Here is a 230,686-nt window from a genome sequence, read left to right on the forward strand (position 1 = left end):
CGCACCCTCTGTTGCGGGAACGGGAGCGAGCGGAGGAACTGTTCGAGGCGGACCCAACAGAATCGGGAGCTCGCCCCCTGGCACGGACACGATTCTCACTGGTCTGCAGTCGAAGTCGACAACGCCGAAGCAGTCCACACCACCACCCGCTTCCAGGGCCAAGGGCTGGGTACCGACGTGGAGAGCGACTCCACTTGCTGCTGCGCCCCTCCAGGACACAGTCTGTCCACGGCTCCGACCAGGACCGTGGAAGGTCTACGTCGTCAAGGCCGACGGCGCAAGCTGCACCTGCGGCAGCTGAGCGCGTGCTGCGAGGCGATCGCAGCACGGTGTCAGCCGCGATCGGGGTGGGCGGTGGCGGAGTAGCCGTCGTGCCAGGCGGCTTTGGCCCCGGAGTCGCCGATCCTGTACACCTGCACTCCCGCGCCGACACCGACGACGAGGGAGAGTGCCGCAGCGGCGATGCGCGTCGGCGTGGCCACCGTGCCGCTGGTGGCTCCGGCTGCGTCGGGCGAGCGACGGGCGGCACGGCGGTAGAACCACCACACCGCCGCGGCCGCCAGGAAGAGCGCGATGACCCAGGGAAGCAGTTCGTCGCCGAGCTCGGTGTGCTTGCGGACCAGGGCGTTGCTGTCCACGTGGCGCTCCAGCCACTCGCCTGCGTGTGTGGTCAGGGGCACGCTGATCAGGGCCACCAGCGCGAGAGCCGGGAGGATGAGCCCGAATCGGCTCATGACCGAGGGCCAGATGGCGCAGAGGACGAGCGCCAGTGCGGTCAGCGGCACGAGAACCACGACAACGTGCACGAACAGGACGTGCGCGGGGATGTCGTTGACCAGGACGGGTCCCATGAAAGGCTCCTTCGGGGTATGCGTTGAACGCTTGACGTGGTGTGGGGCAGCCTGGTGAGGCGGCACGTGCGCTGAGGGGCAGTCCGCGTCCTCGCGGGCAGGCGGGGCACGGGTCCGCTTCATGATCAGTACTGGCTGAATCCTGGTGTCCGCCATTCCTCGCCGTCCGGCAGCACGGCGAGGCCTTCGTAGCCGTCCAGGGTCTCCAGCCAGTCGCGGGCGCCGTCGCCTCGGGCGAAGGCGGCGGTGGCGTAGGCGTCGGTCATGGTCAGTCGTGGGCCGATGACGGTGAGGGAGGCGAACGGGGTGACGGGGGTGCCGTGATGCGGGTGGAAGATATGGGTGCCGCGTTCGGCGGTGCCGGAGGTGGCGACGGCCAGGTCGTGATGGGCTGTGACGACGGTGGCGAGCTCACCTGGACGTAGCGGGTGGGCGACGCCGATGCTCCACGGGACGCCGGGGGCCGCCTGGCCGCGGAGTTGCAGGTCGCCGCCGCCGTTGACGCAGGTGTGGTGGGCGCCGGCGTCGTAGAGGAGTTGCGACGCGGCTTCGGTGGCCCAGCCTTTGACGAGGCCCGAGGGGTCGAGGGCGCCCGCCGGAGCGATGCTGAACCAGCCGTCGCTGTCGCGAGTGGCCAGGGCACAGAGGGACAGGACTTCGTGGACCTCGGGTGGGCAGTCGGCCAGACGGATCTCACCCCGGTCGAGTCGGCTGATGTGGCTGTCGGGCCGGTAGGTGGAGAAGGCCGCGTCGACGTGGTGAAGGTGTCCTACTGCCTCGGCAAGGGCGCCGTGGATGGCGGCCGTGGGCTCGTCCCGGATATCGAAGGAGAAGACCGTGCCCATCACGTGCTCGACGTGACGCAGGCCGCGTGCGGCGTCAGGCATGGGCCTGGTCCAGGGCACTCTGCAGGGACTGCGTGTAGCCCTGGCTGGTGTAGCTGGCGCCTGAGACGGAGTCGATGTGCGCGCTCTGCGCGCCGATCGCCTCCTGGGTGAGGCGGGGCAGCGCGTACGCGGCGATCTGCTGATCCCGGCCGTTCTGGTCCGGTGCCCGGAGGACCTTCACCTCGATGATCTTTCCCTTGGTGAGGGTGACGGCGACCTGCACCGTTCCGTACTGGGTGTCGACGGGATTGCCGGTGAATGTGCCCGTCCCTGGGGACGGCCCCGGCGAGCTGCCGGTGGGGGCGTGGGGGGCGGACGAGGCCGCGGGCGGCTGCGGCGCGCTGCCGGCGAGGACGGGGAGCTGGTGCGGTTTGAGAGAGAGCAGCGCGACGACCAGGGTGCTGATCCCGCTGGTGACGAGGACGGCTCGGCGCATGACGGTTCTCCTCAGAACGCGAACGACTCGTGGTGGATACGCCGTGCCGGGACGCCGCCTTCCCGCAGGGCGTCGGTGGCGGCCTGTGTCATGCCGGGTGGGCCGCACAGGTACACGTCGTGCGCGGCCAGGTCGGGGACCAGGGTGCTCAGACCCCGCGCGGTCAGTGGTGAGGTGTAGCCGGCGGGTTCGTCGACGACGTAGTGGACCGTGGCCCGTCGGTGGGCCGCTATCGCGTCGATCTCGGCGCGCAGGGCGAGGTCGTCACTCCGGCGGGCCCGGTAGACGAGCGTCACTTCGCCCGGCAACGTCTCGAAGAGCGTGCGCAGAGGGGTGATGCCGACGCCGCCTGCCAGGAGGAGCACCTTGGGTGCGGTGCGCCGGTTCGCCGTGAAGCCGCCGTAGGGCCCCTCGGCCCACACCCTGGTGCCCGGCGTCAGATGGGCGAGGGCGGCACTGTGGCCTCCGGCGGTCTTCACGGTGATGCGCAGATTGTGTGGGTGCGCCGGGGCGGAGAGGGAGTACGGATTGGCGGTCCACCAGAGCCCCGGGGCCAGGAAGCGCCAACGCAGGAACTGTCCCGGCTCGCCCCCCAGCTCGTCCAGATGTTCGCCGGTGAGGTGGACGGAGACCACGCCTGGAGCCTCGGGACGGACCGCGATGACCCGCATGTGGTGGCGCAGTCCGCGCCGCACGGGAACGGCGAACCGGTACCAGCCCAGCAGGGCGGCAACGCCGAGGAAGAGCGTGTACCAGGCGATCTGGGCCGGGCGGTTGCCGACGAAGTCGGCTCCGTTGGAGAGCTGGTGTCCGAACGTGAGGAAGACGGCCAGATATGTGGCGAAGTGCAGATAGTGCCAGGTCTCGTAACTCATTCTGTGGCGGGCGGCGCGGGCCGAGAGGACTCCGGTGGCCAGGAACAGCAGGAAGCCGATCGTGCCCTTGAGCAGGTCGGGGTAGTGGAGGACGAGGGTGGACGTCTGGCCGACCACGTCCGTATGAGAGGCGAGTGAGTAGCCCCAGATGATGAGCAGGGTGTGGGCGAGGGCGAGCGAGATCATGCAGCGTCCGCCCAGAGCGTGCCGGCGGGCGAGCCGGTCCGTGCCGACCGTGTGGTCCAGGAGCGGGATGCGGGCCATCAGGGCCAGCAGTACCGCGCAGGCGTAGCCGGCCAGCAGTCCGGTGATACGTCCCGCGCCGGTGAGCCAGCCCGCCGGGCCGACCACCGCCGTCGTGTCGCTCCACCACAGGGCCAGCACCCCTGCGGCACCGGCCCAGATCACCAGCGGTAGCAGGAACGGCACGACGCTGCGGCGGGGCCGCCGGTGACGCATTCCGCGGCTCGCACACGCGGTACTGGTGGACTTGGTGATCACGCGGCACCTCCCTGTGGGGATCGCTTCGGGCAACGGGCGGCCAGCCTCACAGTCCAACCTCTGTGAACCCTCTGAAACAGCCCCTCACCGGCCGAGCTCAGAGAAGATTCAGAGGAAACTCAGAGGTGCGGCCCGCCCGCGCGTCGGCCCGCAAGGGGGATGCTGAAGGAACCATGGACGCGCCGCACCCGACATCTCAGCTGCACCGCCCCGACGGCGAACCCGTTCGAGTCCTCGTCGTCGACGACGAACCCGACGTCATCGACGTCCTGGCCGGCGTGATGAGCGGCGAGGGCTGGCTGGTCCGCACCGCCGCGGACGGCGCAAGTGCGCTCGCGACCGCCCGAGATTTCCATCCCGACGCGGTGGTCCTGGACTGGATGCTGCCCGACCTCGACGGCCTGCAGGTCCTGCGCGCCCTCAGACGCGAGGCACCTCGCGTGTGTGTGCTGTTCCTGACCGCCCGCGACGCGGTCGAGGACCGCATCGCCGGCATCACCGCCGGCGGCGACGACTACGTCACCAAGCCGTACAGCCTGGAAGAGGTCCTGGCCCGGTTGCGCGGGCTCCTGCGGCGGGCCGGCATGCCGGCCGAGCCGGGCACGCACTGGCTCAGCGTCGGGGACCTCACCATGGACGAGGAGGCCAGGGAAGTCTGCCGCGCGGGATCCACCGTGGAGCTTTCGCGCACCGAGTTCGAACTTCTGCGGTTCTTGATGCGCAACCCGCGCCGGGTGCTCTCGAAGGACCAGATCCTCGACCGGGTCTGGGCCTACGACTTCGGCGGACGCGCCCACATCGTCGAGCTCTACATCAGCTACCTGCGCAAGAAGATCGACGCCGGGCGCACCCCGATGATCCACACGGTGCGCGGTGTCGGGTACGTCCTCAAGCCGGAGTCCCCGTGAGGCGCATGCCGCCTCGCACCCTGCGTGGCCAGCTCACCGCCGGACTCGTCATCCTGCTCGCCCTCGCCTGCATTGCCGTCGGAGTCACCACCGCCCTCGCTCTGCGGGGATTCCTGTTGGGGCGCCTGGACGAGCAGCTCACCGCATCCGGCGGCCGGTTCTCCGCCAGCCTGGAACACGAAGTCGAACCCGACGCCGACAACCGCCCCGACACCCGAGGACAGGCGGACTCCACCTTCGGAGCCCGCCTCCTGAACGGCACCGTCACCCAGGCCGCCGTCGTCGATGACACGGCCGACCGCTCCCTCCCCCTGACCGCCGACGATCGCCGCTCGCTGGCAGACATCCCTTCCGACGGTCACGGCCGCAGTATCCACCTCTCCGCGCTGGGCGCCTACCGCGTCGTGGCAGTGCGGGGCGATGACCAGGACGTCCTGATCACCGGCCTGCCCCTGCACCCGGTCGAGGCGACCGTCCACCGCCTCGAAGCAGTCGAAGCCGCACTGTTCGGTGCCGCTCTCGTCATCACCGGTATTGCAGGAGCCCTGTGGGTACGGATCTCCCTGCGCCCGCTCCGACGGGTCACCGCCCGCGCGGCGGAAGTAGCCGGACTGCCGCTCGCCAGTGGCGAGATCGCCATGCCAGGACCGCTTGCCGACACCGACGCGCGCACCGAGGTCGGCCAGGTCGGCGACGCCCTCAACCACATGCTCGGCCACGTCGAGGACGCCCTCACCCGGCGTCAGGCCAGCGAGGAGCGACTCCGCCACTTCGCCGCCGACGCCAGCCACGAACTGCGCACCCCCGTCGCCAACATCCGCGGCCACGCCGAACTCGCCCTACGCCACCACGGCCCCGTTCCTGGAGAAGTACGTCATGCTCTGGTGCGCATCGACGGCGAATCGCAGCGCATGACACGCCTCGTCGACGACCTGCTCCTCCTCGCCCGCCTGGACGCCGGCCGGCCGCTCGAACACCAGCCGGTCGATCTGACCCTGCTGATCCTCAACGCGACGGACGGCGCACGCGCTGCCGGCCCGGCCCACCGCTGGCTCCTCGACCTGCCCGAGGAACCCGTCACCGTCACCGGCGACGCCCACCGGCTGCAGCAGGCCATCGGCAACCTCCTCGCCAACGCCCGCACCCACACTCCGCCGGGCAGTGAAGTCACCATCAGGCTCACATCCGACGAGACCCATGTGTCCCTCAGCGTGAGCGACAACGGGCCAGGCATCCCCGAAGACCTTCAGCAAGAGGTCTTCGGCCGCTTCGTCCGCGCCGATCACGCCCGCTCCCGCAGCACCGGGAGCACCGGACTCGGCCTCGCCATCGTCCACGCCGTCATCACCGCCCACGGCGGAACCATCACGGTCACCAGCAGCCCCGGACACACCACCTTCCACCTGGAACTCCCCCACTGACGGCGCTTGGCCGGCCGCAGCTCCCCGGGCACCAGTCGTGGATGCACGGCTCAAGCCGTAGCCTGATCCGCCGAGCGTGGACCACTCACCACAGGGAGGGCCGCCCCGCCGCCGCCCGTAACGGACCGGCAGGCGCCCACGCCTACCCGGTGGGTCGCGTCCTTGCCGCCGCAGCGCGGGTGCCCCGCGAAATTCTCGTCACTGCCGCAACTCGTTCCTCTATGGCTGCTCCAGCGATCTGAGCAAGCCCCGAACCCCTTCATCTCGTCGGCCAGGCGTACAGCCACTCCGTTCGCGACAAACCCCGGGACATCACAGAGCGTGACAACTACATGATCGCCCAGGACTCTTCGCACGCGCCGACAGCTGACAGCTGACAGCCAGACACAAGGTGCTGAGCTGGTCCGCGCTACGCCGTCGAGGCTGATGCTTCTGCGCTGGGCATGTCCCGCAGCCCCAGGCGGAGGTGCTCGACGTGGAAGAGGGCCTGGTCGAGGAGTTCCGCGACGTGGTGGTCGTACAGGGCATAGACGATCGAGCGGCCGTTGCGTTCGCCGGTGACCAGGCCGAGGTTGCGCAGTAGGCGTAGCTGGTGGGAGCAGGCGGAGGCTTCCATGCCGACGGCTTCGGCGAGGTCGCCGACCGCGCAGGGGCCTTCCTGGAGACGGGCGAGGATCCGCAAGCGGGAGGGGGTGGCCAGGGCCTGGAGGGTCGCCGCGACGTCGGTGGCACCCACGACGTCCAGGCGCTCGCGGGTGGTGGCGGTGTTCTTGGCATCGGCTCCGTGACCCATGATCCCATCATACTGGCGACACCTGAAGACCTGTTCAGATGATCCTGTACGGTGAATGTGTCGCCACCCTCTGCCCGCGAAGGGTTGTTTTGTCATGCCTTCTGTCCTGCTCCAGCATCCCCAAGCGGCCACTCCGACCGCATCGGGTGCGGCGCCGCGACGCCGCACCCGAGTGTTCGCGCTGGCCGAGGCCCGATGGGCCGCGGCCTCGCTGGTGCTGTTCCTGATCGCGCTGCCGCTGCAACTGAGCGGCGCCCCGGCCTGGGCGTGGGGCCCGCTGTACGCGGCGGCCTACGTCACCGGCGGCTGGGAGCCGGCCTGGGCCGGCCTTACGGCGCTGCGGGAGAAGACCCTGGATGTGGACCTGTTGATGATCGTGGCCGCGATCGGCGCGGCGTCGATCGGGCAGGTGATGGACGGCGCGCTGCTGATCGTCATCTTCGCCACCTCCGGCGCCCTGGAGGCGCTGGCCACCGCCCGCACCCAGGACGCGGTCCGCGGTCTGCTCGACCTCGCCCCCTCTACGGCGACCCGCCTGGCTGACGACGGGAGCGAGGAGACGGTCGTCACCGAGGACCTCGCCGTCGGCGACACCATTCTCATCCGCCCCGGCGAGCGGGTCGGCGCCGACGGCCGAGTGCTGGAGGGGTCCAGCGAGGTCGACCAGGCCACCATCACCGGCGAGCCGCTGCCGGTGGCGAAGGAAGCCGGCGATGAAGTATTCGCCGGAACCCTGAACGGCACCGGGGCCATGCGAGTGAAGGTCGAGCGGGACGCCTCCGACTCGGTGATCGCCCGGATCGTCGCCATGGTCGAGGAAGCCTCCGGGACCAAGGCGCCGACCCAGCTGTTCATCGAGAAGGTCGAGCAGCGGTACAGCCTCGGCATGGTCTTCGCGACCCTCACGGTCTTCCTGGTGCCGCTGGGCTTCGGCGCGGACCTCACCGGATCGCTGCTGCGGGCCATGACCTTCATGATCGTCGCCTCGCCGTGCGCCGTGGTGCTGGCGACCATGCCGCCGCTGCTCTCCGCCATCGCGAACGCCGGACGCCACGGCGTCCTCGTCAAGTCCGCCGTCGTCATGGAACGCCTCGGCCAGATCGACGCGGTCGCCCTGGACAAGACAGGCACCCTGACCGAAGGCACCCCCCAGATCACCGACATCCGCCCGCTGGCCGGCTCCGGCCTGCACGAGAACGCCCTCCTGGCGCTTGCCGCCGGCGCGGAGCACCCCAGCGAGCACCCGCTGGCCCGCGCAGTCGTCGACGCCGCCCGCGCCCGCGGCCTGGCCATCCCGGACATGGAGGACTTCACGTCCGCCCCCGGGACCGGAGTCACCGCCACCGTCGACGGCCACACCATCGCGGTCGGCGCCCCCGCCCGCCTCCTCAGTGACACGGACGCGGCTTCCGCCGAGGCCGCGGCTGTCGCCGAGAACCTGGAACATGAGGGCCGCACGGCCGTCCTCGTCCAGCGTGCCGGCGCGCCCGTGGGTGTCCTGGGCGTCGCCGACCGGCTGCGGCCCGACGCCACCGCTACCGTCGCCGCCTTGACCACGCTGACCGGCAGCGCCCCGATGCTGCTGACCGGTGACAACCCGCGCGCCGCCGCCCTGCTGGCCGATGAGGTAGGCATCAGCGACGTCCGCGCAGGGCTGCTTCCCCAGGACAAGGTCACCGCGGTCCAGGAACTGGAGAAGGCCGGCGCCAAGGTGCTGGTCATCGGTGACGGTGTCAACGACGCCCCCGCGCTGGCCGCCGCCCACACCGGCATCGCCATGGGGCGGGCCGGATCAGACCTCGCCCTGGAGACATCCGACGCGGTCATCGTCCGCGACGAACTCGCCACCGTTCCCACCGTCGTGAGCCTGTCCCGCGCCGCCCGGCGCCTGGTGGTGCAGAACCTGGTGATCGCCGCAGTATTCATCTCCGGTCTGGTCATCTGGGATCTTGCCGGGCACCTGCCGCTCCCACTCGGGGTCCTGGGGCACGAGGGATCGACCGTGATCGTCGGCCTCAACGGACTGCGGCTCCTGCGCGACGCCGCCTGGCTCCGGGCCGCCGCACCCGCCCGGAGCCGGCGTTGAGCCGCCGCAGCAAGAAGGAGGCCCCGCCCCGGGGGCGGTGCGTCGCCATGGGTGATGCCGGCGCCGCAGTGGGCGTCGGCGGTCTGCCGGACGGTGCAGACGGACTGGAGTGCTCCTCGCCATACATGCCGGAATGAACGACGTAGGTGTGCCGCCAGTGCCGCCGCTGCTCGTCCGCCAGCTCCTGGTCGCCGTCCGTCATCGTCCGCCCAGCCCCACTTGCCCACCCGGCTGTGCCGGGTACCGGCCCAGCCCAGACGCGGTGGCCGGCGAGAGGACGGTCGGCTCACACCGGTCACCGGCAGCTGCCACTGAGGTGCGGGCAAGGGGCCTCGGCGATGGCCTGGGAGACGGCTCGACGCGGCGGCGAGGATTCTTCGGCCGGACCTTCGGCGGGTCGAACTCGACCGATTGTGACTTTGAGTGCTCGACAGGATACATTGCGTGCATGATCGGTGCGATGGCGCCCTCCTCGGCGCATCACCGCGCGTGGGACAGCGGCGTGCTCGTCGTCCTGATCTGGGTGGCATTCCACCTCCTTGGCTGCGTGCACAGCCATGGCCCGGGGTTCGAGAGCCAGCACTATCCGCTGAACGCGCTACCCGTGGCTGCCGCTCCCGTCGCCGCATCCGGCGCGGCCACTGCTTCCCTTCCCCAGCGCGCACCGTGCTGCCCCGAGACGGGCGATCACGTGGTGGACCGGATCCGCGGCGACGTCCCCACCCCGCCGGCGCTCGGCGGGGCACTGCCGGTCGATGCCCGGCCGGATGCGCCCGCCGCGCTGACCGGTGCCGGAGCCGCGAGGGCCCCCAACCACAGTGCCGTTGGCGGGCGCTGCATTCTCACGGCCCTGTGCGTGGCGCGGACCTGACCGCTCCCGCACAGCCGCCTTCCACCTCACCCTGTCCGGCACAGCCGGGCGGAGCCTTGACGGCTGTGTGTCCGCGCCCTGATCCGCCGATGCCCCGAGCCGGCCGATGTCCGGCCGGGGCCGAGGAGCCGTGACACCGTGATGGACAGCCACACTCACACCTACGCCCCTGCCCCCGCCTCCGCCCGCCGACCGTCCGATCTGGTCGGCCACACCCCGGTCCTGTGGATCGGTGCACCCCTCGCCGGTGCCGGCCGCGGTTTCTGGGCGAAGCTCGAAGGCCACAACCCGGGTGGCATCAAGGACCGACCCGCCCTGCACATGGTCGCTCGCGCCCGTACCCGCGGGGAGCTGGCCGATGGCGCGCCGATCATCGAATCCTCCAGCGGCACCCTCGGGCTGGGCCTGGCCCTGGCCGGCATCACCTTCGGACACCCGGTGACCGTAGTCACCGACCCCGGCCTTGAGCCCGCGATCGGCCGGGCCCTGGCCGCCTACGGTGCCGACGTCGAGACCGTTACCGTCGCCCACCCGACCGGTGGCTGGCAGCAAGCACGGCGAGAGAAGGTGGACGAGCTACTGGCCGCACAGCCGGGCGCGTGGTGCCCGGACCAGTACAACAACCCCGACAACGCCGCCGCCTACACACCGCTGGCCGCCGAGCTCATCGCCCAACTGGGACGCATCGACGTCCTGGTCGCCTCCGTCGGCACCGGCGGCCACTCGGCGGGCATCTCCACCGCGCTGCGCCGGACATTCCCGGACCTAGCGCTGATCGGGGTGGACGCGACCGGATCGACGATCTTCGGGCAGCCCGCCGGACAGCGGCTGATGCGCGGCCTGGGCTCCAGCATCCACCCCGGCAACGTCGCCTACGAGGCCTTCACCGAAGTCCACTGGGTCGCCCCCGCCGAAGCGGTGCACTCCTGCCGCGCACTGGCCCGCCACCACTACGCCTCGGGCGGCTGGAGCGTGGGGGCGGTCGCCCTGGTCGCGGGATGGGCCGCGCGCACCTACCCCGCCGGAACGAGGATCGCCGCGATCTTCCCCGACGGTCCCCACCGCTACCTCGACACGATCTACAACGACGGCTGGTGCCACGACCACCACCTGCTCAACACCCCGGCAGGGCTGCCGGAGGAGCCCGACGAGATCACCGGCCCGGGCGAGCGGACGGTGACGTCCTGGACGCGCTGCACCTCGGTCGCCGACCCGGCGCCGGCCGCCGTCCGCGCCGTGCTGGCCGGTGCCCGGTGAGGCGGCTGCGCGCCCAGCTGCGCTCCTTCGACTCCAGTCTGCAACTGCTGATGGTCAACCAGTTCGGCATCAACCTCGGCTTCTACATGCTCATGCCCTACCTGGCCGACCACCTCGCCCACGGCCTCGGCTTGGCAGCCTGGGCGGTCGGCCTGGTGCTGGGCGTACGCAACCTGTCCCAGCAGGGCATGTTCTGGCTCGGCGGCACCCTGGCCGACCGGGTCGGCTACAAGCCGATGATCCTGGCCGGCTGCGGCCTCAGGACGGCTGCGTTCGTGCTGCTGGCCGTCGCCGACACGCTGCCCGCGCTCATCATCGCCTCGGCTGTCACCGGGTTCGCCGGAGCGCTGTTCAACCCGGCGGTCCGCGCCTACATCGCGGACGGCGCCGGGGAGCGCCGGGTGGAGGCGTTCTCCTGTTTCAACATCTTCTACCAGGCAGGCATCCTGCTCGGCCCCCTCGCCGGACTCGCCCTGCTCGCCTTCGACTTCCGCCTCGTCTGCGCGGTCTCGGCGACCGTGTTCGGGGCGCTGGCCATCGTCCAGGCCCGCGCCCTGCCTGCCCGGCATCCGGCACCGGACCCGCAGCGCACGAACGGCTGGCGGGGAATCGCCGCGGACTGGCGAGCGATTGCCCGCAACCGGCCCTTCGTGCTGTTCTCCGCCGCGATGGCCGGCTCCTACCTGCTGGCCTTCCAGACCTACCTCGCCCTGCCCCTCCGGGCCCGCGCCCTGGTGGGCGATTCCAGCGGCACCGCGATGGGCGTCGTCTTCGCCGTCTCCGCCCTGGTGGCCGTCGCCGGACAGCTCCGGCTCACCGACTGGGCCAGGAAACGCCTGGACGCGCCGAAGGCCATCGCGATCGGCCTGGCGGTGATGGGAGCGGCGTTCCTGGTCATGCTGCCCGGCCCCCACCACACCGCCCACGGCTTGGGCGCGGTCCTTGGCCTCGCCGGCCTAGTGGCCTGCGCGGCACTGCTGGCCGCCGGCTCCGCGCTGCTGTACCCGTTCGAGATGGACACCCTGGTCCGCCTCTCGGGCGAACGTCTGGTGGCCACCTACTACGGCGCCTACAGCACGGTGGCCGGCATCGCCGTCGCCGGAGGGAATCTCGCGGTGGGCGCTGTGTTCGACCTCGCCGCCCGCACCCACACTCCGTGGCTTCCCTGGGCGGCACTGACCGCCCTCGGGCTCGGCTGCGCCACCGCCCTGACCAGCCTGCGCCGCACCGGACACCTCCACCCCGCTCCGGCCGCAGCACCGGCCCCAGCCTGAGAACAAGTGGCCGGGCACGTCCTTCACGCGTGGGGTGCGCGCCCGGTCAGCCGGTGGTCGGCCACATCGAGCGCTTCCGGGACGAGGCGCCGCAGGTGTCCGTCGGTCAGCGCGTAGATCACCGGGCGGCCTTCCTTACGAGTGGTCACCAGACCCGGCATTCTCAGCCGGGCCAGATGCCGGCTCACCGCCGGTCGTGCCGCGTCCACGCTCTCGGCCAGTGATGCGACGTCCGCCATGTGGTGCCCCGCGCCCAGCCCGCCGCGCCGTACCGCGTAGGTGCGACGTGTCGGTGGGGCCCGTGCCGTGCTCTTCTCGTAAGGCTTCCGGGATGATCCACGCCGTACTGCACGCACTGTCGATCGCCGGTTCCATGACCTGGGAGATCACCTGGGCCCTGATCCTGGGCTTCGCCCTGTCCGCCGTCGTGCAGGCCGTCGTCCGTAAGTCCACCGTCGTCTCCCTGCTCGGCGACGACCTCCCCCGCACCCTGGCCATTGCCGCCGGTCTCGGCGCCGCCTCGTCCTCGTGCTCCTACGCGGCTGTGGCCCTGGCCCGCTCGCTGTTCCGCAAGGGCGCGAACTTCACCGCCGCGATGGCCTTCGAGATCGCCTCCACCAACCTCGTCGTCGAACTCGGTGTCATCCTGGCTCTGCTGATGGGCTGGCAGTTCACCGCGGCGGAGTTCGTCGGCGGCCCCATCATGATCGTCGTGCTGGCAGTGCTGTTCCGGCTCTTCCTGCGCGACAAGCTCCTGCGCCAGGCCCGCGAACAGGCAGCACGCGGGCTCGCCGGCTCGATGGAGGGTCACGCGGCGATGGACATGTCCGTCCAGCGGGAGGGCTCCTTCGCCCGCCGGCTGTTCTCTCGCGAGGGCTTCACCTCCACGAGCCAAGTCTTCGTCATGGAGTGGGCGGCGATCCTGCGCGACCTGGTGATCGGCCTGCTCATCGCCGGCGCCATCGCCGCGTGGGTGCCGGACTCCTTCTGGCGCACGTTCTTCTTCGACGGCCACCCGCTGGCATCCAAGCTGTGGGGCCCGCTGATCGGCCCGCTGGTCGCGATCGCCTCGTTCGTCTGCTCGATCGGCAACGTGCCGCTCGCGGTCGTCCTGTGGAAGGGCGGCATCAGCTTCGGCGGAGTCGTCGCGTTCGTCTTCGCCGACCTGCTGATCCTGCCGATCCTCAACATCTACCGGAAGTACTACGGCACAAAGATGACGCTCTTCCTCCTCGGCACGTTCTACCTCTCCATGGTCGTCGCCGGCTACATCGTGGAGTTCACCTTCGGCGGCCTGGGCCTCATCCCCGACCGGGCCGACGCCGTGATCCCCATGGAGGGCGTCACCTGGAACTACACGACCTGGCTCAACATCGCCTTTCTCATCCTGGCTGCCGCCCTCCTCACCCGGTTCTTCCGCAGCGGCGGCATCTCGATGCTCCGCATGATGGGAGGCTCCCCCACCACAGAACACGACCACTCAGCCCACCAGCACACCGGCCCGCGCCAGGGCCCCGGAGGACCGCACGGGGGCCACCGCCGCTGACCACCACCCGCACTCTCCACCCGGGGGTGGATCCGGTGCTCCGTCCCCGGGCCGATCCGCCCGCGCCCCCACCATGCTCAACTGATCCCCGTGACTGCCACATTGCCCCGGATCCTGCCCAGCCCGGACGGCAAGCCGCTCCCACCCGAGGGAACGGCGACCGCCTTCCGCGCCTTCACGCCCGAACTGGCCGCCGGCCGACGCGCCTGGACGGCCGCCGGAGCTGCCTTCCTTGCCGGACTGTTCGACCAGCTCGCCCCCGATCGGGACACCACCCAGGCAACCGGCCGCGACGACCCGGTACGCGACGCCCTCACCTGCGGCGGCCCCCTGCACCACAGCACCTGCCTGGAACTGGGCTCCGGTGCCGGCACCGGCACCGGCGCCGGCCAGTTCACCCGCCTTCTCGCGTCCGTCTTCCCGACCGTGATCAGCCTCGACCTCTCCGAGCAGATGCTCCGCCAGGCCGCCGGCCGCTCCGCGGCAGGCGTCCGCGCGGACGCCGGCGCCCTGGCCGTCGCCGATGCCTCCATCCCTACCGTCGCCGCCATCGACGTGCTCCTGTTCCCCACCGAAACAGCCCGGGTCCAGGCCCCGGACGACGTACTGCTGTGGATCAACCAACTCGCCGTCGAGACGATCCGCCCGGTCCGGGAGGAGATCGAACGGCGCATCCGCGGACTGCTCGCCGAACTCGGCATCGAGACGGCATGACCAGCGCCGCGCCGGCGACAGGCGGGCGCATCACGGCGATGCGGCCCGAGCATGCCGAACAGGTCTTGGCGATCTATCAGCTCGGCATCGACGAGTGCAACGCCACCTTCGAGACCACCGCCCCGGACTGGAAGGAGTTCGACGCGGCCAAGCTGCCCGAGCACCGCCTGGTCGCCCTCAACGAGCAGGCACGCGTCCTGGGCTGGGCCGCCGTGGTCCCGGTCTCCGACCGCTGCGCGTACGCCGGAGTGGTCGAGCACTCCGTCTACACCAGCCCCGAAGCCCGCGGACGCGGCGTGGGATTCGCATTGCTGACCGCCCTGCTGGCTTCAACCGATGCGAGCGGGATCTGGACGGTGCAGTCCGGGATCTTCCCCGAGAACACAGCCAGCCTCGCACTGCACGCAAAGGCCGGGTTCCGCGTCATCGGCACCCGCGAACGCATCGGCCTCCACCAAGGCCAGTGGCGCGATGTCGTTCTCGTCGAACGCCGCAGTCCGGCGATCAGCTGAGCGCCCGGCCGCGATCACGAGGTTTCGGCCGACAGGACCTCGTCCCCGCCCGGTGCCGGCCGACGACCGCTCCGGCAACGTTCCTGTCGCCCCCTGACGGCCGCCCGCCCGCCCCGTGCGCAACGGGACGACCCGCTGGTGAGCCTGTCACGCGCCCCGGCGGACCCGGCCATCGTCGGCGTGCAGGACAGAGTTGGCCCCTCAGGTGGTTGCTCGCAGGCTTGTTCGCCGGACTCCCGCAGCAAGGTCGGCATGAAGGAACCCTTCGAGGCCGGCCCTCTGCCGGTACCCCGCGCGGCGGGGCCTTGCGGGTGGCGGCGAGCCCCTCTTCGCCGTCACCGACCTGTGCGGGCTCCACGACGGCACCGTCATCGCCGGCCGCGTACGGCGACATCCCTCCCCGAGGCCGCTGCAGGACCGGTAGCCGGATGCGCCGGCGCCGAACGGAGTTCAAGACAAGAGGAGTTGGGGGACTGGTAGGAAAGTTTACTGTTCGCTAGCATTCCGGGCGGCGGCTTGGCGCGATGCCTGACTCCCGTGGGCATGACGCGCTCAGTGAGAGCTCTGGCCCGGCCGCCGTGACGCCGCCCCTGCCCGCACGCGGGTGGGGACACGACGTCACGCACCGATGCCCAGCTCTCGCCACCCCCAAGGCCAGGAGTCCAGGGATGCACCCGAATGGCTCAGCTTTGCTCCTCACGCCCACGCGGCGCCGCACGGTGGGCGTGGTCATCGCCGCCGTACTCCTGCTCGTCGGCAGCTTGTTGCTCGCCTACCCCGACCGGGCCGGTGCCGCCGCCGACCCTCTCATTTCGCGTGGCAAGCCCGCCACCGCGTCTTCCAGCGAAGAATCCGGCTTCGGCCCGCAGAACGCCTTCGACGGCGACCCGGCCACCCGCTGGGCGAGCGCCGAGGGCAAGGACCCGCAGTGGATTGGCGTCGACCTCGGTGCCACCGCCGACGTCACGCGGGTGAAGCTGAGTTGGGAGGCCGCGTACGCCAAGGCGTACCGGATCGAGATCTCCTCAGACGGCACCACCTGGTCGCGGCTCGCCGACGAGACGGCCGGCAACGGCGGCTCCGACGACTGGTCCGCCCTCTCGGGCAAGGGTCGCTATCTGCGCGTGTACGGCACCGCGCGCGGCACCTCCTACGGTTACTCGCTGTACGAGGCCGAGGTGTACGGCACCCTCGACGGCGGACCCCCGTCCACCGGCGCCTTCACCGTGGTCGCGGCAGGTGACATCGCCGCCCAGTGCACCGCGTCCGACAGCAACTGCGCCCACCCCAAGACCGCCGCACTGGCCCAGAAGCTCAACCCGAAGTTCTATCTGACGATGGGCGACAACCAGTACGACGACGCCCGGATCGCCGACTTCCGCGCCTACTACGACAAGACCTGGGGCGCCTTCAAGGACAAGACGCACCCGGTGCCGGGCAACCACGAGACATACGACCCGGCCGGATCGCTGGTCGGCTACAAGACGTACTTCGGGGCGATCGCCTACCCGCAGGGGAAGAGCTACTACAGCTTCGACGAGGGCAATTGGCACTTCATCGCCCTCGACTCCAACTCCTTGGACCAGAGCGCCCAGACCGACTGGCTGAAGGCCGACCTCGCCAAGAACAGCAAGGCGTGCATCGCCGCCTACTGGCACCACCCGCTGTACTCCTCTGGCGGTCACGGCAACGACCCGGTCAGCAGGCCGGTCTGGAAGATCCTGTACGGGGCCAAGGCCGACCTCGTGCTCAACGGGCACGACCACCACTACGAGCGGTTCGCCCCGCAGAACCCCGACGGGAAGGCCACCGCCGACGGAATCACCGAGATAGTCGGCGGCATGGGCGGCGCCGAGCCGTACCCCATCGAGAACGTCCAGCCCAACAGTCAGAAGCGGATCAGCGGTGAATACGGCGTTCTGAAACTGGACTTCACCGACTCCGGCTACAGCTGGAGCTACGTCGGCACCGACGGCAAGGCCAAGGACACCAGCCCGAAGTACGCCTGCCACTGATGTATCTGGCGACCACAGGCCGCCGGGACGCGTCGGCCCCGCCCCGCACCGGCGGGGCGGTCCGACGCGTCCCCGGCACCGTCCTGGCACTCGGCACGGTCAGCCTCGTCACCGACATCTCCTCCGAGATGGTCACCGCGGTGCTGCCGCTCTACCTCGTCCTCGGACTCGGTCTCTCACCTCTCCAATTCGGCTTCCTGGACGGCATGTTCAACGGCGCCGCCTCCGTCGTGCGGCTGCTCGGCGGACAGGCCGCCGACCGTGGCCACCGGCACAAACGGGTCGCCGGGATCGGCTACGCCCTCTCCGCCTGTTCCCGGCTCGGCCTGCTGCTCGCGGGCGGCGCCACCGCCGGGATCGCGGCTGCCCTCGCCACCGACCGGGTCGGCAAAGGTATCCGTACGGCGCCCCGTGACGCGCTGATCACCCTGAGCAGCCGGCCCGAGGCGCTCGGCCGGTCCTTCGGCGTGCACCGGGCGATGGACACCACCGGCGCCCTGCTCGGCCCGCTCGCCGCGTTCGCGCTGCTCTGGGCGACCGCCGACGCCTACGACGCCGTGTTCGTCGCCAGTTTCTGCGTCGGCCTGCTCGGGGTACTGCTCCTCGTCCTGTACGTTCCCGGGCACCACCCGGCACCACCCACGAAATCAATTCAGCCCAAACGCAACGTATTTGGCGCACTCCGTGATCGCGACTTCCGGCGGATCCTCGGAGCCGCCACCCTGCTCGGTGCCGCCACCGTCGGTGACGCCTTCGTCTACCTGCTGCTCCAACGCTGCCTCGGTCTCCCTGTCGGCTGGTTCCCGCTGCTGCCGCTCGGCGCGGCGGCGTGCTATCTGCTGCTCGCGGTCCCGGCGGGCCGGATCGCGGACCGGGTCGGCCGACGGCTGCCGTTCCTGTACGGCCACGTCGCGCTGCTCGGCGTGTACGCCACGCTCCTCGCCCCGACCGGCGGCCCGGCCCCGCTCCTGCTTGCTCTCGTCCTCGCGCTGCTCGGCGTCTTCTACGCAACCACCGACGGGGTACTGATGGCCCTCGCCGGACCGGTGCTGCCCGCCTACGGCAGGGCGGGCGGACTCGCCCTGCTCCAGACCGGCCAGGCGCTGGCTCGGATGCTCGCCGCGGCGGGCTTCGGCGCCGCGTGGACTGTGTGGGGGCCGCGCGCCGCGCTGTGGGCCGCGATATCGGCCCTGCTCGCCGCGCTCGCGGGCGGCTGGGCGCTGCTGCCGCGCAACCCGTCCGGCACCCCGGCCCACGAGGGGCCGGGAGCCCCGATCCCCGAGAGGCGGACCGCATGAGTGTCAGGTTCCCGAGACCCGCGACCCCGATGGGCCCCCGGGCCCGTATCGCCGTCGTGGTGGCCGCGGTGCTGCTCCTCACGGGCGGCTCCGTCGGGTACGCCCTGCATGCGAGCCACCGATCGGCGCGGCAACAAGCGGACGCCGACGCCTCGTTCACTCTCCACGGGCCCGCGCTGTACTTCCGGGACACGGCCACAGGACGCGTCGCGCACAAGCCGCTCGCCGGAACCCCCGGCGCCCGCACCCCCGGCGGCCCCGCCTGCGACCGGTTCTACGCCTCAGGTGATACCGCGCTCTGCCTGCGCGCCAAGCCGGGGGTGCTGCCGAAGACATACGCAATCGTTCTCGACCGGCGACTGCGCGAGATGCGCCGGATCACCGTGCCGGGCGTTCCCACCCGCGCCCGCGTCTCCGCCTCCGGACAGATACTGTCCTGGACGGTGTTCGCCACCGGCGACTCGTACGCCACCACCGCCTTCTCCACGCGGACCGCCGTCCTCGACCTGCGCACCGGCTACCTCATCAAGTCCATGGAGGAGATCCCTCTCACCATCGACGGTGTCCGCTACCACGCCCCCGATGTCAACTACTGGGGGGTGACCTTCGCCCGCGACGACAAGCGCTTCTACGCGACCGTCTCCACCAAGGGCCGTACCTACCTCGTCGAGGGGAACATGGAGGACTGGTCGGCGAAGGCGCTGCGGCAGAACGCCGAGTGTCCCTCACTGTCTCCGGACAACACCCGGATCGCCTTCAAGAAGAAAGTTTCCGACGACCCGGCCGCGCCCTGGCGGCTGTACGTCCTCGATCTGCGGACCATGCGCGAGACGCCGCTCGCCGAGACACGCAGCGTCGATGATCAGGCGGCCTGGCTGGACGACGGCACGGTCGCCTACGCGTTGCCGGGCGCGGCCGGCCGGGCGAGCGACATCTGGACCGTCCCCGCAGACGGTACCGGGGCACCCCATGTGGCCGTGACGGGCGGGTCGTCACCGGTGGTGGTGGGCTGAGCGAGGTGGCCCGGGGCGGGAGCGGCCCACCCGGCAGGCGGCCATCGTCCCTGCCGAGCGGTGGGCCGGAGGCGTGGTACGAGGGGCCGGCAGGCGCCGGCCCCTCACCTCACCTCACCTCACCTCACCTGGAAGAGTCCCGCTTTCGGCTCAGGCGCTGTGCCGTGTGTGGGTGAGGAGGGCAGCGCGTGCCGCAGGACCGACACCGTCGGCGATCAGATTGTCGAGGGTGAGCAGGAGCTGCTGCGGGATCGGGCTGGGTTGCGGGTAGGCGGCGTGGATCTGCAGGCCGGCCGACAGGCCCTGGTCGGTCTCCGACATCTTCCCGAAGACCGAGCATCGTACGCTCTTTGTGTCCTTCTCCACGACAGTGCGGTTGCCTATCAGGGTCCGCGTGTTGGCGATGCACATGCGGCCGCATCGTGCAACGGAGAGCCCGCAGCCCTCCGCCGGGCGAAGGCCCATCAGGGAAAGCAGCAGGTGCGCGTACAGGGCGGTGACCGGACATTGACCTGGACGCGGCGACGCTCAGCTCCGATACCCGAGCGGACGGGCCGATGCGACAGCTGTGGCGAGCCGGTCGAGGAGGGGCGTCGCGCAGGGATGGGGATCGCGGAGCGGTCCGATCGCGTAGATACCCCGGGTCGGGGGATCGACGAGGCCCACGGTGGTGACGTCGCTGCGCAGTGCGCACGTCAGCACCCCGGGGATCAGTGCGATGGCGTGACCGGTTGCGACCAGGGCCAGCTTGCCGGGCAGATCGGCCGCGGCGAGGTCGATGCGGGCGCCGACCCCGGCGCGGGCGGCGTGCCGGCGCAGAAGCGCCGCCGAGCCGTCGTTGTCCTCGACCCAGGTCTGGTCGGCCAGCGTCTGGATGTGCACGGGACCGCGCCCGGCGTGCGGATGGTCGACTGGTAGTGCGACGACCATGTCATCCAGCCCGAGGAACCGCCGGTCGATCCGCGGGTCATGGGGAACCCCGGGTGGTGCGTCGGTGACGACAGCGATGTCGAGATCGCCCGTGATCACGCGCTGGTGCAGCTGCTCGCTCAGGCCGGGCAGCAGGCTCCACCGGATGGATCCGGTGTGCTTCAACAGGTCCCTGATCGCCTCGGGGACGATCCCTGCGGCCAGTGAAGGTGTCGCACCGACGGCCAGTGGTCGGCCGAACGCCCCGTCGCGAACGTCCCGTACGGCGCGAACGGCGCGGTCGGCCTCGTTGAGCGTGACCAGGGCGTGGCGCCGGAACACCTCACCGGCCGGTGTCGGGCGCACACCGCGTGCATGGCGCTCCAGCAGGGGCACGCCGAGTTGCCGCTCCAGGCCGGCGATCTGCCGGGAGACGGCCGACTGCGTGTGGTTCAGCTCGGCAGCCGCCGCCGACAGAGACCCGAGACGGCACACCGTCACGAAACTTCGCCACACCGTCAGATCCATGGCGCCAGTATGACCTGGTGGTATGCGTATGCCGCAGGGGTGCCCTGCGGCATCTGCGCTTGTCGCAGGTGTCGCGGCCTACCACTGTGGCGTGCATGACCACATCACACACGATCGCCGTCCTCGGCCTGGGGCGCATGGGCGGTGCGATCGCGGCACGACTTGCCGCCCAGGGCCGGGATGTTGTGGGCTGGACCCGTTCAGGGCGCACGCCGGGAGCCGTCAGGACGACCAGCGACCCGAACGACGCTGTGGCGAAGGCCGGCCTGGTGCTCCTGGCACTGTTCGACGGCCCGGCCTGCCGGCAGGTCCTCGACGACGTCCGCGACTCGCTGCAGGCCGGCACCCTCGTGCTGAACACCAGCACCATCGCCCCCGCCGAAGCGGCGGAGCTGGCCCGGCAACTCGGCCCGTCCTACGTCCACGCGCCCGTCCTCGGCTCCGTTCCGGCTGTCGCCGCCGGTGCCCTGCAGATTCTTGCTGCCGCCGACCAGGACACGCTCGACCGAGTCCGGCCGGTCCTGGAATCGCTGGGCACCGTGCGGCACGTCGATGACGCCTGCACCGCCGCCGCCCTCAAGCTGATCGCCAACAGCAGCCTCACCGGCGCCGTCCTCGCACTGCGTGACTCACTGCGGCAGGCCGACGCCCTCGGCCTGTCCCGTGCCCAGGTGCTGGACGTCCTCGAATTCGGCCAGCTCGGCGGCCTCGTGACCCGCAAACGCCCCTTCCTCGCTGACCAGCCGGGTACTGCCACGGCCGAATTCACCATCGGTGCGCTGGCCAAGGACATGGCTCTGCTGGCCGCCGCGTCCCACACCCCCCTGCGCAGCGCAGTCGGCCTGACCGACACCCCAGCCGCCCAGGAGGCAGACATCGCGGTTGCCGCCACGGTCCCCGCCGTGGAGGACGCCGTGCTCGAACCGCTTCGCGCCTACATCCGCGGACATGCCACCGGCGACCCCTCCCACTTCCGTGACGCGTTCCTGCCCACCGCCCACATCGAGGGAGTCCGGGACGGCGCTCTCGTCTCCTGGCCCGTTGACGAATACTGCACCCTCTTCCAAGGCCGGCCGGCCCCGGACGAACCGACCCGCTCCCGCCGCATCGATGCCATCGACGTCCACGGCACCGTGGCGACCGCAACCCTGACGCTCTCGCACGGCGCGGACACCTTCACCGACATCTTCCTGCTGGTTCGCGTCCACGACAGCTGGCGCATTGCCAACAAGGCTTATCACCGGCACTCCTGAGCGGGCCGGAAGCAGCCTTCGAAGGGAGTTCCCGCTTGATTCTGTCGGGGATCTTGTAGTAATCGAGGTCAGTCGCTGGCGTTCCGCCAGGGCTTCGGCCGGGGGATGCTGTGTTGGCCCAGGAAGTGGCGGAGGAGAACCGGCGTTCTGGATCGGTGGCAGTCGCTGTCCTGATGACCTCCAGTTACTGAGGTGTCCCGCGCCACTCCTTCTCCTCGTCGCCGGCGTCCAAGAGGAGACGGAGCGCCCGGCCCAAGGCGAACACGGTTGTCCGGATGTCGATCAGCGATCCGCGCACGAACTCCTCTGGTGCCATGCAGCGCGTCGACCCGGGCAGCCGGTCCGCCTCCCGAGCGAAGGGCCCCACCCGGTATTCGTCCAAGTCGCACAGCACCATGCGGTGCTCGTTGAGGTCGTACAACATGCATCTGTCATAGAAGCCGACTGCGACAAATCCGGCTTCCTCCACGGCCGGATGGGCAGAGAGGACGGATTCCAGCGCGGCATGATTCGGGGAAGGGGCTGGGCCCTGAACCGTGCCATCGGGCTGTCAGGAGCTGCCCGACCTCCATGGTGTGAGCGAGTCGGGTGGTAGAGAACCTCGCCGCTCATCCATGGGTAGACCAGTACGAGGCCGTCGTCTGTGGTGAAGGAGTGCCGCATCCGAGCGGCTCGGGGATGAGCGGTGGAGTCGGCTCCTGGCTTTCTCCAGTGGTGGGCAGGGCACCGTGGTGAAGCAGACCGCCATCCGCGACGGCAGCGTGCTGCTGGCCGTCTCCGGCTCCCCGGCCCTCGTCGACCGGCACCTCGACAAGGCCCTCGCTAAAGTGACAACGGCCGGCTGACCGGCTCCGGAAACACTTCTGCCCCCGACTGCTGTGGTCGAGGGCAGAAGCACTGCGTGACGCGCGCCGCCACACAGTCCGGCAGATGCCTGATGACGCGGGTGGTCGGCCGAGAGCTGAGCGTGACCGGCCGCGCCCGGTGCGGCAGCAGGGCCCCGGTACGGGGGCAGGGCCCTGCCCCCGTGAGGTGCCGCCCTGCGGCGGCGGTGCGTCAGCTCTGGGCGGTGTCGTCGCCCGTCTGCCCGGCGTCCTCGGCTGCGCCTGTCTTCTCGCGCATCTTGCGCACCAGCTCCGCCTTCTGGTCGGCGGCGCCCTGGCGGTCGAGATTGCGGTGCGGACCGTTGTTCTGCCGCTCGGCGCGGGACAGCCTCTTGCGCTGGCCGCCGCCCATGCCCACGGGGTTGTTGATGTTCTTGCTCACGGTCACGGGTTCTCCCGGAATGAAGTGGAGTGATCTACGGATTCATCGGTGAGGGACGGGCGGCGACGTCGAAGGACGTCAGCAGGGGCCCATCACGCGCTCACTCGTAAATCGGGGTCTGGAAGAACATGCCCAAGACGTTACCCGGTTCCGTCGGCCCCGCGCACCAAGCTCCTCGCCACCCCGGCGTCGGCCGAGCCATCGGCGAGCACCCGGGGTCGGCCGTTTCCCTCCAGGAATCCCAGCACCGGCAGCATCCCGGATCCTCCTCAGACCTTCACGGCCCATACGTCCCCTGCTGAGCCCGTCGCCGTCGATGTCGTCGGCACCGACGAGCTGGTTGTGGATGCCGAAGCCGTGGCCGACCTTCACGTGCGGCTTGAACAGCTTCGCGGTGTCGCCTGTGCCGGCGTAGAAGTACAGGTCACCGGCCGGGGTACGGGCGAAGACGTCACCGATTCCGTCGCCGTTGACATCGTTGGCACCGACGATCTGGTCGTACCGGTGCCAGTTCCTGTCAGGAGCTTCGGCATACTTCTTGAAGGGCGTGGAGCCGACGTTGCCGGTCCCCTTGTACGTGGAGAGGCCGCCCCAGGTCGTGCGCGCCAGCAGGTCGCCGATGCCGTCGCCGTCCAGGTCGCCGGGCGAGAAGACCTTGCTGTAGACCTGCCAGCCGTTACCGGACCAGGAGACGTGGCCGGTACCCTCCGGGCCCTGGCTCTGGTGAAGAGAGAGCTTGCCCGACGCCGACAGCGTGAGGACCTCGGGCTTCCCGCTGCCGTCGAGGTCGCCCGGCGTGATGATGTCCTTGAACATCTCGTTCCGGTCGCTGCTGTTGATCGTGTACGGGTGAGCGCCGGACGAGTCCGCGTTGACGTACAGGACGCCGTCCAGGCCCCGGTACATGAGGTCGCTGTAGCCGTCGCCGTTCACATCGAGGCGCGGCTTGGCGGGAATGACCGCCGCCTTCGCACCTTCGACACCCTTGGCGCCCGACTTCTTCGCGGGGCGCTCGGGGAGTGTGAGGGTCGGCTGGGCGCCGGCCTCGGGTGCGGTGCCGACCGGCGCGGGCGACTGGCCGTCGGCCGAGGCCCGGGGCGGCCAGCACCATGCCGGCGGAGAGAACGAGTGCGGTGCAGGCCGCGAGCCGGCGTGCGCGTTTGGCGCGTGCGGGCATTGCGCGGCCGGGTTCCACAGAAGACAACGCCCCCAGGGGTACGTGGTGGAACCGGGAGAAACGCCTTCTCGGGTGCGCTACATGCGCGGTGAGGCATTCCCGGGATGTTCACAGACTCTACAACGCGGCTCCCCACCACCGGAGTTCCGGGGACGGGGCGCCGCGGGACCGGCGGGACTCTCAGCACGTGTTGTTGTAGATGTCCCAGCCGTAGCCGACCTCCACGCCCTTGTCGACCTTGCTCAACGCGTTCCTGGACACGCACCGCACCTGGCAGAAGTGGCGAACCCGGTCCGACGAGACCACCCACACAATTCACGAAGACCAGACCCTGCGCATCGAGCCCGTCCACGAGGCCCCCGCCCGCGAAACCGCCTGGCCCGTGGCCGCCTACGAGATCCCCGTCTCCGACCGCGCACGGGTCCTCACCGCGACCGGCGCCACACCGGCCCCCGTGCTGCAGGAACTCCTGGATCACCTCACCTGCGGAGACGGGTGGGATCCGACCGACGTCACCACGGTGGACGAGAAGGCCGAGCGCAGAGCCTCCCAGACGACCTCGTAGAGGCCGAGCGCGAGTGGCGCGCTGCCTACCGAGCGTTCGCGCGATTCAGAACGCCTTTGAGCCATGCGCGGCTCATATCAGACCCGACGCCCCTCCTCGGAGACACGAGCTACGACTCCAACCCCTGCTCCACCACGTCAGACGCCCCGCAGTCCGCCGGCACCGCCGCACCGAACTCCACGACGCCTTCATCTCCCTCGCCTGCAGCCTCATCTGCTGGCGACGCCTCAAGAAAACCCGTCCGTGATCGTGGTGCGAGCTCCATGGGAGTAGGCGGATGCAAAGCAAGTGCCCCGCACCAGATGTTCGGGTGCGGGGCACGAGATGAGTAGCCGTGAGGCAGAGCTCCCTGACCGTCAGGGTTCCTGCTGGCCGTCAGAGTTGCTTCAGGCTGTCCGTTCCGTCCTGGCCATAGGACTTCTTGTGCGGAGGCTTCTTGTGCGGGGGCTTGTGGTGCGGGGGCTTGTGGTGCGGGGGCCGCGCGTTGCTGAGGGTGATGGTGACCGTTGCCGGCTCGCTGGCGATCTGGTTGCCCTGCGGGTCGGTTCCCGCCGCGACCGCGACGTTGGTGACGGCGCAGCCCTTGCCGCTGCCGCCTGCCCTGGTCTTCTTGCACGCGTTGGCGTCAGCCTGGCTGATCGTGTACGTACCGTGGCAGGTCGTACTGGCACCGGGTGCCAGCGTGGTCGCGTCACAGGTGACGTTGGCGACCCGGTCGTCGCTGACCAGCACGTCGTGCAGGGCGGTGCTGCCGGTGTTGGTGACGGTGTAGGAGTACTGCACCTTCGTCCCGACCTTGTACGGGCCGGGCGTGATGACCCGCTTCTTCAGCTTGATGTGCGGCGCGCCGACCGGGAGCGTCAGCTGCGTCTGGGGAGAGGTGATCGTCTGCCCGTCCGCGGTACCGGCCGCCGTGGCGGTGTTGGTGACGGAGCCGGCCGTACCGTCGGCAGCGGTGATCGTGTACGTGCCGCTGCACGTGGTGCTGTCGCCCGGGCTCTCTGCCGGAGCCAGGGTGGTCGAGTCACAGGTGATGCCGTCGACGTGATCGTCGATCACGTGGACGTCGGTCAGCTCCGCGCCACCGGTGTTACTGACGTCGTAGGTGAAGGTGACTGTCTGGCCGACCGAGTAGGGGCCCGGTGTCTGCGCCTTCTTCTCCACGGTGATGCCGGCCGGCCGTTCGATCGGCACGCTCTGGGAGGACGGTGGTGAGGTGACGGTCTGGCCGTTCGAGGTGCCCGTCGCGGTGGCCGTGTTGTCGATGGAACCGTGGGTCACGTCGGCGGCCGTCACGGTGTAGGTGGCGGTGCAGGTGACCGTGTGACCGCTCGCGAGCGTGGTCGTGGGGCACGAGACCGGGCCGACCTTGGGGTCGGTGACGGCGAGACCGGTGATGTTGGTCGTCCCGGAGTTGGTGACCACGAAGTCGTAGGGCACCTGTGATCCGGCCACCAGATCACCGGGCAACGGCTGCCTGACCTGCTTGACGAGGTTCAGCTGCGGAAGGGGCTGGTTGCTGGAGACGACCACGTTGCGAATGAGGTGGACGTCGGTGAACCCGCCCGTGGAGCCGGCGAATCCGAACTTGTAGGTGGGGGGCACGGGCTGCGGAGCGGGCGTGCTGAGCACCTCGTGTGAGCCGGTGCCGTCGTTGAAGTCGACCGACACGGTGAGCACCGGGCTCGGTGACGGAGTGAGCTCCACATGGACCCGCCGACGCGAGGGTTCGAGGGCGGCCTCGGCCTGGGCCGGGGTGGCCCCGGGGGGCAGCGCGGTCAGCGGCCCCTGCAACTGTCCGGGAAGCGTGGACGGCCACGGCCCGGTAGTGGTGAAGTTGCTGGTGGTCGCGGTCAGGAAGCAGTAGCCCTCGGTCCCGTCGCCGGGGCCGCGCACCGTGACCATGTTGGCGCCGGGACCGGGGACGCGGAACCCTGTCCCTGCCGGCGAGCGGGTGGCGCAGCCGTTGCCACGGTGCTCCCAGTCGCCGAAGTAGTTCCCGAGGACATCGAGGCCCACGCCCAGGTAGCCACGGTCCACGCCGGGCAGAAACGTGGCGGTGGGGTCGTCGTCGGGAAGCTTCTGCGCATAGCCGAGGCTCCCGCCGAAGGCGCCCGGGTGGGTCAGCGCACCGTCGCCGTTCACGAGGAAGAACGAGATGCCGTCGGCGGGGTGGGCCGGGGTCGTACTGCCGTACTGCCACTGGTCGAACGTCACGTCGATGCCCTGGTTGGCGGGCAGCGCGTTGTTGTAGAGGACGGCCCCGGACTGGTCGTTGGACGCGTCCGTCAGCCGGAGGTATCCGTGCGGTGCACCGTTGGGAGGCGGCACCGGGCCCACGCCTTCGGGGCAGCCACCCAGCGGGTGATCCCCCGGGCCGGGCAGGGCAGCGGCCGGCGCGCCGGTGAGGCAGGCCGACCCCACACCCGTGAAGTCCGGAGCCGTGGCCTGCGTGAACGTCTCATTGACCAGCGGCGAGCCCGCGGCACGGGGCTGAGCCTGCGCGCCGACGTCCAGCGCCAGGAAAGCCCCCGTGCTGACGACAAGGGCCATGGCCCCTGCTGCCAGTCGGGCAGTGCGTGCACGCGGCGCGCGCTGTCTGGGCGAGGCGGGATGCGATCTGGGGTACATGCCCACATACGTAGCAGTCACGCCCAGTAGTCCGCCGTCGGCATAACGTGACGCGCTTCCAATGGTCGTGGCCGCTTACCTGACCGGCGTAGTCGTCAGACGAACTTACCGAAACGTCCTGGTTGACCGCGTCGGGTGCGAGAAGTCGGCCGCCGGGGCGGTGGCACAACCGGCCGTGATCGTGGACGACGACTTGCGGGCGCCGATCGGACCACAGCCGGCCCGGCGGCCGGAGAGGACGCCGGTCCGGGCCACGACGACCACGTGCAGCCACCCGTCGGCCGCGGCATGCCCGTCAGCCACCCGCTCCACGCCCCCGCTCCGCCATACCGAGAAGAGCCAGGTCACCCCGTACGACCTGATCCGTCACACCAGCCCCAGCGAGGTGACGCCGCGTCAAAGCGGCGAGGGCCCACGCGAAACGTTAGCGAAACGTTAGGAGGACGTAAGCGTCAGCTGAAATGGTGCTGATCCCCCGGTGGGGGAAGACAGCCTCTTTCGATTATGGCACGGGCGCGATTCCGGTCTCGCCCGTAATCCAGGAAATGGAGTAGTCATGAAGAAGATCAAGGCACTTGTGAGGAAGTTCAAGAAGGACGAGGACCTCGCCAACCACGCGTGGGTTCTGCACGTCATCTAATTCACCTTTCGTTGGCGGGGGGAAGCGACCATGTCGTTTCCCCCCGCCAACGCTTGGGTGTATCTCCGGTTTTCGCGGTCCGTGGCGGCCGAGACCGTATCAGGTCCTGCCGCAGGCCGGGCCGCGGCACAACGCACGGTCCCGCCCGCTCAATGTCTGGAATTCTCCGCCCGCCGCGGGGAACCCATTTAATTGCCATTTTCAATGGAGGCGCGATTCTCGTGGAAGAAGCGGCACCGGCGGAAGTTCGCGGCCATTCCATCGTGTACGCCCCGCGGATTCAGGACCTGCTGGCCAGGGAAGAGAAAGTGTTCCGGATCGACGCGACCACGGTCGGCGTCTCCGACTGCGACCTGATGGCCGAAGTCGTCGCGGCGCGCCCTGTCCTGTCAACGGAGCGCTCGGTCTACAAGCCCGCGGCGGGAGTCGAGATTCCCCATGACAGCGCGACACGGACGATCCGTGCTCTGGGGCAGGACGTCATGGAGGGCATCCGCACTCCGCCGCCCCCGGCGCGAGGGCTGAACGGCGCCTGGCCCTACGCGGCCACCTCCTACCTGCGCCAGTGGCTCTTCGCGTCCGACCCCCTGCCGGTCTCCCTGTTGTCGAAACGTCGCGTCACGCGCTCCCACACGCTCTCTCGGATCGTCGACCGTGCCATCACCGTCTGGCCGGAGCACGGAGGCGGGCACGAGCGCACCGCGCTGGCCGAGCAGATCCGCAGCGCTTCCGACACCCAAGAGCGCAGGCAGGCCATCGCCATGTACCGGCGAGCGACAGCCACCCTCTGCGACGGCGTGGCCGCACTGGCCGGCAACGCACTGTGGCTCCTGGGGCCGGCGCGGGAACAAGAGGAAGCCCGCGGCGACCTCACTGCCGTTCTGTGGGAGACGCTGCGGCTGCTCCCGCCCGCGTGGATGCTGTACCGGACGGGCGGGGAGGCGTACACCGGACTGCACCCCGAGATCCGCCCCGAGGACAACGTCGCGCTCTTCCCCCTCTTGATGCATCGTCACCCGGGTTACTGGTCCGATCCGATGGAGTTCCGGCCCGAGCGGTGGGCCGGGGTGGCGGATCCCGAGAAGACGCCCGCGTTCATGCCGTTCGGGTTCGACGGTGCCCGCTGCTGGGCCAAGCACCTGGTTGTACCCCTGGCCGAACGCCTGCTGACCGTCGCTTTCGACAACCGGCTCGTCATTCGCGGCCTGCAGCAGGAGACCCACGTCCCCCTGCGCTCCCTGCTCTCCGTGCGGTTCGACGCGGAAACCGGGGCATGACCCGGCGCGACGTCCTGGCGCCGCCCACAGATGCCGGCAAGGGCAACGCGGCCACCGCGCAGGACCGCTCCCGCCGGGGAGCCCGCACCCGCCCTCGTTCCGGACGGACGCCGCCGGCCCGCGAGTACCGAACACCCTGACACCACGGGAAACGCCATGGAATCGCCCACGCTGGCCGACTGGGTCGGCGACGTCAAGAGTTTCACCAGCCACCAGTGGCAGCGCGAGCCCGCGGTCTTCACGCCGCAGACACTCGCCTCGCCGTTCGACCTCGACGAGTTGGACGCCGCCTTCGACTCAGGGCTGCTGCGCACGCCCTACCTGGAGATGGTCCGCTCCAACAAGGTCACCGTCCCGGCCGATGCGTACACCACGTCCCGCGTGGTGAACGGCACAACGCACCACGGCTTCGCCGACCGCGCGAAGGTCGTCGCACTCCTGCGCGCCGGGGCGACGCTGCTGCTGCGACATGTCGACCAGTGGCACCGCCCCACGGGCGACCTGGTGACGCGGCTGTCCGGGGAACTCGACCGGCGCGTGGAGGCGTTCTTCTTCGTCACACCCGCTGACGGTCAGGGCCTCGCAATACACCGTGACGACGCCGACGTGTTCGCCCTCCAAGTGGCCGGACGCAAGACCTGGTACGTCCACGGCGCGCCGACGACGGCGGACTGGTCGTTGGGCGAGCTGCCGGACGACGAGCACTCGCCCCAACTCCTGCACAGCGTCCTCGAGCCCGGCAACGTGCTCTATATCCCGCGGGGCTTCGCCCACCGCGCGGTGGGCGAAGCCGGACTCTCCGCCCACCTGTCGCTGACGATCCGCGACCTCTCCCTGCAGGACCTGCGGACAGCCCTGGAACGGTGCTTGACCGATGGGCTGGACGTCCCTGCGCGCCCGCTGGGGGAAGCCGCGATCGCAGACGCCTGCGCCACACTGCTCAGCCATGTCCGGGCGAAGCTCGCCACGGTCGAACCAGGGGACCTGCGACTCGCCGCGCGGGCAGCACAGGCACGGCAACAGGTCCAGGCGACACGGGCGGAGACATTCGCCGGGACGGCCCGGGACTGGGAGGCCGGCGCACTCGGCGCCAAGCGCGCCGGACTGGCGTCCGTCGTACGCACATGGCGCAGACTGCGCGACGCGGCACGCACCGCGGACTGACGCGAAGCCACGACGTTCGGGCCGTTGTCGGCTCGTCCGTTGTCCTTCACGTGCAGCCACCCGCCGCGCGCCTACCTGCGACGCCACGGAATTCGCTGCACCATCCCGGACTAAGGGCGTGCCGGTAAACAACTTGCTGTCGAACACCCTGCTTGAGCAGCGGTGTCAAGGGCTACAACACGCAAGTTAATGCTCTGCACGCCCTTAGATGATCGATTCCAAGGGGTCAGTGGCTGCAGGCACTGAGTGAGCGAAGATCGGGTTGTCGGTCTGGTCGTTACGCCACATGACGGCCCGCAGCGCGAGAATTCGCTGCCGGACGCGGGCGATAGCGCCGCCGGGTGCACGTCCTCAGCCGATGCCCCCGCCGAATCGCGCCGCCGGCACCTTGGACCGATCACCTTTTGACCTCAACCGCGCTTGAGCCAGCACCGTGGTTCACATGAACACGGAATCCACGGCGCACGCCGCAGACGTCGAAGCCATCGGACAGGTCGTAGCCACCGTCGAGCACTCACAGCAGCACAAGAACCCCGATGAGTTCCTTGCCCTCTTCCACCCCGACGCGGTCTGGACGACGGGCGGCGGCAAGGTTCTCATAGGGCTCGGCGCGATCTCGGAGTTCACCCGCAAGGTCCTCCCGGCGACGAACTGGGACGGCAAGGTCACCTACGAGGTGGTCCACGTGTTCTTCATTCGCCCGGACGTCGCGGCGGTCAAGGTTCGGCAGCTCTACCTGGCCCCGGGCGACGAGAGAGGGGGCTCCGCTGTACGTGATGTCCAAGCATGATGACGGCCGCTGGTTGCTGACCGCCTGCCAGAACACGGAGGTCGCCGCCGACTGATCGATTTCAGGGACCGGCTGCACGCATGGGGCGAGGGCGTCCAACGTCAGTGTGTGAAGACAGAGCTGGACACCCTCGCCACCGCACTGTACGTGGAGACCTTTCCTCCTGCCCCCCCCTGAGCTGCGCAAACGATCGGTTCGTATGGTCGCCGAGGTCCGTGGTGACTATCCGAACGAGTCGGCCGCGCTGAGGGCGGTCGCCCAGAAGCTGGGCATCGGCTCGGCCGAGACGTTGCGGAACTGGGTCAAGCGCGAGGAGATCGACTCCGGGCAGCGGCCGGGGACGACCACGGAGGAGTTCGCGCAGATCAAGGCGATGAAGAAGGAGATCGCCGAGCTGAAGCGGGCCGACGAAATCCTGGAGGCGGCGGCGTCTTTCTTCGCGGCCGAGCTCGACCGGCCACGTACACGCTCGTAGAGTTCATCGACGAGCACCGGGCCCGCTTCGGCGGTGTCGAGCCGATCTGCAGTCGTGCTCACCGGGCACGACTGCAAGATCGCCCCCTCCACCTACTACGCGGCGAAGAAACGCGCGACCGCCCCCTCAGCCCGGCAGGTGCGCGATGCCGCCCTCAAGGACCTGATCACCGAGGTCCACGAGGCCAATTCTCGTGTCTACGGCGCCAGGAAGGTCTGGCGTGAGCTGCACCGGCAGGGCCACACGGTGGCGCGGTGCACCGTCGAGCGCCTCATGCGCGAACTCGGCGTCGCCGGCGCCGTCCGCGGGAAGAAGGTCATCACCACGATCGCGGACAGCTCCGCCGAGCGGGCCCCGGACCTGCTGGACCGCAAGTTCGTCGCGCCGGCGCCCAATCGGCGCTGGGTCGCGGACTTCACCTACGTCAATACCTGGTCGGGAGTGGTCTACGTCGCCTTCGTCGTCGACACGTTCTCCCGCCGGATCGTCGGCTGGTCCGCCGCCACATCGAAGGAGACCAAGCTCGTCCTGGACGCCCTGGACATGGCCCTGTGGCAGCGCGACCGCGACGAACACCTTTACCAGCAGGGCGAGTTGATACATCATTCCGATGCCGCGTCGCAGGGCGGATTCAACCGGTCGTCGCAACATCTCGATCCCGGAGGTGTTGCGACAACCGGTTGAATCCGCCCTCGCTGCCGCGATCCGTATGCATGATGCAACCGTGCTCCAGGCCGCCACGGCCGGCCGCCATCCACAGGGCATCGACCGGCAGCTCGGCGCGGTGATGATCGGCCATCGCCCATCCGACCACCTCCCGCGTCGCGAGATCGATACAGGTCGCCAGATACAACTCCCCCTCCCGCGTCACGAGTTCGGTGATGTCACCGACGAGCCGCATTCCAGGCCGGGGCGCGGTGAAGTCCCGGTCGATCAGGTCGAGGCGAACACCGCCCGCTTTGCCTGCCGGGTCAGGCCCCGACGCCGACGGCGGGTGATCCCGGCGATCCGGTGCTTGCGCATCAGCCGCTCGACCTTCTTGGAGTTCACCGCCCGCCCGGCCCGCCGCAGGACGGCGTGGATCCGCGGGGCCCCGTAGGCACCACGAGATCCGGCGTGGAGCACCCGGATCTCGCCCACCAGCACCTCCTCGGCCCGCTCCCGCACCGTCCGGGCCGGCCGTGACATCCTGTGCGCGTAGTAGGCGGAACGGGGCACTCCCAGCACACGGCACAGAAACGCAACGCTGTGACCTGCAGGATTACCCTCCGATGCCTTCTCCGCATCGATGAAACGACACCGTGCCGCGGTGTCTACCTCATCTTGTCCTGAGCGAAGAAGGCGGTCGCTTTTCCCAGCACCTCGATCGTGGCCTCCTGCTCGCGGACCTTCCGCCGCAGCCGGACCAGCTCCTCACGCTCCGCACTGGTCAAAGCCCCCGCGGGCCCCTCACCTCGGTCGACCTTCGCCTGCTTGACCCACCCGCGCAGCCCTTCCGGACTCACGCCCAGATCCCTCGCAACCTCGGTGACCGTCTTCTCCGAGGACAACGCCAAGGCGACCGCGTCCCGCTTGAACTCGGACGTGTACCGCTTACTCATGTTGCTCTTCTTGCTCACTACCTGTGACTGCTTCCTCCGGGACCATCCGTCCCAGTATCAAGCTGTCCAGCCAGCAGGGGGAACCTCAGTACGCGTTGGCGTAGGAGGCCGTGGTCGGCTCGTCCGCAGGCCATGCGTCCCGGCGAACCTGTGCAGTCAAAGCGCCTAGTGCTGTGACCGGGATGGTTCACCGTGGTCGGGAGACGGCTCACGGGACGAGCGCGGTCCGCGAGGCGAGTGGTATTACTGGTGCATGCAGGAAGAGACCGCGCGATCCGCGATCGACACGTTCATCTCCGCGTTCAACGCCTCGGACGACAGCTATGTGACTGCGCTGCTCTCCCAGGCCCTAACCTCGGACGTGGTCTTCTGGGGACCGTTGGGCCGCAGTGAGGGGATCGAGGCGGTCGAGCGGTTCGTGCTGGACATCCGGCGCCACCCTGCGGGGACCGGCACGATGGTGCGCTGTTCGGCGGTGGACATGCCGGACGAGTGGGCCCGGTACCAGTGGGTCTTCACGACGCCGGATGGAGGCCCCCGCCTGGCGGGAACGGACGTCGTCCATCTGCGGCGGAGCCTCATCGACCAGGTCATCGTCTTCGCGGGGGAGATCGAGCCGTCCGCCTCCTGAGTCATTCTCCTCTGGCGCCGCCCTTCTCCTGAACCGGCCCCGTTCGGGGCTCCGGGTCTGCCCACCCGAGATCATCTTCACAACGCTTCGGTCGTCCGCGCTTGGCCACGAGCGAACCGATGATGCGCTGTGGCTGCGTAAGTTCGTGGTTGGTCAGGCTGCGGTGTTGAGGGGGCGTCCGCCCCAACGGATGCCCTCCTCGCTTCGTATGCGGGCGCGTTCCTTGCGTTCGGCGGCCAGGACGTCGCGGTGGCGGGCGTTGGCGTTGCGCCAGCGTAGATAGGCGTGCAGGGCTCGTGTCTGCACGGTGTGGTTGGGGTGGTTGGAGTTGGCGATGGTGAACTGCCTCAGCGGTCCGAAGTGGGCCTCGATGGGGTTGGCCCAAGAGGCGTAGGTCGGGGTGAAGCACAGCTCGACCTTGTGCTTTGTAGCCCAGCGGCGGATGTCGGTGCCTTTGTGGGCGGACAGGTTGTCCAGGATCACGTAGATGGGGGCGCCGTCGGGCCGGGCGGCGCGGATCGACTTGAGTGCGGCCAGCGTGTTCGCGGCACCTTTCTTGCGGCGGTTGACGCCCCACAACATGTCGTCGCCGACCGAGTGGGCCGAACTCGTCGAACGCGAAGACCCGGTCGGGGAAACGGCCCAGGACGTGCTCGATCCGGTCCAGCTTCGCCTCGCGGTCGGGGTCGGTGGATTCCTTCCAGGTCTTGGTGCGCTGGAAGGTGACTCCACGGCGGGCGAGCAGGCCGCGTAACGCCTCGCGGCCGATACGGATCACTCGGCCGTGGACTGTGCGCAGGTAGGCGACGAGTTTGCGTAGCGACCAGCGAGTGAAGGGCTGGCCGAGCTTGGTGGGGCGGGTGGTGGCCATCTGGACGACGAAGTCCTCGTCGTCATCGCTGAGCAGGCGGGGACGGCCACCCGCCCACCGAGGGTCCAGGCAGGCCAGGCCGATCTGTCGGGTAGGCCCGACGCATTACTGCGCCGGGCCCCCCTCAGAACCGGACGTGCGCCATTAAGCGCATCCGGCTCAAGCAGACCGCTGTGGGCGGCAGTTGTTTTGATTCTCATGGCTCCCGGCATGGAGCTGCCGATGGCAGCCGGCGTGCAGAAGTTCGAGATTCTTCCAAGCGGAGCCAGCGGCACCTGCGCCCGTCTTCTGGTGGACGCTGAGCGTACGGGAGCCGTATTCGAACCATCTCGCCCATTCTCGGACGTTGTCGGGCTCGTATTCCGCCCCCGCAACCAGATCCAGCCCGCACTGGGTACACAGTCCCCTCTGTCGCGCCGCAAGCCAGACATGAGACTTCTTGTCCGCCTGTGGGAACCCGCGCTTTTGGTTCCGTGCCGCCCAGTATTCGGTCAGCATTGGATCATCTTTGGACGATGTGCCCTTGACGATCACATGCCTGCTGATCCTGGTCCAAGAGAACTTGTGGACATGGAGGCCGCTACGGCGATCCCCGAATACCCACTTGTCCTTGCTGCCACTCTTGAACTGGCCCCAGTAGCGGTGGGCAATCCATCGCCAGCTTTTGTTCCTGTGGCCTGCTATGCCCCACCTCCGCAAGGCGGTAAAGACATAGTCGTCAAGATTATGGAATATCTCACTTGACACAACGGTACGATAGTAGGTCGCCCATCCTTTGATGAAAGGATTGAGCTGCCGGATTAAAGAATCCACCGACTCGCCCCGCCCATCCCGGACGATCTCCTTGATCTTGCGCCGCGCCTTCTCCACGGCACCCCTGCTCGGCTTGATGATCAGCTTTCCCTGATACCTTCGGATATTGAATCCGAGGAAGTCGAATCCGTCATCAACGTGGACCACGCGGGTCTTCTCGTCATTGAAGGCCAACCCCTTCGGCGCCAGCCAAAGGCCCAGTTGTCTCCTGACCTTTCCTGCCTGTTCCTCCGTGGCACAGAACACCGCGAAGTCGTCCGCATATCTCACCAGCGCAGGGGGCGGGTTCCTTACGCCCGCCCGACTTGTCGGGTCGACATCCGCCCCGATAGCCGTCGCCATCCCGTGCAGAGCGATGTTCAGCAGCAACGGGCTGATCACGCCGCCTTGCGGAGTGCCCTCCTCCGTCGGCGCGAACCTCCCCCTGTCCATCACCCCCGCCTTCAGCCAGCGCTCGACTGCCTCCCTCCCGGGAAACGTGCCGACCGCCTCCATCAGGCGCTCATGGTTGATGCGATCGAACGCTGCCGCCAAATCCGCATCCAGCACCCAGAGCCTCCTGGACGCCTTCTTCGAGGCCACATTGAAAATGAACCCGATCGCGTCATGGCAGCCTCGGCCCGGTCTGAACCCATAACTCCTGGCCTCGAACCGTGCCTCCCACTCAGGCTCCAGCGCGTTCTTCACGCGGGCCTGGTGGACTCGATCCCGGATCACCGGAATGCCAAGTGGCCGCACTTTCCCATTGGCCTTAGGGATGTATACACGCTTGACGGGCATGACTTCGAGCCCGGACTCGGCACTTATTTGCCGTACTAGCCTCGCCCGGTCCCTCGGATTCAGGGCACGCTCTCCATCTATCCCCGCCGTAGCCTTGCCGGAGCTTGTCTGCGTCACTCGCTTCACACTGACCAACGTGTTCGCGTGAGATCGCAGCATGAGCTTCTGAAGATTTCGAACCCTCTTCAGATCTCCAGCATTTGCCGCCTTGAAGATTCGCTGCCTGAGCTGCCTTACGCGTAGTTCAGCCCCGGCCCAGTCGATACTGTGCCAGTAGGCTGATAGTTCCGCGTCAATGCCTCCGTTTGCCGGGACGCGCGAGGCGTCACACGTATTTTTTCGGCTCATCCTCCCACCTCCTTTGCATCTAACTTGCAGCACTGTTCGGGTTGCTGTTCAGTTTCACTTCAAAGGTCCACCAGATTCGCGTCTGCACCCTTTCGGGTCCGAGCACGGGGCCCGGTATCCACCGAGTTATAACCGGCGAGGGAAGTCTCGTCTATCCGGTCTTTCCTCTGAGCTTTCGCCCCAGCGGCATTCGCTTCTCGAATCTTCCTGTTCCCGCAGCGGAGTTGGGCCCTCGTTGCCTCGGGCTTACCGGATAACCCTCCGGACCACTACGGGGTTACCGTGTTCCACACATCCAAGTTGCACCCAGCGAGCACGCCCTCTATGACCCGGGACAAGCGGTGATCATCGCCTCGGCGATAACGAACACCGAGGCCGCCTGATGCTTTGCAACATCCAGTCCTTCCGCCGCCGTTTACAGACCACAGACGCGGCGTCCACCTTACGAGCCGTAAATACAAGGGTTCACTCTCGTTCGTCCTGCTGGGCTTCCCCTGCTTGTAAGTCCGCGGTGGCCCCGCAGTCTCCTTGAGCAACTACCCCGGCTCAGCACCACGCCGTTACCAGCGTCGCGCCCGGGGTCGGGGACCGGTCCTTGATCACCGACCGGAAGAGCGGCTCCCTTCCCTTGCCTCTCTCACTTGGAATGTGCGACCTCACGTCGCACCGTTGAACCGGTGGATCGCATCGCGCACGGTGTTCTCGTCGGCCGCCACCAGCTGGGCGATCACCGGCACCCGATTCCCGCCGGCCGAGGCCAGCAGCATCATCGCGCGCCGATAGCGCACCGCGTTGGTGCTGCCCCGGCGCACGATCTGCTGCAGCCGCTGCCCCTCCTGGTCGGTCAGTCTGCGCACACGGACAGGCTCGGCCACCGCGCCTCCAGCGGTCGGATCGGACGTCACCGCACATCCAACCGCCACGACGACCAACCCAGCGAACCTATGCGGTCACAGCACTAGCTAGACAAGATGCGCTGGGTATTCCGCACCACCTCAAGCGCCGTTCGCGCGAAGGTCTGGACGGCGCTGGTGTCGTCCCCGGCCCGCCATACCAAGCCGTATCCGATGGGGTCGGCGTCCTCGAACGGAATGTACGCGACGCCGGGCCGGGTGTAATACGCGGCGGTGTGCGCGGCTGACAGCAAGGCCCCTTTGCCGCCGGCGACGAGCAGGAGTGCCTCTTGCATGTTGGTGACGGCCGGACCGTGGCCGATCGGTCTGCCGCTGGGCGTGCGCGCCGGCACATGGTGCTCCAGCCGGTAGTCCGGGAGTTCACCGTCGATGGTCAGCAGCAGCACATCGGCCAGATCTTCGAGCAACACTTTCTCCCCGGCGGCCAGCGGATGCCTGGACGAGATCGCCAACACACGCTCCTCCGTGAGCAGGGTGGGCCCCTCGCCCAGATCGTCTTCGCGCACGGGGAGCTCCGTGAGCTGCACATCGAACTCGCCGTTGCGCAACTGCCCGAACGGGTCCGAGAACGGCACCTCACAGATCTCCACGCCCAACTCGGGGTGGCTGATACGGAGCGCCTCCGCGGCCCTCATCACGACCTCCCCGGCCGGCGGGCTGGAGAACCCGACGTGCAGCACTCCCTTGATACCGCGTTTGATACCGCGCGCGGCGGCGGTGGCCCGTGCGACGGCGGCCTCGACCGCGCGGTGGTGCGGCTCAAGGTCGTCGCGGAGCTGCCGGCCGAGGGCGGTGAGGGCGACGCGGCGGCTCGTACGGACGAACAGCGGGGCGCCGATGCGGCGTTCCAGGCGTTGGACGAGCTGGCTCACCCGGGCGCGCGACAGCCGCATCCGATCCGCCGTGCGGCCGAAGTGCAGCTCCGCGGCGAGGATGAGAAAGCACTCCAGTTCAACGCGTTCCATGTTCGTCCCCAGATCGCCGGATCGGTAAGCCTGGCTGAACGAACGTTGCGATCTTCGCCGTTGTTCCCCCCTCGCGCCTCATCAATGGTGGTGAGCCAAGAACTTCCCTACACACCATCGAGGAATTCACATGCGTGTGCGTGACTGGGGCGTGCTGTTCGTCCTGTGCGGTGCGATCTTCCTGGAAGGCATTGACGTGGCCATGCTCAATGTGGCCCTTCCCTCCATACGCTCCGACCTTGGCATGTCCACTGGTGAACTGCAGTGGGTGATGAGTGCGTACGTCCTCGGCTACGGCGGCTTCATGCTGCTGGGGGGGCGGGCCGCCGACCTCTTCGGACGCCGCCAGATGTTTGTCTTCTGGCTCACCGTCTTCCTGCTCTTCTCGGGCCTCGGCGGATTCGCCACCGACGGCTGGATGCTGATCGTCGCGCGGTTCGTCAGCGGCGTCGCCGCCGCCTTCATGACCCCGGCCGGCCTGTCGATCATCACCACGAGTTTCGAGGAGGGCCCGCAGCGCGACAAAGCCCTGCTCGTCTACTCCGGCACCGCCGCGGGCGGCTTCTCGATCGGCCTGGTCGTCGGCGGGCTGCTCACCGCGGTCGACTGGCGGTGGGTGTTCTTCGCCCCGGTCGTCCTGTCCGGCATCATCCTGATCACCGCGCTCGCGCTCGTCCCCAAGTCGCCGCGGCCGGATCGGACCGGAGAGAAGGTCGACCTGGCCGGTTCGGTCAGCATCACCTCCGCCATCGTGCTCCTCGTCCTCGGCGTCGAACGTGTCTCTCATGCAGGTATCGGCTGGACTCTCGGGACGCTCGCGGCGGGCCTGGTCCTTCTTGGCGTCTTCATCGCCGTCGAATGGCGCTCGTCCACCCCGCTCGTACGCCTGGGCATCTTCCGCAACGCCTCACTGGTCCGCGCCAACCTCGCGGGGCTGCTGTTCGCGGCCGGCTTCTCCGGCTTCCAGTTCCTCGTGGTGCTGTATCTGCAGGAGCTGCGCGGCTGGTCGACGCTTCAGACGAGCTTCGCGATGATCGTCATCGGCATCGACGCGATCCTCTCGCCCACCCTCACGCCCAAGCTGGTGAGCCGGTTCGGCAACGCCAGGGTGATCTTCGTCGGACTGCTGCTGGCCGCGCTCGCGTACGCCCTGTTCCTGCCGGTCGGCGCCGACTGGACGTATCCGGTGATGTTCCCGAGCCTGCTCATTCTCGGCCTCGCCTTCGCGCTGGCGTACGGCCCCCTCACCATCGCCGCCACGGCCGGTATCGAGGAGGAGGAACAGGGACTGGCCGGCGGCCTGCTCTACACGTCCTTCCAGTTCGGCGCCGCGCTCGGCCTCTCCGCTGCCACCGCCGTAAACGTCGCCGCCACCGATTCGGATGCGCCAGCGGCTCTGCTCGACGGTTACCACGCCGCCCTGGTCGTCCCGCTCGCCGCCGCCCTGCTCGCCGCCCTCGTCGGCGCTTTCGGGCTGCGGTCCCGTGAGGTGGTGTCCGTTTCTCTGTGAGGTGGTGCAGGGTTGCTGATCTTGGGACTTCGGGTGGCTACTGCTTCCTGGCGAAGTTGCCGGTGTCGGCCTCGGTGAGGACGTCGAGTTTGACGAGGCGTTTCAGCTTGGCGCGGGTGCCTTCGATGTTCTTCGGCAGTTGTTCGTGGCCGAGGGCTTCGCAGACTTCACGGGCTCGGAGGGGGCGGGTGGCCTCGTTGAAGACGGTGAGGATGCGGGGGTAGTCCGGGTGCTCGGGGCCGGTCGGCCGTGGAGGTCTGGGCAGGGAGCCGGTCAGCGAGCGCTGTGACGGTCTTCCGGGTGATCGCGAGGGCACGAAGCCCTTGTCCTGCGGGTTGCGTTCGACGATCTCGACATCGATGCCGAGGCCGGTGCAGTGCACGACGACCTGCTTCTTGAAGCCCTGGTCGACCAGGGCCTTCTCGACGGTCTCGCCGGCATGCTCGGCGATCTGGTCCAGCAGGGCGATGCCCACGGCGTTGTCGTGCGTGTTCGCGGCGAGGACGACCACCGCGATGACCAGGCCCAGGACGTCCACGGCCAGTCCGCGCTTGCGGCCGGGCACCCGCTTGGCCGGATCGAGGCCGGTCGTTGCGGCAGGAACCCCGGCGGCCACATGGACACTCCGGGTGTCCAGCACCACCAGGGTCGGGTGCTCTAACCGGCGAGCCCGCTCCCTCACCTGGCAGCGCAACAGTTCGTGGATGACCTGGTCGGTCCCGTCGTCCCGCCAAGCCGCGAAAGTGAACCGTTCCGGGTTCGGTAGAGACTTCAGATGTGGTTGTGACCTGGGGTTTCGTGGTCGTGAGGTAGTAGCTGGTCTCGTATTCGACGGGTGGGATGGGCCCTATTTCACCGTGGAGTCGGCGGTGGCAGTACCAGTCGATCCACTCCGCGGTGGCCAGCTCGACCTGGGAGAGCGTCCTCCAGGGCCGCCCCGATCTGATCAGCTCGGTCTTGAACAGGCCGATCGCGGACTCCATGAGGGCGTTGTCATAGGCGTCGCCGACCGAACCGATTGACGCCGCGATGTCGGCAGTGGCCAGGTGCTCGGCGAGCCGGAAACTCATGTACTGGGCGAGTTCAACCAGTCGTTGCAACAGCCCGGTGTTGCAACGACTGGTTGAACTCGCCGAGTACACGAGTGACGAATTCCGCACCGAGATACGCATGTTGCGCATGAGGCAATCGATGGGGCGCGTCGGCTCTCGTTACGATAATGCCGCCGCGGAAAGCTGGTTCGCCCTGCTCAAAGCGGAGATCGGGACAACCCTCCGGGAGTCCCGCGAGGCTGCCCGGGCCGACGTTTTCCGTTACGTCGAGGTCGAGTACAACCGCAGCCGGCTCCGTCGGCACCCTGACTACGGGTACGTCACCCCAATCGAAACGAGATCCTGCTCAGGCAGAACCTCGCTCCAGCAGCGTAAACACCCGCTGCCCAACTCGCGGGGGGAACTTCATACTCCTCGCCCCATGACCGTGCGATATCGCAAGATCCCCCGACAGAGCCGAATTGCGCGAACGCCCACATCACGTTTCAGATGTGAGACGTGATGCCGGTGACAGGGTCGTGGGAGATCAGCGTCGGCATCCCCGGGTCGTACCGGACGACCTCACCGGTCAGCAGGGACCCTCGTTGGCTGGCCGTCGCGACCTCGACCAGGAACCGCAGCACGGCGGCCACCCCCGCCCCGTCGAGGACGTCCTCGGGCCAGACGGAGAACTCGATCTCCTCCTCGTCGCAGGGCAGGGCGAAGAACCACACAGCGCCGAAGCGGGCCCGGAAGGAGAAACTCGTGCCCTGGCCCTCCGGTTCGTCTGCCCAGACGCTGAAGAGGTCGGCGCAGGCGGGACGCACGGGATCGAGCCGGGGGTAGGGGTGCTCCACCTCGGTCTCGTCGGCTACAGCACGCAGGCGTTCGAGGACCGCGATCCACTCGACGCGGGTCGTATCGAGGACCCGGATGTCCCTCAGGCTGCCGTCGAGACGGAAGACATCGCACATCCACGGCTCGGGCAGGCACCGCGCGCGGGTACCGCGCTCTCCGGCGTGGACGTCCTCGTGTGTCAACTCGACCCGCCCCCTCGCGTTCGTCTCTTCCATGGCACCACCAAGGTAAGAGGTCGCCTCGATAGGGAACGACTGCCCGGCCGGTTCAGGGGTGGGCGATCCCATAATTGCGGGTCCTGCGGCATCACAAGATCCCCGACAGAGTCGAAAAACGTGAACGCTCACAGCTGCGCGCTGTCCGAGGAACGGGCTACGGGATTACGGGTGACGGGTCACCTTCGACGTCCGCGTCTACCGATGTGTGCCGGTCGCCACGCGAAGACGGACCTGGGGTGCCGAAACCATACCCGGGGCGCCGCCTACGGGGCGTGAGACGACCGGCTCGTCCGCGGCGCCGTACGGTGGGTCGCCGGCATCGAAGGTGAACGCGACGCCGGCAGCCCGATCCTCCTCGATGTGCAACTCGGTGCTGCTGCCGGGGTCGCGCGAGACGTGGAGGACCGACGGTGCGACAAGTGTGGGCCCGGAGGGCGGCGCGCAGCCGACGAGGCCCGCCAGCACCGCAGCCAGGAGGAGGGTCAGCCCGACGGCCGTACGGAACAGCGCGATTGGGGCGGCATCTCGCTTACGTCCTGCCCTGGGACGGCACTCGGCTCCCTCGAACGGCTCCACCGGGATCACCCTGCCAGGAGGACATCACGTCCGCGCATCGGTACTGTCACTGGGCTCTGCCGTGCGGAGAAGGGCATGGCCCGATCGGGATACGGCCCCCGGAAGGCCGTCCCTGACCAGCTGTCAGCCGCCTCACTCCAGCCGCCCGGCATCGCCCCCGGCCGGACAGCAGAGAACGACGGCCAACCGGGGTGCTCCGGCGCACCAGCGAGAGCGTGATACTTCGCGCCCGCTCCGGCCCGGTCTTCACCCAGACCTGGATGGACCTGGTCCTGGCCCCGGAGCTGGCCGGGATGGAGCTGTCGCCGGGGACCACTCTCGACGGAGCTATGTGAACTGGCTTTCTGTCCACGTCGGTTGGTGGCTCATTTGATCCGGCCAACCGACCCGGACATACAGAATCGTTGATCAGCTGGACGGCGACAGGAAGCTGCTCGGCGCACCGGGCCTGCGGCTATCCCGGAACGGGGGTCTCGCCGGAGGTGGCAATGCCTGCCCGGCGGAAGTCGTCCAGGGTCGAAGCTGTGGTTTCCGGGGCGACCCCGACCGAGTAGTCGAGACGTACCCGTGCGCGGAACCCGGCCTTCACGGCGTCCAGCGCTGTCGCGCGCACGCAGTGGTCGGTGGCGATGCCCACGACGTCGACGTCTTCCACGCCGCGGGCGCGCAGCCAGTCCGTCAGGGGTGTGCCGTGTTCGTCGGTGCCTTCGAAGCCGCTCTTGGAGGCACTGTGGGCGCCCTTGAAGAAGACGGCATCGACCTTTCCGCTGGTTACTGCGGGCGCGAAGTGGGGGTGGAATTCGCCGCCCTGGTGTCCAACTACGCAGTGGACAGGGAAGCTGTCCTTGTAGTCGGGGTTCTCGGAGAAGTGGCTTCCCGGGTCGATGTGGTGGTCCCGGGTGGCGACGGTGTACTGGTAGTCGTGGCCAGCGGTCTGCTCCACCAGCTCCGCGATCGCGGTGGCGATCTGTGCGCCGCCCGCGACGGGGACGCTGCCTCCTTCACAGAAGTCGTTCTGCACATCCACAATGATCAGGCCTCGGCTCATCACGAACACCTTTCAGCGATATGGAGCGAACCGGAAGAACGCGTGCTCCGGGGCGTTGGAGCCATCGTGATCAGTTCAACGCCCTTCCACGTCGTTGGTCACGGCAGGACGTGATGCCTGGCCTGTCGCGGCCCACGGTTCCCAGGCCACAACCAGGTCCTGGGAAACCGCAGGCCTTTGAAGCGAACGAAGCCAGCCCGCACAAGTTTCTCGCCACCACACCTCAGCAACCACGTGTCGCGACGCTCCCTGGGATGCGCCACATGCCGGCGGGCCGGGAAAGGGGGTACCGGACCGGACCGAGCCTGCCGAACACGCGCTCGGACGTTCCCGCGGCGGTCTGAGCGCAATACCGTCGAGCGGTGCATCGCGCGTCTTGAGCAGCGGCGCAGTCCGGCCATGACCGAAGACATCGAGACCGCGCGCAACGAGCAGGACGCAGAAGCTGAAAGGGAGCATTCCTGGCGCGCCAAGTCCGTCGGTCTCGCTGCAGTCGACATCGACGACGCCGAACTCTTGCACCGTTGGCGATCCGACCCGCCAACAGCCTGTGAAATCGGCATCTGGCCCCGCTCCCTCACCGCGATGCGCGAACGCATCGAGCACGACGATGACGACGATCGCGACGACTTCCTCGCCCTGCTCCCTGACAGCACTCCTATCGGTCACATCGCACTGAGCGGCCAGAACATCGTCAACGGCACAGCCCAGGTCGAGCTGATGCCGGCCCCTCAGCACCGCGGGCACGGCCACGGCACCGACGCCCTCAACGCTCTGGTGGACCTGGATTCGGTGAACTCCCGATGCACCGCCTTACGGCAGAGACCCACACCGATATCGCCCCCGCCCTCGCCGTCCTCGCCAAATCCGGCTTCGTACACGAAGGCATCAGCCGCGCCGCCTGTCTCCATCGCGGCCGCCGCCACGACCGCGCCGTGTTCTCACTGCTCCGCCCCGAATGGGAAGCGCTGAACCGCCCTCGCGCCTGGGATGCCTGACCGGACGACCAGCACGTGCCCAGCGCTTGGACCATTCCGGCGCCACACTCTCAGAGCATCAAGGGGACAGCTCCAGCCGGCGGGGCTCCGTCGTCTCACGTCGCCCTCACCAACCGAGCCAAGTCGCACATCCCCCGCTTTGCCCTCACCCGCCCCTGGTTGCCCTGGGCCCCTCGTCCTCGCCCCGGCTGTCCGCGGCACAGCGCAGGCGATGGCTGTCGCCACCCCAGAGGACCGGTGCACTCCTCGGCCACAGCTGCTTGCCGTAGCGGGCAGAGGGGTGACATCCCGGCGGTGAGCGCCCGACTGTGGCTTCTGGACCATCCCCGTGGGCGCGGCGGCGCGGGAGTCCTGGACGACGAAGGCCAGACCGGCCGCTTGCCGGAAAGCGTTGCCAATCGTGGCTGAATCCCGTCGGGACCAGGGCAAACATCACGCGGCCGCGATCATCGTATCGAGTTAATGTCAGCGGATTCCCTTGGTTCGGACGGCAAAGCGGCCATTAGTGTTCCTCTGGATCTGGACGGATTCCCCTTCGTATCCCCTGTATCCGTCCTGTTGTTCGGTGTGTTCGGATATGCCCGCCACCGCCCTGACCAAGGAGAGCTTGCCCGATGACTGTTGACCCGAGCGCGGAAACACGGTTGGAACTCCCCCGGCAATCCAGCCTGGGGACGGCGGCTGCCCGCAACCTCGCCACCACGACCAAGTCCGCTCCGCAGATGCAGGAGATCACCTCTCGCTGGTTGCTGCGGATGCTCCCCTGGGTGGAGACCAAGGGCGGGGCCTACCGGGTGAACCGTCGCCTGGCCTACACCGTCGGCGACGGGAGGGTGGATTTCATCCAGGACGGCGCCGACGTCCGGGTGATCCCCCAAGAGCTGGGTGAACTGGCCCTTCTGCGTGACTTCGACGATGTTGAGGTACTGACCGCCATCGCCGATCGGTGCGTCCAGCGAGACTTCCGGACCGGCGAGACACTGGTCGAGCGAGGGGCGCCCGCGGATCAGCTCCACCTGATCGCCCACGGCCGCATCGGCCAGACCTCCGTGGGCAATTACGGCGACGAGGTCGCTCTGGACGTACTCGCGGACGGCGACCGGTTCGGAGAGCACGCCCTGCTGGACGGGGACGCCCGGTGGGAGCACACCGCCATCGCCGAGACCTCGGGCACACTGCTCACCCTGTCACGCGCCGACTTCGCAGCCGTGCTCTCCAACGCTCCGAGCCTCCGGGACCACCTCGAAGAGTTCGCCTCACGCGCCCATCAGCGCCAGAACCATCGCGGTGAGGCGGAGATCGCGATGTCGGCCGGCCACGTCGGCGAGCACGCGCTGCCCGGCGCCTTCGCCGACTACGAACTGAAACCGCGCGAGTACGAACTCTCCGTTGCCCAGACCATCCTGCGGATCCACACGAGGGTCGCCGACCTCTACAACGGGCCGATGAACCAGACGGAGGAGCAGCTCAGGCTCACCATCGAGGCGCTGCGCGAGCGCCAGGAGCACGAACTGGTCAACAACCGGGAGTTCGGCCTGCTCCACAACGCCGACTTCAAGCAGCGCATCCAGACGCACTCCGGCCCGCCGACCCCGGACGACCTGGACGAACTGCTCTGTCGCCGCCGGGGTTCCAAGTTCTTCCTCGCGCACCCCCGGACGATCGCGGCGATCGGGCGAGAGTTCAACTCGCGCGGACTCTACCCGGATCACGTAGACCTCGGCGGCCAGCAGGTCCCGGCCTGGCGCGGGGTTCCGATCCTCCCCTGCAACAAGATCCCCGTCACACAGGAGCGGACCAGCTCGATCCTCGTCATGCGTACCGGCGTGGAGAACCAGGGCGTCATCGGTCTGCACCAGACCGGCCTGCCGGACGAGTACGAGCCGGGTCTCTCGGTCCGCTTCATGGGCCTCGACGAGAAGGCGATCACGTCCTACCTCGTCACTACCTACTATTCCGCCGCCATCCTCGTGCCGGACGCGGTCGGCGTGCTGGAGAACGTGCAGATCGCCCGCCGGCCCAAGTAGTTGTCCCGGCCCGTACGGCGTGGTGCGACGCCCCGGACTCAGCGGATCGATCGCGCGGCGCCCGGAGACCTCCGGACAACCGCCCACCCCACCAAGGAGCCATGGATGCCCGCGCCTGAGCTGCCACCTCCGCAGTCGAGCCTGCCGGAGGCCGCTTCCCGCTTCGGGGCTCACGTACTCGCTGAAGCCGCGGCCCGCGCCCGCGACGTCAAAGCCGCTACCAGCAGCCCGCCCTGCGCGCCTTCCCCGCCCACCCCGCCTGCGATTGCCCAAGCGGCACCGCCTGCCCCCGCCGTGCCGTCAGCCGCGATGCCGGCAGCGGGTGCCGACCGGGGACAGATCCTGCGAGGGCCAACCGGCCTGGGCACCACGAGCCTGCGCGTGATCCTGCGGGGCGAGCTCCCGACGCCGTCGGCGGCCGCGGCGCAAGGCAGTGCGGAAGGCGCCTTGGAAGGCAAGGTGATCCCGGGCCTCTACCACCACCCGATCCCCGAGCCCGACCCGGTGCGGGTCGAGGAGGTCAGCCGAAGGATCAAGTCCTGGGCCCTGGACGAGGTCGCCCTGTATCCCGAGGACTGGGAGGAGCAGTTCGACGGCTTCTCCGTGGGCCGCTACATGGTCGGTTGCCATCCGGACGCACCCAGCGTCGACCACCTGATGCTCGCCACACGCCTGATGGTGGCCGAGAACGCGGTGGACGACTGCTACTGCGAGGACCACGGCGGGTCGCCCATCGGCCTCGGCGAACGGCTTCTGCTGGCGCACACCGCGCTCGACGCCCTGCACACCACCGCGGAGTACCAGCCGCAATGGGCGAAGTCCCTCCACGCGGACGCGCCTCGGCGCGCCTACCACTCCGCCATGGCGTACTTCGTCCGAGCCGCCGGCCCCTCCCAGGCGGACCGGCTCCGGCACGACATGGCCCGGCTGCACATGGGTTACCTCGCCGAAGCGGCCTGGGCGCAGATGGACCACGTCCCGGAGGTGTGGGAGTACCTGGCGATGCGCCAGTTCAACAACTTCCGCCCCTGCCCCACCATCACCGACACCGTCGGCGGCTACGAACTTCCGGCGGACCTGCACGCCCGACCGGCCATGCAGAAGGTCATCGCTCTGGCGGGAAACGCGACGACCATCGTGAACGACCTGTACTCGTACACCAAGGAACTGGACGCGCCGGGCCGGCACCTGAACCTGCCCGTCGTGATCTCCGAACGCGAGGGGCTCTCCGACCGCGACGGCTATCTGAAGTCGGTCGAGATCCACAACGAGCTCATGCACGACTTCGAGACCGCGGCCGCGTCCCTGGCCGCCGACCTCCCCGTCCCAGGTGTGCAGCGCTTCCTTGGCGGCGTGGCCGCCTGGGTCGACGGCAATCATCACTGGCACCAGTCGAACACCTATCGCTACAGCCTGCCCGACTTCTGGTAAGAGAATGGACTCATCCGTGACCAACGCCGAACTCACCGCCACCACCCCCGCATCCATCTCCACCTCGCTGCGGATCCCCAGCCCGGCGACGCCCTATCAGGGCGACATCGCCCGCTACTGGGACGGCGAGGCGAGGCCCGTGAACCTGCGTCTCGGCGATGTCGACGGCCTCTACCACCACCACTACGGCATCGGTGAGGTCGACTCCTCCGCACTCGGCGACACCGGGGACGGCGCGAGCGAGAAGAAGCTGATCTCCGAGCTCCACCGACTGGAGTCGGCGCAGGCCGAGTTCCTCCTGAGTCACCTCGGCGACATCAAGCGGGAGGACACCCTGCTGGACGCCGGCTGCGGCCGCGGCGGCTCGATGGTGATGGCGCACCAGCGCTTCGGGTGCAACGTCGAGGGTGTCACGCTGTCGGCCAAACAGGCCGACTTCGCCAACGGCCGGGCCCGTGAGCTCGGTATGCAGGACCATGTCCGGGCGCGCGTCTGCAACATGCTCTCCACACCGTTCGAGACCGGGTCGGCAGCGGCCTCGTGGAACAACGAGTCGAGCATGTACGTCGACCTCCACGACCTGTTCGCGGAACACTCCCGCGTCCTTGAGGTCGGCGGTCGCTACGTGACCATCACCGGCTGCTGGAACCCGCGGTACGGCCAGCCCTCGAAGTGGGTCTCGCAGATCAACGCGCACTTCGAGTGCAACATTCACTCGCGCCGGGAGTACCTCCGCGCCATGGCCGACAACCGCCTCGTGCCGCAGGCCGTCATCGACCTCACCCCCGACACCCTGCCCTACTGGGAGCTGCGGGCCACGTCCTCGCTGGTGACGGGAATCGAGGAGGCGTTCATGAACTCCTACCGGGACGGGTCGTTCCAGTACCTCCTCATCGCAGCCGACCGCGTCTGACCTCCCGCTGACGGGAAGGGCCGCCGACAGTACGGGCCCTTCCCCCCGGCCGTCCGGCGCCGAAGGCAGGGGTGCAACTCCCCCTCGTCGAGCCGGCACGACACCCTGATCCTCTGGTCAGTGACTCGGCGCCGGGACCGCTCGGGACGCGGAGGGCGTCGTCCGGCCGGTGCAGGCAACCGCGAAGCGACGGACGCGGGCGGCGTCTGCGGGCGCCTTGAGGTGACACCCGGCGAGGATGAGGACTGAGGCCAGACCGGGGCGCGCCTGGGCGCGCGTCTGCCCGGCGGCTGCAAACGCATGGTGGAGACGTTCGAGGAACGGGCGAGGGCCCGCCCCTCGCGGGACGGGCCCTGCGTGGTGCAAAAGGATCAGTGACCGCGAAGGTACTCGGCGTAGAAGAAGCCGCGCTCGGCCTTCAGGTGCTCCTTGTTCTCCTTGGCATAGGTGATGCCGTACGGGCCACCGAGGTTGAAGAACTCGGCGTTCGAGCGCGAGGCGTCGATCGACTGGTAGCCCGCGAGGATCTTGCCGGACTCCCCGCCGTCGTCGGCGACGGCCGGGGCGGCGGCCATGAAACCTGCTGCGGCAACCGTGGCCAGGGTGATTGCGATACTGCGAAGCATGTGACTCCCTCTGCGATACGTCACGAATGGTGCGGGCGAAATCACCATGAACCGGACACGGAGCCGACTCAAACAGGCACGTCGGTCCAGGACGAGGAAGGCACCGAACGAGACGCAATTACTCCAATCGCCCCGGGGCGGGGGTCACGGGGTGGCCGCGGACACGACATACACGACAGGTGCCATCGGGTCGGTCATGTCGACGGTGATGTCCTGAGTGGGGCGCGGGTCCTCGTTGGTGTGCGTGGTTCCCGCCCATACGACGCCGTCGCCGAAGTACCAGCCCGCGACCTTCGTGTCGCGGTCGCCGACGGTTACCTTGCCCGCGGTCAGGGCCGCGCGGCCGGTGCCGACCTGGGTCAGGAACCGGTCGAGGCCGTTGGACGTGGTGCGGAACTGCACGTACATCCGGCTGGCCTTCCAGTTGTTGGTCTCGTAGTACTGGACCTCCACCGCATCACCGGGGATCGGGACCTCGAAGATCCGGCGCAGCATCCGGGACGGCCAGCCCTCGCGGAGCCCCTGCGCCGCGGCCTCGGCCGCCTTGTCCTGGCCGGAGCGGCGGCTCTGCCCCGCGGAGATCAGCAGATATCCGGCCGGGATGCCGATGAGCAGCACGATGATGGTCGCCGTGATCAGGCGTCGGCGGATCGTTCTGCGCCGGTCCTGCGGCGGCCTCCCGTCGCCCTGCTCGGGCGGCGGGGACTGACGCGGCACGACGGGGTGCTCGGCTGCGGTCATGGGTCTGGGCGTCCCTAGGAAGTGCGGGTGTTGCGCGTATTACGGATGGTGCTCGCCGCCTGGTCGTAGATCTGTGCGTACCGCTCGTACCGCTCGACGCGGCGGCGGTTGGTACGGCGGAATCTGCGGGCCACCAGCCGGGCGAGGTCGGCGGCGCCGACCATACCCGCCTCGGGGCCGAGCTGCGCCTTCGCGATCCGCGCCTCGGGGCGGTAGCCGCGGCCGGTGAGGTGGCGTTTGAAGGCGTCCCTGGCCGGTCCGATCAGCAGGTCGTCGGCGGCGCTGACACCGCCTCCGATGACGAAGCAGGAGGGGTCGAGCGCGGCGGCCAGATTGGCGATGCCGACGCCGAGCCACTGGCCGATGTCCTGGAGGAGCTCGATGCACATCGCATCGCCCTCGCGGGCCAGTTCGGTGATGAGCGGTCCGGTGATGTCGGGGATGTTGCCCTTGACCCGCTCGATGAGTCCGTGGGCCACCGGGGAGTCCGCCGCGGCCAGCTCCCTGGCCTCCCGGACGAGTGCGTTCCCGGAGCTGTACTGCTCCCAGCAGCCGCGGTTGCCGCAGGGGCAGCGGTGGCCGCCGGGCACCACCTGCATGTGGCCGAACTCACCGGCGACGCCGTACTTGCCGCGCTTGACCTGACCGTCCTCCAGGATGGCCCCGCCGATGCCGGTACCGAGGGTGATCATGACGAGATGGTCCTCGCCGCGTCCCGCGCCGAAGCGCCATTCGGCCCAGGCGGCGGTGTTGGCGTCGTTGTCGACCATGACCGGGACGACGAGCCGGGAGGCGATGGCGTCCCGCAGGGGTTCGTCGCGCCAGGCGAGGTGCGGGGCGAACAGCACCTTGGAGCGGTCCGCGTCGACCCAGCCGGCCGCGCCGATGCCCACCGCGTGCACGTCGTGGCGGTCGGAGAGGTCCAGGACCAGCTCGACGATGGTGTCCTCGACGACCTTGGGGCTCTTGGACTTGTCCGGCGTCTCGGTGCGCAGGGTCTCCAGGATGTTGCCGTCGGCGTCGACGACGCCGGCCATCACCTTCGTCCCCCCGATGTCGATGCCGACGGTGGGGACCCGCGGCGCGGTGAGGTGCGAGCGCCGCTCCCGGGTGCCGACGGTCCGCAGGACGGTGGCGCGGGCGGAGCCGCGGTGTGTGAAGTCGCGGTACGTGCTCATCGTCCCTGGGGGGTCGGGGGTGGCCGGGGTCGAGGTGATCCCGGGCGGCGGGCGGCGCCCGTCGGCCCCGATTCTGCCACTGCCGGGGGGACGGGGCTGCCGGACCCGGTCGACCGGCCAGTCGGACTACGGGGTGTCGTCCTTCGCCGGGGGCCCGCCCCGCAGGTCCGGGCCGGGGGTCCGCTCCAGCTCGTGGCTGAGCTCCTCCAGCTCGCTGCCGCCCGCCATCTGGCGGGTGAGCTCGTCCAGCGTGATGCTGCCCCTGGTGTGGCTGCCGGCCATGGCACCGCGCTTGAGCAGCACGAAGCGGTCACCGACGAGATACGCGTGGTGCGGGTTGTGCGTGATGAGGACCACGCCCAGTCCCGCGTCCCTGGCGGCCGCGACGTACTTGAGGACGACGCCGGACTGCTTGACGCCGAGCGCCGCGGTCGGCTCGTCCAGGACGAGCACCTTGGCGCCGAAGTGGACGGCCCGTGCGATGGCCACGCACTGGCGCTCGCCGCCGGACAGGGTGCCGATGGGCTGGTCGACGTCGCGCAGGTCGATGCCCATCCGGAGCAGCGCGGAGCGGGTGGTCTCGCGCATCAGCCGGACGTCGAGGCGCTTGAAGGGGCCCGCGCCGGTCGTCGGCTCGGAGCCGAGGAAGAAGTTCCGCCAGACCGGCATCAGCGGGACCACGGCGAGGTCCTGGTAGACCGTGGCGATGCCCCGGTCCAGGGCGTCGCGCGGGTTGGCGAGCGTGGTCTCCTCGCCGTCCACGAGGAAGCGTCCGGCGTCGTGCCGGTGCAGACCCGCGATGATCTTGATGAGGGTGGACTTGCCGGCGCCGTTGTCACCGAGGACGCAGGAGATCTCGCCCGCCCGGACCTCCAGCGAGACGTCCTGGAGCGCCTTGATGCTGCCGTAGAACTTACTGACGTGGTCGAGCTCGACCAGCGCCTGCCGGTCGGTCTCCGCCGGCCCGTTCGATGACTGGGGGGCCGTCATTTCGTCGCCTCCGCGCGCTTGCGTACCCATGCGTTGAGCAGGGTGGCCAGGAGCAGCATGGCTCCGAGGAAGAATTTGAACCAGTCCGGGTTCCACTCCGCGTACACGATGCCCTTGCCGGTCATGCCGAAGATGAAGGCACCGACCGCCGAGCCGATCGCGGAGCCGTACCCGCCGGTGATCAGGCAGCCGCCGATGACGGCCGCGATGATGTACGTCAGCTCGTTGCCGACGCCCTCGCCGGACTGCACCACGTCGTAGCTGAACAGCAGGTGCTGACCGGAGACCCAGGCGGCGAAGGCCACCCCGAGGTAGAGCCCGATCTTCGTACGGATCACCGGGACGCCGACCGCGCGGGCCGCGTCGGCCGCGCCGCCGACCGCGTAGATCCAGTTGCCGAAGCGCGTGCGGAGCAGGATCCAGGTGGCGACCGCGACGAGGACGGCCCACCACAGGATGGTCACCTTGAGCTCGACGCCGCCGACGGTCCACTCCGAGGCGAAGATCTTGCGGGCCGAGGCGAAGCCCTCCATGTCCCCGATGGTCTTCGTCGAGACGGTCCTGCTGATCAGCTTGGTGAAGCCGAGGTTGAGGCCCGTCAGCATCAGGAACGTACCGAGCGTGATGATGAAGCTCGGTAGTTTGGTACGGGTCAGCATGAAGCCGTTGAACGCGCCGATGGCCAGGGTGACCAGCAACGACACAAAGACGCCGACCCAGACGTTGGCGGTCATCTGGTAGCTGAACATCGACGAGATCAGCGCCGAGCTGGTGACCATCACACCCGCGGAGAGGTCGAACTCGCCACCGATCATCAGGAGCGCGACCGGCGCCGCCATGATCCCGATGGTGGAGGCCGCGTAGAGCACGGTGCCGAAGCTGGTGGCGCGCAGGAAGCTGTCGGCCACGATCGAGAAGAAGAGGAAGACGGCCACGGCCCCGACGAGCGAACCCAGCTCGGGGCGGCCGAGCAGTTTGCGCAGCGGCGAGGTGCGCAGCAGCCGCTCGTCCGCCCCGGCGGGAGCGGGCTGCCCCGGCGTCGCGGTCATCGCGTTCCCCGCTTGGTGTACTCGGCCAGCTGGGCGGCGTCCTTCGAGGTGATGACCTGGGGGCCGGTGAGGACCGGACGGCCACCGCCGAGCACATTGCGGTTGTATCGGTAGAGCCAGAGCAGGTCGACGGCCTCGTACCCCTGGAGGTAGGGCTGCTGGTCGACGGCGAAGCCGAGGGTCTTGGCCTGGAGCTCGGTGGCGACCTTGGCGTTCAGGTCGAAGGTGTCGATCTCGGCCTTGCTGCCTGCGGTCTGCTTCGCCTTGACGGCCGCGTCCGCGAACGGCGCCCCGAGCGTGACGACCGCGTCGATGTCCTTGTCGGCCTGGAGCTTTGCCTCGATGGAGGCCTGGACGTCCGGCATGTTGGTGCCCTCGACGTACAGGCTCTGCATCTCGCCGTCGAAGGCCTTCTTCGCTCCGGCGCAGCGCTGCTCATGGCCGACGTTGCCCTGCTCGTGAAGGATGCACAGGGCCTTCTTGCGGCCGCGCTTGTTGAGCTCCTCGCCGACGGCCTCGCCCGCGATGGACTCGTCCTGGCCGATGTGGGTGAGCGCGCCGAACCGCTTGGATTCCGCGGAGCCCGAGTTCACCGTGATCACCGGAATGCCGGCCTTGGTGGCCTTGGCGACGACGTCCTTCATCGCGTCGGGCTTGGCGAGCGTGACGATCAGCCCGTCGACCTTCTTGTCGATGGCGGCCTGGATCAGCTGGGCCTGCTGCTGCGCCTCGTCGTTGTGCGAGTACAGGAAGTTGATGTTGTCCTTGCCGGCCGCCATCTTGGCGCCCTTCTGGACGATGTCCCAGAAGGTGTCTCCGTCGCCCGAGTGGGTGACCATGGCGAAGGTCCAGCGGGGCGTGTTCACCGCGGACCGGCCCTCGGCGGCGGCCTGCGCCGCCCGGTCCTCCGCCCGCTTGCCGCCGGTGCTGCTGCATCCCATGAGGGAAGCCCCGAGCACCGCCGCAAGCACGGCACCCATCGCACGTACCCCTGTCCGAACCCTTGCCACGACTCCGTGCCCTTCTCGTGCTGCTCGTTGTGCTGCTGGTGGAGCCGGGGCCCGTACGGTCCCGGTCCGGCTGGGCAAGTATCCCCGAGCCGCCGCCACGGCCGCCCGGCAGGGCGCGGCGCAGGTGTCGGGTCGGGGCGCGTACGGCGCCGGGGGCGGCCGTGTGCTGCCGTCGTCACCGTACGAGAAGCCGGGAAGCCTCCGACACCGTACGGAAGTCGCGGGGCGCTGTCACCGTGCGGGGAGGCGGAAATCGAAGGAGTGGGGCGGGGCCCCGCGGGGTTTTCCCGGCCGTGGCAGCGGGTGGTCGCGACCGCACCCCGACACAGAAGTGGCTTTGTCAGGACATATAGTTGACAGCGCTGCCGGTGACCGGCACGTTGGGTCCATGCGCATCGGACTCATCGGCACCGGCCGGATCGGCTCCTTCCACGCGGGCGTGCTGTCCCGCCACCCCTCGGTGGACGCCCTGGTGGTGACGGACACCGCCCCGGTCCGCGCGGCCGAGGTCGCGCACCGGACCGGGGCGAGCGCTGTCGGCTCCGCCGCGGAGGTGTTCGGCGCGGGCGTGGACGCCGTGGTGATCGCCTCGGCGACCGCCGCGCACGCCGAGCTGATCGGCCGGGCCGCGCGGGCCGGACTGCCCGCGTTCTGCGAGAAGCCCGTCGCCGTCGACCTGGCGGGCACGCTGGACGCGCTGCGCGAGACGCAGGAGGCGGGGAGCGTGCTCCAGCTGGGGTTCATGCGCCGGTTCGACGCGGGGTACACGGCGGCGCGCGCCGCCGTGCGCGGCGGGGTCCTCGGCAGACTGCACACCGTCCGGACGGTGACCTCCGATCCGGCGCCACCGCCCGCGGCCTATCTGCCGCTCTCCGGCGGGCTGTACCGGGACTGCCTGATCCATGACTTCGACATGGTGCGCTGGGTGACGGGCCGCGAGGTGGCGCGGGTGTACGCCACCGGCTCGGACAGCGGGCCGCCGATGTTCCGCGAGGCCGGCGACGTGGACACCGCGGCGGCGCTGCTGACCCTGGACGACGGCACGCTCGTCACGGCGACGGCGACCCGCTGCAACGGCGCCGGGTACGACGTACGGATGGAGCTCGCCGGCGAGCTGGACCAGCTCGCGGTCGGCCTGGACGACCGCACCCCGCTCACCTCCGCCGAGCCGCAGGGCCCCGCCGCCCCGACCAAGCCCTGGCCGGGCTTCCTGGAGCGCTTCGCCCCGGCGTACGAGGCCGAACTGGACGCTTTCGTAAGGCTGGTGCGAGGCGAGGCGGCCAATCCGTGCGACGGCCGGGAGGCCTTGCACGCCCTGCGGATCGCGGAGGCCTGCGAGGTGTCGCGCCGGGAGCGCCGGCCGGTGGAGCTGTCGGAGATCCCCGGGAGCTGAGGGCGGTCGCGCGAAAGGCCCCCTCTGTCTCACCAGCGCACAGGGAGCCGTCGCACCCCGCGGATCAGCATGCCGGGCAGCCAGTCCGGCTCCCCGGCATCCGGATCGAGCACGAGTCCGGGGCACCGCTCCAGCAACGACCGGATCGCGATGCGGCCCTCCATCCGGGCCAGCGGCGCGCCCATGCAGAAGTGGATCCCGTGCCCGAAGGCCAGGTGCCCCTGCGCGTCGCGGCGGATGTCGAACCGGTCCGGATCCGGGTAGCGGCCGGGGTCGCGGTCGCCGCCCGCCAGGGCGACCAGGACCGGATCACCGGCGGCGATGGCGGTGGAGCCGATCATGACGTCCTCCCGGGCGAACCGGAAGGTGGCGGTCTCCACCGGCCCGTCGTAGCGGAGCATCTCCTCGACCGCCCCGTCGATCAGTCCGAAGTCGGCCCGCAGGGCTGCCAGTTGCTCGGGGTGATCGAGCAGGGCCCGCACCCCGTTGGAGATCAGGTTGACCGTCGTCTCATGGCCGGCGACGAGCAGCAGGAAGGCCATGCCGACCAGTTCGTCGGGCGACAGCGCGTCGCCGTCCTCGTACCTGGCGGCGATCAGCGCACTCAGCAGGTCGTCGCCCGGCGAGCAGCGCTTGTCCTCGATCAGCTCGGCGAGATAGCCGCCCATGGCGTGGACCGCGTCGCTCTCCTCCTGCGCACCGGCCGGTGAGACCACGTCGTTCGACAGCCGGCGAAAGGCGTCCCGGTCCAGGTCGGGCACGCCGATGAGTTCGCAGATGACGGTCATGGGCAGCGGGAAGGCGAGTGCGTCGATGAGATCAGCCTGCCCGGCGGGCAGCATCGCGTCGAGCAGTCCGTCGGTGATCTGCTGCACGCGGGGCCGCAGCGCCTCGATCCGGCGGGCGGTGAACTCCCGGGCGACCAGCTTGCGCAGCCGGGTGTGGTCGGGTGCGTCCATCTCCAGCATGTTGGCGTTGATCGGGTTGCCCGCACCCGTCTGGCCGGGCAGCGTCCGCCAGTCCTTGCCGAACCGCTGGTCGGCCAGGACGGCGCGCCCCTCGTCGTACCCGACGACGAGCCACACCCGGTCGAAGTCGTCGGTCCGGACGGTGTGCACCGGACCTTCAGCGCGCATCTTCGCGTAGTACGGATACGGATTCGCGGTGAAGTCCGCGACCCCGCGCAGATCTGCATCGACATCGGACATGGGCCCGCCCTCCCGGTCTGATCGGCCCTGCCGCCAGGACCGGCCGCTTCAGCGTATGCCGCCGGGCCCGGTCCGGACGAAGGGTTCAGGACAGGCCGTGTCCCTCACCTTCGTCCAGCAGGCCCGCGTCATGGACCAGCAGGGCGATCTGGACGCGGTTGTTGAAGTCGAACTTGGCGAGAATCCGCGATACCTGGGTCTTCACCGTGGCCACGCTCAGATAGAGCGCCGCGGCGATCTCGGCGTTGGAACGGCCGTGCCCGACGGCGATGGCCACCTCGCGTTCCCGTTCGGCGAGCAACGTGAGGCGCCGGCGGGCCCGTTGTGCGCGGTCCGCCTTCTCCTCCCGGCCGGGGCCTGCCGCGCGGGCCATGAGCTGCCGGGTGACCGCGGGCGACAGGACCGGGTCACCGGCCGCCACACGACGCACGGAGTCGACGATCTGCCCGGGCGGGGTGTCCTTGAGTACGAAGCCGGCCGCTCCGGCACGGATCGCGCGCAGCACCTGTTCGTCGGCGTGGAACGTGGTCAGGACGATGACCTCGGGTGCGTCCGGGCGGCCGCGCAGCACCTCGGTGGCGGTCAGCCCGTCCATGACCGGCATCCGGATGTCCATCAGGACCACGTCCGGCCGGAGCCGTTCGACGAGTCCGGCTGCCTCGCTGCCGTCGGCCCCCTCGCCCACGATGTCGATGTCGGCGGCGCCGCCGAGCATCAGGGTGAGCCCGGCCCGTACGAGCGGGTCGTCGTCGACGATGAGCAGCCGGACGGGCCGGGCCGCGGGAGGGGTGGGAGTCGGGGTGGTCATGACGGCCACGGTAGCCAGGCCCGGACCCCGAACCCACCGCCCGGTTCCGGTCCGTGGTCCAGGCGGCCCCCGGCGAGGGTGGCCCGTTCGGTCAGGCCGATGAGTCCCTGGCCCGATCCGGGCACCTGCTCAAAGGGTTCGGTGGGGGCCGGGTTGCGCACCGCGACGGTGATGCCCTGCCCCGGGCCGCCGCTGACGGTGACGGTGACCTCGGCGCCCGGTGCGTGCTTACGGGCGTTGGTCAGGCCCTCCTGGGCGATGCGGTAGACGGTGCGGCCGGTGGCGGCGGGCGCCGCGGCCGGGTCGGCGAGGTGGTTGTCGAGGACGACCTCCATCCCGGCCAGGCGGGATTCGGCGATCAGCGCGGCGAGCGTGGCGAGGGTGGGCTGCGGCCGGTCGCCCTCGCTGTCCCGGGGGCTGCGCAGCACCCCGATGATCTCGCGGAGGTCCTGGAGCGCCTCGTGCGCGCTGTCCCGGATGACCCCGGCGGCGCGGGCCACCTCGGCCGGGGGTGCGTCGGGCCGGAACTCCAGGGCCCCGGCATGGACGCTGAGCAGGGTCAGCCGGTGGGCGAGGACGTCGTGCATCTCGCGGGCGATGTCCTCGCGGGCCAGCCGCTGTGCCTGTTCGGCGCGGAGCGCGGCCTCGGTCTCGGCGCGCCGGGCGCGCTCGCGCAGCGTGACGACGAGCTGGCGTCTGGACCGTACGACCATGCCCCAGCTGAGCACCAGCAGGATCAGCAGGACCCCGACGATCGTGGACGCGAGGAACGAGGTGTCCGGGTCGGGGCGCAGGTAGGGCTGGATGGGGGCGACGGCCAGGGCGCCCGCGCCGACGAGGGCGACGGGGCGGAACGGCCGGTGCACGGCCACGCTGAACAGTGCCACCAGCAGCGCTCCGGCCGCGACGGGCTCCACGGTGGACAGCACCGTCATCGCCACCGCGAGGCCGATCGGCCACCGCCGCCGGAACCACAGCGCGCAGCAGGCCACGGCGCCGATCAGCGAGTCGATGAGGACGATGCCCTCGGGTGTGCTGGGGTCCGCCTCGATCGTGGCGACGGTCAGCAGCCCGATGCCCGCCGCGCAGAGGATCGCCGTGATGTCGACGATCCAGTCGCGGACGGTACGGCGGGAACGGGCGCCCCGGTCGCCGGGCAGCTCGGGGTCGGCCATCGCCGAGGGCAGCAGCCAGGGGTACTCCGTGCGGGTCATATCGACAAAACTACGCAGTGGAACCGCGGCTTCCGGCGGTTCGGGGCCGGGAGGCGACCAAAGTCGCGGAAGGGAAGACTTTCGGCCGAGCGGCGCAGACAACCGGCCGACGCGGCGGCGGTGTCCCGGCCGCCAGGCTCGCTCCCATGAAGAAACTCTGCGAGACGGTCGGCTTCCTGGTCTTCGCCCAGGGTGCCGGGGGGCTGCTCCACGAATGGTTCGGCTGGTTCCACTTCTTCGGTCTGGTGCAGCGGCTGCCGTTCATCGGCGGGTACTCGGTGTCTGTCAGCATCGTGCTGGTGGTGACGGGGATCGCCGTCATGATCGCTTCGGACGCGGTCAAGGAGTAGTGACGTCCGCGCCGCGGCGGCCCGGTCAGGGCGCGGCCGTGGCCGCGGCCACGCTGCGACGCCCCCAGGCCGTGCCCGCCAGCACCAGGACCGCGCCCGCCACTCCGAGGACGCCGAGGCGTTCGCCGCCGATCGCGATGCCGACGGCGGCGGCCCACAGGGGTTCCGTACCGAGCAGCAGACTGACCCGGGACGGCGAGGTGCGGCGTACGGACCACATCTGCACGAAGAACGCGAAGAGCGTGCAGAAGACCGACAGGAAGAGCAGCCCGCCCCACTCACGGACGCCGAATCCGGCCGCGACCGACCACGGCGACTCGCCGGTTCCGGGGACGGCGGCCAGCAGCGCGAAGACGGCGACCGCACTGCCGAGCTGGACGGTGGTCAGCGACAGCGAGTCCGCCGACCGGACGGACCTGATGCGCGCCATCAGCAGTACGTGAAGCGTGCGGGCGAGAGCGGCCACGAGCATCAGCAGATCGCCCGCCGACGGGCTGGTGAATCCGCCGCCCTGGGTCAGCAGCACCACGCCGGCCACGGAGAGCGCGGCGGCGGCGAGGAAGGTCCCGGTGGGCCGGACGCGGGTCACCGCGGCCTCGGCGAGCGGGGTGAAGATCATGGTGAGGCTGATGATGAGCCCGGCGTTGGTCGCCGAGGTGTGCACGATGCCGTACGTCTCCACCAGGAAGATCCCGCTGAGCACCAGGCCCAGCAGCCCCGCGCCCCGCCACTGGGCCGCGCTCAGCGCCACCAGCCGACGCCGTCCGGCGATCACCAGGACGGGCAGTACGACGGCGAACCTGAGCACGAGCACGGCGATGACGGTCTGCGCCGTGGTGATGCCCTTGGCGGCCAGATAGCTGGAACCCCAGACCACCGCGACCAGCAGGACGGGCAGATCGGTGAGCCACGCCCGGCGCGGCGGCGCGAGGGCGGGCACGGCGATTGAGGACACCCTGATCTCCTGGTTCTCCACAGGCATGGTGTGGAGACCTCACTGGCTCGCACGCGGAACGATGACGGTACCGGCCGCCCTCCTACAATGGCGAGCCCCGGGACCGGTCCGACAGCAGCCGCCCCGTACCCCACCGAGCACGGAGTCGCCCAGATGGCGGGAGCACGCCAGGACGGAAGGGTCGAACGGGGCAACCGCACCCGGCAGCTGGTTCTCGCGCACGCGGCCGCGGTCGCCTCGGTGGAGGGCCTCGAAGGCCTGTCCCTGGGCCGGCTCGCCACCGAGCTCCGGCTGAGCAAGAGCGGCGTGTTCGCTCTCTTCGGCTCCAAGGAGGAGCTCCAGCTGGCCACCGTGCGCACCGCCGTCGCGGTGTACGACGAGCATGTCGTACAGCCGGTACGGGCCGTTCCGGCCGGGCTGGGGCGGGTCCGGGAGCTGTACGAGCGCTGGATCGCGTACTCGGAGCGGCGGGTGTTCCCGGGGGGCTGCTTCTTCTACGCGGCCATCGCCGAGTTCGACGCGCGCGAGGGCGCGGTGCACGACGCGGTCGTGGCGGCACAGGCCGGCTGGGTCGCCTTCGTGGAGCGCCGGATCGAGGAGGCGCGGGTGCTGGGCGAGATCCGGGAGGACTGCGACGTCCCCCAGCTCGCCTTCGAGATCATCGCGTTCCTGGAACTGGCCAACGGCGACTCGGTGCTCCGTGACAGCTCCGAGGGCTACACGAGGGCGGCGCGCGCGATCCTGGGGCGGCTGCGGGCGGTGGCGACGGACGCGTCGTCGCTGCCCGGCACCGGATAGAACCGCCGCCCCCGAAGCCTTTGCCGACGGCCCTTCCGAAATTAATAGCACGATCGTTCGTTCAATTGTATGGTCACGGGTATCCGCCGCGGAGCACCGCGGCGGCCGGCCGAACCGTGCGGGGAAGGACCGCCCGTGCCGCACATCCTCCGGAGCACGCAGTGGCAGGGCGGCCCCGCTGCCCGGACGGTGGGGCCAGGGGCCGAAGTGGTCGTCGGCGTCACCGAGTTCGTCACGCACCGCCCCTGGAGCACGTTGCCCGTCGGGGCCGCGGGCCTGCGGTTGCGCCGCACCTGGCCGCTGACGCCGGGCGCGGTCGGCATGTGGCTGTGGGTGGACGTGGGCCCCCGGATGAACCGTTCCGGTTCGATCACCGTCTGGACCGCCCACGAACATCTGCTGGGCTTCGTCGCCCGCCCGGACCACCGGCGGATCGTCAGCGACCACCGGGCCCGCGGCACCCTGCGTTCCGCGACCTGGACGGCCCCGTTCACCAGCCCCGCAGCACTGCGTGAGTCCGCCTGGCGGCTCGTCTCCAAAACGGCTCCCTGGCCCGCGTCGTCGGGCTGACTCCCCCGCCGCCCCGCCACCACCATCCGACAGCCTGACGAAGGGAACCCCGACCATGGACATCGTGCAGCTCGACCGGGCCGCAGTGCTGGAATCCGTGCGCATCGTGGAGAGCGCGGGCCCCGCCGACTGGGACCGGCCGACCCCCTGCTCCCGCTGGACGCTGCGCCGCCTCGTGGAGCACATGGGCGCCCAGCATCTCGGGTTCGCCGCCGCCTCGCGGGGAGAGGGGGCCGGTGCGGCCGTCTGGGAGACCCGCCCGGCCGGGGACGATCCGGCCGCCCGGTATCGCGAGGCGGCCGACGCGGTATTGGAGGCGTTCGCCGAACCAGGCGTGCTGGAGCGGCGGTTCGCGCTTCCGGAGATCGACGCCGCCGCGACGTTCGCCGCAGCCACCGCGATCGGGTTCCACTTCATCGACTACGTCGTGCACTCCTGGGATGCGGCGGCCTCCCTCGGGATGCGGACCGCCTTCCCTCCGGATGTCGTCGAGGCCGCGCTGCCGATCGCCCTGCGCGTCCCCGGCGGGGAGCGGCGTGAGCGCCCGGGCGCGGCCTTCCGGCCCGCCCTGCCCTGCGACGAGGGGGCGGGAGGTGACCGCGCGGACACCTTCCGGCTCGTGCTGTCGACGCTCGGCCGTTCGCCGGACTGGAGCCCGCCGCAGGGGAGTTGACCGCGGCGGCCACTCACGTACCGTCCGGGACGGAACCGAACGCGGCCCGCCCGGTGGGCCGGTAGGTGTTGATCGCGATGCCGTTGGGGGTCGTGCGGGAATCGATCACCTCGAAGGCGGTCGGCGGACCGCCGTCCGTGAACAGCCGCCTGCCGCGGCCGAGCACGACCGGGTGGACCAGCAGGTGGTACTCATCGATCAGGCCCTGCGCCATCAGGGACCGGGCGAGCTCGCCACTGCCGTAGATCTGCAGCTCGCCCCCGTGCGTGCGCTCCTTGATCCGGGCGACCTCCGCGGCGACATCGGTGGAGATCACGGTGGTGTGCTCCCATTCGGCCTTCTCCAGCGTGGTCGAGACGACGTACTTGGGATACCGGTTGAGCCGGGAGGCGATGGGGTTACCGGGGTCGGTGACCCCCGGCCAGTACCCCGCGAAGATGTCGTAGGTACGCCTGCCCAGCAGGAAGGCCGCCGAGCGGTCGAACACCTCCGTGACGAACCGCGTCAGGCCCTCGTCCATGACCGGGGCCTGCCAGCCGCCGTACTCGAATCCTCCACTCGGGTCCTCCTCGGGGCCGCCGGGGGCCTGCATGACGCCGTCGAGCGTCAGAAAGGTGATGAGGCTCAGTTTCGCCACGGTCCTGCTCCTTCGAAATGGCCGCGGATTCCGCTTCCATCTGTTCCGACCCCCGCGCGGGCCGCAACTCATCGACCGGCCCCGGCCGCCGTAGCGGAGTGGGCGTCCGTTTACCGCCGGTATCCGGTCCGCCGAAGAACTTTCCTTGTCCTTGTCAGCCAACCGGCCACACCACCGGCAACGGACAGGACCCCCTGATGAACAGCACCAGCAGCGTCAGCTCGAACCGCGTCGCTCTCGTCACCGGCGGCAGCCGCGGCATCGGCGCGGCGACCGCCCTGCGGCTCGCCCAGGACGGCGCCGATGTGGCACTGACCTACGCCCGGGACGAAGCCGCCGCCCAGGAGGTCGTGCGGAAGATCGAGGCGTGCGGCCGCCGCGCGGTCGCACTGCGCGCCGACTCGGCCGACCCAAAGGCCGTCCCGGCGGCGGTGCACCGGACGGCGGAGACCTTCGGCCGGCTCGACATCCTGGTCAACAACGCGGGTATCGGCGTCCTCGGCCCCATCGACACCCTCACCACCGCCGATGTCGACCGGGTGCTCGCCGTCAACGTGCGGGCCGTCTTTTTGGCGTGCCGGGCGGCGGCCGGGGTGATGGAGCGCGGCGGCCGCATCATCTCCCTCGGTACGGCGATGAGCCGGTTCGCGGGCGGACCGGGCGGCACGCTCTACGCGATGAGCAAGTCGGCACTGTCGGGACTCACCAAGCCGCTCGCCCGGGAGCTCGGCGCGCGCGGGATCACCGTCAATCTGGTCCAGCCCGGACCGGTGGACACCGACCTCAACCCGGCCGACGGCCCGTTCGCCGCCGGGCAGCGGGCCGCGACCGCACTGGACCGGTTCGGTACGGCCGGTGAAGTGGCGGCGCTCATCGCCTACTTGGCCGGTGACGAGGCCGCGTACATCACGGGGACGGAGATTCTGGTGGACGGTGGCCACGCCGCCTGAGTTCCGTGGCAGGGTGGGACGGACTGTTTCCGTCCGGGAGGGGCACCCATGTTCGCGTCACGCGGGGAGTACGAACGTCCGCTGCACGAGGAGTTCGGATTCCGCATCGCCCGGCGCGGATATGACCGCGATCAGGTCGACGCCTACATCACCCGGCTCCGCAGCGGCTCCCCGCCGGCCGATGTCGTGGGCTTCGAGCTGGTCCGCCGCGGCTACGAGCAGAGCCGGGTGGACGAGGTCATCGCCCAGTTGCACCGCGAGGCGGGCCGGGGGCGGTGAGCCGGCCCGCCCGGCTCCGCCCCCGCGCCGTCCCTCGCCCCTGACCTGCCGCTCGCCCCTGCCGGGCCTACGCTGGCCGGGCAAGGGAGGCAGCCGTCCGGCGAGAGGGAAGATCATGTCCGAGACCCCGGTGCACACCCTGAACGACGGCCGTACCGTCCCCGCGGTCGGGCTCGGCACCTGGCCGCTGGACGACGACGCGGCGGAGCGGGCCGTCGCCGGGGCTCTGGGGCTCGGCTATCGGCTCGTCGACACCGCGCTCAACTACGGCAACGAGAGCGGCACCGGACGCGGGATCGCCCGCAGCGGCGTGCCCAGACAGGACGTCTTCGTCACCACCAAGGTGCCGGGCCGCCACCAGGGGTACGAGAAGACGCTGGCCTCTTTCGAGGAGTCCCGCCGCAACCTCGGACTCTCCTATGTGGACCTCTATCTCATCCACTGGCCGCTGCCCCGCGTCGATCTGTACGTGGACACCTGGAAGGCGATGATCCGCCTCCGCGAGGAGGGGCTGGTGCGGTCGATCGGGGTCTCCAACTTCACCGCGGGCCACCTCGGCCGGCTGGAGCGCGAGACGGGGGTGCTGCCCGCCGTCAACCAGATCGAGATGCATCCGCGGCTGCCGCAGGAGGAGCTGCGGGCCGTGCACGCCGCCAAGGGCATCGTCACGGAGAGCTGGAGCCCGCTGGGCCGGGGCCGCGATCTGCTCGCCGATCCCGGGCTCGTCGCCATCGCCGGGACGCACGGCGTGACGCCGGGGCAGGCGGTGCTGCGCTGGCACACCCAGCTCGGAGCCGTACCGGTCCCGAAGTCGGCCGACCCGGGACGGCAGCGCGAGAACCTGGACCTCTTCGGCTTCGAGCTGACGGCGCACGAGCTGGCCCGCATCTCGTCGGGGCCGCAGGAGCGGTTCGGCGGGGACCCCGAGACGCACGAGGAGTTCTGAGCGGCGCCGCGGCGGGCGGCGCCGCTCAGCTCGTGCGCGGCTGAAGCTCCGCCATCCGGGACCAGCCCTCGCCCGGCACCTCGACGTTGATGATCTCCGGCGTCTCCGCCACCAGCTCCGCCATCCGGTCCATGGCCGCGGCGAAGTGCTCGGACTTCACGTGGGCCGCGCCCGCCTCGGCGGACGCGAACGCCTCCAGCAGCACGAACTGGTCCGGGTTCTCGACGCTGTACGACCAGTCGAAGAACACGTTGCCCGGCTCCTGCCGGGTGGCGAGGGTGAAGTCCTCGACGGCCGGGAGCCATTTGTCGCGATCGGCGCTGCGGACGGTGAACCTGACGGCGATGAAGATCATGAGGACTCCTGCTCGGGACGTGCGGCAACCCGGGCAGGGTCCCGCATCCCCACCGTATCCCCCGAATACGGACAGCCGCCGGAGGGGGGCCGGGTCAGCCGCCCAGCTCGACATGGCGCGCGGTCAGCCGCCGCGCGCCCTGCTCGGTCAGTGAGCCGTGGAGCCGCAGCCGGGAGATCCCGCCGTCCGGGAAGATGTCGATCCGCACCTGCTCGGCGCGTACGGCTGCCGACAGGACGAAGCGGTGGTCGGTGTCGGGCTGCAGGCGGGTCCTGGGCAGGATCTCGGTCCAGTCGCCGCCCTCTCCGTCACGGGCCGAAAGGCTCGCCCAGCCCGCCGAGTTGCCCTTCAGGTACGCAGTGTCGATCTCGACGGCCCGGATGTCCGCCTGCTCGACGAGGCGGTAGCGGATCCAGTCGTTTCCCTTGTCCCGCCGTCGGCGGGTCTCCCAGCCGTCGTCCATCTTGCGGGACCGGCCGGGCTGGATGGTGTTGGTCGCCGGGGAGTAGAAGCGGTCGGAGGCGTCCTCCACCCGGCCGCCGTTCTCCAGCGCGACGAGGTCGAAGGTGCCGAGCGCCGTCAGCCAGGCGGGATCCGGGGCGACTTCGCCGTACACCCGGAGCCGGGCTATGCCCCCGTCGGGGTGCTGGTTGACCCGCAGATGGGTGAATCGCTGTCCCGCGTCGACGGCGAATCCGTTGGCCGCGTGGCCGCCGATCGCCGTACGGGGTACGAGCGTTGTCCACTTCACGTCGGGCGCGCGCAGGTCCTCGGGCGACGGGGAGCCGGGCAGCGAGACCGCTTCGACCGAGACGGCCTGGGGGTAGTTGCCGCGGAAGTGGGCGGTGTCGACGACGATCCCGTGCACCACACCGGGCGCGCCGAGGCGGACCAGCGCCCAGTCGTGGTCCGCGTCCACCGGGTGGGGCTGCACGGCGCTCACGCCGCGGCGGCGGCGGGTCTCCCAGCCGTCCATGATCTTGCCCTTGTGCCCGAAGCGCTCCGGGTCGAAGTGGGCCGGCTCCGGCTTCAGCAGGTTCTCGCGCTCCGCGAAGAACTCGTCGTTGGCGGCGATCACGCCCGCGCCGAGGCGGCGGTCGGCGAGGTCCACGAGGTGGGTGAACGGGAAGTCTGCGGTGCGGTAGTCGGCGTACGGGTCGCCGCCGCCGTACGGGTTCGCGTCGCCGGTGAAGTGCGCTGTCGCCGTCATGGTCAGCGGTTCCTTTCGAGGAGGCGGCCGGTGGGTCCGGCCAGGATGCCGTCCGACGCGATCCGTACGCCGCGCAGCCAGGTGGACCTGACGACACCGTGCAGGGTCCGGCCGGCGTACGCGGTGACCTGGTTGCGGTGGAACAGCTCGGCCGGGTCGACGGTGAAGGTGGCGTCGGGCGCGAGGACGGCGAAGTCGGCGTCGCGGCCGGCCTCGATCGCACCCTTGTCGCGCAGCCCGGCCAGTTCGGCGGGGGCCGCCGACATCCAGCGGGCGACGTCGTCGAGCGAGTGGCCACGCCTGCGGGCCTCGGTCCAGATGGCGGGCAGTCCGAGCTGGAGGGAGGAGATGCCGCCCCACGCCGAGGCGAAGTCCGGCGTCTTGAGGTCGGTGGTGCAGGGGGAGTGGTCGGAGACGATGCAGTCGATGGTGCCGTCTGCCAGCCCCTCCCACAGCGCGTCCTGGTTGGCCGCCTCACGGATGGGCGGGCAGCACTTGAACTCGGTGGCGCCGTCCGGGACCTCCTCGGCGGTGAGAGTGAGGAAGTGCGGGCAGGACTCGACCGTGACGCGTACGCCCTCGCGCTTGGCGGTGGCGATCAGCGGCAGTGCGTCGCTGGAGGACAGGTGCAGCACATGGACGCGGGCGTTCAGCCGCTTGGCGTGGGCGATCAGCCCCTCGATCGCGGTGTTCTCGGCGTCGCGCGGCCGGGAGGCGAGGAAGTCGGCGTAGGCGGGGCCGCCGCGCTGCGGGGCGGACGCCAGGTGGTGCGGGTCCTCGGCGTGCACGATCAGGAGCCCGCCGAAACCGGCGATCTCCGCCATCGACCGGGCCAGCTGCTCCTGGTCCAGCTCGGGAAACTCCTCCACGCCGGAGGGCGACAGGAAGCACTTGAAGCCGAAGACCCCGGCCTCGTGCAGCGGGCGGAGGTCCTTGACGTTCGACGGGACGGCGCCGCCCCAGAAGCCGGTGTCGATGTGCGCCTTGGGGGTGGCCACCCGCTGCTTGACCCGCAGGTGCTCGACGGTGGTGGTCGGCGGGAGCGAGTTGAGCGGCATGTCGAGCAGGGTGGTGATCCCGCCGGCCGCGGCGGCGCGGGTGGCGGTGTGGAAGCCCTCCCACTCGGTGCGCCCGGGGTCGTTCACATGGACATGGGTGTCCACCAGACCGGGCAGCAGGACATCGTCGCCGAAGTCCTCCAGCCGGGCACCCGCGGGCACCTCCGCGTCGTACGCCAGGACGGCGTCGATCTTCCCGTCGGCGACGGCGACCGCCGCGGGCCGTGTCCCCCCGGGAGTGACGACGCGCGTCGAGCGCAGTACCAGCTTCACGTCCGTACCGGACACCCGTGCTCCCCACTTCAAAAATTCAACGAACTGTTGAAGGAGTCTTCACTCGCGAAAGCGGCCCGTCAAGACCCCGCACTTCGCGTCGGCCACCCAGCGGACCACCCGGGACGTCGACTGGAGATTTCCACAAAGTAAAAGTCTAATTTCGGAGAGTGGAACGTAGAATAGGCCAGGCACGGTGCCGCAGAACCGCCGGTCCGCCTGTGGGCACCCGGACAAACGGGCCCTGACCGGCCAGGACGCCGCCCTGGAACAGTGCGCCGACCGGGAAGCGCCCGGTAGGCTGCTGCCTTGCTCTTCCGCTTCGAAAGGACCGTTGACGTGCCGCCGTCCCACGCCAGCACATCCGACTCCAAGCCCGCCGGACCCAGCGGTGGTGTGCAGTCCCTTGAGCGCGCCTTCGATCTGCTGGAACGGATGGCCGATGCGGGGGGCGAGGTCGGTCTGAGTGAGCTCTCCGCGAGCAGCGGACTCCCGCTGCCCACCATTCACCGGCTGATGCGCACTCTCGTGGTCTGCGGATACGTACGCCAGCAGCCCAACCGGCGTTATGCGCTCGGCCCGCGGCTGATCCGGCTCGGCGAGTCCGCCTCACGGCTGCTCGGCACCTGGGCCCGCCCGTATCTCGCACGGCTGGTCGAGGAGACCGGCGAGACCGCGAACATGGCGCTGCTCGACGGCGACGAGATCGTGTACGTGGCGCAGGTGCCGTCCAAGCATTCGATGCGCATGTTCACCGAGGTGGGCCGGCGGGTGCTGCCGCACTCCACCGGTGTCGGCAAGGCACTGCTCGCGCACACCCCGCCGGACGAGGTACGGGCGCTGCTCGCGCGCACCGGGATGCCGGCCGCCACCGAGAAGACGATCACCACCCCCGACGGCTTCCTGGACGCGCTGGACCAGGTCCGCAGGGCCGGCTACGCGGTGGACGACAACGAGCAGGAGATAGGGGTCCGCTGCCTCGCGGTCTCGGTACCCAACTCACCCACCTCGGCCGCGATCTCGATCTCGGGTCCGGCGGGCCGGGTGACCGAGGCGGCCACCGAGCGGATCGTGCCGATCCTCCAGCAGGCCGCCAAGGAGCTCTCCGAGGCACTGGCCAGCAGCGGGACGTCCGGCTGAGACGTCTTGCACGAACGGTGAGGGGTGACCCGGAGCCTCCCAAGCCCATGGCGCGAGTCCGACTCTCGTCACCCGTTCCATGACGAGGCCCAGGTCAGTCACCTGGGCCTTGTTCGTTGCCCGGACGGCCTTTACTGCGATCCCCCCTCTGCCCGCACAGGACCCGGGAGCGCCGAACGCGACAACCGGCCCCAGCGGCTTGCCCACACCACACGCCCCAGCAAACGACGAGGAGCCCGTCAGCAAGCTGACGGGCTCCCGCGAAGGGCCGAGGCTAACCTGCCATCAGGTCAGATCGTCGGCGTGTCGTCGATGACCTCCTTGTGCGGTTCGACAATGAACCTCCAGCCATCACTGGGCTCCAGGAACCGCACTCGGGTCGGATAGATGTCCAGGGCGCGGCGGTCGCGGTTCTGGCTGTTCGAGTTCTTCCGCCCCCGGGCCGGCTCCTCGTACAGGTCGACCTTGACTTCCGGCACCGCGACGGTTTCCTCGCTCCACCGCTGAACGATCCCCGCACCGAATGCGTCGCGCGCCGCGGAGTAGAGCGATTCCAGGGATTCCTTGCTCCCATTCGGCACGAAGAGAGCAAGGTTCAGGAGGACGCCGGCACTCTGGAGGACCTCGATTTCTTCCCCTGCTTTGTCGGCAACCCAGATTCCGCGCTCTTCGGCATTGTCCGGGAGAACACGAATTTCCTCACCGAAGATCGTCTTCGCAGCGAAGGACTTCCCCTCGAAATTCTCACCCGGCTCCGTAAGAAAAGCCGGGGCGTAGCAGTCGAGAGGAAGGCCATCCATCTCTGCCGAGACGAAGATGCTGTCCTGGAGGCCCAATCCCGAAGCCTCTCCGGCCGTAAGACGTCGAGCCGTAACCTTCTCGGTATTCACGCCATTCCCCTTTTTCTCGTGGCGTCCTGTAAATTCATTAGGACTATACCATGAAATCAAACAGCTAGTCCCATTGCCCAGACCTTCGCGTTCGCGACAATACAGTCAACCCCTCGGAGTGGTTTCTTCCGGCGCCACATCAGACAAATCCTCTCGCATCGTCGGCGAAACGCAGGCACTTTAGGGAAATACGATGAACCCGAAGAGGCGACTCCCCGCTTCGGTCGATTTCGGAACCAATTCAACCGCCAAGTGAAATGTGAACGGCCGTGACCGATCGGCAACCCGGCAAGCCGTTCGAGCGAACCACGACGGCCGCCTCACCGAACGGGCATGAGCGCCGTCCCACGCCGGGAGTGCACCTCCGCGAGCGGGTCCCCCCGGTGCAGCGCGACGCAGACCCGAACTGCCGTGATGTCCGCGGGTGGCGCCAGAGGCCGTGCGGCTGAAGAAGTCGGGCAGCATACGGGCCCTGCGACTGCGGCCCAGAGTCCGGGACGGACCGAGCGTCGCCCGCGCGAGCGCTTGCGGATCCACGGAGACCGCACGGCCGATCGTTCGCCCGGCGACCGGCACCAACTCCGGGGGACCATGCCACCTTGTGGCACGGATGCGCGAAGCAGGGACGCAGGGACGCAGGGACGCAGAGCAGCATCGTCACCATCATCGGCGACACCGCTGGTCCGTACCGGAAGGCTTGAGCGGTTCGCCCGTACCGGGGACTGGCCGGCCTGGCAACGGCCTGTGTGAAGGCGGGCTCCCGTCACCCGTTGCGGCGAACACTCTGAGGCCACAAAGATCGTTTACGGGGCATGAATCGTACGCACCGCGCCGCAGCCGCTCTGCTGCTCGCTCTCGCCGGCTTCGCCTGCCCGGTCCCGGCACAGGCCTCCGCAGCGGCACCTCCCGCCTGCACGGCGGAGGGCTTCTTCCCCAACCCGGACGACCAGTCCATGTTCTACCGCTGCGTGGACTTCGATGGAACCTTCACTCGCTTCGACTTCCAGTGCGGGCCGGGCACGCTGTATCACCCCGAACTGGTGACGTGCGTCCACCCGTGGCAGATGCCCCCGGAGTAGGCGCACTCCGGCCGGCACTCGCACTCCGCTGATCCGGACGGCCTCGGACTCAGTACCTTCCAGGGCGAACCCTCGGACTTCCGGACCCAGCCCACCCCCTCGGGACGGGGCCCCGCCGAGATTCGGTCGGCGGGCCTCGACACATGCCCACCGGCCCTCGCCCTCATCCGGGACTCGAACAGCGACCACGCCAGGCGGCTCCCGGAGTGGCGTGCGAACGCTGTCCGAACTCGGGACCGAAACCCGTCGCACGGGTCGACTTGTTGCCTGGCCGGGAGACATCGAGCCTGGCCGCGTGGCTGTCCCAGCGGCCCGGAATCGAGGCTGTCTGCCGGGACCGGGCCCCCTTCTTCGCCGAGGACCCGGGGCCGTGGTGTCAGAGGGCGATCAGCCCCGCCGGTGTCTCCCGGAAGCCACAGGCATCGAAGTAGAAGGAACGCAGATGCTCCTCGAAGTCGACGTGGAGCCACTCACACTTCGCGGCACGGGCCTCCTCGGCCGCAACTGCGACAAGCGCGGCGCCAACCCCTCTCGACCGAAGATGCCGGGCGACCACCGTATCCAGAATGAAGGCGTGTGATCCGCCGTCCCAGACGACGTTGACGAATCCGGTCAGAGAGCGGTCTTCCCACGCGCAGACCCAGCCGAGGCTGTGGCGCTCAAGTCGTGCTCGCCAGTCGGTCCGAGCGACCGGGGAGCCGAAGCCGTCGGCGTGCAATGCGTCGAGGGATGCGTTATCGAAGTCGCCCCGCCATTCATACGTGATCGCCACGCCCGCATCCTAGGGGCTCTCCGATGGGTCCGCAGGGGGTGTCTCGTCGGGCTTCCAAGCTGGACCGCTATGGAGAACCAGCTCACTCACGAGGCCAGTGCCTTCATCAATTTCGGGGACCACAGGTTCCAGGGTTCGAGGACGCATGGCTTCAGGTGGGTCGACATCAAGCATCTACGGCTCCCCCAAGAGTTCGTCCGCGACAGGGAGTTGCTCGCCGCACTCATCGGGCAGCCGCCATCCGGCCGTCCGGAGATGGCCGGCGGGCAGGGCGTCCTCCCCGCCGGAGTCCGGAACTCCCGGAGCTCGGAACACCCGGGGCCGGCGGGCTCGTCACGCGCCTCGACGCCGCACGAGGAGCGGGCCGTCGCGTTTGGTTCTGCGGCCGGTGAGCGCGGTCTCGACGTGGCGGATTCCCTTCAGTGCTCCCAGACGGGCTGTCAGGTACGTGTGGAGGGCTTCGGCGCTGGTGAGTTCGAGGATGTGGCGAGGACGTTGGTCGGCCCAGTCGTCGTGGCGGCGAAGGCGACTTCGCCGTGGGTCGCAAGCTGCTTCCCTACGTCGGCCAGCCGGGCCGGTTCGACGTCCAGCCAGCAGATCGCCTCGACCGTGCGACCGTAGAGCGGGGGTCGATCTCGACCTCGAACAGCAGCAGGCCGCTCTCGACGAACTCGTTCAGCCGGCGCCGTACCGTGGACTCGGGCGTGGCCGTCAAGTGCGCCAGGGTCGCGATGCTCGTACGGGCGTCCTCGGCGAGCAGACGCAGGAGCCGGCGGTCCTCCGGGGTCGGCGCGAGCGCTCCGTTGAACTCAGAGTCGATCACTTCGAGCGTGGAGCGGATCCGGACGAACCAGTCGAGGTGGCCGAGGCATCGTGCGTCGGAGATGCCGACGACGCGGAGCGCGAGAGTCGAGGGCTCCGTGCCGGCAGCTCCCACGCCCCGGGTACGGCCCAGCGCGGGGCCGTGCATGTCGAGGAAGCCGCGGTCGTCGGCGTACGCGGAGTCCGCCGGGGGAAGCTCCGGGCCACCCGTCCGTCCGACAGCCCTCAGGCCAGTGCCGGGGCGGTCAGCCGTCCGTCCTGCATCGTGACCGTCATGTCCATCCGGTCCAGATGGGTCCGGTCGTGGGTGACCATGACGGTCGCCGTGGACCGCTCCCGGGTCAGCGTGATGAGCAGATCCAGCACGGCCGCACCCCGTTCGTGGTCCAGTGCGCTGGTCGGTTCGTCGACGAGCAGGACCGCCGGGTCGTTCATCAGGGCCCGCGCGATGTTGATCCGCTGGCGCTGGCCGCCGGAGAGCTGGTGCGGCCTGCGGTCGGCCTTGTCGGCGAGACCGACCGCGTCGAGCAGTTCCAGCGCCCTGGTCCGGGCGGTCCGGGCCGCGCCGCCCGACAGGTGCGCCATGACCTGGAGCTGCTCGGCCGCGGTCAGGGACGGCAGCAGGTTGGGCTGCTGGAAGACGATGCCGATCCGCTCGCGGCGCAGCGCCGCCTTGTCCGCGCGGCTGAGTCCCACGGTGTCCGTCCCGGCGACGACGACGGCACCCTCGTCCGGGGTGACCAGCGTGGCGGCCACGGCCAGCAGGCTCGACTTGCCCGAGCCGGAGGGGCCGACGACCGCGGTGAGGGTGCCCCCGGGCACGTCGAGTCCGACCCGGTCCAGGGCGGTGAGCCGCCCGTCGCCGTCGGGGTAGGTGAGCGTGACATCAGTGAGCGTGAGGGTCATCGGGCACTCCCGAGTGCGGTGAGCGGGTCTACGGCGGTGATCCGCCGGATGGACAGGGCCGCCCCGACGGCGCCGAGGGCGATCATGACGGCTGCCGGGACGAGGACGGTCGACGCCTCCAGGACGAAGGGCACGGCCCCGCCGCTGACCAGGGCACCGATACCGGAGGCGAGGGCGGTGCCGATCCCCGTACCGATGGCGAGCATCACCACGGCCTGCCCGAGTGCGTCCCGGAGCAGATAGGGCGTGGAGGCGCCCAGTGCCTTGAGGACGGCGACATCACCGCTGCGCTGGATCGTCCAGACGGTGAAGAAGGCGCCGATGACCAGGGCGGAGATGGCGAAGAGGAAGCCGCGCATCAGCTGGAGCGAACCGTTCTCGGCCTGGTACGAGCCGATGGCGGTGAGGGAGCCGTCCAGGCTGAGCGTGCTGGTGCCGGCCGCGCGGTCGCCCGCCGCCAGATCGGCGCCGTCGGTGGTGGTCAGAGCGATCACGGTGGCGTGAGCCGCGCCGCCCGCGCCGTCGGCCCCGAACCGCTGCCAGTCGGCCAGCGAGGTCCACACGACCGGCGTATGGCTGTACGAGGCGTCGCCGGCGACCGCGGCGACGGTCACCTCGTCGCCGCCGAGCCGCAGCCGGTCACCGGCCCGTGCGGAGAGATCCTCGGCGGCCTGCCCGGAGAGCACGACCTTTCCCGGTCCCACCGGAGTGCCGGAGGGCGCCAGGCCGCCGTCCGGCTCGACGCCGAAGGCCGAGACGGCCGCCGTCCGCTCCCCCGCCACCGCGGCGGCGTTGAGCGTGCGGATGCCGAGCGGCTGCGCCTTCTCGACACCGGGCTGGCGCGCCCAGCTGTTCCAGGCGGTCTCCTTGACGGTGGAATTGGTGAAGGACACCGACTGGCCGTCGGGCGGGGCGGCGAACGCCAGGTGGTCGGCGCTCAGACCCGTGACGGCCGAGGTGTTCTCCCGGGCCAGCCCGGCCGTGAGACCGGACAGCAGACCCACGAGCAGCGTGATCAGCACCACGACCGTGCCCATGAGCGCGAACCGGCCCTTGGCGAACCGAAGATCTCTCCATGCAACGAACATGACTCCAGCGTCGGTCCCGGCGGCCGGAGAAACATCGCCCGCCGGCTGGGCCCGACATCAACCTTTCGATTGACCGACCCCGGGCACCCCGCGCCTACGCTGGACGAATCATGGAAACACGTGTCCACCCCCCGGTCGCCGCCGCGCTGCGGCTGTGTCTGCACGCCCTGCTGCTGGGACTGCTGGCGCTGGCGGCCGTCAAGGCCGTGAGCGACGGGGATGCTCGCTCCGCCGGCGTCGTCGTGGTGTCCTGCGTGCTGGCCGCGGTGTACGCGGCCGGTGCGCTCGCCCCCGTCGTGCAGCCGGGGACCCGGGCCGGGGCGTGCTGGCTCGCCGTGCTGGGGGCGCTCTGGCTGGTGCTGCTGGCCCTCTCGCCGGACGGGCTGTGGGTGGCCTTCCCGCTGTACTTCCTTCAGCTGCACCTGCTGCCGATGCGCTGGGGGCTGCCCGCCGTGGTGGTGACCGCGGCCGCCGCCATCACCAGTTTCCTGGTGCACGGACAGGCGGTCACACCCGGCGCCTTCATCGGCCCGGTGCTCGGCGCGGCGGTGGCCGTCGCCACGGTGTTCGGGTACGACGCACTGTTCCGGGAGAGCGAGCGGCGCCGCGAACTCATCGAGGAGCTCGTCTCGACCCGGGCGGACCTGGCGGCGGCCGAACGCACCGCCGGCACGCTCGCCGAACGCGAACGGCTGGCGCGGGAGATCCACGACACGCTCGCACAGGGTCTTTCCAGCATTCAGCTGCTGCTGCGCGCGGCCGAACGCACCCTGGAGCCGGACGCTCCCGCCGCCTCCCTCGTCCACCAGGCCCGCGAGGCCGCCCAGGACAATCTCGCCGAGGCCCGCCGCTTCGTCCGCGCCCTGACCCCGCCCGACCTGGAGAACGGCTCGCTGGCGGCCGCCCTGGAACGGCTCTCGGCCCGTACGACGGACTCCGCGCTCACGGTGCAGTTCGCCGTCAGCGGCACCCCGGTCGAACTGCCCACCCCGTACGAGGTGGCGCTGCTGCGTACCGCGCAGTCGGCGCTGGCCAACACCGTGCAGCACGCCGGGGCGCGGCGGGCCGAGATCACGCTGAGCTTCATGGACACCTCGGTGTCGCTGGACGTGGTCGACGACGGCCACGGCTTCTCGCCGGGCCTGCGGCCTGCCGCATCGGACAACACATCGCCGGACAGCGCCACCGGGAGCGGTGGCTTCGGGCTGCCCGCCATGCGGTCCCGGGCCCGCTCCCTGGGCGGCACGCTGAGCGTCGAGTCGGCGCCCGGCCAGGGCACGGCCGTCGCTCTCACCCTGCCTCTCCCCGTCGGCCCGAACGGACAGGACTCCGCATGACCACACCGATCAGGCTGCTGCTCGCCGACGACCACCCGGTGGTCCGGGCGGGACTGCGGGCCGTCCTGGACACCGAGCCGGACTTCCATGTCGCCGCGGAGGCCGCCACCGCCGAACAGGCCGTCGCCCTGGCCGCGACCGGTGAGTTCGACGTCGTCCTGATGGACCTGCAGTTCGGGCCGGGTCTGCACGGCTCGGAGGCCACCGCCGCGATCACCGCGGTGCCGGGCGCCCCCCGGGTGCTGATCCTGACCACGTACGACACGGACGCCGACATCCTCGCCGCGGTCGAGGCGGGCGCCGCCGGCTACCTGCTGAAGGACGCCCCGCCCGAGGAGCTGGCCGCAGCGGTCCGTACGGCCGCGGCCGGGCGGTCCGCGCTGGCCCCGGCCGTCGCGCACCGGCTGATGGACCGGATGAGGACCCCCTCGGAGGCGCTCACCAAGCGCGAGCTGGAAGTCCTGCAACTGGTGGGCGAGGGCCTGTCGAACCTGCAGATCAGCAAGAAGCTGTTCCTGAGCCAGGCGACGGTGAAGTCCCACCTGGTGCACATCTACGCCAAGCTGGGCGTCGACTCGCGTACGGCCGCGGTCGCGGCGGCGACGGCCCGCAGGCTCATCCGCCGCTGACCCACCGCCCGCCCCTGGGCGCGCGAGCCGGAAACCACCCGCTCCGGTTCAGCGGCGCGGCGGCTCACCGAAGAGGTCCACGGCGACCCGTACGTCCCTGAGCGCCGACGCCAGGGCGCTGACCGAGCCGATCGCCCCCGCGATCAGCAGCAGCGACCGGCGGAGCCGGGGAATCTCGGGCGCGCCGCTGACCGCCATCGCGTCCAGCGCCGCCAGCTCGTCCTCGGCGATGGCGCGGTCCGGGAACTCCGCGGGATGTCCGGCCAGCTCCCGCCGGAGCCGGGAGACGGCCGTACGCAACTCCGTCACCCTCGGGTCCTCATTGCTGCTGGTCACCCGCGCCTGCCCCACGCTTTTCAACAAAGCACTCCCCCTCGCACGTCTTAGTTCCGGTGTTTCGACCAAGTCCCGAACCATGGTCAAGTGTCCGGGGGTGCGGGCAAGTTAACGCCATGACAGGTGCCCGGCGCCACTCCGCGGACGGAACTCGGTGTGTCCCGGGCGATCACAGGGGGTTGCAGAAACGGTCCGCCTGTGCGGGAACCGCCGGTCTGAGGTATCCAGTCCGCATGACAAGCACTCCGCCTCCCTCTTCTCCGTCCGCCGCCCCGGTCGTCGCCGGACTGCTCCTCGCCGCAGGCGGTGGACGCCGGCTGGGCGGGCGTCCCAAGGCGCTGCTGGAACACCGCGGCCGCCTCCTCGCCGACCATGCGGTACGCACCCTGCGGGAGGGCGGCTGCGGTCCGGTCCATGTGGTGCTCGGCGCGGCGGCCGACGAGGTGCGGGCCAGGGCCGGGCTGTCCGGCTGCACGGTGACCGTCAACCCGGAGTGGACCGAGGGCATGGGCTCCTCGCTGCGGGCCGGCCTCGGCGCCCTCACCGGCACGGAGGCGGACGCGGTTCTGGTCCTGCTGGTCGACCAGCCCGGCATCGGCGCGGAGGCGGTGGCGCGGGTGCGCTCGGCCTGCCGCTCCCGGACGAGCCTCGCGGCGGCCTCGTACGAGGGGGAACGCGGCCATCCGGTGTTGTTCGGGGCCGATCTGTGGGCAGACATCGCGGCGGGAGCGGTGGGCGACCAGGGTGCGCGCGCCTATCTGCGGGCGCACCGCGATGCGATCACGCTCGTCGAGTGTTCCGATGTGGCTCAGGCGTTCGACATCGACACGGCGGAGGACCTGTCCCACCTTGAGTGAACACACTGGCACGCTGCGCCAGCAGGGACCCACTTCTGTCGACCCGGAGAATCTCGATATCAACAAACCATTGAACTTCCACCATGAGGAAACTACTATCCACTGGTCAGAAGCCCTCTGCACCTCAGACGGCGACCACGGCCGTATCCCGGAGCCATGGCACGCCGTGCCGTTTCAGGCGACCCGGCGGCCGTGAGACGCCGCCCGCACCGCCCGCTGAAGGAGTGACCGCTCATGTCCGCACCAGCGCCGTCCTCGCTGGCCATCGTCGATACCGAGCCCCTGCCCCGGCAGGACGAGGTCCTCACACCCGCGGCTCTCGCGTTCGTGGCCGAGCTGCACCGCCGGTTCACCCCGCGCCGTGACGAGCTGCTCGCCCGCCGCGGCGAGCGCCGCGGCGAGATCGCCCGCACCTCCACGCTGGACTTCCTGCCGGAGACCGCGGCGATCCGCGCGGACGACTCCTGGAAGGTCGCACCGGCCCCCGCTGCCCTGAACGACCGCCGGGTGGAGATCACCGGTCCGACCGACCGCAAGATGACCATCAACGCCCTGAACTCGGGCGCCAAGGTCTGGCTCGCCGACTTCGAGGACGCGTCCGCCCCCACGTGGGAGAACGTCGTCCTCGGCCAGCTCAATCTGATCGACGCCTACAACCGCGCGATCGACTTCACGGACCCGAGGTCCGGCAAGTCGTACGCCCTGAAGCCCGCCGACGAGCTGGCGACCGTCGTCACCCGCCCCCGCGGCTGGCACCTGAACGAGCGGCACCTCCAGCTCGACGGCACCGCGGTGCCCGGCGCGCTGGTCGACTTCGGCCTCTACTTCTTCCACAACGCCCAGCGCCTCATCGACCTCGGCAAGGGCCCGTACTTCTACCTGCCGAAGACGGAGTCACACCTGGAGGCCCGCCTCTGGAACGACATCTTCGTCTTCGCCCAGGACTACACCGGCATTCCGCAGGGCACCGTGCGCGCCACGGTCCTGATCGAGACGATCACCGCCGCGTACGAGATGGAGGAGATCCTCTACGAGCTCCGCGACCACGCCTCCGGGCTGAACGCGGGCCGCTGGGACTACCTCTTCTCCATCGTCAAGAACTTCCGTGACGGCGGCGCCAAGTTCGTCCTGCCGGACCGCAACGCGGTGACGATGACCGCCCCGTTCATGCGGGCGTACACCGAACTCCTGGTCCGCACCTGCCACAAGCGCGGCGCCCACGCGATCGGCGGAATGGCGGCCTTCATCCCGTCCCGCCGGGACGCCGAGGTCAACAAGGTCGCGTTCGAGAAGGTCAAGGCCGACAAGGACCGCGAGGCGCACGACGGCTTCGACGGCTCCTGGGTCGCCCACCCCGACCTGGTCCCGATCGCCATGGCCTCCTTCGACGCGGTGCTCGGCGAGAAGCCGAACCAGAAGGAACGCCTGCGCGAGGACGTCTCGGTGGCCGCCGGCGACCTGATCGCCATCGACACCCTGCACGCCAAGCCCACCTACGACGGCCTGCGCAACGCCGTCGCGGTCGGCATCCGCTACATCGAGGCCTGGCTGCGCGGCATGGGCGCGGTCGCCATCTTCAACCTGATGGAGGACGCGGCCACCGCCGAGATCTCGCGCTCGCAGATCTGGCAGTGGATCAACGCGGACGTGGTCTTCGAGAACGGCGAGCACGCCACGGCGGAGCTGGCCCGCAAGGTCGCGGCCGAGGAACTGGCCGCGATCCGCGCCGAGACCGGCGAGGAGGCCTTCGCCGCCGGCCGGTGGCAGCAGGCCCACGACCTGCTGCTCCAGGTCTCCCTGGACCAGGACTACGCGGACTTCCTGACGCTGCCCGCGTACGAGCAGCTGCGCTGACGCGGCACCAACACCTCCGCCCCCGGTGCCGCGCGGCGCCGGGGGCGGAGGCGCACCGGGCGCCGGGGCTGGCCCGGTGTGCGCCCGCGGACGAATCGGTCCCAGTATGTGTCAAACAGGCAGGACCCCGGATCGTCGGCTACCGGCAGGATGATCCGCGAAGCTGCGCCGCACCCTGACCGAAAGCTGGGCCGGACCGGTTTGCTCACACATGTGTGCTGCGGCGCATGGCGCCACAGGACAGGGCGATCGCTAGGGCATCATGCCGAGGCCCCGCATCAAAACAGCCACCCCTGCCGGTCGAGGTAGTCGTAGCCCGCGGCTCCCCGCACGGGACAGCCGCGACACCAAGGCGTCGGCCGGCGTCTCCGTGCCGAACCAGTGCGGGAGACACCTCACCCGTGCGGCGCACCCGTCAGTTGCTGCTGTCACGCCGTTACTCTTCCCCAGGCTGCAACGCGCCGCTCCCCAGTCCCTCCCTGGCGACCTGCGCCATGCGGCGCACTGTTTCTGTGAGGCGCGACGCCTGGGCTTCCACTTCTCCGAGCGCTCGGAACGCCGAGCCGTAGCGGCGCTGGACAACGGGTTCGCGCTGCGGGATGCGAGCGCTCTTGGGGTCGGAACGGTAAGTGCCGCTCTGGGAGGTGGAGCGGCGGATATTCGGCCCGGAATTGAGAAAACCGTCTAGATACGCGGGGTCGATCTGGTCCCCCGTGGCCCGGACAATACCCCCGCCGATGTCCACGAGGCCGGCGCGGGCCAGGTCGGCGATGCTGACGGTGGCACCGTCCCACAAGTCGGCACCGTCGCCTACGCGCAGGTCAGGGAGCAGCGATTCCAGGGCTGTGAGCGCTGCGCTGAGTTCGGCGCGGGCCCTTTCGTACTCGGCGGCCATGTCGCGCCGGACGACGGGCATGTGCGATGCGGGGGTGAGGTCGACATCGTCATCGAGAAGGTCGATGAGTGGGACGTCGGCGGTCTGGCCGTCTGCGGGGACAAGGGTGCCGTCGGGGTCGTTGGAGGTGAGGTCGACCATGGTGACGGTGTCCGGTCTCGTACCCGTGTCTTCGGGGCGGCGCAGGAGCCAGAGGTGTACCGGAAGGGCGTGCGAGGAGGCGACACCTCCGGGCAGGGCGACGACCTTGCGAATGGCTCCGCGTCGGACCAGTTCGGCGCGAATGCGCCTGCCCGCCTTGCGGTAGGCGACGGAAGCCGGCATGACCACAAGCAGGTGGCCGCCGTGAGCAGTGTGCGCGTAAGCGTGCTGCAGCCAGGCAAGTTCGCCTTCTGCGCGGGAAGGGGTGCCGAACTCCCACCGCGGGTCGAGTAGAAGTTCTTCGCGACCCCAGTCGGTGACAGCGGCCGGCGGGTCACAGACCACCAGGTCGGCGGCAAGACCGGGAAAGCGATCAGCACGCAGCGCGTCGCCGTGTGCAATGCGGATGTCTTCGCGGCCGGTCAGAGTAGAGCGCACGCGTGCGATACGGACACAGTCCTCATCGCTGTCCTGGCCGAAGCGGACGAGACCGCGGGCTGGTAGCAGTCCGAACAGAAGCGTCCCGATACCGCTGGCGGGATCGAAGACGGTCTGCCCGCGGCGCAGGTCGGGGGCGAAGTGAGTGACAGCTCGGACGATGCGGGGTGACGTGACGAGGTCGGAGCCGGAACGGCGGGCGGAGTCGGTCATCCTGGCCACCAGGGCTTCGACGGCCCCCGCCGGCCCGGCGTCTGCGGCGAGCCGGTCCAGCAAGCTACGGAGGGGGACACCGGACGGTTCACGCAGCGGGGGGCCGACCGGTCCCGCAGGCGCGTCCGCCGCCGCACGCGCCGCGTCACCGGCAAGGTGCTCCACGGCGGCCGCGACAGCCGCAACTGTGGCGTCACCGTAAGCGGCACGCAGCGCCTGCCAGGTCTGAACTTCGAGGGAGACTTCCTGGCTCTTGTCGCGACCGTCCAGCCACTTCTGAACGGCGTCCCATACAAAGAGAGGACTGGAGGCACTGCCACCGACGGCCGGGGGAAAGTCCTCGTAGCGGCGACGCCAGTTGGAAACAGCTGCCCGGGTCACTCCGGCGAGGCGGGCGATCTCGGCGCCGGTGACGAGCGCCGACGACGCACCCGCGGGTTGGTCCGGGCTGGGCTTGACGGTGTCCGGCATAAGCGCCACCGTACACGGAGACTCCCCCCTACACGGGCCTGCATCGATGCGTTGACACAACTCACACACAACTCGGCACGAAGGACCGCATCCGTCGAGTGAAGCCCACCCGGTCGGCGCAGCGCTGCTACTGCGCGGACTCGGCTCGACCTTTGCTAACGCATCCAGATCGCCGATCCCAAAGCTCGACCAACCCAACCTTCACGTTCGAGCTGAATGCGTTAGCTACGTCAACATGAAATTCTCACTAGTGTGACAATCGATTAGGTGTACTCTTGCTCGCCGGGGCGCTCGCACCATGCGCACCACCCTCCAGCAGTCGGATGACGTAAGGGAGTGCCAGTGGACCTGCAGACGGTGGCCGGGCGGTTCCGGATCACAGGGGCCGTCGGCCGCGGGAACATGGGGCAGGTCCACCGAGCCCTCGATCTGCAAGCGGCGGAGAACGCGGCAGACCGCGACGTCGCCCTGAAGACGATCCTGCGCAGCCGGACGGGTCTGGCAGTCGATACCGCCCAGGACGGACACCTGGTCGAGCGATTCCGCCGCGAGGTGGACATCATGCGCCGCCTCTCTCCGCGCCACCCGAATCTCACCCGCCTCATCGCCGGCGGTGTCGACACCGCCGTCGCGCAGGGCGGCAGCGGCTTGCCCTACCTGGCCATGGAGCTTCTCGACGGCCATCCCCTGACCGAGCTGATCGATGAGGAGCCGCAGCTCCCCGTCTCCTGGGCCGCGGCCCTGGCCGCGCAGATCGCCGGTGGGCTGGCCTCGGCCCACAGCGCGGGCATCGTCCACCGCGACCTCAAGCCCGCGAACCTCATGCTCACCCGCGACGGCACCGTCAAGATCCTCGACTTCGGCATGGGCCGGATGGTCGACGACGCCGACCAGACCCGCCTCACCAGCACCGGCGTCGCCGTGGGAACCGCCCGCTACATGGCCCCCGAACAGTTCCGTGCCGAGCTGGTCACCGCCTCTGCCGACCTGTACGCGCTCGGTTGTGTCCTGTACGAACTGCTCATCGGTAAGCCGCCGTTCAACGCCAAGGTCGCCTTCGACCTCTCCGAGCAACACCAGAACCTGCGGCCCCCCTCCCTCACCGTGGTCCGCCCCGACCTGCCCGACGAACTCGTCCTGCTGGTCAACCGGCTCCTGGAGAAGGACGCGGCGAACCGTCCGTCCAGCGCCACCCAGGTCCGCGAGGTCCTCGTCCCGCTCGCCCTCGCTCCGGACGACAGCGCGGCCTTGCTCGCCCCCGAGTGGACGGCGATGGACCCGGTGTCGAGGCTGCGCATGGAGTTCCCCGCACCATCCGCCCCGGTGCCCGTGCCGGTGCCGCGCCGCGCGCCCCGCGTTCCGGACGCCATGGACGTCTTCGGTATCCACCGTGAACTGATCGACGAGTACGAGCGCTTCACCAAGGGCGCCACCGTCGTGCGCGACGGCCGGATCAGCGGATTCATCGAGGATGATCTGGCGGACAAGTCACAGTGGCCCGACCCCTGGCTGTCCCTCAACCCGTTCTTCGACGACGGCGGCAACGTCCAGGACCTGGTACGCGACGATGTCCTGCACCAGAAGTGCGCCGAGATCTTCCAGGCCGGCAAGAAGGAGGACTCCCGCCGTCCCAGTGGCCGGCCGCTCACCTTCCACCGGCACCAGCGTGAGGCGATCGATGCCGCACAGGCCGGCGACTCGTACGTGCTCACCACCGGCACGGGCTCCGGCAAGTCGCTCGCCTACATCGTCCCGATCGTCAACCAGGTCCTCAAGGAACGGGAGACCGAGGGCCCCGGCGCGCCCGGCCGGGTGCGGGCCATCATCGTCTACCCGATGAACGCGCTGGCCAACTCGCAGCTCAAGGAGTTGCAGAAGTACCTGCGGCACGGCTTCGGCGCCGGCCGCGAGCCCGTCACGTTCGCCCGCTACACGGGCCAGGAGAGCGACGAGCAGCGGCGCGAGCTGCGCAAGAACCCGCCGGACATCCTGCTCACCAACTACGTGATGCTGGAACTCATGCTCACCCGGCCCGACGACCGGGCAAGCCTGATCCGGATGGCCGAGGGTCTGCAGTTCCTGGTCTTCGACGAGCTGCACACCTACCGCGGCCGCCAGGGGGCGGACGTCGCCCTGCTGATCCGCCGGGTCCGCGAGGCGTGCCGCGCGGCGGACACCCTTCAGTGCATCGGTACGTCCGCGACGATGTCGACCGAGGGCACCTGGCCGGACCAGCAGCGCGAGGTCGCGAAGGTCGCAGGCCGGCTCTTCGGCACCACTGTGCTGCCCCGGCGCGTCATCGGCGAGACGCTGGTGCGCGCCACGGATGAGGCCCCGGACCGGGTTCCGGCCGAGCGGCTGCGCGCGGCCGCCGCACCCTTGTCGTATCAGGCACTCACCAAGGACCCGCTGGCGCGGTGGCTTGAGTCGCGGTTCGGCCTGGAGCGCGAGCCCGGGACGGGCCGTCTGCGGCGCTGCCCGCCCGGCACGATCGAGCAGGCGGCGGATGACCTCGCCGCCGAGTCCGGCGTTGCACCGGAAGCCGTCGGCGAGGCGATCCGCGCCACGCTGGAAGCCGGGTCGCAGGCCAAACACCCGGTGACCGAGCGGCCGTTGTTCGCATTCCGGCTGCACCAGTTCCTCTCCAAGGGCGACACGGTCTACACGACGCTCCAGGATCCGCTGACCCGCCCGCTGACCCGCACCTACCAGCTGGAGCAGCCCGACAGCAACGGCAAGCCGCTCTTCCCGCTGGCGTTCTGCCGTGAGTGCGGCCAGGAGTACGTCACCGTGTGGCGCACCGACGAGAACGGGACGTTCCGTTACGAGCCGCGCCGTGACACCTCCGGGTCCGGCGGCCGCGAGGGCGAGGGCTACCTGTACATCGGCACGCCCGGCGAGGACTACGAGTGGCCGGCCGATCCTCAGCAGGCCATCCAGGACCGACGGCTGCCGGAGTCCTGGTTGGAGCCGGACGGCCACGGTGTGAACGCCGTCAAGAAGACCTACCGGCCACGCGTGCCCAAGCGTGTCGTCGTCGACGCGTTCGGGCACGAGTCCGGTGAGGGTCTGGTGGCCGCATTCATCCCGGCTCCGTTCCTGTTCTGCCTGCACTGTCAGATCTCCTACGAGCAGACGCGCGGCCGGGACTTCGCCAAGCTGGCCACACTCGACCAGGAAGGGCGTTCGTCGGCGACGTCCGTCGTGTCGGCGTCGATCGTAAAGTCGCTGCGCTCGGTCCCCGAGGACGTGCTGTCCAAGGAGGCCCGCAAGCTCCTCACGTTCGTGGACAACCGGCAGGACGCCTCCTTGCAGGCCGGGCACTTCAACGACTTCGCCCAGGTGACACAGTTGCGCAGCGCCCTGCACCAGGCTGCGCTGCTGGCCGGTGAGGAAGGGCTGCGCCATGACGACCTCACCCAGGCCGTCACCGAGGTCATGAATCTCAGGCCCCGCGAGTACACCGGCAACGCGAGCATGGCCCCCGGTCTGGAACGTCGCGCCACCAAGGTGTTCCGGGACGTCGTCGGCTACCGCCTCTACCGCGACCTCGAACGCGGCTGGCGCATCACGATGCCGAACCTGGAGCAGTCCGGCCTGCTGCGCATCGACTACGAGGACCTCGACTGGCTGGCGGACCAGCAGGACCGCTGGCAGGCCACACACCTCGCACTGCGCGACGCCGAGCCTGCGCTGCGCTCGGAGGTGGCGCGCGCTCTCCTGGACCACATGCGCCGTGCGCTCGCCATCGATGTGCAGTACTTCCGCGACGACTTCGACGCCCTGCAGCGTGCCAGCGAGGAACGGCTCGTCGATCCCTGGGTGCTTTCCGAGGGCGACAAGCCGCAGGTCGGCACCGCCTATCCCTATGCCTCCAAGCCCGGCATGGAGCGCTCCGCGCTGTTCCTGTCCGCCCGCGGCAAGTACGGCAAGTACCTCAAGCGCACAGCGGCCGCGTTCCGGGACCTGAGCCTGGACGACGTCCAGACGGTCATCGACGATCTGCTGAAGGTCCTGCGGGAGGCTGATCTGGTGCACGAGGTGCAGGCGGGGCCGGAGCAGTCCGGCCCGGTGTACCGCCGCCGTCAGGCGGAGCAGCGCACCGGTTTCCGGGTCTCGGCCGCTTCCCTGATCTGGAAGGCGGGGACGGGCGAGAGCGGAGCGCACGACCCGCTGACCCGGACGTACCACAGCGGTGAGGGCCCGCGCGTGAACCCGTTCTTCCGCCGCCTCTATCAGGACGCCGCCTCGGAGCTGGCCGGTCTGTACGCCCGTGAGCACACCGCACAGGTGTCGCCCGAAGACCGTGAAAAGCGCGAGGAGGAGTTCCGTTCCGCCGAACTGCCCTTGCTGTACTGCTCGCCGACGATGGAACTGGGTGTGGACATCTCCTCGCTCAACGCCGTCATGATGCGCAACGTGCCGCCCACTCCGGCCAATTACGCCCAGCGCTCCGGACGCGCCGGCCGGTCGGGACAGCCCGCTCTCGTCACCACGTACTGCGCCACGGGCAACAGCCACGACCAGTACTACTTCCGCCGTTCCCGGGACATGGTGGCCGGGCAGGTCGCCCCGCCCCGTCTGGACCTCGCCAACGAGGACCTGGTCCGCTCGCATCTGCAGGGCATCTGGCTCGCCGAGACGGGCATGAAGCTGGGCCGTGCCGTCCCCGACGTCGTCGACGTCGCGTACGACCCGGACGGCGAGGAGCGCCCTGACCCGGACATGCCGCTGCCGCTGCTGTCCGACATCCGTGACCGGTCGCTGGACGAGGACGCGCGGCGTCGTGCGGTCGCCGCCGCGCGCACCGCCCTGGGGCCGCTGATCCCGGACTTCGCCGACACCACCTGGTGGTACGACGAGTGGATCGAGGACCAGGTCGCCAAGGCTCCCGAGGCGTTCGACGCGGCGTTCGACCGGTGGCGGCAGTTGTTCCGCGCCGCCGTCCTGGACCAGTACGAGCAGAACCGGCGGGTCGTCGACCACACCCTCAGCCAGGGCGAGCAGGGGCGCGCCCGGTCCCGCAGGCGCGAGGCGGAGACCCAGACCGCGCTGCTACTGAACCGTTCGTCGGACTCCAAGTCGGTGATGAGCGACTTCAACCCGTACCGCTACCTGGCTTCCGAGGGTTTCCTGCCCGGCTACAGCTTCCCGCGTCTGCCGCTGGCCGCGTACATCCCGCGCTCCGGCAACCGACGCAACGCGGACGGCGACTATCTGCAGCGTCCCCGCTTCCTCGCCATCCGCGAGTTCGGCCCCGGCGCGCTGATCTATCACGAGGGCGCCCGCTACCAGGTCACCCGCGTACAGCTGCCCCCGGACGCCTCGGGCGACCTGGCGACGGCCGAGGCCAAGCGCTGCGACCACTGCGGTTACCACTACGAGGGGTCCGCGGGTGCCGACGTCTGCGACATGTGCAAGGAGCCTCTGAGCGGCCGGCGCACCAACCTGCTGCATTTGCACACGGTGTTCACCACACCGCGGGAACGCATCTCCTCGGATGAGGAGGAGCGGCGCAGGGCCGGCTTCCGCCTGGAGACCTCGTACGCCTTCCAGGACCACGGCTTGCGGAAGGGCCGCCTCACCTCGCACGTCACCGATGCGGAGGCCGCACCGGTCCTCAACCTGGACTACGGCGACTCGGCGACCGTCCGCATCACCAACCTGGGCCGGGTCCGCGACAAGCAGGGCGATCCGGACGGCTACTGGCTCGACCTGAGCGACGGCCGCTGGCTCAACGACAAGGCCGCCGCCGAGGCCATCGAGGGCACCGGCATGCCGGTCGTCGACGAGGACGGCAACGAGAAGCGCCGCAAGAAGCGTGTCGTGCCGTACGTGGAGGACCGGCGCAACATCCTCGTGGTCACGCTCGACGAGCCGCAGCCGGAACCGGTCGCCCTGTCGTTCATGTACGCCCTGGAGCGCGGCATCGAGGCCGCCTTCGAGCTGGAGGACGCCGAGCTGACGGCCGAGCTCCTGCCGCCGGACGACGGCCCGCGCCGCCGTGTCCTGTTCACGGAGGCCGCAGAGGGCGGTGCCGGCGTGCTGCGCCGCATCCAGCACGACAAGCGGGCACTCGCCAAGGCCGCCCGCACCGCCCTGGAGATCTGTCACTTCGACCCGGCCGACGGCGCAGGGGGCGCAGACCTCGGAGGCCCGAGCAGCAACGAGAAGTGTGCCCGGGGCTGCTACGAGTGCCTCCTTACCTACGGCAACCAGGGCGTCCACCGGCACCTCAGCCGCCATGCGGCGCGCCCGTTGCTGCTGCGCTTGGCGCGCGCGACGACGATCAAGGAGGACCGGGGCGAGTCGCGCACCGAGCAGTTCCAGCGGCTCGCAGCGGAGACTCCGGGCAAGGTCTCCGCCGTCAGCCCGCTGGAAGCCGACCTGGCCGCGCTCGTCGAGACCGGTGACCTCCTCGGCTGGCTCAAGGCAAAGGGATACCGGCTGCCGGACGAGTCGGGCACGCTCGTCCCGGAGGCCGCCGCCAAGCCGGACTTCGTCTTCCGCCTGGCCGGTGCGAACGTGGCGGTGTTCGTCGACAGCCCTTCCCGCGGCGAGGACCCGTCCCGGGACGGCGACGCCGTAGAACGTCTCGAGGACGCCGGCTGGGAAGTGCTGCACTTCGCTCCCGGGACGGACTGGGACACCATCACGGACGCCAACTCCGGCTACTTCCATACCCGTTGACCTCACCTGCTCCGCACCCTCCGTACGCGTCGAAGGATCCGAGACACTCCATGAGCCTCACGTACTCCGCCGGTTCCCTGGTGGCCGCCCGCGGCCGCGAATGGGTGGTGCTGCCCGAGAGCGCGCCCGACATGCTGGTGCTGCGCCCGCTGGGCGGCAGCGACGACGACATCGCTGCCGTCTTCCCCACCTTGGAGGAGGTGCGCCCGGCAGAGTTCGCCGCCCCGGACGCCGACGACCTCGGCGACCAGCGGGCTGCCGGCCTGCTGCGCACCGCCCTGCGGGTGGGATTCCGTTCGGGCGCAGGCCCCTTCCGTTCGCTGGCCTCGATCGCCGTCGAGCCGCGCGCCTACCAGCTCGTCCCGCTGCTCATGGCGCTGCGTCAGAACACGGTCCGGCTGCTGATCTCGGACGACGTCGGCATCGGCAAGACCGTCGAGGCCGGACTCATCGCGACGGAACTGCTCGCGCAGGGCGAGGCGAGCCGGATGACGGTCCTGTGCGCACCCGCGCTGGCGGAGCAGTGGCAGGGTGAGCTGCGCGAGAAGTTCGGCATCGACGCCGAGCTCGTCCTCGCCTCGACGGTGTCCCGTCTGGAGCGCGGTCTGGAGCTCGGCCAGTCGCTCTTCGACAGGCATCCGTACACGATCATCTCGACGGACTTCATCAAGTCCACCCGCCACCGTGAGGACTTCGTACGCCACTGCCCGGATCTGGTGATCGTCGACGAGGCCCACACATGTGTCTCGGCCGACGACGTCCACGCGGGCGGCAAGTCCGGCACGAACCAGCTCCGTTACGAGCTGCTACAGCGCATCGCCGCCGATCAGGACCGGCATCTGCTGCTGCTGACGGCGACCCCGCACTCAGGCAAGGAGTCCGCGTTCCGCAACCTGGTCGGCCTGGTCCGGCCCGATCTGGCAACCGTCGATCTGGAGAACCCGGCCGGCCGCGCCCGGCTTGCCGAGCACTTCGTCGCCCGTAAGCGCGCCGACGTACGCCAGTACCTCACCAAGGAGGACGGGCTGGCCGACGACTCGCTCGCCGAGCGCACCCCGTTCCCGTCCAGCCGCTGCCCCGAGGACAAGCCGTACAAGCTCACGCCCGAGTACCGCGCCCTGCTCGACGACGCCATCGCCTATGCCGCCGACCGCGTGCAGACGGCAGGCAGCCAGGGCAAGCGTGAGGCGCGGATCGCCTGGTGGTCGGTGATCGCCCTGCTCCGCTCGATGGTGTCCTCGCCGAAGGCGGCTGCCCAGACGCTGAAGACCCGCTCCACGGCGGCCGTCGCGCGCAGCGCGGAGGAGGCCGACATCCTGGGTGCCCCGCTCAACCACGATGCCGCCGACACCGACGCACTGGAGGGCCTGGACGTCGCCCCGGGTGCGAGCGAGAGCGAGAACGCCGGTGCCCGCCTGCTCGATCTGTCCGAGAGGGCCGCCGCCCTGGCCGGCCAGCAGGGCGATGCGAAGCTCAAAGCGCTGATCAAGCACCTGAAGTCGCTGCTCGCCGACGGCTACAACCCCATCGTCTTCTGCCGTTACATCCCGACCGCCGAATACCTCGCCGAGGAGCTGAGCGGCGCGGAGGGCAAGCCGGGCAAGCTCGGCAGGAAGGTGCACGTCGCGGCAGTGACCGGCACCCTCTCACCGCAGCAGCGCTTGGAGCGGATCGAGCAGCTCGGCGCCGAGGGCGCGGACGACCCGGCTACCCGCCGCGTCCTGATCGCCACGGACTGCCTGTCCGAAGGGGTCAACCTCCAGCACCACTTCGATGCCGTCATCCACTACGACCTGGCCTGGAACCCCACCCGGCACGACCAGCGCGAGGGCCGCGTCGACCGTTACGGGCAGAAGCGCGACCAGGTCCGCGTCATCACGATGTTCGGTGAGGACAACGGCATCGACGGCAAGGTCCTCGAAGTCCTGTTCAAGAAGCACCGTCAAATCCAGAAGGACCTCGGCATCTCCGTCTCCGTCCCCGACGAGACCGCGTCCGGCGTCACCGACGCAGTGGTCGAGTGGCTCCTGCTGCACGGACGCCAGGGCAGCCAGGAGGCCCTGTTCGAGGTCTCGGGGGTCCAGCAGACCCTGGACCGCGTCGAGCGCGACTGGAACTCGGCCGCGGAACGCGAGAAGACGTCTCGCTCCAAGTACGCACAGCGCTCCATCCACCCCGAGGACGTCGCCCGCGAGGTGGCGTCGGTACGCGCCGCGCTCGGGGGCGCCGACGAGGTCCGCGACTTCGCCCTCGCCGCCCTGCACAGCCTGAACGGCCTCGTACGGGACCCGCGCGACGGCTCCGGCGACTTCACCGCCCAGGTCGGCGGCACCCCGGCCGGCCTGCGCGACGCGCTGGCTGCCACGCTCGGCAACCGCGTCGTCGAGGAGGACCGCGAGATCCCGTTCCGTACGTCCCCGGCGATCGCCCGCGGCGAAGCGGCCCTGGTGCGCACCGACCCGGCGGTCGGCGCACTCGCCTCGTATGTCCTGAACTCCGCCCTCGACGGCGAGGCCGAGGGGCCCCGCCCGGCCCGCCGCTGCGGAGTCGTCACCACGGACGCGGTCACCGTCCGCACCACGCTCCTCCTGGTCCGCTACCGCTTCCACCTCACCCTTCCGTCCCGTACGGGCGAGAAGCAGCTGGTCGCCGAGGACGCCCGGCTGCTCGCCTTCGAGGGGATGCCGCACCGCGCCCGCTGGCTCGACGACGACACGGCGGCCGAACTCCTCGCGGCCCGCGCCTCGGCCAACACGAACCCGCAGGCGGCCCGCAACCAGATCACCCGCACCCTGGACGGCCTGGGCGAGCTGACCGCGCACCTGGAGGAGTACGGGGAGCACCTGGCCGCCGAACTGGATGCCTCGCACCGCCGGGTCCGCAAGGCGAATCGGTCCAACCAGGAGATCGTCCGCGGCTTGAAGGTCGTCCCGCAGAAGCCCGCCGACATCCTCGGCGCCTATGTCTACCTGCCCGCGAACCCGGCCGCCGCCGGTGTGAACCCCGCTGGAGCTGTCGCCTGATGTCCGCCGCCACCCGCACCGCCCCGGCCTTCACCTCCGTCACCACAGTCGGCGGCCTGCTCCCCTCCGACATGCTGCTGCGCATCGCGGAGGCAGCGAAGCTGCCCGGCACGAAGCCGGCCGACTACCACCTGCCCGCCTCCGTCGCCGTCCGAGACGAGGCCGAGCGCGCCTGGGAGTACCTCAAGCCGCTCTGGCGCGACCTCCGCACAGCCCTCCCCTCGGACCCGACCACGGGCTCCCCGGCGGCTGACCCGACGGGCCGCGCGGGCAACGACTGGCTCGCCCAGCTCTTCCGCAAGCTCGACTTCGGCCGCCTCACGGAAATCGGCCCCTCCGGCATCCCTGCCGACTCCGACCCGGCCAAGCACTTCCCCGTCTCTCACCGCCACGGAGCGGCCCTGGTCCACCAGATCCCCTGGAACCAGGAACTCGACAAGCGCGCGACGGCCGGGCAGATGCCGGCCCAGTCGATGCTCCAGGACTGCCTCAACCGCACTGGGGCCCATCTGTGGGCAATCCTCACCAACGGCCGCCGTGTACGCCTGCTGCGCGACTCGTCGGCGATGGCGACGGCGGCGTACGTCGAGTTCGACCTCGAGTCGATCTTCGACGGCGAACTTTTCAGCGAGTTCGTGCTGCTGTACATGACGCTGCACGCGTCGCGCTTCGAGGTGGCCGAGGGGCAGCCGGCGTCGGGGTGCTGGCTGGAGAAGTGGCGGACGATCGCCATCGAGTCCGGCAGCCGCGCCCTCGACCACTTCCGCGACGGCGTCCAGGCGGCCCTCACCACCCTAGGCACAGGATTCCTGAGCCACCCGCACAACAACGACCTCCGCCAGAACCTGGACGTCCACGCGTTCCAGACGTCGCTGCTGCGGCTCGTCTACCGGATGATCTTCCTCTTCGTCGCTGAGGACCGCGGCGCGCTCCTGGACCCGGCGGCCGACGAGCAGACCCGCGAGCGCTACGCCCGCTACTTCTCAACTGCGCGGCTGCGCCGCCACGCCCTGCGCCGCCTGGGCACCGCACACGACGACCAGTACCGCGCCCTGGCGCTGCTGGTCGACGCCCTCGGTTCCGAGGACGGCCGCCCCGAGCTGGGCTTGATGGGTCTCGGCGGACTGTTCAACGACACCGGAGCGGACGTACCTCTGCGTAACGTCCGCCTGTCCAACCGCCACCTCTTCGAAGCCGTACGACACCTGGCACGGGTCCGCGACGCGGGATCCGCCCGCTGGCGCCCCGTCGACTACCTGCACATGGGCTCCGAGGAACTCGGCTCAGTTTACGAGGCGCTCCTCGAGTTGGTGCCCAAGCACAGCCCCGCCGACCGCACCTTCGAACTGGTCGACCGCATCGGCAACGACCGCAAGAAGACCGGAAGCTACTACACCCCGGCCCCACTCACCGAAACGCTCCTGGACTCCACGCTGAACCCGGTGATCGACGCCGCCACCAAGCGTGGCGAGCGGAATGCCGCCGCCAACGGCCACCCCGACCCCACCGACACGATCGTCGACGAACTGCTGTCGCTGACCGTGTGCGACCCTGCCTGCGGCTCCGGCCACTTCCTGGTGGGCGCCGCCCGCCGCATCGCCAAGCGGGTGGCGGCGGTCCGCGAGCACAACCCCGAGCCAACGGCCGAGGCCGTACGCCACGCCATGCACGAGGTCGTCGCACGTTGCGTCTACGGCGTCGACCTCAACCCGATGGCGGTCGAACTGGCAAAGGTCTCCTTGTGGCTGGAGGCCATGGAACCCGGCCGGCCGCTCGGCTTCCTCGACTCTCACATCAAGTACGGCAACGGGCTGATCGGGACGACTCCGGCCCTGCTGCGGGACGGCATCCCGGACAAGGCGTTCAAGAGCGCCGAGGGCGACGACGACAAGTGGGCCAAGCAGCTCCTGAAGCGCAATACGGAGGAACGCCGGGGACAAGGGGGCCTGTTCGAGGTCGAGACGGAGACAAAGGTCGCCAACTCCTCGTTCGCGCGCGGCCTGCGCCGGATCACCTCCGCCCCGGCCGACAATCTCGCCGATGTACGCCGCAAGGAGACCGCCTACCGCGACTGGTCGACGTCGGCCGAGTACCTGCGCGCTCTGCACCTGGCAGACGCATGGTGCGCGGCATTCGTCTGGGTCAAGAACGAGGACGCGCCCCCGGCCATCACGCACAAGATCTTCCGCAGCCTGGAGAACCCCGAGGGCGACGCGGCCCCGCAATCCACGCATGACGAGATCGTGTGGCTGCGCGACCAATACGCCTTCTTCCACTGGCACCTGGAGTTCCCAGAGGTCTTCCACGTGCCGGAAGACCCGGCCCTGACCGAGGCTGGAAGGGTGTCCGAAGCAATCGCCCCGGGCACGGGTTGGGGCGGCGGGTTCTCGTGCGTGGTGGGCAACCCGCCGTGGGACAAGGTCGACTTCGAGGACAAGAAGTACTTCAGCGTGGTCGCCCCCGAGATCGCGGAGATCGCGGGCACGGCGCGGCGCACGGCCATCACCGAGTGGGAGGCGGAGCACCCAGAGGGCGGGAAGCGATACCGGGAGGCGCGGCGCGCAGTCAAGGGGACGTTCCACTTCGCCGGGGACTCGGGAGGGTTCCCGTTGTGCGCGGAGGGGTTGACGGTCAAGGGCGTCAACTCCCTCCAGACGGACACCTTGTTCGCCGAGCGTATGGCGAACGTCGTCGCGGCCGAAGGCCGCTTCGGCCTGATCCTGCAGACAGCCATCGCGACAGGGGCCGGCTCCCAACATCTCTTCGGGGACTTCACCCGGCGGGGGGCGCTGGCCTCGCTCTACGACTTCGAGAACAGGCGCCCCAAGTCGGCCACGCTCCCCAAGGGCGGCAAGTGGTTCGAGAGCGTGGATTCCCGCATCAAGTTTTGCCTGCTGTCCCTCACCGGGCGCGCCGCGCGTGCGGACGCCAGCCGCGTCGGCTTCTTCCTTTCTGACACCACGGACATCGAGGACCCGAACCGCGTCTTCGCCCTGGACCCGGAGGACTTGGCCCGGATCAACCCCAACACTGGCACGCTCCCAGTGTTCCGCACCCAGCGGGACGCCGACATCACGGCTGCGGTATACCGACGAATTCCGGTGCTGTGGGAGGAAGCGCGGCGGGACGGCAACCCATGGGGCATCGCTTTCAAGCGACTCTTCGACATGACCGACGACTCCGACCTCTTCCGCAGCCGCGAGAGGCTTGAGGCCGAGGGGTGGGAACTGCGCGGGAATGTGTTCGCGCGGGGCGGGGAGCGGATGCTGCCCCTGTACGAAGGCAAGATGGTCAACTTCTTCAATCACCGCGCGGCCGACGTCGTGAAGAGTCTCACCGCCGTCAACCGCCAGAACCAGCCCCGCTACCTTCCCGTCGAGGACCTGCAGGACGCCACGCGCCTGGCCGTCCCGCTGAACTGGATCCAGCGGGACGGTAAGATCCCCACCCGCCGCAACAACAAGGACGTCAAAGTCAAGGGAGTCGAACTTCGCCTCAATGAGGAGCACTGGGACCGTGACTGGCTCTGCGGCTGGTGCGACGTCACCGCATCGACAAACGAGCGCACCGCCATCCCCGCCTTCCTTCCCCGCACCGCCGTAGGGCACAAGTTCCCTCTGATGTTCCCCCGCGTCGCGCCCCCGCTGATGGCCGCCCTGATCGCCGCCCAGTCCTCCCTGATTTTCGACTTCGTCAGCCGCCAGAAGATCGGCGGCGTCAGCATGGGCCTCTTCATCTGGAAGCAACTCCCCGTCCCCACTCCCCCCACTCTCAAGCCCCATCTCCCCTTCCTCCTCCCGCGCGTCCTCGAACTCGTCTACACCGCCTACGACATGACTCCCCTCGCCCGCGATTTGAGCGACGACGGCGAGCCGTTCCGCTGGGACGAGAACCGCCGCGCCCAGCTGCGCGCTGAGCTGGACGCGTACTTCTTCCACCTCTACGGGATCGACCGCGAGGACACCGGCTACATCCTCGAGTCGTTCCAGTCTGAGTCAGGCGGACTGAAGAACAACGAGATCGCCAAGCACGGCGAGTACCGCACCAAGCGCTTGATCCTCGCCGAGTACGACCGCATGACCGCCGCTGGCCTCACCCTCGAAACCCCGCTCGCCGAAGGCGAATCCGGCACCTACCGCTCCACCCTCACCCCACCCCCCGGCCACGGCCCGCGGCACAGCCCCGCGCGAAACGGAGAGACTGGATGAGCACGGACTCGGCGATGCCCGCCGAGGGCATACCCGCAATGAGCGCGTACGACCAGAAGGTCTGGGACGTGCTGAACGAGCACTGGGAGCGCCGCAACAACCCCCGTGGGCTGCCGAACTGGGCGGGCAACGCGCTGAGCCGTTCCGGTGAGGCCGCGGGGAAGGTCGTGAGCCGCACAAGGCAAGCCGTGCCGGAGGCCGTGAAAGCGCCGATCCGCCGCACGGGCGACGCCGTCACCGCCGCGGCCCTGCGCCCGGCCCTTGAGGGCGCGATCGCGCTGCTCGAACTGGCCAACACTGCAGCGCTGGAACTCAACGATCCGAAGAGGGTCGAGGCCCTCGCCCGTAAGCAGGGCGTCGAGCTGGACACGTTCGCCGCGCTGCGGATGGAGGACCTCAAGACCTGCGACCGGCTGCTGACGTCGAACATCCTCAAGTGGCGGACGGTCGGCGCAGCCGAAGGGGGCGCCATGGGTGTCCTGGCCATGGTCCCCGTCGCCGGCACGCTCGCGGCGATCTCCGCGGACATCCTCGTCATCCAGGTACTCAGCACCGCGATCGCCGCGCGCGTCGCGTACTCCTACGGCTACGACGCCAGGGACCCTGACGAGCAGGCGTTCATCGAGCGTCTGGTGCGCCGGTCCTTCATGGCGCAGGCGGCGAAGGCCAAGCCGATGACCGAGGCCGCGCGGGCCGCGAACGCGATCCAGGGGCGCGTCAGGTGGTCGGAGAAGCTCCGTAGCGACCACCGTCTGCTGGCCGCCATCGAGAAGTTGTTGAAGCAGCTCGGTCCGGCCGGCGCCCGGGTTCCGGTCAAGGACGTAGCCAAGTTCGTACCGGTCGTGGGCATCCTCATCGGTGCCGGCGCGAACGCCGCCATCCTCGGTCGCGTCGCCGCGGACGCCCAGCGGTACTGCCAGACCCGGTTCCTGTGCGAGAAGTACGGGATTCCGTTGCCCGCCGCTCTGGCGACCGTCTGGGACGACGAGCCGCATACCGACGCCATGTGAACAGCGTTTCGCCGCCTCGGCATGCACGGTCGCAGGTCTGGGGACTCCTCCTCGAGAGCCCGCCCCTCGGCCCGAGGCCAGTCCCCGACACAGCGGGGAAGAACAGTCCGGTAGGTCTCACACCCTCGGGGGGATGATCGTCATGGAACCGCGCGGCTACCGCATGGTCGTGTCGACTGAGCAGAGCTTCGTCGACACCTGCGCTATCGCGGAACGGCAGTTGTACACATGGCTCGGCGAGAAGCGGTACGACACCTCCGGAATCGACGAGGGTCGGACCGACATCGCCCCGCACGTCTTTCTGGACCGTGACTCCGCCTCAGGACGGAAGGGATCGTACAGCCGGTGGCGTATGCGGGAGACGCCGTCCGCCGACTCGGGTACCTGGCAGTCGACCCTCGTCGTCCGCTCCGGCTCGCGGGAGGACGAGCGCCGCACCTGGGTCCAGGTCGACATCGAGCACCAGCCCGCGCGGGAGGACCAGTTCCCCACCCCCGCCAAGCCCCCGCGGCTCGCACGCCTGCTCCTGGACACCCTGGAGGCCCGAGACGTCCTCGCTGACGTCGCAACCGCTCCGGCCTTCATCGAGGCGGACGACGTCGACGACCTGATCGAGGAGCTCTGCGACGCGGGACGCAGGATGCCCGTCGTCATCGCCTCCGTGCCGTATGGGCAGAACCCGGACACCTGGTCGAAGAACGTCGTGGAGCCCCTCTTCCAACATCTGCACGGGCTGGCCGTGCTGTACGTCCTCACCCCCGGGGCGCAGTCGCTGCTCAACCGGGCGCTGGAGCTCCACCCCGTGTTCGGCGGCGGTGTGCGCACCTACCTGCCGGGCGTCGACCCGGCCTGGCGGCCGGACGCCCAGCGCCACCCCGTGATGTCCCGTCGGACCATTGAGGCCAACCCGCGCAAAGCTGCGGCGGTGCTCGCAGTCCTCCCCCAACGGCTTGCCATGCGCCAGCCGCTGCCAACCGCTCTCCTCAGCGTCCCACGCCTGCGGGCCCGCCCCCGCCCCGCCGTCGACGGTGCCGACCTTGCCGCGCTCCGCTCGGAGAACGTGACCCTCACCGAGATGCTGGGCGAGGCGGAGCGCGCGGAGTCCGTCCGCGTCAGCGAGGTCAACGACCTCTACGCGGAGCTCGCCCGCACCGAGCGCAGCAGTGAAGAACTGCGCGACGAGAACGAGGAGTTGTACGACAAGTTCCAGGAGTTCCAGAACACCGTCCGCTTCCTCCGCGGAAGGCTGGACGCCGCCGGAGACCACTCCGCCCGGCACGCCCAGGTCGACACCCCGGACGTCAGCTACCCGGAGACGTTCGCCGACCTTCTCGACCGGTTGCACGAGTTGCCCCGCATCACCTTCACCGGCGCCGCCAAGACCACGCGCGGCCTGGACAGCCAGTCGGTCGACAACTGGCTGCGGGTCGCCTGGGACGGGCTGCTGGCGCTGAACGAGTTCGCCGAGGCTTCCAGCGGTGCGTCGTTCTCGGGCGACTTCCTCAGCTGGTGCAAGTCGGACGTCAACGGCTCGCTCTCCTTCCCGGCTGCCAAGGTGAAGATGCGCGAGTCGGACTACGTGGCCAACAACGGGAAGTTGCGCACGGAACGCATGCTTCCGGTCCCCGAGGCAGTGGATCCCTCCGGCCAGGCCTTCATGCAGGCCCACTTGAAGATCGGCGGCGGCAACACGATCGCCCCTCGCCTCCACTTCTTCGACGACACACCCCGCAGCGGGCTGCTCTACGTCGGCTACCTCGGCCCCCACCTGCGGAACTCTCTCACCTGAGCCACCCTCGGCCCGCCGCCGGGAGACGCGCGCACGCAACAGCCGCCCGCCCCCGATTCCCCTCGGTGACGGGCGACTCCGGGCCACTCAGCGCGTCGACGCGAAGCCCAGGAACGACGTCCACCCTTCGCGCCCCACCGCGAAGGCGGGCCGCTCAACATCCTTGGAGTCCCGTACGTGGACGGCCTGTTCGGCGAAGGCGACCTCCACGCAGCTGTCGCCCTGACTGCCGCTGTAGCTGGACTTGAACCAGGAAAGTTCCGTCCTACCGCTGTTCATTGCTCTCCTCGTAGTCGCTCCAGCAAGGCCCGGGATTTTTCTGGGCTCAGGGCCTGCGAGCGCAGTGTTTCATAACGGTGACAGACCACACTCACCTCTTTCGGGTCAGAGATCAGCCGCCCGTTCTCCTGACCCTCCGAGTACCCGAACCGACGCCCCTCCCTCGTCTCCAGGACCTGCACCGGCCCGTCCAGACAAGCATGTAACCCGCCCTCCAGCGGCACCACCTGCAGTGTCACGTTGCGCGGCGCACTGCGCTCCAGCACATGGTCGAGCAGTCCGCGCATCGCCTCCGCATCCCCGAACCTTCGCCGGAACACGTGTTCCTCGACGATGAAGCTGAACGGCACGGTCGGCCGCCGACGCATCAGCTCTTGGCGTTCCATCCGGGCACTGAGCTGCACCTCCAGCTCCTCATCCGTCCGCAACGGAATCGTGCCCTCGAACACCGCCCGCGCGTACCCCTCCGACTGCAACAGCCCCGGCACCAGCCGGCACTCGTACGTACACAGGCTCGCCGCCTCCCGCTCCAGCCGGGCCCACCTTCGGAACCACGCCGCGAGACCGGCCTCCCCGCGGCTGAGGTGGCGGGCCGCCTTCCGTATGGCGCCCGTGTTGCCGAGCGCCTCCTCCGCGCGCTCGACAAACGCCTCGTCCGGCATCCGGCGGCCCAGCTCCACCGACTCCACGGTGTGCCTGGAATACCGGACCCGGGCGGCGAGTTCCGCCCGGCTGAGCCCCGCGTGCTCACGCAGCGCCTGGACGACCGCGCCGAACGTGCGCAGGCTGTCCGACGGCTGAGGTTCGCGCTCCCAGTCGCCCTCTGGCGCGGCCCGCGTCCCGACACCCCCGGTTCGCTCCCGGTCCTCGTCGACGTAGTCCATCCGCGGCCCCTCTCCTCGCACCCGTACCCTGCCGCACAGATCGTGCCCACACAGCGTGACGAACACCGCACCGTACTGTCCACCCCATGTGTCCGTACGCTGACTCCGCGTACGTGGTGTCAGCCTCGCCATGGGCACCCAGCACCCACCACTCTGGCGCCATGAACCAAGCGCTCCCCCAACCGGCACAACCAGTACGTACGTTCTCGCAGTTGCTGTCGTCCACACCGCGCGGTGCCCGTCTCGCCCGCCTTCTCACCGTGACCGAGCTGCAGTCCTGGGATGCACCGCCCGACCTCACGGAGCGTGCCGAACTCGTCGTGGCCGAGCTCGCCGCGAACGCCGTCCTTCACGGTCGCGTCCCCGGCCGCGACTTCCGCCTGGCGCTCGCCTACGCTCCGCCCACCGAGCACCTCCGCATCGAGGTCACCGACGCCCGCGGCGACCGGCGACCCGAACTGCCGCCCTACGAGCCCGCATCGCTCGGGGACGGCGGGCGCGGGCTGCTGCTCGTCGACGCGCTCGCCGACCACTGGGACTGCGCGCCCTATCCGCCCTCCGGCAAGACCGTACGCGCCGAGCTCTCGTCAGCGCGGTCGGTCTCAGCGCCACCGCGGCCCACGGAAGCCGTTGAAGCCACGGGGTGCGTAGCAGAGCACATCAGCGGAACTTGGGGCGCACAGACCCTGCCTCTGACTCACCTGTTCAGTCCGGGATCTGCGGGCCCCTCAACAGGGCCGGCCTCACTCCTGCCGCGCACCTTGTAGGTGATGCCTGACTCGGGCGGCTCGGCCTTCGTAGCTCACGTGAACAGTGACCTGAGTGACACATGACACGCCTTGTGCCATCGGAACACGCCTTGTGCCATCAGAATCGGGCCCACATGCTCGCCCTCAGGAGTATTCGCGATTCGGCGGGGGTGCGTGAGGGATGGCGTTCTGGATGGCCGCGGCGTCGGTCTGGGCGGTGCTGCAGCTGTTACTCCTGTCCTGGCCTGCCCGGACGGTGCGCTGGCCCTTGGTGGCGCTGGCCTTCGGCGTCGGAATGTACGGCTGCGGTGTCGCCTCGATGTTCGTCGAGCTGGTAACAGCACGGCAGTTGGCAGCCTCTCGGCACGAGTCGCTGAGCGCGGTCATGGACACGGTGTCCTGGACGACGGCCCCGGCGGCCGAAGAGTTGATCAAGATCCTGCCGCTGCTGATCGCCGGTTGGGCGCTGCGCAGGCGGATGCAGTGGGGGCTGACCGACTTCGTGGTCCTGGGCAGTGCCACGGGGGCGGGCTTCGGCCTGCTGGAGTCACTCTCGATGTACGGCGGCTCCGCGGGCCGGGCCGTCGACCTGCCCGCCGGCGGCTGGCGGATCGTCGAGAGCCTTGGCTCACATCCGTACGTCCCCGACTTCTGGCACATCGTGGGGAGTCTGTTCCCCGCCTCGACCGGCACTGAAGAACTCGAACAGCCGGTCATGCCCTACGACCTACACATCTTCGCCAGCACACTGGGCGGACTCGCGGTCGGCCTGCTGTGGTGCGCACGCCGCCCACTGCTCCGGGCAGCGGGGTTGCTGCCCCTGGCCGCAGCCGTCGCCATCCATGGGGTGAACAACTACGCCGCCGTCTTCTCCAACAGCGACGACGACACCGCGATGTGGTGGCGGGAACAGCTGACCGAGACCTGGGGACTATGGATCGTCCTCGGCACGCTGGCCGCCGCCTGGTTGTGGGACTGGCGGCGCGCCCGCCTCGGCAAGGACCGCGAGCCCGGAGTCCGGCTGACCGCCGAGCGCGAAGGCCGCACCTCCTGGCAAGCCCTCCTCGACTACGCACTGCTGCATGTCCCGGCCACCTGGATCATTGCCTTCGGATATGCCCGCCGGCGCCGAGCCCTGCTGTACGCAGCGGCCCATCCGCGCAGCGACCCCGACCGGCTCGCCGCCCTGCGCGAGGCACTGGCCGAGCAGACCCGGCGCATGGATGCCACCCACAACCGGGAATCGTGGCAGGGCACTTCACTACGTGAGCTGTGGAAGCGGGCCCGTGCACAGCGCCGCCGATGGCCGCTGCAGGAGAAGCTGCTCCTCGTACTCGGTCTGCTCATCGCCATCCCCTCCCTCCTCTATCTGGGCGTGGGCTCCTTCAAGTCCACCCAGGACCTGCAGAAGTACTTCGCCGAGGGCACCGGCCTGCGCCTGCTGATCGGCGTGGCCCTCGCGGGCCTGGCCCTGACCGCGTGGCGCCTGGCGCTGACCTTGCGCGGCTACCGTCCGGCCGCCGCCCAGCCGCAGGCCGAGGCCCTTGCCCTGGTCCAATTCCGCCTTGTCCTGTGCACCGGCTCCCTGGCGATCGGTCTTCTGCTCCTGTACCGCTGGGAGGAGATCGCGGACGACGGGAACCTGTTCAACGCCTACGAAACCTTGGGCACCGGCGGTTTCCTACTGGAGAAGCTCCTCGAGGTCGACCTCCCGCTGCTGTTGAGCATCGCCATGCTGGCGCTGATGTTCACCCCGATGGGTGGCGCGGCCGGACTCCTGATGGGCGGTTCGATGTCCGAGCTGCTCCTTGGCGCACTGGCTCCGCGGCTGGTTGCGCCACTCGCGGCCCGGCTTGGTACCCGGTTGGCGGCCCGGTCGGTGATGGGCTGGGCACGGGGTGCTTTGGGCCGGGGGCGGGGTGCGTTCGCGCGGGGCCGGAACCGGCTCCGGCACGGCCGGACCGACCCGGTGGATCTGGCGACGGGTCGGATGTTCCTGACCCTCACCGACCTGGAGCTGCCCGGGACACTGCCGCTGGTGTTCTCCCGGCGGGTGGACTCGGGCTATCGGGCCGGGGGGTGGTTCGGACCTACCTGGGCCTCCACGGTCGATCAGCGCCTGGAGTTCGACGAGCACGGGGCGGTGTTCTTCACCGCGGACAGCTGGCTCCTTGCCTACCCACATCCGCTCACGGGTGGCGCACCGGTGTGGCCGGCCGAGGGAGACCGGTGGCCGCTGGCCCTGACCGATAGCGGCACGTACACCCTCACCGACCCGGACAGCGGCTGGATACACCGGTTCGCCCCGGCCGGCGAGGGCCTCGCCCTGCTGCGGCAGATCACGGACCGCCACGGTAACCGGATCACCTTCTCCTACGACGCCGAAGGCGCCCCGACCGAGATCACGCACTCCGGCGGTTACCGGCTGCAGCTCACCACCGCCGGTAACCGGGTCACCGCCCTGCACCTGGGCGAGACCCTGGTGCAGAGCTACCGCTACGACCAGGCGGGAAATCTCACCGAGACGGTCAACTCCTCGGGTCTACCACTGGCCTTCGGCTATGACGGCGCGGGCCGGATCACTTCCTGGACCGACACCAACCACCGCTCCTACGCGTACACCTACGACGAGCAGGACCGGGTGATCGCCGAGGGCGGTGAGGGGGGCCACTACACCTGCAGCCTGGAGTACGACGACACCCATCCCGAGCACCCCGGCCTGAAGGTCACCACCCTCACCTCGGCCGACGGGGCCGTCTCCCGCTATCTGATCGACCACCGGCATCTGGTGGTCGGCGAGATCGACCCGGTCGGAACGCTCACCCGCACCACCTACGACGACCACGGCCGCACCCTGGCCGAGACAGATGCCCTGGGCCGCACCACGGGCCTGCGCTACGACGCTTCCGCACAGCCGGCCGCGGTGATTCACCCGGACGGCAGCGAGACCCTCATCTCCTGCGACAGCACAGGAAACCCGGTCCAGATCACCGGCCCCGACGGTGCAGTCTGGCGCCAGACCTTCGACGCGGCGGGCAACCGCACCACCCTGACAGACCCGCTCGGCGCGAGCACCCACTACCTCTACGACCCCCACGGCGGCCTCCTCGCCGTCACCGACCCACTGGGCGCCACCACCCGCGTCCACTGCAACCCGGCCGGCCTGCCGGTGGAGATCACCGACCCGCTCGGTCACACCACCCGCCTGGAGCGGGACGCCTTCGGCCGCGTCAGCTCCGAGACGGACCCCCTCGGCGCGGTTACCTCCTACACCTGGTCGCCGGAAGGGCAGTTACTGAGGTGCACCACCCCCGACGGGGCCACCGAAGCGTGGGCCTATGACGGTGAAGGCAACCGCACCAGCCACACCAACCCGGCAGGCGGGGTGACGTACTACGAGTACACCCATTTCGACCTGCTCACCGCCCGCACCGACCCTGACGGGGCCCGCTACACCTTCGCCCACGACGCCCAGGCCCGCCTCACCCAGGTCACCAACCCCCAGCACCTGACCTGGAGCTACACCTACGATCCGGCCGGACACCTCATATCCGAGACCGACTTCGACGACCGCACCCTCACCTACGACCACGACCCGGCAGGCCAACTCACGGCCTCCACCGACGCCTTGGGTCAGATCACCCGCTACACCTACGACACCCTGGGCCGCCTCGCCGCCAAGGACGCAGCGGGCCGACAGTCAACCTTCGCCTGGACCCCCACCGGCGACCTCGCCCGAGCCACCAACCCGGATGCGCGGCTCTCCCGGGAGTACGACCCGGTGGGCCGGCTGCTCTCGGAGACCGTCAATGGCCACGCCCTGCACCTGTCCTACGACCCGGCCGGACAGCTCACCGGCCGCCGCACCCCCACCGGCGCCGAAAGCAGCCACACCTACGACCTGTCGGGCCGACGCACCACCCTGACCACCGCCGGCCGCGAACTGACCACCGCCTACGACGCGGCGGGACGCCAGACCCGCCGCCGCTGGAGCACCGGCCAGGCGCTCACCCAGAGCTGGGACCCCGCAGGGCGCCTCCTCGCATCGCAGCACACCGCACCCACCGGCCAGACACTCCTCGAGCGGGCCTACACCTGGCGCCAGGACGGCTACCTCACCTCCACCGGCGAGGAGCACTACACCCTCGACCCGGCCGGCCGTATCACCGCCGTTCAGGCCGCTAACTGGAGCGAGGCCTACGCCTACGACCGGGCGGGCAACCAAACCCACGCCGCCTGGCCCGAACGACACCCCGGCTCCGACGCCGCAGGCCCACGCACGTACACCGGCACCCGCATCCACACCGCCGGCACCCTCCGCTACGAACACGACGCCGCCGGCCGCACCACCCTGCGCCAAAAAACCCGCGACTCCCGCAAACCCGACACCTGGCGCTACACCTGGGACACCGAGGACCACCTCACGGCGGTCACCACCCCCGACGGCACCCGCTGGCACTACCTGTATGACCCCCTCGGCCGCCGCATCGCGAAGCAACGCCTCACCGACAACGACACCATCATCGAGGAGACCCGCTTCACCTGGCACGACACCACTCTCATCGAGCAAGTCGCCACCTCCCCCGACTGGCCCGGACACCAAAGCCTGACCTGGGACTACGACGACACCAGCCTCGTTCCCCTGGCCCAGACCACCCGCTACACCCCGGCCGCCGACGCACCCCCATCCGAGATCGACACCCGCTTCCACACGATCATCACGGACCTCATCGGCACCCCCACCCACCTCGTCGACGAAACCGGCACGATCACCTGGCAGACCCGCACCACCCTGTGGGGCACCACCACCTGGAACCAGGGCGCCACCGCCTACACCCCCCTCCGCTTCCCCGGCCAATACCACGACCTCGAAACCGGCCACCACTACAACCTCCACCGCCACTACGACCCCGAAACCGCCCGCTACCTCACCCCCGACCCCCTCGGCCTCGAAGCCGCGGACAACCCTCTGGCATACGTCCACAACCCCCATAATTGGAGCGACCCGCATGGCCTGGCACCCTGCCGACCGCTGATTTGGCAAGTAGAAAATCAGGGTGCCGGGTCAAGGAATATCTGGACAACCGACCTCAGCCATGTGACCGGAAGGACAGCCAGATCCAGGAACCGTGCAATCGATATAATGATCAGGCGCGACTTCCCCAACCTGAGGTTCACGCATCAGCCTAAATACAGCCCATGGGTGAGCACCGGGATCGCGAGGCGTGGAACTGGAACACAGATAGGGAAGAGTCGCTTCGGGAGTTCAAACGATCTGCGTAACACTCTTGTACACGAAGAGCTTCACCATCGATGGTTCTCCAGAAATCTGAGCGGCGCTCACCATCCGAGAAATGGATCGGGGAATAGTGCACGTTTCTACGGGATCGTGGAGCGGTACATGAGAATGAGAGGATGGGAATGATCGAGCAGTCGGTAGAATTTATGCAAGAATGCACAACTTGCAACCATCCCTGCGAGGGGTGGATGACTCAATTCATCAAGCAGCAGAAATTGCACTGGGCCGTCGAATGGTCCTGCAGTGACTGCGGAATTGAAGCGCACGACGAAGAGTCCGGAGTAGCTCCTGACTATATTCGACAAGCCCTCCTTTCTGAACATGGATCAGCTTGCATCGTTTCTAAATCCGTCAACAAAAGAGGCAGATCACTGAAGGTCTTCCGCGATGTATTTGAGCTGCCCATTCAAGGTGCGAAGAATTATTCTGCGCAACTGTCAACAACAGGGTGGCGAGGAACTTACGTAGAAGTTTCCTTGCTCTCCGAACTCCTCGAGTCGGCAGGGATCGAAGTTGAAACATGCGACCGGCCCGACGCAGTTGATCTCTAAGCTGACTTGAGTTGGCTTGCCCGTCGGAATGGCTTGGCTTGCGAACGAGCGCGACCCCTTAGGGCCTGCCGGAAATCAACACGGCGGTTTGATCTGGGGTGTTCACTGATCGGCGGATCCGGTGATCAAGGAAACGCCGGATGAGCGACACCACCATCGGCTCGAAATGCGCGACGTGTGCGCCATGGGCAACGAGGACAAGGGCTTCTCCTGCCTGACGGCAATGGTACAGGCTCCGCGCGCCGCCGCACGGTTCGACGGAATGCGCCCCTCTGGCCACGGCGCGGCCGTATTTCCGCGGCTCGCCGACCTTCATGCCTGCGAGCGCAATGTCGCCCACTCGCTCTCCAGCATCGAGTGCACGACCGAGCCGTGCCACCGCCCTGCCTTCTCAATGTGCTGCCGAATGACGCCCTCCTCGACCATGCCGGCCTTGGTCATGGTTCGGGCCGCGACCTCACCAGGGACGGAATACCTGGTCAGCAGTTTTCGTCGTGCAACCGTTCGCCCAGGTCAGTCGCCCACTCCCCCGCCCACGTCTTGAGCTCGGCGACCTGTCGCAGGGTGAGCCCGTAGGCGGTGTAGTCCTCGTCCTCGTACCAGTCCGCACCCGTCAGCCGGTCGCGAAGGTCCGCGAGACTGAACTCGTCCTGGGCGCGCCGACGACCGAGGGACTCAAGGTCGGCGAGGGAACGGTGGCGAGACGCGGCCTGGACGTCGATGAGGTCACGGACCGTGCCTCGGTCGGCGAGAGCCCGTACCTTGGTGCCGATCACGTCATCCAACGAAAGAACGGGACCGTACGGAGTCTGGGCGGGTGGCGCCCAGAACGCCTCTTTGAGTACGCCGACCTCGCACGCCTCGCCGGTGACTGGGTCCGTGACCAAAAAGCGCCCGCTGAGCGGGTCCGTCTAGACATGGGTGGTCTGCCAGCCACGCTCAGTGAGGCCTGCCGTGAGAGAGGCGACGATCTCGCGCATCGGCGCAGGGTTCTCGGTGGCAACGTCGAGGTCCCGACTGAATCGCTCCACCAGACCGTGCGCCTGCACGGCGTATCCACCGGTAAGCACCAGAGGAACGGAGATCGATGATGTCCGCTAGGAGCCTCTCGTGCAGCGGCGGCAGCTTCACGCAGCGGTCCCCGCCGACGGAGCGGACCGGACCAGCTCCGGAAAGGCGTCTTCCCACGCATCACGCAGATGCGGGCTGATCAGCCTGCGCAGTACGGGCCACTGCTCCAGCAACAGCCTTCGGTTCAGGAAGACGGCCAGATCCTCACGCATCCCCTCCGCGAGGACGGTCCGGTACAGGGTCATGCACGACTTGGGGCGGTCCAGGCTGTAGTTCGTGCGGCCGGACCAGACAATGTGAAGTGGCAGATCGACCGCCCCGTGAACAGGACCGTCGAGCTCCTCCAGGCGATGGGGCAGCCGACGGCGGTACCGGTCACGCAGTGTCTCGGCTCGGGGGGCGGGCGGAACGTTCATGTCCTTATTATCGCTGATGCGCACGGTGACACCGCAAAATTGAGGCATCCTCCCGGCTTCCCCAGGACGTGAAGATCACCTCTACGTGGGCGGGCCTCCGGGCCCGGCGAAATCGCGCCAAGATCGACCCACACCTCAAGAATGCGTTGACATCGCCAACACACCTCCCTACGGTTGCTCTCCTCGCATGGGGGATCGAAGGGACGACAGCACGTGCAGCTGGAAGGCGCCGGAGGACCGGCCCCGGACTTCACAGCGGAATCCCTGCTGAATGCGGCGGAACAGGCCTTTCTGCGAGCCGAGTTCCAGGTCGTTCGACCGCTTCTGCAGCAACTCCAGGGAGAGTTCGGCCTGTCCGGCACCGGTCCCGTCGCCGTGCGCTACGACGCTCTGCTCGGCGCGCTGGCCGCGCGAGCCGGCAACTGGGCCGAGGCGGTGCGGCGGTGCCCCGAGGACCTGGACGAGGTGGCGACCGGCGTCCTCCACTCCCTCGCGCTGAATGCTCTCCGTGAATTGGGTCAGGAAGGCCGCCACACCGACGCCGGGATCGCGTCAGTCGCCATCGTGCTGTGGGCCTATCTCCTGGACGAAGAGGACCCTGGGAACTTCCGCGCGCTGCTCACCGAACGGCGCGGTGCGCCTGTGGCCGATGCCCTCTGGGGCCAGAGCCTCGCCCGGCTGCGCGATCGTATCTCCAGCCTGCTGCACGCCCTGGACGTCCGGGGCGGACGGGACGACCTCGCCGCATGGCACACAGCCTGGCACGTCCAGCTCATGGACCCGACCGTCATCCCTGGCTACCTCCCGACAGACGCTGGACCGCATGCCCTGGTCGACCTCGAGGAAGCCTCCTGGCATCTCATCGACGAAGGCAGAGGCGGCGACCTTCTCACCGCCTTCACCGCCCGCCGCCCCGACCCCGGCACCTGGCCGACCAAGCTGCTCGGCCACCGCACGTGCGCCATCCCGCTGGCCCGGGCCCTCGCCACCCGGGGAATGGACCGGGTACGGGGCGGCAAGTGGAGCGAGGCACTTGCCGACTTCGGTACGGCGGTGCGACTCGGGCACACCCTCCCGGAGGACGAGCGGGCTGCCGTCCGCCGGGCGGGGAACAATGTCGGGCGCAGCCGTACCGGGGGCAACAACTCTCCCCTCGTACGCATCGAAGGACTCGAGCAGGCCCATGCACTCCTGCCCGGGGACACCGCTCTGGCTGCCGAACTGACCGCAGAACTGGTCCGTCAGGGCCAGGAGATCGTCGGCTCCGACCCCACGATGAGCCGGTGTCGCTTCGCCCGAGCCCTGACCCTGGCGCCCGGGCACCCGGACGCCCGCGCAGGTCTCGACGACCACCTGAGGGCGGATCTGCGCCGGGCGCTCAACGGTGCGGACGTGGGGGACGGACTCGCCGCCGAGAAGGTGCGGGACCTGCTCAAGCGGGATCCGGACTGTGCGGCGGCACGGATGTGGCTGGAGGACCACTACGCGACACTGGCCGTCTCCGCCGCGGTCCGGGGACATACGGCCGACGCACAGCATGCAACCCACGCGATGCTCGTCTGCGTCGGCCCAGAAGACTTCCACGACGCGGCAGACGTCGACGAGCAGCTCATCGACCTCCTGGTCACCGCCGCCGATGGCCTCGTCCCGGAAGGAGACCGGGACGCCCTTGAGCACCGGGTCGAACTGCTGCACACGGCCCTGACGCTGTCCGATCCAGCCGGCCGCGACATCCGGAAAGACCTCGACACAGCGCTCCTCGACCTCGCGGAGCATCTGGAGAGCGCAGCGCCGCCTTCCGCCGTCATCGAGCTGTTCCTGCGGGATCTGATGCGGACCGGGACGGAAGGGCGATTCGATCAGGTCGTGAAGGCTGCCTATCTGCACCGCGCCAGGGACCGCGAAGAGGCGGGAGACCTGGGAGGCGCACGGCGCGACCGAGACTGCGCCGAACGGATCGGTGCCGGGATGCCGCCCCAAGTCCCGCTTTTCGGCCCCGCTCTCCGCCCCTCCCGCCGAGCCGACCTCGAACAGGACACCCTCTTTTGACCACCGGCGCTCCCTCCCCTCAAAACCCTGGGACCGAACCGTCCCCTCTCCCCTGGTTCGGCCCCACCCTCCACGAACTCCTCCCGGACGCCCCGCTCGGTACCCGTCCCCTGGGTCTCCGGAGGCTGGCGGCGCCTGAGCTCACTGCCTCCGCGGCTCTTAAGGATTCGGCCAGACACGCGCTCGTTCGCCGGGCCAACCAGAATTCGCACACACCCGTCGACGCCCTCGTCGCCGAGATGCTCACCCCGCCCCTGCCCGGTCACAGCACCGAGGAGCGCCCATGACCGACCCCGGTCCCACCTCCGCTGTCGGCGGCGGCCCGCCGTCCGAGCTCGACAAGATGCGGCACAGGGTCGCCATCCTGTCCGAAAAGCGGAAGACCGCCGAAGGGCAGCTGAGGGGCCTGCTGGGTTCGCTGCTCGCTCTGGACGACGTGCTGGCCGACACGCGTGTCCGCGCCGACGCCCTGCACACGGCTCGGTCTGCCCGCCAGACGGCTTCGGCCGCGCTCGCACTGGGCGAGCAGATTTATGCGGCCCACCTGATGCTGCGTCGGGAACTCGAGCAGCACGACGTCAGGCCGATGGTTGTCGTAGGCAGGGCCGTCGACCCGGCGGAGATGCGCGTCGTGGACACCGAGCCGCACCCGAGCCGTCCGGAAGGCACCGTGCTGCGGGAGAAGGCCACCGGCTTCCGTCAGGGGTCCGCCACGTTGAGGCCCGCTGAGGTTGTCGTCGCAGTGCCTGGGCCCGCGCCCGATCTCGTACAAGAGCCCGACCCCGGGGCCGGACCTGTGCGTGCTCAACCTCGGCGCACCACTCGTTCCCAACGGCAGCTTCTGCGCAAGCCGTCGGTGGTTGCAAAGCGCCGCCGATCCCGCCGCGCCTGACCGCGCGTCCGCTCCTCCGCCATACCAAGACGATCAGGAAGTACGCCTTTCATGCACCGGACTCTCGGTATCGATCTCGGCACCACCAACTCCGTCACGGCCTGGATGCACGACGGCGTCCCCGTCGTCCTGCCCAACCGGGACGGCGGCCGGGCGACCCCCTCGGCCGTCGGGGTCGGCCCCGACGGCGGCCTGCTCGTCGGGCAGGAGGCCCTCAGCTGGCGCGGCGGTGCCCCCCGTTCCGTGATCACGGAGGTCAAGCGCCTCATCGGACGACGCTGGAACGACGGGCTCGTCCAGAAGGCGCTGAAGACCCGGCCCGACGACGCCCCGCCCGTCCGGGAGAGCCCTGATGGTGCCGTGGAGATCCAGGTCGGCTCACACTGGCTCTCCCCCGTGCAGGTGTCCGCCATCCTGCTCCGCCGGCTCAGAAAGGACGCCGAGGACGCAGCGAGGGCCTCGTTCCGACGTGCGGTGATCACCGTGCCCGCGTACTTCGCCGAGCCCCAGTTCGACGCGGTGCGGTCGGCCGGGCGACTGGCCGGTTTCCACGTGGCGCGCATCGTGCAGGAACCGACGGCCGCCGCGCACGCCTTCGGGGTCCGCCCCGGCGAGGACGGGCTCAAGGACTACGCCACTGTGCTCGTCTTCGATCTGGGCGGCGGCACCTTCGACGTGTCGCTCCTGGCGATCGGCCCCGGACACTTCTCCGTAGCCGCGCTGGGCGGGGACAACCTACTCGGCGGCGCCGACTTCGATGCGCTGCTCGACACGCAATTGAGGACACGTCTCGGCGAGCGCGACCACGGCGGGGACGGAGACGCATCCCGCATCCGGGCCGCCGCCGAGCGGGCAAAGATCGAACTGTCCGCACAGGACGCCGCCGAGGTCGTCCTCGCCCCGCTCGGAAAGCAAGGCGGCGCCTGGTCCGGGACCCTGCGGCGTGCCGACTTCGAATCACTCCTCACCGGCCACCTGAGCAGGATGAGGGAGACGGTCGAAACAGTGCTCACCGAGTACAGCGCGACACCCGAGGACGTCCAGCGGGTCCTCCTCGTCGGTGGTTCCACTCTCGTGCCGGCCGTCCGGCGCGGGCTCCAGGACCTCTTCGGTGCCGACACAGTGTCCGACGCGGTGGACCCCATGACAGCCGTCGCTCACGGCGCGGCGGTAGAGGCCGGCCTCCTCCAGACGCTCGACTGCCCGTCCGAGACGTGCACTGTCGAGAAGATTCCCGTCGATTCCGAGGCCTGCCCGGCCTGCGCCGTGCCGCTGCTCGGTACGCCCACAGTCGACTGCCCGGACTGCCACGTCCCGGCCCCCGAACTCACCGCTGCCTGCCCGGTGTGCGCCACGGACCTGTCCGGACTGCGCTCGGCCACCCCGGCCGTCGCTCCCTCCGAATGCCCGGCCTGCGGCCGGGATGACAACCCCGCCGGAGCGACCATCTGCGGTGACTGCGACGCCGCCCTGGACTCCGGCGGCCTGAAGTGCCCCGGCTGCTCCATGGTCAACGCCGCGGGTTTCAGCTCCTGTTCATTCTGCGGCGGCGACTTCGGCACCGCTCTCCCCCAGCAGGTCACGGCCCAGACCATCGGGGTCGAGCTTGCGGACGGCACCGTGGGGGCTCTCTTCCCCGGCGGTACCCCGTACCCGACCGAATGGCATCGGGTGGACGGCCTCGCAGTCCGCAGCAACAACGCCACCTCCGTGGGAATCAATCTCTGGGAAGGGCCGCATCTGCGCTCTGCCCGGCGCAACGAGTTCTGCGGCGGCTTCGTCCATGAGCGCCCCGGTGGCCTCCGGGGCGAAGTACCGCTCACCCTCCAGGTGCGGCTCGACGCCGACCGGACCATCGGGCTGCGGTATCGCATCGGCTCCGACGACTGGTGCGGTGCCAAACTCCGGCGCAACCCGGTGTCCCCCGCCGTCGGGCGGAAGGCGGCCGAACTACAGGCCCGCTACGCCGACTTCCTGGACACCTGGAAGCAGGATCTCACCCACGCGGAGCGCGACGCGCTCACCGAGACCATGCACGACCTTGCGGCGCTCGGCCGCGGGGAGAGCCTGAGCCACTCCCTCGATGGACTGCTTGACTCCGCTCGCGACACCCTTGATCTCTGCACACGCGCCCGAAGCACCCAGGCCGGCGCGAGGATCTTCGCCCAGGGGGGACGCGGACTGCTGCCTGCGGTACTCGTGGAGGACCTGCGGAACGCGGCCGAGGCAGTCCGGGACGCGCGCGAGGCCATGGACACGGCTGCGATGCGGGAGGCCACGGAGCGGGTGGATGACTTGTCGACCGGCATCGACCCGTCCATCCGAAACGCGCTCTACGCCATCCGACTCGCTGAACAGGACGCCTACCCCACGACAATCCGAACTGAGGTCATCGCCGCCCGCGATGCCCTGCGCAGCGCCGTGTCGCGTAACGACAAGAGTGCCCTCGATGCCCAACTCGTCCTCCTCGGACGGCTTGGCAAGCAGGGGCTCGATCAGTTCGCGGAGGGCGCTCCGTCGATCTCGGGGATCGTCCGGCCGTCCCGGCGGTGAGCGGGGGCATCGCTGTGGGGCGAGGTCATGCCGCACGACCCGCGGCTCGTCCCACGCCGCTCAGCGCATCGTGGCCCAGCCGCCCAGCCCCTCCAGATGCCGCGGCAGCCGCGACCCCTGCCAGCCCAGGATCAGGCGCTGGCGGGCTCTGGTGATCATGACGTAGTACGCCATGCGGAGGGACGCTTCGGTCGGGTCGGCGGCGGAGTCGGTCTCGGCGTCGGCGACGACCACCGTGTCGAAGCCGAGACCCTTGGCGCTGGCACGGTGGACGAAGACGACGCCGGGGCGGGTCAGATCGAGGTTGCGGTAGCGGTCGCTCTGAGCCGCCGAGCTGTACAGCTGAGGTTCGGTTGGGAGGTTGGCCCGTTCGAGGCGGCGCATCAGGTCTGCGGCCGTGGGGAGGGAGTTCACGATGACACCGATGCGCTGCTTCGGTGCGCGTAGAGCCAGGCCGGCGATGTCGTCGGCGAGGTCCTTCGGGCCCGAGTAGCGACGGATGGCAGGAAGCGTGCCGCTGCGGACCGGCATATCCGGCTGTGTGCCACCGACTCGGAAGTGTTCGGCGAGGGAGGCGATCTCGCGGGTGTTGCGGTGGTTGCCGCTGATCTCGACGCGGCTCGTCGAGTGGCCGAGCGTGGATGCGATCTCGTTCAGGGTGGAATTCGTCTCCGTGAGGCGCTGGCATTCGTCGGCGAACACCGTGGTCGACACGGCGGACAGGCGGACCATCCGATAGAAGCCGGGAGGCAGGTCCTGGCCCTCGTCCACGACGAGGTGCGGAGTCACCGTCGTCTCGCTCGCGTCGATCGTGGCGGCGGCCAGGCCCGTGAGTTCAGTCCAGTCGAACCAGCCGTCCGCAGTACGCACCGCGCCGCGTCCATACCGGCGCATGATCCAGGCGTGGGCGGTGGATGCCTCGATCGCCGCGCCCGGCACCGTGAGGTCGTCGAGTGTGGCCTGGAGGAGCCGGCAGAGCAGTTTGGAGCGAGTGAGCAGCACGGTGGGGCGGCCGGTGAGGGCGAGGTGTACGGCCCGGTGGGCAGCGAGCAGGCTCTTGCCGCTGCCGGGCGGTCCGCTGACGAGGTGGTTGCCCGTCAGTGGCAGTGCGTCGAGGCAGTCGCGCTGTGCCGGGGTGAGGTCCGGGTGGAGTACGGGACCCGTCGTGGCCGGGTTCGTGGTGGTCATGGGTCATCCCAGGGCGGTTGCGGCCGCCGCTTCGCGGCTGGCGTTGAGGACGTCGGTGAAGTAGCCGGGGACGCCGGCGGAGCCGACGACGAGGGCGCGGTCGAGGAGCGTGTTGCCGGTCTGACAGCTTGTCTCGGGGAGCAGGGTGCAGGCGTGGCAGGCGGCCCGGTTGAGGTTGCCGAAGCCCTGGCCGGTGTGTTCGGCGCAGAGCGGGTCGGCGGAGCACCAGGCGGCCGCCTCGAGCATGCGGATGAGCGTCTCGGTGAACTGCGGGGCTTCGCCCTGGCGGACCAGGCCGCCGAGGGTGCCCTCGGCGTCTCCGGCCGCCGTGTAGATCAGTACGCCTCGCTGGCCGAACTCAGGCCGCCCGTACACGCGTTCACGCAGGCTGGACGTGGTGTAGCCGGAGTCGAAGGACAGCTGGCGGATCAAGAGGTGAGCGAGGGTGTGCAGGAGCGCGAATCGCGGGGAGAGCTCTGCGCCGACGGTTTCGTCCAGTTGCTCCTTGCGGAACGACTCGTCGAGGTCCGTACGGACGCCTGCGACGTGGGCCCGGACTCGCGGATCCGACTCCCAGTCGGTGAGGCGCTTCTCGTCGAGGCTGAGCACGATGCCTTCGCCGTAGACCTCGTTGGCGGGCAACCAGCGCAGCCGGCCACTGGTGTCGGAGGGGACGAGGGTGCCGGTCGGCGTGTGGCGCCGGAAGCCGGTCAGTGCGCGTACCTCGCGCAGGCGGTCGACGAGGACGACTCCGTCGACGAGCGAGGCGAGGGTGACCCAGGGCTCCTCCTTCTCCCCGTCGAGGCCGAGGTCCGTGCGACGTGCCGCAAAGTCTCTCTCAGGTTCGGGGAGTTGGTTGGCGGCGAAAGCGTTCCACTCGTCTCGACTGAGGTCGAGCTTCGCGGTCGCGGGCTTGATCTCCGCCAGGGGTGCGGGCGCGCCCGTGGCCTCCGCGATGAGCCGGTCGATGAGATCGTCCGAGGCTTCGGTGTCCTCTTTGATCATGTCGCGGAAGGTCGCGGCACGGGGCTTGCCGAGTGCGCCGAGCAGGTGATCCCAGTAGACGTGGCCGCGTACCGCTTCAGCCTTGTCCTGGTTGATCTGTGGCTGCTCGTCGGACGTGGGGATGTCCAGCGCCGAGTAGACGGCCGGGTAGTAGACGTTGCCCGCGGTCCGCTGCACGATGTGGACCTGCTGGCCGCAGGTCGCTCGCTCCTTCCAGTGCTGCCACGGGTTGCGGCCGGAGCAGCTGCCGCCCTGCGGCCCGAGGATGTCGAGCAGGTCGCGACGGGCACCACACGTTCCGCCGCCGGGGCGGGTGGCGCCGCAGTGGACGGAGAGGGCTTCAAGGCCGGAGGCGCGGTCTGCGACGAGGAAACTGAGCCGGCGCGCCCTCCAGGTGTTGCTCGCCTCGGAGCAGGCTTCCCGGGCTTCGGGCGAGAGCTTCGAGTGCGTCCAGTACCACCAGTCGACATCGTCGAGATGGCCGTCCGGGCAGATCCGGACGAACCTCATCGGGGTGAGGCGCGGTGCGGCACCGCAGGAGGTGCAGACGGCCGGCTCGCCAGGACGCTCGTCCTCGCGCAGGAAGCGGACCATGGCCCGGCAGGCACCGCAGAACAGCCAGCCGGGGAATCGGACGTAGGGCGCGCCGGGCTGCTCGGCCTTGTCGTAGCGGTCGTTGAGGGTGTGCGGGGCGGCAAAGAAGCCGGTGACGCCGAGGCGGGCGGCGAGGCGGGCGGACTCGACCGGGGTCTTACCCTTGTACGGCCAGGCCTCGATGCCGGCGGCGACGAACGACTCGCCCTGGATGTCGAGGACGGCTCCGACACCGAACGGCAGCACCGTCTGCGCCTGACGGACCCTGAGTTTGCGCGTCACTTTCCTGCTCCCGTCACCGTGATCTGGCATTCGCGGTCCACGCTGCGCATGGAGTTGAGGGTCTCCCACAGTCCGTACCGCTGCTCGAAGCCCTTGAGCAGGTTGTGCTGGCCCTTGCCCTGGCTGCGGTAGTAGAGGTCCTTGCCCTCTGCGGCAGCGCACTCGGCCTGCTTGCACCAGTCGTCCAGGTGGTAGCCGAGCTCGCGGCGCACCTCGGCGCGCACGGCGTCGCCGCGCGCTCCGTCAGTGCCGCCGCACTCGGCTGTCGCCGCGCGGGCAGCCAATGCGTCGGCGATCTTGTCGGCCTCGGCCCGTCGCCCGGTGATCTGTCCCGCCGCGCTCTCGGCGGCCAGGCCGAGGCGGTGGCGAACGAGGATGACAAGCGCGGCATGCAGGGCTCGACGGCGCGCGGGGATCGACCAGGGCGTGATGCTGGCGGGTTCGACGAAGCGGTAGAGGGCGCTGTGGTAGTCGATGAACGTCTCGTAGTGGGAGCGGTCGCGGGGGCGCGTCGCGTTGAAGTACGTGACGACAAGGCCGGGCACCCGGTGGCGGCCCACGCGGCTGGTGGCCTGAATGTACTCGGCGGTGGTCTTGGGCTGGCCCTGCATGAGCATGTAGGCGAGACGCTTCACGTCGACGCCTACGGACAGCATGTTGGTGCAGGGCAGGAAGGAAACCGAGCGTGGGTCCGTCCAGGGCTGTTCGAGGCGGTCGAGGAGAATGGGCTGTTCGGCCCTCGGCAGGTTGCTGGTGAGTTCCTCGACATCACTGTCACCGAGCGTGCGGACACCGGTGCCTTCGTCGAGGCCGCGGATCTGAGCGGGGATGTCATCACCGGCGGCGGTGACGGTACGGCCGAGCTCGCGCAGGCTGTGGTGGTAGGCGACGAGGGTCCAGTAGTCGTCGCGGTGATCCTCGGGGAGCTCGTGGACGCCTTGGAGCATGGCCGCCGTGGTGGCGACGGCTCCGCGGCCCGCGGTATGTCCCTGCGCCATGACGCCGAGATAGAGGCGGCCGGGGCGGCCCTTGTCGGGGATGGCGAAGAAGCTGTCGCGGGCGTCGAGGCCGGACGGTGGGAACAGTTGGACGTCCTGGTTGTGGAGGGCGCGGACCTGTTCCGCAGACCGCCGGATGGTGGCGGTCGCGGCGACGATCTTCGGGGGGCGGCGGTCGGCACCGGTGCACAGTTCGAGGATCGCGGACTCGTACAGGCCGACGGTGGTGCCGAGCGGTCCCGTGAGCAGGTGCAGCTCGTCCTGAATGATCAGCGACGGAGGCGGGTTGTCGGTGCCCGCGCCGAAGAGCCGGCCGGAATCGCGCTCCCAGGCGAGCCGGGCGAACTTGTCGACGGTGCCGAGCACGAATGTGGGCGGGTTCCGGTAGAGGTGCTGGTCGACCACGGCAACGGGCAGGCCGTCGTGGAAGCGGCAGTCGTCGCGGGTACAGAAGAACGAGAACTCGTCCGGCTCCGCACGAATTCCGTAGTCCGCACGCACGCTGGACCTGGCAGCGGGCAGGATGCGCGTGCCGCACCAGGGACAGCGGTCCAGGATGAAGACGTCCTCGGGGCGGGCAGCCACGCGCTGATCGTCGAACGCCTTCTTCGCGGACTCGAAGCTGTTGGGCGTGGTGGTCTCGCCGACCCAGAGGCCGATGGTGATCGGTTCGGCGCCGAGGCCGAGGGCCGGCTCGGTCAGACGGAGGTGCTCCATGGCGCAGATCGTGGTGGCGGCTCGCTGGAACTGCTGTGTGGTGAGCAGGCTGAGCGTGTAGCGGCTGAGGACGGCTGTTCCGTCCCCTTCATTGCGGATGCGGCGCAGGGCGATGGTGAACGCGGCGAGCAGCAGGTACGCCTCGGTCTTGCCACCACCGGTCGGAAACCAGATCAGGTCGGTCGTCTCGCGGTCGGGGTGCTCCGGGTCCGCGACGCCGTCGAGGGCGAGGAGAAAGAACGCGAGCTGGAAGGGGCGCCAGGCCGCCGTGTCGTCGACAGTCGGGTCGGTGACGGCCGCATCAGCGCGCTGCCGTCGCTGCCCTGCGAGGTCGGGTGCGGAGTGCCGCATCTGCAGCTGCATGGTGCGCTGCGCGATGCGGAAGGCGGCGAGGAGCTCGGGACGATTCTGGTCGCAGAGGGTTCGTACGCCCGACTCGATGCGCACGACGGCCCGACCGATGCGGTCGAGGATCCTGTCGGCGGCCTCCTGGCCCCAGGAAGGCACTTCGACGGCACGTTGACCCACGTACCAGGCGTGGTACGTGGATGCGAACTCGGCCAGCTCCTCCCTGAGTTGATCAGCGCCGATGGCAGGATCCGCCAAATGGGAAAGTGCGAGCGCAGGCGAGTCGAGCGGGCCTCCGGCTCGGATGGCCGGGACTTCGGCGCGCGGGAGTGTCTCGCAGGAGAGCTTCTCGATCGATCCGTCCTCGGCCAGGACTTCTCTCACGGCACAGCCGTGGCCGACGGCACGGGTGATGACGTGCTGGTACTGCAGTCGCAGTTCGCGCTCCTCAGGGTCGCGGCTGGCGAGCCGCACACTGGGATACGGGAGGACACTGCCGTCAACGGGCCGGGCAGTCAGTTCGCACTGGAACAGCATGTCGTCCCAGCTCGGCGGCTTACTGTCGGCCGCCTCATGCCGGGCCGCATTGACCAAGGCGACGGTGACGAGTGTGCCCTTGCCGTACGGACGGCGGGTCAGCCGGATCTCGGCTCGCCCTTCGAGGACGGGCACGCAGTCGCGGTCCGGCTCGATCAGGTGCGTCTCGGGCTTGAGCGCGATGCGGCGCCAGCGGCGACCACGCCCGGGCTCGCTCTTCAGCGTCTCGTAACGAGACGCGGTGCAGCCGACCTCGACCGCGGGCGCGTCGGTGTAGAAGCTGAGGCCGAGAGAGGCGGGGAGCCAGCTGTTGCCCTCGGGCAACGGGTCGCCGGCCGGGCTCGCGTCGGGGGCGTCCTGTTCGGCACCCTGGCTCTCCGGATCCTCAGCGGCGTGGGAGAGGCGCCGCTGGAGTTCGGCCTGCTGCGGGTACAGGGTGCCCATCAGGTACTGGCGGTCGGGCGGGGCATCGAGCACCTCGTCGTCTCCGGCAGCCGGGCCTACGAGTTGGCGGGTGAGGTAGTCGACCAGGTCTTGGCGGGGGTCCATAGGTGGATCCTTCGATGTGATGTTCGTGGTGAGAGCCGGTGCCGACAAGCGGGGTGTGCGCGTTCAGCGGAGCGCGCGATGTGACGGCGCCAATCCGAGGCGAATCGCCTGCCCGCGGAACTTCGCCTTCGCCTTCGACTCGACCTGCCGGATACGTTCGCGAGTGACACCGAAGACCACTCCGAGCTCCTCCAACGTGGCCGGCTCGTCACCGTCGAGGCCGGTCCTTCGAATGAGGATGTGCCGCTCCCGCTCGACCAGGCCCTCCAACGCCAGCCGCACGCGCGCCTGAAGCTCCTTGCGGAGCAGCACGACAAGCGGTCCGGGAAGCCGGCTCGGCCCGATGATGAGGTTTCCCAATGCCGTGTCGTCGCCGATGATTCGGTCCAACGAGTCGGTAGGGCGGCTGATCCTGCGTACCTCCTCCACCTGGACGAACGTCAGGCCCGTGGCGTAGGCGACGTTGTCGACGGTCCTGGGGCGGCCTTCGTTCAGGAGATTGCGCTCGGCGTTGGCGACCTTGCTGACACGCTCATGGATGTACACGGGAATCCGGATCGTGGTGCCTTCGTCGGCGATGGCGCGGCTGATGCTCTGCTTGATCCACCACGTCGCGTAGGTGGAGAATTTGAAGCCCTTGGAGCCGTCGAACTTCCGGGCCGCGCGCAGCAGTCCGAACATCCCATGCTGGTCGAGATCATCACCGTCGAGTCCACGCCCCTCGTAATGACGGGCGATCTTCCACGCCAACCGCTGGTTGTGGAGGACCAGGCACTCATATGCGCGCCACCGCTCACCGGTGCGCGAAAGCCCAGCGATCTCCTCTTTTGGAACGTCACGGCCAAGGTCCCCGGTACCTCCGCGCAGGAGGACGGCGAGCCCCACCTCCTCTTCCGCTTTCAGTAGCGTTTTGTAACGATCCCGACACCACCGGTCCTCCTCCAGTGCGGCCCGGGCCGCACGGACGGCACCCTCATGCTGTGCCTCCAGCGCGGAGACAGACACTCTGTCCCGCTTCTTGCCGCTCGACGGCTTGGGGGACGCCGAAGCGACCGGGGACACGGTTCCGGAACGAACCGGGAGCGGTCGCGTCACCGGGAAGTCCGCGGTCAGTCCCTGTGTGTCGGCGGCGCTGAGCCCGTGCAGCCGCGCGACGCCGTCGCGGGCGAGCCTGCTGACCGTGCCGCCGGAGTCGGCGTAGCGCGCCAGCATGCGACGGGCCGACGCCAGGCGCTTGGCCGCCTCGGAAGGCACGAGCGAGGGCAGTACGGGTGCGGCCACCGGCTCGGTCTTGGCCGTCCGGGGCAAAGATGATGGCCTCACCACACCGGAGGGCTTGGAGGCGATCTGAGATTTCGGTTCGAGCGTTCGACGCGGCGACCTCACGCGAATCCCCTCGGCGGCCAGGCCGCTACGGAGACCCCGTCGCTGTTCATCCGACGTGAGCCCGAGGAGGGCCGCCTCCGCGACGAAGACCCGCTGACTCACCACGCCCGCACGGGTCGCACAACTCTTCAGCCGCTCGATGACGGAGGGCAACTCCGCAGCGATGGCCTGCCGTTCCGTGCCCAGGTCCCCACCCATTACGCACCCCTGACATCCAGAGCCTTCCTCACCGCTACGAAGAGAGCGGGTTGGCGTGCCTTACTCTAGAGTCGACCCGTTTACAACGTCAACAGAACCTTCCGGAAAGCTCCCTCCTCCGCACCCAATCTCGAGTGCGATCCCAGCCAGCAATGACCCGCAGGGCGCAGTTGGAGCACGCCTGACGCATAGTCTCGCCCACGTGTGGAAATTGAAGCCGTTAGCACCGTCAACGGATACACTGCTCGCAAGCCCGCCCTCGTCGCACGGAAGGCCGCCCTCCATGCAGCACCCGGACTACCCCGAGTTCCGCCTCAAGCTTCCCGGCGGCGGTCCCACCGCGCACGGATGCCTCCTCACCGAATTCGGGAACAACGGCTCCCTCAGGTTTCTGGTACGCCGGGGGTCACCTGTCAGCGCCCTCGAATGGCCCGGCCTGAGCGACCACACCCGTCGGCAGCGGACCGCACTCCGCGCCGACGGCTCCCTCACCGACGCCCCCGACGACGTGAGCCGGTACTGGCTGGCGACCCGGGACATCGAATGCAACTCCGCCTCCGCCGCCGCCTCACTCGTCATCGGCTACGGCGTGAGCGGCCCGGAGGCGTGGCGGGACGCCTCCGGCCATCCGCTCTCGGACTACCTCACCCCGAGCTGGCGCGCGCCGCGCAAGTCCTGGCTGGTGCGCGGTTCCAACGTGTCCGGCAGGGATCTTGTGCATCGGATGTGGCTGAGCGAAGGGCTTGTCTCCCTGTCCGGCGCCCACCTGCCGCCACTGGATGAGCAGGACCCGACGAAGAGCAGCCTGCGCCGATACGTCGAGGACGGCTACGAAGGCACCGCCTCCTACAGTCAGAAGCGTGGCCTGGTCGACGACCTGCACGCCTTCCTGACGCAGATGCGCGTCGGAGACACCCTCACCACCCTGTCCGAGGGGCAGCTCCATCTCGGGCAGATCACCGGCGAGGCCCAGCAGACCGACTCCCCCGGCGGTCTGACCAACCTGCGGCGCACCGTCTCATGGCAGCCTGAGGGGCATCCGTACGACGAACTGCCGGAAGAACTGCAGCAGAAGCTCTCCGTGCAGCACGACGTCGTAGATCTGACCTCCGTCGCGGATTCACTCGCCACGCTCGGCGCCCCTGCTGCCCCGGTCGCAGACGAGGAAGTACCCCCGGCGCTGGCGAAGGAACTGGCACTGCCCCCGGTCACGGATGCTCTCGCCTCGGAACTCCTGATCCACGACCGGGCCTGGCTCGACGAAGTACGAGACCTTCTCTGGGACGAACGGCAGTTGGTTCTCTACGGGCCGCCTGGAACCGGCAAAACCTACCTGGCGATGAAGCTCGCCGAGCACTTCGGGGGCGGCGCCGAGCAGGTCAAGTTGGTGCAGTTCCACCCGTCGTACGCGTACGAGGACTTCTTCGAGGGGTTTCGTCCCGTCGAGGATCCGGAGACCCGCGAGGTCGCGTTCCGACTGAACGCCGGCCCGCTGCGTGAGCTCGCCGACCTCGCGTCGCGAGACGGAAACAAGCACATCCCGTACTTCCTGATCATCGATGAGATCAACCGCGCCAATCTGGCCAAGGTGTTCGGCGAGCTGTACTTCCTGCTGGAGTACCGCAAGAAGACGGTCCGCCTCACCTATTCCGGGGACGACTTCGCCCTGCCGCCCAACCTGTTCGTGATCGGCACCATGAACACCGCCGACCGCTCCATCGCTCTCGTCGACGCCGCGATGCGCCGCCGGTTCGCCTTCATAGAGCTCTCCCCCCGCACCGAACCGACGCGCGGACTGCTGGCCCGTTGGCTTGAGCGCGAAGGCAAGGACGACGAGCCCGCCCGCCTCCTCGACACCCTCAACAACCGTCTGGCAGACCCCGACTTCGCCATCGGCCCTTCGTACCTGATGAAGCCCGGCGCCTATCGGACCGGGGGTCTCGATCGCACGTGGCGGACGAAGATCCTTCCGTTGCTGAACGAGTACCACTACGGCGAGGGCATCGACGTCGAGGACCGGTACGGGCTCGACGCCCTGCGGAAGGCACAGGGGTGAACACTCTGAGGAGCGCAGGCTGTGCCACTTCAGCGGCATCATCGCGCCGCCCCGCCAGCTCGGGCCTGTTGATCACGCTGCGCGAGCACGCCACGGCCCGCTCCATCCCGCTCGACGCCGTCACCGGTCGCGCACTGGCCGTCTCCGGCGTGCTGAAGAGCGCCACCCCCGATCCCGAACGACCCGGCAACTGGCTCCTGCGGGCAGGCAGCCGCGTCGGGGCCATCCGCCTCCCGGTCGCCGCCCCGCGTGTCCCGACCACCCGGGCGCACGATGCAGTGACGCTGCGCATCGTGCCGAAGACCCCCGTCCGTCGCCTGTTCTTTCTCCTCGGCTTCAGCCTCGACCCCGCACGGGCCTGGCGGCAGGAGCGCGACGGCACCGTCGACATCGGCGCGCACGAGGACGTCGTGCCCGCACTCGCGTACGCCGTGGAGCGGCAGATCGACCGTGCTTTGCGCCAAGGGCTCCTTCAGGGCTACCAGCGGGTGGAGGAGTCGGCGCTGGTCCTACGTGGGCGGGTCCGCGAGGCGGAGCAGATCCGGCGTCACTTCGGCCGGACCCCGCCGGTCGAGATCACGTACGACGCCTACACCGCGGACACCCCGGAGAACCGGATCCTGCGCGCGGCCTGCGAAGCTCTGCTCCGGCTTCCTGACGTCCCCGGCGACGTGCGGCGGCGGCTGGGCCATCAACGGGTGCGGCTCGCCGATGCCGCGCCACTGATCCGAGGCCGGGACCTGCCCGAGTGGACGCCCTCCCGGCTCAACGCCCGCTACCAGCCCGCGCTGCGGCTCTCCGAGGCAGTTCTCCGCGGCACATCGCCCGAGCACCGGGCCGGTGGACTTTCCCTCGATGGGTTCCTCTTCGACATGAACGTCCTCTTCGAGGACTTCGTCACCGGGGCCCTGCGCGAGGCCGTCCGTGAGCACGGGTTCACCGGACGGCTCCAAGACCCGCATCACCTCGACACCGCTTGCAAAGTCCGGATGCGCCCGGACCTGGTCGTCCACCGGCCGGACGGGCGTACCCCGGTCGCGGTCGTCGACGCCAAGTACAAGACGGATAAGACCGGCTCGTACCCGAGCGCGGACCTGTACCAGATGCTTGCCTACTGCACTGTTCTCGGCCTGCGCGAGGGGCACCTGGTGTACGCCGCCGGACAGCACGGAGAGCGGTTCCACGAGGTGCGCGGCAGCGGCCGGCCGGGCGGCTACGGAAGCGTGCGCCTGTACCAGCACGTGCTGGACCTGGACCGTGATCCGGCCGAATTGCTGGACACGTTCAGGGCCTTGGCCGCCCGCCTGGCGGCCGATCACCATCAACAATGATCTACGGGTACACGCTCCACGTGCATGATCCGTGTTCACACACACCGGGGGGAATCTGATGCCACGTCTCGCATTCGCCAATAGCTTCTGGGACGGATACGACAGTCTGGAGAAGCCGATCCGTGCTGGTGTGCGCAAGGCGATGGCCAAGTTCCAGGCCCTGACCGTCGCCGAACTCAACGCCGACAAGGGTCTCCACCTGGAGAGTGTCGAGCGGGCCCGCGACCCGCGGATGCGAACCATCCGGATCAGCGACTTCTGGCGTGGAGTCGTCCTCGCCCCGGACGACGGCAGTGACGTCTTCCTGCTGGTGAACGTTCTTCCGCATGACGACGCGTACAGCTGGGCGGCCAAGCGCCTCTACAGCGCGAACACCGCGACGCGCGCCCTGGAAGTCCGCAACGCGGTCGCGCTCGACCAGCTGACGCCTCTGTACGAGGAGGCCGCGCGTACGGCGCCGGAACTACTCTTCGCGAAGGTGTCGGACGGCGCGCTGCGCGAACTCGGCATCGATCATCAGGTACTGCGCGCGGTCCGTTCGATTGCGGACAAAGCACAGCTGGAGGCGTTCGCCACACTTCTGCCCGAGGACCAGCTGGAAGTGCTGCAGTACCTCGCCGAAGGGTTCGGCCCCGACGAGGTCTACCGGGACGTCGTCGCCGTACGCCGGCCGGTCGACGCGCCCGCGGAGCCGGTCGAGGACCTCGCGACCGTGATCGCGAACACCTCCGCACGCATCCGGCTCGTCACCGGGCCGCAGGAGCTCGCAGAGGTGCTGGACAAGCCGTTCGCCGCGTGGCGCGTCTTCCTCCACCCGTCGCAGCGCCGCGTCGCCTACCGCACTTCCTACGGTGGTCCGGTGCAGGTCACCGGCGGCCCGGGGACAGGCAAGACGGTCGCCGCCCTGCATCGCGTCAAGCACCTGCTCGGGCGTGCCGACGGGAGTCGTGTTCTCCTGACAACATTCACCAACGCTCTGGCCGCCGGCCTGCGCGAGAACCTCGCGCTGCTCCTGGACGACGACCAGGATCTACTGAAGCGCGTCGACATCACCACCGTCGACGCGTTCGCGAGCACGGTCGTCCGAAACCATGACGCGCGGCCCGCACAGCCCGTCGGTGACCGAGTACAGCGGCAGCTGTGGGGCAAGGTCGTCAAGCGTCTCCGGCTGCCGTTCAGCGAGCAGTTCCTGGCGCAGGAGTACCGGCACATCGTCCTCGGGCAGGACGTCCGCGATCTCGCTTCCTACCTCTCGGTCTCGCGCCGCGGTCGCGGCACGGCTCTCGGGGCCGGACGGCGGAATTTGGTGTGGGAAGCTGTCGAACAATTCGAGCGGCTACTGCAGGAGCGGGGGGAGACCACGCACCTGAGCGTGTGCGCCCGCGCTGCCGAACTGCTGAGCGAGCACGGCCCGGCGTACCGGCACATCGTCGTCGACGAGGCGCAGGACCTGCACCCCGCTCAATGGCGGGTGCTGCGTGAAGCCGTCGCGGCCGGACCGGACGATCTCTTCCTCACCGGCGATCCTCATCAGCGGATCTACGATTCCCGCGTCACGCTCGGGTCTCTCGGGGTGCAGACCGCCGGCCGCAGTTTCCGGCTTCGCGTCAACTACCGTTCCACAGAGGAGATTCTCTCCTGGTCGGCACGACTCCTGGCACCGGTGACGGTGGAGGCGATGGACGGCGAGGGCAATGATTCACTCGCCGGCTACCGCTCCTTGCTGCACGGCCGCCGCCCGGAGGCCGTGGGCTGCGCGAGCCAGCAGGATGAGGCATCGGCGCTGGCAGAACGGATTCAGGAGTGGATCGCAGACGGCGTGGCACCGGCCGAGATCGGGGTCAGCGCACGGTTCAACCTGACCCTCGACAAGGCCGCGGACCACCTACGGATGGCCGGGATTCCCGTCACACGGGTCAAGGGGTCGATTCCGCCCGGCTCAGAGGGTGTACGCCTTGCGACGATGCATGCCATGAAGGGGCTGGAGTTCCGTGCGGTCGCCGTGCTCGGCGTCTCGGCGGGTGTGATGCCGTTCGCTCGGGAGATCACACCCGCCGAGGTGGATTGGCTTCAGCACGAGGGCGACATCCTTCGCGAACGCTGCCTACTGTTCGTCGCCTGTACGCGCGCCCGGGAGGTGCTAAGGGTGTCGTGGAGCGGGAAGGCAAGCGAGTTCATCCCGGTGGCTGTAGGCGCTTAGCGGCGCGTTCCGAGTACGCCTCGCGTCCGACGCCGGATACCGGCCCCGCTGGGCGACCCGGAGTCCACCCTGATCCTGACGTTCGGCGAGGCGTATCCCATCGATCCCCCGGATCCCGATGAGTACGGGCACGACTCGCTCGTCGAGCTGATCGGGGACTGGGCCGCGCTGCCGGGCTGGGAGCTGCTCGAGGAGCCCGCCGAGGCGGATTGCGAGGCCGTGCTCGACCGGGCGGCGGAGGCCGTCGCCGCCGAGCTCGGTCCACCCCTGCGCACCCTTCGTGCCAACGACTGGCTCGGTCTTGGGCCTCATCTGCGGTGCCGGATATGGCGCATGGGCGAGCACGGGGTCGTGCTCGCCCCGCGCGAGGACGGCGGGCCCTACGGCTATCTGACCCATCTGACGCTGACCGTGCACCCCTGGCCGGCGGGCGAGGAGCTGCCGGCCGGGGACGAGGACTGTCTGCGACTGGTGCGGGACCGCATCATCCTGTGACGCGGCGGGTGGCCGGTCCGCGGGGTCCGGCGGGACTCAGCGGACCGGCCGTGGGGAACGGCTACTTCTTCAGACCGGTGTCGAGCGCACCCAGCAGGGTCCCCTGCGGGGTGTCCCCCGACATCTCCCAGACCATGACGCCGAGCAGCCCCTTGTCCTTCACATAGGCCGTCTTCTTGCCGATGGACCAGGTGTCGTCGAAGGACCACCACTGGTTCCCGGTGTAGCCGTACGTGGAGACCGACTGCGCGTCGTGATGGACCGTCATCGTCGGGTAGGCGCCGATGAGGTTGGAGTAGCCGCGGGTGCCGGCCTCCTCGGCGAACTGGCCGGGGGCGGCTCCGCCCGCGGACTGCCATTCGCCCGCCGCACCGCCGTCGGCGACGTTCTGCCAGCCGCGGCCGTAGAACGGGATGCCCAGGGTCAGCTTGCGGGGTTCGACGCCCGCGTCCGTGTACGCCTTGATCGCGGTGTCCGCGCTGAAGTGGAAGTTGTACGGGTCCTGGTCGTCGTTGTAGAGGTTGGCCTGGTGGCCGGTGCGGTTCGGTTCCCAGGAGTTGTCACTGCCGGAGCCGTGGAAGTCGTACCCCTGGACGTTGGCCACGTCGAGGGAGTCGAAGACCTTGCTCAGGTCCCAGCCGTCACCGATCTTCTGCGGGTCGGCGGGGGTGAAGGCCGTGAGCAGGCGGTGGCCGCCGCCGAGCGCGTCCATCTGCTTGCGGAACTCGGCGAGCAGCAGGGTGAGGTTGTTCTTGTCGTTCGGCGAGTAGTGGTTGCCGGGGTGCCCGGTGCCGGTGCCCGGCCACTCCCAGTCGATGTCGAAGCCGTCGAAGATGCCGGCCGCGGTGCCGGGGCCCCCCGCGCCGCCGTACTCGGGCAGGTTGCCCTTGATGTACATGTCGATGCAGGAGGAGACGAACTTCTTGCGGGCCGCGTCGGTGGCCGCCACGTCGGAGAAGTACTTCGAGTACGTCCAGCCGCCGAGCGAGACCACGATCTTCAGGTTCGGGTGGAGCTTCTTCAGCTTCTTCAACTGGTTGAAGTTGCCGCGCAGTTTGCCCCAGCCGTCGTCCGCGACGCCGTCCACCGACTGGGCTGCGCTGAAGGGGCGGGTGTAGTCGGCATCGGCGTCACCGGCGCCGGTTCCCTGCTCGGGGTCCTCGGGGTCGGCGGTGGTGCCCTTGGTGACGCCGTTCAGGCAGGTGAGGTTGTTGGGGTCGATGTTGGCGAAGGCGTAGTTGACGATGTCGAGCTTGTCGGCGGCCCCGGAGGTCTGGAGGTTCTTCACGAAGTACTGGCGGCCGTAGATGCCCCACTGGACGAAGTAGCCGACCTTCGCGTAGTTGCCGGCGCCGACGATGTCGGCGGTCTTCGCTGTGAGGGTGTTACTGGCCGGCGAGGCGTTGTCCGCGGGATCGCGTGCCTTGACGGTGAAGGTGTACGAGGTCGAGGGGGACAGCCCGCCGATGGTCGCGGTGGTCGTGGTACCGGAGACCGTGGTGGCCAGGGTGGCGCCCCGGTAGATGTCGTACGCGGCGACCCGCTGGTTGTCCTTGGAGGCGGTCCAGGCCAGGGTGACGGACGAGGAGTCGGCCGCGGTGGAGTGCAGGGCGCCGGGGGCCGTCGGCGGGGAGGTGTCGGTGGCCGGGTCGACGGTGGTGACGGTCAGCGGGGCGCTCTGGGCGGAGGTGTTGCCCCGGGTGTCCTTGGCCCGGACGGTGAAGGAGTAGGCGGTGGCGGGGGTGAGTCCGGTGACCGTGGCGGTCGTGGCCGCGGTGGCCGTGCCGAGCACCTTGCCGCCCGCCAGGATGTCGTACGACGCCACGGGGAAGTCCCCCGCCGTGGCGGCCGTCCAGGACAGCGAGGCGGTACGGGCGGTGACATCGGTCTGCTTCAGCCCGCCGGGTGCGCCCGGCGGGGCGTCCGCGGAGCCGTCGCACTTGTCGCCGTTGATCCGGCAGCCGGTCGGCGCGGTGATCGGCCCGGTGGCGACGAACCAGTAGCTGTACGGCTCGGTGGTGCTGTGCGCGGCGACCGTGCCGTTGTAGTGGGCGTTGACCGCGGTGATGTGGCGGCCCTGCGTGGTGACGGTGCCGTTGTAAGAGCTGTCGATCGTGACCCCGGCCGGCAGATCGAATTCGAGGCTCCAGCCGGTGACGGCGGTGTCGGTGTCGTTGCGCAGGATGTACGTCCCCTTCCACCAGGGGCCGTTGTCGGCCGAGGTGAAAGCGGCCGTCAGCTTGCCCGCCGCGTGCGCGGGGGTGGCCTGGAGGGACAGCAGGGCGAGTAGGAGGGCGAGGGCGGCGACCAGCGCGGTCACCGTTCTCCGTCGGAGAGGCATGTGCTCGAACATGGTTCTCCCTTGTGGCAGGGACCCGTGAGGAGGTCCTGAGGGGGGAGCTGGTGTCCTTCGTTCCATGGAGCACAGGGGAAGCTAATTGGTCTGGACCATCCCGTCAATAGGTACAGACCACTTGCGGTCGGCCGGCCGCCCGCACCCCGGCCGCACCCGCGGCCCCCGCCTCGTTCCGCCTCTCACGTCCCCACCGCCCCCAGCGCGACGAACGCGCAGATCAGCACCGCCAGAACGGCGAGCAGCGGCCAGACGAAGCGCAGGTACCTGTCGTATCCCACCTTGGCCAGCGCCACCCCGCCGATCGTGACCGCCGTCGTGGGCACCCACAGGTTCATCCAGCCGCTGGCCGCCTGCCAGGCCGTGACGACGACCGCGCGCGAGACGCCCGCGAAGTCGGCCAGCGGGGCCAGGATCGGCATGGCCAGGGTCGCGTGGCCGGAGGTGGACGGGATCAGGAACGCCAGCGGGAGGTTGACGACGAACACGGCGATGGCGAACAGCGCGGAGGAGGTGCCGGAGACCAGACCCTCGATGGAGTGCAGGACGGTGTCGGTGATCCGGGAGTTGTTCATGATGACCGTGACCCCGCGGGCCAGCACGATGACCAGTGCGGGCGAGATGAAGTCGGCGGCCCCCTGGACGACCGTCGCGCTGATCTTCTGCTCCCCGAACCGGGCCACGATGCCGACGAGGACGGCCGCGACCAGGAAGAGCGCGGCCAGCTGCGGGAAGGACCAGCCCAGTTCGAAGCCGTACGGGGTGGCGTCCGCCTCCCCCGTCAGGGCGCTGGACCACGGGACCACCGAGAAGATCATGAAGGTGAAGGTCAGGCCGACCAGGACCAGGACCACGCGGTGGAGCGGGGTGAGTTCGGGGGGTTCGCCCGCGTCGGCCGCCGCCTGTTCGCGGTCGCCGGGCAGGAAGCCGGAGAGCGACCGGCCCGGGTCCTCGCGGACGCGCTTGGCGTACCGGATGACGTAGGTGATCGTCACCGCCGTCAGGGCGACCCACATCACCGCCCGCAGCACGATCCCGTCGCCGAGCGAGATGTCGGCGGCCGCGGAGGCGACCCCGGTGGCGAACGGGTTGACCGTGGAGCAGAGCACGCCGACGCCCGCGCCGAGGATGATCGTGCCGGTGGCGACCATGCGGTCGTAGCCGAGGGCCAGCATCAGCGGGACGATCAGCCCGTAGAAGCCGAGGGTCTCCTCGGCGAAGCCCTCGACCGTGCCGAGCAGCGAGAACACGAGCATCACGCCCGCGATGAGCAGTGCGCCGCGGTCGCGCAGCCGGTGGGCGAGGCGGCCGATGCCGAGGTCGAGCGCGCCGGTGGCGAAGACGACGGTGATGAACGCGCCGATCGCGATGACGAAGAGGAACACGCCCGCGCTGCCGTACAGTTCGCCGGCCAGGTCCGGGCCGACCTGGCCGGTCCTGGCGTCCTGCACCCCGTACAGGCCGTTGACGGGCGAGAGGAAGAGGTCGTTCAGCCGGTCGACGACGCTCTGGCCGGAGTCGACGCGGTGGTACGTGCCCTGGATCGGCGCACCGCCCTTGGTGCGGTCGTACGCGCCGGACGGGATCAGGAAGGCCACGGCCCAGACCGCGAGCGTGACGACGACCAGCACGGTCAGGGCACTGGGGAAGACGAACTTCCTTCCGGCCGGCGGCTTCTCCCCCGGCGGGGCCCCGGTGTCCAGCGTGCTCACGTGGTGCTCCCGCCGCGGTGCGCGGCCGCGTACTCCCGCAGGAACGCCGCCTCGGCGATGACGGCCGAGCGGAGTTCCGAGAAGAGGACCCGCTCGTTGGGCGCGTGCAGATTGCACAGGCTGTCCTGTGCGCCGAAGAGCAGGATCTCGGCGCCGGGCACTGCCTTGGCCAGGCCGTTGACGAGCGGGATCGAGCCGCCGCCGGCGACGAACGCGGGTTCTGCGCCCCAGCCCTCGCGCAGGGCCGTCAGCGCGGCCCGGTAGGCGGGGCCACCGGTCGCGGGCTCGAATCCGGGGCCGGTGTCGCCCGGGGTGACGGTGAGCGGGATTCCGAACGGACGCAATGACTCCAGATGGGTGACGAGCAGCCCCTGCGCCTGTCTTGGGTCCTGCTCCGGGTGGAAGCGCAGGTTCAGCTTGGCCCTGGCGTACGGGACGACGGCGGAGGCCGCACGGTCTACGCCCGGGGCGTCGATGCCGACGACGGTGACGGCGGGTCCGCTCCACAGCCGCTCGCCCAGGCTGCCGGAGCCGATGAGCGGCATCCCGTCGCGGACCCCGGCGAGGGTGCGGAATTCCTCCTCGGTGTACGTCGTGCCGCTCCACTCCTCGCGGCGCAGGCCCTCGACGGCGACGTCCCCGTGCACGTCGTGCAGGGTGGCAAGCGCCTTGAGCAGGGCGAGCAGGGCATCGGGGGCCGCGCCGCCGAACTCGCCGCTGTGGCGGGGCTCGTCCAGGGTCCGGACCTCGACCACGATCTCCGAGGCGCCGCGCAGGCCCGTGGTGAGGGTGGGGCTGCCGGGGCGGAGGTTTCCCACGTCGGCGATGACCATCGCATCGCAGGCGAAGCGGGCGGGGTCGGTGGGCGGGTAGTCGTCGAAGGCGCTGCCGTACTCCTCCTGGCCCTCCAGGACGATTCTGAGGCCGGTCGGCGGCCTGCCCCCGTACGCCCTCAGCACGCCGAGGTGCACGATCAGGTTCGACTTGTCGTCGGCGATGCCCCGGGCGCGCAGTCCGCCCTCCACGGGGGTGGGTTCGAAGGGCGGTGAGAGCCACAGGCTCTCGTCCCCGGGGGGCTGCACGTCGTAGTGGCCGTAGAGCAGCACGGTCGGGGCGTCCGGCGTCGGCGGCGGCACCTCGGCGACGATGACCGGTGCGGTGTCCGGCAGGTCGAGCCGCTCGACGCGTTCGACGCCCGCGCCCCGCAGCAGGTCCACGAGGAGGTCGTGGGCCCGCCGCACGGGCTCGTCGGGAAAGCCGGGGAACGCGACGGACGGAATGGCCGTCAGCCGCACCAGGTCCGCGGTGAGCCCGTCCATCAGTGTGTCGACGCGGGAGCCCAGATCCATCGCCCATCCCCTGTTCCTCGTGGAGGCCGTCAATGAGGTTCTGGGATCAAATGGATCATATGGGGCGGCCCCTCGCACGCCTGAGGGCTGGTCAGCCGCCGAGCACCACCGTCCGCGCGGCGGAGAAGTCCCCCCACTTCCCGTCCGGGAGCCTGGCGCGGATCTTCATCGAGTAGCGGGTGCCGCGCGGGTCGCTGACGGTGAGCCGGTAGCTCGCCCGGCCCGTGGGCGGCTTGCCTCCCCAGACGATCGTGGTGGTCAGCCGGCCGTCCAGGTAGAGCTGGTAGGCCGGGATCCCACCGCCGGTCCCCGGCTGCTTCCAGTCCAGGTCGACGGCGTACTCCTTGCCCTGGGCGGTGCTGGTGATCCGCAGGTCGGTGGGGGCGGTGGAGGCGGGCGCGCCGGGGGCGGACGCGGTGGTGAGGTCGAAGGCGTTGCTGTCCTTCGACGAGGTGTCGGCCGCGTCGCGGGCGCGGACGGTGAAGGTGTAGGCCGTGCCGGGCCGCAGCCCGGTCAGACGCGCCGTGGTCTGCGTGCCGGGCACGCTGTGGATGCGCGAGCCCTCCTGGTAGATGTCGTACGAGGTGACGCCGACGTCGTCCGTGGAGCCGCCCCAGGACAGCGTCGCCGCCCGGCTGCCGTCGGCCTTGCCGCGCAGCTTGACCGGCCGGGTCGGGGCCTCGTGGTCCGCCGGGGTCGGGGCGGGCGTGGTGACGGATGCGGCGGCGCTCGGCGCGGAGAGGTTCCCGGCGGCGTCGCGGGCACGGACGGTGAAGGTGTACGCGGTCGAGGCGGTCAGCCCGTCGATGTCGATCATCACCCGGGCCGCCGGGACGGTCTTGACCTTCTCGCCCTTGCGGTAGATCTCGTACGCGGTGACGGCCTTGTCGTCGGTGGCCGCCTCCCACATCACGTGCGCGGAAGTGGCACTGCCGGCCTGCACCGTCACCCCGCGCGGCGTCGTGGGGCTGCGGGTGTCGGCCTCTGCCTCGGAGCCGCAGGCGGTGAGTGTGACGAGGAGCAGGGCGGCTGAGCAGGCCAACGCGGCGGGTGCGTGGGGGCGTTGCACGGTCTTGCCTTCCGTCCGGCAGCAATGGTCCAGACCTGTATCGCACGGCGTGGGGGTCGCCGACAAGAGGACGGAGCGGAACGTTCCGCAATGTGCCGGTGTGCACCGCACCCCGATCGGACTCCGGCCGGGGCGGGGCCGGCTGACGTACGGTCGGGCGATGCTGTGCATACGAGGTGTGGTGCTCCCCGAGCGCGAGGAGCGGGCGTTCTGGATCGACGGAGAGGTGCTGCGGGCGGGGATGCCGCCCGGCGGCTTCGCCGGGCGGCACGCCGAGACCGTCGTCGACGGCGGCTGGCTGCTTCCCGGTCTGGTCGACGTGCATACGCATCCTGGGGCCGAGGGGCTGGACATCCCGTTCGACGAGGAGTTGCTGCGCCGGCATCTGGAACAGCACCGGGACGCCGGGGTGCTCGCGGTGCGCACTCCCGGGACGGCCGCCCGGATGCCCTCCTGGGTGGACAAGGACCCGGAGCTGCCCCGGGTGACGTCGGCGGGGCGGTGGCTCGCCACGCCCGGCCGGTTCTTTCCCGGCTTCGGCCGGGATGTCAGCGAGGAGGACCTCGTCAGGGCCGCGGTGGAGGAGGCGGCCGCGTCCTCCGGGTGGTGCAAGGTCATCGGCGACTGGCGCGCGGACGAGCCCGCTCTGCCGCTCGCGCTGCTGACCCGCGTGGTGAGCGCGGTGCACGCGGTCGGCGGCAAGGTGGCGGTGCACTGCCAGACCGCCGAGGGCAGCCGCAACGCCGTGCTGGCGGGCGCCGACAGCCTGGAGCACGGGATGCATCTGGACCCGGCGCTACTGGATCGGATGGCCGCGCAGGGCACCGCTTTCGTGCCGACGCTGAGTGCCTTCGGCCGGGGCGTGGACGCGATGCGGGCACGGGAGCCGAGCGTGCGGCGCGATCTGTGGCTGGCCGGCTGGGAGACCATGTTCGCCCATGTGCGGGCCGCCGCCGAGTCGGGCGTCACCGTGCTGGCCGGCACCGACTCCTTCCCCTGCGGAACGGTCGCGGGCGAGGCGTCCTGGCTGGCGCGGGCCGGACTGTCCGCCGAGGCGGCGCTGGGTGCGGCGTCCTGGACGGCACGGGCCTGGCTGGGGCTGCCGGGACTCGTGGACGGGGCCCCGGCCGACCTCGTCGCGTACGCCACCGACCCGACCACCGATCCGGCGGTGCTGGATCACCCGAGCCGGATCGTCCTGCGCGGGCGCGTGGTGCGCTGAGCGAGGAGTCCGGGGCACCTGGTGTGTCGCCGGGCGATGAGTTCGGGGCACCGGGGGAGTCTGCACTGCATGGACAACGAGACGACGACCGCTCCCTCGCAGGATCTGGAACCCGCGGCCCGGCGGATCACCGGGCTGCTCGACGCAGTCGATGACACGCGGCTGTCCGCACCGACCCCCTGCCCCGGCGTGACGGTGAGCGCCCTGCTCGCCCACATCGGCGGGCTCGCCGTGGCCTTCCGCGATGCCGCGCGCAAGGAGCTGGGGCCGACGACCGACACGGCGCCCTCGGTGGCGGAGATGGTGCTCGATGACGACTGGCGCAGCACGCTGCCCGAGGCGCTCGACGAGATGGTCATCGCCTGGCGCTCCCCCGACGCCTGGCAGGGCATGAGCCGGGCGGGCAGCGTGGACCTGCCGGGTGAGGTGGCGGGCATGGTCGGGCTGAACGAGCTGGTGCTGCACGGCTGGGACCTGGCCAGGTCGACCGGGCAGCCGTTCGGGGCACAGGAGGCGCATCTGCACTCCACGCTGGCGCTGCTGGCCGCCCTGGGCGACAGCCCTCCGGCCGGCTCGCCGTTCGGCCCGCCGGTCCCGGTGCCGGACGACGCGCCGCTGCTGGACCGGGCGGTCGCCCGGAGCGGCCGGCGCCCCGACTGGCAGCCGGGCGGCTGACACCCGGCCACGGGGCAGCCGGTCAGCCGGTCAGCCGATGAAGCGCTCCGTGAATGGGTGAGGACCGCTCCCCCGGCCTGGCAGGCTGGAGCGGTGAAGCTCAGCACGCGTTCCCTGATCGCATCGGCCGCCGCCCTCGTCATGGCCGCGGCCGTGCTCTCCGGATGCTCGGGGGCCGGACCGGACACCGCGTACGGCAAGGAGGCCGCCGCGACCGGGCTCGACGATCCGGCGAAGAAGGACATCGCCATGCAACTGGTCTCCAGCGCGGAGAACTCCTCGCTGGACTGGAAGTCCCAGTACAAGTACATCGAGGACATCGGCGACGGCCGCGGCTACACCGCGGGCATCATCGGCTTCTGCTCCGGAACCGGCGACATGCGACGCGTCGTCGAGCGGTACGCGAAGGCCCGGCCCGGGAATCCGCTGGAGCGGTTCCGCCCCGCGCTGCGTGCGGTGGAGGGCACCGGCGCGCACACCGGGCTCGGCCGCCCGTTCACCGAGGCATGGGCGGATGCGGCCGGCGACGCGGCCTTCCGGTCGGCGCAGGACGCCGAGCGGGACGCGTCGTACTTCGGCCCCGCGGTCGCACAGGCCAAGGCGGACGGGCTCGGCGCGCTGGGCCAGTTCATCTACTACGACGCCTATGTGATGCACGGGTCCGGCGACGCGGACGGCACGGTCGGCTTCCGTACGATGCGCCGGCACGCGCTCGCAAAGGCCCGCGCCCCCTCGCGGGGCGGCGCCGAGGCGGCCTATCTCGACGCGTTCCTGGACGCCCGGGTCGCGGCGATGCGCAAGGAGCCCTCGCACACCGACACCAGCCGGGTCGAGACGGCTCAGCGGGTGTTCGTGCGCGAGGGCAGACTCGGCCTGGAGGCACCACTGAGGTGGAAGGTGTACGGCGACAGCTACCGGATCGAGAGTACGTAGCCGGCCGGCCGCTCCGTTCCCTGGTCGCGGACCAGGCCCCCGCGTGCCCGGTCCGGGGCGTGCGGGTTTTTCCCGGGCCACTCCCAACTCATATGCGTCGCAGGGGTGTACGACAGTCGTTCGACTCTGATAGGAAAGCTTCCTAACAGAAGGATCGGAACGACGAACTCCCTTGGAGGACTGGTGAACGCTCCCCACAAGCGCACCGCACGTCGCAACACCCGTACCCTGCGCGTCGCGCTCGTCGCACTCGGGCTGACGCTCACGGCTGTTCCCGCCACCGCCTTCGCCGGCACCGCACCCGCGCCGCCGGCCGTCCACCACCAGGAGGCCGCCGCGACCGGGCTCGACGATCCGGCGAAGAAGGACATCGCCATGCAACTGGTCTCCAGCGCGGAGAACTCCTCGCTGGACTGGAAGTCCCAGTACAAGTACATCGAGGACATCGACGACGGCCGCGGCTACACCGCGGGCATCATCGGCTTCTGCTCCGGAACCGGCGACATGCTCGACCTCGTGGAGCTGTACACGAAGCGGGATCCCGGCAACCCGCTCGCGAAGTACCTGCCGGCCCTGCGCAAGGTGGACGGCACCGATTCGCACAAGGGGCTCGACCCGGGCTTCACCAAGGCCTGGGAGACTGCGGCCGGCGATCCTGCGTTCCAGCAGGCGCAGAACGACGAGCGCGACCGGGTGTACTTCGACCCGGCGGTCAGCCGGGGCAAGAGCGACGGACTGGGCACGCTCGGCCAGTTCGCGTACTACGACGCCATCGTCATGCACGGCGACGGCGGCGACAGCACGAGCTTCAGCAGCATCCGCAAGCGGGCCCTGGCGAAGGCGAAGCCGCCGGCCCAGGGCGGCAACGAGGTCACCTACCTCAACGCCTTCCTGGACGCGCGGGTCTGGGCCATGCAGCAGGAGGAGGCCCACTCGGACACCAGCCGCGTGGACACCGCCCAGCGGGTCTTCCTGAAGAAGGGCAATCTGAACCTGAACCCGCCGCTCGACTGGAAGGTGTACGGCGACAGCTTCCACATCGGCTGACGGTCCCGGGCACGGCTGTGGCGCGTACGGCTCCCCCTCGCGGGCGGGTCCGTACGCGCCACGGCGCTGTGACGTTACGTCAGTGCGCGCCCACCGAGGCGGCGCCGACCGTCTCCTCGTGCACCGCCCCGGCATCCTCCTCGGCCTCCGCCTTCCGACCCAGGTGGTTGAAGGCGAGGTTGAGGACGATCGCCACGACGCACCCGGTGGATATCCCGGAATCCAGCACGACGAGCAGGTCCTTCGGGAACGCGTGGTAGAAGTCCGGCGCGGCGATCGGTATCAGGCCTATGCCGACGGCGGCGGCCACGATCAGCGCGTTCTCGCCCTTCTCAAGCGCGGCGGTCGCCAGGGTCTGGATGCCGCTCGCGGCGACCGAGCCGAAGAGCACGATGCCGGCGCCGCCGAGCACCGGCAGCGGTACCAGCGCGATGACGGACGCGGCCACCGGGAACAGGCCGAGCAGGATGAGGATGCCCCCGCCCGCGGCGACGACGAAGCGGCTGCGGACCTTGGTCATCGCGACCAGCCCTATGTTCTGGGCGAAGGCGCTGCACATGAAGCCGTTGAACAGCGGGCTGATGGCGCTGCCCAGGGTGTCGGCGCGCAGACCTCCCTCGATGGTCCGCTCGTCGGCCGGACGGTCGACGATCTTGCCGAGCGCCAGCATGTCCGCGGTCGACTCGGTCATGCAGACCAGCATGACGATGCACATCGAGACGATCGCGGCGATCTCGAACTGCGGCGCCCCGAAGTGGAACGGGGTGGGGAAACCGACCAGGTCGGCGTCCTTGATGGCGCCGAAGTCGGTGATGCCGACCGGGATCGCGATGAGGGTGCCGGCCACGAGTCCGAGCAGGATCGCGATCTGCTGGAGGAAGCCGCGCAGCAGCTTCCTCAGCGCGAGGACGATCACCAGGGTGACCGCCGCCATGATGATGTTGGTGGTGGAACCGTAGTCGTCGGCCATGGCGTTGCCGCCCTGGGACCAGTTGAAGGCGACCGGCAGCAGGGAGACACCGATCAGCGTGATGACGGTGCCGGTGACGACGGGCGGGAAGAATCGGACCAGTTTGCAGAAGTAGGGGGCGAGGACGAAGCCGAGGAGGCTCGCGACGATGATCGCGCCGAAGATGACGGCGATGCCGTCGTGTCCCCGGTCCTTGCCTATCGCCACCATGGGCGTCACCCCGGCGAACGAGACGCCGTTGACGAACGGCAGCCGGGCGCCGATGCGCCAGAAGCCGAGGGTCTGGAGCAGGGTGGCTATGCCCGCGGTGAACAGGCTCGCCCCCATCAGGAAGGCGGTCTCCTTCGGGCTGAGCCCCACGGCGGGGCCCACGATCATGGGCGGGGCCACCACACCCGCGTACATCGCGGCCACGTGCTGGAGGCCGCTGGTGAACATCTTCAGTGGGGGAAGTGTCTCGTCGACCGGATGGCTCCGGCCGGTCCGGCCCGGCTCCGACGTGTCGTCGGGGCCGGGTGCTGCGTCTGCGTCATTGCGAAACCTGGGCGTAGCTGCCACGGCGGTTCCTCCGGTCGGGTACACGTCTGCGGCGACGTGGGTATCAGGGAGGTGGTGCGTTGGTGCAGGTCGTGCAGCTGGTGCGGGCAGCTCGGTTCAGCGGTACGGGGGGCGCGTAGGTCTGAGTACGCGCCCCCCGTACCGGTTGCCGTGGACCCCGCTCGGGTCCACGGCGGCCGGTCGAGGGCCGTCCCCCTCGGCCGGCCGGTTCGGGGGCGCCGGGCTGTCAGGCCCCGGCGGCGATCTGCGCGAGGCGCCGGGCCTCGTCGCGGGTGGCGCGGGCGATGCTGTCCTCGTCCACGGTGATGAGGTGGTTGCCCTCGACGACGGGCTTGCCGTTGACGAGGGAGAGGGTGACGGGGGCCGCGGCGCCGAAGATCAGGGCGGTCACCGGGTCGGCGATGGAGGCGTGGGCGATGGTGTCCAGCTTCCAGAGCACCAGGTCGGCGAGCTTGCCGGGCTCCAGGGAGCCGATCTGGTCGGCGCGGCCGAGGACCTGGGCCCCGCCGTACGTACCCAGGCGCAGGGCCTGACGGGCGTTCAGGGCGCGTTCGCGGTGCGGGCCGAGGCGGTTGATGAGGAGGGCGTTGCGCAGTTCGGTGTGGAGCTCGCCGGACTCGTTGGACGCGGTGCCGTCGACGCCGAGGCCGACCGGGACGCCCGCGGCGAGCATGTCCGGCACCCGGGCGATGCCCGCGGCGAGCCGGGCGTTGGAGGACGGGCAGTGCGCGACGCCGGTGCCCGTGCGGGCGAAGGCGGCGATGTCGGAGTCGTTCATGTGGACGCAGTGCGCCATCCACACGTCGTCGCCGAGCCAGCCGGTCGACTCGAAGTAGTCGGTCGGGCCCATGCCGAACAGTTCGTGGCAGAACTTCTCCTCCTCCACGGTCTCCGAGCCGTGGGTGTGCAGCCGCACTCCGCGGCGGCGGGCCAACTCGGCTCCCTGCCGCATGAGTTCGGTGGATACGGAGAACGGTGAGCAGGGTGCGACGGCGATCTGGGTCATCGCGTCGAAGGAGGCGTCGTGGTGCGCGTCGATCGTCGCCTCGGTGGCGGCGAGCGCACCTTCGAGGGTCTCCACGGCGAAGTCCGGCGGCAGCCCGCCGTCCTTCTCGCTGCGGTCCATGGAGCCGCGCGCGAGGGTGAACCGTACGCCCATCTCGCGGGCGGCGCCGATGATCGCGCCGGACAGGTCGCCGGAGCCCCGCGGGTACACGTAGTGGTGGTCCATCGCGGTGGTGACACCGCCGCGGGCGAGCATGGCGAGCGAGCCCTGCGCGGCGGCGCGGGCCATCGGCTCGTCGATGCGCGCCCAGGTCGGGTACAGCGCGACCAGCCACTCGAAGAGGTTGTGGTCGGTGGCCAGGCCGCGGGTGATCCACTGGTAGAAGTGGTGGTGCGTGTTGATCAGCCCCGGCGTGACGAGATGGCCCGTGCCGTCGATCCGGCGTACGACGTTCTCCAGGCCCTCCGGTGCCCGGCCGGCGCCGACGGACTCGATGCGGTTGCCCGCGACGACGACATGGCCCGAGGCGTACTCGGTGTCGTCGGCGTCGACAGTCGCGATCGAGCAGTTCTCGATGACGATGCGTTCCACGCGCTCGGGCGCTGCCTGTGCTGCCATGGTGCTTCCTTCTCTCATCAACGATGTGGGCACGGCAGGACCCTAGGAGGATTTGAGTGCCACGGCCGTGCGGCTGTGGGTGCCGAGATGGTGGAAGAAGAGATTGAGCAGGACCGCGACGAGCGCTCCGGCGCTGATGCCGGAACCCAGTACGGTCTGTGCCCAGGACGGGAACCCCGCGTAGAAGCCGGGGGCGGCGAGCGGGATGATGCCCGCGCCGAGCGCCACGGCGACCAGGATGATGTTGGAGCTGTCGTCGAGCCCGGCCTCGGAGAGCGTCCGGATGCCGCTCACCGCGATCGAGCCGAACAGGACGATGCCGGCGCCGCCGAGCACGGGCATCGGGACGAGCGAGACGACCGCGCCGAGCACCGGGAAGACGCCGAGGATCAGCAGGGCGCCGCCGGCTGCCGCGACGACGTAGCGGCTCCGTACCTTCGTGAGGGAGACCACGCCGACGTTCTGCGCGAAGGCACTGGTCGGGAAGCCACCGAAGACCGGTCCGATGAGGGTGGCGATGCCGTCGGTGCGCAGTCCGCGGGTGATGGTCCGGCCGTCGGTGCGCCGGTCGCAGATCTCGCCGAGCGCCAGCATTCCGGCGGACGACTCGGTCATCAGGACGAGCATCACGATGCAGAGGGAGAGGATCGCGGCAGGCTGGAACTCCGGTGCGCCGAAGGCGAAGGGGGTGGGCAGTGCGGCGAGCGGCGCGGAGCGCAGGGCGGAGAAGTCGGCGAGGCCGAAGGGGATGGCGGCCAGGGTACCGATCAACAGCCCCATCAACAGGGCGACTTGCTTGAGGAACCCGCGGCCGAACCGCTGGATGACCAGGATGACGGCCAGCGTGAAGGCGGCGAGCGCGAGGTACTTCATCGAGCCGAAGTCGGCCGCGGTCTTGTCGCCGCCCTGCGCCCAGGAGACGGGGACCGGCATCAGGGTGACGCCGATGAGGGTGATGACGACCCCGGTGACGAGGGGCGGGAAGAACCGCAGCAGCCTGCCGAAGAACGGACCGATGAGCAGGCAGAACACGCCTGCGACGAGCACCGCCCCGTAGATCGCGGGGAGTTGGTGGCCCGGCGCGCTGGTCTCGGCGATGGCGAGCATCGGGGCGATCCCGGCGGACGAGGCGGCGTTGACGAACGGCAGCCGGTTGCCGGCGAAGCCCCCGATGCCGAGGGTCTGCAGGAGGGTGGCGCAGCCGGCGATGAGGAGGCTAGCGGCGATCAGCCGGGTCATGCCGGCCGGGTCGAGGCCGACGGCCTGCCCGATGATGAGCGGAGGGGTGACGACGCCCGCGTACATGGCGGCGATGTGCTGGAGCGCGGCGGGCAGGAGCCGCGACGGGGCAAGCTTTTCGTCCACCGGATGGATCGGACCGTCCGGCTGGGTTGGACATGGACCTATCGCTGCCGCAGGCCCAAGTACAGGCTGTGCCATGGGAGTTCCCTCCGGCCCGGCCGGCCCTCGTCCGCTGTGGACGGACGGGGACCGGCGCGGCGCCGCGTCAGAGGTTGGTCATGTCGACCGGGATCTGCGGCTCGATGCCGTCCCGCAGCACGGTGGCCTCGATGAGCCCGTACGGACGGTCGGCCGCGAAGTAGACCTCATTGTCGTTCTTGAGGCCGAACGGCTCCAGGTCCACCAGGAAGTGGTGGTTGTTCGGCAGCGAGAAGCGGATCTCGTCGATCTCGCTGCGGCTGTTGATGATGCGCGAACCCATCTGGTAGAGGGTCTGCTGGAGGGAGAGGGAGTACGTCTCTGCGAAGGCTTCGAGCATGTGCTTGCGCGCCTGCTCGTAGGACTTCTCCCAGTTCGGCATGCGCGCCTCGTCGCTGGTCCAGTTGTACCGCCACCTGGCGGACACGTCGGTGGCCAGGACGCGGTCGTACGCCTCCTTGAGCGTCGTGTACTTGTCCTTGACGTAGCCCCAGAACTCGGAGTTGGTCGAGTTCATCACCGAGAGTTCCTTGAGGCCGGAGATGACCTGCCACTTTTCACCGTCGTAGGTGATCTGGGTGGTGCGGGTCTCCTGGCCCTTGCGCACGAAGGAGTGCTTCACCTCGTCGGCGCCGATGAACCGCGAGTTGCCTCCGGAGGTCGCGATGCGCTCCCAGGAGTACTCCTCGATCCGGATCCGGGCGGTCTGGATCGGCTCCTGCGAGGACACGAAGTGCCGGGCGAGGTGGATGCCGAACTGCTCGGCGGACTCGATGCCGTACTCCTTGGCGAACGCGAACACCGTGTTCTTGGTGGTGTCGGTCGGCAGGACGTTCGCGTTGGAGCCGGAGTAGTGGACGTCGTCCATGTCGCCGGAGAGGGCGACCGAGACGTTCAGGTCCTTGATGTGGTGGGTGTCGCCGTCCCGCGTGATCCTGACGACGCGGTTCTCTGCTTTGCCGTACTGGTTCTGGCCGAGAATCGTGGGCATGTGTCTGCTAGCTCCCTCGGTATACGGAGTAGCCGAACGGGTTGAGCAGCAGCGGTACGTGATAGTGCTCGCCCGGGGTGACGGCGAAAGTGATCGCCACCTCCGGGAAGAACGCACCGCTGTCCCTTACGCGGGGGGCGTCCTGCTGCGCCTCGGCTTGCTTCTTGCTGGCGAAGTACGACTCTGTCTCGAAGTCGAGCCGTACGTGGGTGGTGCCCTCCGGCAGGGCCGGCAGGTCCTTGCAGCGCCCGTCCGCATCGGTCGCCGAGCCGCCGATCGCCACCCACTGCGCGTCACTGCCCGTGCGGGCGGCGAGCGAGACGGCGACGTCCGCGGCGGGGCGGCCGATGCTGGTGTCCAGGATGTGGGTGGACACCGATGCGGCGGCGAAGGTGCTCAAGACCTTCACTCTCCTTCTGTGACGAGACGGGTCAGCCTGATGCGGTTGATCTTGCCCAGTTCGGTGCGCACATGTCCGCGCTCCTGCTCGGGCGAGTTCCCGGACCGGGCCTTCACCGCGTCGCGCATCTGCTCACCGGTGGCCCCGGTGGCGCAGATCAGGAAGACATGTCCGAACCGCTCCTGGTAGGCCAGGTTGAGTTCGAGCATCTCGGCCCTGAGTTCCTCGGTGGCGCCGGCCATCCCCCGCTGTTCGCGGGAGGAGGTCGGGTCCCCGGGCTTCGGGCGGCCGATCGGCGGGTGACCGGCCATGGCCTCGGCCAGGTCCTCCGCGTCGAGGGCCGCCGTGGCGGCGTCGCTCGCGAAGAACAGGGCTTCCGCCGTGTCGTAGGGGCGCCCGGAGAGGATCGCTCTTCCCCAGGCCGCACTGGCACACACCTCGTGCAGTGCGGCGGCCGCCTCACGGTCCGCCAGGGTGTTGAACCGGGCCAGGCCCGGTGTGGAGCTCGAAGTCACGGGAGCCTCCGTGGCTGTTTTTCGCTGTGCGTCGGTCGGGCTGCGGATAGCTAACGCCCTCCACAACACCACGTCAACACTTTGTTGAAATTACGTTCATGTAAAAGGCCGTCGCCCGATGATCCGGACGACGGCCTTCCGTCACGCCGCGCGGACCGCACCCGTCCGCGGGCCCAACTACTCGCCCTTCGGCCCGATATCCCTGTTCAGGTAGTTGTAGACGGTGAACCGGCTGACCCCCAGGGCCCCCGCCACCGTCTCCACGCCGTGGCGTACGGAGAAGGCACCGCGTGCCTCCAGGGTCCGTACGACCGCCTGCTTGGTCCTGCGGTCCAGCTCGGCGAGCGGCATGCCGTGCCGGCGCTCCATGGCGGCCAGGATGTGGTCCAGCGAGTCCGAGAGCTGCGGCAGCCGGACCGCTATGACGTCCAGACCCTCCCAGGCCAGCACGACATCGTCGGGGAGCGCCTGCTCGGGGCCGAGCAGCTCGGCGCCCATGGCGTCCACGAGCGGCTTGACCGCGGCGACGAGGGGGTGGTCCGCGGGCTCGGTCACTTGGAGTCCTCCGCGATCACATTGACCTGGAGGGAGACCCGGGTGGCACCCGATGCCAGGGCCTTGCGCAGGAGGGAGTCCACCGCGGTGAGCACCTCGTCGGCGCCGCCCTCGGCCGTGTTGCCGAAGGGGCCGACGTCCACGGCGTCCAGGTCGGCCGACTGGACGACCTCGCGGGCCACGACCGCGTGGGCGGGTGCCTCGTCGAGATCGAAGGGCTCGGTGGTGAACTCCACTCTCAAGCGCACGGTGCCTCCATGGTGCGTGTCACCGCGGCGGGGAACCCCGCGGCTCGGGGACGACCCTAACGGACGGGCGCCACCTCGCCGGGGCGACCGCTACCGCGGCAGCACGCAGACCGCCGCCGGGGCCGCGAACGGCGTTCCCACGGACTCCAGGGCGCCGCTCTCCCCGTCGACCCGGAACACCGTGACCGTGCCGGACTTCTGGTTGGCGGCCAGCAGCAGCGCCCCGTCCGGGGAGAAGGCGATGTGCCGCGGGAAGTCGCCGCCCACCGGAACGGTGTCCAGCAGCCGCAGCACGGCCCCGCCGTCCTCGACGGCGTACCTGGTGAGGCTGTTGTGGCCGCGGTTGGCCAGATAGGCGAAGCGGCCGTCCCCGGTGACCAGCAGCTGGGCGGGGTAGCTGGTGCCGCTGCCCGTTCCGGTGGACTGCGGGGCGCCCGGGGTCAGCACACCGGTGGCGGGGTCGTAGCCGCAGACCACGACCGTGTTGTCGACCTCGCAGGCCAGGTAGGCGTAGCGGCCGCCGGGGTGGAAGGCGAGGTGGCGCGGTCCGGCGCCGGGGCGCAGCGCGGCGTACGAGAGCTGCTCCAGCGTGCCGCGGTCCTCGTCGAGCCGGTAGGTGTACACGGTGTCGTTGCCCAGGTCGACGGCGAGGATGTGGCCCCCGTCCGGCGCGGTGACGATCTGGTGGGCGTGCGGGCCGTCCTGGCCCGGTCCGGGCGCGGGGGCGGTGTGGGCGACCAGGCCGGTGCGCTCCCCCGGTGAGCCGTCGGCGGCGAGGGGGTGCACGGCGACGCTGCCGGAGGTGTAGTTGGCGCTGAACAGCCACCTTCCGCCGGGATGGACGGAGAGATGGCAGGGGCCCGCGCCACCGGTGGCCCGCGTCCCCAGCACCCGGAAGGTCCCGTCGCCGGCGAGCGCCACCGCGGTGACGCCGCCCTGTTCCTGCTCGTCGACGGCGTAGAGCGTGCCGCCCGAGGGGTGCAGAGCGAGGTACGAGGGGTTCTCGACGCCGGTGACGACGGTGCGGTCGGTGATGGTCCCGGTCGCCGGGTCGTACGAGGCGACGCCGATACCGGTGCCGCCCGGGGTGGTGGAGGTGTAGGTGCCGAGGAAGAGCGTCGCGGTCCTGCGCGCCCTCCCCTCGGCGGTGCGCGGCGTCCGCCCCGGATGTCCGGAGCGGGGAAGCGAGGGGGCGGCGGCGAGGGCGCCGCCCGCCAGGAGTGCTCCGAGGAGGGTGCGGCGGCTTGTGGGGGTGGTCATGCGAGGCACCTCGTGGGGTCGGCTGCGTCGGATGTGTCAGCCACAGTGGCCTTCCCCAACGGGCGGCGCAAGACTCGCATCGGTCATTGCGCAGGGCGCAACGCGGATGCGGGTCGCACGGCGGGCGGTACCGAGTCAGCCGCCGGACTGGATGTCGCCGCGGGTGGACGAGGTGATCGGGTCCCGGTGGGCGAAGTCGCCCGGCGGAATCCCCGGATGGTGTCCGCCCTCGACGGGCCGCACGGCAGCGGCGGGGCCGAGGGCCAGCCGGGAGACGATCCGGTAGCGGTCGCCGCGGTAGAGCGAGTGCACGTACTCCACAGGGCAGCCGGTGGTGTCCGAAGTCAGCCGCTCGAAGAGCAGGGCCGGGGAGAGCTCGGGCACGTCGAGGAGCCGGGCCTCGGCGCGGGTCACCATGGTCGGCTCGATCGCCTGGACCGCTTCGTGGACGTGCACGTCGTGGCGCTCGCGCAGGTGCTCGTACAGATCGCCGTCCTCCAACTCCTGGGCGGACAGGCCCGGCACCAGTTCGGCCCTGATGTGCAGGTGCTCGATCGCCATCGGGGCGCCGTCGACCAGCCTCAGCCGGGCGACGTACACGATGTCGGCGGCCGGTGACATGCGCAGCTTGCGCCCGACCCGGGCGCCGGCCTGGAGGGTGGTGAACTCCAGCAGCCGGCTCGACCAGGCCCCGGCCGCCTGCGGGACGGACAGGGCCAGGTCGGCCGAGATCAGTTCCCGGGTGATCTTCGCAGGCGCGACGAACATCCCTCGGCCGTGCTCGCGCACGAGCAGCCCGGCGGCCACCAGTTCGTGGACCGCGGCACGCAGGGTGGGCCGGGAGACGCCGAGCGTGGCACACAGGGACCGCTCCGAGGGGATGGCGTCACCCCGGCCGGCGCGACTCGATCAGCTCCAGCACGGCGTCGCGGGCCCGTTCCCGTTTGAGCACCGTCCCCGGTGCGTCGGCGTCCATGCGATGCCCCTCCTGACACATCCCTTATTGACCAGTTGAGTCAACGCCACCTACTAGGTCCCGCCTGGAGCAGTCCCGTGCCCCTGAACATCCAAGCCAAACTCCTCAGCGCCCTCGCCGGCGTGGCCGCCCTGGGCGCGACCGCCTTCCTGGTCCCGCTCGCCACCGACAGTCCCGAACGGCCCCATGTGATCATCGCCCAAGGCAAGGACGGCTTACCCAACAGATCGCCCATCGACTGGGTCTCCTACGGGGACCAGGTCGCGGTCGTCAACGTCACCTCGGAGGCCGAGACCCCCGCCAGTGCCGAGGAGATCGCGGCAGGCGAGGGCTACATCAGCAGGCGCGTCGCCCTGGACATCGGCGAGGTGGTCTGGTCGCGCCCCGGCGCCCCCACCCCTCCGGCCACGCTGAGCCTGGTCGTGGACGGCTGGTCCTTCAAGGGCGACACCCGCACCCCGATAGCGCTGGAACAGAGCTCGCGTCTCGAACCGGGCCACGCCTACGTGCTGTCGCTGGCCCGGCTCTCCGACGGAACCTGGTCAGCGATCGGTTCCCAGGCAGCGCTGCCGTACGACAGCGAAACGATCGGCGCGGGTGAGTACCAGGGCCAGACCGTAACCGCAAAGCAGTTCGGCGCGGCCGTGAAGACGGACGACGACAAGCCGAAGGGCGGGGACTTCTCCCCCACCGGCGCCGAGGTGATCATGGAATCAGTCGCCGAGCTCACCGTCGGCAAGCCGGCGGACTACGTCGGAACCCTGCGGGCCACCACCGACCCCGACCCGCTGACTGAGGCCAACTTCGACCTCGACCCGATTGCGCGGTTCGACACCGTCGCCGGTGTCGACGAACCCGCCAAGACCTTCTGCTCGATCGCCACACCTCTCGCCCTCTCCGAAGCGAGTCAGCTCACCTCAACCGAGCTGGGCGGCATCCTGGCCCAGCTCGTCGCCGAGGAGAACGGAGAGGATGCCACGGACCTCGGCGTCCTGGCCGCGTACCACAACGGTGACAGCAGCCTGGCGTCCCAGGCCGACGCCATCCGCCCCGCGGTCATCACGAACATCGAGAGCCAGTGCGGGATCGAGGTGGGCGACCTGGCGCCCAACTCCACGGCGTCGCAGGAGTGACAGCCGTCTGACCCGTGGCACCTGACGCACCGCAATCGCCCCCGTCCCGCCTTCCGGAACGGGGGCGATCAGGCGGGGCGGACAGGGCTCGGGGACAGCACCCAAGCCTCCGCATCGATTCGCCAACAAAGTGTCGGATACCGTCGTCGAACTCCTTGGCGCCACTCAACAACGGACTCAGGAAGCCGCGTCCAGCGGCGCGAGATCCGCACCCTGAACCGCCACCAGCACGGCCTCGGCCGGGGTCTTCCCCGCCGCCACGGCGACGGCCGGCGCGATGCCCTCGACCTCGTAGACGGTCACCTTCTCCGGCGCTTCCGCGCCGTCGGCCCCGCCCGATTCGTCGCACCCGGGCAGCAGGCCGGTACCGAGGCTTTCGCCGACTGTGAACTTCCGGTCGGTCGTGGACCGCCCCCTCACGTCGAGGTAGGACCGCCCTTCGTACTTCACGACGTACGCGCACTTCCCCTCGGACGCGCCGCCCGCCTCAAGACCCCCGTCGCAGCCGGCGGCCATCAGGGCCATGGCCCCGGCCAGAGCCCCTGCCCACCTACGCGTCCGCGGCTTCGCTCGCATCTTCCGCCCTCCTGCCTCTCCGGCACCACCGGAGGCCCCTCGGCCCCTCAGTGACACGACGGAGCAGCCCCCCTTTTCGTTCAGCCCTGCCGTCAGCATGATGGCCCCGCCAGGCAGGCGGGGCGGATCCGTCGGCGGAATTCCGCTGCCTGAGATCAGCCCGCGAGCGCGGTGCCGACCCCCCTGCCGCCCGACCTACCCGGAACAGTCCGGCGCGACGATGCGCGACAGCCGGGGCCAGCACCTGACCGGCCCGAATTCCGGGCACCCCCTTGACAGCCCGCCCACCATCCGGGCAATCTTCCGTTGAGCAGAAACTAACTTCCGCAATACGGAAGGAGCGCCGAAACCCTCATGGGCTACCCGGACCAGCGCTTCGATGTGAACCTTTCGATCCTCTTCACGGAACTCCCGCTCCTGGAGCGCCCCGCGGCAGCATCCGCGGCGGGCTTCACCGCGGTCGAGCTGTGGTGGCCGTGGATCGAGACCCCCACCCCCGAGCAGGCCGAGCTCGACGCCCTCAAGAAGGCGCTCGACGACGCCGGCACTCAACTCGTGGGGCTGAACTTCTACGCCGGACAGCTGCCCGGCCCCGACCGCGGCGCACTCTCCGTGCCCGGCACGGAGTCGGACCGCTTCCGCGCCAACATCGAGGTGGCGGCCGACTTCGCCGCCTCGACCGGCTGCAAGGCGCTCAACGCGCTCTACGGCAACCGGATCGACGGCGTGGACCCCGCCGCGCAGGACGAACTCGCCCTGGAGAACCTGGTCCTCGCCGCCCACGCGGCCGACCGGATCGGGGCGATCCTGCTGATCGAGACCCTGAACGCGCCGGAGTCGCCGCGCTATCCGCTCGTCAGCGCACCGGCCGGGATCGAGGTCGTCGACCGGATCAACGCGGCGACGGGCCTCGGCAACGCGAAGTTCCTGATGGACCTGTACCACCTGTCGATGAACGGCGAGGACCTCAGTCAGGTCATCACCGCGTACGCCGGCAGGACCGGTCACGTCCAGATCGCCGACAACCCGGGGCGCGGCGCGCCCGGCACCGGCTCACTCCCCCTGGAGCAGCTCCTGGACGAGCTGGCGAAGGCCGGTTACGACGGCTGGGTCGGCCTGGAGTACAAGCCCGGCGACCGGCCGAGTGCCGAGTCCGTCGAGTGGCTCCCGGCCACCGCGCGGGCCGCCCGCCGATAGCGGCGGACTCCCCCTCGTACACACGCTTATCGGAAGGCACCCTCATGAGCAACAACCTCCCCAAGGTTGCGTGGATCGGGCTCGGCATCATGGGCTCGCCCATGTCCGAGAACCTGATCAAGGCCGGTTACGACGTCACCGGTTACACCCTGGAGCAGGACAAGGTCGACCGGCTGGCGGCGGCCGGCGGCACCGGCGCGGGCTCGATCGCCGAGGCGGTCAGGGACGCGGACGTGGTCATCACGATGGTGCCCGCCTCCCCGCAGGTCGAGGCGATCGCGTACGGCTCCGACGGCATCCTGGAGAACGCGAAGCGCGGCGCGCTGCTGGTCGACATGTCCTCGATCACCCCGCAGACCTCCGTGGACCTCGCGAAGAACGCCGCCGAGAAGGGCATCCGGGTCCTGGACGCCCCCGTCTCCGGCGGCGAGGCCGGCGCGATCGAGGCCGTGCTGTCCATCATGGTCGGCGGCGAGCAGGCGGACTTCGACGCCGCGCGGCCGCTGCTGGAGGCGCTCGGCAAGACCATCGTGCTCTGCGGCCCGCACGGCTCCGGCCAGACGGTGAAGGCCGCCAACCAGCTGATCGTCGCGGTCAACATCCAGGCCTGCGCCGAGGCCGTCGTCTTCCTGGAGAAGTCCGGGGTCGACCTCGCAGCCGCGCTCGACGTCCTCAACGGCGGACTGGCCGGCTCGACCGTGCTGACCCGCAAGAAGGCCAACTTCCTGAACCGGGACTTCACGCCCGGCTTCCGGATCGACCTGCACCACAAGGACATGGGCATCGTCACGGACGCCGCCCGCAATGTCGGTGCCGCGCTGCCGGTCGGCGGAGTCGTCGCCCAGCTCGTCGCCTCGCTGCGCGCACAGGGTGACGGCGGCCTGGACCACTCGGCGCTGCTCCGCTCGGTCGAGCGCCTCTCCGGTCAGCCCGTCCAGGCCTGACCCACCGCGGCCGGGCCCCCTCGCGGGCCCGGCCGGCACCGCCCCGCCGGGTGATCGCACCCCGGTCCACAGACTTCCGGACGGCGTCGGCGCTGACACCTGTCCTGTCGCGCCCAGGCGTCGGCGCCGTCCGGAACACCTCTCCACCACGAATTTCAACAAACTGTTGACGTCAGGTTCGGGGCGTACTTACGCTCCTGGAGCCCCAGGACGTCGCAGTTCAGCAGCTCCCCGTACGGAAGGTCGCCCCGACACCATGACGCAGCGTGTGCTTACGACCGAGTCAGGCGCCCCGGTCGCCGACAACCAGAACTCCGCCACCGCCGGCGTCGGTGGCCCGATCCTCCTCCAGGACGGTCATCTCCTGGAGAAGCTCGCCCGCTTCAACCGGGAGCGCATCCCGGAGCGCGTGGTGCACGCCCGGGGCTCCGGCGCGTACGGCTACTTCGAGGTGACCGACGACGTCACCGGCTTCACCCGCGCCGACTTCCTCTCCGAGGTGGGCCGCCGCACCGAGACCTTCATCCGGTTCTCGACGGTCGCCGACTCGCTCGGCGGCGCGGACGCGGTACGCGACCCGCGCGGCTTCGCCCTCAAGTTCTATACGGACGAGGGCAATTACGACCTGGTCGGCAACAACACCCCGGTGTTCTTCATCAAGGACCCGATCAAGTTCCCCGACTTCATCCACTCCCAGAAGCGCGACCCGTTCACGGGCCGTCAGGAGGCTGACAACGTCTGGGACTTCTGGGCCCACGCCCCCGAGGCGACGCACCAGGTGACCTGGCTCATGGGCGACCGCGGCATCCCCGCCTCGTACCGCCACATGAACGGCTACGGCTCGCACACCTACCAGTGGACGAACGCCGCGGGCGAGGCCTTCTTCGTCAAGTACCACTTCAAGACCAACCAGGGTGTGCGCTCACTCTCCGCCGACCAGGCGGCTGAACTCGTCGGCAAGGACGCCTCCTCGCACCAGACGGACCTGCTACAGGCGATCGAGCGCGGCATGAACCCGTCCTGGACCTTGCACGTGCAGGTGATGCCGGCCGCCGACGCCGCGGACTACCGGTTCAACCCGTTCGACCTGACCAAGGTGTGGCCGCACAGCGACTACCCGCTCCAGCGGGTGGGCCGGCTGGTGCTGGACCGCAACCCGGACAACGTCTTCGCGGAGGTCGAGCAGGCCGCGTTCTCCCCGAACAACTTCGTGCCCGGCATCGGTCCCTCCCCGGACAAGATGCTCCAGGGCCGTCTGTTCGCGTACGCGGACGCGCACCGCTACCGGCTTGGCGTCAACCACACCCAGCTGCCGGTGAACGCGCCGCGCACGGCCGTCGTCGACAACTACGGCCGCGACGGGCTGCACGCCACCCGCTACGGCGCACGGCACGACAAGAACTACGAGCCCAACTCGTACGCGGGCCCGGCCCAGACGGACTCGGCGCACTCCGCCCCGCTGGCCGTCCAGGGCTGGACCGGCACGCACGAGGCGCCCGCCCACACCAAGGACGACGACTTCTTCCAGGCGGGCGAGCTGTACCGGCTGATGTCGGACGACGAGAAGGGCCGGCTGATCGCCAACATCGCGGGCGGCCTGTCCCAGGTCACCCGGGACGACGTGATCGAGAAGAACCTCGCCCACTTCCACGCCGCGGACGCCGAGTACGGCAAGCGCGTGGAGGAGGCCGTCCGCGCCCTGCGCGAGGACTAGCCTCCCTCAGCCCTGCCCGCACAACGCGCCCGCCCGGATGAGGGGTTGCGCGCGGTGCGGGCAGGACGAGGCCGCGGCGGTTGTGCGACGCCAGTGCGGTGGTGCGGGTGGGGGTCCCGTCTCCTGACCTGAAGGAGCCGGGACCTCCCGCCCCCGTCGCACGCCCGCCGCGGCCCCTGTCACTCCCCGAACCAGGGCGTGGAGTACGGATTACGGTCCCGTACTCCACGCCCTTTGGCATGCGCGCACGGGGCCCGTCAGGTATCAGCCGGCGAAATCAAGCCCGTCCGGCGATTGAGGACATCGTTTCGCCGCACAACGAAGCGGCCCCCGCCCCCCGTTGAAGGGGAGCGGGGGCCGCGGGGGCCGTGCGGGGTCAGGCCGTCGTCAGCGGGCGGATCGCCGTCGGCGCGTGGCCCGGCTCCGACGCGACGTCCTCGAACTCGTTGACCGAGGCGATGTCCGTACCGCTCATCGAGATGTTGGTGATCCGCTCCAGGATCGCCTCGACGACCACCGGCACCCGGAACTCCGCCGCCAGCTTCTTGGCCTCCTCGAAGGCCGGGAGCAACTGGTCCGGCTCGGTGACCCGGATCGCCTTGCAGCCCAGGCCCTCGACGACCTTGACGTGGTCGACGCCATAGGCGCCCAGCTCCGGCGAGTTGATGTTCTCGAACTCCAGGTTGACCTGGAAGTCGATGTCGAAGTTGCGCTGCGCCTGCCGGATCAGCCCCAGGTAGGAGTTGTTCACCAGGACGTGCACGTACGGGATGTTGTGCTGCGCGCCGACCGCGAGCTCCTCCAGCATGAACTGGAAGTCGTAGTCGCCGGAGAGCGCGACGACGGAGGCCTCGGGGTCGGCCGTCGCGACGCCCAGCGCGGCCGGGATGGTCCAGCCGAGCGGGCCCGCCTGGCCGCAGTTGATCCAGTGGCGCGGCCGGTAGACGTGCAGCATCTGCGCGCCCGCGATCTGGGAGAGGCCGATCGTGGTGACGTACCGGGTCTCGGGGCCGAAGGCCCGGTTCATCTCCTCGTACACCCGCTGCGGCTTCAGCGGCACGTTGTCGAAGTGCGTGCGCCGCTGGAGCGTCGCCCTGCGCTCCTGGGTGGACGCGGCCCACCGCGAGCGGTCCTTCAGCTCGCCGGCCGTCTTCAGCTCGCGCGCCACCTCGACGAACAGCTCCAGCGCCGCCTTGGCGTCGGAGGCGATACCGAGGTCGGGGGCGAAGATCTTGCCCAGCTGGGTGGGCTCGATGTCGACGTGGACGAACTTCCGGCCCCGCGTGTAGACGTCCAGCTTGCCGGTGTGGCGGTTGGCCCAGCGGTTGCCGATGCCGAGGACGAAGTCGGACTCCAGGAAGTTCGCGTTGCCGTAGCGGTGCGAGGTCTGGAGGCCGACCATGCCGGCGTTCAGCTCGTGGTCGTCGGCGAGGATGCCCCAGCCCATCAGGGTCGGGACGACCGGGACGCCGGTCAGTTCGGCGAACTCCACCAGGAGTTCGGACGCGTCGGCGTTGATGACGCCGCCGCCCGCGACGAGCAGCGGCCGCTCGGACGCGTTCAGCATCTCCAGCGCGCGCTCGATCTGCTTGCGGCTCGCGGCGGGCTTGTGCACCGGCAGCGGCTCGTACAGATCAGGGTCGAACTCGATCTCGGTCAGCTGCACGTCGATCGGCAGGTCGATGAGGACCGGGCCGGGACGGCCGGTGCGCATCAGGTGGAAGGCCTGCTGGAAGACGCCGGGGACCTGCGCGGCCTCCAGGACGGTGGTGGCCGCCTTGGTGACCGGCTTGGCGATCGACGCGATGTCGACGGCCTGGAAGTCCTCCTTGTGCAGGACGGCGGTCGGGGCCTGGCCGGTGATGCACAGGATCGGGATCGAGTCGGCGATGGCGGAGTAGAGGCCGGTGATCATGTCGGTGCCGGCGGGTCCCGACGTACCGATGCAGACGCCGATGTTCCCCGGGCGGGCCCGGGTGTAGCCCTCTGCCATGTGGGAGGCGCCCTCGACGTGGCGGGCGAGCGTGTGATGAACCCCGCCGGAGGCCTTGAGGGCCGCGTAGAAGGGGTTGATCGCCGCGCCCGGCACACCGAACGCGTTGCTGACGCCTTCGCGCTTGAGGATCTCAACTGCCGCTCGGGCAGCGGTCATTCGAGGCATTGAGTGCTCCTGCTCGGACCTGGGTGGAGTCGGGCTCTGTCGCGCCACCTGAGAGCACCAATTCCGCATTACGGAACATTGATTCTGCTATACGGAAGCAAATCTAAAGTGCGCCCGGACAGTCGTCAAGAGAGGCGGCTCAGTGCGGCCCGAGCGGAAGCGGCCTCGCGAAGTGGCCCAAGTCCCTCCCCGGGACCTCGCTCTTGGTGGAGCATGGGGGTACGGAGCGGAGCCGACCCGGAATCCGGGCCGCCCGCGGTTCCGTGCGGCGGAAGGAGGCCATGGTGGAGTCAGTGCCGGTACGGTGCCCGGCCTGCCGCCGCGACCACATGTACGTCGCACCTGCCTACCCGTGCCCGTGCGGCTCCCCGACCGCCCCGCCGCTGTTGCGCGGCGCCCCCGTCACGACGATCACCCACCGCACCTGGAACGACGACTGGGTGACGGCGCGCTGCCGCGCCTGCGGGCGGCACGACCAGTGGCCGCAGCCCGAACTGTGCTGCCCGTGCGGTGCGGTGCTGCGGATCCCGGTCCGCCCGGTGGCATCTTTCGGCCGTGCGCCGGGGACCGCGTCCCGGCCGGTGCGGCCGTCGCACATCCCGCTGCCGCGTACGGCCGCGGCCCCGAGGCCGGCGTTCCGGCCGCTGACGATCCGTACCGCACGCGACGCGGTCGGCGCCGCCGCGCTGTATCTGAAGTGGCTCGGCTACCGGGATGTCGTCCAGCCCGCCGAACGCCCCTCGTCCCGGATCGACCTGCGGGCGGCGGGGCTGATCGCCCAGGTCGACTCCACCACCAGGGCCACCGCGCTGCGCGATGTCGAATGCCTGTGGCTCAACGCGCTGAGCGCCTCGGTCTCCGCAGTGCTCTTCTCGCTCGCCGGCTACGCACGGGAGGCCCGGGAGCGCGCGGACGGGCTCGGCATCCCGCTCTTCGTCATGGATCTCACCGGGACCCCGCAGCCGGTGAACAGTCCGGCGGACGAACTGGTCAGCACGGGCGCCTGAGGGCCACTCCCGTACCGCTGGTCAGGTACCCACACCCATGCCGAACGCGCGCGGATCGCCGGCCGAGGATCCGCAAGCGCCGGGAAGTGCCGCACCTCACAGAAATCAACCGGCCACAGCGAGTGCTATCGGTCACGTTCGAGCCAGAGGCCACAGATGTTCGGTCGGTTGTCGGTGGCGGGCCTTACAGTGGGGCGCATGGTCTTAACTCCACGGCTTTCTCCACCCACACCCAATGCGCCGGCGCACGCCCCGCAGCCCGCACACCTCGCCCAGCCGACCCACCCCGCCGCCGTCGAGGCGAACGAGGCGATCCGCGCCCTCGTCGACGCCCGCGCCGGGCAGGACTGGTCATCCGTGGAGTCCGCCGCGTACGAGGTGCTCCTGATCGAGTGGGCGGCCGCCACCCGGCACGCCGTCACCGGCGACATCATTGAGGCCGCCTGACGGCGCCCGGTCCCTACCGGCCGTAGTTCTCCCGCAGTTCGATCTTCCGGACCTTCCCGCTGACCGTCATCGGGAAGGTTTCGAGGATCTCCAGCAGGCGCGGCACCTTGTAGTGCGCCAGCTGTCCGCGGCAGAACGCCGCCACCTCCTCCAGGGTCGGCGGGTCCGCCGGGTCCCGGGTAATGACGCAGGCCAGGATCTCCTCGCCGTACCGCTCGTCCGGCACCCCCACCACCTGCACATCCGCGATCTTGGGGTGGCCGTAGAGGAATTCCTCGATCTCGCGCGGATAGACGTTCTCGCCACCGCGGATGATCATGTCCTTGATCCGGCCGACGATCTGTACGTAGCCGTCCTCGCGCATCACCGCGAGGTCCCCGGTGTGCATCCAGCGTCCCGCGTCGATCACTTCGGCGGTCCGCTCGGGCTGCTCCCAGTAGCCGAGCATCACGCTGTAGCCGCGGGTGCAGAGTTCGCCCGAGGCGCCGCGCTCCAGCGTCACGCCCGTCGCCGGGTCGACGACCTTGACCTCGATGTGCGGCAGCACGCGGCCGACGGTGCCGGTGCGGCGCTCCAGGTCGTCGTCGCGGCGGGTCTGGGTGGAGACCGGGGAGGTCTCCGTCATCCCGTAGCAGATGGACACCTCGTCCATGTGCATCTCGGCGACGACCCGCTTCATCACCTCGACCGGGCAGGGTGATCCGGCCATGATGCCGGTCCGCAGCGAGGAGAGGTCGTACGAGGCGAAGCCGGGGAGGTTCAGCTCGGCGATGAACATGGTGGGAACGCCGTACAGCGAGGTGCAGCGCTCCTGCTGGACGGCGGCCAGCACGGCGGCGGGCTCGAAGGCGGGGGCCGGAATCACGATGCAGGCGCCGTGCGAGGTGATGCCGAGGTTGCCCATGACCATGCCGAAGCAGTGGTAGAAGGGGACCGGCAGACAGACCCGGTCCTGCTCCGTGTAGGCGACCAGCTCCCCCACGAAGTAGCCGTTGTTGAGGATGTTGTGGTGGGAGAGGGTGGCGCCCTTGGGGAAGCCGGTGGTGCCCGAGGTGTACTGGATGTTGATCGGGTCGTCGCAGGACAACTGGGCCTCGCGTGCGGCGAGTTGTTCCGGGCTCACCGATCCTGCGGCCGTCCGCAGCTCGTCCCAGCTGGGGTCACCGATGTAGTGGACGGCGCGCAGCGCGGGGCAGTTCGCGCGGATTTCGTCCACCAGGGCCCGGTAGTCGCTGGTGCGGTGCGCGAGCGTGGCGACCAGGATCGAGATCCCGGCCTGCTTCAGCACGTACTCCAGCTCGTGCGCCCGGTACGCGGGGTTGATGTTGACCATGACGGCGCCGATCCGGGCGGTGGCGTACTGGACGAGCACCCACTCGGGGCAGTTGAGCGCCCAGATCCCGACCCGGTCCCCCTTGGCCACCCCGGACGCCATCAGCGCACGGGCCAGCTCATCGACGTCCGCGCCGAGTTCCGCATACGTCCAGCGTCGCCCGGAGGCCACGTCGACCAGCGCCTCGCGCTCACCGAACGCCTCGGTCGCCCGGTCGAGGTTGCGCCCGATGGTGTCGCCGAGCAGGGCGGTGGCACCGGTGCCGTGGGCGTAGGACAGCTCGGTCACGTCAGGTCCCCCTCGGCGTACTCCGTGCCCGTGCCCCGGGCCGTGGCCTCACGCAGCTCGATCCGGCGGATCTTTCCGGAGACGGTCTTGGGCAGCTCGGCGAACTCCAGCCGGCGGATCCGCTTGTACGGGGCGAGGACGGCACGGGAATGCGCGAAGAGCACCTTGGCGGTGTCGGGTCCGGGCTCCCAGCCCTCGGCGAGCACGATGTACGCCTTCGGGACGGCGAGCCGTACCGGGTCGGGGGCCGGCACGACCGCGGCCTCGGCGACGGCCTCGTGCTCCAGCAGGGCGCTCTCCAGCTCGAACGGCGAGATCTTGTAGTCGGAGGCCTTGAACACGTCGTCCGCGCGGCCGATGTAGGTGATGTAGCCGTCCTCGTCGCGGGAGCCGATGTCCCCGGTGCGGTAGTAGCCGCCCGCCATGGCCTCGGCGGTGCGGTCCGGATCGCCGTGGTAGCCGGTCATCAGGCCGACCGGGTGGGCCGACAGATCCAGGGAGATCTCGCCCTCGACGGCGCCGGGCTCCCCGCTGACCGGGTCCAGGAGCACCACCTTGAAGCCGGGGCTCGGGCGCCCCATCGAGCCGGCCTTCAGCGTCTGGCCCGGGGTGTTGGCGACCTGGACGGCCGTCTCCGTCTGCCCGAAGCCGTCCCGGATGGTGACGCCCCACGCGCGCCGGACCGACTCGATGACCTCCGGGTTGAGCGGTTCGCCCGCCGCGACGACCTCGCGCGGCGGGGTCTTCAGCTGGGAGAGGTCGGCCTGGATGAGCATCCGCCAGACGGTGGGCGGCGCGCAGAAGCTGGTGACCGCGGAGCGGTCCATCTCGGCCATCAGCCGGGCCGCGTCGAAACGCGTGTAGTTGAAGATGAAGACGGTCGCCTCGGCGCTCCACGGGGCGAAGAGGTTGGACCAGGCGTGCTTGGCCCAGCCGGGCGAGGAGATGTTGAGGTGGACGTCGCCGGGCTTCAGCCCGATCCAGTACATCGTCGACAAGTGGCCCACGGGATACGAGACATGGGTGTGCTCGACCAGCTTGGGGCTGGCGGTCGTGCCCGAGGTGAAGTAGAGCATCAGCGGTTCGTCCGCGTCGGTCTCCCGGCCCGCCGTGAAGGTCTCCGGCTGCTCGTCGGCCCCGCTGTAGGAGAGCCAGCCCTCGGTGTCCGCACCGACACTGAACCGGGTGTAGCGGCCGGGCACCTCGTCGAACTTGGCGGTGTCGGCGTCCCGGACCAGCACATGGCGGACCCGGCCGCGCTCGACCCGGTCACGCAGGTCGGCCGGGCCCAGCAGCGGGGTCGCGGGGATGACGACGGCGCGCAGCTTCATCGCGGCGAGGGCGGTCTCCCACAGCTCGACCTGGTTGCCGAGCATGACGAGGATGCGGTCGCCCTCCCGCACGCCCTGGGCACGCAGCCAGTTCGCGGCCTGGTTGGAGCGGGCGGACATCCTGGCGAAGGACATCTCGGTGCGCCCGCCGTCCTCCTCCACGATGTGCAGGGCGGTGCGGTCGTTGTTCCGGGCGATGACGTCGAACCAGTCCAGGGCCCAGTTGAAGTGGTCGCTCCGGGGCCAGCGGAAGCCCTCGTAGGCGGCGCTGTAGTCCTCGCGGTGCTCCAGCAGAAAGTCCCGGGCGGCCCGGAACGTCTCCGTCGCACTGGTTGCCGACATGTGCCCTCCTCATTGCGGACCGGACCGGCCTCTGGCGTTCGGTCCTCCATGATGTAAACAGTGACCCAGGTCTCACCACCCCCGAACGGGGGTGCTGCGCAGGCAGCTGAACCCTGGGGCCGAGCAGGGAGGCGTCATCGTGCCGGAATCCGTCGATGCGGTGGAGATGCAGTCCGCGCTGCTGCGGCTGCGCCGGACGAGCGGACTGCCCGTGGCGTTCGGCGGGCTGCTCTCCGACACCCGCCATGCCAGGATCGCCGAGCTGAACGGGGCGCACACCGCGGCGCTGCGCGGGCTGGTGATCTCGGCCGGCAGCGGTCTGGGCGGCAAGGCAATCGCCCTGTCCCGGCCGTGCGCGGTGACCGACTACCACTCCTCGCGCCACATCAGCCACGAGTACGACACGGCCGTGGCCGCGGAGGGCCTGCGCTCGGTGGTCGCGGTACCCGTCGTCGTACGGCGCAAGGTGCGGGGCGTGCTGTACGGGGCGCTGCGCGAACCCCTCACGCTCGGGGACCGCACGTTCGACGCGGCGGTGGCGGCGGCCCGCGATGTGGAGCAGGCGCTGGCCGTCCGGGACGAGGTGCAGCTGCTGCTGGCCGTGACCCGCGAGGAGGTGACCGACCCGCGGGCCGCCCCGGAGGCGTGGGAGGGCGTCAGGGAGGCGCATCGGGAACTGCGCGCCCTGGTGCCGAAGGTCCTCGACCCGGCGCTGCGCGAAGAGCTGCTCGCGGTGTGCGGGCGGCTCGCCTCGGCGGCCGGTGCCCGGGTGCCGAGGTCACGGGAGGTGCAGTTGGCGCCCCGCGAGCTCGATGTCCTCGCCTGTGTCGCGGCGGGCGCGACGAACGCGGTGGCGGCGGACCGGCTCGGGCTGCGCCCGGAGACGGTGAAGGGCTATCTGCGCTCCGCGATGCGGAAGCTCGGTGCGCACACCCGGCTGGAGGCGGTCGTCGCGGCCCGGCGGGCGGGGCTGCTGCCGTAGTCGCGGCGGCTCGGAGGGCGGCGGGGCGCGCGGACCAGGGCCTTCCGTCCCCCGGTGCGCCGTTCACCCGCTCACCCGTCGAAGTCGATGAACGAGGCGAACCTGATGTCGTACCCGCTGCCGTCCGTGGGCGCTCGCGTCATCACGGAGAGCAGGGCGACGGCCTCCTCCGTGACGGCGTCGCGCCCGGCCGGGCCGAGCGGCCGCAGCTCCTGCACGGTGACGGTGGCCGGTGCGCCGTCCCGTGTGGCGTCCAGCCGCCAGAGGGCCGCGAGGAAGCCGTCGGCCAGGACGCTTCCGTAACTCTGGTTTCCCACCCCGTTGCGCCCCTTGAACCGCGGCGGGATGACGCGGGTACGGTCGGCGTGGCCGAGCAGCACATTGTCGAACTCGGGCAGGAATCGCGGCGGGGCGGGGGTGTCCTCGTCGGGGCGCGGGGCGTCGGGCAGGTCGAAGAGCTCGACGCCGTTCTCGTCCCGGAAGGTGATGAGTCGCGGGCGAAGCCGGTCGAAGACCTCCGCCAGCCGGGTCAGGCCGGCCCATGACTGCATGTCCCGCACCGACGCCGGTCCGAAGGCGCCGAGGTAGCGCAGCACGGTGGCGTCGGGCGCGGGCACCGGCTCGGACGGCCTGGCGAGCCAGTGCTCGGCGGTGGTCAGCGCCACCCGGCCGCTCTTCCCCCACACCCCGCGCGGGGTCACCTGGACCAGCGGCAGCAGACAGCGGGCCGCCGTGCTCAGCGCCTGCGGGTCCGCGTCGGGCCACTCGGTGAGCAGCCTCTCGCGGATCTCCTTCGGGGTGCGGGAGGCCTCCTCGACGTACTCCCGGCTGATGTCGCGGAGCCGGCCCAGGTCCACGCCCACGAGCCGCTTCCGGAAGATCCTGAGCTCCCGGTCGCGGGCCTCCTGGACGAGGGGGCGCAGGGTGAGGGCGTCGTCGGCGGTGTGGGTGTGGATGGTGGAGCGCAGGGTGACGATGCGGACGGCCTCGCGCGACTCCATCAGTGCGGCGAGCTCGGCCGGGTCGAAGCCCTCCAGCCTGGCCAGCAGCTGGAAGTACGGCGGCCTGGTGTTCTGCGCCTGGAGGCCGACGAGGTGCCGGATCGCTTCCTCGGCCGGCATCTCGGCGCGGCGGAGCAGCAGTTGGCGCTCCAGGGTCGCGCGCCCCAGTGCCCGCGGCGACAGCACCGCGGGGGCGGGGGCGGAGGTCTTCTTCTTCACGGCCATGGGCGGCACGGTACGCGGCCATCAGGTCGGATTCCGTCCTGATAGCGCGGCCCCCGGGCCACGGCCTCGCAGGCCGCCGTGCCCGCCGGGCGCGGGACCCGGGCCCTGGGGCCGTCCGCCCGCATCATGGACCGGTGATCAGCGTCCTCTTCGCCGTCCTGACCGCGCTCAGCAACGGATCCGCCTCCGTCCTCCAGCGCCGCGCCGCCCTCAACGTCCCTGACCGGGACGCGATGCGGGTGTCACTGATCGGCCATCTGCTGCGCCAGAAGGTGTGGCTCGCGGGGATCGCTCTGGTGATCGTCGCGGCCGTCTGCCAGGCCGTGGCGCTCGCCACCGGGCCGATCGCGGTGGTCCAGCCGATCTTCGTGATCGAGCTGCCGGCGACACTGCTGCTGGCGGGGTTCGTGATGCGGGTGCGGGTGCCCCGGCCCGTCTGGTTCGGGGCGGCCGCCGTGACGGCCGGTCTGGCCCTCGGCATGGCATCGGCCGCTCCGGGCGGCGGGAGCGCCACGGTGCGCGGGGCGGCGTGGGTTCCGGCACTGATCCTGACCGGCCTCTTCGAGGCGGCCCTGATCGCCGGGGCACGGGCCACCCGCGGCAACGCCCGGGCAGCCCTGCTCGGCACGGCCGCCGCCTGCGGGTACGCGCTCACCGCCGCGCTCATGAAGGACGCCATGGCGCGGCTCAGCGACGGCGGCGGGGTGGCGCTCCTGGAGTCCTGGCAGCTCTACGCCACCGCCGTAGCGGGCGTCGGCGCCCTGTTCCTCCTCCAGAACGCCCTCCAGGCAGGCAGCCTGGTCGCGGTCCAGCCGTGCCTGACCCTGGGCGACGCCCTGATCAGCGTCCTGTACGGGGTGACCCTGTTCGGCGAGGAACTGCGCACCGGCTGGTGGCTGCTCCCCGAACTGCTGGCCCTGGGCCTGATCACCGCGGGCTGCGTCGAACTGGCACGGTCACCGCTGGCCGCCGGAAAGGCGGCTTCCCCGTCCCGCACGCGCCGGGTGAAGTGATCACCACCGCGGTTGCGGGACGGGGAAGCCGCGTTCCGGGAACACGCCCCGGCTGTCTGCCGGCTACTTGCTCACGGCGAAACGCATCAGGGCCTGCTCGTCGCCCTGCTTGATCTTCCCGGTCTCGTTGATCACCTCGAGCTTCCAGCTCCCGCCGACGCGGAACGCCTTGGCCACGGCGCAGCCGTTGTCGTTGCTGAGCAGGCTCGGCCAGATGTCGGCGACCTGCTGGGTGGTGCCGCCCGTCGCGTCGTACACCTTGAAGCTGATGTTGCGCGCGTTCTGGAAGGAGCTGTGCTTCTTGTACGCCGCGGCGATGAAGACGATGGACGTGATGTTGGACGGCACCCTGGCGAAGTCGACGGTCACGGTCTCGTCGTCGCCGTCACCACGCCCGGTCTGGTTGTCGCCGCTGTGCGCCAGCGAGCCGTTGCCCAGCGGGTCCAGCGAGTCCAGCCCGGCCAGCCGCACCGGCTCCGCGCCCTGCACCGCGATGGCGATGAGGTCGAGGTCGGTGCCCTTCTTCTGACGCAGCTTCCCCATCAGCCCGCCACTGCTGCCGACAGTGGGATCCCAGGACACCCCGATGGACAGATGGGTCACCCCGTCCAGATCCGCGGGGCCGTCTTCCTTCTTCAACGTGATCATGCGTGATCCTCTTCGTGGCGAGATTCCCTACAGGTCGAGTGTGCCTGGTGTCTTCCGCGCGCAGCCCACCAGGGGCAAAATTTCGACCAAGTGTTTGACGCCACGGGACAGATTGTCCTGCGTCGGCAGGATGTCACCGGACATGGGCACGTGCTAAGGGCGTGCAGAGCATTAACTTGCGTGTTGTAGCCCTTGACGCCGCTGCTCAAGCAGGGTGTTCGACAGCAAGTTGTTTACCGGCACGCCCTAACTTGATCTTTAACCTGTGCGGCGTGGACGTGGAGTCGTTGGCTTCTTCGTCCGTCGCTTTGTGGAGTCTGGTTTGCCGACTGTGTGCACGTCATAGCGTGCGGTGGGTTGGTTGTTTCTGCGGCCGGGTGGCCGTCCTGGGCCGGGCTGAGAGGATTTCGGTGCTCCGGCTGGGCAGGCGGCCTTCGGCCGGAGGTGCCGAAAATCGCGGCGGACTCGTGCAGGGGTAAGCCTGTCCGCGGGACTTGGCTTCTCCCAGGGTCGGCGCAGGTCCGCCGCCAGGGGGCGGGCGAGCCGGAGCTGGGTGAAGACCACGAGGATCAGCCAGGTCCAGCGGTCGGCGGCTTCGGGGCTGCGGATCTTCGGGCAGGTCCAGCCCAGGGTCTGTTTGAACAGCCGGAAGGTGTGCTCGATATCGAAGCGCCGCAGGAATGCCTGCCAGAGCAGATCGACTTCCGCCTCAGTGGCGTCGAGCCCTGACCACCACAGCCAGACCGGCTTCGGTGTTGCCCCGCTGGGCAGGTGCTCGACCTGCAAACGGATCACCGTGCCCTCGATAACCGGCAAAGCACCCAGCTGAGCGGTCCAGGCCGAGCGATGGGTCAGTCTCGGGTGGAGCCGGTCCCAGGCCCGGGCGACGGCGGTGCCATAGAGGCGGGTTGCGGTCACCGTCTGCGCGTCGGGAGTGTTCCAGGTGGACGGGTCACCGAATACGAACTCGCCGCCATGGCGGGGCGGCCGACCCCGGACACCGGGTTCGCGGGGCGGGACCGACCGTCGCAGGACACGGTCCGAACGCATCCGGCCCAGCACCTGCACCGGTAGATCCTTGAGCAGGAAGGCCAGGCGGGGCACGTCGTAGCCGGCGTCCACGACGATCAGGATCTCCGGGTCGCCGTCCTTCCACTGCCCCGCCGCGATCAGCCGCTCGACGAGATCGCGCATCTGCCCGGCAGTGACGGTGGCGGCGTCATCGCCCGGTGCCAGACGCAGTGCGTCCAGCGGTGCGGTCCAGGAACTGCGGCCCGTCTCCAGCGCGCAGATCACCGAGTAGGGCCAGCCGGGCACGGGAATGTGCTGGTCCCTGCCCCGTCCGTAGGTGTGGCACAGAATCCGCTGCGGTGAGGTGTGGGCACTGGGCCGCAGCCAGCAGGTCAGGTCGGCGGCCAGGACCAGCCGGCCGTCCGCCGCCCGTGGCAGCGGCACCGTGGCCAGGCCCCGTCGCAGCCGGGCGACGTCGACCCGGCCCGCGGACAGGGCGTCGTAGAGCCCGCCATGCCCGCGACGGTGTTCACCCACCAGCGACAGTTCCACCAGCGACCGGACCGGACCATCCGCGCACAACACCGCGTCCGCGAGTTCGAACAACGCATCCGCACGCTTGGTCAGACAGGAGTAGAACTCACCCCGGAAGCGTGACAGTTCCGCAAACGGATCCTGCCCGACAGCATGATGCGACAGACTCATCCCCACGGCCTTCGTGCTGAGCGTTGTGTGTTCCTTGGTCGGATCACATGCTCAGCCGAAGGCCGCCCGTGTGTACGGCAGTTACCAATCCGAGTGATCAAGTACGACGCACCGTTCGGACCCCGAGGTTAAAGATCAAGCTAAGGGCTGTCCCGCAATTCCTGGCGGATCAGCGCGCGGCGTCAGATGCGGTGCATCGCAAGGCGGAGGGGCGTCCGCATACTGGATGTATGTGGACGTTCCGACAACGCGGCGAGGTGCCGTAGCTGTCGTCGCGCGCCCGCCGGGGATTGCGGGACGGCCCTTAGGGGTCCCGAGATGTCAAGACTCCCGGAGCGCTCAAGGGCTCGACGCCCGAGCCGCCGCGGCCCGGCCGGAGGAGGATCCGCTCGCTGTGCCGGCCGCCGCAGTGGGGCGGGCCGGCCCCTGCTCATCCGGCCGGTGCCCGCACCACCAGCGGCGTCCCGAGGAGCTGGTGCCCGCCGCTGGCGAGCATGCGTACCTCTCCGCGCTCACTGATCTCCGCCCGGACGATCCCGGTCTCGTCCTCATAGACCGGGTATCCGCCGGCCCCGGCCTGTGCGGTGCGCCGGACGGTCACCGTGTCGTCCTCGACCGCGGACGACTGAAATACCAGTTGGTAGCTCTCCGGGTAATCCATGACGGCCTCTCCGTGGCTGCGTCGGCGGACGGCCTCTCCACGCGGTTTTCCGTGCCGGTCCCGCCCTGGGGGGGCGCTCGGGCCCACACCAACCATCCTCCCTCACTCCGGCCGTCGCCGCCCATCCGCTGCCGCACGGCTGCGGGTCCGCTGCCGGGCCCCCTATCCTGAAGAGGTACGGGAGGTTCGAAGGCAATTGGGCTGCTGTGCCCCCCTTCTCCCGCGTCGTACGTGGGCATGACCGGGATCCCCGACATCGGAAAGGGACTCATCATGAAGGATGCCGACCGGGGCGACGAGGTCTACCAGCCCCAGCAGCCGGAGGCCTCCGACCCCGCAGATCTGCTCGACGCGGAAGACACCCTGGACAACCGCGATGTCGCCGACGTCCTGGACGAGGGGTACTCGCCGCCCGAGCGGCCGTGGGCGGTGGAGGACCGGGGCACCACCGCGTCCGAACAGCACAGCGGCGAGACCCTGGAGGGCCGGCTGGCCCGGGAGCTGCCCGAGATCTCCGGCGAGCCCGGTGACGGCGTGGGCGATGTCCCGGACGGAAACGGCGAGCCCTGGGACGGCGAGGTCGGGACCGTACGTGCCGGGCGCCTCACCAGGGAGCTGGACCGCAACGACCCGGACACCACGGCGGGCGAGGACGTCGGGATCGACGGCGCGGCGGCATCGGCCGAGGAGGCCGCCATGCATGTCGTTCCGGACGGCCAGGTGTAACCGCGGCCGTGGCCCGGGAACCCGCCGCGCTCCCCCGCCACTTCGCCCGTCCGTCGTGGCACCGCCGTACCGAGGGAGAGTCAACATGCCGTACATCACCGTCGGCCGGGAGAACTCCGCCGATATCGAGCTGTACTACGAGGACCACGGCGCGGGCAGGCCGGTCGTCCTGATCCACGGGTTCCCGCTGAGCGGCGCGTCGTGGGAGAAGCAGCTCCCGGTCCTGCTCGGCGCCGGGTACCGGGTCATCACCTACGACCGGCGCGGTTTCGGCCGGTCGAGCAGGCCCGTCACCGGGTACGACTACGACACGTTCACCGAGGACCTGAGCACCGTGATGGAGATGCTCGATCTCCAGGACGCGGTGCTGGCCGGGTTCTCCATGGGTACCGGCGAGGTCACCCGCTACCTCGGCAACCACGGCTCGCGCCGGGTCGGCCTGGCGGTCCTGGTGGCTCCCGTGCCGCCCTACCTGCTGAAGGCGGACGACAACCCCGCCGGCGTCGACCAGAGCGTCTTCGACAGCATCATGCGCGCTGCCTTCGCGGACCGGCCCGCCTATCTGACGGCGTTCCTTGATGACTTCAACAACACCGACAAGCTCGGCGGCACCCGGATCAGCGAACAGGCCCTGCGGATGCAGTGGAACGTGGCGGCGGACGCCTCCGCCCACGCCACGCTGGCCTGTGTACCGACGTGGCTGACTGACTTCCGCGACGACCTGCCGAAGAACGACGTGCCGACGCTGGTCGTGCAGGGCGACGAGGACCGCATCCTGCCCATCGACTCCACCGGGCGGCGGCTGCCGGACCTCATTCCTGACAGCCGCCTCGTGGAGATCCCGGGCGGTCCGCACAACATCGGCTGGACCCACGCCGAGGAGCTCAACACCGCGCTGATGGGCTTCCTGGACGATCACCGGCGCTGACCGGCCCGTTGCCGGAGGCGTCGTTACCCCGGAGGTAATCGACCCGTTCCACGATGTCGGACATCGTGTTCCTCACCAGCACAACGCGCCCGGCCCACCGGCCGGGGCCGATGAGAGGAACCACGATGACCTCGTACGACGACGCCGTCCAGCGCTACTTCGCCGCCTGGAACGCCGCCACCCCCGAGGAGCTGGAGAAGGCTGTCGCCGAGGCCTTCACCGAGGATGCCACCTACATCGACCCGCTGGCCGATGTGCGGGGACACGACGAGCTGGCGGCCGCGATCAGCGGCGCCCAGCAGCAGTTCCCCGGCTTCGCCTTCCGCCCGGCCGGGGCCGTCGACGGGCACCACTCCCTCGTCCGCTTCAGCTGGGAACTGGTCGCCGCGGCGGACGGCTCGGCGCCCGTCGCCGGTTCGGACGTGATCACTCTCGCGGACGACGGGCGGATCAGCTCGGTGAGCGGATTCCTGGACCGGGTACCGGCCGTCTGACTCCCGGCGCTGTCCACGACGGGTGCCGGCCCGTCGTTGGGGCGACACGGCGGGCATCCGGCGGGGGCGTGAACAGCGGCGCCGTGAGCGATGGCGGGGCGTGTCCGGCTCCCGGTCGGCGGCCGGCGCGGGCCGGATGGCGCAGCGATTTCTGGAATTAACCTCTGATGCCTTGTCATCGCCGGTTCTACGCGCATAGCTTGTGCTCCCTCATCACACTCTGAGGGGCAGTATCCGTGCGCATATCCAGACCTCGTTCCGTCCTGCTGGCCGGCGCGGTCGCCGTGACCCTCTCGGCGACCGCGCTGCCCGCCGCCTTCGCGGCCCCGTCCTCGACCGCCGTGATCTCCGAGGTGTACGGGGGCGGCGGGAACTCGGGGGCGACGCTCACCCGCGACTTCGTCGAGCTGGCCAACGCCGGCTCCGCCGCGTACGACCTGTCCGGGTTCAGCGTCCAGTACCTGCCGGGGGCGCCGTCCGCCGGTTCGCAGTGGCAGGTGTCCCCGCTCACCGGCGCCGTCGCGCCCGGCGGCCGCTATCTGGTCGCCCAGGCCGCGGGCACCGGCGGTACCGTCGGCCTGCCCGCCCCGGACGCCACCGGCACCGTCGCGATGGCAGCCGCGAGCGGCACGGTCGCGCTGGTCTCCGGCACCACGGCACTGACCTGCAAGACGGCGGCCGACTGCGCCTCGGACACCCGTGTCGTGGACCTGGTGGGCTACGGCTCCGCGGTCGTCCGCGAAGGCAGTGGACCGGCGACGGGCGCCTCCGCCACCGCCTCCGTGGCGCGTGCGGCCTCGCTCGCGGACACCGACGACAACGCCGCCGACCTGTCGGCGGGCGCCCCGACGCCGGTCAACGCGGCCGGTGAGACGCCCGGCGGCGAGGGCCCCGGCGACCCGGGCAACCCCACCGAGCCCGGCACCGTGCGCGTGCACGACATCCAGGGCACCACCCGGGTCTCCCCGCTGGACGGCCAGGCGGTGACCGGGGTCCCCGGCGTCGTCACGGCGGTCCGCACCACGGGTTCGCGCGGCTTCTGGATCCAGGACCCCTCGCCGGACGCGGACCCCCGTACCTCCGAGGGCGTCCTCGTCTACACCGGCTCCGCCACCCCGACGGTCTCGGTGGGCGACTCGGTCCTGGTCAGCGGCACGGTGGACGAGTACTACCCGTCGGCCACCACGCAGTCCATCACCGAGATCACCGCCCCCAGGACCACGGTCCTCTCCTCGGGCAACGCGCTGCCGGCACCGGTGACGCTCAACGCGGCCTCGGTGCCCGCCGGCTACGTCCCCTCGGCGGGCGGCGGCTCGATCGACGCGCTGCCCCTCGAACCGGCGACGTACGCGCTCGATCTCTACGAGTCCCTGGAGGGCACCCGGGTCGAGACCGCCGACACCCGGGTCACGGGCGCCACGAGCTCCTACGGCGAGGTCTGGGTGACCGTCGAGCCCGAGCAGAACCCGACCCGGCGCGGCGGCACGCTGTACTCCTCGTACACCGACCAGAACACCGGCCGGATCAAGGTGATGTCGCTCGACAGCGCCCGGCGCGTCCCGGTCGCGAACGTGGGAGACGTGCTGGCCGGCACCACCTCCGGTGTGCTGGACTACGACTCCTTCGGCGGCTACAGCCTCCAGGCCACCCAGCTGGGCACGCTCACCGACCGGCACCTGAAGCGTGAGGTCACCAGGAAGCAGAAGCGCGACGAACTCGCCGTCTCCACCTACAACGTGGAGAACCTCGACGCGCTCGACGACCAGGGCAAGTTCGACACCCTGGCCGAGGGCGTCGCGGTCAACCTGGCCTCCCCCGACATCGTGTCGCTGGAGGAGATCCAGGACGACAACGGCGCGGTCAACAACGGCACGGTCGGCTCCGAGGCGACCCTGAAGCGGTTCACGGACGCGATCGTCGCGGCGGGCGGCCCGCGGTACTCCTGGCGCTACGTGGCTCCGCAGGACGGCAAGGACGGCGGCGAGCCCGGCGGCAACATCCGTAACGTCTTCCTCTTCAACCCCGCCCGGGTCTCCTTCGTGGACCGCGCCGGCGGCGACGCGACCACGGCGGTGAAGGCCGTACGGACGAAGAAGGGCGTCACCCTGTCGGCCTCGCCCGCCCGGATCAGCCCGCTGAACGACGCCTGGACCGACAGCCGCAAGCCCCTCGTCGGCGAGTTCACCTTCCGCGGGGAGCCGGTGTTCGTCATCGGCAACCACTTCACCTCCAAGGGCGGCGACCAGCCCCTGCACGGCCGCTACCAGGCACCGACGCGCAGCTCGGAGACCAAGCGGGTGAAGCAGGCGGCGGAGGTCAACACCTTCGTCAAGTCACTTCTGGCGGCGGACAAGTCGGCACGGGTCATCACGCTCGGCGACCTGAACGACTTCGCGTTCTCGCCGACGATGTCCGCGCTGACCGCCGGGAAGGCGCTCAAGCCGCTGATCAACACGCTGCCTGCGAACGAGCGGTACAGCTATGTGTACGAGGGCAACTCGCAGACGCTGGACCACATCCTGACGAGCCCCGGCATCCGGCGCTTCGACTACGACGTGGTGCACATCAACGCGGAGTTCGCGGACCAGGCCAGCGACCACGACCCGCAGATCGTGCGGGTGAGGACCGGCGGTTCCGGCCACGGGCACCACGGGCACCACTGATCCCGCGCGGGCGGGCGGCTCAGCCGCCCGCCCGCGGCAGGGCCGCTCCCGCCGCGCTCGCACGCGGGCGCGGCAGTGCGAGGGCGCCCAGGGCGGGCGCCGTCTCCAGGGGGCGGTCGGTGAAGAAGCGGGCGACCAGGTCCGCCACGTCGTCGGGGCGTTCCAGGACGACCCAGTGGTCGGAGTCACCGATGGTCAGGAACCGGCTGCCCTCGATCGTCGCCGCGAAGGCGCGCTGCCGTTCGGGCGAGGTCACCGTGTCGTGCTCGCCCGCGAAGACGAGCGCGGGCACGCCGCTCAGCCCGCCGGAGAAGTCCGGCCGGTGGCCCAGCGCCCGGCGCAGTGACTGCGCGGCGTGCGGGGAATGGGTCAGCGCGTGCAGGAACGAGCGCCGGACGTAGCGCCGGGCGAGCTCCCTGCGGTGCACGGTGCGGTCCGGGTCCAGGCACATCAGCGCCTCGGCGGTCAGGGTGGCGAGCCCCTCCATGTCACCGGCTCCCAGCCGGTCGACCGCCCGGCCCCACTGGGTCCGCTGGGCGTCGCTGATGTGGGCCGGTACACCGCCGAGCACCAGCCGGGCGATGCGGCCCGGGTTCTGCCGGGCGCAGCCGAACGCGATCGACGTGCCGTAGGAGAAGCCGAAGAGGTTGACCCGGGGTACGGCCAGGTCGTCGATGATGCCGGCGACGGCCGCGTACAGGATGTCGTCGCCGGTGCCGGGCGGCAGCGGATCGGCGCCGCCCATGCCGGGCAGGTCGGCGGTGACGACCTGGGCCTGCGGTCCCAGGTGCTCGTCCATCTGCGGCCAGCCGTACATCCCCTGGAGCGCGCCGCCCAGGACGATGACCGGCTCGGTGCGGGGCGAGGGCTGCGGCAGGGTCCGGTAGCTGTAGCGCAGCCCGTGCACCGACAGGTTCCGGATGATCTCGTCGGGCATGGTGACCGTCCTTAGAGGGTCCGGCAATGGGGGTGGAAGAAGACGCGGGGTGGGTGCGTGCACCTGCAAGGCGCGGGAGGGAGTCAACGCGGACGCGCGTGCCCGGCCCCGCGGCGCCGCCCCCCGATGTGCCGGACCCACTTACGTGTCGCCGCGCGGTCAGGCCCTGGTGAGGACGAGTGCGGCGTTGTGCCCGCCGAAGCCGAGCGAGGTCTTGACGGCCGCGTCGAACGCCGCGGGCCGGGCCTGCTTGCTCACCACTTCGAGCGGGATCTGCGGGTCGGGGGCGTCCAGGTTGACGGTGGGCGGGACGAGTTGGTGCTGGAGGGCCAGCACGGTCAGCGCGGTCTCGATGCCGCCCGCGGCGCCGAGGGTGTGTCCGGTCATGGCCTTCGTGGACGTGACGAGGGGGTGCTCGCCGAGCACCCGGCGCAGCATCGTGGCCTCGATCAGGTCGTTCGACACGGTCGAGGTGCCGTGGGCGTTGACATGACCGATGTCCGCCGCGCCGACTCCGGCGTCCGCGAGGGCGGCGCGCAGGGCCCGTTCGATGCCGAGGCCCTCGGGGTCCGGCGCGACGGCGGAGTACGCGTCGCTGGACGCGCCGTATCCGGCGAGGTGCGCGCGGACGGTGGCGCCGCGGGCGCGGGCGTGTTCCGGGCGTTCCAGTACGAGGAGTCCGGCGCCCTCGCCGACGACGAAGCCGTCGCGGTGGGTGTCGAACGGGCGGCAGGCCGACTCGGGGTCGTCCCGGCGGGTGGAGACGGCCTTCAACTGGCAGGCGCTGGCGATCAGCAGCCGGGAGCAGACCGATTCGGCGCCGCCGGCGACGACGATGTCGCAGGCCCCGGTGCGCAGCATCTGGTGCGCGGTGCCGATGGCCACGGTGCCGGACGAGCAGGCGGTGGAGACGGCCTGGCTGGGGCCGTGCGCGCCGAGGTCGGTCGCGACGCTGCTGGCCGCGCCGTTGACGACCGTGAGCGGGGCGAGTTTGGGCGAGACCCGGCGGGCGCCGCGCTCGGTGAGGGCGGTGTGCTGCGCGTCGTAGAAGGGCAGTCCGCCGTGGGCGGAGCCGATGACGACGGCGACGCGGGCGCTGTCCCAGACCGAGGGGTCGAGCCCGGCGTCCGCGACGGCCTCACGGGCGGCGATGACGGCGAGTTGAGAGAAGCGGTCCATGAGCCGCTGGGTCGCCACCCCGAGGACCGCCCTCGTGTCGAGGCCCGTGATGGTGTACATGAAGTCGCAGGGCAGGTCGTGGAGTTCGGGCCGGTGCGGGACGCAGGGCGCGGTGGCGGCCTCGGACACCCCGCGCCAGGTGGCCGCGGTGCCCACGCCCGCCGCGGTGACGAGGCCGATCCCGGTGACGGCGGCGGCGAACGGTTCGGGGCGGTACCGGGCGGTCATGCCGCGGCCTTGCGGTGCACGGCGTCGACCAGTTGGCCGACGGTGTCGCGCGAGGTCAGCTGGACGTCGTCCAGGTCGACGCCCATCCGGTCCTCGATGAGGAGCCGCAGTTCCTCCAGGGCCAGGGAATCCAGCCTGAGCTGACGGAGCGACGCTTCGGGGCGGATCGTCACGGGATCGGTTCCGAAGTTCGCCACCAGCAAGGTGCTGATCTCGTCTGCCGTGCTCATGGGCACTCCTCCGCTGTCGTACGCGGTGACGCCTTGCCGCGTGAGAGGTCACTGCCATCGGGGGACGCCGGCCGGTCCGGAGGCACCCTTTATACGCCCTGTCGGCAGTGGCTCCGGTCCGCGTTCCCCCGTGCGGTGGGAGGGCTGGGCAGGTGTACGAATCCCCTGGTGTGCGCCCCGGGTCGAATCGACGGGGCGCTACGGTTCCGCCCGCCTTCAGGAGCCGGTCCGCAGGGCTCCTCCCGGAGGGGTTCCGCCCGTAAACTCCGCGATCATGAACACCGAATCCACACAGGCCGCCGAGGTCTCCGCCGACGCCCGCGCCCTGTTCTCCACCATGTCCACGATGCGCGCCATGCGCCGCCTCAGACCGGAACCCGTGCCGGACGAGACGCTGGAGCAGCTCATACAGGCCGCCGTCTGGGGCCCCAGCGGCGGCAACATGCAGTGTTACGAGTACGTCGTGGTGACCGACCGTGAGGTGATGGCGCGTCTGGCGCCGCTGTGGAAGCGGTGCGTGGACGCGTATCTGGCGACGACCGGGAAGTACGCGCCGAAGGGCATGGACGACGCGGCGTACGGCCGGATGGTGGCCGCGATCGAGTACCAGCGCGACCACTTCGCCGATACCCCGGCGCTGGTCGTGCCCTGCTACCGGTTCCCGGAGCCCCGGATCGAGGAGGAGGGCCTGGTCGCGTACGCGCAGGCGCTCGGCCCGGCGGGCGTCGAGCACATGACGAACACCCAGACCAGGTTCCAGACGCTCGCCGAGGGCTCCTGCGTCTATCCCGGGGTGCAGAACCTGCTGCTCGCCGCCCGCGCGCTGGGGCTCGCGGCGAACGTCACCATCTGGCACCTGATGCTGGAGCAGGAGTGGAAGGAGGCCCTCGGCATCCCCGAGGACATGCAGACCTTCGCCGCCGTTCCGATCGGGTGGCCGAAGGGCAACTTCGGTCCGGTCCGGCGCCGCCCGGTGGCGGACGTCATCCACCGCGACCGCTGGTAGGCCGGCCGCCCCGGATCCGGGATCTCCCGGATCCGGGCCGCCGCCTGACAGCGCCCGGCCTGCGCGCCCACATCCGCACCTCAACTCCATTGGAGTGAAAGGGAGTTCGACACGCAGCACGATGATTGTCATGCCCTGGACAGATCGATACCCTGAGCGGGCTTGGCGGCCCCTCGGCCCACCCCACTCGGGCCCGGGGGCCGTTCTTCTTCCCCCACAGAGCAGGAGCAGGTATGCCCAGCCGCCCCGCAGCCCACACCAAGGCCCGCGCATCCGTGCTGGCGGCCCTCACCGCCACCGTCCTGACCGTCACCGGCACCCCGGCCCTCGCCGCCTCGGACCCCGGCCACCCGATGAACCAGGCCTTCGAGCGGGCGGCCGGCCGGTTCGGCGTACCGCGTGACCTGCTCGCCGCCGTCGGATACGGCGAGACCCGCCTCGACGGCCACTCCGGACTCCCCAGCCAGGCGAACGGCTACGGCGTGATGCACCTCGCCAGCAACCCCGGGAACCGGACCCTGGAGCAGGCCGCCGCCCTGACCGGCAAGCCCCTGGCCGACCTCCGCGCCGACACCGGGGCCAACATCCTGGGCGGCGCGGCGGTGCTGCGCGGCTACGCGGACAAGCTGGGCCTGGACGCCCGGGACCGGGCGGACATCGATGCCTGGTACCCGGCCGTCGCCCGGTACAGCGGGACCGAGGGCCCGGCCGCCGCCCTCTACGCCGACACGGTCTACACCTTCCTGGCGGACGGGCTCGACGCCGTCACCCCGGACGGCGAGCGGATCTCGGTGACGGGCCGCCCGGTCTCCCCGCACAAGGGCTCGCTCGCCGCCACGGAGCCGGGTGCCCGCAGCGCCGACTACCCGGCCGCGCTCTGGGTCCCGGCCAACGCGAACAACTTCGCGGCGGGCCGCTCGGCAGCGATCGACAAGGTGATCATCCACGTCACGCAGGGCTCGTACGCGGGCTCGATCAGCTGGTTCCAGAACCCGACGGCCAAGGTGAGCTCGCACTACGTGGTGCGCTCGTCCGACGGCCAGATCACCCAGATGGTGCGAGACAGCGACACCGCGTACCACGCGCGGAGCGCCAACTCCTCGGCGCTCGGTATCGAGCACGAGGGATTCATCGACGACCCCTCCTGGTTCACGGAGCCGATGTACCGGTCGTCGGCGACCCTGACCGCGTACCTGTGCGACCGGTACGGAATCCCGAAGGACCGGGCGCACATCATCGGCCACAGCGAGGCGCCGGGCAACGACCACACCGACCCCGGCCCGAACTGGGACTGGACGCACTACATGCAGCTGGTGGGCGGGGACACCGGGGGCGGCACCACCCCCGACGGGCTGAGCTTCACCGCGTACACCACCCAGCGAATGGGCTCGACGGGTGCCCAGGTCAAGGCCGTCCAGCAGCTGCTGAACGAGCAGGACCAGGCGGCGGGCGCGGCCGACGGCAGCTTCGGCCCGGCCACACAGAGCGCGGTGGCGGCCTACCAGGCGGCGCACGGGCTGGACCAGGACGGCGTCGTGGGAGCCAGGACCTGGACCGCGCTGCTGTCGGCGGGCTCGACCGCGACGCTCCAGGAGGGCGCTTCGGGCGACGGTGTGAAGCGGCTCCAGCGCGCGCTGACCGCGACGCTCGGCTCGGCCGTCGGCATCGACGGGAGCTTCGGCCCGGCGACGACGACGGCGGTGCGCGGCTACCAGACGAGCCGGGGCCTGACGGCCGACGGCATCGTGGGGCCGGACACCTGGGCGGCGCTGCAGGCGGGCCGCTGACGGACATGTCACGGGGCGGGCGCGCCGCGCCCGCCCCGTGACATGCGGGAACACCCGGACGTCACGTTTGGGTAACCCGCCGGAAACCCTTGACGTTTCTCCTGACGTCTTCCTAATCTCCTCGTGTAGTCGTACTTCACGTGCTGCGGCGCTTTCCGCAGTGTTTTGACAGGCACAGACATAGACCACCTGTCGGTGGTTTCGTCATGCCTGTTTTTTTGTGCTCCCCGTGCCGCCGATGGGTCTTCCTCGAAGGCGGATTCATGGCACAACGTCCGAGCGTCAAAGGCGTCGCCGACGTCGTTGCGCTCATCGATGGGCTGGGAAAGATCACCGGCCGGGCGCAAGTCATCTGGTTTCTCGTATTCGGCGGGCTGTTCCTCGACGCCTACTCGAACGCGGCGCTGAGCGCCGGTCTGGGACCGATGACGTCCCAGATGGAGCTGACCAGCACGCAGGTCTCGATCCTCACGGCCACCGCTCCGGCCCTGGCGATCATCTTCAACCCCATCGGCGGCTGGCTCGCCACCCGGATCGGCCGGGTCCCCCCGCTGCTCATCGCCAAGGTCTTCGCGATCGCGGGCGCCCTGCTCGCCGCGTTCGCCGGTGACTTCACCGTCGTCTGGCTGGGCCGGGTCCTGGTGGGCGTCGCGTACGGCATCGACTTCGCCGTCGCCATGGCGCTGCTCGCCGAGTACACCCCCGCCAAGCTCGGCGGCCGGCTGAACCTGTGGCAGGCGGTCTGGTACGTCGCCACCACCAGCAACCTCGCGCTCGCCCTGCTCTTCTTCAACCTGGACGTCGGCGCGGACATCTGGCGCTGGTCGGTGGGGTCGGCCGCAGTCGTGGCCCTGGCGCTGCTGGTGGGCCAGTGGCTGATGCTCAAGGAGAGTCCGACCTGGCTGGCCAGCAAGGGCCGGCTGGACGAGGCCGTCCTCAACCTGGACCGGATCTACCGGATCAAGGCCGTCGCCGGGAAGCCGGACGAGGCGACCCGCGCCGCGGTCGCCGCGCCCGCCATCGGCTTCCGCCAGGCCGGACTGCTCTTCAAGGGCGAGTACCTGCCGCGCACCATCCTCTCCTCGGTGATCTCGCTCGGGCAGTCGATGCAGTACTTCGCGGTCGGCTGGTACCTCCCGCTGATCAGCCTGACGATCTTCGGCGAGAGCTTCGAGAAGGCCACGATCGGCTCGATGGTGTTCAACGCCTTCGGTATCGCGGGCGGGCTGCTGTCCGCGTACTTCGGCCGCCGGCTCGGACTGCGGCTCAGCTCCGCCGCCGGATTCGGCGGGGTCTTCGTCGCCCTGATCGCGATGGGGCTGACCTTCGAGAAGGTCCCGACAGCGGTGGCGTTCCTGCTGCCGGTGCTGTTCATCCTGTGCCACTCCGCGGGCCCCGGCGCCAACGGCAAATCCATCGCCGCGCTCTCGTACAGCAGTGACGTGCGCGCGCTCGGCACCGGTGTCACCGGGATGGTCGGCAGTTTCGGCAGTGTCGCCGGGCTGTACCTCTTCCCGCAGATCAAGGAGTCGCTCGGCCTGGCCGACACCTTCCTGGTCCTCGCCGTCGTGCCGCTGCTCGGCATGATCACCTGCCTGGCCATCAAGTGGGACCCGATGAAGGCCGCATCCCCCGACGAGACGGCGGCGCTCCGCACCGCCGACGCGGACGAGCGGGAATCCGAGGAGTCCGCGGCCGCGCGCTGACCGTCCGCCGCGCCTGCCGCACCACACGATGGTCCCTCTCCCCCTCCGTACAGCTCGCGATGCTCGCAATGAAAGGGCTGCAATGACGCAGACGCTCCCCGGCGCCGCCCCACGGCGCGGTGTGCTGGCCATCGACGAGGGCACCACCGGCACCAGGGCCGGAGTCGTTCTCGACTCCGGTGCCGCGCACGAGGTGTTCTACCGGTCGATCAAGGTCAGCCATCCGGACGACCTCTCGGTCGAGCAGGATCCGATGGAGATCTGGACCGCCACCCTTGAGGTGGCGCGCCGGGCCATCGGCGCCGCACGGGCGGAGGGCATCGCGATCACCGCGGTCGCGCTCTCCACCCAGCGGGCCACCGCGATGCTCTGGGACCGGGTCACCGGGCGGCCGCTGCTGCCCGCCGTGGTGTGGCAGGACCGGCGGTACGCCGCCGAACTCACCGCTCACGAGGCGCGGTGGGACGCCGCCCTCACGGCCCGCCAGGGCCGGCCGGTCGGTGCCCGCGCGCCGTTCCTCTGGGCCGCCCGGCAGATCGCCGCGCACCCGGAGGTGTCCGCCGCCCACCGCGAGGGCCGGCTGCTCTTCGGTACCGTCGACACCTGGCTGATCTGGCGCCTGACCGGGGGCGCCGTGCACGCCACCACCCCGACCAACGCCGCCTCCAGCGGGGGCTACCTGCTGGAGCGGCACGCCTGGGACGAGGAGTGGATCAGCCATCTGGGCTTCCCCCTCGACCTGCTTCCGGAGCTCCGCTCGGACGACGCCGGGTTCGGCACCACCGACCCGGCCGCCCTCGGCATCGCCGTCCCGCTGGCCGCCTCCATGGGCGACCAGCACGCCGCACTGATCGCGCTCGGCGGCCTGGCCGCCGGGCAGGGCATGTGCATGTACGGGACCGGCGCGTTCGTCGACGCGGCGACCGGCACCACGCCCGCCCTGCCCCGGCCCGACATCTCCGGGGTGCTCGCCCAGCCCGGCCGGCGGCAGGGCGACATCAGCCATTACAGCCTGGAGGCCTACACCTCCACGGCGGGTTCGGCGCTGCGCTGGCTCTGTGACGACCTGGGCCTGTTCGCCTCGCCGAAGGAGCTCGGTGAGGAGGCCGGCCGGGTCCCCACCCGGCCGGGCCGCACCCCGCGTTTCGTCCCGGCGCTCGCCGGGGTCCGTACGCCGGTCTGGCATCCGGAGGCCACCGCCGCCCTCACCGGGCTCACCCTCGCCACCACCCGGGCCGATCTGGCCCGCGCCGTCCTGGACGGCATCGCGCACTCGGTGTGCGACCTCATCGACGGGGTCGCCGCCACGATGGACGCCCCGTTCACCCGGCTGCGGGTCGGCGGCGGGGTCGCGGGCAGCGACCCGCTGCTGCGCATCCAGGCCGACCTGACCGGCCTGCCGCTGGAGCGGGTCGCCGACTCGGCCACCGCGAGCCTGCGCGGCACCGCCTATCTGGCCGGTGTCGCCCAGGGCCTGTGGGGCTCGCTCGAAGAGGTCGTCGAGGCGCAGCCGCACGGCCGGATCTTCGAGCCGTCACTCGGCGCGGACGAACGGGCCGCCCAGCGGGCCGCCTGGCGCGACGTGCTGATCGCCCACCTCAAGGACCCCGCACTCACACCCCTCACCCCCCACTGACGGCCCCTCACCCGTCAGCCGGCGGCCGGTACCCGACCACGCGGCCGCCGCACCGAAACACCAGGAGTTGATGTTGTGATCACCATGCCCGCCCGGAAGCCGCGGCGCAGTGCCGCGGCCACCCGCCGGACGCCCCTGCTGCTGGACCGCGCGGCGGCCAAGCGCCGGCTGGCCGACGACACGTACGACGTGCTCGTCATCGGCGGCGGCATCACCGGCGCGTACGCCGTGCTGGACGCGGCCTCGCGCGGTCTGCGCGCGGCGCTGGTCGAGAAGGACGACTTCGCCTCCGGCACGTCGTCGAAGTCCTCGAAGATGGTCCACGGCGGCCTGCGCTACATCGAGCAGGGCAACGTCAACCTCGTACGCCACTCGCTGCTGGAGCGGCACCGCTTCCGCAAGAACGCCCCGCACCTGGTGCACCGGCTGCCGTTCCTCTTCCCGATCCTGGAGAAGGAGGGCATCTTCGACGCCCGCCTCGCCAAGGGCTTCGAGGGCCTGCTGTGGACGTACGACCTGGTCGGCGGCTGGCGGATCGGCAAGCTCCACCAGCGGCTCACCGTGCCTGAGGTCCTCGCGCAGGCGCCGACGCTGCGCGCGGAGAACCTCCAGGGCGGGCTGATGTACTTCGACGCCCGCACGGACGACGCGCGGCTGGTGCTGACCATCGTGCGGACCGCGGCGGCGCTGGGGGCCACGGTCCTCAACGGCGCCAAGGCCGAGGGCCTGCTGATGCAGAGCGGCAAGGTCGCCGGGGCCCGCGTCTCGGTGGACGGCGACAGTGTCGACATCCGGGCGCGGGCCGTCGTCAACGCCACCGGGGTGTGGACCGACGAGCTGGACGCGAAGGCCGTCGACGGCCACAAGCCGCAGGTACGGCCCGCCAAGGGCGTCCACATCGTGGTGCCCTGGGACAAGGTGCGGATCAACTGCACGGTCACCGTGCCGATCCCGGGCCGCGCCCGCCGCGCGACCTGCACCCGCTGGGGCAACAGTGTCGTGCTGGGCACCACGGACGAGGACTACCAGGGCTCCCCCGACGATGTGCACTGCACCCGCCAGGAGATGGACTTCCTGCTGGAGGGCGCCAACACCGCCTTCGAGGGGAAGCTCACCCCGGACGACGTGGTCGGCTCCATCGGCGGGCTGCGCCCGCTGGTCGGCGGCAAGGAGGGCGCGACGCTCGACATGCGCCGCGACCACCACATCAGCATCGGCCGCACCGGCATGGTGACCGTGACCGGCGGCAAGCTCACCACCAGCCGCCACATGGGCGAGCTCGTCATCGACAAGGTGATGACGGTCCTGGGCCGCAAGGGGAAGAGCCGCACCAGCGACCTCCCGCTGCTCGGCGGCTCCGGGTACGACGCCGAGGCCGTGGCCGCCTCCGGTGGTATCGCCGCCCACCTGGGCGAGCGCTTCGGCACCGAGGCCCGCTTCGTGGGCGATCTGATCCAGGAGGACCCGACGCTGTCCGAGCCGATCGTCGCGGGGCTCCCGTACACCAGGGCCGAGGTCGTGTACGCGGCCCGCGCCGAGCTGGCCCGCTCGGTCGACGACGTCCTCTCCCGCCGGATGCGCGCCCGGCTGTTCGCCCGGGACGCCTCCGCCGAGGCGGCGGGCGCGGTCGGCGCGATCCTCGGCCGGGAACTGAACCTCACGGAGGCCGAGGTGGACCGCTCGGTCTCCGAGTACCTCGCAGCCGTCCGTCACGAAAAGTCCGTACTCCTCGAAGGGGCAACAGCATGATCAGCCGTCAGACCATCACCCACCCGTTCAACCGGGGCAACTACACGATCGGTGCCCCCAGCTTCGCCAAGTGGGCGCAGAACACCCCGATCGGGGACGGCGAGGCCGCGCTCCAGGTCAACCCGGTCCAGGTCCCCGAGAGCGTGATCGAGGCGCTGCGCGAGGCCGCGCACGCCGTGCACGTGGAGCGCGACGAGGTCGTCACCCGGACCCGTGACTGGTGGGCCGGTTCGATGATCGGTGAGACCGAGGGCCGTCCCGCGACGCCGGACGCCGTGGTCGTCGAGGCCGCCGACGCGGACCAGATCGCGGCCGTGCTGCGGATCTGCCACGAGGCGGGCATCCCGGTCACCCCGTCCGCGGGCCGCTCGAACGTCACGGGCGCGGCGCTGCCGGTCTTCGGCGGTGTGGTGCTCGACGTGTGCGCGCTGAACCGGATCACCGGCTTCGACGCCGGGTCGAACGTCGTGGACGTCGAGGCCGGCATGTTCGGCGACCTCTTCGAGAAGCAGCTCCAGGAGGAGTACGGCGTCACGACCGGCCACTGGCCCTCCGCCTTCGCCGTCTCCACGGTCGGCGGCTGGATCGCCTGCCGCGGCGCCGGTCAGCTCTCCACGCGCTACGGCAAGATCGAGGACATGGTCGTCGGTGTGGACGTGATCCACGCGGACGGCACCCGCGCCACGTACGGCGACTACGCCCGCGCGGCGGTCGGCCCGGACCTGCGCCAGCTGTTCATCGGCTCCGAGGGCACCCTCGGGGTCATCGTCTCGGCCCGGCTGCGCGTCCATCCACTGCCTACGTTCGCGAACGCCGTCGCGTTCGGCTTCAAGACCTTCGCGGAGGGCCTGGACGCCTGCCGCGAGATCATGCAGCGCGGTGCGACCCCGGCCGTGCTGCGGCTGTACGACACCCTGGAGTCGGGTACGCACTTCGGCCACCCGGAGACCAATCTCCTGCTGATCGCCGACGAGGGCGACCCGACGATCGTGGACGCCTCGATCAAGGTGGCGGCCGAGGTCTGCTCCGCGTACGGACCCGAGCTGGACTCCAAGGCGGTCTTCGCGCGCTGGCTGGACGAGCGGATGCTCGTCGGCAAGTCCGCGGACGGCTTCACGCCGGGTCCGGGCTTCGTCGCCGACACGCTGGAGATGGCCGCGTCCTGGACCGACCTCCCGGTGATCTACGACGAGGTGGTCGCCGCGATCCAGTCGGTGCCCGGCACCCTGGCCGCCTCGGCGCACCAGTCGCACGCCTACACCGACGGCGCCTGCGTCTACTTCTCGCTGCGCGGTGACGTGGCTCCCGAGTCGCGGCGCGACTGGTACCGCTCGGTGTGGGACGCCGCCAACGCCGTCCTCATCCGCCATGCGGCGGCGCTCAGCCACCACCACGGCTGCGGACTGCTGCGCGGCCCCTACCTGGAGGAATCCCTGGGCGCGGGCTTCGCGACGTTCGTCGCGGTGAAGGCCGCCCTGGACCCGGCCGGCATTCTCAACCCTGGCAAACTGGGCCTTCCCAGCCGATTCGGCACACCTCCGCTCAACTGACCCGGTAACCGCGAACCCCTCCCGGGCAGGCCCGGGGTCCTTCGTCTGGATCAGGCCGCAGACGGGCGTGCCAGACCGCGAGCCCGGCATGATCCACACGAGAGGCCCCAGCCATGACCCCCTCCCCGTCCCGGTCCGGCGCACCGCTCGACCCCCGGCTCACCGCGGCGTTCGCCGAGGTGCCGGTCGTCGCGTCGGTCGTCGGCACCCAGCCGCTGCGGCAGTTCCTCACCGCACCGGCCAAGGTGTGCATCCTCGCCTCGTTCGCGGTGGGGCAGCTGCCCCAGGTCGTGCCGGCGCTGGCCCGGGCGGGGAAGACCGTGTTCGTGAACGTCGACAGCAGCCCCGGTCTGGCACAGGACCGGGGCGCGCTGGAGTTCATCAAGAACATGGGCGCGCACGGAGTGGTCAGCACCCGGCTCTCGCTCATAGAGAAGGGCCGGCCCCTCGGCCTGCTGACGATGATGAAGGTGTTCGTCACCGACCGGTCCAATCTGCGCCGCTCCACGGACGCGATCTCGCGCGGGGCGCCGGACCTGGTCGAGATCATGCCCGCCCCGATCGTCGCCCGGATGACCGCGCAGGCCCAGCGCGCGATGTCCCCGTCGGTCGCGGCGGGCTTCGTGGAATCCCCCGCGGACGTGGCGCTCGCACTGGCCCTCGGGTCGGCCGCGGCCGCCACGTCCGACCCCCGCCTCTGGCATCTGCGCCGCGACCAGCTGCCGCCGGTCCCGCCCGCCGCCCTCAAGAGGCCCGCACCACCCCAGGAGTAACCCCGTGACGTATGTAGTAGTGGCCAGGTACCGCACCAGGCCCGGCGAGCAGGACACCGTCCTCCCGCTCCTCGACTCCATGGCCGCCGCCTCCCGCCGGGAGCCCGGCAACCTCGGCTACCGGGTCCACCAGGGCATCGAGGACCCGCGGGCGATCGTGCTCTACGAGGAGTACGCGACCGAGGCCGACTTCACCGCGCACTGCGCGACCCCGCACTTCCAGGAGATCGTGCTCGGCAAGGTCGTCCCGCTGCTGGAGAGCCGCGACGTGCTGCGCTGCGCACCCCGTGACGAGGTGGGCGCGTGAAGACCCGGGCCGTGGTGCTGCGCGGGATATCGACGGCCCGGCCCTACTCGGGGACCAGGCCGGTCGAGGTGGAGGAGCTGAACCTCGAAGCCCCGCGCGAGGGCGAGGTGCTGGTCCGGGTCGCCGCCGCGTCCCTGTGCCACTCGGACCTCTCGGTCGTCAACGGCGACCGGGTCCGGCCCCTCCCGATGGCCCTGGGGCACGAGGCGGTCGGGGTGGTCGAGGAGACCGGCCCCGGCGTCCACCGAATCACCCCCGGCGACCATGTCGCCCTGGTCTTCGTGCCGAGCTGCGGCTTCTGCGCCGACTGCGCGGCGGGGCGCCCTGCCCTGTGCGCGCAGGCCGCCTCGGCGAACGGCTCGGGCGCCCTGCTGCACGGCCCGTCCCTGCTGACGGATGCCTCCGGCGCCACGGTCCACCACCAGCTGGGCGTCTCCGCGTTCTCCTCGTACGCGGTGGTGGCGCAGGAGTCCGTGGTGCCGATTCCCCGGGACATCCCGTTCACCGTGGCCTCGATGTTCGGCTGCGCGGTCCTGACGGGCGCCGGCGCGGTCATCAACACGGCGGCCCTGCGCCCCGGCCAGTCGGCGGTGGTCTACGGGCTGGGCGGGGTGGGCCTGTCCGCGGTGCTGGGTGCGCGGGCGGCCGGCGCGTACCCGATCGTGGCCGTGGACCCGGTGGCGGAGAAGCGCGAACTGGCCCTGCGCCTGGGCGCGACCCACACCTGCGCGCCCGACGAGGCGCTCGCCGTGATCCGCGAACTGACGTCCGGCGGCGCGGAGGTCGCGGTGGAGGCCGTGGGCAGCCCGAAGGTGATGGCCGAGTGCCTTGCCGCCGTGGCCCGCGGCGGCAAGGTCGTCTCGGTGGGCCTGCCCGCCCCCGACCGGGTGCTGGAGGTGCCGGCCCTGGCCTTCGCGGGCGAGGGCAAGTCCCTGCTGGGCTCGTACATGGGTGACGCGGTCCCCCGCCGCGACATCCCGCGTTTCCTGGACCTGTGGCGGGCCGGGCTGATGCCGGTGGAGGAGATGCACACCGGCACCCTCGCGCTGGACGAGGTCAACCACGCGATGGAGGAGCTGGCCTCGGGCCGGGCGATCCGTCAGGTGCTGGACACATCGGGGCTGCTGGGCGTCTGAACCGCGCACCCTCGAGGGAGGTGCCCGCCGCATGGCGGGCGCCCCCGGGGGGTCGAACCGTCAGGCGGCTTCGTGACGTGGTGGCCGACCGGATTGAGTGCGCCCATGGCGAGGACGATGTCGTCGGTGAACAGCTCGTCCAGCCGGTGGAGTTCACCGTCGTCGATCACATGCCCGTGCAGCGCAATCAGTTCCATGACGGCGAGTCGGTCCTCGCTACCCAGTGCCATGTGATTCCTTTCGCCGGTGCCGGAGCGGGCCACGACCGTACCCATCGAACGGTCAGTGCGCCGAGGGCTTTTCCGCCCGCTCGTACCGCAGTTCCACGACTCCGTTGCCGAAGGCCTCGGTGCCGGCGAGCCGCAGGGCGGTCCTGGTGTCCGACAGCGGGAACATGGGCTTTCCCCGACCGATGAGGACCGGGTGGACGTAGACCCAGTACTCGTCGATCAGATCGAGCGCCGCGAAGGACGCGGCCAGCCCGGCGCCGCCGAGCGCCAGGTCGCCGCCGGGCCGCTCCTTCAGCGCCATGACCTCTTCCGCGACGACATCGTGAACGACGGTGGTGTTCCAGTCGGCCCGCTGGAGCGTCCGGGAGTAGACGTACTTCGGCATGTTCCGCCAGATGACGGCGAACTCGGCCGTGGGCCCGGCGCCGGCCGGGTCCTGGTCGGCGGTGGGCCAGAAGTCCGCCATCAGCTCGTGGACGACCCGGCCGTGCAGGAAGCCGCCCATCGCGGCGAGCCGCTCGTTGTAGGCGCGGTGCAGATCGTCGTCCACCTGATGCCAGTCGATGTCCCTGTCCGGTCCCTCGATATAGCCGTCCAGGGACATCGACATGAAATAGATGATCTTGCGCATCGCAAACCTCACCGGGGAATCAGGGACGGGCCGACGGAACGAATCCGACACTACCCGGCAGCGGTCCACGGGGGCGGGAGGAAACAGCGGGCGCTTGACGGGCCACGGGCGCGCCGCGTAGATCTTCGGGGAAGGGGCGGACCACGAAGGGCCGCGCGGTCCGCCCGGCCGGTACCGGCCCTGAGGAGTCCCGTGGTGAGAGTCGGAGCGGCACGCGCCGCCGCGGTCCGCTGGGTGGCCGCACACGCCCGGCGCGCCCCCGGCTACCGCGGGGCCTACTTCAGCGGGTCGACCGTGGGCAAGCCGGACGACGCCGAGCTGCCGCCCTCGTCCGACGTCGACGTCATGGTCGTCACGGCGCAGGACGAACCGCCCGTCAAACCCGGCAAACTCCGTTACGAGGGCGCCCTGCTGGAGATCTCCCACGTACCGTGGGCCGAGCTCCGCGACCCTGCGGCGGTGCTCTCCTCGTACCATCTGGCGGGCAGCTTCCGCAGTGACACGGTCATCGACGATCCCACCGGCCGGCTGCGCGCCCTGTACGCGGAGGTCGCGCCGCGGTTCGCCGGGCGGGACTGGGTGCGCCGGCGGTGCCTGGACGCCCGGCACCGGGTCGAGAGCCGCCTTGCCGCGTTCGACGCCTCCGCACCCTTTCACGAGCAGGTGCCGGCCTGGATGTTCCCCACCGGGGTCACCACGCACGTCCTGCTGGTCGCCGCACTGCGCAACCCCACCGTCCGGCTGCGCTATCCGGCCGCGCGCGAGGTGTTGACCGCGCACAGGCAGCCGGAGCTCTATCCGGAACTGCTGGGACTGCTCGGCTGCGCGGACGTCTCCGAGCGGCGGGTGCGGCACCATGTGGCCGAGCTGACCCGGACGTTCGACGCCACGGTCCCGGTCGCGCGCACACCGTTCTTCTTCAGCAGCGACCTCACCGCACAGGCGCGTCCGATCGCCGTCGACGGCAGTCTGGAACTCCTGGACCGGGGTGACCACCGCGAGGCGGTCTTCTGGATCGTCGCGACGCTCGCCCGCTGCCACACCGTGCTGGCCGTGGACGCCCCCGCGCTGCACGCCGCACGGCTGCCCGCGTTCGAGGCGGCCGTCGCCGAGCTCACCGGGATCACCGGCACCACGGACATCCTGGCCCGCCGCGAGGAGGTCATCCGGTTCCTGCCCCGGCTGTGGGCGGCCGCCGAAGACATCATGGCGGCCGGTCCGGACACCACCGGGACGTCCGCAGGCCCCCTGCCGGAGCACCGCCCGCTCTGCTAGTTTGCCCGCATGACTCCTCCTCGTGCGTAGAACCCCGCACTGACCGCACCCGGCACCCCGGGTGCGGCACTCCGGTGTCCCCGCATACCCGCAGCGCCGTGTCCCCGCGCTGCCCTCACGAGGAATGTCATCGTGGTCACCTCTTCTTCCGCGCCCTCGTACGCCACTGTCCTGCGAACCCCCCATGCCCTGCGCACCTTCGGCGCCGCGCTGCTGGGGCGGCTCTCGTACGGGATGGTCCCGCTCGCCCTGCTGCTGGCGATCAAGGACGCCACCGGTTCGTACTCCGTCGCCGGCGGCGCCATGGCCCTGTTCGGGGCCGCCAGCGTCTTCCTCTCCCCCGCCCGTGCGGCGCTGATCGACCGGTACGGGCCGCGCCGGGTCCTGCCTCCGATGGCGGGGCTGTACGCGGCGGTGCTCGGCGTGCTCACCCTGGTCACCTGGCGGCCCGGCGCCCCGCCCCTCGCCCTGGGGGCGCTCGCCGTGGCGGCGGGCGTCTGCACTCCGCCGCTGGGCCCGGTCATGCGGACGCTGTGGAGCGGTCTCGTCCCGGACCGGGAGCTGTTGCAGCGCGCGTACAGCCTGGACGGCGTCGCCGAGGAACTGCTGTACGTCACGGGCCCGTTGCTGGTGGGCCTGATCGTGCGGGCCGGCCGGCCCGCGGCCGGTGTGCTGGCCGGTGCCGTGCTGGTGTTCGTGGGGGCGCTGGCGCTGGTGTCGTCACCGGCGGTGCCCCGTAAGCACGCGAGCCCCGCACCGGCCTCGGCCGGCACCCCCGCCGGTCCCCGGCTGCGACTGCACGGCATCCCCGCTCTGCGCCGTGCGGTGCTGGTGACGGCCGCCGTGGGGCTCTGCCTCGGGGCGCTCGAACTGCTGGTGGTGGCGTTCACCGAGCAGCGCGGCCAGGCGGCGGCGGTGTCCTGGGTGCTGGCCGCCCTCTCGGCCGGGAGCGCCGCCGGCGGTCTGGCGTACGGGGCGGTCCGGTGGAATGCGCCGAGCCGGGTGCGGCTGGTGGTGGCGGCCGCGGGGATGGGTGCGGCGCTGATGGCGGCCGGTCTCTCGCCGCGTGTGTATGTGCTGGCCGCCTTCGTCGCGGTCGCCGGGCTGTTCGTCGCCCCGGTCCTGACGACCGCGTATCTGATCGCGGACGAGTCCGTGGACGCCGCCCGGCGCACCCAGGCGGGCGCCTGGGTCAACACGGCGTTCAACGCCGGGGCCTCGGGCGGCACCGCGGCGGTCGGGCTGCTCGTCGGGCGGCTGCCGCTCGCGCTGTGCTTCGCCCTGGCGGCAGCGCCCGCGCTGCTGTGCGCGGCGGCGTTGGTGCGCCCCCGCCGCCCCCGCCGTCCCCGCCGCCCCCGGCTCGCGGGAGCGGAAGCCCGGGACCGGGTCAGCGGAGCTTGATCGCGCCGCCGTCGGCCCTCAGGGTCTGTCAGCCGGCGAGCCAGGACTCCCAGACCGCGGTCAGCTCCGCCTCCACGGCCGGCGCCACCGTGTCCAGCAGCCGCACCTGCGCACCCGGTCCGGCAAGGTCCATCCGGTAGGGGTGCGGGGGTCCCGGCGGCCTGGCGCCGAGTGCGGCGACCGAGCCGATGACGCGGTTCGGGCCCAGGATGCCGGGGAGTTCGCGTACGTCCGGGTCGGTGAGGTCGAGGTCCTCGACCAGGAGGTCGCGGCCCTCGTACGTCACCCGGGTCGTGGCCCGGACCCGCCCGCCGCGCTCCCCGGAGCGGCCGAGGACCAGGGTGTCGCGCCACAGCATCCGGGCCCCGGACGCGAGCCGGGCGTCCATGGTCCGCTCGACGTCCGCCCCGGTGGACACCACGAACGGCAGCCCGTGCCAGGTGAGTTCGCCGCCCTCGGCGATATCGACGCGGGCCCGCCACCGGGCCGAGCCGCCCCGGTGGTCGTAGGCGACGAGTCCGGCCGGCTCGACCAGCTCCAGGTGCGCGCCCGGACCGACCGAGATGTCCAGGGCCAGCTCGTCGCCGGCGAGCAGTCCGGCCCGGATGCCGACCAGGGCGATCCGGGTCCGGCCGGGGCACGGCAGCAGCGGGCGGGGGGCGAGAAAGGCGCCGGGGCGCAGTTCGCGGGCGAGCCGGCGGCCCGATTCGTCGCGCTCCACGGCGACGACGGTCGGATCGTTCACGGGTGGGTGTGGCTGTGCGGCGCCATCGGGCCGGGGTCGGTGGGGATGTGGGTGCCCGAGCGGTGGCGCACCAGCAGGGACCTCACCCAGTCGGCGAGTTCGGCGATGGAGGCCGGGTCCTTCTTGGAGAGGGCGAGGACGGGGAGACCGCCGCGGGCCGCCTCGGCGTCGGCGACCATGGCGGGCACGTCGACCTCCACGTAGGAGGCCAGATCGGTCTTGTTGACGATCAGGAGGTCGGCGCCGGTGATGCCGGGGCCGCCCTTGCGTGCGACGTCGCCGCCGCCGGCCACGTCGATGCAGAAGAGCTGCGCGTCGGCGAGGGCCGGGCTGAAGGTGGCGGTGAGGTTGTCGCCGCCGCTCTCGATGAGCACCAGGTCCAGTGGGTCGTACGCCTCCTCCAGGTCCTCCACGGCGTCCAGGTTGGCGCTGACGTCGTCGCGGATCGCGGTGTGCGGGCAGGCGCCGGTCTCGACGGCGCGGATGCGTTCGGTGGGCAGCACGCCCGCCGAGCGCAGGAAGCGGGCGTCCTCGTCGGTGTAGATGTCGTTGGTGACCACCGCCATGGAGAGCTCGCCGGCCAGTTCACGGCACAGGGTGGCCAGGATCGAGCTCTTTCCGGTGCCGACCGGTCCCGCGACGCCCAGGCGCAGGGCCCGGGGCTGGTTCAGCGGCTCGTGGAAGTGGGGGTTGGGCTGCTGCTCGGGGGTGCTGTCGTTCTCAGGCAAGGAAGAGTCTCCGTTCGCGTCGTGCGTGTTCGAGCGCCCACTGTTCGGTGAGCGCGGCGGTACGGGCGGGCAGCCCGTCCGGGGTCCGTACGGCGAGGGCGCGGGCCACCGCCGACGCCGCGTCGGGTTCGGCGGCGAGGATCCAGGCGACCGAGTCGAGCGGGTCGCCGGGCAGGAGTTTCAGCGCGGCGGACGCGACGGTCTGGAGCTCGTCGTAGACGACGGCGTGCGCCAGTTCCTCCTCGGAGACCTTCAGTACGGCTCCGAGGGCGCCGAGCGTGACCGGCCGCAGGGGCCGGGGGCGCATGGCGGCCAGTGCGGTGACCGCCGGGTGGTCCGGAGCGAGGCGCCGGGCCAGCCGGTGCACGCCCCGGCCGAGCGTCGCCGACGTCTCGCGCTGGGGTGCGGCCGGGGTCCGTGCCGCGAGGGCCCGCTGCAGGGGCCCGTAGTCGACCGGGTCGCACACCGCGGCCCGCAGGGCGAGGACGGCCGCGGCCGCCTCGGTGAGGGCGGTGGTGTGCAGCCGCGCCCTCAGCAGTGCGGGGATCCGGTCGCGGGTGAGACCTGCGACGACCGCCGGTTCGAGCCCGGCGCTGTAGGTGTACGCGCCGACCGGGAGCCGTCCGTCACCGAGCAGCAGGGGTGCCAGTGCGCCCATCAGAACATGGAGTACCGCTGGGCCAGCGGCAGTTCGGTGGCGGGTGACGGCTCGACGAGCTCCCCGTCGATATGGATGGCGAAGGTCTCCGGGTCCACCTCGATGTCCGGGAGCGCGGTGTTGTTCGGCAGGTCCGCCTTGGTGAGGTGGCGGGTGGGGCGTACGGCGACGAGTTCGCGTTCGAGTCCGAGGCGTTCGGCGAGGCCGTCGGCCAGGGCGGCCGGGGCGACGAAGCTGACCGAGAGGTGCGGGGCGGCCCCGGCGGCGGCGGTGGGGCGCAGCAGCACGGGCTGGGTGGTGGGGATCGCGGCGTTGGCGTCGCCGAGGGGTGCGTACACCACCATGCCGCCCTTGATCACGGCGGCGGGGCGGATGCCGAAGAACGCGGGGTCCCAGAGCACCAGGTCGGCGAGCTTGCCGGGTTCGACGGAGCCGATGACATGGTCGATGCCGTGGGCGACGGCCGGGCAGATCGTGTACTTGGCGACGTAGCGGCGGGCCCGTTCGTTGTCGGCGGGCAGTTCGCTGCCGCGGTCGCCGAAGCGCTGCTTCATCACATGGGCGACCTGCCAGGTGCGGCAGATGACCTCACCGATGCGGCCCATGGCCTGGGCGTCGGAGGAGGTGATGGAGAGGGCCCCTATGTCGTGCAGGATGTCCTCGGCCGCGATGGTACTGGCCCGGATGCGGGACTCGGCGAAGGCGAGGTCCTCGGGGACGCGCGGGTTGAGGTGGTGGCAGACCATCAGCATGTCGAGGTGTTCGTCGACGGTGTTGACGGTGTGCGGGAGCGTCGGGTTGGTGGACGCCGGGAGGATGTTGGGGTACGAGGCGACGGTGATGATGTCGGGCGCGTGGCCACCGCCCGCGCCCTCGGCGTGGAAGACGTGGATGCCGCGTCCGGCGATGGCGTCGAGTGTGCCCTCGACGTAGCCGGCCTCGTTGAGGCTGTCGCCGTGCAGGGCGACCTGGAGACCGTAGGCGTCGGCGGCCTTCAGGGCGGCGTCGATGGCGGCGGGGGTGGCGCCCCAGTCCTCGTGGACCTTGTAGCCGCCCGCACCGCCGAGCGCGGCCTCGCGCAGGGCCTCCTCGCCGACGGTGGAGCCCTTGCCGAAGAGCATGATGTTGAGCGGGACGCGGTCCAGGGACCGGTGCATCATCGCGAGGTTCCAGGCCCCGGGGGTGACCGTGGTGGCCTTGGATCCCTCGGTGGCTCCGGTGCCGCCGCCGATGACGGTCGTGGTGCCGGTGGCCAGTGCCTCGTGGAGGGTCTCCGGCATCAGGAAGTGGACGTGGGTGTCGACGGCTCCGGCGGTCAGGATGCGCCCCTCGCCGGAGACGACGTCGGTGCCGGGGCCGATCACCAGCTCGGGGTGGACGCCCTCGCCGATGTCGGGGTTGCCCGAACGGCCGAGGGCGACGATCCGGCCGGCCCGGATGCCGATGTCGGTCTTGACGATGCCCCAGTGGTCCAGGACCACGACGTTGGTGATGACGAGGTCGAGGGCGCCGTCGGCGCGTGACGTGGTGGCCTGGCCCATCGATTCGCGGATGGACTTGCCGCCGCCGAAGACCGCCTCGTCGCCGCCGAAGCAGCGGTCCTCCTCGACCTCGATCCAGAGATCGGTGTCGGCGAGCCTGATGCGGTCTTTGGTGGTGGGGCCGTAGAACGCCGCGTATGCGGCGCGGGTCAGTTGTGCCATGTCACACGCCCTCCGTTTCTGCGGCATCCTGTGCGGCGCCCGCTGCTGTACCTTCCGCGCCTCGGAACCAGGGCGCGGTGCGGACGACGATGCCCGGCACCGTTCCGCGTCCGCCGAGCTCGACGAGGGTGATCTCCGCGCCGACGCCGGGCTCGAAGCGCAGCGACGTACCGGACGGGATATCGAGCCGGAATCCCTCGGCCTGCGACCGGTCGAAGGAAAGCGCGGGATTCACGTCGAAGAAATGGAAATGCGATCCGATCTGAATAGGCCGGTCCCCGTCGTTCACCACGGTGAGCCGCAATTTCCGACGGTCGGAATTCACGTGGACCACGCCGGGCCCGGTACGGATCTCGCCGGGGATCACGGGATCGGCGAGGTGATCGTGACGAGCTTGCGCCCGTCGGGGAAGGTCGCTTCGACCTGAACGTCGTGCAGCATCTCCGGGACACCTTCGAGCACGTCAGCGCGGGTGAGTACGGATCTTCCCAGAGTCATGAGGTCGGCGACCCCGGCCCCTTCCCGGGCTCGTTCCATCGCCCAGCAGGCGAGCAGGGCGACGGCCTCGGGGTAGTTCAGGCGTACGCCGCGCTCCCGCCGGTCGCGGGCAACCATTCCGGCAACACTCAGCAGTAATTTATCCGTGTCGGACGGAGTGAGAAACATGGGAAACCTCCATGGCGGCAGTTCCCGGAATTCCCGGAATCGCCTTGGCCACCGTCCTCTTATAAGCCTCCGGGCAGGGCCGTGGCAACTTGCGCCACACCGCAAAAAGTCCCTTTCTTGCATCATGACCCACTATATACGGGCAAAGCAGACAAATTTTGGTCATCGTGGGACCATGCGAGAGGCGGCCGCACACCCCGGTTCAGGGGTGCGCGGCCGCCTCAAGAGGAAACCTCAGCAGGTCACTTCAGGCCGAAGGCCCGGATGATCTCCTGGTCCACGGTGAAACCGTCGCCGGCCTCGGCGTGCGCCTTGAGCGAAACCGCGGTGGCACCCTTCTTCGGGGTCTTGAACCGGGCGGTCCAGGAACCGGCCGAGTCCTTCTTCAGCTGCACCGCGCTCCAGCTCTCCCCGTCGTCGTAGCTGACCGACAGCGAGGCCTTCTTCGCCTTCACCGCACCGTCCAGCCACTCCTGCGTGGCGGACGAGAGACCGATCTCGGTCGTCTTCCCGGCCTTCACGTCACCGGCCAGGTCGGTCTTGACGTCGTAGTCCAGCTGGAGGAGCGGGATGTCGGCCTGTCCCGGTCCGGCCGGGTCGATCGCGCCCGAGAGGAAGTTCCACTCGGTGTGGGTCCGGATCGAGGTCTTCCAGGTCCCCTCGTCGCGCGAGGCGTCGAGCGCGAGGCGGTAGGGGAGCTTCTCGGGCGAGAGGTCGAAGGCGTAGCCCGCGCGGCCCGCCGACTTGCTGAGCTGCGTGTCGCCCTGGAAGAAGGCGATGGTGCCGTTGTCGTACTCGTTCTCCATCGAGCCGGAGTGGCCGGCACCCGAGTCCGTCCACGGGGTGATGTTGAACTGGATGTCGTTGTACTCGGAGCGGAACGGACCCCAGTAGCCGGTGCCCAGCCGCGGGCGGCTGACCGGTGCGAACCACGTGCCCCGGTAGTCGCGGCCCGCCTGGTAGTCCATGGTGCCGCTGCGCTCCTCCAGCGCGACGTCCGTGCCGTCGTCGTTGAAGACCGAGTGGTCCTCGTACCAGAACGAGGCGCCGGGCAGCGGGGTGACCCATTCGGTGCGGGTGCCGGGGAACCTCTCGTACTCCTGGAAGCCGATGCCGTAGCCGTAGTCGGGGATGTCGTAGCGGAATCCGCCGCCGACGACGTCGCGGTTGCCGTAGAAGGTGTTCTCCACCTTCGCCAGCTGACGGGCGGCCGGGGCGAAGGCCAGCGAACGGTCCGGAATCGTACCGTCGTGGCGGTCGACCAGGTCGTACACGTAGCGCGCGAACCTCCGCTGTTCGACGGTCACCTTCTTGCCGCGCTGGGCGGCCTTGACCAGTCCGTCGCCGGCCAGGCGCCGAACGGTGGCGATCGGGATGGCCGCCGTGGTGCCGTAGTCGGTGTAGGACTCCATCAGCACGCCGTCGCCCTGGTTGACGACGAAGAGCGCCTCGGCCCCGGCCGCGACCGCCGCCGCGATCCGGTCGGCCGGGGTCACCGCGGTGCTGCTGCGGATCACGACGGCCTTGCCCCTGGCGCTGATGCCCCGGTAGTCGGCGGCGGCGCCGTCGCCCGCGAAGACGCTGCCGAGCTTCTTCCGGCTGTCCTCGGCGACGGGGGATCCGCTCTGCACGGTCACCGGCACATCACGGCCGTCGGCCGTCAGGTCGATCAGCTTCTCGCCCTGGCGCCAGCGGGTCAGGAAGGAGAAGCTGCCCTTGGTGACCTTCTTGGTCGGGCTCGCCCACAGCTGGTCGTACGTCAGCGGGATCTGGTACGCGTCGCGCTGGACGGTGCCGTCCGGTGCGGTGCGCGCCATGTCGTAGCGCAGCTGGCGGGTCTCGGTCTCCTTCGGCGTCTTCACGGCGATCTTGTGGGCCTTCGAGGCATCGAGGGAGACCGTCGTCGACTTGTCGAGAATGATCTCGGGGGCCGCCAGGAAGGCGAGGGCCTGCGAGTCGGCGGTGTCGCCCTTGATGTCGGCGGCGGTCCAGGCGGTGTAGTTGCCCGGCGGCAGCCGCAGCGTGGTCTCACCCGACACCCCGACGACGCCGATGTTCTCGTCGCCGAGGGCGGCGAAGGCGACCTGTCCGTCCATCGGCTTGCCCGCGCGGTCGCGCAGCTCGATCTTCAGGTCGTAGAGCTCCTGCTCCTTGTTGAGCGCGAAGCCGGTGTGCGCGACGGTGGCGCCGGTGGCGTCCTTCGCGATCACCTGTCCGGAGAAGGTGGTGTTGTTGGCGACCTTGGACGGGTCGAGCGAGAGCACGGCCTCGGCGGTCGAACCGGCGGGCACGGTCAGCTGCTTCGCCGACAGGGTGTAGGCGTCGGCGTCCGTGTCGGCCGCCAGGTCCAGCGTGACGTCCGTCTTCCCGGTGTTGCGGTAGGTGATGGTCCGCTCGGCAACCGGGTCGGAGTCGGAGTGCGGCCAGTTGTAGGACGCGACCGCGACGGAGCCGGTGGCCTCGATCGTGGTGTCGATCGCCGCCTTCACATCGAGCCGGCCGCTGCCCTGCTCGTACGGCGTGTAGTCCGGCAGTTCCTTCGACGAGGTCATCAGCGCGTCCTTGATGCGCTGACCGGACCAGTCGGGGTGACGCTGCTTCACGATGGCGGCGGCGCCCGCGACATGCGGCGTCGCCATCGACGTACCGGACATCGACTGGTACATGCCCTCGATGCCGGGGACCGACTGCGAGGCGGCGGCGTTGATGTCCACGCCCGGGGCGGAGAGGTCGGGCTTCAGACCGTAGCTGCGGGTCAGCGGGCCCATGGAGGAGAAGCCCGCGCGGTTGTCCTGCTTGTCGACGGCGGCGATGGTGAGCGCCTTCTCCGCCGAGCCGGGCGAGCCGATGGTGCCCGCGCCGTAGGCGTTGCCCGCCGCGATCACGAAGAGCGGACCACCGTCGGCCGAGAGGGCGTCGACGGCCTGCGACATCGGGTCCGAACCGTCGTCCGGAATGCTGGAGCCCAGGCTCATGGAGACGACGTCGGCGCCCTCCGCCTTGGCCCACTCCATCGCCTCGATGATGCCGGAGTCCGCACCGGAGCCCTCGTCGCTCAGCACCTTGCCGATGATCAGGCCGGCGGCCGGGGCGACGCCCTTGTTGAGACCGCCGGACGCGGCGCCGGAGCCCGCGATCGTGGAGGCGACGTGCGTGCCGTGGCCGTTCTTGTCGTCGACCTCCTGGCCGGGCACGAAGCTCCTGGACTCCAGGACGCGGTCCTTGACGTCCGGGTGGTCGGCGTCGATACCGGTGTCCAGGACGGCGACCTTGGAGCCCTTGCCGTCGTAGCCGGCGGCCCAGGCCTGCGGGGCGTTGACCTGCGGGACGGAGTCCTTCAGCGCGGCCTCGACCCGGCCGTCGAGCCAGAGCCGGCCGATGCCGTTGTCGAGCGAACGGGCCTTGGGCGTGGCGGCGATGTCGTCCCAGAAGGCGCGGGTGGTGGCCTTGGCCGCCTTCAGCGCCGCGCCGTGGATGCTCTCCAGCCGGCGGACCGTCTTGCTGCCCCGGGGTGCGGCGGGCAGCGAACGGGCCTTGCCCGCCGGGTAGGTGGCGATCAGCGGGATGCCGCCGGACTTCTTGTCGTCGTAGCCCATCTTCGCGAGCGCGGTGACGTTGAAGAGCCGGCGGTCCAGCTTGCCGGCGGCGATCAGGCCCGCCGCCTCGTCGGGCAGGACGTAGACGTCGTCGCCCGCCTGCTGGACGTGCACTCCGCCGGACGCGCCGTCGGGGCGGTCCACGGTGACGGTGTCCTGCTTTCCGGCCCCGTCGGCGTAGTGGACGACGTCCCCGGTGAGCAGGGTGATGTCGTACTGCTTGACGGGGGTGGCCGGGTGGCCGGTGGACGGGAGGTGACCGGTGGCCGCGGAGGCGGCGCCCGTGGCGGGAAGCAGTGCGCCGCTCACCAGGGCGACGGAAGTCGCTATGAGGAGGGCCCTGCGCCCCGCACGAGCGGGTCTCGCCCGGCCGGAGACAGTGGAGGGGGTGAATGTCATGCAGCTGATCTACCGGTAAATCGGCGGCTGCGGTGAGGTTCACACCTGGCGTGAATGCGCCGTGGCGGCAACCCGCCGGTCGGCGCGGGTGCCCGCGGAGGGCCTGTTCAGGCCACGGAGGCCATGCGCCCGGCGGGCGGCACGGCGCTGCTGTGATGGATCGGGGTATGCGCGCCGGTCAGCGGAACACCGCTGCCGCCGCGCCGGGCGGCGACGATCTCGGCGGCTATCGACAGGGCGGTCTCCTCGGGCGTACGGGCACCCAGGTCGAGGCCGATCGGCGAGTGCAGCCGGGCCAGTTCCCGTTCGGTGACCCCGGCCTCGCGCAGCCGGTCGTTGCGCTGCAGATGCGTGCGGCGCGAGCCCATCGCACCGACGTACGCGGCCGGCAGCTTCAACGCGGCCTCCAGCAGCGGGACATCGAACTTGGCGTCATGGGTGAGCACGCACAGGACGGTACGGGCGTCGACGCCGGTCCTGGCCAGATAGCGGTGCGGCCAGTCGACGACCAGCTCGTCCGCTTCCGGGAATCTGGCCTTCGTGGCGAAGACGGGGCGGGCGTCGCACACCGTGACGTGGTAGCCGAGGAACTTCCCGGCCCGCACCAGCGCGGCGGCGAAGTCGATGGCCCCGAACACGATCATCCGGGGCGGCGGGACGCTGGACTCGACGAGCAGCGTGAGGGGCTGCCCGCAGAGCGAGCCGTCGGCGCCGATGGTGAGGGGGCCGGTGCGGCCCGCGTCCAGCATCGCGCGGGCCTCGGCGGCGGCGGTGCGGTCGAGCTCGGGGTGTCCCCCGAGCCCGCCCTCGTAACCGCCGCCCGGCCGGACCAGCAGGGGCCGGCCGAGGAGTCCGGCGGGCCCGTCGGTGATCCGGGCGACCGCGGCCGCTTCCCCCCGGGCGGCGGTGGCGAGCGCGGCGGCGTACACCGGGCGGGCGGGGTCGTCCGCCCGGACCGGTGTCACCAGGATGTCGATGATGCCGCCGCAGGTCAGACCGACCGCGAAGGCGTCCTCGTCGCTGTAGCCGAACTGCTCCCGGACGGTGATGCCGTCATCGAGGGCCTGTTGGCACAGTTCGTACACCGCGCCCTCCACACACCCGCCGGAGACCGATCCGATCACCGTGCCGTCACGGTCGACGGCCAGTGCGGCGCCCGGCTGCCTGGGCGCGCTGCCCCCGACGGCCACGACGGTGGCCACCGCGAAGTCGCGTCCTTGCCCGACCCATCGGTCGAGCTCCTCGGCGATGTCCAGCATCTCGGTCTCCTTGACGGATGTGTGAAGAGCCGTGCGTCAGCTGACGCCCAGCCAGCTCTCGAGCGGGTGGAGCGCGAAGTAGACGATGAAGATCACCGTCAGCCCCCACATGAAGGCCCCGACCTCGCGGGCCCGGCCCTGGGCGACCTTGATCGCGACCCAGGAGATGACACCTGCCGCCACACCGGTGGTGATGGTGTACGTGAACGGCATCAGGACCACGGTGAGGAAGACCGGGATGGCGACGGCACGGTCGCTCCAGTCCACGTGGCGGGCGTTCTGCATCATCATGGCGCCGATGACGACCAGGGCGGCGGACGCCACCTCGGCCGGCACGATCGCCGTGAGCGGGGTGAAGAAGAGACAGGCCGCGAAGAACAGGCCGGTGACGACGGAGGCGAGTCCGGTACGGGCTCCCTCCCCGACTCCGGTCGCCGACTCCACGAAGACCGTCTGCCCGGAGCCACCGGCGACGCCGCCGATCGCACCGCCGGCGCCGTCGATGAACAGCGCCTTGGACAGGCCCGGCATCCGCCCCTTGTCGTCGGCCAGCTTGGCCTCCGTACCGACACCGATGATGGTGGCCATCGCGTCGAAGAAGCCGGCCAGCACGAGGGTGAAGACGATGAAGCCGACGGTCATCGCGCCGACATCGCCCCAGCCGCCGAACTGGACGTCCCCGAAGAGCGAGAAGTCCGGCGAGGAGACCGCGGAACCCTTGAGCTCGGGCGGGCCGCTGCTCCAGATCTTCGGGTCGACATCGGCGAGCTTGTTGATCACGATGGCGACCACGGTGCCGACGACGATGCCGATCAGGATCGCGCCGGGGATGTTGCGGGCCTGGAGCATGAAGATGAGCAGCAGCGTCACCGCGAAGATGAGGACGGGCCAGCCGGCGAGTTCACCGGTCGGGCCGAGGGACACCGGGGTGGCGACGCCCTTGCCCACGAATCCGGCCTTGTAGAGGCCGATGAGCGCGATGAACAGGCCGATGCCCATGGTGATGCCGTGCTTCAGCGCGAGCGGGATCGCGTTCATGATCAGCTCACGCAGACCGGTGACCACCAGGAGGCAGATCACCAGCCCGTACATCACGCACATGCCCATGGCCTGCGGCCAGGTCATTTCGGGGGCGACCTGTGAGGACAGGACGCCGGAGACGCTGAGCCCCGCGGCGAGCGCGAGGGGAACCTTGCCGACGAACCCCATCAGCAGGGTGGTCGCCGCCGCCGCGAACGCGGTGGCGGTGATCAGACCCGGCTGGCTGAGGATGTTTCCGTCGACATCCTTGCCGCCGAGGATGAGCGGATTGAGCAGCAGGATGTATGCCATGGCCATGAAGGTCGTGACACCGCCGCGCACTTCGCGTGCGACGGTCGATCCGCGTTCGGATATGTGAAAGTACCGGTCGAGCCAAGATCTGCCGGCGGGGACGCGCGAGCCGGGGCCCGCTTCCTCCGCGGTGGTCGTGGGCTCCACTGACTGCTGGGTCATGATGCCTGACTCCCAAGGTTCACAGGGGCACCCGCGATGGTGGTTCGAGATGCGGGTTTTGGGATGACTGCGCGGGCGGCACGACCCGGGGGACGGCCCGAGGCGAACTGTTCATGCAGAGTGGATGTACGGGTACTGCTTCTGCGGTGGTTCCGGTCAAGAGCCGCGAGCGGTGCGGAGCTTGGGTTCTCCGGGCGGTGCGGGCACAGGACGTGTGACGTTCCCTGGAGGCGCGCACCGCCCGGAGAGCTGTGGAGGAGCCCCGGTCAGGCGCCGGTGAGGTGCTCGGGTCGTACCGGCGTCCTGTTGAGCTCCAGTCCCGTCGCGTTCCGGATCGCCGCGAGGACGGCCGGGGTGGACGACAGGGTGGGGGCCTCGCCGACGCCACGGAGCCCGTACGGGGCGTGGTCGTCGGCGAGTTCGAGCACGTCGACCGGGATGGTCGGCGTGTCGAGGATGGTGGGGAGCAGGTAGTCCGTGAAGGAGGGGTTGCGCACCTTCGCGGTCTTGGGGTCGACGATGATCTCCTCCATGACGGCGATGCCCATTCCCTGGAGGGTGCCGCCCTGGATCTGGCCCACGACCGACAGCGGGTTGAGTGCCTTGCCGACGTCCTGGGCGCAGGCCAGTTCGATGACCTTGACCAGTCCGAGCTCGGTGTCGACCTCGACGACCGCGCGGTGGGCGGCGAAGGAGTACTGGACGTGGCCGTTGCCCTGTCCGGTGCGCAGGTCGAAGGCCACGGTGGGCCGGTGGCGCCACTCCAGCTCGATGTCGACCGCCTCGCCCTCCAGCACGTCGGCCAGATCGGCCAGTACCTCGCCGCCGTCGGTGACGACCTTGCCGCCCTCCAGGAGGAGTTCGGCGGTGGCCCAGGCGGGGTGGTACGTGCCGAACTTGCGGCGGCCGATCTCCAGCACCTGCTCGCGTACGGCCTCGCAGGAGTTCTTCACGGCGCCGCCGGTGACGTACGTCTGCCGGGAGGCGGAGGTCGAGCCGGCCGAACCGACCCAGGTGTCGGCCGGGTGGATGGTGACCTGGGCGACGCCGAGTTCGGTACGGGCGATCTGGGCGTGCACGGTGACGCCGCCCTGTCCGACCTCCGCCATGGCGGTGTGCACGGTCGCGACGGGTTCGCCGCCGATGACCTCCATGCGCACCCGGGCGGTGGAGTAGTCGTCGAAGCCCTCGGAGAAGCCGACGTTCTTCAGGCCGACCGCGTAGCCGACACCGCGTACGACGCCTTCGCCGTGCGTGGTGTTGGAGAGTCCGCCGGGCAGCGCCCGCACGTCGGCCTCCTCGCCGGCGCTCTCCCACTGACGCTCCGGCGGCAGCGGCCTGGCCTTGACCCGGCGCAGCAGCTCGGCGACCGGGGCGGGCGAGTCGACCTGCTGCCCGGTCGGCAGCAGGGTGCCCTGCTCCATGGCGTTGAGCTGCCTGAACTCGACCGGGTCCATGCCGAGTTCGGCGGCGACCTTGTCCATCTGCGCCTCGTAGGCGAAGCAGGCCTGGACGGCGCCGAAGCCGCGCATCGCGCCGCACGGCGGGTTGTTGGTGTAGAGGGCCAGCGCCTCGATGTCGACGTCCTCGATGACGTACGGGCCGACGGCGAGCGAGGAGGCGTTGCCGACGACGGCCGGGGAGGCGGAGGCGTAGGCGCCGCCGTCCAGCACGATGCGGCACTTCATGTGCGTGAGCTTGCCGTCACGGGTCGCGCCGTGCTCGTACCAGAGCTTGGCCGGGTGACGGTGGACGTGGCCGAAGAAGGACTCGAAGCGGTTGTAGACGATCTTCACCGGCTTGCCGGTGCGCAGCGCCAGCAGGCAGGCGTGGATCTGCATCGACAGGTCCTCGCGGCCGCCGAAGGCTCCGCCGACGCCGGAGAGCGTCATGCGGACCTTGTCCTTGGGCAGGCCGAGGACGGGAGCGATCTGGTTCAGGTCGGAGTGCAGCCACTGGGTGGCGACGTACAGGTCGACGCCGCCGTCCTCGGCAGGCACGGCCATGCCGGACTCGGGGCCGAGGAAGGCCTGGTCCTGCATGCCGAAGACGTACTCACCGCTGACCACGACATCGGCGCGGGCCTTCGCCGCCTCCGCGTCGCCGCGGATGACCGGCTGGCGGTGGACGATGTTGGGGTGCGGTACGTGGCCGATGTGGTGGTCGTCGCGGTTCTCGTGGACGAGGATCGCGTCGTCGGCGGTCGCGGAGGCCTCGTCGGTGATGACGGGCAGCTCGCGGTAGTCGATCTTGATCTTGGCGGCGGCGCGGCGGGCCGTCTCCGGGTGGTCGGCGGCGACGAGCGCCACCGGCTCACCGTGGTGGCGGACCTTGCCGTGGGCGAGGACGGGGGTGTCCTGGAACTCCAGGCCGTAGTTCTTCACCGAGGTCGGCAGGTCGTCGTAGGTGAGCACGGCGTAGACGCCGGAGGTGGCGAGCGCCTCGGCGATGTCGATCGAGACGATCTCGGCGTGCGCGACGGTGGAGCGCAGGGTGTGGCCCCAGAGCATGTCCTCGTGCCACATGTCCGAGGAGTACGCGAACTCGCCGGTGACCTTCAGGATGCCGTCGGGCCGCATCGTGGACTCGCCGATGCCGCCCTTGGTGCGGGTGCCCTGGTTGATATTGGTGGGGGAACCGGTAACGCCCATCGTCTAGACCGTCTCTTCCGCGCGGGCGGCCGCGAGGCGGACCGCGTCGAGGATCTTCTCGTAGCCGGTGCAGCGGCAGAGGTTGCCGGAGAGCGCCTCGCGGATGTCCGCGTCGGAGGGCTCCGGGGTGCGCTCCAGCAGCTCGTCGGCGGCGATCAGCAGGCCGGGGGTGCAGAAGCCGCACTGGACGGCTCCGGCGTCGATGAACGCCTGCTGGATCGGGGAGAGCTCACCGGTGTCCCGGGTGTCCTCGCCGCCCGGCTTCGCCTCCCACCGGCGGGCCTTGTCCAGTGCGGTGCCGCAGGCACCGGAGGCGCAGCCGGTGCCCGGGTGGGCCTCGGTGCGGTGGGCGGCGAAGTCGGCGAGGCCCTCCACGGTGACGACCTCGCGGCCCTCGACCTGGCCGGCGGCGACCAGGCAGGAGCAGACCGGCACCCCGTCGAGGCGGACGGTGCAGGAACCGCACTCGCCCTGCTCGCAGGCGTTCTTGGAACCGGGCAGGCCCATCCGCTCACGCAGGACGTAGAGGAGGGACTCGCCCTCCCAGACGTCGTCGGCCTCGTGCCTGCGGCCATTGACCGTGAAATTGACGCGCATGGTTATGCGGCTCCTTCGGTGCTGCGGCCGTTGCCGCGGTACGTCTCCCAGGTCCAGCCGAGGGTCCGGCGGGCCATGATCCCGACCGCGTGCCTGCGATAGCTCGCGGTGCCGCGCACGTCGTCGATCGGGTTGCAGGCACCCGCGGCGAGCGTGGCGAACTGCTTGGCGACGGACGGTGTGATGATCGTGCGGCTCTCCCAGAACCCGCCCTCCTCGAGGGCGGCGTTCAGAAACTCCTCGGCCGCCTTCGCCCGTACGGGTGTCGGGGCGGCGGATCCGATGCCGGTACGGACGGTGCGGGTCTCGGGGTGCAGGGCGAGGCCGAAGGCGCAGACGGCGATGACCATCGCGTTGCGGGTGCCGACCTTGGAGTACTGCTGCGGCCCGTCGGCCTTCTTGATGTGCACGGCCCGGATCAGCTCGTCCGGTTCCAGGGCGTTGCGCTTGACGCCGGTGTAGAAGGCGTCGATGGGGATCAGCCGGGTTCCGCGTACGGACTCGGCCTCCACCTCGGCACCCGCGGCGAGCAGCGCCGGGTGGGCGTCCCCGGCGGGCGAGGCGGTGCCCAGGTTGCCGCCGACGCCGCCGCGGTTGCGGATCTGCGGCGAGGCGACGGTGTGCGAGGCGAGCGCCAGACCGGGCAGCTCGGCCCGCAGGTGCTCCATGATGGCGCTGTACGGGACGGAGGCGCCGAGCCGTACGCTCTCCTGGCCCACCTCCCACTCGGACAGTTCACCGATGCGGTTCAGGTCCAGGAGGTACTCGGGCCGCCGGTGGTCGAAGTTGATCTCGACCATCACATCGGTGCCGCCCGCGATGGGCACAGCCGTAGGGTGCTCGGCCTTGGCGGCGAGCGCCTCCTCCCAGCTGGCGGGGCGAAGGAAGTCCATGAGTGGCTCTCTTCTTCTCAATCGGGTCGTTCGCTGGGGCTGGGGACGGCCGGCCCTCGACTGGTCGTTCATACGTTGTTCACTCGGTGTGTGACCCAGTACACAAGCCTTGCTCCACTTGGTGCAGTCACCGAAACCATGAAGGAGTTGGCTGGTCTTCGTCCTCGTCTTGTAGATTCGAACGAATGACGGGTCTCTGTGACCTCACCGCAACACCCAGTTTTCACCCGCACCAACGAATGAGATCGGCGGCGACGAGATGCGGCTGCGCGCACTGCTGGAGACCGACGCGCTGGGCCTGCGGCTCCTCGGCGGCGACGACGAGCTGGACCGGTCGGTCCGCGGCGTGATGACCACCGACCTGCGGGACCCCAGCCGCTATCTGACGGGCGGCGAGCTGGTCCTGACCGGTCTGGCCTGGCGCCGGGACGCGAAGGACTCCGAGCCGTTCGTACGTATCCTCGCGGGCGCCGGTGTCGCCGGGCTCGCGGCGGGCGAGGCGGAGCTCGGCGACATCCCGGACGATCTGGTCGAGGCGTGCCGCCGGCACCGGCTGCCGCTCTTCGCCGTCAACGAGAGCGTCGCGTTCGCAACGATCACCGAGCATGTGGTCCGCCAGGTGTCCGGCGAGCGCGCCGGTGATCTGGCGGCGGTGGTCGACCGGCACCGCCGGCTGATGACGTCGGGACCGGCGGGTGGCGGACCGGAGGTGGTCCTCGATCTGCTCGGCTCCGACCTGGACCTGCAGGCCTGGGTGCTCTCGCCCACCGGCCGGCAGCTCGCGGGCGCCGGTGCGCCGCTGCCCGGACCGGTCGGCGCGGAACTGGCCGGTGTCCATCTGGCCGCGGTCCGTACCGGCCGCCGCGCCCCCTACCGGGCGGCGATCGGCGGGGTGGCGTATTCGCTCTTCCCGATCCGGAACAACGCCAGGGGTGCCGTGCCGGCCTCCCGTGATGTGCGCGAGTCGGTGCTCTCCGACTGGCTGCTCGCCGTCGAGGCCGACGCGAGCGACTGGCCGGCCGCCCGGCTCGACCTGCTCCAGGGCGTGACCCAGCTGATCGCGGTCGAACGCGACCGGCGCGACGCGGCCCGTACGGTGCGCCGCCGGCTCGCCCAGGAGGTCCTGGAACTGGTCCAGGCTGGCGCCCCGCCCGCCGAGATCGCGGCCAGGCTGCGGGTGGCCGCGCCGGTCCTGCTGCCCGGCCTCGGAGCCGCGCCGCACTGGCAGGTGGTGGTGGCCCGGGTCGACTGGGACGAGCAGGGCACGCCCGGCTCCGGCATCGCGGGCGGCCCGGTCGCCCAGGCGCTGCTGGAGGAGATCCTGGTCGACCCGGCCGTGACCGGCCCCGACTCCGCGGACCGGATCGCCGTCGCGCACTTTGGCGACGAGGCCGTCGCGCTGGTGCCGCTGCCCGCCGTCGCTCTCCCGGCCGGGGATGCGGAGGACGCGGCGGACCCGGACGGCCCGGAGCCCTCGGAGGAGGATGCCGCGCTGCACGCCGACGTCCTGCTGGCCGCCGTCCGGGCCCCGCTCTCCGCGGGTCTGGCCGACGACGGCCGCCTGACGCTGGGGGTCAGCGCCGCGGTGCATTCGCCCGAGGGGCTGCGCGGCGCGCTGGAGGAGGCCCGGCACGCCCGCCGGGTGGCGGCGGCCCGTCCGGGGCGGGTCTGCGCGGCCGGCCATCACGAGCTGGCCTCGCACGTACTGCTGCTGCCGTTCGTCCCGGACGACGTGCGTCGCGCGTTCACCGCACGGCTGCTCGACCCGCTGCGGGACTACGACCGGCGGCACCGCGCGGAGCTGATCCCGACCCTGGAATCGTTCCTGGACTGCGACGGTTCGTGGACCCGCTGCGCGGCCCGGCTGCATCTGCACGTCAACACACTGCGCTACCGGATCGGGCGAATCGAGCAGTTGACGGGGCGTGACCTTTCACGGCTGGAGGACAAGCTCGATTTCTTCCTCGCCCTGCGTATGAGCTGATTCCCGGGGGCTCCCGCGGCCCCGGCGGCTTCCGTTGATTGTGAAAACTTTCACCTGACATTGCCTCGACCTCTTGGCCGGGCGTGCCATTCCGTGCTGTGATGCGGCCAGACTCAACAGCTCAATGGCGCGCTCGGGGAGGGCAATGTGGCGTATACCGCCATGTCTGGTTCCGGAACGACAGCAGATGACGATCCGCCGCTCCAGACAGCGGTATGGCGGTTGAGGTCACGCGCCTGCTGGACGGACGCCGCGGCACTGCTCGAACACGACGCCGCCACCGATCCGGCCGCGGCGCTCCAGCGGACGGCTCTGCTGACCGAGCGGTGTCTGTACACGGGACAGGGCTGGACCGATGCCGAGGACGCGCTGCGCACCGCCGAGGCCCTGGCCCACGACGACGCCGAGCGCGGGGCCGCCGCCTGCGAGCGCGGACATCTCGCGTACGCCTCGACGCTGCTCGGTGTGCGGGACCGGGCCGACGAGGCCCGGGTGGCACTGAGCCGGGCCGCGGCTCTGCTGGCCCCGGCCGCCGCGGGCCGCCCGCTGCTCGACTTCCGGCGGGGCCTGATCGCCCAGAACATCGCCGATTCGCCACAGGCCGCACGCGCCGCGTACCGCAGGGCCCATGCCGGTGCCACCGCCCAGGGCGACGAACTGCTCCTCTCCTCCACCTGGCGCCATCTCGCCCTGATCGCCCTGCGCGAGGGGGAGTTGGCGGAGGCCAGGCACGGCTTCGCGGAGTCCCTGCGGATAAGGGAGGAGCTGGGCTACCTGGTCGGTACGGCCCCGGCGCTCATCGCCATGGCGGACGCGGAACCGGAGCCCGAGGCGGCGACCCGGCTGCGCGCCGAGGCGGGCAGGCTCTTCCGGCTGCTCGGCGGCGTACCGACGTGGCTGGCCCCGCACATCGACCCGCCGGGGCCGGAGACGGCCGAGTCCAACTGAGGCCGCGCCCGGGGGCCCGGCCGCACTCAGCCCCCGGAGCCGGTGAAGTGCTCCCGTACGAGTGACTGCACGACCATCACGTCCTGGGCGATCAGCGCGTCCAGAAGTGCGGTGTGCTCGGCGGCGTCCGCCAGCAGGTCGGCGCGGCGGGTGACGGGGTTGGTTTCCAGTGGCCACTGGGAACGGCGGTGCAGCTCGTCGGCCACCGTCACCAGCTGGGCGTTGCCGGAGAGGGCGAGCACCGCTCCGTGGAAGGCCCGGTCGGCCTCCGCGTAACCGGCCCGGTCGCCGACGGCCGCCGCCGCCACGGTGGCGTCGGCCAGCGGGCGCAGGGCGCACCAGCCCGCCGGCGGCACGGTGCGGGCGAGCCGCACCATGACGGGGACCTCGATCAGCGCCCGTACCTCGGCCAGTTCGGCCAGCTCGCGCGGGCCGCGCTCGGCGACCCGGAAGCCGCGGTTCGGCACGACCTCGACGGCGCCCTCGACGGCCAGCCGCTGCATCGCCTCGCGCACCGGGGTGGCGGAGACCCCGAAGCGGGCGCCGAGGGCCGGGGCGGAGTAGACCTGTCCGGGGATCAGCTCGCCGCCTACGAGGGCGGCGCGCAGGGCCTCCAGGATCTGGCCGCGCACGGAGTGCCGCTGCACCACGGCACGCGGCGGGGACGGCTCGCCGTGGGTGTGCTCACCGCGGGCCTGTTCGGGCACCCGGACAGACGAGCGGGCGGTCGCGGACGCGTGCGGCGGACGCACTTCCTCACGCGCTCTGCCCTGCTCCACGGGTACCTCCTCGGCCGGCCGGGTACGGCTCGCCTGTGCCGTGCCCCTTGTGCACGATAGGCGGAGGAGGCCTCAGTTCAAACATCGATCAGGTCGGGTAAGGTAAGGCTTACCTCTAAACGATCGCGATACGGTGGTCCTCGTATGCCCCTCTCCGCCCTGCTCCCCGCAGCGACAGCCTCGGCCGTGACCGAGGCGTACGCGCGCCTGGCCGAGGTCTTCCCGGGACTGCGGGCCGAGGTGCTCGCGGACGGCGAGTCCACCCCGGGCGGCGTCGGCTGGGTGGGCGCGCACGAGCTCGCGGCCGGCGGCGGCGCCCTGGACACCTTCCTCGCCTGGGACAACGCGCAGGTACTGCGGGACTACGGACAGCAGGCCCGGCCCGACGTGGTCGCCAGCTTCGGCCTGCACCGCTACGCCTGGCCTGCCTGCCTGCTGGTGACGGTGCCGTGGTTCCTGCACCGGCGGGTGCCCCGGATCCCGGTCGAGGACGTCGCCTTCCAGCGGGCGCTGGGTCATCTGACCGTCCGGGTGAGGGAGTTCGCCTGCCTCCCCGACGATCCCGCGGCGGCGCTGCCGGGCGCCCGGGTGGTGGCGGACGAGGCCGCGCTGCGCGCCGAGGTCCTCTCGTCCGTGGCCGAGCACCTCGGGCCGGTGCTCGACGGCTTCGGGCCGCGGATGCGGCGCGGCAAGCGGGCCCTGTGGGGCATGGCGACGGACGAGATCGTCGAGGGCCTCTGGTACATCGCCCACCTCCTGGGTGAGGAGCGGCGCGCCATGGCCGAGCTGGAGGCGCTCCTGCCGGGCACCACGAAGCCGTACGTCGGCACGGCGGGCTTCCGCGAACTGACCGGACCGGACGGCGAGTCGCTGCCGACCCGGGACCGGGCGAGCTGCTGCCTCTTCTACACGCTGCGGCCCGAAGACACCTGTGTCACCTGCCCGCGCACCTGTGATGCCGACCGGCTCCAGAAGCTGACGCCCGCTCCCTGATCCACACCACCCGCAAGGGTGACGTGATTCGAACGCAACTACCCCGCCACCGAGAGGTGTTCGAGCAGATCACGTAAATCGACCGGCTCAAGCACCCCATTGGCGTTAACTTGCCCCGAAACCGCCTTGACTTGAGGGAATTTCCGTCACGATGGCGCCCGAAACTCCCTACGTGACGCAAGGGACCGTGCATGAGACTGACCGACATTTCGCTTGACTGGCTGCTTCCGAGCGCCATGCTGGTCGCGGGGGTCATGGCGGCGGTGGCGGTGGTCGCGCGCGGCAAGCGCACCTCTGACACATCCGCGGCCGACGACACCTGGGAACGCAGCGAGGACCGGCGCAGGCGCAAGGAAGCGTTCTACGCCTCGGCTTCGTACGTTCTGCTGTTCTGCTGCGCGGCGGTCGCCGCCGCGCTCTCCTTCCACGGGCTCGTCGGCTTCGGCCGGCAAAACCTCGGCCTCGCCGGGGGCTGGGAGTACCTGGTGCCGTTCGGCCTCGACGGGGCAGCGATGTTCTGCTCCGTGCTCGCCGTGCGGGAGGCCAGCCACGGCGACGCGGCCCTCGGCTCCCGGCTGCTGGTGTGGATCTTCGCCGGCGCCGCCGCCTGGTTCAACTGGGTGCACGCGCCGCGCGGCCTGGACCACGCCGGCGCCCCGCACTTCTTCGCCGGGATGTCGTTGTCGGCGGCCGTGCTCTTCGACCGGGCACTGAAGCAGACCCGCCGGGCCGCCCTTCGCGAACAGGGCCTGGTGCCCCGCCCGCTGCCGCAGATCCGGATCGTACGGTGGCTGCGCGCACCCCGGGAGACCTTCGGCGCCTGGTCGCTGATGCTGCTCGAAGGCGTACGCACGCTGGACGAGGCGGTCGACGAGGTACGCGAGGACCGCAGGGAGGAGGAGCAGAACCGTCTCCGCAGGAAGGACCAGGAGAAGCTGGACCGGGCGCAGATCAAGGCCCTGAACCGGCAGAACCGGGCCTGGGGCCGGGGCGGCGCCCAAGTGGACGTCCAGGCCATCGCCGCAGCGGGCTCCGCACAGTCCGTAGCGGAGCCCGCCTTGTCCGAGCAGGGTCAGCTGCCGCTGCGGCCCCGACCATCCCTGCAAGCCGTCAGCGGCTCCAGCTCCACGAGCGCCTCGGACCTGAACACGAGTGATCCCAGAGCCGTCGGCCTCACTGCCGAGGACGACACCCATGCACTGCCCCGGCTCGACTCGCTGGAGCAGAAACTGAAGGCCCTGGAGCAGCAGTTCGGCTGATCCCCACGCGACGGCGCGCCGGTCGACACGGTTGGCGATGAACGGCCCTGACCATCCCTCGGATGCTCAGGGCCGTTCGCCGTCCAGCTCGAACCAGACCACCTTGCCCAGCGCCTGCGGGCTGACCCCCCAGGCGTCCGCGAGGCTCTCCACCAGGACCAGCCCTCGGCCGTGCGTACCGTCGTCGGCGTTCGGTACGTCCGACACGGGCATCCCGGGGACGAAGTCCCTCACCTCCACCCGCAGTCTCCGCGGCGCCACGCTGACGGCGACGACCGCGCCGTCGTCCGTGTGGACCAGCGCGTTGGTCACCAGTTCGCTGAGCAGTAACTCGGCCACCTGCGCGGGCTCCTCCTTCCACCGGTACCTCAGTAATTCCCTTACGGCACCGCGCACTTCGGAAATCGCCGCCAGATCGGCACTGCCCAGTCTGCGATGCAGCCGGCCCATTTCCTGACGCTCCATCGTCTCCCCCGCCCGCACAGTGAATCGCCTCCTCCTCGTCGAATGCGCTTCACGCAATGCATGCCCCGCCCATGGGCTGTCACGCTTGCCGACGTGTCACGGCGTGCGGAACCACCCGATCCGGTACGGATCGGGCGGACGGGACGTGGAATTACCACCGTTCAGGTTAACTTCCGAAAAATTCACCGGAGTTGGCGTTGACGGGAGCGCATCTACGCGCGTCATCATGATGGGTATGCGAATCCCCCCACGGATCACCACGCTCGGCGGCGTCGCCGCCCTCCTGTCCGTCCTCTTCGTCGGCGGCCCGGTCGCGGCGACCGCGACGGCCGCCACCACCTCGGTCGGCAGCATCTGCTCCTCCACCCTCCCCTCCCAGGCCCATGACACCCTCGGTCTCATCGATGCGGGTGGCCCCTTCCCCTACGACCAGGACGGCGTCGTCTTCCAGAACCGCGAAGGCGTCCTGCCCGGACAGAGCACCGGCTACTACCACGAGTACACCGTGATCACCCCCGGCGCCCCGACCCGCGGCGCACGCCGGATCGTCACCGGCGAGGAGACCCAGGAGGACTACTACACCTCCGACCACTACGCGACGTTCGACCTCGTGGACTTCACCTGCTGAACCCTCCCCAAAAGGATCCGCGCCGCAGCCCCCCACCTGCGGCGCGGATCACCGATGAGGCGGACTTGTACGCTCCCCCCATGACCGTGACCTATGTGATCAACGGCTCCGAGATCACCGGCCTGGAGCGCTTCTGGCAGCTGATCGGCGAGGCGGTGAACGGGCCGGGCGGCTACTTCGGCACCGGTCTCGACGCCTTCGCGGACTGCCTGAGGGGCGGGATGGGCACGCCGGACGACGGCGACTTCGTCATCGAGTGGCGGGACCACGCCCTCTCGGCACGGGCCCTGGGACACGAGGAGACCGCGCGCCATCTCCGCGGCCTGCTCGGCCGCGCCCACCCGAGCAACCTGCCGCGGCTGCGGCAGGAGCTGGCGCGGGCGGACGACGGCCGGGGGCCGACGCTCTTCGACCGGCTGCTGGAGATCATCCGGGACGAGACGGCTCCGGGCACCCTGCGACTGCTCTGAGGGTCACGGGTGCGGTGTCGGCCGCACCCGTGACCCCGGGCGGATCAGTACTGCACGGAGACCTTCGCTCCGCCGAAGTCCTGCACGGCGTAGAGGCTGATGTAGTTGGCGCCTTCCGCCGGGTGGTCGATGGTCAGCGTGTGGGCGTTCCCGCTGCCGGTCGCCCGGGCGGTGTAGGCGCCCGTGGTGGCCCAGCCGTTGGCGTTGTAGTAGAGATCGGCGTCCCCCGTGCCGCCGCTGGTGGTGATCTTCAGCCGGGCGGTGCCGGCGGGCACGTAGAGGTAGAGGTAGGAGTAGTTGCCCTTGGTGGCCTGCTGCCCGGTGCGGGCGCAGTTCTGGCCGAGTTCACGGCTGTCGCCGAAGGCGCACTCGGTACCCGGCTCGGTGGGCGGGTTGGTGGTGGTGCCGCAGCTGCCGGCCGCACAGGACGTCAGCCAGCTGTTCCAGTCGGCGTCGTAACGGCTGCCGATGGTGGAGGTGAGCAGGGTGCGGGCGCCGTTCCAGTCACCGCTGCGGTAGAGGCCCAGCAGCTTGTCCACGTCGGCACGGTGCGACTGGAGCATGTAACGGACCGCCAGGTAGCCCCAGTTGTAGATGCGGGTCTGGTCGGCGTTCTCGTACGTGGTGTCGAACAGGTTGCGCAGGGTGTAGGTGTGCGCCGCGGCCTGCGTGACGGCGTCGTCGTAGGTGACGTCGCGGTAGGTGTAGGAGACGTACTCCGCGAAGCCCTCGACCCACCAGATGGTCGGCGTCGTGATGCCGGCGTCGAAGTCGCCGGCCATGTCGAACCGGCCGTCGAGGTAGTGGGTGTACTCGTGGTTGAGGTTCCAGATCTGGAAGTCGGGCCGGACCCACTCGGCCTCGTAGGCGATGAACCGCGGCTGGTTGCCGGCCGCGGCCGGGTCGCCCTCCAGGTACATGCCGCCGTTGTTGGTGTCGATGCCGTAGATGGCCCCGGCGTAGGTCTGGTAGTCGGTGCTCGAATCGAAGACCACCACCTCGATGGTGCTGTTGTGGTCGTTGGCGACGGGCCCGTTGTCCCGCACCACGTCGTGGAAGTAGGCGTCCTGGTTGCGCAGGCTGGTGCAGGCGGTCGCGAGATCGGCCGAGGACATCTGCTGGGCCAGGATGTGAATGCTGTCGCTGCACGTGTAGTTGACCGGGAGCACGGCGCTCTTGAGGCGCGCCGACAGGTCGCAGGTGCCGTAGGCGGAGCAGTTGGCCGCGTCGTAGTAGTCGGCCATCTCCGCCAGCCCGACCCACAGCGGCGCGGTGGGTCCGGTCAGTGAGCTCCGGCCGAGCAGGTCGGTGACGAGCGGGCGGGCCTTGGGCCGCAGCGGCTCCTCCTGGAGGAAGCGTGCCAGTTCGCGTCCCGCGTTGGAGGTCAGATAGGACTTCTTCGTGCCCAGCAGGCTCAGGTGGTCGCGGGCGAAGCCGGCGAGCGAGTCGAGCAGGCTCGGATCGGCCTCGACGGCGCTGACGAACTCCGGCACCTGATGGCCGCGGAAGGTCACGGTGTAGACGTTGTTGACCGCGTTGAGCATGTACCAGGAGCTGTCGTACGAGGAGTTGTAGTCGGCGAGCAGCCGCTTGACCACGTTCAGGTAGCGGGCGTTCTGCTCCGCGCTGTCGATGAGGATGACGGCCTCGGACAGGGTCTCGCCGTTGGCGTCCGTGACATCGCGGGAGTGCGCGGAGGCGAAGAAGCCGTCCAGTCCGCCCTGGATGGCGGTGCGCAGCGGGGCACCGTAACTGCCGACGGTGGCGGGGTCGTAGTACTGCACGTAGTAGCCGGCCCGCAGGAAGAGCACCAGCTGCGGCATACCGGTGCTGCTGTCACCCGGGTACGCGGCCGATCCGTCACGCAGCGCGTCGGCGACGCTGACCATCTGGGCCTCACGGAAGGCGAGGTACCCGTCGTTGCCCTTGACCTTGAAGAGGGTGTTGACGCAGTCGGTCGTCGATGATTTGACCTGCTGCACCAGGGCGCTCCCGGTGCGGCTGGTGAAGTCCGCGACGGAGCAGGCGGCGGCCGCGCCGGTTCCGGCCGACTTGGCGGCGGCGCGGGCCTTCGCCTTCATCGAGGGAGCGGGGTGGCTGGGCGCGGAGGTGCCGGGGTCGTCGTAGTCGCGCCGCAGCGCGTCCTTGGAGGCGGTCTGCGGCGCTCGGTCCGCGGGCTTCAGCGCCTTGTCGCCTATGTGACCGGCGTCCTGGACGGGCGCGGTGAGGGACTGCGCGGCAGGGCCGCCCGGATCCGGTGCCGTCGGGTCAACGGCGGTCTTTGCGGCGGACGTCGCGCTTGCGGCGGCCGGAGTGGAGGGACGGACCTCGGCGGCCCGGCTCGGTGCCGCGAGCATGCCGACGCCCAGGCAGGCCGCCAGGGCCACGGTGGATAGCCCGGTGAATCTCTGACGAACCGTTCGGTTCTTCACGTGCCGCCTCCCAGCGGAGTGGTGGCCGCGCAACGGTGCGCGGCCGTGGGGGATGGTGCGCGGTCGAGGCCGACGGGGATGTCTGACATGAGCACGACCTCAATCGCGAACGTCTGTACAATGGCACATGTCACATGTTCTTTGGAAGGCGTTGCGCGCAGATTCGTCTGCACGCCAACTCCCGTCCGCAGCACCCTGCTTGCGGCCGGTGTCGACAGAGCCCGAGGAGTACCGCCCCGTGACCGAGCCCCGACTCCCCCTGCACACCAGCAGTCACGACCTGCCGGTGCCGCCGGCCCTGGACACCTTCATGCGCGCGGCCTGGGCCGATACCCCTCTACCCGGGGGTGACCGCGTCCCGGCCCGCGACCTGACACCGGCCCGCCGCGCACGGGTGGCCGCACGGTTTCCGGGCGAACGGCTGGTCATTCCGGCCGGCGCCCTCGCCGTCCGGTCCAACGACACGGACCACCGCTTCAGACCGCACACCGGGTACGCCTGGCTCACCGGCCTCACCGGGGAGGACCAGGCCGGCCATGTGCTGGTCCTGGAACCCGACGGGGACGCCCGCCACGAGGCGGTCCTCTACCTGAGGCCCCGCTCGCCGCGTACTGGCGGCGAGTTCTACCGCGACCGCCGGTACGGGGAGTTCTGGGTCGGCCGCAGACCCGGCCTCGCCGAGGCGGCCGGGCTCACCGGCGTCCGCTGCGAGCACCTGGACGCGTGGGAGAAGCTGATGACCGGGGCCCAGCCCCCGACCCGGTTCATCGCGGGCGTGGACCCGGCCGTCGATGCCTGGCTCGGCGATGCCCGCCGGATTCCCGTGCCACGGCCCGCCCCGGCCGGCCTCGACACCGTCCTCAGCGAGCTGAGGCTCGTCAAGGACCCTTGGGAGCAAGGTGAGTTGCAGCGAGCCGTCGATGCGACGACCCTCGGGTTCGAGGACGTCGTACGGTCATTGCCGCGGGCCCTGGCCCATCCGCGCGGCGAACGCGTGGTCGAGGGGGTGTTCGGCCTCAGGGCCAGGCTCGACGGCAACGGTCCCGGCTACGCGACCGTCGCCGCCGCCGGGGCGCACGCCTGCGTACTGCACTGGACCCGCAACGACGGCCCTTTGAAGCGCGGGCAGTTGATGCTGCTGGACGCGGGCGTGGAGACCGATTCGCTCTACACGGCCGACATCACCCGCACCCTTCCGCTGTCCGGCACCTTCACCCCCCTCCAGCGCACCGCGTACGAACTGGTGCTGGCCGCACAGGACGCGGGCATCGCGGCGCTGCGTCCGGGCGCCCGGTTCCGCGACTTCCACCAGGCCGCCATGCGGGTCATCGCCGACGGCCTGCACGACTGGGGCGTGCTGCCGATGCCTGCCGAGGAGGCGCTCTCCCCCGAGAACGGATTCCACCGCCGCTACACCCTGTGCAGCAGCGGCCACATGCTCGGGATGGATCTGCACGACTGCGCGCAGGCCCGCGCCGGGGCGTACCTGGACGGAGTGCTGGAGCCGGGGCAGGTGCTCACCGTGGAGCCGGGGCTGTACCTCCAGCCGGACGACGAGACGCTCCCGCGGGAGCTGCGGGGACTCGGCATCAGGATCGAGGACGACCTCGTGATCACGGCGGACGGCGCCCGGCTGATGTCAGCCGCGCTGCCCCGGACCCCGGACGGCGTCGAGGCCTGGATGGCGGGGCTGCTGGAGAGCTGAGGAGCGCCGCCCCGCGGCGGGAGGCCGCGGGGCCCCAACCGGACGAGAGCGTCACTCCGGCGGGCCCGATACCTGAGGATGCCGGACTTCTGCGGGCACCTCCAGCACAACGAGTTCCGGGGGCGCCGGGAGACGATCCGAGGGACGAGCCGGAGAACCACCGGAAGCCGGTCCGGGGCTGAACCCGCCCCGTCGGCTCCGCGGTGATGGCGCAGCGGCGGGCCTCAGGCCTCGGCAGCCGGTACGCCTTCGGACTTCCCGTCCGCCCGCTCCTTGTCCGCCCGCCTGCCGTCGGCCCACAGGGACCGGACGTGGGACATATGGGCGAGCATGCAGGCCTCGGCGCCCGGGGCGTCACCGGCGACCACCAGATCCAGCAGCTGTACGTGCTCCTCGGCCGAGGCCGTCAACTGACCTGATTCGGAGAGCCTGTTCAGCCCGTACAGCCGGGAGCGCTTGCGCAGTTCGCTGACCTCCTCGACCAGCCGGCGGTTCCCGGCCAGCCCGAGCAGCGCGAGGTGGAAGCGGCGGTCGGCCTCCAGGTACCCCAGGATGTCGTGCCGGCGCGCGGCCTCGACGATCTCCTTCGCGACCGGGCGCAGCGCCTCCAGCTCCAGCGTCAGGCCCATCCGCGCGATCCGGCCGACGGTGGGTACCTCGATCATGGCCCGGAGTTCGGTGAAGTCGTCGAGGTCCTGGTCGGTCAGTTCGGTGATCCGGAAGCCCTTGTTCCGGACGGCCTCGACCAGGCCCTCCCGGGCCAGATCGAGCATCGCCTCGCGGACGGGTGTCGCGGAAACGCCGAACTCGGAGGCGAGCGCGGGCGCCGAGTAGATCGTGCCCGGCCTCAGCTCACCGGCGATCAGCGCCGCCCGCAGCGCGTGCGCCACCTGGTCGCGCAGATGTTCCTGCGCCGAGATCGCGTTGAGCGACGTGAGGCGGGCCATGTCTGTCCTCCAGCACCGTGCGGAGACCCAGAATACAATGTGATGTTGTCATGCCACTGCCTGCGGGGTAATCTCCGCGAACCGTCCTGTACGCCCTCGTCGCCCGCGCATGAGATTCGGCCAACGACACACGGACGCGGCATACCCGCGGTCGTTCTGCGCAGTCTCACCATGGGCCCGACGCAGTGTCCTGGTGAACAGGGGCCCTACGCGTCCTACATGTGTACCCAGGCCCTCGGCGGCCGGCAGCTCCGGGTACGCGAGTACTGAGCGCCGGGCACCCGGCGCGTGGACGAGGGGGAAGGGTCAGCGGACGGTGCGGATGGGGAGGATGCTGACGGCACCGAGGACCACCAGGACGATGGCGGTGGCGAACAGCGAGCGGTAGCCGCCGAGCAGGGCGATGACGGCGGCGGCGACGGCGGGCGCGAGGGCCTGCGGGAGGGCGTTGGCGATGTTGAGGACGCCCATGTCCTTGGCGGCGTCGTCGGGCCGGGGCAGCACCTGGGTCATCAGGGCGGTGTCGACGGCCATGTACATCCCGAACGCGGCGCCGGTGAGGATCGCGTACCCGAACATCGAGGCCTCGCTGCGGAGCAGCAGCGGGAGGAACAGCGAGAGGGCCATGCCGAGGCTGGCGGCGATCACGAAGGGCTTGCGCCGGCCGACCCGGTCCGACCAGGGGCCGGAGATGACGATCATCGCGATCATTCCGGGCAGCATGGCGAGGCTGAGCAGCGGCATCAGGTCGTTGGCCTGGTCGCGGGTGAGACCGATGTAGTCGTCGAGGACGTACAGCTGGTACGAGGAGACCGCGTAGTAGCCGAGGATCAGCAGGAAGCGGCCGAGGAAGGCCCAGGCGAAGTCGGGGTGGGCGCGGGGGCTGATCCAGAAGCCGCGCAGGAAGTCCTTCCAGCGGAACGGTTCGTGGCGGGCGTCGGCGGTGGACGGTTCGCGGTTGAGCAGCAGGAAGACCGCGGTGCCGGCGATGATCAGGACGCCGAAGACGGCGAAGCCGAGGCCGAGGGCGTTGGCGAAGGCGGCGGCCACGGCGGTGCCGACGACGGCGCCGAGCATCTGGGCGAGCCCGGCGGCGGAGGAGAACAGGCCGCGCCGCTCCTCGGGGACACGGTCGGGAATGACGGCGGTGAGCGGGGCCTGGAGGCCGTTGAGGAAGATCTGGGCGAGCGTCCAGGCGACGGCGACCCAGAGGAGGCTGTTGCCGACGCCGACGGCGATCAGGGAGAGGCCGCCGAGCAGCGCGCCACCGGCCATCCAGGGGGCGCGGCGGCCGTAGCGGCTGCGGGTGCGGTCGGAGAGGGCCCCGGAGATCGGGTTGGCGAGCATCGCGCCGACCGCTCCGACGGCGCTGATCACACCGAGCGAGGTGGACTTGGAGTCGGGGGCGATGTCCGCGACCAGGTTGGCGAGGAGCACGGCGGGCACCGCGCCGTAGATCGCGTACAGGGTGACGCTGTTGGCCATCAGGCCGGTCAGCAGTCTTCGCTGTCCGGGCAGTCTGCGCTCTGTCGGGACGGTGGCCCGGGTAGGGGTGGTAGTCATGACGACCTCGTTGTCGTGGTGGGGTGCGGGAGCCGGGGCCGTGGGGGAGGTCGGCGCGGTTGTGGTGGTGGGCCTGGAGGAGCCGCCGGGCCGGTTCGGTGGCGTCGATCCCGTGGGGGACCGCACCCGTCGGCCCGAAGGCCGTGGTGCTGCCGGGCCGGGTGTGTCCGGTGGCGGTCGCGGGGTACGGCTCGACGCCGCTTTCACCGCGGCGTGCGGAGCAGCCGGCCTTGTCGGCGTGGGTGGTGGCCGGGCCTTGCCGGCGGTGGTCGCGCCGGGCCCGGCGGCGGACGCGGTGGGGGGCTGTAGCCCGTAGAGCCGGCCGCCGCCTTGGCAGGGGTTCGCCGGGACGGCGAGGACGGGGCCGGCTCCACGGGCGCACAGCTCTTGGGTGTGAGGGTCCCGTCGGCGGTCGGGGCGCCTGTCCGCAGGCGCCCCGCGATGGGGGTGGGGTCAGGACTGGAGCCGGGCCAGCAGCTCTTCCAGGTCCGCCGTGGTGACCGCGCCGCCGGCGAAGCTGACCAGGCGGCGCACGGGGATGGAGGCCATCATCCGGGCCATGTCGATGCCGAGGGCGTCGCCGTCGCCGGTGTCCTGGGGGAAGGGCAGCAGGGCGGCGAGTGTCTCGGCGGCGCCGGGCAGGGACATCACTTCCCCGAGCGTGGAGTCCAGGGTCAGCGGCACGTCCAGCTCGTCCCCGACGAGCTCGATGCTCGCGGTCGCGCGCGGGTCGCGGCTGGACGCGGCGGCCAGCACCTCGTACGCCCCGCCCTCGACGATCCAGCGCTCGGCCCGGGTGTCCCAGTACGCCAGGCCGGTGCGCGGGAGCAGCACGGTGACGCGCTCGTTCGCCCCGGCGTCCAGGGTGACGGTGGCGTGGCCCTTGAGCTCGCGCAGCGGGCGGACGACGGCCGAGCCGGGCTTGGAGACGTAGAACTGGACGACCTCGCGGCCGGTCCGGTCGCCGGTGTTGGTGACCGTGACGGACGCGCTGATGCCCTCCTCGTCGACGCTCAGCTCCAGGTCGCTGTAGGCGAACTCGGTGTACGAGAGTCCGTGGCCGAACGGGAAGGAGACCTCGATGTCCCGGGCGTCGTACCAGCGGTAGCCGACGAACAGACCCTCGCCGTACGCGACGTGGCTGTGCTCGCCGGGAAAGTCCAGGTAGGCGGGGGTGTCCTGGAGCCGGACGGGGGCGGTCTCGGTGAGGCGGCCGGACGGGTTGACCCGGCCGAACAGCACGTCGGCGAGGGCGCCGCCGGCGGCCTGGCCGAGCAGTGCGCCGTCCAGCAGGGCGGGTGCGGCGGTCACGGGAGCCAGCCGCAGGACGCCGCCGTGGCTGAGGACGACCGCGGTGCGCGGCTGGACGCGGATCACCTCGGCCAGCAGCTCCAGCTGCTCGCGGGGAAGCTCGATGTCCTCGCGGTCGAAGCCCTCGGACTCCTGGTGGGCGGCCAGGCCGAGGAAGACCACCGCGGTGTCGGCGGCGGCGGCCAGCGCGACGGCCTCGGCGCGCAGCGCGGCGGCGTCGCCCGTGCCGTCGGTGGTGAAGCCGGGAGCGTGGGTGACCTCGGCGTTCCCGGCCAGGGCGCGGATCTCGTCCAGCGGGACGTCGACCTGCGTCGGGTTCACGTGCGAGCTGCCGCCGCCCTGGTAGCGCGGGGCGGCGGCGAACGCGCCGAGGACGGCGAGCGGGCGCCCGGCGGTGAGCGGCAGCACGGGCGCACCCTCGACGGGGTCGTTCTTGAGCAGCACGACGGAGTTCGCGGCGGCCCGGCGGGCCAGCGCGTGGTGCGCGGCCGGGTCGAACGGGGCGACCGGAAGAGTGCGTCCGGCCCGGCCGCGGGCGGCCAGCGCGGCCGTCCGGGCGGCGGCCAGATTTACCGAGGCGGCGTCCAGTTCACCGGCTTCGACGGCCGCGACGACCTGCGCGTCGGTGGTGCCGCCCGTGCCGGGCATCTCCAGGTCGAGCCCGGCGGCGACGGAGGCGACGCGGTCCTGGACGGCGCCCCAGTCGCTGACCACGGCCCCGTCGAAGCCCCACTCGCCGCGCAGCACGTCGGTGAGCAGCCAGCGGTTCTCGGAGGCGTAGGTGCCGTTGATCCGGTTGTACGAGCACATCACCGTCCACGGCTGCGCCTGCTGGACGACCTGCTGGAAGGCCCGCAGGTAGATCTCGCGCAGCGGGCGGGCGGCGACATCGGAGCTGGAGCGCATCCGGTCGTACTCGGTGTTGTTGGCCGCGAAGTGCTTGAGCGAGGCGCCGACGCCGGTGCTCTGCAACCCACGCACCCAGGCGGTGGCCAGGGTGCCGGTGAGCTGCGGGTCCTCCGAGAAGTACTCGAAATTGCGGCCGCAGCGCGGGTCCCGCTTGATGTTCACGCCCGGGCCGAGCAGCACGTCCACACCCAGCGCCCGGCTCTCCACGCCCAGCGCCCGGCCGACCTCGCCAACCAGCTCGGTGTCCCAGCTCTGGCCGAGGCCGACGGCGGGCGGGAAGCACGTCGCGGGCCGGCTGGCCGAGATGCCCAGGTGGTCGGCGTCCTCCGCCTGGAGCCGGACGCCGTGCGGGCCGTCGGTCAGGGTCAGGGCCGGGACGGGGCCGACGGCCTTGGTCGTCCAGAAGTCGGCTCCGCTGCCGAGCGCGGCGCGCTCCGCGAGTGAGAGCTCCGGCGTTTCGGGGCCGGTGGGGTCGAGAGCAGTCACGGGGTCTCCTCGGGGAGTGCGGGGTTCATGGGAGGACATGGCGTGCGACGTGACGTGACACGTCGCGCTCGGATGTCCGCCGAAGCGTGGGGTCCGGCCGGGACCGGCGGGTGCCCGGCCGGGAAGACCGGGGCCCGCCGCTCCGAGGCCCGACGCATCCCCCGTCAGGTGGGGCACGTCGGAGGAGGGCGGCCCGGCACTGCCGGAGCTCGGTCACCCTGCCGAATGCGAAAACAGTACGTCATTCTGTTTTGGCGCCACAAGGGCTGCGACCAGGTCACTTCCAGTGGCAGCCGGTGGCAGTCGGTGGCGGGAGGTGGCATAGGGTCGTCGTCATGGCTCGAACACGTGGCTCCTACGCGAAAGGCATCGCCAAGCGCGAGGAGATTCTCGACACCGCGCTGGAGATCGTCGCCAGGGTCGGCTACAGCCGCGCCACCGTGCGCGAACTGGCCCAGGCCGTCGGCCTCAGCCAGACCGGCCTGCTGCATTACTTCGGCAGCAAGGAACAGCTCTTCATCGAGATCCTGCGCCGCCGCGACGCCGTCGACCTGCTGACAGTCGGCGGCCAGGAAGGCGGCGAGGGCACAGCCGCATTCCCGCCCGACCTCGCACGGGCGCTCGCCGACCTCCAGCGCCACAACTCCGACGTCCCCGGCCTGGTCCAGCTCTTCTCACGTCTCTCCGCCGAGGCCGTCGAACCCGACCACCCCGGGCACGCGTACTTCCGCGACCGCTACCGCTACGCCCGGGCCGGCGGCGCCGACGCGATCCGCGCCCAGCAGGCCACCGGTCAGCTGCCGGAGGACATCGACGCCGACCGCCTCGCCGTCCTGGTCTTCGCGCTGATCGACGGGCTTCAGATGCAGTGGCAGTACGACCCCGAGATCGACATGGCCGAGCAGCTGTCCTACTTCTGGAACCTGCTGGGCCGGTGACCCCCTACCGCTCGTGCGGGAGGTCCTCGAACTCCCAGGAGTGGCCAGGCTCGTGGCCGGTGAACAGCCAGCACGCCTGTTGCAGCCGAGGAGCGATGGCCGGGTCCACCCGTTCGCACGGTTCGGCGCAGACATAGGTGAAGGCGTCACCGCTCCAGCGCAGCCATACGCCAAAGGTGCCGCGTCCCGTGGAGCGGCCGGTCCGCTGCGGCACGGCCTGAACGGAGCGGCCGTCCGGCGAGCGTCACGAGCAGACCGGCGGCGGGATCGAGCACGGTGAGCACGTCAGACCCTCCGGCCTCCAGCCGCGCCATCGCCTGCTCCTGCTGGTCCGGGTCGTGTGCCCACGCCCGGAGACCGTCCGGGACGGCGGGGCCCTCGAAGCCGATCGGCCGGACGCCCGGTATGCCGGGGGCGCCGGGACCGTCCGCGAGCCGATGCGCCTGCCGCCGAAGCCACCGGAGCGCGAGCCGGCGGTTCGCCACGGTCGCCCTGCCGAGCGAAACCGCCCTCCAGCCGGCCGTCGCGGTGACCTCCACCTCGTAGACCGTGCCCGCCAGGGGCCTCACAGCACCTCACCCCGACTCCGCGCGTTGCACCGCGCGTTCTCGGCCCGCAGCCGCTCTATGGCATCCGCGGGGCGCACATGCTCGGGCTCGGCCTCCCACTCGGTCCCGCCACAGACCGGCCGCAGCGACCAGTACGGGCCGGCGACCCCTCGGAACTCACCCACCCGGCCTTGCCGGGCGGTGTCCACCATGAGCGTGCCGGGAGCAGGAAGGTGACGAGGGCGTCCGTCCAGGGAACCGTCTTCTACGCACACGATCGTGCCTCTCCGTAGCCATTCCACTACCAAGGCGGCTCAGCGTGGCCTACGGTCGAAACCTGATCAACGTGGCTCAACAGTCAGCCAAGTTGGGGGTGAAGGGTGAATCGCAAGGAGTTGGACCCGGAGAGTAGCCCGCAGGCAGCGTTCGGGGCACGATTACGCAGCTCACGCGAGGCTCGCGGCTGGAAGCAAGACGAACTCTCCACCCGTACGGGCATTTCCAGCGGGCACATTTCAGGCGTCGAAACTGGTCGCAAGATGCCATCTTTGCGCTTCGCGAAAGCTGCTGACGTGGCCTTGGGCATTGCGGGCACAGGCGACACATTCGAACGCCAATGGCGCGAGATGCAGCACGGCAGCCTGCTGGAAGGGTTCCCGGAATACGTCGGGCATGAAGGGCGAGCTGCGGAGGTCCGGCTATTCGAGTCCGGCCTGATCCCAGGACTGCTCCAGACGCCGGAGTACGCGACGGCCCTTGAGGCAAGTAACGTCAGGCGAGGTTCCATCACGGCCGAACAGGCTCAAGAGCGGGTCGAGTTCCTGATGGATCGCCAAGCCGCCCTGACACGAATGCTGCCGCCTCTGTTGTTCGTGGTGCTCGATGAGAGCTGTATCCGCCGACCGATCGGCGGCCATGAGGTCATGCATCGGCAGTTGGCGCGCTTGATCGAGTTCGCCGAGGAGCCGAACACGTCCCTTCAGGTCGCTCCCTTCGCCATGGGAGAACGGCGGCCCTTCACCCGTTTGGTCAACCTGCTGACGCTGAAGGACCGTTCCATCGTCGCTTACGTCGAGTCCGAGATCCACGGGTACCTGGAACGGGAGAGCGCTTCCGTGCTGCCCTTGCTGAGGGCCTACCATCAGCTACAGACAGAAGCGCCCTCCCAAGCGGAGTCTGTAGCCATGATCACTCAGGTACGAAAGGGCACCCCGTGACCGATTACCCGTCCCTCCAGTGGGTCAAGTCCTCGTACAGCGGCAACGGCGGTTCCTGCGTCGAGTGGGCGCCGTCGAGCGCATCCGCTACCGGCGTGGTCCCCGTCCGTGACTCCAAGAATCTGAGCGGCCCCATGCTGACCGTTCCCGCCGACGCGTTCGCGTCCTTCGTGGCGGGCGTGAAGGCCGGAGAGTTCGGCACCGTCTGAACAACCGCCCCGCTCCGCCACCGAGTCGGAGGCTGAGCGGGGCGGTTGCCGTTCAGCGGTTCACAGCAGGAACCCTTCGGGGAACGGGTCGGACGGGTCCAGGAAGTACTGCGCGGTTCCGGTGATCCAGGCGCGGCCCGTGACGGTGGGGACGACCGCGGGCAGTGTGCCGACGGTGGTCTCAGCGACCAGTCGGCCGGTGAACGTCGTGCCGATGAAGGACTCGTTCACGAAGTCCGTGTCCAGCGGGAGTTCGCCCCGTGCGTGGAGCTGGGCCATCCGTGCGGAGGTCCCGGTGCCGCACGGTGACCGGTCGAACCAGCCGGGGTGGATGGCCATGGCGTGCCGGGAGTGGACGGCGTCGGAGCCGGGTGCGATCAGCTGGACGTGCTTGAGCCCGTGGATGCCGGGATCGAGCGGATGGACCGGGCGGTCCGTCTCGTTGACCGCGTCCATCAGGGCGAGCCCCGCCTCCAGCAGCTCGTCCTTGCGCGAGCGGTCGAACGGAAGTCCTAGATCGGCCAGTTGCACCATCGCGTAGAAGTTGCCGCCGTAGGCAAGGTCGTACGTGACCGTGCCGCGGCCGGGGACCTTCGCCGTGAGTCCCAGCCCGGCGGAGAAGGCGGGGACGTTGGTCAGGGTGACGGAGGTGGCGGCGCCGTCCTCGACGTGGACATCGACGGAGACGAGTCCGGCCGGGGTGTCCAGCCGCACCGTGGTGACCGGTTCGGTGACCTCCACCATGCCGGTCTCCACCAGCACGGTGGCCACCCCGATGGTGCCGTGTCCGCACATCGGCAGACAGCCCGAGACCTCCATGAACAGGACCCCGAAGTCGGCGTCGGGCCGGGTCGGCGGCTGGAGGACGGCACCGCTCATGGCGGCATGGCCGCGCGGCTCGTACATCAGCAGGGTGCGTACCGCGTCGCGGTGCGCCATGAAGTAGTCGCGTCGTTCGGCCATGGTGGCGCCGGGGATGGTGCCGATCCCGCCGGTGATGACACGGGTGGGCATGCCCTCGGTGTGCGAGTCGACGGCGTGGAATATGTGACGCGTGCGCAAGTCTCCCCCTCGCGATGTCCTGCCGCTCCGCTGCGATGTGCGGCGCGCGGCGTGTCGTGTGCGGTGTGCGTTCTTCGCTCGTGCCGTGGCCCGGTCAGTCCAGTCCCTCGGCGAGCGCCTTCTCGGTGGCGGCGCGCACGGCGGCCGCGGACTCGGCATCGAGGGGCAGCCGCGGCGGCCGGGTGGGACCGCCGTGCCGTCCGACGATGTCCATCGACGCCTTGATCGCCTGGACGAACTCCGGCTTGGAGTCCCACCGCAGCAGCGGGTGCAGCCGCCGGTAGAGGGGCAGGGCCGTCTCCAGGTCCCCGGAGACCGCGGCGCGGTAGAGCGCGACACAGCCGGCGGGCAGCATGTTGGGGCAGCCCGCGATCCAGCCGACCGCACCGGCCAGGGCGAGTTCCAGCAGGACGTCGTCGGCGCCGACCAGCAGGTCGAGCCCGGGGGCCTCCTCAGCGATCTCGTAGGCCCTGCGGACGTCCCCGCTGAACTCCTTGACGGCCACGATGGACCCGTCCGCGTGGAGCTGCGCGAGCAGCCTCGGGGTCAGATCGACCTTGGTGTCGTACGGATTGTTGTACGCGACGACCGGCAGGCCCGCCGCGGCGACTTCGGCGTAGTGCGCACGGACCGCGACGTCCTCGCACGAGTAGCCGTTGGGCGGCAGCAGCAGGACGGAGCCGGCGCCCGCCTCCGCGGCCTGGTCGGCCCGGCGGCGCGACTGGGCGCTGTCGTAGGCGGAGACCCCGGGCATGACCCTGGCGCCGTCCCCGGCGGCTTCGACCGCGACGCGCACCACTTGGTCGCGCTCCTGGTCCGTGAGGGTCTGGTACTCCCCCAGCGAGCCGTTGGGCACCACCCCGTCGCAGCCGGCGTCCACGAGGTCGCGCACATGGGCCGCGTACGCGTCGAAGTCGATGGACCGGTCGTCGCGCAGGGTGAGCGGGGTGGCGACCATGACGCCTCGCCAAGGACTGTTCCGAGCAGCGGAGTTCGTCGACATCTGGGCTCCTTAAAGGTGTGACATGACATGAACCGGCGAAGGAGAAAGAGAAGGCCGAGGTCCCGGAGGGGACCGGGAGACGTGCGCGCCGCGGGGCTTCACACGTCCTCGGGGCGGGCCGCACGGGCGAGCGTGGAGAGCGGGACCGGGCAGGCGAGCGGACGGCGGTCGGGGGATCCGGCCTCCGCGGCGCAGCCGGCCAGTCCCCGGACCGCGAATCCGCACATCCGGCCCTGGCACCAGCCCATCCCGGCCCGGGTGAGGAGCTTGACCGTACGGCTGTCCCCGGCACCGAGGTCGTCGACCGCCGTGCGGATCGCGCCGGCGGTGACCTCCTCGCAGCGGCAGACCTCCGTGTCCGCGGCGAGCCACTCGGTCCAGCCGGGTCCGGGCCGGTGCACGGCGCCCATCAGCTCGGCGAACGCGCGCATCCGCCGCCGGGCCCGGCGCAGCGCCGTCGCCCGGTGCGGGTCCCGGCCCCGCGTCCCGTCCCGTGCGTCACCGAGCGCCGAGAGGGCCGCCAGCTCCCCCTCGGCCAGCGCGAGGTGCACGCCGCCGATGCCGCCCGTCTCGCCCGCGGCCCAGACGCCGGGCACGGTGGTGCGCAGATCCTCGTCGAGCACCAGCGCGGCCGACCCGTCCGCGCCGCACCGGGTCGCGCAGCCCAGACCGACGGCGAGGTCCAGCTGGGGCACCAGTCCGTGGCCGACGGCCAGCGTGTCGCAGTCGATACGGCGCCCGGTCCCGGGCAGCGGACGCCAATCGCGGTCCAGGCGGCTGACGGTGACGCCTTCCACCCGGTCGGTGCCGTGCACGGCGGTGACCGCGCGGTGCGTCAGCACCCGCACCCGGTTGCGCGCCAGCGCCGCGCCGTGCCGTACCCCCTCCCGGAGCCGGCCGGGGTCGGCGGCCAGCACGCGGGGAGCGCGTGCGTACGCCCCGTATCCGGCGGCCTCCACCAGCGCGGGCACCCGGGCGCCGGCCCGCGCCAGGGACACCGCGACGGCCTGCAGCAGCGGCCCGCTGCCCGCGACGACGATGCGCCGTCCCGGCAGCACCAGTCCCGACTTGAGCATGGCCTGCGCCCCGGCCGCGCCCACGACACCCGGCAGGGTCCAGCCGGGAAAGGGCAGTTGCCGCTCGTGGGAACCGGTTGCGATCAGCAGCCGGCGTGCGCGCAGCGCGGCCGAACCCGCGCCGTCGGGACCGGTGACGGCGTGCAGGGTCCAGTCGGTCCCGGTCCGCTCGACGGCCCACACCTGATGCCCGGCGAGGTGGCGGATCCGCCCCGCCTCGCGGTGCCGGTCGAGACGGTCCCTCAGTCCGGCGAACCGCGCCCAGCCGTGGTGCAGCGCCTCGGGCCGGGTGGCGCCGAGTCCGGGGGCCGGGGCACGGTAGTACTGGCCGCCGGGCGCGTCCGCCGCGTCGAGCAGGACCACATCGAGTCCGCCGTCGGCCGCGGTGACCGCCGCGGCCAGTCCGGCCGGTCCGGCGCCCACCACCGCGAGTTCGGTGAAGGGCGGCGCGGCCGCGGAGTCGGGGGGCTCAGTGGCGGAGACCGGCATGTCCGTCCCCCTCCTGGGTGGTGACCACGTCGCCGGGGCGGGCGGGCAGCAGACAGGCCCGCCGGCCGGGGATCCCGTTCACGGTGACCAGGCAGTCGAAGCAGGAGCCGATGCCGCAGAAGGCGCCGCGTGGGCGTCCGTTCACCCTGGTGGTGCGCCACGTGAGGACGGAGGCCGCCCAGAGGGCTGCCGCGATGCTCTGACCGGGCAGCGCGGGGACCGGGCGGCCGTCGAAGGTGACCTCGAACCCCGGCCCGGACTCGGCACCGGCCACACCGGCCGGGGTACGGGCGGCGGTGCGCCTACGGATACGTATCACCAGGGCTCCTGTCTCGGTGATCGGGCGGTCGGGCCGGCAGCGGGCTGCTCGGGGCGTACGACGTCGCGGGCGGCGGTTCACCGCCCGGTTCCCGGCGTCATGTCGAACCGGTCGGGCCGGAACGGCTCGGGATCGATGGCGGGGGTCTCGCCGCGGATCGCCGCGATGACCAGCGCCGCCGTCGCGGGCGCCAGTCCGATCCCCGCGCCCTCGTGGCCGCAGGCGTGGAAGAGGCCCGGAACCCGGCGGTCGGGTCCGATCGCCGGGAGGTGATCGGGCAGGTAGGGGCGGAACCCGTGGTAGGCGCGCAGCACGCGGGCCGTCCCGAGTACGGGAAAGAGCGCGGCCGCCGCGGCGGCCAGCCGGCTGATCACCGGCACGGACAACGTACGGTCGAAACCGACCCGTTCGCGGCTGGCGCCGATCAGTACGGGCCCCGACGGCGTCCCCTCCACGACGGGCGAGGTCTGCAGCGCGGCCGACGCGCTGGACACATCGGCCACGTACTCCGCCGCGTACACCTTGTGCCTGATCAGCGGTGGCAGCGGCTCGGTCACCAGGACGAACCCGCGCCTGGGCAGCACGGGCAGTTCGACCCCCGCCAGCGCCGCCAGCTCGCCGCCCCGGACGCCCGTGGCGTTGACCACCGCGGGAGCGAGCAGATCGCCCCGGCCGGTCCGGACGCCGCGCACCGCACCCGTCGGTCCTCTCAGCACGGCCGTGACCGCCTCCCCGAGGTGGACGGCGGCTCCGGCGTCCCGTGCGGCGCGCACCAAGTGGGCTGCTGCCAGCGCGGGTTGAACCTGCGCGTCCTGCGGATAGAGGACTCCGCCCGCGAGGCCGGGCGCGAGGTGCGGCTCCAGTGCCGGCAGCTCGTGCGGAGCGACCGGGGAGGTCCGTACCCCCGCCTCGGCCTGCCCGGCCGCCGTCGCGGTCAGGGTGGCCAGCGACGACTCGTCCGCTGCGACCACCAGACCGCCCTTCTGCTCGAACTCGATCGCCGATGGCAGCACTTGGGAGAGTTCGTGCCAGAGGGACGCGGAGAGCAGTGCGAGGTTCAGCTCCGGACCCGGCGGCTTGTCGGAGACCAGGAGGTTCCCCTCCCCCGCCCCGGTGGTGCCACCGGCGACCGGTCCGCCGTCCACCACCGCGACCGCGAGTCCGGACCGGGCTGCGTAGTAGGCGCAGGCGGCGCCGACCACTCCGGCCCCGACCACGACAACGTCCAAAGGCTGTCTCGTGAACACATCAGTAATATGTCACATTGCTCAGAGGGTGCCAAGAGGTCGTCATCACGCCGAATATGACGTGTTGTCAGACCGGGTCCACCCCCTCACGACCGGCGGATTCGGCGGCCGGTGACCCGTGATGGGTGGATGCCCCCCATCGGGGAATGCAAGCCCTCGACCGCGCGGGGTGCCGACGACGAGGAGCGATATGCACGACGACAGCACACTGGTGGAGGGCCGGCTGGAGCGGGCCCTGCGCCAGTTCATCCGCCCCGCCGAGTACGCGGCGCGGATCCCGCTCACGCTGGCGGTGTGGCATGCACCGGGCGAGCCCGTTCCGGTGGCACAAGCGCTCGGGGCGCGCTACGAACCGTTCTCGGCCGGGACCGCGTGGGGCAGTCCGTGGACCACCAGCTGGTTCCGGCTCGACGGTGCGGTGCCGCGGGAATGGGCCGGCCGGCGGGTCGAGGTCGTGGTCGATCCGGGCTTCTCCGGTCAGGCGCCCGGCTTCCAGGCCGAGGGGATGCTGTACGACACCGAGGGCATCCCGCTGAAGGGCGTCCATCCCCGCAACCGCCATCTGACCGTCGGCGCACCCGCCGCCGGTGGCGAGCGGGTCTCCCTGTTGCTGGAGGCGGCGGCCAACCCGGCAGTACTGGAACACGGATTCGAGCCGACGCCGCTCGGGGACGTACTGACGGCGGGCGACGATCCGCTCTACCGGTTCACGTCGGCGGATCTCGCCGTGCTGGACGAGGGCGTCTGGCATCTCGTACTGGACATCGAGGTGCTGTCCGAGCTGATGCGGGAGCTGCCCACCGACCGGTCGCGGCGGCACGAGATCCTGCGGGCACTGGAGCGAATGCTCGACGCGCTCGATCTGCACGATGTGTCCGGTACGGCGGCGGCCGGACGGGCCGAGCTGGCCGAGGCCCTGTCCAGGCCCGCTTCGGCGAGCGCGCACCGGATCTCGGCCACCGGGCACGCGCACATCGACTCGGCGTGGCTGTGGCCGCTGCGCGAGACGGTGCGGAAGGCCTCCCGCACCTTCGCCAATGTCACCACGCTCGCCAAGGACTACCCGGAGCTGGTGTTCGCCTGTTCGCAGGCCCAGCAGTACGCCTGGGTCAAGGAGCACCAGCCGCACATCTGGGAGCGGATCGTGCGGGCGGTGGCGGACGGGCAGTG

General features: G+C 70.3%; 189 protein-coding genes and 9 pseudogenes (1 of these 198 running past the window's edge). 93 read left to right on the forward strand and 105 right to left on the reverse strand.

From position 1 onward, the window contains the following. Positions 1-332 precede the first annotated feature (332 nt). The 4 genes from OG322_RS04855 to OG322_RS04870 form a co-directional block, all read right to left on the reverse strand. On the reverse strand, positions 333-851 hold the full coding sequence (locus tag OG322_RS04855) for a DUF2231 domain-containing protein (protein ID WP_124285591.1): 519 nt from the start codon (positions 849-851) through the stop codon (positions 333-335). Positions 852-976: 125 nt separating this feature from the next. Beyond that, positions 977-1,738, reverse strand: coding sequence for an FAD:protein FMN transferase (locus tag OG322_RS04860; RefSeq protein ID WP_124285590.1), 762 nt, complete (start codon positions 1,736-1,738; stop codon positions 977-979). After that, positions 1,731-2,174 carry an FMN-binding protein gene (locus tag OG322_RS04865; protein ID WP_123463800.1) on the reverse strand — a complete coding sequence of 148 codons (444 nt, stop codon included), beginning with the start codon at positions 2,172-2,174 and terminating at the stop codon, positions 1,731-1,733. Before OG322_RS04865 ends, OG322_RS04860 begins: the two co-directional genes overlap by 8 nt. An 11-nt stretch (positions 2,175-2,185) precedes the next feature. Next, the gene (locus OG322_RS04870) at positions 2,186-3,508 is read right to left on the reverse strand and encodes a ferredoxin reductase family protein (protein WP_206432458.1); all 1,323 of its coding nucleotides are present in this window, start codon (positions 3,506-3,508) and stop codon (positions 2,186-2,188) included. A 215-nt stretch (positions 3,509-3,723) separates the two neighbouring features. On the opposite strand from OG322_RS04870, the gene OG322_RS04875 reads away from it, so the two are divergent. After that, positions 3,724-4,458: a response regulator transcription factor gene (locus tag OG322_RS04875; RefSeq protein ID WP_123463798.1), complete on the forward strand. Its 735-nt coding sequence runs from the start codon at positions 3,724-3,726 to the stop codon at positions 4,456-4,458. Beyond that, positions 4,455-5,879 carry a sensor histidine kinase gene (locus OG322_RS04880; RefSeq protein WP_329306090.1) on the forward strand — a complete coding sequence of 475 codons (1,425 nt, stop codon included), beginning with the start codon at positions 4,455-4,457 and terminating at the stop codon, positions 5,877-5,879. The genes OG322_RS04875 and OG322_RS04880 overlap by 4 nt, the downstream gene beginning before the upstream one ends. A gap of 409 nt (positions 5,880-6,288) precedes the next feature. On the opposite strand, the gene OG322_RS04885 is transcribed toward OG322_RS04880, so the two are convergent. Further along, entirely contained in the window at positions 6,289-6,672 is a 384-nt protein-coding gene (locus OG322_RS04885) for an ArsR/SmtB family transcription factor (protein WP_124285589.1), read from the reverse strand. A 94-nt stretch (positions 6,673-6,766) separates the two neighbouring features. Between OG322_RS04885 and OG322_RS04890 the strand changes: the two genes are divergently transcribed. The 4 genes from OG322_RS04890 (at position 6,767) to OG322_RS04905 (ending at position 12,160) form a co-directional block, all read left to right on the forward strand. Continuing rightward, positions 6,767-8,758 (forward strand): heavy metal translocating P-type ATPase, encoded by a 1,992-nt coding sequence (locus OG322_RS04890; protein WP_329306091.1) that lies wholly within the window; start codon positions 6,767-6,769, stop codon positions 8,756-8,758. A gap of 448 nt (positions 8,759-9,206) precedes the next feature. Next, positions 9,207-9,629 (forward strand): hypothetical protein, encoded by a 423-nt coding sequence (locus OG322_RS04895; RefSeq protein ID WP_329306092.1) that lies wholly within the window; start codon positions 9,207-9,209, stop codon positions 9,627-9,629. A gap of 141 nt (positions 9,630-9,770) precedes the next feature. After that, positions 9,771-10,886 carry a PLP-dependent cysteine synthase family protein gene (locus OG322_RS04900; protein ID WP_123463788.1) on the forward strand — a complete coding sequence of 372 codons (1,116 nt, stop codon included), beginning with the start codon at positions 9,771-9,773 and terminating at the stop codon, positions 10,884-10,886. Continuing rightward, positions 10,883-12,160 carry an MFS transporter gene (locus OG322_RS04905; protein WP_123463786.1) on the forward strand — a complete coding sequence of 426 codons (1,278 nt, stop codon included), beginning with the start codon at positions 10,883-10,885 and terminating at the stop codon, positions 12,158-12,160. The genes OG322_RS04900 and OG322_RS04905 overlap by 4 nt, the downstream gene beginning before the upstream one ends. Before the next feature lie 23 nt (positions 12,161-12,183). Here the strand turns inward: OG322_RS04905 and OG322_RS04910 are convergent. Then, positions 12,184-12,396: pseudogene (locus OG322_RS04910) on the reverse strand (helix-turn-helix domain-containing protein); the annotation flags it as partial. A 98-nt stretch (positions 12,397-12,494) separates the two neighbouring features. On the opposite strand from OG322_RS04910, the gene OG322_RS04915 reads away from it, so the two are divergent. The 6 genes from OG322_RS04915 (at position 12,495) to OG322_RS04940 (ending at position 19,258) form a co-directional block, all read left to right on the forward strand. Continuing rightward, entirely contained in the window at positions 12,495-13,706 is a 1,212-nt protein-coding gene (locus OG322_RS04915) for a permease (protein WP_124286106.1), read from the forward strand. A 90-nt stretch (positions 13,707-13,796) separates the two neighbouring features. Then, positions 13,797-14,420 carry a methyltransferase domain-containing protein gene (locus tag OG322_RS04920; protein ID WP_329306093.1) on the forward strand — a complete coding sequence of 208 codons (624 nt, stop codon included), beginning with the start codon at positions 13,797-13,799 and terminating at the stop codon, positions 14,418-14,420. Then, complete coding sequence (locus tag OG322_RS04925) at positions 14,417-14,932, forward strand: GNAT family N-acetyltransferase (protein WP_123463782.1); 516 nt, start codon at positions 14,417-14,419, stop codon at positions 14,930-14,932. The genes OG322_RS04920 and OG322_RS04925 overlap by 4 nt, the downstream gene beginning before the upstream one ends. Before the next feature lie 668 nt (positions 14,933-15,600). Then, complete coding sequence (locus OG322_RS04930; RefSeq protein ID WP_123463780.1) at positions 15,601-16,947, forward strand: discoidin domain-containing protein; 1,347 nt, start codon at positions 15,601-15,603, stop codon at positions 16,945-16,947. Next, positions 16,947-18,245 (forward strand): MFS transporter, encoded by a 1,299-nt coding sequence (locus tag OG322_RS04935; protein ID WP_124285582.1) that lies wholly within the window; start codon positions 16,947-16,949, stop codon positions 18,243-18,245. Before OG322_RS04930 ends, OG322_RS04935 begins: the two co-directional genes overlap by 1 nt. Beyond that, positions 18,242-19,258: a TolB family protein gene (locus tag OG322_RS04940; RefSeq protein ID WP_206432419.1), complete on the forward strand. Its 1,017-nt coding sequence runs from the start codon at positions 18,242-18,244 to the stop codon at positions 19,256-19,258. Before OG322_RS04935 ends, OG322_RS04940 begins: the two co-directional genes overlap by 4 nt. Positions 19,259-19,408: 150 nt before the next feature. Here OG322_RS04940 and OG322_RS04945 read toward each other — a convergent pair whose 3' ends face one another. Together OG322_RS04945 and OG322_RS04950 are read right to left on the reverse strand one after the other, a co-directional pair. Next, positions 19,409-19,669, reverse strand: coding sequence for a hypothetical protein (locus OG322_RS04945; protein ID WP_185095483.1), 261 nt, complete (start codon positions 19,667-19,669; stop codon positions 19,409-19,411). A 117-nt stretch (positions 19,670-19,786) separates the two neighbouring features. Next, the gene (locus tag OG322_RS04950; RefSeq protein ID WP_123463774.1) at positions 19,787-20,695 is read right to left on the reverse strand and encodes a LysR family transcriptional regulator; all 909 of its coding nucleotides are present in this window, start codon (positions 20,693-20,695) and stop codon (positions 19,787-19,789) included. A gap of 95 nt (positions 20,696-20,790) precedes the next feature. On the opposite strand from OG322_RS04950, the gene OG322_RS04955 reads away from it, so the two are divergent. Next, positions 20,791-21,948, forward strand: coding sequence for a nuclear transport factor 2 family protein (locus tag OG322_RS04955; protein WP_124285581.1), 1,158 nt, complete (start codon positions 20,791-20,793; stop codon positions 21,946-21,948). Positions 21,949-22,132: 184 nt separating this feature from the next. Here OG322_RS04955 and OG322_RS04960 read toward each other — a convergent pair whose 3' ends face one another. Further along, the gene (locus OG322_RS04960; protein WP_185095482.1) at positions 22,133-22,372 is read right to left on the reverse strand and encodes a hypothetical protein; all 240 of its coding nucleotides are present in this window, start codon (positions 22,370-22,372) and stop codon (positions 22,133-22,135) included. A gap of 241 nt (positions 22,373-22,613) precedes the next feature. Here OG322_RS04960 and OG322_RS41495 point away from each other — a divergent pair. Continuing rightward, positions 22,614-22,793 (forward strand): annotated as a pseudogene (locus tag OG322_RS41495) (hypothetical protein); the annotation flags it as partial. Positions 22,794-23,004: 211 nt separating this feature from the next. Here the strand turns inward: OG322_RS41495 and OG322_RS04965 are convergent. Together OG322_RS04965 and OG322_RS04970 are read right to left on the reverse strand one after the other, a co-directional pair. After that, positions 23,005-23,220, reverse strand: a complete 216-nt coding sequence (locus OG322_RS04965; protein WP_185095481.1) for a DUF6243 family protein — start codon at positions 23,218-23,220, stop codon at positions 23,005-23,007. 72 nt (positions 23,221-23,292) lie between these two features. Beyond that, positions 23,293-24,120 (reverse strand): FG-GAP repeat domain-containing protein, encoded by an 828-nt coding sequence (locus OG322_RS04970; protein WP_329306094.1) that lies wholly within the window; start codon positions 24,118-24,120, stop codon positions 23,293-23,295. A gap of 500 nt (positions 24,121-24,620) precedes the next feature. On the opposite strand from OG322_RS04970, the gene OG322_RS04975 reads away from it, so the two are divergent. Further along, the gene (locus OG322_RS04975) at positions 24,621-24,956 is read left to right on the forward strand and encodes a DUF317 domain-containing protein (RefSeq protein WP_311316971.1); all 336 of its coding nucleotides are present in this window, start codon (positions 24,621-24,623) and stop codon (positions 24,954-24,956) included. A 375-nt stretch (positions 24,957-25,331) separates the two neighbouring features. On the opposite strand, the gene OG322_RS04980 is transcribed toward OG322_RS04975, so the two are convergent. Further along, positions 25,332-27,509, reverse strand: a complete 2,178-nt coding sequence (locus OG322_RS04980; protein WP_329306095.1) for a DUF7507 domain-containing protein — start codon at positions 27,507-27,509, stop codon at positions 25,332-25,334. 870 nt (positions 27,510-28,379) lie between these two features. Between OG322_RS04980 and OG322_RS04985 the strand changes: the two genes are divergently transcribed. From OG322_RS04985 to OG322_RS05005, 5 genes and pseudogenes are all read left to right on the forward strand, one after another. Next, positions 28,380-29,504 (forward strand): cytochrome P450, encoded by a 1,125-nt coding sequence (locus OG322_RS04985; protein WP_123463763.1) that lies wholly within the window; start codon positions 28,380-28,382, stop codon positions 29,502-29,504. 156 nt (positions 29,505-29,660) lie between these two features. After that, complete coding sequence (locus OG322_RS04990) at positions 29,661-30,668, forward strand: JmjC domain-containing protein (RefSeq protein ID WP_185095480.1); 1,008 nt, start codon at positions 29,661-29,663, stop codon at positions 30,666-30,668. Between the two features lie 442 nt (positions 30,669-31,110). Then, positions 31,111-31,513, forward strand: a pseudogene (locus tag OG322_RS04995) (SgcJ/EcaC family oxidoreductase). A 144-nt stretch (positions 31,514-31,657) separates the two neighbouring features. Continuing rightward, positions 31,658-31,933 (forward strand): transposase, encoded by a 276-nt coding sequence (locus tag OG322_RS05000; protein WP_124285575.1) that lies wholly within the window; start codon positions 31,658-31,660, stop codon positions 31,931-31,933. A 33-nt stretch (positions 31,934-31,966) separates the two neighbouring features. Further along, positions 31,967-32,617: an IS3 family transposase gene (locus tag OG322_RS05005; protein WP_329306096.1), complete on the forward strand. Its 651-nt coding sequence runs from the start codon at positions 31,967-31,969 to the stop codon at positions 32,615-32,617. On the opposite strand, the gene OG322_RS05010 is transcribed toward OG322_RS05005, so the two are convergent. The 3 genes from OG322_RS05010 to OG322_RS05020 form a co-directional block, all read right to left on the reverse strand. Next, entirely contained in the window at positions 32,565-32,834 is a 270-nt protein-coding gene (locus OG322_RS05010; protein WP_329306097.1) for a DDE-type integrase/transposase/recombinase, read from the reverse strand. The two genes, OG322_RS05005 and OG322_RS05010, sit on opposite strands and share 53 nt — an antisense overlap. A 32-nt stretch (positions 32,835-32,866) precedes the next feature. Next, positions 32,867-33,121, reverse strand: coding sequence for an IS3 family transposase (locus OG322_RS05015; RefSeq protein WP_329306098.1), 255 nt, complete (start codon positions 33,119-33,121; stop codon positions 32,867-32,869). Between the two features lie 125 nt (positions 33,122-33,246). Beyond that, complete coding sequence (locus tag OG322_RS05020) at positions 33,247-33,534, reverse strand: transposase (protein ID WP_123463749.1); 288 nt, start codon at positions 33,532-33,534, stop codon at positions 33,247-33,249. A 253-nt stretch (positions 33,535-33,787) separates the two neighbouring features. Between OG322_RS05020 and OG322_RS05025 the strand changes: the two genes are divergently transcribed. Further along, positions 33,788-34,165 carry a nuclear transport factor 2 family protein gene (locus OG322_RS05025; protein WP_024757633.1) on the forward strand — a complete coding sequence of 126 codons (378 nt, stop codon included), beginning with the start codon at positions 33,788-33,790 and terminating at the stop codon, positions 34,163-34,165. Between the two features lie 153 nt (positions 34,166-34,318). Here OG322_RS05025 and OG322_RS05030 read toward each other — a convergent pair. From OG322_RS05030 to OG322_RS05045, 4 genes and pseudogenes are all read right to left on the reverse strand, one after another. Continuing rightward, positions 34,319-35,123 (reverse strand): annotated as a pseudogene (locus tag OG322_RS05030) (transposase); the annotation flags it as partial. 72 nt (positions 35,124-35,195) lie between these two features. After that, the gene (gene ltrA / locus OG322_RS05035) at positions 35,196-36,977 is read right to left on the reverse strand and encodes a group II intron reverse transcriptase/maturase (protein ID WP_329306099.1); all 1,782 of its coding nucleotides are present in this window, start codon (positions 36,975-36,977) and stop codon (positions 35,196-35,198) included. Positions 36,978-37,645: 668 nt separating this feature from the next. After that, positions 37,646-37,852: pseudogene (locus tag OG322_RS05040) on the reverse strand (IS630 family transposase); the annotation flags it as partial. Positions 37,853-37,935: 83 nt separating this feature from the next. Next, positions 37,936-38,856 (reverse strand): LysR family transcriptional regulator, encoded by a 921-nt coding sequence (locus OG322_RS05045; RefSeq protein WP_329306100.1) that lies wholly within the window; start codon positions 38,854-38,856, stop codon positions 37,936-37,938. A 130-nt stretch (positions 38,857-38,986) separates the two neighbouring features. Between OG322_RS05045 and OG322_RS05050 the strand changes: the two genes are divergently transcribed. Beyond that, positions 38,987-40,366: an MFS transporter gene (locus tag OG322_RS05050; protein WP_329306101.1), complete on the forward strand. Its 1,380-nt coding sequence runs from the start codon at positions 38,987-38,989 to the stop codon at positions 40,364-40,366. 283 nt (positions 40,367-40,649) lie between these two features. Here the strand turns inward: OG322_RS05050 and OG322_RS05055 are convergent. The 4 genes and pseudogenes from OG322_RS05055 to OG322_RS05065 form a co-directional block, all read right to left on the reverse strand. Beyond that, positions 40,650-41,114: pseudogene (locus OG322_RS05055) on the reverse strand (transposase); the annotation flags it as partial. 82 nt (positions 41,115-41,196) lie between these two features. Next, positions 41,197-41,547, reverse strand: a pseudogene (locus OG322_RS41500) (integrase core domain-containing protein); the annotation flags it as partial. A 356-nt stretch (positions 41,548-41,903) separates the two neighbouring features. Next, positions 41,904-42,470 carry a hypothetical protein gene (locus tag OG322_RS05060; RefSeq protein ID WP_148085543.1) on the reverse strand — a complete coding sequence of 189 codons (567 nt, stop codon included), beginning with the start codon at positions 42,468-42,470 and terminating at the stop codon, positions 41,904-41,906. Positions 42,471-43,503: 1,033 nt separating this feature from the next. After that, positions 43,504-44,097 carry an isochorismatase family protein gene (locus OG322_RS05065; protein WP_123463736.1) on the reverse strand — a complete coding sequence of 198 codons (594 nt, stop codon included), beginning with the start codon at positions 44,095-44,097 and terminating at the stop codon, positions 43,504-43,506. 399 nt (positions 44,098-44,496) lie between these two features. Here OG322_RS05065 and OG322_RS05070 point away from each other — a divergent pair, with 399 nt between their 5' ends. From OG322_RS05070 to OG322_RS05085, 4 genes are all read left to right on the forward strand, one after another. Further along, positions 44,497-45,069 (forward strand): GNAT family N-acetyltransferase, encoded by a 573-nt coding sequence (locus OG322_RS05070; protein WP_329306102.1) that lies wholly within the window; start codon positions 44,497-44,499, stop codon positions 45,067-45,069. A 640-nt stretch (positions 45,070-45,709) separates the two neighbouring features. After that, on the forward strand, positions 45,710-47,122 hold the full coding sequence (locus OG322_RS05075; RefSeq protein ID WP_123463734.1) for a family 2B encapsulin nanocompartment shell protein: 1,413 nt from the start codon (positions 45,710-45,712) through the stop codon (positions 47,120-47,122). Between the two features lie 105 nt (positions 47,123-47,227). Next, positions 47,228-48,553, forward strand: a complete 1,326-nt coding sequence (locus OG322_RS05080; RefSeq protein ID WP_329306103.1) for a family 2 encapsulin nanocompartment cargo protein terpene cyclase — start codon at positions 47,228-47,230, stop codon at positions 48,551-48,553. Positions 48,554-48,569: 16 nt separating this feature from the next. Then, complete coding sequence (locus OG322_RS05085; protein WP_123463729.1) at positions 48,570-49,466, forward strand: geranyl diphosphate 2-C-methyltransferase; 897 nt, start codon at positions 48,570-48,572, stop codon at positions 49,464-49,466. Positions 49,467-49,837: 371 nt separating this feature from the next. Here the strand turns inward: OG322_RS05085 and OG322_RS05090 are convergent, their stop codons facing one another. The 6 genes from OG322_RS05090 to OG322_RS05115 form a co-directional block, all read right to left on the reverse strand. Next, the gene (locus tag OG322_RS05090) at positions 49,838-50,092 is read right to left on the reverse strand and encodes a hypothetical protein (protein ID WP_123463728.1); all 255 of its coding nucleotides are present in this window, start codon (positions 50,090-50,092) and stop codon (positions 49,838-49,840) included. A gap of 144 nt (positions 50,093-50,236) precedes the next feature. Continuing rightward, complete coding sequence (locus OG322_RS05095; protein ID WP_123463725.1) at positions 50,237-50,833, reverse strand: hypothetical protein; 597 nt, start codon at positions 50,831-50,833, stop codon at positions 50,237-50,239. A 14-nt stretch (positions 50,834-50,847) separates the two neighbouring features. Beyond that, positions 50,848-52,011, reverse strand: a complete 1,164-nt coding sequence (locus OG322_RS05100) for an ROK family glucokinase (RefSeq protein WP_123463723.1) — start codon at positions 52,009-52,011, stop codon at positions 50,848-50,850. 126 nt (positions 52,012-52,137) lie between these two features. After that, on the reverse strand, positions 52,138-53,001 hold the full coding sequence (locus OG322_RS05105) for an ATP-binding cassette domain-containing protein (protein ID WP_123463721.1): 864 nt from the start codon (positions 52,999-53,001) through the stop codon (positions 52,138-52,140). Beyond that, entirely contained in the window at positions 52,998-54,050 is a 1,053-nt protein-coding gene (locus tag OG322_RS05110; protein ID WP_123463719.1) for an ABC transporter permease, read from the reverse strand. Before OG322_RS05110 ends, OG322_RS05105 begins: the two co-directional genes overlap by 4 nt. After that, complete coding sequence (locus tag OG322_RS05115) at positions 54,047-55,060, reverse strand: sugar ABC transporter substrate-binding protein (protein ID WP_443066529.1); 1,014 nt, start codon at positions 55,058-55,060, stop codon at positions 54,047-54,049. The genes OG322_RS05110 and OG322_RS05115 overlap by 4 nt, the downstream gene beginning before the upstream one ends. A gap of 388 nt (positions 55,061-55,448) precedes the next feature. Here OG322_RS05115 and OG322_RS05120 point away from each other — a divergent pair, with 388 nt between their 5' ends. Further along, on the forward strand, positions 55,449-56,453 hold the full coding sequence (locus OG322_RS05120; RefSeq protein ID WP_329306104.1) for a Gfo/Idh/MocA family protein: 1,005 nt from the start codon (positions 55,449-55,451) through the stop codon (positions 56,451-56,453). A gap of 29 nt (positions 56,454-56,482) precedes the next feature. Here the strand turns inward: OG322_RS05120 and OG322_RS05125 are convergent, their stop codons facing one another. The 3 genes from OG322_RS05125 to OG322_RS05135 form a co-directional block, all read right to left on the reverse strand. Beyond that, on the reverse strand, positions 56,483-57,661 hold the full coding sequence (locus OG322_RS05125; protein ID WP_123463713.1) for a cytochrome P450 family protein: 1,179 nt from the start codon (positions 57,659-57,661) through the stop codon (positions 56,483-56,485). Positions 57,662-57,746: 85 nt separating this feature from the next. Beyond that, positions 57,747-58,469, reverse strand: a complete 723-nt coding sequence (locus tag OG322_RS05130; protein ID WP_123466273.1) for a response regulator transcription factor — start codon at positions 58,467-58,469, stop codon at positions 57,747-57,749. Beyond that, the gene (locus tag OG322_RS05135) at positions 58,466-59,683 is read right to left on the reverse strand and encodes a sensor histidine kinase (RefSeq protein ID WP_329306105.1); all 1,218 of its coding nucleotides are present in this window, start codon (positions 59,681-59,683) and stop codon (positions 58,466-58,468) included. Before OG322_RS05135 ends, OG322_RS05130 begins: the two co-directional genes overlap by 4 nt. A 146-nt stretch (positions 59,684-59,829) precedes the next feature. On the opposite strand from OG322_RS05135, the gene OG322_RS05140 reads away from it, so the two are divergent. Further along, positions 59,830-60,033 (forward strand): hypothetical protein, encoded by a 204-nt coding sequence (locus OG322_RS05140; RefSeq protein ID WP_123463709.1) that lies wholly within the window; start codon positions 59,830-59,832, stop codon positions 60,031-60,033. A gap of 25 nt (positions 60,034-60,058) precedes the next feature. Here the strand turns inward: OG322_RS05140 and OG322_RS05145 are convergent, their stop codons facing one another. After that, positions 60,059-60,988 (reverse strand): DMT family transporter, encoded by a 930-nt coding sequence (locus tag OG322_RS05145; RefSeq protein WP_123466271.1) that lies wholly within the window; start codon positions 60,986-60,988, stop codon positions 60,059-60,061. A gap of 153 nt (positions 60,989-61,141) precedes the next feature. Here OG322_RS05145 and OG322_RS05150 point away from each other — a divergent pair, with 153 nt between their 5' ends. The 3 genes from OG322_RS05150 (at position 61,142) to OG322_RS05160 (ending at position 63,029) form a co-directional block, all read left to right on the forward strand. After that, positions 61,142-61,786, forward strand: a complete 645-nt coding sequence (locus OG322_RS05150; protein ID WP_266413079.1) for a TetR/AcrR family transcriptional regulator — start codon at positions 61,142-61,144, stop codon at positions 61,784-61,786. 135 nt (positions 61,787-61,921) lie between these two features. Further along, entirely contained in the window at positions 61,922-62,356 is a 435-nt protein-coding gene (locus OG322_RS05155) for a hypothetical protein (RefSeq protein ID WP_148085542.1), read from the forward strand. Between the two features lie 55 nt (positions 62,357-62,411). Beyond that, the gene (locus OG322_RS05160) at positions 62,412-63,029 is read left to right on the forward strand and encodes a TIGR03086 family metal-binding protein (protein WP_266410692.1); all 618 of its coding nucleotides are present in this window, start codon (positions 62,412-62,414) and stop codon (positions 63,027-63,029) included. A gap of 13 nt (positions 63,030-63,042) precedes the next feature. Here the strand turns inward: OG322_RS05160 and OG322_RS05165 are convergent, their stop codons facing one another. After that, a complete protein-coding gene (locus OG322_RS05165; RefSeq protein ID WP_266410693.1) occupies positions 63,043-63,666 on the reverse strand; it encodes a dihydrofolate reductase family protein in 624 nt (207 codons plus the stop codon). A 197-nt stretch (positions 63,667-63,863) separates the two neighbouring features. Between OG322_RS05165 and OG322_RS05170 the strand changes: the two genes are divergently transcribed. From OG322_RS05170 to OG322_RS05180, 3 genes are all read left to right on the forward strand, one after another. After that, positions 63,864-64,616, forward strand: a complete 753-nt coding sequence (locus OG322_RS05170; protein WP_123463698.1) for a 3-oxoacyl-ACP reductase family protein — start codon at positions 63,864-63,866, stop codon at positions 64,614-64,616. A gap of 48 nt (positions 64,617-64,664) precedes the next feature. Continuing rightward, positions 64,665-64,895, forward strand: a complete 231-nt coding sequence (locus OG322_RS05175; protein ID WP_123463696.1) for a DivIVA domain-containing protein — start codon at positions 64,665-64,667, stop codon at positions 64,893-64,895. Between the two features lie 115 nt (positions 64,896-65,010). Then, positions 65,011-65,841 carry an aldo/keto reductase gene (locus tag OG322_RS05180; protein WP_123463694.1) on the forward strand — a complete coding sequence of 277 codons (831 nt, stop codon included), beginning with the start codon at positions 65,011-65,013 and terminating at the stop codon, positions 65,839-65,841. Positions 65,842-65,866: 25 nt separating this feature from the next. Here the strand turns inward: OG322_RS05180 and OG322_RS05185 are convergent, their stop codons facing one another. The 3 genes from OG322_RS05185 to allB form a co-directional block, all read right to left on the reverse strand. Next, complete coding sequence (locus OG322_RS05185; RefSeq protein WP_123463693.1) at positions 65,867-66,196, reverse strand: putative quinol monooxygenase; 330 nt, start codon at positions 66,194-66,196, stop codon at positions 65,867-65,869. A 94-nt stretch (positions 66,197-66,290) separates the two neighbouring features. Next, a complete protein-coding gene (alc, locus tag OG322_RS05190) occupies positions 66,291-67,406 on the reverse strand; it encodes an allantoicase (RefSeq protein WP_329306106.1) in 1,116 nt (371 codons plus the stop codon). Positions 67,407-67,408: 2 nt separating this feature from the next. Beyond that, entirely contained in the window at positions 67,409-68,752 is a 1,344-nt protein-coding gene (gene allB / locus OG322_RS05195) for an allantoinase AllB (protein WP_329306107.1), read from the reverse strand. 324 nt (positions 68,753-69,076) lie between these two features. On the opposite strand from allB, the gene OG322_RS05200 reads away from it, so the two are divergent. Continuing rightward, positions 69,077-69,877 (forward strand): IclR family transcriptional regulator, encoded by an 801-nt coding sequence (locus OG322_RS05200; protein WP_123463687.1) that lies wholly within the window; start codon positions 69,077-69,079, stop codon positions 69,875-69,877. Between the two features lie 290 nt (positions 69,878-70,167). On the opposite strand, the gene OG322_RS05205 is transcribed toward OG322_RS05200, so the two are convergent. Continuing rightward, positions 70,168-70,767: a hypothetical protein gene (locus OG322_RS05205; RefSeq protein ID WP_123463685.1), complete on the reverse strand. Its 600-nt coding sequence runs from the start codon at positions 70,765-70,767 to the stop codon at positions 70,168-70,170. Positions 70,768-71,579: 812 nt separating this feature from the next. On the opposite strand from OG322_RS05205, the gene OG322_RS05210 reads away from it, so the two are divergent. Next, positions 71,580-71,846 carry a chitin binding peritrophin-A domain-containing protein gene (locus OG322_RS05210; protein ID WP_329306108.1) on the forward strand — a complete coding sequence of 89 codons (267 nt, stop codon included), beginning with the start codon at positions 71,580-71,582 and terminating at the stop codon, positions 71,844-71,846. A 376-nt stretch (positions 71,847-72,222) separates the two neighbouring features. Here the strand turns inward: OG322_RS05210 and OG322_RS05215 are convergent, their stop codons facing one another. The 4 genes from OG322_RS05215 to OG322_RS05230 form a co-directional block, all read right to left on the reverse strand. After that, positions 72,223-72,618, reverse strand: coding sequence for a GNAT family N-acetyltransferase (locus OG322_RS05215; protein ID WP_123463681.1), 396 nt, complete (start codon positions 72,616-72,618; stop codon positions 72,223-72,225). A gap of 556 nt (positions 72,619-73,174) precedes the next feature. Further along, entirely contained in the window at positions 73,175-73,588 is a 414-nt protein-coding gene (locus tag OG322_RS05220) for an Lrp/AsnC family transcriptional regulator (protein WP_260146905.1), read from the reverse strand. Positions 73,589-73,665: 77 nt separating this feature from the next. Then, positions 73,666-74,346: an ABC transporter ATP-binding protein gene (locus OG322_RS05225; RefSeq protein ID WP_123463678.1), complete on the reverse strand. Its 681-nt coding sequence runs from the start codon at positions 74,344-74,346 to the stop codon at positions 73,666-73,668. Beyond that, positions 74,343-75,434, reverse strand: coding sequence for an ABC transporter permease (locus tag OG322_RS05230; RefSeq protein WP_123463676.1), 1,092 nt, complete (start codon positions 75,432-75,434; stop codon positions 74,343-74,345). Before OG322_RS05230 ends, OG322_RS05225 begins: the two co-directional genes overlap by 4 nt. Positions 75,435-75,544: 110 nt before the next feature. On the opposite strand from OG322_RS05230, the gene OG322_RS05235 reads away from it, so the two are divergent. Continuing rightward, entirely contained in the window at positions 75,545-76,771 is a 1,227-nt protein-coding gene (locus tag OG322_RS05235) for a sensor histidine kinase (protein ID WP_123463674.1), read from the forward strand. Further along, a complete protein-coding gene (locus OG322_RS05240; protein WP_123463672.1) occupies positions 76,768-77,400 on the forward strand; it encodes a response regulator in 633 nt (210 codons plus the stop codon). The genes OG322_RS05235 and OG322_RS05240 overlap by 4 nt, the downstream gene beginning before the upstream one ends. A 48-nt stretch (positions 77,401-77,448) precedes the next feature. Here OG322_RS05240 and OG322_RS05245 read toward each other — a convergent pair whose 3' ends face one another. Then, positions 77,449-77,751 (reverse strand): DUF5955 family protein, encoded by a 303-nt coding sequence (locus OG322_RS05245; RefSeq protein WP_199884385.1) that lies wholly within the window; start codon positions 77,749-77,751, stop codon positions 77,449-77,451. A gap of 218 nt (positions 77,752-77,969) precedes the next feature. Here OG322_RS05245 and OG322_RS05250 point away from each other — a divergent pair, with 218 nt between their 5' ends. Both OG322_RS05250 and aceB read left to right on the forward strand, forming a co-directional pair. Further along, the gene (locus tag OG322_RS05250) at positions 77,970-78,593 is read left to right on the forward strand and encodes a nucleotidyltransferase family protein (RefSeq protein ID WP_329306109.1); all 624 of its coding nucleotides are present in this window, start codon (positions 77,970-77,972) and stop codon (positions 78,591-78,593) included. 234 nt (positions 78,594-78,827) lie between these two features. After that, on the forward strand, positions 78,828-80,447 hold the full coding sequence (gene aceB, locus OG322_RS05255; protein ID WP_329306110.1) for a malate synthase A: 1,620 nt from the start codon (positions 78,828-78,830) through the stop codon (positions 80,445-80,447). Positions 80,448-80,883: 436 nt separating this feature from the next. Here the strand turns inward: aceB and OG322_RS05260 are convergent, their stop codons facing one another. Next, positions 80,884-82,605, reverse strand: a complete 1,722-nt coding sequence (locus tag OG322_RS05260) for an N-6 DNA methylase (protein WP_123463665.1) — start codon at positions 82,603-82,605, stop codon at positions 80,884-80,886. A gap of 342 nt (positions 82,606-82,947) precedes the next feature. On the opposite strand from OG322_RS05260, the gene OG322_RS05265 reads away from it, so the two are divergent. The 5 genes from OG322_RS05265 to OG322_RS05285 all read left to right on the forward strand — a co-directional run bounded on the left by OG322_RS05265 (position 82,948) and on the right by OG322_RS05285 (position 99,325). Next, positions 82,948-89,295, forward strand: a complete 6,348-nt coding sequence (locus tag OG322_RS05265) for a protein kinase domain-containing protein (protein WP_329306111.1) — start codon at positions 82,948-82,950, stop codon at positions 89,293-89,295. 50 nt (positions 89,296-89,345) lie between these two features. Further along, positions 89,346-92,318: a DEAD/DEAH box helicase gene (locus OG322_RS05270; RefSeq protein WP_123463661.1), complete on the forward strand. Its 2,973-nt coding sequence runs from the start codon at positions 89,346-89,348 to the stop codon at positions 92,316-92,318. Continuing rightward, positions 92,318-96,526, forward strand: coding sequence for an Eco57I restriction-modification methylase domain-containing protein (locus tag OG322_RS05275; protein ID WP_123463659.1), 4,209 nt, complete (start codon positions 92,318-92,320; stop codon positions 96,524-96,526). The genes OG322_RS05270 and OG322_RS05275 overlap by 1 nt, the downstream gene beginning before the upstream one ends. Then, positions 96,523-97,536, forward strand: a complete 1,014-nt coding sequence (locus OG322_RS05280; protein WP_123463658.1) for an EcsC family protein — start codon at positions 96,523-96,525, stop codon at positions 97,534-97,536. The genes OG322_RS05275 and OG322_RS05280 overlap by 4 nt, the downstream gene beginning before the upstream one ends. A gap of 133 nt (positions 97,537-97,669) precedes the next feature. Then, the gene (locus OG322_RS05285; protein WP_260146902.1) at positions 97,670-99,325 is read left to right on the forward strand and encodes a hypothetical protein; all 1,656 of its coding nucleotides are present in this window, start codon (positions 97,670-97,672) and stop codon (positions 99,323-99,325) included. An 87-nt stretch (positions 99,326-99,412) separates the two neighbouring features. Here the strand turns inward: OG322_RS05285 and OG322_RS05290 are convergent, their stop codons facing one another. Both OG322_RS05290 and OG322_RS05295 read right to left on the reverse strand, forming a co-directional pair. Next, on the reverse strand, positions 99,413-99,604 hold the full coding sequence (locus tag OG322_RS05290) for a DUF397 domain-containing protein (protein WP_123463656.1): 192 nt from the start codon (positions 99,602-99,604) through the stop codon (positions 99,413-99,415). Beyond that, positions 99,601-100,488 (reverse strand): helix-turn-helix domain-containing protein, encoded by an 888-nt coding sequence (locus tag OG322_RS05295; RefSeq protein WP_329306112.1) that lies wholly within the window; start codon positions 100,486-100,488, stop codon positions 99,601-99,603. Before OG322_RS05295 ends, OG322_RS05290 begins: the two co-directional genes overlap by 4 nt. Positions 100,489-100,649: 161 nt before the next feature. Between OG322_RS05295 and OG322_RS05300 the strand changes: the two genes are divergently transcribed. The 3 genes from OG322_RS05300 to OG322_RS05310 all read left to right on the forward strand — a co-directional run bounded on the left by OG322_RS05300 (position 100,650) and on the right by OG322_RS05310 (position 107,087). Then, a complete protein-coding gene (locus OG322_RS05300) occupies positions 100,650-101,255 on the forward strand; it encodes an ATP-binding protein (protein ID WP_123463652.1) in 606 nt (201 codons plus the stop codon). A gap of 163 nt (positions 101,256-101,418) precedes the next feature. Beyond that, entirely contained in the window at positions 101,419-106,662 is a 5,244-nt protein-coding gene (locus tag OG322_RS05305) for an RHS repeat-associated core domain-containing protein (protein WP_329306113.1), read from the forward strand. Next, positions 106,653-107,087 (forward strand): hypothetical protein, encoded by a 435-nt coding sequence (locus OG322_RS05310; RefSeq protein WP_329306114.1) that lies wholly within the window; start codon positions 106,653-106,655, stop codon positions 107,085-107,087. The genes OG322_RS05305 and OG322_RS05310 overlap by 10 nt, the downstream gene beginning before the upstream one ends. A 58-nt stretch (positions 107,088-107,145) precedes the next feature. Here the strand turns inward: OG322_RS05310 and OG322_RS05315 are convergent, their stop codons facing one another. From OG322_RS05315 to OG322_RS05325, 3 genes and pseudogenes are all read right to left on the reverse strand, one after another. Next, entirely contained in the window at positions 107,146-107,427 is a 282-nt protein-coding gene (locus OG322_RS05315) for a hypothetical protein (protein ID WP_148085540.1), read from the reverse strand. A 139-nt stretch (positions 107,428-107,566) separates the two neighbouring features. Then, positions 107,567-108,218: pseudogene (locus OG322_RS05320) on the reverse strand (nucleotidyl transferase AbiEii/AbiGii toxin family protein). After that, complete coding sequence (locus tag OG322_RS05325; protein WP_123463646.1) at positions 108,215-108,574, reverse strand: hypothetical protein; 360 nt, start codon at positions 108,572-108,574, stop codon at positions 108,215-108,217. Before OG322_RS05325 ends, OG322_RS05320 begins: the two are co-directional and overlap by 4 nt. A gap of 213 nt (positions 108,575-108,787) precedes the next feature. Between OG322_RS05325 and OG322_RS05330 the strand changes: the two genes are divergently transcribed. The 3 genes from OG322_RS05330 (at position 108,788) to OG322_RS05340 (ending at position 114,068) form a co-directional block, all read left to right on the forward strand. After that, a complete protein-coding gene (locus tag OG322_RS05330) occupies positions 108,788-110,623 on the forward strand; it encodes a hypothetical protein (protein WP_123463644.1) in 1,836 nt (611 codons plus the stop codon). A 283-nt stretch (positions 110,624-110,906) separates the two neighbouring features. Next, positions 110,907-111,515 (forward strand): nucleotide exchange factor GrpE, encoded by a 609-nt coding sequence (locus OG322_RS05335; RefSeq protein WP_123463642.1) that lies wholly within the window; start codon positions 110,907-110,909, stop codon positions 111,513-111,515. 51 nt (positions 111,516-111,566) lie between these two features. Further along, positions 111,567-114,068: an Hsp70 family protein gene (locus OG322_RS05340; protein WP_329306115.1), complete on the forward strand. Its 2,502-nt coding sequence runs from the start codon at positions 111,567-111,569 to the stop codon at positions 114,066-114,068. A 60-nt stretch (positions 114,069-114,128) separates the two neighbouring features. Here OG322_RS05340 and OG322_RS05345 read toward each other — a convergent pair whose 3' ends face one another. The 4 genes from OG322_RS05345 to OG322_RS05360 form a co-directional block, all read right to left on the reverse strand. Continuing rightward, on the reverse strand, positions 114,129-115,256 hold the full coding sequence (locus OG322_RS05345; RefSeq protein ID WP_123463638.1) for an AAA family ATPase: 1,128 nt from the start codon (positions 115,254-115,256) through the stop codon (positions 114,129-114,131). Positions 115,257-115,259: 3 nt separating this feature from the next. Beyond that, positions 115,260-117,137: a DUF1998 domain-containing protein gene (gene drmB / locus OG322_RS05350; protein WP_123463636.1), complete on the reverse strand. Its 1,878-nt coding sequence runs from the start codon at positions 117,135-117,137 to the stop codon at positions 115,260-115,262. Next, a complete protein-coding gene (locus OG322_RS05355; protein WP_123463634.1) occupies positions 117,134-120,286 on the reverse strand; it encodes a helicase-related protein in 3,153 nt (1,050 codons plus the stop codon). The genes drmB and OG322_RS05355 overlap by 4 nt, the downstream gene beginning before the upstream one ends. A gap of 63 nt (positions 120,287-120,349) precedes the next feature. Next, entirely contained in the window at positions 120,350-121,567 is a 1,218-nt protein-coding gene (locus OG322_RS05360; RefSeq protein WP_329306116.1) for a sigma-70 family RNA polymerase sigma factor, read from the reverse strand. A gap of 586 nt (positions 121,568-122,153) precedes the next feature. Here OG322_RS05360 and OG322_RS05365 point away from each other — a divergent pair. The 4 genes from OG322_RS05365 (at position 122,154) to OG322_RS05380 (ending at position 127,952) form a co-directional block, all read left to right on the forward strand. After that, the gene (locus tag OG322_RS05365; protein ID WP_123463630.1) at positions 122,154-123,926 is read left to right on the forward strand and encodes a DUF4357 domain-containing protein; all 1,773 of its coding nucleotides are present in this window, start codon (positions 122,154-122,156) and stop codon (positions 123,924-123,926) included. Between the two features lie 68 nt (positions 123,927-123,994). Then, a complete protein-coding gene (locus tag OG322_RS05370; protein WP_260146900.1) occupies positions 123,995-125,257 on the forward strand; it encodes an McrC family protein in 1,263 nt (420 codons plus the stop codon). 58 nt (positions 125,258-125,315) lie between these two features. Continuing rightward, positions 125,316-127,457, forward strand: coding sequence for a UvrD-helicase domain-containing protein (locus tag OG322_RS05375; protein ID WP_329306117.1), 2,142 nt, complete (start codon positions 125,316-125,318; stop codon positions 127,455-127,457). 219 nt (positions 127,458-127,676) lie between these two features. After that, complete coding sequence (locus OG322_RS05380) at positions 127,677-127,952, forward strand: hypothetical protein (protein ID WP_123463628.1); 276 nt, start codon at positions 127,677-127,679, stop codon at positions 127,950-127,952. A gap of 61 nt (positions 127,953-128,013) precedes the next feature. Here OG322_RS05380 and OG322_RS05385 read toward each other — a convergent pair whose 3' ends face one another. The 4 genes from OG322_RS05385 to OG322_RS05400 form a co-directional block, all read right to left on the reverse strand. Next, a complete protein-coding gene (locus OG322_RS05385; RefSeq protein WP_329306118.1) occupies positions 128,014-130,305 on the reverse strand; it encodes a glycosyl hydrolase family 18 protein in 2,292 nt (763 codons plus the stop codon). Between the two features lie 182 nt (positions 130,306-130,487). Further along, positions 130,488-132,017 carry a YfcC family protein gene (locus OG322_RS05390; RefSeq protein ID WP_405699253.1) on the reverse strand — a complete coding sequence of 510 codons (1,530 nt, stop codon included), beginning with the start codon at positions 132,015-132,017 and terminating at the stop codon, positions 130,488-130,490. Beyond that, positions 132,014-133,366, reverse strand: a complete 1,353-nt coding sequence (locus OG322_RS05395) for a M20/M25/M40 family metallo-hydrolase (protein WP_266410696.1) — start codon at positions 133,364-133,366, stop codon at positions 132,014-132,016. Before OG322_RS05395 ends, OG322_RS05390 begins: the two co-directional genes overlap by 4 nt. A 91-nt stretch (positions 133,367-133,457) precedes the next feature. Beyond that, the gene (locus OG322_RS05400) at positions 133,458-134,435 is read right to left on the reverse strand and encodes a fibronectin type III domain-containing protein (protein WP_329306119.1); all 978 of its coding nucleotides are present in this window, start codon (positions 134,433-134,435) and stop codon (positions 133,458-133,460) included. Positions 134,436-134,595: 160 nt separating this feature from the next. On the opposite strand from OG322_RS05400, the gene OG322_RS05405 reads away from it, so the two are divergent. The 4 genes from OG322_RS05405 (at position 134,596) to OG322_RS05420 (ending at position 138,312) form a co-directional block, all read left to right on the forward strand. Next, complete coding sequence (locus tag OG322_RS05405) at positions 134,596-135,657, forward strand: amidohydrolase family protein (protein ID WP_266410697.1); 1,062 nt, start codon at positions 134,596-134,598, stop codon at positions 135,655-135,657. A 69-nt stretch (positions 135,658-135,726) separates the two neighbouring features. Beyond that, positions 135,727-136,332 carry a TIGR03086 family metal-binding protein gene (locus OG322_RS05410; RefSeq protein ID WP_329306120.1) on the forward strand — a complete coding sequence of 202 codons (606 nt, stop codon included), beginning with the start codon at positions 135,727-135,729 and terminating at the stop codon, positions 136,330-136,332. A 141-nt stretch (positions 136,333-136,473) separates the two neighbouring features. Then, entirely contained in the window at positions 136,474-137,265 is a 792-nt protein-coding gene (locus OG322_RS05415) for a chitosanase (RefSeq protein ID WP_123466259.1), read from the forward strand. A 183-nt stretch (positions 137,266-137,448) separates the two neighbouring features. After that, on the forward strand, positions 137,449-138,312 hold the full coding sequence (locus OG322_RS05420; RefSeq protein ID WP_329306121.1) for a chitosanase: 864 nt from the start codon (positions 137,449-137,451) through the stop codon (positions 138,310-138,312). A gap of 79 nt (positions 138,313-138,391) precedes the next feature. Here OG322_RS05420 and OG322_RS05425 read toward each other — a convergent pair whose 3' ends face one another. The 10 genes and pseudogenes from OG322_RS05425 to OG322_RS05470 all read right to left on the reverse strand — a co-directional run bounded on the left by OG322_RS05425 (position 138,392) and on the right by OG322_RS05470 (position 147,849). Next, entirely contained in the window at positions 138,392-139,840 is a 1,449-nt protein-coding gene (locus tag OG322_RS05425) for a nucleobase:cation symporter-2 family protein (protein WP_123463617.1), read from the reverse strand. A gap of 226 nt (positions 139,841-140,066) precedes the next feature. Beyond that, a complete protein-coding gene (locus tag OG322_RS05430) occupies positions 140,067-141,464 on the reverse strand; it encodes an 8-oxoguanine deaminase (protein WP_329306122.1) in 1,398 nt (465 codons plus the stop codon). 42 nt (positions 141,465-141,506) lie between these two features. After that, positions 141,507-142,904, reverse strand: a complete 1,398-nt coding sequence (locus tag OG322_RS05435) for a nucleobase:cation symporter-2 family protein (RefSeq protein ID WP_329306123.1) — start codon at positions 142,902-142,904, stop codon at positions 141,507-141,509. 67 nt (positions 142,905-142,971) lie between these two features. Further along, entirely contained in the window at positions 142,972-143,895 is a 924-nt protein-coding gene (gene pucL, locus OG322_RS05440) for a factor-independent urate hydroxylase (RefSeq protein WP_124285549.1), read from the reverse strand. Between the two features lie 7 nt (positions 143,896-143,902). Then, positions 143,903-144,295: a hydroxyisourate hydrolase gene (uraH, locus tag OG322_RS05445; RefSeq protein WP_123466257.1), complete on the reverse strand. Its 393-nt coding sequence runs from the start codon at positions 144,293-144,295 to the stop codon at positions 143,903-143,905. A 5-nt stretch (positions 144,296-144,300) separates the two neighbouring features. Then, positions 144,301-144,810 carry a 2-oxo-4-hydroxy-4-carboxy-5-ureidoimidazoline decarboxylase gene (uraD, locus tag OG322_RS05450; protein WP_164494464.1) on the reverse strand — a complete coding sequence of 170 codons (510 nt, stop codon included), beginning with the start codon at positions 144,808-144,810 and terminating at the stop codon, positions 144,301-144,303. A 177-nt stretch (positions 144,811-144,987) separates the two neighbouring features. After that, a complete protein-coding gene (locus tag OG322_RS05455) occupies positions 144,988-145,365 on the reverse strand; it encodes a helix-turn-helix domain-containing protein (RefSeq protein ID WP_329306124.1) in 378 nt (125 codons plus the stop codon). Further along, entirely contained in the window at positions 145,362-145,613 is a 252-nt protein-coding gene (locus tag OG322_RS05460) for a hypothetical protein (protein WP_123463607.1), read from the reverse strand. Before OG322_RS05460 ends, OG322_RS05455 begins: the two co-directional genes overlap by 4 nt. 90 nt (positions 145,614-145,703) lie before the next feature. Next, positions 145,704-146,873 (reverse strand): lactonase family protein, encoded by a 1,170-nt coding sequence (locus OG322_RS05465; RefSeq protein WP_123463605.1) that lies wholly within the window; start codon positions 146,871-146,873, stop codon positions 145,704-145,706. A 135-nt stretch (positions 146,874-147,008) separates the two neighbouring features. Then, positions 147,009-147,849: pseudogene (locus OG322_RS05470) on the reverse strand (GntR family transcriptional regulator). Between the two features lie 77 nt (positions 147,850-147,926). Between OG322_RS05470 and OG322_RS05475 the strand changes: the two are divergent. Continuing rightward, entirely contained in the window at positions 147,927-148,982 is a 1,056-nt protein-coding gene (locus tag OG322_RS05475; protein WP_329306125.1) for a hypothetical protein, read from the forward strand. A gap of 177 nt (positions 148,983-149,159) precedes the next feature. Here the strand turns inward: OG322_RS05475 and OG322_RS05480 are convergent, their stop codons facing one another. Then, a complete protein-coding gene (locus OG322_RS05480) occupies positions 149,160-149,558 on the reverse strand; it encodes a DUF6281 family protein (RefSeq protein WP_329306126.1) in 399 nt (132 codons plus the stop codon). Between the two features lie 354 nt (positions 149,559-149,912). Here OG322_RS05480 and OG322_RS05485 point away from each other — a divergent pair, with 354 nt between their 5' ends. The 3 genes from OG322_RS05485 to OG322_RS05495 all read left to right on the forward strand — a co-directional run bounded on the left by OG322_RS05485 (position 149,913) and on the right by OG322_RS05495 (position 153,413). Further along, positions 149,913-150,755, forward strand: coding sequence for a TIM barrel protein (locus OG322_RS05485; protein ID WP_123463599.1), 843 nt, complete (start codon positions 149,913-149,915; stop codon positions 150,753-150,755). Between the two features lie 44 nt (positions 150,756-150,799). Then, positions 150,800-151,699, forward strand: a complete 900-nt coding sequence (locus OG322_RS05490) for a 2-hydroxy-3-oxopropionate reductase (protein ID WP_329306127.1) — start codon at positions 150,800-150,802, stop codon at positions 151,697-151,699. Between the two features lie 256 nt (positions 151,700-151,955). Next, entirely contained in the window at positions 151,956-153,413 is a 1,458-nt protein-coding gene (locus tag OG322_RS05495; RefSeq protein ID WP_329306128.1) for a catalase, read from the forward strand. Between the two features lie 376 nt (positions 153,414-153,789). On the opposite strand, the gene gcl is transcribed toward OG322_RS05495, so the two are convergent. After that, on the reverse strand, positions 153,790-155,565 hold the full coding sequence (gene gcl / locus OG322_RS05500) for a glyoxylate carboligase (RefSeq protein ID WP_123463593.1): 1,776 nt from the start codon (positions 155,563-155,565) through the stop codon (positions 153,790-153,792). 293 nt (positions 155,566-155,858) lie between these two features. Here gcl and OG322_RS05505 point away from each other — a divergent pair, with 293 nt between their 5' ends. Together OG322_RS05505 and OG322_RS05510 are read left to right on the forward strand one after the other, a co-directional pair. Then, on the forward strand, positions 155,859-156,581 hold the full coding sequence (locus OG322_RS05505) for a hypothetical protein (protein WP_123466253.1): 723 nt from the start codon (positions 155,859-155,861) through the stop codon (positions 156,579-156,581). A 198-nt stretch (positions 156,582-156,779) separates the two neighbouring features. Next, positions 156,780-157,028 carry a hypothetical protein gene (locus OG322_RS05510; protein ID WP_123466251.1) on the forward strand — a complete coding sequence of 83 codons (249 nt, stop codon included), beginning with the start codon at positions 156,780-156,782 and terminating at the stop codon, positions 157,026-157,028. A 13-nt stretch (positions 157,029-157,041) separates the two neighbouring features. On the opposite strand, the gene OG322_RS05515 is transcribed toward OG322_RS05510, so the two are convergent. Together OG322_RS05515 and OG322_RS05520 are read right to left on the reverse strand one after the other, a co-directional pair. Beyond that, complete coding sequence (locus OG322_RS05515) at positions 157,042-158,649, reverse strand: AMP-binding protein (protein WP_329306129.1); 1,608 nt, start codon at positions 158,647-158,649, stop codon at positions 157,042-157,044. Further along, the gene (locus OG322_RS05520; RefSeq protein WP_123463589.1) at positions 158,646-160,322 is read right to left on the reverse strand and encodes an AMP-binding protein; all 1,677 of its coding nucleotides are present in this window, start codon (positions 160,320-160,322) and stop codon (positions 158,646-158,648) included. Before OG322_RS05520 ends, OG322_RS05515 begins: the two co-directional genes overlap by 4 nt. 139 nt (positions 160,323-160,461) lie before the next feature. Between OG322_RS05520 and OG322_RS05525 the strand changes: the two genes are divergently transcribed. Further along, the gene (locus tag OG322_RS05525) at positions 160,462-161,304 is read left to right on the forward strand and encodes a helix-turn-helix transcriptional regulator (protein ID WP_123466249.1); all 843 of its coding nucleotides are present in this window, start codon (positions 160,462-160,464) and stop codon (positions 161,302-161,304) included. Positions 161,305-161,375: 71 nt separating this feature from the next. Here the strand turns inward: OG322_RS05525 and OG322_RS05530 are convergent, their stop codons facing one another. Beyond that, entirely contained in the window at positions 161,376-162,530 is a 1,155-nt protein-coding gene (locus OG322_RS05530) for a winged helix DNA-binding domain-containing protein (RefSeq protein ID WP_123463587.1), read from the reverse strand. 134 nt (positions 162,531-162,664) lie between these two features. On the opposite strand from OG322_RS05530, the gene OG322_RS05535 reads away from it, so the two are divergent. Beyond that, entirely contained in the window at positions 162,665-163,543 is an 879-nt protein-coding gene (locus OG322_RS05535; RefSeq protein WP_123463585.1) for a DMT family transporter, read from the forward strand. Between the two features lie 63 nt (positions 163,544-163,606). Here the strand turns inward: OG322_RS05535 and OG322_RS05540 are convergent, their stop codons facing one another. The 3 genes from OG322_RS05540 to OG322_RS05550 form a co-directional block, all read right to left on the reverse strand. Next, positions 163,607-164,191 (reverse strand): TerD family protein, encoded by a 585-nt coding sequence (locus OG322_RS05540; protein ID WP_123463583.1) that lies wholly within the window; start codon positions 164,189-164,191, stop codon positions 163,607-163,609. Positions 164,192-164,449: 258 nt separating this feature from the next. Beyond that, positions 164,450-165,907 (reverse strand): NF041680 family putative transposase, encoded by a 1,458-nt coding sequence (locus OG322_RS05545; protein ID WP_329306130.1) that lies wholly within the window; start codon positions 165,905-165,907, stop codon positions 164,450-164,452. A 430-nt stretch (positions 165,908-166,337) separates the two neighbouring features. Further along, entirely contained in the window at positions 166,338-166,568 is a 231-nt protein-coding gene (locus OG322_RS05550) for a DUF6296 family protein (protein WP_123463581.1), read from the reverse strand. Positions 166,569-166,841: 273 nt separating this feature from the next. Between OG322_RS05550 and OG322_RS05555 the strand changes: the two genes are divergently transcribed. From OG322_RS05555 to OG322_RS05570, 4 genes are all read left to right on the forward strand, one after another. Beyond that, positions 166,842-167,294, forward strand: coding sequence for a DUF5709 domain-containing protein (locus tag OG322_RS05555; RefSeq protein ID WP_123466247.1), 453 nt, complete (start codon positions 166,842-166,844; stop codon positions 167,292-167,294). An 85-nt stretch (positions 167,295-167,379) separates the two neighbouring features. Further along, complete coding sequence (locus tag OG322_RS05560; protein ID WP_329306131.1) at positions 167,380-168,222, forward strand: alpha/beta fold hydrolase; 843 nt, start codon at positions 167,380-167,382, stop codon at positions 168,220-168,222. Between the two features lie 125 nt (positions 168,223-168,347). Continuing rightward, complete coding sequence (locus OG322_RS05565; protein ID WP_123463577.1) at positions 168,348-168,716, forward strand: nuclear transport factor 2 family protein; 369 nt, start codon at positions 168,348-168,350, stop codon at positions 168,714-168,716. A gap of 236 nt (positions 168,717-168,952) precedes the next feature. Next, entirely contained in the window at positions 168,953-171,379 is a 2,427-nt protein-coding gene (locus tag OG322_RS05570; RefSeq protein WP_124285539.1) for an endonuclease/exonuclease/phosphatase family protein, read from the forward strand. Positions 171,380-171,398: 19 nt separating this feature from the next. Here the strand turns inward: OG322_RS05570 and OG322_RS05575 are convergent, their stop codons facing one another. From OG322_RS05575 to OG322_RS05585, 3 genes are all read right to left on the reverse strand, one after another. Then, on the reverse strand, positions 171,399-172,316 hold the full coding sequence (locus tag OG322_RS05575) for an alpha/beta fold hydrolase (RefSeq protein WP_123463572.1): 918 nt from the start codon (positions 172,314-172,316) through the stop codon (positions 171,399-171,401). A gap of 159 nt (positions 172,317-172,475) precedes the next feature. After that, positions 172,476-173,723, reverse strand: a complete 1,248-nt coding sequence (locus tag OG322_RS05580) for a beta-ketoacyl-[acyl-carrier-protein] synthase family protein (protein WP_266410701.1) — start codon at positions 173,721-173,723, stop codon at positions 172,476-172,478. Continuing rightward, complete coding sequence (locus OG322_RS05585) at positions 173,720-173,953, reverse strand: acyl carrier protein (protein WP_164494463.1); 234 nt, start codon at positions 173,951-173,953, stop codon at positions 173,720-173,722. The genes OG322_RS05580 and OG322_RS05585 overlap by 4 nt, the downstream gene beginning before the upstream one ends. 274 nt (positions 173,954-174,227) lie before the next feature. Here OG322_RS05585 and OG322_RS05590 point away from each other — a divergent pair, with 274 nt between their 5' ends. From OG322_RS05590 to OG322_RS05630, 9 genes are all read left to right on the forward strand, one after another. Then, positions 174,228-174,959, forward strand: a complete 732-nt coding sequence (locus tag OG322_RS05590) for a nitroreductase family protein (RefSeq protein WP_123463566.1) — start codon at positions 174,228-174,230, stop codon at positions 174,957-174,959. A gap of 233 nt (positions 174,960-175,192) precedes the next feature. Further along, on the forward strand, positions 175,193-176,746 hold the full coding sequence (locus OG322_RS05595) for a peptidoglycan-binding protein (RefSeq protein WP_123463564.1): 1,554 nt from the start codon (positions 175,193-175,195) through the stop codon (positions 176,744-176,746). Between the two features lie 263 nt (positions 176,747-177,009). Next, positions 177,010-178,452, forward strand: a complete 1,443-nt coding sequence (locus tag OG322_RS05600; RefSeq protein ID WP_123463562.1) for an MFS transporter — start codon at positions 177,010-177,012, stop codon at positions 178,450-178,452. An 82-nt stretch (positions 178,453-178,534) separates the two neighbouring features. Then, the gene (locus OG322_RS05605) at positions 178,535-180,088 is read left to right on the forward strand and encodes an FGGY family carbohydrate kinase (RefSeq protein WP_123463560.1); all 1,554 of its coding nucleotides are present in this window, start codon (positions 178,535-178,537) and stop codon (positions 180,086-180,088) included. Between the two features lie 75 nt (positions 180,089-180,163). Beyond that, entirely contained in the window at positions 180,164-181,837 is a 1,674-nt protein-coding gene (locus OG322_RS05610; RefSeq protein ID WP_123463558.1) for a glycerol-3-phosphate dehydrogenase/oxidase, read from the forward strand. After that, complete coding sequence (locus OG322_RS05615; RefSeq protein WP_329306132.1) at positions 181,834-183,387, forward strand: FAD-binding oxidoreductase; 1,554 nt, start codon at positions 181,834-181,836, stop codon at positions 183,385-183,387. The genes OG322_RS05610 and OG322_RS05615 overlap by 4 nt, the downstream gene beginning before the upstream one ends. Positions 183,388-183,500: 113 nt before the next feature. Beyond that, positions 183,501-184,160, forward strand: coding sequence for a glycerol-3-phosphate responsive antiterminator (locus OG322_RS05620; RefSeq protein ID WP_123463554.1), 660 nt, complete (start codon positions 183,501-183,503; stop codon positions 184,158-184,160). Between the two features lie 4 nt (positions 184,161-184,164). Next, positions 184,165-184,467, forward strand: a complete 303-nt coding sequence (locus tag OG322_RS05625) for a putative quinol monooxygenase (protein ID WP_123463552.1) — start codon at positions 184,165-184,167, stop codon at positions 184,465-184,467. Next, complete coding sequence (locus tag OG322_RS05630) at positions 184,464-185,603, forward strand: zinc-binding dehydrogenase (RefSeq protein ID WP_124285535.1); 1,140 nt, start codon at positions 184,464-184,466, stop codon at positions 185,601-185,603. The genes OG322_RS05625 and OG322_RS05630 overlap by 4 nt, the downstream gene beginning before the upstream one ends. Here OG322_RS05630 and OG322_RS05635 read toward each other — a convergent pair. Both OG322_RS05635 and OG322_RS05640 read right to left on the reverse strand, forming a co-directional pair. After that, positions 185,567-185,833 (reverse strand): nuclear transport factor 2 family protein, encoded by a 267-nt coding sequence (locus OG322_RS05635; protein ID WP_329306133.1) that lies wholly within the window; start codon positions 185,831-185,833, stop codon positions 185,567-185,569. The genes OG322_RS05630 and OG322_RS05635 overlap by 37 nt on opposite strands. A gap of 52 nt (positions 185,834-185,885) precedes the next feature. After that, positions 185,886-186,464 (reverse strand): dihydrofolate reductase family protein, encoded by a 579-nt coding sequence (locus OG322_RS05640; RefSeq protein ID WP_123463546.1) that lies wholly within the window; start codon positions 186,462-186,464, stop codon positions 185,886-185,888. Between the two features lie 195 nt (positions 186,465-186,659). Between OG322_RS05640 and OG322_RS05645 the strand changes: the two genes are divergently transcribed. Together OG322_RS05645 and OG322_RS05650 are read left to right on the forward strand one after the other, a co-directional pair. Continuing rightward, the gene (locus tag OG322_RS05645) at positions 186,660-187,739 is read left to right on the forward strand and encodes a hypothetical protein (RefSeq protein ID WP_123463544.1); all 1,080 of its coding nucleotides are present in this window, start codon (positions 186,660-186,662) and stop codon (positions 187,737-187,739) included. Between the two features lie 132 nt (positions 187,740-187,871). Further along, positions 187,872-189,140, forward strand: coding sequence for an MFS transporter (locus OG322_RS05650; RefSeq protein ID WP_123463542.1), 1,269 nt, complete (start codon positions 187,872-187,874; stop codon positions 189,138-189,140). A 28-nt stretch (positions 189,141-189,168) separates the two neighbouring features. Here OG322_RS05650 and OG322_RS05655 read toward each other — a convergent pair whose 3' ends face one another. From OG322_RS05655 to OG322_RS05710, 12 genes are all read right to left on the reverse strand, one after another. Further along, a complete protein-coding gene (locus tag OG322_RS05655; protein ID WP_123463540.1) occupies positions 189,169-189,885 on the reverse strand; it encodes an urease accessory protein UreD in 717 nt (238 codons plus the stop codon). After that, the gene (ureG, locus tag OG322_RS05660; RefSeq protein WP_329307711.1) at positions 189,882-190,556 is read right to left on the reverse strand and encodes an urease accessory protein UreG; all 675 of its coding nucleotides are present in this window, start codon (positions 190,554-190,556) and stop codon (positions 189,882-189,884) included. Before ureG ends, OG322_RS05655 begins: the two co-directional genes overlap by 4 nt. Positions 190,557-190,605: 49 nt before the next feature. Beyond that, positions 190,606-191,271 (reverse strand): urease accessory protein UreF, encoded by a 666-nt coding sequence (locus OG322_RS05665; RefSeq protein WP_123463538.1) that lies wholly within the window; start codon positions 191,269-191,271, stop codon positions 190,606-190,608. Continuing rightward, complete coding sequence (locus tag OG322_RS05670; RefSeq protein ID WP_123463535.1) at positions 191,271-192,974, reverse strand: urease subunit alpha; 1,704 nt, start codon at positions 192,972-192,974, stop codon at positions 191,271-191,273. The genes OG322_RS05665 and OG322_RS05670 overlap by 1 nt, the downstream gene beginning before the upstream one ends. A gap of 1 nt (position 192,975) precedes the next feature. After that, complete coding sequence (locus OG322_RS05675; protein ID WP_123463533.1) at positions 192,976-193,341, reverse strand: urease subunit beta; 366 nt, start codon at positions 193,339-193,341, stop codon at positions 192,976-192,978. Beyond that, entirely contained in the window at positions 193,338-193,640 is a 303-nt protein-coding gene (locus OG322_RS05680) for an urease subunit gamma (RefSeq protein WP_266410708.1), read from the reverse strand. The genes OG322_RS05675 and OG322_RS05680 overlap by 4 nt, the downstream gene beginning before the upstream one ends. Before the next feature lie 242 nt (positions 193,641-193,882). Then, positions 193,883-197,635 (reverse strand): S8 family peptidase, encoded by a 3,753-nt coding sequence (locus tag OG322_RS05685; RefSeq protein ID WP_123463530.1) that lies wholly within the window; start codon positions 197,633-197,635, stop codon positions 193,883-193,885. Between the two features lie 107 nt (positions 197,636-197,742). Continuing rightward, positions 197,743-198,894, reverse strand: coding sequence for an XdhC family protein (locus tag OG322_RS05690; protein ID WP_123463528.1), 1,152 nt, complete (start codon positions 198,892-198,894; stop codon positions 197,743-197,745). Between the two features lie 36 nt (positions 198,895-198,930). Further along, complete coding sequence (locus tag OG322_RS05695; RefSeq protein ID WP_123463525.1) at positions 198,931-200,388, reverse strand: NCS2 family permease; 1,458 nt, start codon at positions 200,386-200,388, stop codon at positions 198,931-198,933. Positions 200,389-200,654: 266 nt separating this feature from the next. After that, positions 200,655-203,039 (reverse strand): xanthine dehydrogenase family protein molybdopterin-binding subunit, encoded by a 2,385-nt coding sequence (locus OG322_RS05700; RefSeq protein WP_123463523.1) that lies wholly within the window; start codon positions 203,037-203,039, stop codon positions 200,655-200,657. 3 nt (positions 203,040-203,042) lie between these two features. Beyond that, entirely contained in the window at positions 203,043-203,636 is a 594-nt protein-coding gene (locus OG322_RS05705; RefSeq protein WP_123463521.1) for a (2Fe-2S)-binding protein, read from the reverse strand. Between the two features lie 2 nt (positions 203,637-203,638). After that, positions 203,639-204,529 carry an FAD binding domain-containing protein gene (locus tag OG322_RS05710; protein ID WP_123463519.1) on the reverse strand — a complete coding sequence of 297 codons (891 nt, stop codon included), beginning with the start codon at positions 204,527-204,529 and terminating at the stop codon, positions 203,639-203,641. A gap of 259 nt (positions 204,530-204,788) precedes the next feature. Between OG322_RS05710 and OG322_RS05715 the strand changes: the two genes are divergently transcribed. Then, positions 204,789-206,513, forward strand: a complete 1,725-nt coding sequence (locus tag OG322_RS05715) for a PucR family transcriptional regulator (RefSeq protein ID WP_123463517.1) — start codon at positions 204,789-204,791, stop codon at positions 206,511-206,513. A gap of 162 nt (positions 206,514-206,675) precedes the next feature. Next, on the forward strand, positions 206,676-207,461 hold the full coding sequence (locus OG322_RS05720) for a hypothetical protein (RefSeq protein WP_123466243.1): 786 nt from the start codon (positions 206,676-206,678) through the stop codon (positions 207,459-207,461). A 26-nt stretch (positions 207,462-207,487) separates the two neighbouring features. Here the strand turns inward: OG322_RS05720 and OG322_RS05725 are convergent, their stop codons facing one another. After that, the gene (locus tag OG322_RS05725; protein ID WP_123463515.1) at positions 207,488-208,240 is read right to left on the reverse strand and encodes a GntR family transcriptional regulator; all 753 of its coding nucleotides are present in this window, start codon (positions 208,238-208,240) and stop codon (positions 207,488-207,490) included. Positions 208,241-208,384: 144 nt separating this feature from the next. Between OG322_RS05725 and OG322_RS05730 the strand changes: the two genes are divergently transcribed. Both OG322_RS05730 and OG322_RS05735 read left to right on the forward strand, forming a co-directional pair. Beyond that, positions 208,385-209,233 (forward strand): (2Fe-2S)-binding protein, encoded by an 849-nt coding sequence (locus OG322_RS05730; RefSeq protein WP_123463513.1) that lies wholly within the window; start codon positions 208,385-208,387, stop codon positions 209,231-209,233. Positions 209,234-209,424: 191 nt separating this feature from the next. Continuing rightward, complete coding sequence (locus OG322_RS05735; protein ID WP_329306134.1) at positions 209,425-210,492, forward strand: DUF2637 domain-containing protein; 1,068 nt, start codon at positions 209,425-209,427, stop codon at positions 210,490-210,492. A 66-nt stretch (positions 210,493-210,558) separates the two neighbouring features. Here OG322_RS05735 and OG322_RS05740 read toward each other — a convergent pair whose 3' ends face one another. After that, entirely contained in the window at positions 210,559-210,921 is a 363-nt protein-coding gene (locus OG322_RS05740; protein ID WP_123466241.1) for an ATP-binding protein, read from the reverse strand. Positions 210,922-211,192: 271 nt separating this feature from the next. Between OG322_RS05740 and OG322_RS05745 the strand changes: the two genes are divergently transcribed. Both OG322_RS05745 and OG322_RS05750 read left to right on the forward strand, forming a co-directional pair. Then, positions 211,193-211,585 carry a ribonuclease domain-containing protein gene (locus tag OG322_RS05745; RefSeq protein WP_123463509.1) on the forward strand — a complete coding sequence of 131 codons (393 nt, stop codon included), beginning with the start codon at positions 211,193-211,195 and terminating at the stop codon, positions 211,583-211,585. 80 nt (positions 211,586-211,665) lie between these two features. After that, complete coding sequence (locus tag OG322_RS05750) at positions 211,666-212,055, forward strand: barstar family protein (protein WP_123463507.1); 390 nt, start codon at positions 211,666-211,668, stop codon at positions 212,053-212,055. Positions 212,056-212,099: 44 nt separating this feature from the next. Here the strand turns inward: OG322_RS05750 and OG322_RS05755 are convergent, their stop codons facing one another. Further along, positions 212,100-214,487, reverse strand: a complete 2,388-nt coding sequence (locus OG322_RS05755; RefSeq protein WP_329306135.1) for a M9 family metallopeptidase — start codon at positions 214,485-214,487, stop codon at positions 212,100-212,102. A gap of 238 nt (positions 214,488-214,725) precedes the next feature. On the opposite strand from OG322_RS05755, the gene OG322_RS05760 reads away from it, so the two are divergent. Further along, the gene (locus tag OG322_RS05760; protein ID WP_266410713.1) at positions 214,726-216,192 is read left to right on the forward strand and encodes an aminopeptidase P family protein; all 1,467 of its coding nucleotides are present in this window, start codon (positions 214,726-214,728) and stop codon (positions 216,190-216,192) included. A gap of 224 nt (positions 216,193-216,416) precedes the next feature. On the opposite strand, the gene OG322_RS05765 is transcribed toward OG322_RS05760, so the two are convergent. The 3 genes from OG322_RS05765 to OG322_RS05775 all read right to left on the reverse strand — a co-directional run bounded on the left by OG322_RS05765 (position 216,417) and on the right by OG322_RS05775 (position 221,408). Then, positions 216,417-217,139, reverse strand: a complete 723-nt coding sequence (locus tag OG322_RS05765) for a GntR family transcriptional regulator (protein WP_123463501.1) — start codon at positions 217,137-217,139, stop codon at positions 216,417-216,419. A gap of 306 nt (positions 217,140-217,445) precedes the next feature. After that, positions 217,446-218,702, reverse strand: coding sequence for an MFS transporter (locus tag OG322_RS05770; protein ID WP_329306136.1), 1,257 nt, complete (start codon positions 218,700-218,702; stop codon positions 217,446-217,448). Positions 218,703-219,155: 453 nt separating this feature from the next. After that, a complete protein-coding gene (locus OG322_RS05775; RefSeq protein WP_329306137.1) occupies positions 219,156-221,408 on the reverse strand; it encodes a glycoside hydrolase family 3 C-terminal domain-containing protein in 2,253 nt (750 codons plus the stop codon). Positions 221,409-221,743: 335 nt separating this feature from the next. On the opposite strand from OG322_RS05775, the gene OG322_RS05780 reads away from it, so the two are divergent. Then, a complete protein-coding gene (locus tag OG322_RS05780) occupies positions 221,744-222,346 on the forward strand; it encodes a TetR/AcrR family transcriptional regulator (protein ID WP_185095476.1) in 603 nt (200 codons plus the stop codon). Positions 222,347-222,350: 4 nt separating this feature from the next. Here OG322_RS05780 and OG322_RS05785 read toward each other — a convergent pair whose 3' ends face one another. Further along, a complete protein-coding gene (locus OG322_RS05785) occupies positions 222,351-222,560 on the reverse strand; it encodes a hypothetical protein (protein ID WP_164494462.1) in 210 nt (69 codons plus the stop codon). Between the two features lie 351 nt (positions 222,561-222,911). Further along, on the reverse strand, positions 222,912-223,106 hold the full coding sequence (locus tag OG322_RS05790) for a hypothetical protein (protein ID WP_241199923.1): 195 nt from the start codon (positions 223,104-223,106) through the stop codon (positions 222,912-222,914). A 168-nt stretch (positions 223,107-223,274) separates the two neighbouring features. Between OG322_RS05790 and OG322_RS05795 the strand changes: the two genes are divergently transcribed. Further along, positions 223,275-224,111: a helix-turn-helix domain-containing protein gene (locus OG322_RS05795; protein ID WP_266410716.1), complete on the forward strand. Its 837-nt coding sequence runs from the start codon at positions 223,275-223,277 to the stop codon at positions 224,109-224,111. Next, a complete protein-coding gene (locus tag OG322_RS05800; RefSeq protein WP_266410717.1) occupies positions 224,108-224,320 on the forward strand; it encodes a DUF397 domain-containing protein in 213 nt (70 codons plus the stop codon). The genes OG322_RS05795 and OG322_RS05800 overlap by 4 nt, the downstream gene beginning before the upstream one ends. Positions 224,321-224,380: 60 nt before the next feature. Here the strand turns inward: OG322_RS05800 and OG322_RS05805 are convergent, their stop codons facing one another. The 5 genes from OG322_RS05805 to OG322_RS05825 form a co-directional block, all read right to left on the reverse strand. Then, on the reverse strand, positions 224,381-225,382 hold the full coding sequence (locus OG322_RS05805) for a proline racemase family protein (protein ID WP_123463493.1): 1,002 nt from the start codon (positions 225,380-225,382) through the stop codon (positions 224,381-224,383). Positions 225,383-225,476: 94 nt separating this feature from the next. After that, on the reverse strand, positions 225,477-226,385 hold the full coding sequence (locus OG322_RS05810; RefSeq protein ID WP_123463491.1) for a dihydrodipicolinate synthase family protein: 909 nt from the start codon (positions 226,383-226,385) through the stop codon (positions 225,477-225,479). Positions 226,386-226,483: 98 nt separating this feature from the next. Continuing rightward, on the reverse strand, positions 226,484-227,950 hold the full coding sequence (locus OG322_RS05815; RefSeq protein WP_123463489.1) for an FAD/NAD(P)-dependent oxidoreductase: 1,467 nt from the start codon (positions 227,948-227,950) through the stop codon (positions 226,484-226,486). Next, complete coding sequence (locus OG322_RS05820) at positions 227,931-228,269, reverse strand: (2Fe-2S)-binding protein (protein WP_123463487.1); 339 nt, start codon at positions 228,267-228,269, stop codon at positions 227,931-227,933. The genes OG322_RS05815 and OG322_RS05820 overlap by 20 nt, the downstream gene beginning before the upstream one ends. A 77-nt stretch (positions 228,270-228,346) precedes the next feature. After that, positions 228,347-229,516 (reverse strand): NAD(P)/FAD-dependent oxidoreductase, encoded by a 1,170-nt coding sequence (locus OG322_RS05825; RefSeq protein WP_123463485.1) that lies wholly within the window; start codon positions 229,514-229,516, stop codon positions 228,347-228,349. Between the two features lie 190 nt (positions 229,517-229,706). Here OG322_RS05825 and OG322_RS05830 point away from each other — a divergent pair, with 190 nt between their 5' ends. Then, positions 229,707-230,686: the beginning of an alpha-mannosidase gene (locus OG322_RS05830; RefSeq protein WP_329306138.1), read on the forward strand. The gene runs 2,134 nt beyond the window's last position; only the first 980 of its 3,114 coding nucleotides appear in the window; its start codon is at positions 229,707-229,709; its stop codon lies beyond the right edge, outside the window.

It is taken from the genome of Streptomyces sp. NBC_01260, from assembly GCF_036226405.1.
GTDB classification, from domain to species: Bacteria; Actinomycetota; Actinomycetes; order Streptomycetales; family Streptomycetaceae; genus Streptomyces; species Streptomyces laculatispora.

What these genes read in the sequence shown, in the direction of transcription:
- OG322_RS05600 (WP_123463562.1), top strand. Translation starts at nt 177,010, where the DNA reads ATGGCACAACGTCCGAGCGTCAAAGGCGTCGCCGACGTCGTTGCGCTC.
- OG322_RS05765 (WP_123463501.1), bottom strand. Translation starts at nt 217,139, where the DNA reads ATGGCCCGCCTCACGTCGCTCAACGCGATCTCGGCGCAGGAACATCTG.
- OG322_RS05550 (WP_123463581.1), bottom strand. Translation starts at nt 166,568, where the DNA reads ATGGATTACCCGGAGAGCTACCAACTGGTATTTCAGTCGTCCGCGGTC.
- OG322_RS05050 (WP_329306101.1), top strand. Translation starts at nt 38,987, where the DNA reads ATGCGTGTGCGTGACTGGGGCGTGCTGTTCGTCCTGTGCGGTGCGATC.
- OG322_RS05580 (WP_266410701.1), bottom strand. Translation starts at nt 173,723, where the DNA reads ATGACCGCCCGGTACCGCCCCGAACCGTTCGCCGCCGCCGTCACCGGG.
- OG322_RS05220 (WP_260146905.1), bottom strand. Translation starts at nt 73,588, where the DNA reads ATGCACGGCCCCGCGCTGGGCCGTACCCGGGGCGTGGGAGCTGCCGGC.
- OG322_RS05790 (WP_241199923.1), bottom strand. Translation starts at nt 223,106, where the DNA reads ATGGTGGACACCGCCCGGCAAGGCCGGGTGGGTGAGTTCCGAGGGGTC.
- OG322_RS05435 (WP_329306123.1), bottom strand. Translation starts at nt 142,904, where the DNA reads ATGGCACAGCCTGTACTTGGGCCTGCGGCAGCGATAGGTCCATGTCCA.
- OG322_RS05695 (WP_123463525.1), bottom strand. Translation starts at nt 200,388, where the DNA reads ATGACCCAGCAGTCAGTGGAGCCCACGACCACCGCGGAGGAAGCGGGC.
- OG322_RS05015 (WP_329306098.1), bottom strand. Translation starts at nt 33,121, where the DNA reads ATGTCACGGCCGGCCCGGACGGTGCGGGAGCGGGCCGAGGAGGTGCTG.
- OG322_RS04895 (WP_329306092.1), top strand. Translation starts at nt 9,207, where the DNA reads ATGATCGGTGCGATGGCGCCCTCCTCGGCGCATCACCGCGCGTGGGAC.
- OG322_RS05540 (WP_123463583.1), bottom strand. Translation starts at nt 164,191, where the DNA reads ATGATCACGTTGAAGAAGGAAGACGGCCCCGCGGATCTGGACGGGGTG.
- OG322_RS05180 (WP_123463694.1), top strand. Translation starts at nt 65,011, where the DNA reads ATGTCCGAGACCCCGGTGCACACCCTGAACGACGGCCGTACCGTCCCC.
- OG322_RS05520 (WP_123463589.1), bottom strand. Translation starts at nt 160,322, where the DNA reads ATGTCGGCAACCAGTGCGACGGAGACGTTCCGGGCCGCCCGGGACTTT.
- OG322_RS05430 (WP_329306122.1), bottom strand. Translation starts at nt 141,464, where the DNA reads ATGGCAGCACAGGCAGCGCCCGAGCGCGTGGAACGCATCGTCATCGAG.
- OG322_RS05130 (WP_123466273.1), bottom strand. Translation starts at nt 58,469, where the DNA reads ATGACCACCCCGACTCCCACCCCTCCCGCGGCCCGGCCCGTCCGGCTG.
- OG322_RS04945 (WP_185095483.1), bottom strand. Translation starts at nt 19,669, where the DNA reads ATGTGCATCGCCAACACGCGGACCCTGATAGGCAACCGCACTGTCGTG.
- OG322_RS04865 (WP_123463800.1), bottom strand. Translation starts at nt 2,174, where the DNA reads ATGCGCCGAGCCGTCCTCGTCACCAGCGGGATCAGCACCCTGGTCGTC.
- OG322_RS05480 (WP_329306126.1), bottom strand. Translation starts at nt 149,558, where the DNA reads ATGCGAGCGAAGCCGCGGACGCGTAGGTGGGCAGGGGCTCTGGCCGGG.
- OG322_RS05295 (WP_329306112.1), bottom strand. Translation starts at nt 100,488, where the DNA reads ATGGACTACGTCGACGAGGACCGGGAGCGAACCGGGGGTGTCGGGACG.
- OG322_RS05730 (WP_123463513.1), top strand. Translation starts at nt 208,385, where the DNA reads ATGCCCCTCTCCGCCCTGCTCCCCGCAGCGACAGCCTCGGCCGTGACC.
- OG322_RS05715 (WP_123463517.1), top strand. Translation starts at nt 204,789, where the DNA reads ATGCGGCTGCGCGCACTGCTGGAGACCGACGCGCTGGGCCTGCGGCTC.
- OG322_RS05595 (WP_123463564.1), top strand. Translation starts at nt 175,193, where the DNA reads ATGCCCAGCCGCCCCGCAGCCCACACCAAGGCCCGCGCATCCGTGCTG.
- OG322_RS04890 (WP_329306091.1), top strand. Translation starts at nt 6,767, where the DNA reads ATGCCTTCTGTCCTGCTCCAGCATCCCCAAGCGGCCACTCCGACCGCA.
- OG322_RS05230 (WP_123463676.1), bottom strand. Translation starts at nt 75,434, where the DNA reads ATGTTCGTTGCATGGAGAGATCTTCGGTTCGCCAAGGGCCGGTTCGCG.
- OG322_RS05670 (WP_123463535.1), bottom strand. Translation starts at nt 192,974, where the DNA reads ATGGCACAACTGACCCGCGCCGCATACGCGGCGTTCTACGGCCCCACC.
- OG322_RS04870 (WP_206432458.1), bottom strand. Translation starts at nt 3,508, where the DNA reads ATGCGTCACCGGCGGCCCCGCCGCAGCGTCGTGCCGTTCCTGCTACCG.
- OG322_RS05365 (WP_123463630.1), top strand. Translation starts at nt 122,154, where the DNA reads ATGCAGCACCCGGACTACCCCGAGTTCCGCCTCAAGCTTCCCGGCGGC.
- ltrA (WP_329306099.1), bottom strand. Translation starts at nt 36,977, where the DNA reads ATGAGCCGAAAAAATACGTGTGACGCCTCGCGCGTCCCGGCAAACGGA.
- OG322_RS05275 (WP_123463659.1), top strand. Translation starts at nt 92,318, where the DNA reads ATGTCCGCCGCCACCCGCACCGCCCCGGCCTTCACCTCCGTCACCACA.
- OG322_RS05490 (WP_329306127.1), top strand. Translation starts at nt 150,800, where the DNA reads ATGAGCAACAACCTCCCCAAGGTTGCGTGGATCGGGCTCGGCATCATG.
- OG322_RS04925 (WP_123463782.1), top strand. Translation starts at nt 14,417, where the DNA reads ATGACCAGCGCCGCGCCGGCGACAGGCGGGCGCATCACGGCGATGCGG.
- OG322_RS05290 (WP_123463656.1), bottom strand. Translation starts at nt 99,604, where the DNA reads ATGAACAGCGGTAGGACGGAACTTTCCTGGTTCAAGTCCAGCTACAGC.
- OG322_RS04935 (WP_124285582.1), top strand. Translation starts at nt 16,947, where the DNA reads ATGTATCTGGCGACCACAGGCCGCCGGGACGCGTCGGCCCCGCCCCGC.
- OG322_RS04950 (WP_123463774.1), bottom strand. Translation starts at nt 20,695, where the DNA reads ATGGATCTGACGGTGTGGCGAAGTTTCGTGACGGTGTGCCGTCTCGGG.
- OG322_RS05075 (WP_123463734.1), top strand. Translation starts at nt 45,710, where the DNA reads ATGACTGTTGACCCGAGCGCGGAAACACGGTTGGAACTCCCCCGGCAA.
- OG322_RS05120 (WP_329306104.1), top strand. Translation starts at nt 55,449, where the DNA reads ATGCGCATCGGACTCATCGGCACCGGCCGGATCGGCTCCTTCCACGCG.
- OG322_RS05735 (WP_329306134.1), top strand. Translation starts at nt 209,425, where the DNA reads ATGAGACTGACCGACATTTCGCTTGACTGGCTGCTTCCGAGCGCCATG.
- OG322_RS05590 (WP_123463566.1), top strand. Translation starts at nt 174,228, where the DNA reads ATGAACACCGAATCCACACAGGCCGCCGAGGTCTCCGCCGACGCCCGC.
- OG322_RS05605 (WP_123463560.1), top strand. Translation starts at nt 178,535, where the DNA reads ATGACGCAGACGCTCCCCGGCGCCGCCCCACGGCGCGGTGTGCTGGCC.
- OG322_RS05060 (WP_148085543.1), bottom strand. Translation starts at nt 42,470, where the DNA reads ATGGAAGAGACGAACGCGAGGGGGCGGGTCGAGTTGACACACGAGGAC.
- OG322_RS05080 (WP_329306103.1), top strand. Translation starts at nt 47,228, where the DNA reads ATGCCCGCGCCTGAGCTGCCACCTCCGCAGTCGAGCCTGCCGGAGGCC.
- OG322_RS05105 (WP_123463721.1), bottom strand. Translation starts at nt 53,001, where the DNA reads ATGACGGCCCCCCAGTCATCGAACGGGCCGGCGGAGACCGACCGGCAG.
- OG322_RS04855 (WP_124285591.1), bottom strand. Translation starts at nt 851, where the DNA reads ATGGGACCCGTCCTGGTCAACGACATCCCCGCGCACGTCCTGTTCGTG.
- OG322_RS04900 (WP_123463788.1), top strand. Translation starts at nt 9,771, where the DNA reads ATGGACAGCCACACTCACACCTACGCCCCTGCCCCCGCCTCCGCCCGC.
- OG322_RS05070 (WP_329306102.1), top strand. Translation starts at nt 44,497, where the DNA reads ATGACCGAAGACATCGAGACCGCGCGCAACGAGCAGGACGCAGAAGCT.
- OG322_RS04990 (WP_185095480.1), top strand. Translation starts at nt 29,661, where the DNA reads ATGGAATCGCCCACGCTGGCCGACTGGGTCGGCGACGTCAAGAGTTTC.
- OG322_RS05170 (WP_123463698.1), top strand. Translation starts at nt 63,864, where the DNA reads ATGAACAGCACCAGCAGCGTCAGCTCGAACCGCGTCGCTCTCGTCACC.
- OG322_RS04980 (WP_329306095.1), bottom strand. Translation starts at nt 27,509, where the DNA reads ATGGCCCTTGTCGTCAGCACGGGGGCTTTCCTGGCGCTGGACGTCGGC.
- OG322_RS05815 (WP_123463489.1), bottom strand. Translation starts at nt 227,950, where the DNA reads ATGCCGGTCTCCGCCACTGAGCCCCCCGACTCCGCGGCCGCGCCGCCC.
- OG322_RS04955 (WP_124285581.1), top strand. Translation starts at nt 20,791, where the DNA reads ATGACCACATCACACACGATCGCCGTCCTCGGCCTGGGGCGCATGGGC.
- OG322_RS05090 (WP_123463728.1), bottom strand. Translation starts at nt 50,092, where the DNA reads ATGCTTCGCAGTATCGCAATCACCCTGGCCACGGTTGCCGCAGCAGGT.
- OG322_RS05640 (WP_123463546.1), bottom strand. Translation starts at nt 186,464, where the DNA reads ATGCGCAAGATCATCTATTTCATGTCGATGTCCCTGGACGGCTATATC.
- OG322_RS05025 (WP_024757633.1), top strand. Translation starts at nt 33,788, where the DNA reads ATGCAGGAAGAGACCGCGCGATCCGCGATCGACACGTTCATCTCCGCG.
- OG322_RS05095 (WP_123463725.1), bottom strand. Translation starts at nt 50,833, where the DNA reads ATGACCGCAGCCGAGCACCCCGTCGTGCCGCGTCAGTCCCCGCCGCCC.
- OG322_RS05340 (WP_329306115.1), top strand. Translation starts at nt 111,567, where the DNA reads ATGCACCGGACTCTCGGTATCGATCTCGGCACCACCAACTCCGTCACG.
- OG322_RS05485 (WP_123463599.1), top strand. Translation starts at nt 149,913, where the DNA reads ATGGGCTACCCGGACCAGCGCTTCGATGTGAACCTTTCGATCCTCTTC.
- OG322_RS05545 (WP_329306130.1), bottom strand. Translation starts at nt 165,907, where the DNA reads ATGAGTCTGTCGCATCATGCTGTCGGGCAGGATCCGTTTGCGGAACTG.
- OG322_RS05745 (WP_123463509.1), top strand. Translation starts at nt 211,193, where the DNA reads ATGCGAATCCCCCCACGGATCACCACGCTCGGCGGCGTCGCCGCCCTC.
- OG322_RS05565 (WP_123463577.1), top strand. Translation starts at nt 168,348, where the DNA reads ATGACCTCGTACGACGACGCCGTCCAGCGCTACTTCGCCGCCTGGAAC.
- OG322_RS05560 (WP_329306131.1), top strand. Translation starts at nt 167,380, where the DNA reads ATGCCGTACATCACCGTCGGCCGGGAGAACTCCGCCGATATCGAGCTG.
- OG322_RS05000 (WP_124285575.1), top strand. Translation starts at nt 31,658, where the DNA reads ATGGTCGCCGAGGTCCGTGGTGACTATCCGAACGAGTCGGCCGCGCTG.
- OG322_RS05750 (WP_123463507.1), top strand. Translation starts at nt 211,666, where the DNA reads ATGACCGTGACCTATGTGATCAACGGCTCCGAGATCACCGGCCTGGAG.
- aceB (WP_329306110.1), top strand. Translation starts at nt 78,828, where the DNA reads ATGTCCGCACCAGCGCCGTCCTCGCTGGCCATCGTCGATACCGAGCCC.
- OG322_RS05705 (WP_123463521.1), bottom strand. Translation starts at nt 203,636, where the DNA reads ATGCGCGTCAATTTCACGGTCAATGGCCGCAGGCACGAGGCCGACGAC.
- OG322_RS05405 (WP_266410697.1), top strand. Translation starts at nt 134,596, where the DNA reads ATGCTGTGCATACGAGGTGTGGTGCTCCCCGAGCGCGAGGAGCGGGCG.
- OG322_RS05225 (WP_123463678.1), bottom strand. Translation starts at nt 74,346, where the DNA reads ATGACCCTCACGCTCACTGATGTCACGCTCACCTACCCCGACGGCGAC.
- OG322_RS05045 (WP_329306100.1), bottom strand. Translation starts at nt 38,856, where the DNA reads ATGGAACGCGTTGAACTGGAGTGCTTTCTCATCCTCGCCGCGGAGCTG.
- OG322_RS05615 (WP_329306132.1), top strand. Translation starts at nt 181,834, where the DNA reads ATGATCAGCCGTCAGACCATCACCCACCCGTTCAACCGGGGCAACTAC.
- OG322_RS05125 (WP_123463713.1), bottom strand. Translation starts at nt 57,661, where the DNA reads ATGTCCGATGTCGATGCAGATCTGCGCGGGGTCGCGGACTTCACCGCG.
- OG322_RS05510 (WP_123466251.1), top strand. Translation starts at nt 156,780, where the DNA reads ATGGTCTTAACTCCACGGCTTTCTCCACCCACACCCAATGCGCCGGCG.
- OG322_RS05280 (WP_123463658.1), top strand. Translation starts at nt 96,523, where the DNA reads ATGAGCACGGACTCGGCGATGCCCGCCGAGGGCATACCCGCAATGAGC.
- OG322_RS05020 (WP_123463749.1), bottom strand. Translation starts at nt 33,534, where the DNA reads ATGAGTAAGCGGTACACGTCCGAGTTCAAGCGGGACGCGGTCGCCTTG.
- OG322_RS05325 (WP_123463646.1), bottom strand. Translation starts at nt 108,574, where the DNA reads ATGAACGTTCCGCCCGCCCCCCGAGCCGAGACACTGCGTGACCGGTAC.
- OG322_RS05685 (WP_123463530.1), bottom strand. Translation starts at nt 197,635, where the DNA reads ATGACATTCACCCCCTCCACTGTCTCCGGCCGGGCGAGACCCGCTCGT.
- OG322_RS05635 (WP_329306133.1), bottom strand. Translation starts at nt 185,833, where the DNA reads ATGGCACTGGGTAGCGAGGACCGACTCGCCGTCATGGAACTGATTGCG.
- OG322_RS05810 (WP_123463491.1), bottom strand. Translation starts at nt 226,385, where the DNA reads ATGTCGACGAACTCCGCTGCTCGGAACAGTCCTTGGCGAGGCGTCATG.
- OG322_RS05175 (WP_123463696.1), top strand. Translation starts at nt 64,665, where the DNA reads ATGTTCGCGTCACGCGGGGAGTACGAACGTCCGCTGCACGAGGAGTTC.
- OG322_RS05250 (WP_329306109.1), top strand. Translation starts at nt 77,970, where the DNA reads ATGACAAGCACTCCGCCTCCCTCTTCTCCGTCCGCCGCCCCGGTCGTC.
- OG322_RS05110 (WP_123463719.1), bottom strand. Translation starts at nt 54,050, where the DNA reads ATGACCGCGACGCCGGGGCAGCCCGCTCCCGCCGGGGCGGACGAGCGG.
- OG322_RS05690 (WP_123463528.1), bottom strand. Translation starts at nt 198,894, where the DNA reads ATGCTGGACATCGCCGAGGAGCTCGACCGATGGGTCGGGCAAGGACGC.
- alc (WP_329306106.1), bottom strand. Translation starts at nt 67,406, where the DNA reads ATGACGGCGACAGCGCACTTCACCGGCGACGCGAACCCGTACGGCGGC.
- OG322_RS05310 (WP_329306114.1), top strand. Translation starts at nt 106,653, where the DNA reads ATGGGAATGATCGAGCAGTCGGTAGAATTTATGCAAGAATGCACAACT.
- OG322_RS04930 (WP_123463780.1), top strand. Translation starts at nt 15,601, where the DNA reads ATGCACCCGAATGGCTCAGCTTTGCTCCTCACGCCCACGCGGCGCCGC.
- OG322_RS05620 (WP_123463554.1), top strand. Translation starts at nt 183,501, where the DNA reads ATGACCCCCTCCCCGTCCCGGTCCGGCGCACCGCTCGACCCCCGGCTC.
- OG322_RS05345 (WP_123463638.1), bottom strand. Translation starts at nt 115,256, where the DNA reads ATGACCACCACGAACCCGGCCACGACGGGTCCCGTACTCCACCCGGAC.
- OG322_RS05710 (WP_123463519.1), bottom strand. Translation starts at nt 204,529, where the DNA reads ATGGACTTCCTTCGCCCCGCCAGCTGGGAGGAGGCGCTCGCCGCCAAG.
- OG322_RS04860 (WP_124285590.1), bottom strand. Translation starts at nt 1,738, where the DNA reads ATGCCTGACGCCGCACGCGGCCTGCGTCACGTCGAGCACGTGATGGGC.
- OG322_RS05140 (WP_123463709.1), top strand. Translation starts at nt 59,830, where the DNA reads ATGAAGAAACTCTGCGAGACGGTCGGCTTCCTGGTCTTCGCCCAGGGT.
- OG322_RS05135 (WP_329306105.1), bottom strand. Translation starts at nt 59,683, where the DNA reads ATGACCCGCACGGAGTACCCCTGGCTGCTGCCCTCGGCGATGGCCGAC.
- OG322_RS05385 (WP_329306118.1), bottom strand. Translation starts at nt 130,305, where the DNA reads ATGTTCGAGCACATGCCTCTCCGACGGAGAACGGTGACCGCGCTGGTC.
- OG322_RS04960 (WP_185095482.1), bottom strand. Translation starts at nt 22,372, where the DNA reads ATGTTGTACGACCTCAACGAGCACCGCATGGTGCTGTGCGACTTGGAC.
- OG322_RS04885 (WP_124285589.1), bottom strand. Translation starts at nt 6,672, where the DNA reads ATGGGTCACGGAGCCGATGCCAAGAACACCGCCACCACCCGCGAGCGC.
- OG322_RS05335 (WP_123463642.1), top strand. Translation starts at nt 110,907, where the DNA reads ATGACCGACCCCGGTCCCACCTCCGCTGTCGGCGGCGGCCCGCCGTCC.
- OG322_RS05780 (WP_185095476.1), top strand. Translation starts at nt 221,744, where the DNA reads ATGGCTCGAACACGTGGCTCCTACGCGAAAGGCATCGCCAAGCGCGAG.
- OG322_RS05700 (WP_123463523.1), bottom strand. Translation starts at nt 203,039, where the DNA reads ATGGGCGTTACCGGTTCCCCCACCAATATCAACCAGGGCACCCGCACC.
- OG322_RS05210 (WP_329306108.1), top strand. Translation starts at nt 71,580, where the DNA reads ATGAATCGTACGCACCGCGCCGCAGCCGCTCTGCTGCTCGCTCTCGCC.
- OG322_RS05720 (WP_123466243.1), top strand. Translation starts at nt 206,676, where the DNA reads ATGTCTGGTTCCGGAACGACAGCAGATGACGATCCGCCGCTCCAGACA.
- OG322_RS05150 (WP_266413079.1), top strand. Translation starts at nt 61,142, where the DNA reads ATGGCGGGAGCACGCCAGGACGGAAGGGTCGAACGGGGCAACCGCACC.
- OG322_RS05300 (WP_123463652.1), top strand. Translation starts at nt 100,650, where the DNA reads ATGAACCAAGCGCTCCCCCAACCGGCACAACCAGTACGTACGTTCTCG.
- OG322_RS05495 (WP_329306128.1), top strand. Translation starts at nt 151,956, where the DNA reads ATGACGCAGCGTGTGCTTACGACCGAGTCAGGCGCCCCGGTCGCCGAC.
- OG322_RS05260 (WP_123463665.1), bottom strand. Translation starts at nt 82,605, where the DNA reads ATGCCGGACACCGTCAAGCCCAGCCCGGACCAACCCGCGGGTGCGTCG.
- OG322_RS05465 (WP_123463605.1), bottom strand. Translation starts at nt 146,873, where the DNA reads ATGACCACCCCCACAAGCCGCCGCACCCTCCTCGGAGCACTCCTGGCG.
- OG322_RS05575 (WP_123463572.1), bottom strand. Translation starts at nt 172,316, where the DNA reads ATGCCCGACGAGATCATCCGGAACCTGTCGGTGCACGGGCTGCGCTAC.
- OG322_RS05680 (WP_266410708.1), bottom strand. Translation starts at nt 193,640, where the DNA reads ATGTTTCTCACTCCGTCCGACACGGATAAATTACTGCTGAGTGTTGCC.
- OG322_RS05585 (WP_164494463.1), bottom strand. Translation starts at nt 173,953, where the DNA reads ATGAGCACGGCAGACGAGATCAGCACCTTGCTGGTGGCGAACTTCGGA.
- OG322_RS05065 (WP_123463736.1), bottom strand. Translation starts at nt 44,097, where the DNA reads ATGAGCCGAGGCCTGATCATTGTGGATGTGCAGAACGACTTCTGTGAA.
- OG322_RS05305 (WP_329306113.1), top strand. Translation starts at nt 101,419, where the DNA reads ATGGCGTTCTGGATGGCCGCGGCGTCGGTCTGGGCGGTGCTGCAGCTG.
- gcl (WP_123463593.1), bottom strand. Translation starts at nt 155,565, where the DNA reads ATGACCGCTGCCCGAGCGGCAGTTGAGATCCTCAAGCGCGAAGGCGTC.
- OG322_RS05375 (WP_329306117.1), top strand. Translation starts at nt 125,316, where the DNA reads ATGCCACGTCTCGCATTCGCCAATAGCTTCTGGGACGGATACGACAGT.
- OG322_RS05395 (WP_266410696.1), bottom strand. Translation starts at nt 133,366, where the DNA reads ATGGATCTGGGCTCCCGCGTCGACACACTGATGGACGGGCTCACCGCG.
- OG322_RS05270 (WP_123463661.1), top strand. Translation starts at nt 89,346, where the DNA reads ATGAGCCTCACGTACTCCGCCGGTTCCCTGGTGGCCGCCCGCGGCCGC.
- OG322_RS05185 (WP_123463693.1), bottom strand. Translation starts at nt 66,196, where the DNA reads ATGATCTTCATCGCCGTCAGGTTCACCGTCCGCAGCGCCGATCGCGAC.
- OG322_RS05410 (WP_329306120.1), top strand. Translation starts at nt 135,727, where the DNA reads ATGGACAACGAGACGACGACCGCTCCCTCGCAGGATCTGGAACCCGCG.
- OG322_RS05530 (WP_123463587.1), bottom strand. Translation starts at nt 162,530, where the DNA reads ATGGCCGTGAAGAAGAAGACCTCCGCCCCCGCCCCCGCGGTGCTGTCG.
- OG322_RS04985 (WP_123463763.1), top strand. Translation starts at nt 28,380, where the DNA reads ATGTCTGGAATTCTCCGCCCGCCGCGGGGAACCCATTTAATTGCCATT.
- pucL (WP_124285549.1), bottom strand. Translation starts at nt 143,895, where the DNA reads ATGCCCACGATTCTCGGCCAGAACCAGTACGGCAAAGCAGAGAACCGC.
- OG322_RS04940 (WP_206432419.1), top strand. Translation starts at nt 18,242, where the DNA reads ATGAGTGTCAGGTTCCCGAGACCCGCGACCCCGATGGGCCCCCGGGCC.
- OG322_RS04970 (WP_329306094.1), bottom strand. Translation starts at nt 24,120, where the DNA reads ATGTACCGGGGCCTGGACGGCGTCCTGTACGTCAACGCGGACTCGTCC.
- OG322_RS05240 (WP_123463672.1), top strand. Translation starts at nt 76,768, where the DNA reads ATGACCACACCGATCAGGCTGCTGCTCGCCGACGACCACCCGGTGGTC.
- OG322_RS05770 (WP_329306136.1), bottom strand. Translation starts at nt 218,702, where the DNA reads ATGACTACCACCCCTACCCGGGCCACCGTCCCGACAGAGCGCAGACTG.
- OG322_RS04875 (WP_123463798.1), top strand. Translation starts at nt 3,724, where the DNA reads ATGGACGCGCCGCACCCGACATCTCAGCTGCACCGCCCCGACGGCGAA.
- OG322_RS05235 (WP_123463674.1), top strand. Translation starts at nt 75,545, where the DNA reads ATGGAAACACGTGTCCACCCCCCGGTCGCCGCCGCGCTGCGGCTGTGT.
- OG322_RS05010 (WP_329306097.1), bottom strand. Translation starts at nt 32,834, where the DNA reads ATGCGGCTCGTCGGTGACATCACCGAACTCGTGACGCGGGAGGGGGAG.
- OG322_RS05160 (WP_266410692.1), top strand. Translation starts at nt 62,412, where the DNA reads ATGGACATCGTGCAGCTCGACCGGGCCGCAGTGCTGGAATCCGTGCGC.
- OG322_RS05555 (WP_123466247.1), top strand. Translation starts at nt 166,842, where the DNA reads ATGAAGGATGCCGACCGGGGCGACGAGGTCTACCAGCCCCAGCAGCCG.
- OG322_RS05100 (WP_123463723.1), bottom strand. Translation starts at nt 52,011, where the DNA reads ATGAGCACGTACCGCGACTTCACACACCGCGGCTCCGCCCGCGCCACC.
- OG322_RS05415 (WP_123466259.1), top strand. Translation starts at nt 136,474, where the DNA reads ATGGCCGCGGCCGTGCTCTCCGGATGCTCGGGGGCCGGACCGGACACC.
- OG322_RS05355 (WP_123463634.1), bottom strand. Translation starts at nt 120,286, where the DNA reads ATGGACCCCCGCCAAGACCTGGTCGACTACCTCACCCGCCAACTCGTA.
- OG322_RS05665 (WP_123463538.1), bottom strand. Translation starts at nt 191,271, where the DNA reads ATGGGCGCACTGGCACCCCTGCTGCTCGGTGACGGACGGCTCCCGGTC.
- OG322_RS05285 (WP_260146902.1), top strand. Translation starts at nt 97,670, where the DNA reads ATGATCGTCATGGAACCGCGCGGCTACCGCATGGTCGTGTCGACTGAG.